The sequence below is a fragment of the Mesorhizobium sp. SEMIA396 genome (genome assembly GCF_024518615.1).
Classification (GTDB): domain Bacteria; phylum Pseudomonadota; class Alphaproteobacteria; order Rhizobiales; family Rhizobiaceae; genus Mesorhizobium.
In genome coordinates, this window is record NZ_JANIFC010000008.1 from 167,239 (window position 1) to 364,834 (window position 197,596).

Below are 197,596 nucleotides of genomic sequence, written 5' to 3' on the forward strand. Positions count from 1 at the left end.
CGCGGAACAGGTCGAGCTTGCGGTCAACGCCGACCATCTGCGCCGAAAGCGAACCCATCGTCTGCCCAGGCTGGACGGTGACGACGCGGATGTGCAGCGGCTTCAGCGCCGCCTTTTCGGCAGCACTCAGAATCCGGAACGAGCCGCTTACCGAACGGGCGATCGTGTCCAGAGACGTGCTGGCGGAAGGGGCCGCGGTCAGCAGCCGGTAGACTTGGCCGCCAGCGCGGATCACCGCTATGTCGAATTGCCAGCCTTCGGCGCCGGCATGCGCGGTCGCCGCCTCATTGCCGTTGATGGTTTCCTGCTTGACGCTGCTGTCGACGAGACCAGCCACCCAGCCGCTGCGGATATAGTCCGTCAGCGCCCGGTTCTTGTCGATAGAGACGCCATCGAAACGGATCGCTATGTCGCCGGGGCCGGTGGCCGTCACCGCTGCCGCCGAATTGTCGATGATGAAGCCGTCCGGCACCGTGAACGACACGCCAAGGCCCGGGTGCAGGAAGGTTTCGCCGCGCACATAGCCTTCCTCAGGCGTGTCGCCATAGAGCAGGCCGTCTATGCCGGCGAGGAAGGAATCGCGGTCGCGCGTGCCGACGCCCGGCGCGCCGAACTGGCGAGCATGGCGCTGCGCCAGATCGATGCGCTGCGGCGTGTTGGGGTGCGTGGCCAGGAAGTCCAGGCTGGCGTCGGTGGCGCCGCTGATCGAGCGGAAATCGGTATAGGCCGACATCGATTGAAGGAAGCGGCCTGCGGCGAAAGGATCGTAGCCGGCCTCGCCGATCGACTTGATGCCGATGGCGTCGGCTTCCAGCTCCTGGTTGCGCGAAAATTGCGCCAGCCTCAGCTTGCCGCGGATCAACGCCGCCTTGGCGGTCGGGCTGTCGCCGAGCACATCGGAAACCACCTTGGTCGCCAGGCCTTCCTCTGCCTCGAGCTGTTGGCGCTGCAGGCCGTGATTGGCAGTGACGTGGCCCATCTCATGCGCGATGACAGCGGCAAGCTCGGCCGAATCATTGGCCAGCGCCAGGAGGCCGCGGGTGATGTAGAGATAACCGCCCGGCAGCGCGAATGCGTTGACGTTGGGCGAATTTAGAATGGTGATGCGATAGGTCTGTGTCGGGTTGGCGGACACCACCGTCAAACTACCGACCACCTTGGCGACCATTCGCTCGAGCTTGGGGTCGGAATATTCACCGCCGTAAGTCGCCAGGATGCGCGGGTGCTGCGCCTTGGCCAATTCGGCGAGCTTGTTGTTGGCGCCGACATTGTCCACTGTGATCGGCTTGTCGGAAGGCTGGAAGCCGGATTCCTGAACTTCCGGCGGCGTGAACATCTGGCAGCTTGCCAACGCCACGGCAAAACCGGCCAGCGCGAGAAAACGCGCCAGCGGTTTCATTCCCAATGTGTTAGCGCCGATCGCCAGAACGGCTTCCTTTCGGGTCCCGGCGCATGACCACGAAAATCGGGGGCGATCTTCGGAACGTGTCATGCGCTATCTCAAACTGCTGCTGCATCCGTTGCCCGTCCCTTAGGGCGGGCGGCGGATACTGCAGGCAAATCACGGCCTGTGCCGGACCGGTAGGGCGACCTAGCCACACTCCCCCGGTCATGGCAAGCAAACGCCACATCGCCTGGAGCCGGTTTGACCGTAAATTATGTCCGCTTCCGGGCAACATCGCGTGATGTGGAATATCCAGCACCCGCGCCGATATAGCGCCGGAACGCCTCCGGACCAGCCCCGGTAAAGAAATCATCAGCCTTGCCGGTTGCGGCCACCAACCCATTGTCGACAAACACCATGTGCTCGCCGATGCGGCGTGCATCCTCGGGCTGGTGGGTGACAAATAGCACCGTCATGGCGCGTTCGGCATGAACGGCAGCAACCAGATTCAGCATCTCGTCGCGCAAAGCGGGTCCGAGCGAAGCGAATGGCTCGTCGAGCAGCAACACCGGTCGGTCGCGCACCAGCACGCGGGCCAGTGCGACGCGCTGGCGTTCGCCCCCGGAGAGCTCGCGCGGCAGGCGTTTCTCCTTGCCCGCGAGACCGGTGCGCGCAAGCGCCTCGGCGACCGCGGCGCGGTCCGCCTCGGTCAGTCCCAGGGAGGGCGAGCGACCGAGCCCGACATTCTGCTCGACGGAAAGATGCGCGAAGAGATTGTTCTCCTGGAACACCATCGACACCGGCCGCGCCGAGGCCGGCTCGGCGCTGACATCGGCCCCGCCGATCAGCACGCGGCCCGACTGTGGGGTCTCGAAGCCGGCGACCAGATTGAGCAGCGTCGACTTGCCCGAACCGCTCGGACCCATGATGGCGGTGATCTTCGCCGTGGCGAACTCGACGTCGAAGACAAGTGGCACCTCACCATAACTGAACGACACCTTGTCCAGCCGCACCGGCGCGCCCTTCTCGAGCCTGCTGGCCGCCCTCTCACGCATCGCGGACCTTCTCCCTTCCCAGCCAGTGCGCCGCCACGATCAACGCGAGACAGACGAGGCCGAGCAGCAGTGCCAGGCCGGCGGCATCCTCGGTGCGGTAGCTGCCCATCCGTGCCAGAAGAAGGTAGGGCAATGTCTGCACGGAATCACTGCCGAACAGGGCAATGACACCGAGATCGCCCAGCGACAGCGCCATGGCGAAAGCGAAGGCCGTGGCGAGCGGGCGCCGCAGCGACGGCCAGTCGACCAGCATCAGCCGGTTCCAGCCCGCAATGCCGAGCTGTGCGCAGAGCCGTTCGTGACGCTCGCTCGCCGCATCATAGGCGGGACGCACGGCGCGCAGGGCGAATGGCATCGCCATCACCGCGTTGACGGTGACGACCATGACCGGGGCGATGGCAAAGACATCGCCGGCATGGCGCAGCAACAGGAACCAGCCGGCGCCGACGACGATCGGCGGCACGACAAGGACAAAGCCGGCGCCTGTATCGGCAGCGTGTTCGAGCAGTGTCTTTGCGCCGGCACGGCGGTTCAGCGCCAGTGCCCGCCGCGCCATGGTCAGCGCCAGCGACAGCATCACCGAGAGCAGTGCCGACAGGAAGGCCAGCACCACGCTGGTCAGCGTTGCCTGCCGGACAGTGGCCTCACCGGCCAACCGGCCGAGATCCGCACCCAACCCGGCCATCACGGTTGCCGCCATCGGCCCAACGACGAACAGCAGCGCCAGGATGATGAGTAGCGCGTTCAACCAGGTCTCGCTCCGATGGACTGAGAGATACCGACGTTGCGCGACCGGCAAATTGGTGTCGCCGACCACATTGGCGCCCAGGCGCGTCAGGGCCAGCACAACGATAAAGGTCAGGGCAATCTGCAACAGCGTCAGTGTAACGGCCCGCGCGGGATCGAAATCAAAGCGCAGCGCCTGGTAGATGCCGACCTCCAGCGTCGTCGCGGCCGGCCCGCCGCCGAGCGTCAGCACGATCGTGAAGGATGTGATGCAGAGCATGAACACAAGCCCGGCGACGCCGGGCAATGCGGCGCGCAGCGTTGGCCATTCGATCAGCCGGAACGCCGGCCGCGCCGCCATGCCGAGTTGGCTCGCCAACCGCCATTGGTCGGCCGGTATGGTCTGCAGCGCCTCGAGGAACAGCCGCGTCGCCAGCGGCAGGTTGAAGAAGACATGGGCGACGAGGATGCCGGACAGGCCATAGATACCCGGCCAGCTTCCGCCGCCGATCAGGGCAAGCACGCCGGCGAAATAGCCGGCACGGCCATAAAGCGCCAGAATGCCGAGCGCTGCGACAATAGCCGGCAGCGCCAACGGCACGGCGAAGATCTGCAGGATGAAGGCGCGGCCGAAGAAACGTGGATGTCGCGACAGAGCCCGCGCCACGAACAGCGCCGGGATGGCCGAAAGCAGCGTCGAGAGCGCCGCTTGCCAGAGCGTGAAGCGAATGACGCGAAGCAGATAGGGATCGAAGGCTGCCCAGGCGCCCGAGAAATCGTGGGCGCCCTCGAAAAGCAGGCCGGCAAACGCGCCGCCGATCAGCAGCGCGATCGCGGCAAGCGCGACAATGCCGGCGCTGACGCGGGGATCGGCTGGATGGCGCGTACGCATCTCGCGCTATCCAACCCTGCGACGGGTATTGATCGAGGGGAATATCTGGCGAAGGCCCAGCCCACCCCCCTCTGTCCTACCGGACATCTCCCCCTCAAGGGGGGAGATTGCGCACTCAGCCGCCTTCGCTATTCTCAAGAGTGGCAGGACTAAGAGAGGCGATAAAGCTGCCGATATCCCCCCCTGAGGGGGAGATGGCCGGCAGGCCAGAGGGGGGCGGCTTGGCGCAAACATGCGACGCGGCTCGCGCCCTACTTGCTCATCACCGCAAGCCATTCATCGACCCAGGCCTTGCGATTGGCAGCGACCTCTTGCGGGCTGAACAGCAAGGTCTTGGTCGGCTTGACCAGTTTATCAAAGGCCGGATTGAGCGGCTTGTCGGTCTTGCCGGCCGGGAACATCCAGTTGGTCTCGGGAATGGCATCCTGGAATTTAGGCCCGGTCATGAAGGCCATAAACTTGGCCGCCAGCGGATTCTTGGCTCCCGTCGTGGTGATACCCGCCACCTCGATCTGCAGATACTCGCCCTCCTCGAAGGAGGCCGCCTGGTAGCGCCCGGTGTTCTCGGCGATCATGTGATAGGCCGGCGACGTCGTGTAGGACAGCACCATCGGCGCCTCGCCCTTGGTGAACAGCCCATAGGCCTCGCTCCAGCCCGGCGTCACGGTCAGCACCTTCGGCTTGAGCTTGGCCCAGGCCTCCGGCGCCTTGTCGCCATAAACCGACTTGACCCACAGAAGCAGGCCGAGGCCCGGCGTCGAGGTGCGTGGATCCTGGATGACGATCTTGTCGTCGGCACTGCCTTCGACCAGCTCTTTCAGGCTTTTCGGCGGGTTCTTCAGCTTCTCGGTGTCGTAGACGACAGCGAAATAGCCGTAGTCAAAGGGGACAAAAGTATCGTCGCTCCAGCCACCCGGCACGTTGACATCAGTTACGCCGCCATGCGGCGCGAACAAGCCTGAGGCCTTGGCATCGGCGGTGAGATTGGTGTCGAGGCCAAGCACGATATCGGCCTTGGTCGATGCGCCTTCCAATCTGACGCGGTTGAGCAACGCGACGCCGTCGGCGACCGAGACGAACTCGACATCGCAGCCGCATTCGGCCTCGAACGCCTTCTTCACCACGGGACCCGGACCCCAGTCGGCGGTAAAACTCTCATAGGTGTAGACGGTGAGCTTGTCCTTGGCCAAGGCCGGTCCGGACAAGGCCACGACCGTTGCTGAAACAAGAGCGTATAAAAGCGTGCGCATCGGCGCCTCCTTCGTTCGAATTGAAAGGAATTGAGGCGTCGGACTGTCCGAAACGTCTAATCCCTCCGCCGGTACAAACCGGATCAGGTTCAGCGGGTTGGCGAGACTGCCTCTCAGCCGGTCCGCGAAGATCGCGTCCGGCACCCCGTTAGAGCGTTTCGACACATAGGCCGGGCCGATCCGCCACGCAAGTGGGAGTTTGCCGCCTTCCGTTTCCCGTGCCGGGCTGGTAAGGGCCACACGATATGAGCACATTCACCATCCTGCTTGGCGGCGATCTCATCCGCACGCCACGGCTCGACCGTCAGGTCGAAGGCTCCCGCGTCATCGCCGCCGACGCCGGCATCGGCCATGCACGGCTGCTCGGCCTTGTCCCGGAGCTGTGGGTGGGTGATTTTGATTCCGTGCCAGCCAAGCTGCCTGACGATCTCGCTTCCGTGCCTCGCCGGACCTTCCCGGCGGAAAAGGACCAGACCGATGGCGAACTGGCCATCGCCGCCGCACTCGAGCGCGGCGCGACCCGCCTGGTGCTAGCAGGTGCTTTCGGCGGCAAGCGAGCCGACCACGCTTTCCTGCATCTGGCGCTTGCCTTGCGCCTGGCCGAAGCAGGGACCGATGTGCTCCTGACCAGCGGCGCCCAGGAAGGCATTCCCCTGCTGCGCGGAACGGCCGGCTTCGACTATGCCGATGGCACGCTGTTTTCGGTGCTCGGCTTTTCCGAGCTTGCCGGGTTGACCGTCACCGGCGCCAAATGGCCGCTGAACCACGTCAAGGTGGCCTTCGGTTCGTCGCTGACCATTTCCAACGAGATCAAGGGCCGCCTCGAAATCGCGCTCGGCCATGGCCGCGCGATGCTGCTCGCTCATCCCTATCCCTTACCTGAAAGCTGACATGGCCCCGCCTCTTCTCAACCTCGACGGGATAAAACTGACCTTCGGCGGCACGCCGCTGCTCGACGGCGCCGCCTTGACGGCTTCGGCCGGCGACAAGATCGCACTGGTCGGCCGCAACGGGTCGGGCAAGTCGACCCTGCTGAAGATCGCCGCTGGCCTGATCGAGCCGCAGGACGGCGAGGTGTTCCGCCAGCCTTCGGCAACTGTCCGCTATTTGCCGCAGATGCCCGACATGGAGGGCTTTGCCACTGTCCGCGCCTATGTCGAGGCCGGGCTTGGCCCTGCCGACGATCCCTACCGCGCCAGCTATCTGATGGAGCATCTCGGACTGTCGGGTGAGGAACGTCCGAACGATCTGTCGGGCGGCGAGGCGAGGCGTGCTGCCCTTGCCCGCGTCATGGCGCCGGAGCCAGACATCCTGCTGCTCGATGAGCCGACCAATCATCTCGACCTCTCGGTCATCGAATGGCTGGAAGAAGAACTCATCCGCACCTCCTCGGCACTGATCGTCATCTCGCACGACCGCCGCTTTCTCGAACGTGTGTCGCGCGCCACCATCTGGCTCGATCGCGGCCAGACCCGCAGGCTGGACAAGGGCTTTGGCCATTTCGAGGAATGGCGCGACCTAGTCCTGGAGGAAGAAGAGCGCGAGCAGCATAAACTCGGCCGCCAGATCGTTCGCGAAGAGCATTGGCTGCGCTACGGCGTGACGGCGCGGCGCAAGCGAAACATGCGCCGGCTCGGCGAGTTGCAGACCATGCGCCAGCGTTTTCGCGGCCATCGCGGTGCCGAAGGGTCGGCGACCATGGTGGCGAGCGACGCCGCCGAGTCCGGCAAGCTGGTGATCGAGGCGAAGAACATCGAGAAGAGCTTTGGCGATCTAACCGTGGTCAAGGGGTTTTCGACCCGCATCCAGCGCGGCGATCGCGTCGGCCTGGTCGGGCCGAACGGCGCCGGCAAGACGACGCTCTTGAAGATGCTGACCGGCGAGATGAAGCCGGACGCCGGTTCGGTGCGGCTCGGCACCAATCTGGAGATCGCCACGCTCGACCAGAAGCGCGAGGCGGTCGACCCGCAGGAGACGCTGGCGCAATATCTCACCGACGGGCGCGGCGAGAACCTCGTCATCAATGGCGAGCAGCGCCACGTCGTCTCCTACATGAAGGATTTCCTGTTCAAGCCGGAGCAGGCACGCACCCCGGTGCGCGAATTGTCCGGCGGCGAGCGGGCACGGCTCTTGCTGGCGCGCGTGCTGGCGCGGCCGGCAAACCTTCTGGTGCTCGACGAGCCGACCAACGATCTCGATATGGAGACGCTGGAACTGCTGCAGGAACTGGTCGCTGGCTTTGCCGGCACCGTCATCCTGGTCAGCCACGACCGCGATTTCCTCGACCGCACCGTGACCAGCCTGATCGCACCGGATGGTGACGGCCACTGGATCGAATATGCCGGCGGCTACTCCGACATGCTGGCGCAGCGCGGCGGCACCAGGCTGGACGACCGCAAGGCGCGCGCGAAGGCCGAAAACGGCGAAGCGCCAGTGACGGCCAAGAGTGAAGCGGCCGCGCCAAAGGGGCCAGCGAAGAAACTGTCGTTCAAGCAGAAATTCGCGCTGGAATCGCTGCCCAAGAAAATCGAGGCTGTGACGGCTTCGATCTCAAGGCTGGAGAACAACATCGCCGATCCGGCCTATTACGAGCGCGACCCGGCCTCGTTCCAAAAGACGATCGCCGCCCTCGACAAGGAGCGCGCTACGCTGGCGGCGCTCGAGGAAGAATGGCTGGAGCTGGAGATGTTGCGCGAGGAAATGGAAGGGTGAAGGATTGCGTGGGGGCTTTTATGCGCCTAGATTATGCGCATAAAAGGAGGCCATCTTTATGCTTCAATCGACGTCAAAACCTCAGCGACAATCTGTGAATACGTCCATCGACTCTCGGTTGATCAGCGATGCGAAAGCTTTGGGCATCAATATCTCACGCGCCGCCGAAGAGGGCATTGCAAAAGCAATCTCGGCAGAAAAAACGCGCCGATGGCAGGAAGAAAATAAGGAAGCCATCGACAGCTCCAATGAGTATGTCAGACGCAACGGACTGCCACTGGCCAAACACCGGCCGTTCTGATGGCGCGTTATGATTTCTATAGGAATGCCGCGGGCGGCGGTTATCTTCTCGACGTGCAATCAGACCTTCTTGAAGGACTAAGCACCAGGATCATCATTCCGCTGATGCCGCCCAAGATAGCCCCGGTTCCTGGTCGCCGATTAAACCCGACCTTCACCATAAACGGCAAAGATCATGTGATGGTCACCCAGTTTATGTCAGCCTTCTCTGCCTCGGAATTGCCGGATCCAGAGGGAAGCCTTTCCAGGCACCACGACGACATCGTCGCCGCGCTCGACATGCTGTTCCAAGGCTTCTGAACTGCTCCTTCTCAGCCAGCCGTCTTGGCCTGCCAGGCCTTGATCGCCTCGTCGAACACCTTCTCGCCGGGAATGCCCTTTTCCATGGTCAGCAGTGCCCGCCGTCCGGTCTTGTAGACGACCGGTACGTCGATCCAGTCCTGGCCGCGAAGCAGGGTCATGTTGGCGTCTTCGTCGGCCTTGGTATCGTTGAGCGCGACGAGGAAGAAGCCGTCGGCGATCTTCGCCGGAATGCCGATCAACGGGCTGCCGGCATCCTGTTCCGAACCCTTCATGGCGACGCGCAGGATGTTGTCGACACCGCCGCCCTCGAAACCGTCGGGCGTCAGGAAGATCATCTCGATGATATGGCTGGCCGGCAGTGTCTGATCGGTGTTGCGGCGGATGGTCATGCGCAACTGGATGTCCTTGCCGGGAATGGTGGCCTCGGCACGGATCGCCGGCTCCGGCGGCAGGTCGCCACCGGGCGATTCCTGCACCAGCGACCAGACGATATTGCCGGGCTCGGCGGAGCCCTGGGCGGTGCTGGTGCGCTCCTCGTAGAAGATCGCCTTCTGGCCGACAGGCAGAGCGGTTTCCGCAGGCGCAGCTGCCGGTGCGGGCGGCGTGCCGGCAGCATCGGGCGGCGCTGCCGGGGCAGCTCCGTTGGCAGGCGGCGTTGCGGGGGCGGCACCTGTAGCGGGGGGCGCTGCCGCGGCAGGTGTGCCTGCGGCCGGAGCGGAAATCGCCGGTGCGTTCGTCGCCGAGGGCGGCGTGGTCAGCGCGGCGACCGATTCGCCTTCGCCGATGCCGCTTTGGCCACCGGCCGGACCCGGGTCGACTTCACTGCCCTGCGGCGTCAGCCGCTGCGTGAATTTCGTGCTTTCGGCCTCCGTGCCGCCAGCCGCGGGCGCCGGAGGCGTTGCCGCGGCATCGGTTGCCGGCTTGGCAGGCGCTGGTTTCACCGGCTCGGTCTTGGCGACCTGATTGCCGCCAAGCCCAAGCATTTTGCCGAAGGCATCCTTGTTCAGCCAGATTCCGTAGCCGCCGCCGGCTACGACCAGAAGAGCGACGACGGCCGCGATCAGCCCACCATAGCTGCGCTTGCGCTCGGCGGGACGCAGGCGCTGGAAGGTGTCCGACACCGGCTCTTCGTCGCTGGAAAAGACATCTGCCTCGTCCTCCGCCTCGTCGGCATCCATACCTGGAAGAGGCGTGTCGGCGCGAGCCGGCTGGGAAGGCGCCGGCGTCGCCCTTTGCCAGCTCGGCTCGACCTTGGCGGCAGGTGGTGGCGCGGGCTGATAAGATTCAGGCTTTGCAGCGGGCGGTGCGGGCCAGGCCGATTCGGCCTTGGCCGGCTGCCGTGTATGGCTCGGCTGATTCTTGTTGCGATCGATCGATGAAAAGATGTGTTCCAGCTCCGCCAGCGGATCGGTCTCCGGCAGGCTCTTGGCATAGTCCCGCTCGACACTCGCGATCGCGTCTTCCAGCGAACGCATCTGCGTGGCTATGGCTTCGGCGGCCGGCGGCGGCGAATATTCCTCAAGCTTCTTCGCCAGCATGGTGCGAACGCTGGCATAGATGCGCGTACGCTTTTCCGGCGTCTCGTCGCCATGCTTGCCGAGCGCCTTTTTCAGAATAGCAACGTAATCTGCCATGCTTCAGTCGACCTGTATTTTGTTTCCGCGCCGGCCCCCGCAAATCGGCCGCGATGCCCGGAAAGGCTTCAGAAACTAGTCTTGAAACGGATCGGTCACAAGTATCGTGTCGTCGCGTTCCGGGCTGGTGGAAAGGAGTGCTACCGGGGCACCGATGAGCTCCTCGATGTAGCGGACATACTTGACGGCCTGGGCCGGCAGATCGTTCCAGCTGCGCGCGCCGGCAGTGGTGCCTTTCCAGCCCTCGAGCGTCTCGTAGACCGGTTCGACACGTGCCTGGGCGCCCTGGCTGGCCGGCAGATAATCGATCATCTCGCCGTCGAGACGATAACCCGTGCAGACCTTGATCTCGTCCAGCCCGTCAAGCACGTCGAGCTTGGTCAGCGCGATTCCCTTGATGCCGTTGACAGCGACGGCCTGGCGTACCAGCACCGCGTCGAACCAGCCGCAGCGGCGCTTGCGGCCGGTGACGACGCCGAATTCATGGCCGCGCGTGCCGAGGAATTCGCCGACCTCGTTCTTCTGCTCGGTCGGGAACGGACCCTCGCCGACGCGTGTCGTATAGGCTTTGGTGATGCCGAGCACATAGCCGATGGCGCCTGGGCCGACGCCGGAGCCGGCGGCAGCCTGTCCGGCAACCGTGTTCGACGAGGTTACGAACGGATAGGTGCCGTGGTCTATGTCAAGCAGCGTGCCCTGCGCGCCCTCGAACAGGATACGCTCGCCAGCCCGGCGCTTGTCGTCGAGGATCTTCCAGACCCGGTCCATATAGGGCAGGATGTCGTCGGCGACCGAGGTCAATTCCTGCATGATCGCGTCATGCGTGACTTCCGCATGGCCAAGCCCCCTACGCAGCGCATTGTGGTGCGTCAGCAGCCTGTCAACCTTCACGGGCAGTGTTTCCAAATCCGCCAAGTCCATCACCCTGACCGCGCGCCGGCCCACCTTGTCCTCGTAGGCGGGGCCGATGCCACGACGGGTCGTGCCAATCTTCGTCCCGGAATTGGATGCGGCGTCCTCACGGAATCCGTCCAGCTCCCGATGCAGGGACAGGATAAGCGCTGTGTTTTCGGCTATTTTCAGGCGATCCGGTGCGACTTCGACACCTTGCGCCTTGAGCTTGGCCACCTCGGCGACGAAAGCATGCGGGTCGAACACGACGCCATTGCCGATGATGGACAGCTTGCCCTGGCGCACGACGCCCGACGGAAGCAACGACAGCTTGTAAACCTTGCCGTCGACGACCAGCGTATGGCCGGCATTGTGGCCGCCCTGGAAACGCACCACGACATCGGCCCGCTCCGACAGCCAGTCGACGATCTTGCCCTTGCCTTCGTCACCCCACTGCGAGCCGACGACCACCACATTGGCCATGTTTCTTTTCCCTTGAGACGCCGCCAAGCGGCTTGAATATGGTTCGAAACGACAGGCCTCTATAACGTCAAGACCTCGCGAGCGCGACCTTTCTTTGCCGTCGAAAATGCCCTGAGGCACAACAATTTTCGGCTTTGACATCATTTACTTGGGCGAGTGACCGCAATAGGCCGGCAAACACCGCAGCTCCGGCGACTGGAATCCCGCGATGCATCGAAGCGCCTACATATTCCTGCTGCTCACCACCTTGCTCTGGGGCGGAAATTCGGTGGCCGGCAAGCTGGCGGTCGATCACGTCTCGCCGATGACGCTGGTCTTTCTGCGCTGGGTGCTGGCCGTGGCGATCATGCTGCCCATCGGCTGGAAGACCATCCAGAAGGACTGGCCGGTCGTCCGCAAGCACTGGTTCGTGCTGGTCGCCCTCGGCGCCAGCGGCTTCACCCTGTTCAACACCATCTTCTACACGGCGCTCAACTACACGACAGCGATCAATGTCTCGATCGAACAGGCGGCGATGCCGATCCTGATCATGACTGCCAATTTCGTCTTCTTCCGCCTGCGCGTGAACTGGGCGCAGATTGTCGGCGTCGTGCTGACCATCGCCGGCGTGATCCTCACCGCCTGCCATGGCGACCCGCGCCGGTTGTTGACGCTGGAACTCAATTTCGGCGACGCCATCATGCTGGTCGCCGTGTTTCTCTACAGCGGCTATTCGGTCGGACTGCGGTTGAAACCGGTGATGCATTGGCAGAGCCTGATGCTGGCCCTGTCGGTTGCGGCACTCGTCACTTCGCTGCCGTTCTTCCTGTGGGAGGTCGTCGCCGGCAAGGTCATCATGCCCGATGCGCGCGGCTGGACCGTCATCGTCTATACGGCGATCGGCGCCTCCGTCGTTTCGCAGATCTTCTACATCAGAGGCAACGAACTGATCGGCGCCAACCGCGCCGGCCTGTTCATCAATCTGGTGCCGATCTTCGGCACGCTGCTGTCGGTGCTGATCGTCGGCGAGACGTTCCACCTCTATCAGGCACTGGCTTTGGTGCTCGTGCTGGGCGGCATCGGGCTTGCCGAATACAGCGGGCGCAAGATGGCGGTGGCGGACCACCGCAGATGACATGTGGCGGCTGACGCTCTCCCCGTTGCAGCGATTCACGCGAACAGCATGGATCTAGCCAATGGCCCGGAAACAGCGGCATAAACCCTGCCGCGTCCTCACTTGGAACATTTCACCTCCAGCGGAGTTTGAACGGCAGGGAGGCGACATGATGAGCCCGAACCCTCGCAGCACGGCAAGCATTGCCGGTCACCCTATCCATCCCATGCTGATTCCGTTTCCGATTGCCTTTTTTGTCGGCGCCTTCGTTTGCGATCTTATCTTCTGGCGAACAGCCGATCCCGGATGGGTCACCGGGTCGCTTTGGCTTCTCGGCGCAGGCCTGATCGATCATGGCAGCCCTGGCTGCGCTTGCCGGCCTGACGGATGTTCTCGGCGATGTTCAGATCCGCAATCTCACGACGGCATGGCTCCATGCCGGCGGCAATGTACTCGTCGTGTTGATCGAGCTTTACAACTGGTACTCGCGGTATGCCGGCGGAGCGGCGGCCGTGATGCCAACCGGCTTCGTCCTATCGCTGATCGTGGTTCTCATCCTGCTGTTTACGGGCTGGAAGGGTTGGGAACTGGTCTACCGACATCGCGTGGCTGTCTCCGATGGATCCGACGAGTTGACCTGAACCGGCCGCCGCGGCGGCCGGCCTCAACGAGGGGGTCGGCGACCGCCTGTCCTCGATCACATCGCGTTGATGTCGAACTGCAGCCGCTTGGCCGAGTCGATCGACTTATGCGCCTTGACCTTTTCCAGCACGGCTTCCGGGAACGGCGCGTCGAGATAGAGCAGCGCTATGGCATCGCCGCCCGGCCGGTTGCGGCCGAGCTGGAAGTTGGCGATGTTGACGCCGTTCTCGCCGCAGACGGTGCCGAGCAGGCCGATGATGCCCGGCGCGTCGGCATTGGTGGTGTAGAGCATGTGCTGGCCGACCTCGGCATCGAGGTTGATGCCCTTGATCTGGATGAAGCGTGGCTTGCCATCCGAGAAGCATGTGCCGGCGATCGAGCGCGTCATGTGCTCGGTCTTCACCGTAAGCTTGATGTAGCCGTCGAACACGCCCGATTTGTCGCGCTTGACCTCGGCGACGATGATGCCGCGCTCCTTCACCATGATCGGCGCCGACACCATGTTGACGTCGGAGACCTGAGGCCGGATCAGCCCGGCGAGTGCGGCGCTGATCAGCGCGCGCGTATTCATCGTCGCGGTGGAGCCGTCGAACAGGATCTCGACCTCCTTGATCGGATCCTCGGTGACCTGGCCGACGAAGGCGCCGAGCACTTCGGCAAGCTTGACGAAAGGCTTCAGCCGCGGCGCCTCCTCGGCGGTGATCGACGGCATGTTGATGGCGTTGGAGACGGCGCCCTTGATCAGATAGTCGGCCATCTGCTCGGCAACCTGGAGCGCGACATTCTCCTGGGCCTCCGTCGTCGAGGCGCCGAGATGCGGCGTCGCCACCACATTCTCCATGCCGAACAGTTCGTTGTTCTCGGCCGGTTCGACCTCGAAGACGTCGACGCCGGCGCCGGCCACCTTGCCGCTCTTCAGCGCCGCGATCAGGTCGGCCTCGACGACCAGCCCGCCACGAGCGCAGTTAATGATGCGCACGCCCTTCTTCATCTTGGCGATCGCCGCGGCATCGATGATGTTGCGCGTCTTGTCGGTCAGCGGCGTGTGCAGGGTGATGAAATCGGCGCGGGCGAACAGTTCGTCGAGCTCGACCTTGTCGACGCCAAGCTCCTCGGCACGGCTGTCCGACAGGAACGGGTCGAACGCGATGACGTGCATCTTGAGGCCAACGCCGCGCGTCGCGACGATCGAACCGATGTTGCCGCAGCCGATGACGCCCAGCGTCTTGCCAGTGATCTCGACGCCCATGAATCGGTTCTTTTCCCATTTGCCGGCATGGGTCGAAGCGTTGGCTTCCGGTATCTGGCGGGCAAGCGCGAAGATCATTGCCACCGCATGTTCGGCTGTCGTGATCGAATTGCCGAACGGCGTGTTCATCACGATGATGCCCTTGCGGCTTGCCGCCGGGATATCGACATTGTCGACGCCGATGCCGGCACGGCCGATGACTTTGAGATTGGTAGCGGCGTTGATCAGTTTTTCGGTGACCTTGGTCGCCGAGCGGATGGCGAGGCCATCATACTGGCCGATCACTTCGGCGAGCTTTTCCTTGTCCTTGCCGAGATCGGGCAGATAGTCGACCTCGACGCCACGATCCTTGAATATCTGCACGGCGGTGGGGGAGAGTTTGTCTGAGACGAGAACGCGGGGCGCCATGGCGGCCTCCTTGAAATGGATTTGATCCTGATGGGAATGGGCGACCCGAAGGCCGCCGCGAATGATCTCAGGCCGCCGCTTTGAGCGACGCCTTCTGCGCGGCGAAGGCCCAGTCGAGCCAGGGCAGCAGCGCCTCGAGATCCGACGTCTCGACCGTCGCGCCGCACCAGATGCGCAGGCCGGGCGGTGCGTCGCGATAGGCACCGATATCGTAGGCGACGCCTTCCTTGTCGAGCACCGACACCAGCCCCTTGGCGAAAGCCGCCTGCCCCTCGGCGTCGAGCGCGGACACGTCCGGGTCGGTGAAGGACAGGCAGACGGACGTGTTCGACCGTGTCGCCGGCTGGACGGCGAGATGACCGAGCCAGGAGGATTTGCCGACAAAGCGATCGAGGACGGCCGTATTGGCATCCGCCCTGGCGATCAGCGCGTCGAGACCGCCGGTCGACTTCGCCCAGTTGAGCGCATCGAGGTAATCCTCGACGCACAGCATCGAGGGGGTGTTGATGGTCTCGCCCTTGAAGATGCCTTCGATCAGCTTGCCGCCCGAGGTCAGGCGGAAGATTTTCGGCAGCGGCCATGAAGGCTTGTAGGTCTCCAGCCGCTCGACGGCGCGAGGCGACAGGATCAGCATGCCGTGAGCGCCCTCGCCGCCCAGCACCTTCTGCCAGGAGAAGGTGACGACATCGAGCTTTTCGAAGTCGAGCCTCTGCGCGAATGCGGCGGAAGTCGCATCGCAGACGGTCAGGCCCTTGCGGTCCGCGGGAATGAAATCGCCGTTCGGCACGCGCACGCCCGACGTGGTGCCGTTCCAGGTGAAGACCACATCGCGGTCGAAATCGATCTTGGTGAGATCAGGCAGTTCGCCGTAGCCGGCTTCGATCTTGCGCACGTCGGCGAGCTTCAACTGCTTGACCACGTCGGTGACCCAGCCGGAGCCAAAGCTCTCCCAGGCGACCATGTCGACGCCGCGCTCGCCAAGCAGCGACCACAGCGCCATCTCGACCGCGCCGGTGTCCGACGCCGGCACGATGCCGATGCGGTAACCCGCCGGGACCTGGAGAATTTCCCGCGTCAGCTCGATCGCCTGTTCGAGCTTGGTCTTGCCGATCTTGGCGCGGTGGGAACGGCCGAGCGCGGCATTGTTCAGCGCCTCGACCGACCAGCCGGGACGTTTTGCACAGGGACCTGAGGAAAAATTGGGGTTTGCCGGACGGAGTCCGGGCTTCGTATGCGTCGTCATCGTGGTCTATCCTTCCAGATAGTGGCCCCTCGTTGGGGAGGGGTGGCCCACGGACGGCGATATGCGTTCAGACTTCGGGCGTCAAGAGGAAAGTTTTTGTCGCTGCCGGGATACCGGCGATCCCTGATCAGGATGTCGTGACTTCAGACGCAAACGGCGGACCCCGAAAGATCCGCCGTCTGCGTTTTCGTGCATGCCGTACCTACTACCAAAGATCGTAGCGCAGCCCAAGCTTGACCTGATGATTGCTGATCCCCTTGCGGATCGGATAGGAATCTAGGCTCTCGGCGGCTACATATTCGGCGTCCGGGGCGGAGAAATACTGATAGCCCAGGTCGACGGAAACGTTCTTCGATACCTGATAGGCGAGGCCCGCATTCAGCGTGTAGGCCAGCGAGTACTGGGTCTTGCTGTCACTTACAGCAAAATCGTCCGTGTCGTCGCCATTGTCGGTGAAATAGCTTGCCGACAGGGTGCGCTTGCTGCGGACGATGCCGATACCGGCGCCGAGATAGGGTGTGATGCCGACATAGGTGCCAAGATCGACATAGCCGTTGAGTATGCCCGACAAGGCGTAGTTCTTAAGGGATGCCGACGCCACGGTCGGCTCTGCGGCAGTCGCTGAATCGTCATAGCCGACGCCGATCTCGTTGCCGGGCAGATAGCCGAGATTGAGGTCGGCGCGCAGATAGTCGTTGAAATGGTAGCCGAAGCCGATGCTGGCAAAGATCGGATCTTCCTTGTCGCTGAAGGCTGCGGTTTCGGTGGCGAAATCATGATTGTCGAAGCTCTTCTGCGCCAGATAGGAGACGTCGCCGCGCAGATACCAGCCGGAACCGACCTCGACCGGGACGTAGTCGGGCGCCTGGTCGACATAGATCGGCGGATCGTAGTCGGCCGCGTGCACCGGCGTCAGCGGCAGGAAGGCCAGTGCACCGAGCGCCAGCGCCATACGCGATGTAAGTTTCATGGTCCCCGACTCCCGAATTTGGCGCAGCCCGCAATCGCAGCGGCAGCCATCGTTTCAAGGAGCATTGTTAACCATAGTGGTTAAGTGCCGGTTAAGGCTAACAGAGCGTTAGCGAATTCATTTCCCCTGTCGATTCCAGGCGGCCCAACGAAAAACCGCCCGGCTGAGGCCGGGCGGTTTGTGAAGAATGCAAGTAATGTAGATGCTGTTACTTGGTGTAGATCGGCTCGGGTTCGGGCTGGTAGGCCACGACCGGCGCGGCGCAACCGTTGCTGCCACCGAACTGGTAGCGCAGGCCACCGCGCACTTCGTGCGTGTTGATGCCACGATCGAAGCCGGGACCGGAGCTGGTGATGTTCCAGTCGAACATGCGGCCGCCCTGAATATGGGAGAAGCGGTAGCCGGCATCGAGAATGATCTTGTCGGTCAGGCAGTACGAAGCGCCGGCCATCAGACCGTAGGCGAAACGCCAGCTTGATCTGCCGGGATTGAACTCGGTGGTGTTCGGGTCATAGACATCATCCCACTTGACGCGGGCGCCGCCGATGCCGGCGCCAACGTAAGGCGTGATGCCATGGTAGGTGCCGAGATCGACATAGGCGTTGGCAAGCAGCAGCAGGGCGCTCATCTTCGATACTTCGGTCGAAGTACCGTTGATGTCCGAGGTGCCGCCGTTGAAGTTCGACTTGAACCAATAGTCGGCCGTCAGGTCGGTCCGGAAGTGGTCGTTGATCTTGTAACCAACGCCGGCACCGAGCGAGAAACCGCCCTTGAGCTTGCCGAAATCGAAACTTCTGGTGCCGGGCGTGACCGTACAGTTACAGGGATCGACGGTGTAGGTCATATAGTCGATGCCGCGCACGGTCGACTTGTGATAATCGATATCGCCGCGGATATACCAGCCGCCGACCTCGACCGGCTGCTCGTAGATGGCCTGAGGCGGAGCCTCTTCAACCATCGGCTCCGGCAGATCGGCCGCGAACAACGGCCCTGCCAACCCTGCGAACAGGAAGGCGAGCAGGGCCTTTCTTGCTGTCTTGAACATGCTTGTCACCCCTGAGAAGCTCGGAACGGCGAACCCGCCCGAAATGCGATTGGCTTTCAGTCGTGGATAATGAATTGCAAAGGTTAAAAGGCGTTTAACCCTGTTGCTTAACCACGAATCTCGAAACTTCTAGGGATAGGCGCGAGATTTACGGACACCGAACAAAGTGGCGGCTGACAAGAAAAAGCCCGCCGAGGGGCGGGCCTTGGACCGGTTAAGGGAGCGCGGCGCGCCTGGTTGTCAGATCCACGTCCTGCTGGACGCGCTGGGATCAAGCGGCGCTGCGCGTTTCCGAGATGATGTCCACTATGCCATTGACCACGGACTCGACCAGTTGCGGGTCGTCGCCTTCGGCCATCACGCGGATCAGCGGCTCTGTCCCTGATGGCCGGATAACCAGCCGTCCGGTCTTGCCGAGGCGGTTGCGGGCGTCTTCGATGGCGGCCTTGACCGGCGCCTCCTCAAGCGGCTTGCCGCCGGAAATGTGGACGTTCTTCAGGAGTTGCGGCACGGGTTCGAATTTCTTCGACAGTTCGCTGACCGGCCGCCCCTGCCGCTTGATGCAGGCGAGCACCTGCAGCGCCGAGACCAGGCCGTCGCCGGTCGTCGAAAAGTCGGACAGCACGATATGACCCGACTGTTCGCCGCCGACATTCAAGCCATGCGCACGCATATGCTCGACGACATAACGGTCGCCGACCTTGGTGCGGTGCAATTGCAGCTTCATGTCGCCGAGGAAGCGTTCGAGGCCCAGATTGGACATCACGGTTGAGACGACACCACCGCCGGCAAGCCGCCCGCTCTGGTGCCAGGATTCGGCGATCAGCGCCATGATCTGGTCACCATCGACGATCGCGCCGTTTTCATCGACGATGACGACACGATCGGCGTCGCCGTCGAGCGCGATGCCGATGTCGGCGCGCACTTCGTGCACCTTCTTTTGCAGGCCGGCCGGATGGGTCGAGCCGCATTCCTTGTTGATGTTGAAGCCGTTGGGCTCGACATTGATGGCGACGACTTCGGCGCCCAGTTCCCACAGCGCCTCGGGCGCCACCTTGTAGGCCGCGCCATTGGCGCAATCGACAACGATCCTCAAGCCGGCGAGCGACATCGAGCGCGGCAAGGTGCGCTTGGCGAATTCGATGTAGCGGTCATGCACGCCGTCGACGCGCTTGGCGCGGCCAAGCCCGTCGGAATCGGCGAGCGCCAGTTCGATATCCTTGTCGAGCATGCTCTCGATGCGCTCCTCGATTTCGTCGGAGAGCTTGTAGCCGTCGGGTCCGAACAGCTTGATGCCGTTGTCGTAATAGGGGTTGTGCGAGGCCGAGATCATGACGCCGATATCGGCGCGCAGCGAACGCACCAGCATGGCGACAGCCGGCGTCGGGATCGGGCCGAGCAGGAACACGTCCATGCCGGCGGCACAAAGACCGGCGACCATGGCATTCTCGATCATATAGCCGGAAAGCCTGGTGTCCTTGCCGAGCACGACACGATGTCGATGGCTGCCGCGCTGGAAGGAAAGGCCGGCGGCCATGCCGACCCGCATAGCGATTTCAGCCGTCATCGGAAACTTGTTGGCGCGTCCGCGAATGCCGTCCGTGCCGAAATAATTCCCTGCCATGCTAGTCAGCTTCCTCGACGTTTCTTCCCCGGCACGTCATGCCACAATTGGCCAGGGCGCTATGATCACATTGTGTGATTATACGTTACCAATCCTTAGAAAACCATTGTTGTGCACTGCACACACGTGGCCGCAACCTGACATGCCCAGACTGCCATGTTGCAATATACAAGTCATGCGAGCCTTTCAGCGCGGATGCACCAGGAAAATCTTGCTCTGAACCAGACAACGGACAACGATTTCATCACCTTATCGGGAGAAACCGGTTTTCGGCGATATATACGCCACTTAGCATCTGGCGCAACCGCCCGTTGAGCGATATTGATCTGCAGGGACGTATCATGGGCTGCTGCAACGGAGAAACGCTATGCTCATCCACCGACTTGCCACTTTGACCGGCCTCGCCGTCGCGACCTTGTTCCTGGCCGCGCCAGCCAACGCACTGACGATGGCCGAGTGCAGCACGAAATACAACGCCGCCAAGGATGCGGGGACACTCGCCGGCGCGACCTGGAACCAGTTCCGCAAGGCTCAGTGCGGCACCGACGCCGCCGCGACGACCGACGCCAAGCCGGCCGATACCACGAAGGCTGCCGAGACGAAGCCGGCCAAGGCAGCCAAGGCTGCCGCCGCTGCGGACGACAGCACGGCCAAGGGCCTGACGGCGAAGGAATGCAGCACCAAATACCAGGCGGCGAAGGCTGCCGGCACGCTGAACGGCATGAAGTGGAACGACTTCCGCAAGTCCGAATGCGCCGCCGGTGCATCCGCCGCTGCCGCCGCCAAGCCGGCAACCACCAAGGCTGCCGCGGCCCCCGCCGACGGCAAGGGTCTGAGCATGGCCGAATGCAGCACCAAGTATCAGGCCGCCAAGACGGCCAGCACGCTGAAGGGCATGAAGTGGAACGACTTCCGCAAGACCGAATGCGGCGCCGGCGCATCGGATGACGACACGGTGCCGGCCGCCGACGAGGCCAGCTACACCACGGAGCCGGCGAAGCCGACGACGGCTGCGCCCAAGGGCGTCAAGTTCCCGTCCGCGATCTCGGCGAAATATGCCAGCGAGACCCCCGGAAAGGGCCGCATGCACACCTGCCTCGACCAGTATTATGTCCTCAAGGACGCCAACGCGCTCGGCGGCCTGAAGTGGATCCAGAAGGGCGGCGGCTTCTACAGCCTGTGCAATGCCAAGCTGAAGGGCTGATCGCTTAGCCATAGTCTCCAAACAAAGGCCCGCGCATCGCAAGATGCGCGGGCCTTTTTTGTTGCGCGAAGACGCACGCTGCCTTGCTCGCATCTGCATGTCGCCGGGCTGCTGGCATCATCAATTCGCCTACACTGCCCACCGCCAAGCTCATCGGTAGTCCGTAAAGATTCTGGTTGAACATATAGAGAACAAACCATATACAAAAAGACGCCAAACTTATTATCAACCAGGAGGGTCTTATGCACGGTTTGAAATTGGCGGTATTGGCTGCGACCGCATTTGTCGCTTGGAGCGTCGCCCCCGCAAGCGCACTGACGATGAAGGAATGCGGCGAGACCTATCGAACAGCCAAGGAAGGCGGCACTCTGAACGGCATGGACTGGACGGCTTTTCGCAAGGAGAAGTGCGCGACATCAGCAGCGGACAGTGTCAGCGAGGATACGGTCAAAACCGAGCCGCAGACGAAAAAGGAAACCAGCGCGGCGGTCGCCCCCACTGTAGCGCCCGCGGGCGTGACATTCCCGACCACGCTGGCCGGCGAGTTCAAGACCGAAAAGCCCGCGAAGGCGCGCATGAAGACCTGTCTGCAGGGCTACCATGGCAACAAGGACGCGGGCACGTTGAACGGCCTTCGCTGGATCCAGAAGGGCGGCGGTTATTACAGCCTGTGCAATGCCAAGCTGAAGAGCTGAGCGACAAGGCATCTGAAGAAGAGAAGGCCTGCGAACCGCAGGGTTCGCGGGCCTTTTTGTTGCCTTCGAGGGCACGCCAGCGGCGACGTTGCCAATCTCCCCCCTTGCGGGGGGAGATTGGCTATCACCTAGGCTTTCGCCAATCGTCACCGTCGCAGATGCGAGGTCGCGGACAACTCCTCCTCAACGCCAAAAACAAAAAACGCCGCGGAGTAAGCCGCGGCGTTCGATGAAATCAGTGGTCAAGCTCAACTCGACGGCTGCGGTTCCATACCGCCTTCGGGCTCAGGACCCTTCTTTCGCCGGCCGCCGGACTTCGGCACGGCCGAGCCACGGCTCGGCGGCGTATCGTCGCCGAGGTCGCGCGCGGGCTTGTGGCCGGCGATCAACTGCTTGATCTCCTCGCCGGACAGCGTCTCGTATTCCAGCAGGCCCTGCGCCAGCGCGATCCATTCCTTCTTCTTCTTGGTCAGGATGGACTTCGCCGACGAATAGGCCTCGTCGATCAGGCGGCGCACTTCGGCATCGATGATCTGCGCCGTTTCTTCCGAGACGTTCTGCGTGCGGGCCACGGAATGCCCAAGGAACACTTCTTCCTGGTTGTCGCCATAGGCGACATGGCCGAGCTTGTCGGAAAAGCCCCAGCGCGTGACCATGGCGCGGGCCAGCTTGGTCGCCTGCTCGATATCCGAAGAGGCTCCGGAGGTGATGTTCTCCTTGCCGAACTTGAACTCCTCGGCGACGCGGCCGCCCATCATGATGGCGAGACGCGAGATCATGTATTTGTAGCTCATCGAATAGCGGTCGCCTTCGGGCAACTGCATGACCATGCCGAGCGCGCGACCGCGTGGAATGATCGTGGCCTTGTGCAGCGGATCGGCCGATGGCACGTTGAGCGCGAGAATGGCGTGGCCGGCCTCATGGTAGGCGGTCAGCTCCTTCTCGGCCTGGGTCATGGCCGACGAGCGGCGCTCGGCGCCCATCATGATTTTGTCCTTGGCGTCCTCGAATTCGGCCATGGTGACGAGGCGCTTGTTGCGCCGTGCCGCCATCAGCGCGGATTCGTTGACGAGGTTCATCAGATCGGCGCCGGAAAAGCCCGGCGTACCGCGCGCGATCACCTTGAGGTCGACATTGGGCGCCAGCGGCACGTTGCGCACATGCACCTTGAGGATCTTCTCGCGGCCGACGATGTCAGGGTTCGGCACCACGACCTGGCGGTCGAAGCGGCCTGGCCTGAGCAGGGCGGGGTCAAGCACGTCGGGCCGGTTGGTGGCGGCGATCAGGATGATGCTTTCGTTGGATTCGAAGCCGTCCATCTCGACCAGCAGCTGGTTCAGCGTCTGCTCGCGTTCGTCGTTGCCACCGCCGAGGCCGGCGCCGCGATGACGGCCGACAGCGTCGATTTCGTCGATGAAGATGATGCAGGGTGCGTTCTTCTTGGCCTGGTCGAACATATCGCGGACGCGGCTTGCACCAACGCCTACGAACATCTCGACGAAGTCAGAACCGGAAATGGTGAAGAACGGCACATTGGCTTCGCCGGCAACCGAGCGGGCGAGCAGCGTCTTGCCGGTTCCCGGAGGGCCGACGAGCAGCACGCCGCGCGGAATCTTGCCGCCGAGCCGCTGGAATTTCTGCGGATCGCGCAGGAACTCGACGATCTCTTCCAGATCTTCCTTGGCTTCGTCGACGCCGGCAACATCCTGGAAGGTGACGCGGCCATGCGCTTCGGTGAGCAGCTTGGCCTTCGACTTGCCAAAGCCCATCGCGCGGCCGGAGCCGGACTGCATCTGGCGCATGAAGAATATCCAGACGCCGAGGATGAGGATCATCGGCAGCCAAGAGATCAAATAGCCGAACAGCGAATTGGAACCGTCTGTTTCAGGCCGCGCATTGATGGTGACGTTCTTGTCCTGCAGCCGCGAGACCAGCGAAGGATCGCCGGGCGAATAGGTCTGGAAGCCGCTGGCATTGTCGGTGTAGGTGCCGCTGATGCGGGCGCCCGCGATGGTCACCGTCTTGACCCGGCCCGCCGCGACATCCTGCAGGAACTGCGAATAAGGCACATCGCTGGAAGCCCCTCGCGTCTGCGGCGTCTGGAACAGATTGAACAGGGCTATGAGCAGGACCGCTATGATCGCCCAGAGCGCGAGGTTGCGATAGTTCGGATTCATCAATTGTCCCGTTGGCGTCCGCGGGGCGGACACGCGTCATGAGAGGAAACTTGCGCCTAACATAGGGAGAGCACCTCCCCTTGCCAAGCATAACAGCACGTCTGGGTTAAGCTTTCGCGCAACCATCAGCCGGCACTATGGCCGCTGAAAGGCAAGGGCGGGACCGGGGCCGCGCCAATCAGCCCGGCGACGGCCTGCGCCGGCGCCAGGTCGAAGGACGGCAGGAAGCGGGCAAAGGGACTAACGACCGGCCGCACTTCCACCATCGCCGACTTCAGTTCATATCCAGGCAAACCAAGGCATTCCCCGGCGTGCCACAACGCCGGTTCGGCCGCGAGCGCGGCGCGCATCAGGCTCGGCGGGGCTTTTCCTTGGCCCGTCGCCAGCCGCTTCGCCGCTGCCGTGCCTAGCGGGGCAATCAACAATGCGCTGCTGCTGTCGTTCAATGTGATGCGCCGGCGGCCATCCCACAGGGTGCTGCCAGTAAGGGTTGCGGCGGCGGGCAGGCCGCGCGCCTCGCGGCGCAGGAAGATGCCGGAGCGCCGGGAATCGACAACCGTCCGCGACAATGTGGCGCAAAGAAATCCAGCCCTCAGCCGACCGAACAGAGCCTCGCTGCGGGCCTGATCCGGCAGGAAGGCAATTCCGCCGGTCATGGCCAGCAGGATACGCAACGCATAGACGGCCGCTCGCTCGTCGCCTGTGTTCAGCAAGAGCGGATCAAGACGAATGAGCCCGCAGGACAGCCGGGTCGCGAAATCGCCGATCAAACTTGCGGCGGCGAGGCCGAGTTGACTGCGCGCGCGGCCCTCATGCGCGGCCAGCGCCAGTGCATCGTCGATGCGCTGCGCACCGTTGCTGTCGGCAAGGGCTGCCCGCACACGCGGCCGCTCGAAGGCCGCGTCGATATTGGTGGGGTCGTCGGCCCAGCCGACATTCTCACGCCGCAGGACGTCGCGCAGCGCCTCGCGCCGCAACCCGAGAAGCGGCCGAACGATCCACTCGCGCCAGTCATACAAGGTGGCCGGCGCCATGCCGGCAAGTCCCCGGCCTGCCATTTCGGCATGGCCTTGGCCCCCGTCCCGCGCCAATCCTTCCTCGCGCGCTTGCCGCATCAGCACCGTCTCTGCCTGGTCATCGGCGGTATGGCCGGTGAGGATCAGGCCGATGCCTTCGGCTTGTGCCGCCTCGGCCAGCAGCCGGTAGCGCGCCTCGCGAGCGGCGGCGGGCAGGCCGGTCGATGGCTTGGGGCCCGACCATGTCAGGATGCGGTGTGAAATTCCGAGTCTGGCGCACAGCTTCGCCACTGTTTGCGCTTCCGCAGCCGAACCGGACCGCAAACCGTGGTCGATCGTTACCGCCAGCAGCCTGGTTGCCGGCGCCTTACGGTCGAGATGGTGTCTGAGAAGAAGGAGCAGGGCGGTCGAGTCGCTGCCGCCGGACACGGCCGCAACAGCGCCGCTGGTAAAATCGATATGCGAAAAAGGGTTAGTCGAAAGGTCCGGCTCGGTGTCGAGCATAATGCATGTCGCCCAAAAGTGATCCCGGTTTCAGGACAACGACATGTAGGACAAGGATCAGCAGGCAGCCAGAGCCTTCTCCTGCTTGACGCGTTCCTTGAGCGCACTGGAAATATCAGGGTAGCGCTTGCCGACCTCGCTGAAGGTGGCACAGGCAACATCATGCTGCTTGAGGCCGACCAGCGACACGCCGAGCTTCAGCAACATGTCGGGAGCTTTCTTGGCCTTGGGGTAGTCCTTGCTGGCGGCAAGGAACGTCTCGGCCGCGTCGCGGTATTTCTGCTGGCCGAGCAATGACTCGCCCAGCCAGTAATGCGCGTCCGCCGCCTTCGCATCCTTGGGGAAGCGGGCGATGTGATCGCGAAAACCCTGCTCGGCGGTGCCGTAGTCGCCCGAGAGGATGAACTGGTAGGAGTTGCGGTAAAGCTCTTCCGGGTTGTTGGTGGCGGGCAACGCCGCGACCACCGTATCGGATTTTCCGGCCTTGGGCGCCGCCCCGGCGACTGGCGCGGTGTCCTGCGCCGGCGCGGTCGATTGCGTGTTGCCGCCGGCATCGATGACATTGCCGTTCTTGTCGACGGTGATGGTGCCGAAATTCTTTTCCGGCGCTCCCGTACCGGGAATAACCTTTCCGGGGTCGCCGTCGGGAGATTCGACGATGACATCCTCGACCGTCTTGCCGCCTGCCGATTGATCGTTGGCGGGCGCGGCGCCGGCATCGGCCGGCGCCCGTATTGCCGGGGCCGCCGCCACATCGTTGTCGGTGCCGGTGGTGGCGTCCGATTTCTTCTGCGCCGGCGGCTGCCCGCCTTGCGTGCCGCCGCCTTCCAGCTGCTGGAAGCGGAATTCATTGTCTTCCTGCTGCTTGCGGATCTGCTCCTGCATCTGCAGGACCTGGAAATTGAGTTCCTCGATCTTGCCGTTCATCTGCCGCAGCTGCTCTTCCAGGCTGGTGACAGCGGCAGGATCGGATTGCACCAGCTGAACCTGGTCCGGTTTCTTCTTTTGACCGAAAAGGTTGGGCAATTCGATACTGGGAAGATGGAAGGTAAAGCCGCTGTCGGTTGATTGCCCCGTGCCGCTCGCCCCGGTGCCGCTGGCCAGGGCGGTGACGCCTGATAGGAGCAGCAGCGCAAGCGTGCCGCTCAGAACCGATCTCAAATGCATGTGCCTCTCGCAGTGATTTCGTTAGCTTGTTCGCGCCTTCCAATCAGCATGGGACCAGCCAAGCGCCCTCGGCTCATAGCAGGAGCCGAGACTTCGGCCAAATTTTGTTTCGGGCATCCGGATGTGAAAAAGGCGGCCCCCAAGGCCGCCTTTCGCACAGGTATGTTGCATTTTTACCGCTAGACGGCCGCCGTTCTTGACGCGCCGGTCGGCTGCGTGATGCTTCAGGAGCCAGCGCCGCTAAGCGTGGTGACCGCGCGGCGGTTCTGCGACCAGCAGGAGATGTCGTCGCAAACCGCGACCGGACGTTCCTTGCCGTAGGAAATGGTCTTGAGACGGCTGGCCGAGACGCCCTTGGCGACAAGGAAGTCACGGGTGGCGGCGGCGCGGCGGGCGCCGAGCGCCAGATTGTATTCACGTGTGCCGCGTTCGTCGGCATGACCTTCGACGACGATGGCATACTGCTTGTACTGGTTCAGCCACTGCGCCTGGCGCGAGAGCGTCGTCTGCGCGTCGGCACGGATCGAGGTCGAGTCCGTATCGAAGAAGATGCGGTCGCCAATGTTGACGGTGAAGTCCTGCGCCGATCCGGGTGTTGCGGCGCCGGCGCCGTTAAGGCCAAGATCGGCCGCGTTGTTCGGCGTCTTCTTCGAGGCGCAACCTGCGATGGCGAGCATCGCCACCAGCGCGATCATGACCGGGTTTCTGGTAAGTGCTGCAATACGGCCCATGCCGCCTCTCCTTCGTATTTCGAGTGATCTAATTTGAGTGATTTCGTTGATCACCCAGTAACCACGTTTGGGTTAACCGGCATTCAAGAAACACGGTTAAATTTTGGTTTAAGCTGCCCGTCCGCAGCCGTTTTGGCCTGAAGCCACATTTCACGCGGACCCTAGGCGTAAATACGGCCAAAACGCGACAAAGAGATGGAAATGAGGAATTGAAGAGTTGGGGAATTGAGGAACTGAAGAGAGAATTCACTTCAGCTTTTCTCTCAGATTGATCAGCATGCCGTAGATATGGGCATAGGATCGCAGCCAATCGTCGTGTTGTGTCTGGCTGATGTATCCAAGGTCGAACGCATAGGAAATCCACGTCTCCACCTCGCTGCATGACCCCATTGCCATCGAAATGAACCGCGCGAATTCGGGTTTGGAGTGAGTCTGCTTGGCAAATCCTTCAGCCAAATTGGCGCAGATTCCTTTGCTGGAGCGACGCAACTGATCAGCCAGTGCGTATTGCTCCATTTTCGGGAAAGCGAGCTTTATGGACGTCAAGAGAAACCACATAAGCGCGCTTATATACCTCTAGATCCTTCGCGCGATTAATGTAGCCGCCCGCCTTCTCCATTCTTCAGTTCTTCAGTTCCCCAGTTCCTCTATTCAAGCAGCGGCGACCAGGCCGGGTCGGAAGCGAAGTTCGCCGTCGGGATCGATTGTTCGTTGCGTCCGGTCAGATCGACCGAAACCAGTTTGGGCCCGCCGGCGGAATCGCGGAAGAACATCAGCACGCGGCCGTTCGGTGCCCAGGTCGGTCCCTCCTGCTGGAAGCCGGAGGACAGGATGCGCTCGCCCGATCCATCGGTCTTCATGACGCCGATCTGGAATTCGCCGCCGGTCTGCTTGGTGAAAGCGATGAGGTCGCCGCGCGGCGACCATACCGGCGTCGAATAGACGCCGTCGCCAAAGGAAATGCGGGTCTGGCCCGAGCCGTCGGCTCCCATCACGTAGATCTGCGCGCGGCCGCCACGGTCGGAGGTGAACACCACCTTGCTGCCGTCGGGCGAATAGGACGGCGAGGTGTCGATGGCGGTCGAGTTGGTCAGCCTCGTCGTCGAGCGGCTGCGCAGGTCCATGGCGAAGATGTTGGAATTGCCGTCGTCGCGCAGCAGGCTCATGATCACCTTCTGGCCGTCGGGCGAAAAGCGCGGCGCAAAGGTCATGCCCGGAAAGTTGCCGACCAGTTCGCGCTGCCCCGTTTCGATCTGCAGCAGGTAGACCCGCGGCTGGCCGCTTTCATAGGACATGTAGGTGATTTCCTGCCGGTTCGGCGAGAAACGCGGCGTCAGCACGATCGACCTGCCGTCCGAGAGATAGCGAACGTTGGCGCCGTCCTGGTCCATGATCGCGAGGCGCTTCTTGCGCGCATTCTTGGCGCCGGATTCGTCGATGAAGACGACGCGGGTGTCGAAATAGCCTTTTTCGCCGGTCAGCCGCTCATAGATGGCGTCGGCGATGATGTGGGCGACACGCCGCTGATTGGCGTCGTTGGCGAAGAACTGCTCGCCGGCCATCTGCTGGCCGGCAAAGGTATCCCACAACCGGTACTGGGCGCGGATGCGGCCGTCGGCTTCCTTGCTGACGCTGCCGGTGACCAGCGCCTGCGCGTTGATCACCTTCCAGTCGTCGAAGCGCGGTGCTGCATCGGGGTTGGTGATCTTCTCGATAAAGGCGCTTTTGTCGATCGGAGCGAACAGACCCGAACGCTTCAAATCGGCGGTGACGATTTGCGAAATCTGCGCCCCAAGCGCGTCGCCGCCCTGGAAATCCGTGATGGCGATCGGCAGCGGCTCGACGTTGCCCTTGTTGACGTTGAGTTCGACCAGCGCCAGCGCCGGCAACGTGCTGGCCGCGGTCATGCCCATCGCCATTGCTGCGACCATCAGGAGCGGCTTGAGGATTGATTTCATGTCTTCTCGCTTCTCGTACTGATTTCCGGATACCCGGGCCTTAGAGGCCCAGCATCTCCCTTGGATCGAAGGTGACGCGGACGTCGGCCCAGATGTCCTGCTTGCCGGCGGGAACTTGCAGGCCAGTGACATCGCATTTTTGCACCGCACGAACGGCACTTTCGTCGAACTGGCGGTTTCCGCTCGACGTTTCGACCGCCGGGCGTCCGTCCAGCTTGCCGGAGGCATCCAGGTTGAACCGCACCACGACGACGAAGTTCTCGGAACCTTCAAGGCCCGCGGGAAGGGTCCAGCAGCCGCCAAGCTGGCTTTCCAGAGCACCCATTTCGGACCTGGAAAGCTTCTGGCCCTGATCCTTGTCGCCGCCGAGCGACGCCTGCTGGGTCGAGCGCTTGGCGCCACCGCCGGATGGTTTCTGCTTGTCGAGGAGCGCGGAGATCTCGTCGGCGTTGAATTGCTTGTCGTCGGACTTCGGCTTCGACGACGCTTCCTTGACCGGCTTGTCGGCGTTCTTGCGTTCCGGCGCCTTGGCGCTTTCGGCCTGCGCCGGCTGCGGCTTCGGCCGCGCTTCCGGCGCGGGAGCGGAATCCGGCAGCTGCGTCGCCTCGGCGGGCGGCTCCTGCGCTATGGCTTCAGCGACGGCGTCAGGCTTGACCTCGGGCGTCGGATCGATGGCAGCGGTCTTGTCCTGCGGTGGCGGGGTTGGCGCCGGCTTGGCCGGTGTCGGCTTGGGGTCGGCCTGCTTGACCGGCTCGGGCTTGACCTCTTCCTTGGGCGTGGGCGCCGGCGCCACTTCCGTTGCCGGGGTGGGCTTGGGCTTCTCCTGCGGCTTCGGCACGTCCTCGGGCTTCGGCTTTTCGATCGGGGTCGGCGCGGGCGGCGGAGCCGAGGTCGTGTCGACGGGCTTCGGCTTGGCTTCCGGCGTTATCGGCTTGTCGGTGTCGACGCTGTTCTCACCGACCTTCTGCGCGTCCGGAACGATGTCCGGGCGCTGCGTCGGCACAGGTGCCGGCTTTTCATGCATCACGGCCTTCTTGTCGCCCTGCAACGTCTGCGCAATGGCTTCCATCGGCACGATATCGACCGCGACCGACTCGACGTCGGACGACGGAAGTGCCGCCGGCGCCGTCAGCGTGAACAGGCCGAAGGTCAGCGCCGCCGTATGCAAGATCACCGATGTGGTGAGGCCGGTCTTCATCGCGCGTCTATTGGTCCTGTTCCTGCAGTGAAACCAAGCCGATGTTCTTGTAGCCAGCGGCCGAAATGCGGGCCATCACCTTCATCGCCGTGCCATAGTCGGTGGACTTGTCGCCGCGGATGAAGATGCGCTCCTCATAGCCGGTCTTCGAGATCGCCTGCAGCTTGGCCACCAGCTCCTCGATCGGGATCTCGGTTTCCTGCAGATAGATCTGGCCGGCGGCGTTGATCGAGACGGTGATCGGCTGCGTGTCGGCATTCATCGCCTTGGCCTGCGTATCCGGCAGGTCGATCGGCACGCCGACCGTCAGCATCGGTGCGGCGACCATGAAGATGATCAGCAGCACCAGCATCACGTCGACCATCGGCGTGACGTTGATCTCGGACATCAGTGCATGGTGACGGCCGCGCCGCCTGTGGCCGCGCCCGCCGCGCCCTCCCATGCCCATGGACATACCCATCTGCTACTCCTCAGGCCTTGGGGGCCACTTTTTCATCGATTTGGCGCGAGAGTATGGCGGAGAACTCGTCGGAGAACCCTTCCATGCGCACGGCTATCTTGCTCGCATCGGACGACAGCTTGTTGTAGGCGATGACGGCCGGAATGGCGGCGAGCAGGCCGATGGCCGTCGCCAGCAACGCTTCGGCGATGCCCGGCGCAACCACTGCGAGACTGGTGTTCTTGGAGCCGGCGATCGCCTGAAACGACGTCATGATGCCGATGACGGTGCCGAACAGGCCGATGAAAGGTGCCGCCGAGCCGGTGGTGGCGAGGAAACCTAGGCGGCCTTCCAGCTTTTCCATCTCGCGGGTCAGCGCCAGGTCCATCGCCTTGTCGATGCGGGTCTGCAGGCCGAGCGGCGACTTGGCGCCCTTCTCGAAACTCTTCTTCCACTCGCGCATGGCGGCGACGAAAATGGCGCCCATGCCGGTGGTCTTGCGGTCGGCGAGCGTGCGGTAGAGCTCCTCCAGCGACTGCCCCGACCAGAACACCTGTTCGAACCGGTTGAGCGCCAGCCGCATGCGGGCATAGGAAACCAGCTTGTCGACGATGATCGCCCAGGTCCAGACCGAGGCGCAGAGCAGGCCGATCATGACCAGCTTGACAACCCAGCTGGCCGAAACGAACAGCGACCAAACCGACAATTGCGCGCCCGGGTCGGCGAGTGCGATATTTTCCATCGTTACGTCCTTAAGATTTTCCGGGCGAAGCTGGCGGCTGGCCCCTGGCATCCCTTGTGGTCGGTTCGCACGAAGCTACCGGAACAACCCCAAACTGTGCCGTTATCGGCCTTTTCGGGGCAAATATTGGTGAAAGGAAGGCGTTCGATAACGCCAATCTTCACCAATCTCTTCATGAACCGTTATGGTTAAGGATGGGTTAGTATATAAGGCGCGGCGCATTGCCACGCCCAATGGCAAGGCCATCAATTCAATGGCTGCGCTAGGGTGTGCTGAGATTCAGGTCAGGCCGAGCCGAAAGCGGTAGATTCCGAGAACCGGAGCGGAGCGTACTTTCGTACGTGAGCACAGTTCTACCGCGATGCGGTAGAACGGGGAAGCGCAGGAAGCTGCTGTTTGCAGGCCGGCATCACCTGAATATCAGCGCACCCTCGGCATGAATGCCGCCACCCATTCCCTGGGAAAACGCCTTGGGCGGCCATTCTCACCGATGATCGCCGCCTCGACCTTGGCCTCGACCAGCAGTTCGTCGCCACGCTTGAGCTGCTGCGCCATGAAGATGCGCGCGCCGGAAATCTCCTCGGTGCGGGTGTCGACCGTCAGGATGTCGTCGATGCGGGCGGGGCCGCGAAAGTCGATCTCCATGCGGCGCACCACCCAGACTATTCTTTCGCCATGCTTGCCATCGGCAAGCTCTGTGTGGTGCACGCCGGTCAGCCGGAGATAGTCGGAGCGACCGCGTTCGAAGAATTCGAGATAGCGCGCATGGTAGACGACGCCGGAGAAATCGGTGTCGGCATAATAGACCCGCGCCATCAGCCGATGGCCGAACGTGGTCAGCGCGCCGGAAAGCCCGGCCAGCAGCGTCGCCGATTCACCATGATCGCCCATTGCGCTTCCTTTTTCAGCCCCGACCAGGCACCGGTTTCCCGCGGAACATAACATCGGATGGCACTGTTGACGGCGATGATCAAGAGTTTGACGGCGGCGCTGTTCGTGCTCGTGGCTTTGGCGCTGCCTGGCCAGGCCGCGACATTCTCGATGAAGCGCGGCCTCAACCTCGACCAATGGGTCACATGGCCCGGCGAAGACCAGTGGGGCGACGCCGAAGCCATCCTGCCCTATCCGGAATGGCGCAAATTCCTTGGGGAGAACGACCTCAAGGCGCTGAAGGATGCCGGCCTCGATTTCCTGCGCATGCCGGTCGACCCTTCGCCTTTCCTGTCCGACCAGACCGTGGCCTTGCGTGACGACCTCTATGCCAGCGTGCTGGACTCCGTGCGCATGATCAACCGCGCCGGCCTGAAGGTTATCGTCGACATGCACCTGATCCCGGCCGGCGGCAGCCGCAAGATCGGCATGGCTGAAGTGATGGACGACCCGCGGACCTTCGACGCCTATGTCGAGATGGTCCGCAAGATGGCCCGCACGCTGGCCGGCGAAGATCCCACCCAGGTTGCCTTCGAGCCGATGAACGAACCGATCGTCGACTGCGACAGCGATGGCACCAGCCTGTGGCCGGACCGCCAGCGCAAACTGTTCGCCGCGGCGCGATCCTCGGCGACGAAACTGACCCTCGTGCTGACCGGCGCCTGCTATTCCGCGGCGAGCTCGCTGGAGAAGATCGACCCGAAGGCGATCCCTGACGACAACGTCATCTGGACCTTCCATTCCTACGATCCGTTCCTGCTCACCCATCAGGGAGCGACCTGGGCCGGCGACTTCATCCCCTATGTGACTGGCCTGCCCTATCCGTTGACCGCGGTGCCCAAGGCACAGCTCGACGTGACGCTCGACACCATCCGCGCCAGGATCAAGGCCGAGGCCCCGTGGACACGGCAGAGCGGCCTGCTTGCCTATCTCGACGAACAGGTCGCCAGCATGGACAGTCCCGACAAGTTGCTGGGCCTCATGGATGCGCCGTTCAAAAAGGTCGAGGCATGGGCGAAGGCCAACGGCGTCAAGCCGGAAAACATCTCGCTGGGCGAGTTCGGCATGATCCGCCAGGAATATGGCAACGCCTATGTGATGCCCGCCGAGTACCGGGCCGCCTATGTCAGGGACATGATCGGGCGCGCCGAAGCGCACGGCTTCTCATGGGCGGTGTGGAGCTATGGCGGCGCCTTCGGCATCGTCGACGCCTTCAACGGCGACAAGGCCGAACCGGATGTAATGGACGTGATCCGCGGGCTGCATTGATCGCTCAGCCAAGATCGGTCGAGAAGATTCCGGGCGCATTCAAAAAACGTACCGACGCAATGCTGAGCCAATGCCCGAGACGACGGGGCGGCGCACTGGAAAATTACTCTTCCTGGAACAGGTTGATCTGCTGCTGCGCCAGATCCTTCGGCGCGTCGAGGCCGAGATGGCGCCAGGCATTGGCCGTCAGCATGCGGCCGCGCGGTGTGCGCTGGATGAAGCCCTGCTGGATCAGATAGGGCTCGATGATGTCCTCGATGGCATCGCGCGGCTCTGACAGGCCGGCGGCGATCGTCTCGATGCCGACCGGCCCGCCGCCGAAATTGCGCGCGATCATGCTGAGATACCGCCGGTCGAGCGCGTCGAGGCCGAGCGCATCGACCTCCAGCCGGGTGAGCGCCTCGTCGGCGATCTTGCGGTCGACATGGCCGTCGCCGGCCACCGAGGCGAAATCGCGCACACGGCGTAAGAGCCGGCCGGCGATGCGTGGCGTGCCGCGCGCACGCCGCGCGATCTCCAGCGCACCGTCGTCGCCAAGCGGCATTTGCAGGATGCGGGCGCCGCGCCGCACGATCTGCTCCAGCTCTTGGACCGTGTAGAAATTGAGCCGTACCGGAATGCCGAAACGGTCGCGCAGCGGATTGGTGAGCAGGCCGAGCCGCGTGGTGGCGGCGACGAGCGTGAAGCGGGCAAGGTCGATCTTGACCGAACGCGCCGCCGGTCCTTCGCCGATGATCAGGTCGAGCTGGAAATCCTCCATCGCCGGATAAAGGATCTCCTCCACCGCCGGGCTCAGCCGATGGATCTCGTCGATGAACAGCACGTCGCCTTCCTCGAGATTGGTCAGCAGCGCGGCAAGATCACCGGCCTTGGCGATGACGGGACCCGAGGTCGAGCGGAAATTGACGCCGAGTTCGCGCGCCATGATCTGCGCCAGCGTCGTCTTGCCGAGACCGGGCGGCCCGACGAACAGCACATGATCGAGTGCCTCGTTGCGGCCCTTGGCGGCCTCGATGAACACTTTGAGATTGGCCCGCACCGCCGCCTGGCCGACGAAATCGTCGAGCGTCTGCGGCCGCAAGGTCTGCTCGGCATCCTCGCCGCGTTTTTCCGGCGCAATCAGGCGGGGCGACAGGCTCATGACGCCTTCCTTGCACACGGCAAGGAACTGAACAAGCGACGGTTCACCGCGCCAGTTCCTTCAGCCCGAAGCGGATCAGCTTCGGCGCATCGGCATCCTCGCCCGCCGTCTTCAGCGCCGCCGCCACAGCATTGGCGGCGGTGTCGCGCGAATAGCCGAGATTGACCAGCGCCGAGACCGCGTCGGTGATGGGCGCGGATGCCACGCCGTCACCGAGTTCCTGTTTCAGGCCGATGGTGCCCGAGGCGGTTCCGGCGTAGGCCGGCGCCTTGTTCTTCAACTCGGTGACGATGCGCTCGGCCACTTTCTTGCCGACGCCGGGCGCGCGCGAAACCATGGCGATATCGCGCAGCGCAATGGCGTTGGCGAGATCCGCCGGCGCCAGCGTCGACAGGATGGCCAGCGCCACCTTGGCGCCGACGCCCGGAACATTGTTCATCAGCAGCCGGAACCACTCGCGTTCCAGCACCGACTGGAAGCCGTAGAGGCGCAGCATGTCCTCGCGCACATAGGTCTCGATGAACAGCACCACCGCTTCGCCGGGCGAAGGCAGCGCCGCCAGCGTGCGCGCCGAGCAATAGGCGACGTAGCCGACGCCATGGATGTCCACGAGGCAATGGTCCTCGTCGACCTCGTCCAGCGTGCCCTTGAGCTTGCCGATCATGCCAGACCTTTCATGGAAGATGGGCTCTCATGGGTGCGTCTCAGGAGAGATGATGTCGAGGTCGGGAAAATAGCTGCGGTAGCGAGCAGCGTCGCGGGTCAAAAGACGATGTCCAGCGACGGTCGCGTGAGCGCCGATAAAGAAATCGGGCAAGGTTCTTTCCCTGACGCCACCGGCCCGGCGATAGCGGGAATGCGTAACGCCGGCAAGGAACGCCGCGTCCCAAGATACAAGTTCGCGATCCATCCCAAGCATGTCGACTGCTTTTCGAAGCGCCGTTTCCGTCGCAATCAGCGGCGCCAACTCGGACCAGACGATCGTGTTGACCACCAACGCGCCGTCGCGGCGGCAGGAGGCGATTGCCGATGCCGACCATCCTTTCATCGGTCCGGCTGGACCCCAAACATCGATCAGGACATTTGTGTCAATCAACGTCGAGATCTTCACGCGGCCCCCTCAACCACTCCATGTACTGATCGGTGGTCATGCCTCCCAGATCCAACGTCCCCTCCATCTGGTCGAGGACATCGCTGAACCTGCGCAATTTCTCTTCCTGGGAGAGGTTCTCGTTGACGGCAACCAGCCGAACACCCTCGTCGGTGGCCACGAACTCCACCTCGGAGCCCGGGGCGATGCCCAGACGGTCCCTTATCGGCTTGGGGATTGTGACTTGCCCCTTGGTGGTCACGCGCATGGTAATACCTCTGCGGTATTACTTATCCCTGCAGCGTGAACAAGTCAAGAACATAGCTAGCCGGCCAGCGCCATCCTGTAGGCCACGCTCTGCCGGTGATGCGCGTGGCAGATGGCGATGGCGAGCGCATCAGCGGCATGTTCGGTATCGAAGACGGCTTTCGGCAACAGCACCTTCACCATCATGTGGATCTGCTTCTTGTCGCCATGGCCGACGCCGATCACCGCCTTCTTCACCGCGTTGGGCGCATATTCTGCAACGACAAGCCCCGCACGCGCCGGCACCAGCATGGCGATGCCACGCGCCTGGCCGAGCTTCAGCGTTGCCACCGCGTCCTTGTTGACGAAGGTCTGTTCGACCGCCGCCTCGTGCGGCATCGCGCTGTGCAGGATTTCGGCGAGCCCGTCATGCAGCTGGCACAGCCGCGTTGCCAGCGCCGCCTTGTCGTCGGACTTCACAGTGCCGGAAGCAATGAAGCGCAGCGAATTGCCGAGGCTTTCGACGATGCCCCAGCCGGTGCGCCGAAGCCCAGGATCGATACCGATGATGCGAATCGCTTCCGCCATTTGCCGAGTTTACCTCCGGCCCACAGCGATGCCAGCGAAATGTGAACAAACCGGAAACAGAAGACGGACCGAGGTCTAACCCCGAGCGAAAGCCGTGTTGAGCAGGCTGATCTGGTCGGAAACCGGATTGAGGCGGCGAGCCATCGGTTGCATGTCGACCAAGGCGCTCGAGCCATAGATCTCCTCGTCCATGCGGCGCACCAGTGCTTGCAGGCGCAGCGAGCGGGTGACGAGATCGAGGAAATCCTCGGGCAACTCGGCCCAGCCGGCGGCTTCGTCATGGGCGGAAGCGGTGTCGAGACGCACCTTGGACTTTTCCGACGCGACCTGGTCGCGGGTCATCTCGCCGGAATTGGCGGCGCGCTGCAAAAGCAGCCAGGACGCAACCTGCATCAGCCTGGTGGTCAGCCGCATCGATTCGGCCGCATAGAGCGTGGCGCCCAGCCGCGACAGTTTCTTTGCCTCGGCCCGGCCCTTGCCGTCGAGATATTCGGCGGCCTGTTCGACCAGGCCCATGCCTTCCTGGTAAAGCGGCTTGAAGGATTGCGAGAAAACCCGGCGCTCCGCCAGCTTGACGGTTTTCGCACTGCCCTTCGAAGGCTCGTTCATTGATACGCCCCTGCACTTGCAACCGGCCGATTCGGCTCCCTGCCGATACACCCGGAACCCTATCTGACTGAAGCTTGAAAATGCGCTTCGTCACCGGCGAAGGCAAGCACATGTTTAACAGAAGGTTAACGGCGAGCCGCCATTGGGCGGCCCCGCTGAGACGCGGACAAAAAGGGAAATGAAGACAAAAAAAGAGCCGCGGATAAGGCGGCTCTCAGGAGTTTAACAGGGAGGCGTCAAACAAAGTGGCTCCAACCACTCGGTAAGAATCCAGATCACTGGATGAACATAGTAAACACCTGTAAAGCTTAATGAAGCCTTAACGGCGCGGATGTTTTTTGACCGAACGCCGCCATACTGTGCCGTAACAGGACAGCATCTCCTGCGTTAGGCTAGCTCAGGCTGTCCTCCAGATCGCCGGCACAGCCTCACCTTACCCCAGGTCCAGCTCAGGCCGTCTTCCAGATCGCCGGCAAGGCGATGAAGGCGAACAGCAGCATGGCTGCGTAGAAGCCCATCGAGGAGGCCGCCACCAGCGGTTCGATCGCGGCATTGCCGGCAAGCAGGAAGTAGAGGCCGATCAGCAGGCCGATGCCGCTGATTGCGGTCAGCCAGAAATGAACGGTGGCGAGTGTCTTTTGCCCGATGGCAGGGAACAAATGGTAGAAGAAGGCGAAGACCGCCGACATCAGCCATCCAGCCACCATTGTGTGGGCGTGAGTCGGCATCTGACCGTGATCCTGGCTGATCGACATGTGCAGGCCGAGCGCCATGCCGCACAGCGAATAGATGACGGCCAGTGTGAAGAAATTCCGTGCTACCCCTTGCATGTCTGTCCCCCGAATTGCCTTTTCCCGTTGTGGGAATGGGTTGATCGTCAGGCGATTGTTGTCGCCACCGGGCTCCCGGCGTTAAGCGCGTTAGCATCGGCGATGTTTCCGGACGATGTCGCGCCAACCCCCTCCCGACGATTCGTACATTAGCAGGAAATCAGATAGCGCGTTCACTATCTCAGCCGCTTCTTCATTGCCTGAAACAGATCCGGGTTTTTCGCGACATCGTTCCGAAACAGGCGCCACGCTAAACGCCCGCTCCTCTGACGGCCGGCGCAAATCAGCGCCGCCGCAACCTGACCGGAACACTGCAGGAGCAACCCATGGACTGGTACTCGATCGTCAAATTCCTCCACGTCACTACCGCCATTCTGTGGGTCGGAGGCGGCTTCGTGCTGTTCCTGCTGGGCATGCTTGCCGAGCGGGCGGGCAACATAGAGGAAAAACTGCAGGCAATGCGCGCCAGCGGTCAGCTGGGCGGCAGGTTCTTCGCGCCGATGTCGATGCTGACGCTGATTTTCGGCCTCATCATGTGCTGGTTCTGGGTCGGCTTCTCCGACCTGTGGATCCTCATCGGCCTGGCCGGCTACGCCACGACCTTTTCGATCGGCATGTTCATCTTCAAACCGACCGGCGAGCGCATGGGCGCAATGATCGCCAAAGAGGGCGTCACACCAGAGGTTCTTGCCATCGGCCAGCGTATGATGAGCGCGGCGCGCTTCGACTATGCGGTGATGGTGGTCATCATTGCCGACATGGTGCTCAAGCCGACCGTGCATGACATCGGTATCCTCGCCGGCATGGTGCTGGCCGTCTTGATCGGCGCCACACTGGCCTTTGGCGGCAACCGCCGTCTCGTGCCGAGCGCTGCCTGACCCTGATGACGGGCGGCGGCGCAGCCGCCTTTCTACATCGGACCTGCGATGCCATCCCACAGCAGCTTCAGTGCAACGACCGCGACGGTTGCATAGGTGAAGGGATAGAAGGTTTCCGGCCGCATCCGCCGCACCAGCCAGGCCCCGGCAATGGTCGACAGCGGCGCCAGCGGCATCAGCACCGCCGATGCCGTCAGATTGGCGGTGTCGAACTGGCCGAGCGCGAAATAGGGCACCAGCTTCAGCGCATTGGTGGCGGCAAAGAAGATCGCGGCGGTGCCCGATAGAACCTTCGGATCGAGCCGGATCGGCAAGGCATAGACCTGGAAGGGCGGGCCGCCGACATGGGCTACGAAGCTGGTGAACCCGGCGACCGTGCCCCAGACCGCGGCGGCGACGCGGTTGGGCGCGGCAGCGTGATCGGCGCCATGGCGGAACTGCAGATAGAGCCAGCGCAGGACGAAGATGATGGCGACGGCGCCGACGATCAGCCGCACCGCCTCTTCGGTGACCAGTGCCGCCGTCAGCCAGCCAAGGCCGATGCCGATGACGGCGCCCGGCATCATGTCGACCAGCATCTTTCTGTTATAAACGCCCCACCATGTCCATACCGAGACGATGTCCATCAGGCACAGGATCGGCAGCAGGATGGCCGCCGCCTGCACCGGCGGCATGGTCAGCGCCATCAGCGGCACGCCGACGAAACCGACGGCGCCGCCAAAGCCCCCCTTGGACAGGCCGACCAGAAAGACCGCCGGAATGGCAGCCGCATAGAACCACGGATCGAGAAGCAGGCCTGACATGGGAGGGGGGACTGGTCCGGAGGGAAAGCGGGTCGACGCTTGAATAGCCCAGAATGCCCGGCGGAGCGACAGCAAATATGAGCGTGGCGGCGGCACACTCGGCCGACGCCGGCCAGTGCCTAGCGCCGAGCCGAGACCAGCAGGAACATCGGCCGCTCGAGCTCTTCCGCCAGTTCCGGCTTGGCTGCGATTTGCGCATCGGTCGGCCGGAATTCCTCGACATGGCCGATGGTGAAGCCGGACCGGATCAGTGCGTTGAGGGTGGTGCCGATCGTGCGGTGATGTTTCACCACGCCCTTGGCCAGCCAGTCGGTGCTGCGCGGTCCTGCCACCAGATATTGGTCGACAGGCCACGTCTTGCGGCCTTCGCTATCGATCACCCAGCCGGGTTTGGTCGGCGCCATGAAGATCGGATGTTCCGTCGAAAAGACGAAACGCCCGCCAGGCGCCAGGGCCCGATGCACGGTCCCGAACAGACGCGACACATCCTCGACATAGTGCAAGGCGAGCGAGCTGTAGACGAGATCGAAGCTGGCTTCCGGCAGGCTGAGCCGATCGAGATCGGCCGTCTCATAGCTTATGCCAGCATCGGGGCCGGCGGCCCTTGCCCGGGCAAGCATCTTCTCCGACAGATCCAGGCCAAGCACCTGCGCCGCCCCATGCTCGCGGGCCCAGCGGCAGAACCAGCCGAAGCCGCAGCCGAGATCGACGACCCTCAAGCCGCCGACATCGGGCAGCATGGCGCGCAGTGCCGGCCACTCGGCGGCACCCTCCAGCCCTTCGACCGAACGGCCGAGCTGGCTGTAGCCTGCGAAGAAATCCTCACGGTCGTATATATTCTGCGCCATGGTTCCGGCCTCGTTTGGGCCGGCACACTAACCAACCGGCCGCCGGCTTTCCACCCAACTCGATCAGGAGGCCTGCAAGACCTTTGCCCTATCCCGAGAGGCGGTTGCGTCAAGCGGCGGCGGCCGCCGCCGGATCGGCTGCGCCTTGATAATGGCGGTGCTTGTCTCCGCCTTGTCGGCGATGCGATCGAGAATCCCGTCGAGATCGCCGATCGAGCGCACGAACAGCCGGGCGACGAAACAGTCATCGCCCGTCACCTTGTCGCATTCGCCGAATTCGGGAATTTCCTCGATCAGCTTCTGGACGATGTGCAGCTTGCCCGGCAAAGGCCGGATGCGCACGATCGCCTGCAGGGTATAACCGAGCGCCAGCGGATCGATCTCGACAGTGAACGCTCGGATGACGCCGCGCTCCTCGAGCCGTCGCAGCCGCTCCGAAACGCTTGGCGACGACAGCCCGACCTGGGCGGCCAGTTCCTTCAGCGAGGTCCGTGCATCCTTGACCAGGATTTCAAGGAGATTTCGGTCGAGATCGTCCAGCATCTTTTTCTTTCCCCGATAGTTTGGAGTTTTCTCCTAATATAATTAGGCCAACCGGCCATACGCCCTTTCCAATCAGATGGAAAGCTTCGCGGCAGCATGAGATTATGGCGGCTCAACCGATATGGAGGTTTGTTGTGAACGAAACGGTGCGCGGCACGGTCGAAATGTCAGCCGCAATGGCCATCCTGGGAACGATCGGATGGTTCGTCGTCCTGTCCGGCCAGCCGATCATGGATGTGGTGTTCTGGCGTTGCGCTTTCGGTGCGCTGACGCTGCTCATCATCTGCGCCGGGCTGGGATTGCTGCGCAACAGGCTGTCGCTGCGCATCATCGGCATCGCCGCGCTCGGCGGCGTCGCCATCGTCGTCAACTGGCTGCTGCTGTTCAGCGCATTCTCGCGCGCGTCGATCTCGATCGCCACCGCTGTCTACAACACGCAGCCTTTCATGCTGGTCGGCTTCGGTGCGCTTTTCTTCGCCGAGCGGCTGACCCTGACCAAGCTGACCTGGCTGGCCATCGCCTTCGCCGGCATGGTTCTGATCGTGCAGTCGGCTCCCGATGCCGGCGATATCGGCACGGATTATTTCACCGGCATCGTCATGGCGTTGGGCGCGGCTTTCTTCTGGGCCGTCGCCGCCATCGTCACCAAGAAGCTCAAGGGCACGCCGCCGCACCTCATCGCGCTGATCCAGGTCTGCGTCGGCGTCGTCATGCTGGCGCCTTTCGCCAATCTTGCAGAGCTTCCGGCCGATGCCTGGAGCTGGACCATGCTGGCGACGCTCGGCATCGTCCATACCGGCCTGATGTACATACTGATGTACGGCGCCATCCAGAAGCTGCCGACGCATCTGCAGGGATCGCTGTCCTTCATCTATCCGGTCGTCGCCATCCTGGTCGATGTCGTCGCCTTCGGCCATCGGCTGCATCTGAGTCAGGTCGTCGGCGCCACCGCCATCCTGATCGCCGCCGCCGGCATGAATCTCGGCTGGACGCTGTGGAAGGGCAAACCGCCCGTGGCGAGCCCGCACCCGATCAAATGAAGCGCCCCGCCGGATGCCCGGCGGGTCAAACATCGCGATCCCGGCTGCCCGCCTGTTCAAAGCGGGCACTTTGCTCTATGCCGCAATCCAACCATCTTCGCCCGGCATAGGCGAAACGCGGGACCCGAAGAACCATGAATGAAGCAACGCCCCCCAATCGCTGTCGCATCGTGCTGATCGCGCCGTCCGGCGTGCCGGCGGCCCGTATTGTCGCGGCATTCGATGGCGGCGATGTCGCTTCGCTGATCCTGCCCGAGAACGGCATGGATGAAGCCTCCTTTCAGGCTTTCGCCGAACAGATCGTGCCGGCAGCGCAAGCCGCCGGCGTTGCTGTCATCATCGCCGGCGACACCCGCATAGCCGGCCGCGTCCAGGCCGACGGCATCCATGTCGAGGTCTCCAAGGCCGAACTTGCCGAGACGATCGAGCATTTCCAGGCAAAGATGATGGTCGGCACCGGCGGCGCCAAGACACGTGACGACGCGCTCGAGCTTGGCGAGACGCGGCCAGACTACATCTTCTTCGGCCGCTTCGGTTACGACAACAAGCCCGAACCGCACCCGCGCAACCTGTCGCTCGGCGCATGGTGGGCGGACATGATCCAGATCCCTTGCATCGTCATGGCCGGATCCGACATCGCCTCGGTCGAAGCGGTGGGCGCCACCGGCGCTGAATTCGTGGCGCTGTCGAGCGCCGTGTTTGCCGACGGCACCGATCCCAGGACAGCGGTCGCCACCGCCAACGCGCTGCTCGACGAGACCGCGCCGCGCTTCGAGGACTGAAATGTCCTCGGCGACGCTTCCCCTCCAGGCTCTGCTTGCGGTGCTGATGGTCCAGGCTGCCGCCGCGGAGACCATCCCCCTGCCGCAGCCCAAGCCGGAAATCGGCGTCCACACCGACAAGCCGATCGACAAGCCGTTGCCGCAGCCCGCTACCACGGCCGAGCCCGCGCCGCTGCCGTCGGCCGACACGGTCAATCCCGACCGCTTCGGCGCAAAACCCGCCGACGCGGCCTATGGCGCCTTCCAGCGCGGTCTCTACAAGACAGCTTACAATCTGGCATTGGTCCGGGCGCAAAACGGCGATCCGGCGGCGCAGACCTTGGTGGCCGAGATCCTGTCGCGGGGGCTCGGTGTGCCGGTCAATTCGGCGCAAGCGGCGAAATGGTACGCGCTGGCCGCCGAACAGGGTGTGCCGGAATCGCAGTTCCAGTATGCGCTGATGCTGCTCGACGGCCGCTACGTCAAAAAGGATGGAAAAGAGGCCTACGCCTTGATGCAGGCCGCCGCCGAAGCCGGCAACCGGCTGGCGCAATTCAATTTCGCGCAGATGCTGGTCCAGCAGGACCCCGGCGACGCCGGCATGGCCAAGGCGGTTTCCTACTATGAGCGCGCCGCCGCGACCGGCCTCGCGGACGCGCAATATGCAATGTCGCAGATCTACGCCAACGGTGTCGGTGGCAAGCCACGTGACGACGCCCAGGCAAGGCGCCTGCTGGCGCAGGCCGCAAGGCAGAACTACGACACCGCGCAGATCGATCTCGCCGCCTGGATGATCGAAGGCCGCGGCGGTGCGCGCGACCTGAAATCCGCCTTCGGCTGGATGAAGCAGGCGGCGGAGGGCGGCAATGTCGCCGCCCAGAACCGCCTGGCCAAGCTCTATATGCAAGGCATCGGCACTGATCCGGACCTTGTGCTTGCCGGCGCCTGGTACGTCGTCGCCCGCCGTGCCGGCCTCATCGACCCACAGATGGACGACTTCCTGCAGGGGCTGGACGACGACCAGACCAAGCAGGCGCTGCAGAAGGCCAACCGGCTGCCTTGACGGCGGTTCTCGCGGTCATCGCAAGTGTAACCTCGGCTCCCCTCGCCTGGCACCGACCTGCCCGCTCCCTTGCCTCTTCTGGCGATTTGTGGTCTTGGGAGCCCGAAATCGCTTTCCCAGCGAACATCCATACCGACGGCGTGGCCGTTGGCATCATTCCGGATCATCTCATCATGGCCAAGATCAATGGCAACGAAATCCGTCCCGGCTATGTCATCGAGCATGATGGCGGGCTTTGGGTGGCGGTCAGGACCAACACCGTCAAGCCCGGCAAGGGCGGCGCCTACAATCAGGTCGAACTGAAGAACCTCATCAACGGCACCAAGCTCAACGAGCGCTTCCGCTCGGCCGAGACCGTCGAACAGATCCGGCTCGACCTGAAGGATTTTTCCTTCCTTTACGCGCAGGAAGACGCACTGGTGTTCATGGACACCCAGAGCTACGAGCAGCTCGAATTGAACAAGGACTTCGTCGGCGATCGCGCCGCCTTCCTGCAGGACGGCATGATGGTGACGGTCCAGCTCTACGAAGAGCGGCCGATCGGCATTTCGCTGCCCGACTATGTGACGCTGACCATCACCGAGGCCGACCCGGTGGTGAAGGGTCAGACGGCGGCATCGTCCTACAAGCCGGCGATCCTGGAGAACGGCATCCGCGTCCTGGTGCCGCCCTTCATCGGCGCCGGCGAGCGCATCATCGTCGACACCAACGAAATCACTTACGTGCGCCGCGCCGACTGACGCATGTCGCCCAGAAGTGGCCGGGTTCCGGGTCACCGACATGCATCGAGGCAGAATTTAAAGCGCAGCACCGGGAAAAAGCACTATGGCACGCTCAGCCCTTCTCAACGTCATGGTCCAGGCCGCAATGAAGGCCGGCCGCTCGCTGTCGCGCGACTTCGGCGAGGTGCAGAACCTGCAGGTCTCGATGAAGGGCCCCGGCGATTATGTCAGCCAGGCCGACCGCAAGGCAGAGGACATCGTCTTTGCCGAATTGTCCAAGGCTCGGCCCGGCTATTCCTTCCTGATGGAAGAGCGCGGCGTGGTTGAAGGCGACGACGGCCAGCATCGCTGGATCGTCGACCCGCTCGACGGCACCACCAATTTCCTGCACGGCATTCCGCTCTTTGCCGTTTCGATCGCGCTGGAGCGCCAGGGCCAGATCGTCGCCGGCGTCATCTACAATCCGGCGATGGACGAACTCTACACCTGCGAACGCGGGGGCGGCGCCTTCATGAACGACCGCCGCTTGCGCGTCGCCGGCCGCATCAAGCTGGTCGACACCGTGATCGGCTGCGGCATGCCGCATCTCGGCCGCGGCCACCACGGCAATTTCCTGGTCGAACTGCGCAATGTCATGGCCGAGGTTTCCGGCGTCCGCCGCCTCGGCTCCGCATCGCTCGATCTCGCCTATGTCGCCGCCGGCCGCATGGATGGCTTCTGGGAAACCGGCCTGTCGGCCTGGGACATCGCCGCCGGGCTGCTTTTGATCCGCGAGGCGGGCGGCTTCGTCTCCGACATGGATGGCGGCCAGGACATGCTCGACAACGGCTCGGTCGTCGCCGGCAACGAGATCATCCAGCGCGCTTTGCTGAAGGTCGTGAAGAAGCCGCTCTCCTCCCGCTGACAGCCACGCCGCGCTGATGCGCCGCAGTCGCAAAACCGCAATGGAAGCTTGAAATACTGCCCGGCATGCGCCCAAATTGAAGGGCGCGGTGCAGGAACCCGGCTTAGTGAGAGACAACCAACCCTACCCCGATATCCCGTTCATCGGACGCTGGCACTATTCGCGTGCCGAGATGATCGCAGACGGTATCGTCCACGCGGTCGGCATCGTGCTGGCGATCGCGGCAGGGTCGGCACTGCTGGCGCTGGCGGCGTTTCGTGTCGGACCTGGCGAATACATCGCCGCCGCCTTCTACGTGGTTTCGCTGCTCACCGTGCTCTCGGTGTCGATGACCTACAATCTGTGGCCGGTGTCGTCGCCGGCAAAATGGGTGTTGCGGCGTTTCGACCACGCCGCGATCTATCTGCTGATCGCCGCGACCTATACGCCTTTCCTGGCGCAGCTCGAAGGCTCGCCGCTGGCGCGCTGGATGATCGTGCTGGTCTGGGCCGCGGCAGTGCTGGGTATTGCCATCAAGGTGTTCTTTCCCGGCCGTTTCGACCGGCTGGCGATCGGTTTCTATCTCGCCATCGGCTGGAGCGGCATCATCCTGGTCAAGCCACTTGTCCAGACGCTGCCGACGACATCGATAGCGCTGATCGTCGCAGGCGGCATCGTCTACTCCTGCGGCGTCATCTTCTTCGCCTGGAAGGGGCTGCGCTTCCACAACGCGCTGTGGCACGGTTTCGTCGTCACCGGCGCCGGCCTGCATCTGGCCGCCATGGTCGACTGTCTGGTCATCAATCGCCTCTGACATTCTCGACGCGGCAATATTGCCAAGCGCCATTCAATTTGGTCACAATTCCGTTTAGAGTCGCGGTTTACGTGATCGGCGGCGGCATCGGAAACGGGGCACGGATGGCTTTTCTCAGATCCTTCGGCATGGGCAGACGTTCTGATGTCCTGATCTACGACCCGCATAAATTATCGAGCCCGCAGGTCTTTCTGCTGACCATGGTGATCTTCCTGGTCATCGTCGCCTTCATCGCCGCCATCCTCACCCGACAGATCTCAACCGCTTTTGGCAGCAATCCCGGCCTCAATGGCCTGATCGTCGGCGTGCTGGTGGTCGGCATCCTTTTGGCCTTCGCCCAGGTCGGGCGACTGTTTCGCGAAGTGCGCTGGGTCAACTCCTTCCGTGCCGGCTCGGAAACGACAGAACCAGTGCTTCTGGCGCCGATGAAGGCGATGATCGGCCGCTCCTCGGCGACGGCCTTCTCGACCAGTTCGATGCGCACCATGCTCGATTCCATCGCCACCCGCCTCGACGAAAGCCGCGACACCTCGCGCTATCTCGTCGGCCTGCTGGTGTTCCTCGGCCTGCTCGGCACTTTCTGGGGACTGTTGAACACCATCGGTTCGATCCGCGAGACCATCGAATCGCTCGATCCCGGCACCGGTGACGCCGCCGCGGTGCTCGATTCCCTGAAGCAGGGGCTTTCGGCGCCGCTGGCCGGCATGGGCACCGCCTTCTCGTCCTCGCTGTTCGGCCTCTCCGGCTCGCTGGTGCTCGGCTTCCTCGACCTGCAGGCCGGTCGCGCCCAGACACGCTTCTACACCGAACTGGAAAACTGGCTGTCCTCGGTGACCGACCTGTCGTCGGACATCGTCGTCGCCGACCCAGCCAAGACCGAATCCTCCGACGAGATCCGGGTGCTGTCGGAAAGGCTGCGCTCGATGCAGGAGAATGGCGGCGGCTCCAACCCGCGCGTCGCCACCGCCATGGCCAATCTCGCCGACGGCATTTCCGGCCTGGTCAAGAACATGCGCTCGGAACAGCAGATCATGCGCGACTGGGTCGAAGCCCAGTCCGACGAGCAGAAGGCGATGCGCAACACGCTGGAAAAGATCGCCGATGCCCTGAAGAAGCCCGGAGTGCACTGAAGTGGCACTCGCCAGGGGCCGGCGCACCGATCGCCGCATCGACTACTGGCCGGGCTTTGTCGACGCGCTGTCGACGCTGCTTTTGGCCATCATGTTCCTGCTCACGGTCTTCGTGCTGGCGCAGTTCCTGCTGGGACGCGAAATCTCCGGCAAGGATACGGCACTCTCGCGCCTCAACTCGCAAATCAACGAGCTGACCCAGTTGCTGGCGCTGGAGCGCTCGACGGCGCAGGACAAGGATGATTCACTGGCCAATCTGCAGGCGTCGCTGTCAGCCGCGCAAGCGGAAAGGAGCCGGCTCCAACAGTTGCTGGCGCAAGGCGCCGGTGCCGGCGACGCCGCCAACCAGCGCGCCGCGGCGCTGGGCGGCGAACTCGACAACCAACGCCAGATCAGCCAGCAGGCGCTGAGCCAGGTCGAGATCCTCAACCAGCAGATCGCGGCACTGCGCAAGCAGATCGGCGCGCTCGAGGATGCGCTCAACGTCTCCGAAATCCGCGACCGCGATTCCAACACCAAGATCGCCGACCTCGGCCGACGCCTCAACGTCGCTCTGGCACAGCGCGTGCAGGAGTTGAACCGCTACCGCTCCGACTTCTTCGGCCGCTTGCGCGAAATCCTCGCCGACCGAGAGAACATCCGTATCGTCGGCGACCGCTTCGTCTTCCAGTCGGAAGTGCTGTTCCCGACCGGCTCCGAGGTGATCAACGATGCCGGCAAGGTCGAGATGAAGAAGCTCGCCGACGCCATCATCGAGTTGCAGAAGGAAATCCCGCCCGAGATCAACTGGGTGCTGCGCGTCGACGGCCACACTGACAATAAGCCGCTCTCCGGCGCCGGCCGCTACCGCGACAATTGGGAGCTGTCGACGGCGCGTTCGACATCGGTGGTGAAATTCCTGATCGAAAACGGCGTGCCTGCCAACCGGCTCGTAGCCGCCGGTTTCGGTGAGTTCCAGCCGCTCGACCCCGCCGACACCGAAGAGGCGCGCAATAAGAACCGCCGTATTGAACTGAAGCTCACCGAACGTTGATCCAAAATCACGCGAACTTGTTCGTCGGCTCAACTCTAGAGCGCAGATAGAGGCCGACAAGGCCTGAAAAGATTATCTTTTTTTAATTACACATTGTCGCAGGGCGATCCTAACTTGCCGCCCGGGCCGAGAACCGCCGGCGATGAACCCCCTCATCGCGACGCGACGGAACCGGACGGCCCAAGGCCGGAAGGCAGGCGGACAACCGCCGCCTTCCTCTACAAGAGGAGACGCGTGATGCGCTCTTTCAAGACCTCGCTTAGAACTGCTACACTCACGGCGCTCCTCATCGCCGTTCCGCTTGCCGGCGCCTATGCCGCGGGCCATCACAAGGGCGCTCTCGACGCGGCCGATCCGACCGACATGACTGGCCCGCGTGTCGAGGCGCTTATCGCACAGGTGCAGGGCGTCCGGCAGGGCATCGTGGACGCAAGACAGGCCAACAACATCACCCCGGCCGTGGCGGAACGCCTGGAAATGCGCACGGCCCACATCGGTCAGGCGGCAGAGAAAGTCGCCGCGTCCGATCACGGCAGGATACCGGCCGCGCAATATCATGACCTGCTGCGCCGGCTCGACAATGTCGACCAGCGCCTGAGGGTCGATACCGGCAGCGGTTTCCTGATGGGCGACGGCGACGACGGCGGCAACTACCCGAACGGCTGAGGCCATAGCGCCCGAAACGGTCCAAGAGGAAGGGATCACCTGACGCTTTCGGGAGCCATCCCGCGGGCGTCCTTTTTACCAGCCCAGCCAGACCGCGATCAGCGCGGCAATCGCCGGCGCGGTCTGGATAAACAGGATTTTGCGGCCAACCGTTGCCGCGCCATAGAGGCCGGCAACAGCCACGCACAGCAGGAAAAACACCTTGACCTGGAAACCGGCCGCCCCGAGGTAAAGCCCCCAGATGAAGCCGGCGGCGAGGAAACCGTTGTAGAGCCCCTGATTGGCGGCGAGCACCTTGGAGGCGCTGGCGAATTCCGGGGTCAGGTTGAAAGCCTTGTGTCCGCGCGGCGTGTCCCACAGCACCATCTCCAGATAGACGATGTAGGCATGGATCAAGGCCACCAGCCCAACCAGGATGTTGCCGATCATTTCGTCCCCCTTGCGTTGTCGCCGGCAGCATTCCATGCGCGGCATCGCCTGCGCAAGGTGCATTTGCCCGACGGCATCCGAGGGTTGCCAACGCATTTGTGTTGGTGTCTTTTCGCGCCGTCCCCAATCACGGAAGCCGCCATGTCCTTTCAGAAACTCGATGACCTCTGCCACAAGCTCGAAGCGCTCGAGCATGCACTGGCCATTCTCGGCGCCGATGAGGCCACCCACATGGCCGTCGGCGGTGGCGAGAAGCGTGCCGAGGCGATGTCGGCACTGGCCGGCATGTATCACACCAGGGCAACGGCGCCGGAGATAGCCGACTGGATCGCTGCGGCCGAACAGGAAGCATTGGGTGAAGAGCAGCGCACTGCGGTCTCGGAACTGCGGCGCCAATACGCCAACCTGACCTGCCTGCCGGTCGAATTCGTCGAACGCCAGACGACCGCGCGCATGCGTTGCGAGCAGCTGTGGCGCGGCCTGCGCGCCAAGAACGACTGGGCGGGCTTCCAGCCGGCGCTGGAGGGCGTCGTGGCGCTGGTGCGCGAGGAAGCGGCGCTGCGTGCCGATGTGCTCGGCCTCGCCCCCTATGACGCGCTGATGGAGCAGTACGACCCCGGCAACCGCACCGCCGACATCACGCCAGTGTTCGCCGACCTGAAGGCTTTCCTGAAAGGTTTTGTGCCGGAGGCGCTGGCTATCCAGGACGCACGGCTGCGCAAGCGCCCGCTGAAGCCGCTCTCAGGCACCTATGCGATCGACCGGCAGCGCGAGCTCGGCCTTGCCATGATGGCGGCGGTCGGCTTCGACCTGACACACGGGTCGCTGTCGGTGTCGCACCACCCTTTCTGCGGCGGCGTGCCGAGCGACGTGCGCATCACCACCCGCTACAAGACTACAGACTTCCTGTCGGCGCTGATGGGCGTACTGCACGAGACCGGCCATGCGCTCTACGAGCAGAACCTGCCGAAGGCATGGTCGCACTGGCCGCTCGGCAAGGCGCGCGGCATGGCCGTGCATGAAAGCCAGAGCCTGTTCGTCGAGAAGCAGCTCGGCCGCAACCCGGCCTTCTGGCGCTGGGCGCTGCCGGTGGTCGAAAAGCATCTCGGCGAAGCCTGGTCGCTCGACGACATCCTGCCGCATGTGCATCGCGTCGAGCGCGGCCTGATCCGTGTCGATGCCGACGAGGTGACCTATCCCCTGCATGTCATCCTGCGCTACGAACTGGAGCAGGAACTCGTCGCGGGTCGGCTGGAGGTGGCTGATCTGCCCGAAGCCTGGGACGCCAAGATGCGTGACTATCTCGGCCTCTCCACCATCGACAACCCCGCCGACGGACCGATGCAGGACGTGCACTGGCCGGGTGCGGCCTTTGGCTATTTCCCATCCTACACGCTGGGCGCGATGATGGCGGCGCAGCAATGGGCGGCGCTGACGCGGGATCATCCTGCCGCCGACGAGGATCTCGCCAAAGGCAATTTCGAGGCGATCAACGACTGGCGCCGCGAAAAAATCTGGTCGCAGGGATCACGCTGGTCGACGCCGGACCTGCTCGAACGCGCCACCGGCGAAAAGCTCAACGCCACTTATTTCGTGAACCATCTGAAGCAGCGATACGGAGCCGTATAGCGGCTGCCGGCACAGCGGCAGATGTTTCTGCCTACTCAGCCGCGCCCCTGAAAGCACTGGCTCCGGTTTCGAACTGCAGCTTGGCCAGCCGCGCATAGATGCCGCCCTTGGCGACAAGGCTTTGATGCGTGCCTTCCTCGACGATCGAGCCGCCATCCATGACCAGGATCCTGTCGGCCTTCAGCACCGTTGCCAGGCGGTGGGCGATGACGATCGTGGTGCGGCCCTGCATCAGCCGTTCCAGCGCCGTCTGCACCAGCGTCTCGCTTTCGGCGTCGAGGGCGGAGGTGGCCTCGTCGAGCAGCAGGATCGGGGCGTCGCGCAGGATGGCGCGGGCGATCGCAACCCGCTGGCGCTGGCCGCCTGACAGCGTCACGCCGCGCTCACCGACCTGGCTGTCATACCCGTTCTCGAGCTTGAGGATGAATTCATCGGCAAGTGCATCCTTCGCCGCCGTCTCGATTTCGGCCTTGCTGGCTCCCGGCCGGCCGAACCCAATATTGTCACGCGCGCTTGCCGCGAAAATGGTGACGTCCTGCGGCACGATCGCGATGCGCTGGCGGATCGAAACGGGATCGGCCTCGCGCACATCGACGCCATCGATCAGGATCTTGCCTGTTTCGGGATCGTAGAAGCGTAGGATCAGCGAAAACACCGTGCTCTTGCCGGCCCCTGACGGCCCGACGATCGCCACCGTCTCGCCCGGCATGACCTGAAAGCTCAAGCCATGCACGGCGGCACGGTCCGGCCTTGCCGGGTAGGAGAAGGAGACATTGTCGAAGGCGATCGCGCCCTTGGCGACGGCCGGCAGCGGCTTCGGATCGGCGGGAGCCTGGATCGCCGGCTTCTCGGCCAGGATTTCGGTCAGCCGTTCGGCGGCGCCCGCCGCCTGCGCAAGCTCGCCCCAGACTTCCGACAACGCGCCCAGCGCGCCGGCGGCGAACACCGAATAGAGCAGGAATTGGCCGAGCGTACCGGGCGATATCGAGCCTTCGAGCACGTCGCGCGAGCCGAACCACAGCACCGCCACGACGGACGAGAAGATGGTGAAAATGGCGAAGAAGGTAAGGAAGGAGCGCGCGAAGATCGAGGAGCGTGCCGCCTCGAAAGCAGCTTCCACCGCGGCCGAGAAATGCCCGGTGACCAGCTTCTCATTGGTAAAGGCCTGCAGCGTGCGCACCGCGCCTATCTGCTCGCTGGCATAGGCGGTGGCATCGGCCAGCGTATCCTGCGCCTGGCGTGATTTGCGCCGCACCGAACGGCCGAAAGCGACCAGCGGCAGCACAATGACAGGAATAGCGGCAATGACCAACCCGGACAGTTTCGGGCTGGTGATGACCATCATCCCCACCGCGCCAAGGCCGAGGATGACGTTGCGCAGCGCCACCGAAGCCGTCGCGCCGACCGCCGACTTGACCTGCGTCGTGTCGGCGGCAAGCCGCGACACGATCTCGCCCGACTGGGCGGTGTCGAAGAAGGCAGGCGACAGCGTCGTCACATGGGCGAAGACATCGCGCCGGATATCGGCGACGACGCGCTCGCCCAGCGTGATGACGAAATAGTAGCGGCCGGCCGATGCCGCCGCCAGCACGGCGGCCATCGCCACCAGGGCGGCGAAATATTCGGCAATGAAGGTGGTGCTGGACGACGAGAAACCATAATCGATCATGCGTCGCACCGCCAGCGGCAGCGCCAGCGTGGTTGCCGCCGCGATGACCAGCGAGATGATGGCGCCGACGACCAGTGTGCGATAGTGCGTGATGTAGGGGAACAGGCGCCGGAGCGGCTTGAGCGAACGCCGGCGCTCGTCTGCGCTGGTGATTTGCGCCATCCCGATGTTTCCTCCAGCCGCCCTTGGGGTCTGCGCCTCAATATGCGCTTGCCGCGGCCTTGTGATTCAATTCCGGCTGATGTATAGGCTCGCCGACCGTTTTAGAAGCCGTGGCTCCTCAATAGCTGCGGCTTCGAGTTTTAAAAAGAGGCGCATCGACGCAGGCTTATGCCCGTCAGCCGCGCCGGCAAGCCAGGAACCGAGCCATGAAGAGCGCTATTCATCCCGATTACCACACCATCAAGGTCGTCATGACCGACGGCACCGAATACACGACCCGTTCGACCTGGGGCAAGGAAGGCGATACGATGAACCTCGATATCGACCCGACCACCCATCCGGCCTGGACCGGCGGCCAGCAGACCCTGCTCGACCGCGGCGGCCGCCTGTCGAAGTTCAAGAAGCGTTTCGAAGGTTTCGGCATCTAAGTGCATGTCGCCCAAAAGTGCGAAGCGGTTTTGGGATAATGACTTGCACCAAGTAAGATCTTAAACCAAACGAGCTTTTTACAGATCAAAAACCCGCCTTCGTGGCGGGTTTTTTGTTGCGGCGCGTTGCTACTCGGCCAGCAATTCCCTCAGCGCCATGCGCTTGTAGGCCGCGACCAGCCTGTCGCCCTCTTGGCGCTCAACCGAGATCGCCAGCCGCATGGCGGCTTCGCCCATCTGCCAGATGAGGAACGCCGTCGTTTCCAACGCCACCGGATCGGCTGCCGGCCGCAGCCGTTTCAGCACCGCGGTTAGAAACTCGGCATTGGCCCGGCTGTCGGCGAGTTCGAGCTGGCGCAGCGCCTTGTCGGCTTGCGTGCCCGACCAGATGTCGCGCATCACCGGTTCGGCCAGGAACAGCCGGTAATAGATGTCGACCAACTCTGAAAACGCGGACTGCAGGCCTTCGGCGTCCCTGACACCAGCCAGTGCTGCCGAAATGCAGGACTGGCTTTCGGCGGTGTAGCGCTCGGCCAGCGCCCAGATGATCGCCCGCTTGTCCGGAAAGAACTGGTAGAGCGACCCGATCGACACCCCGGCCCGTTCCGCCACCTCTCCCATGCGCATGGCGTCGCTGCCTTGCTCGGCGATCAGCGCTGAGGCGGCAGTCAGCATGCGCTCGACCCGCTCGCGGCTGCGCTGCTGGCTGGGCGCCCGGCGCGGCGAAGCAATCTGCTCCCGCGGGGAAACCGGCGCGGCCGTGTCTTCCATGACTGACTCCAATGCCAGCAAAATCGCTTGACTCGCAAAATACGAGGGTTTATCACATTTTGCAAACGTGAGTATTATTCATATTTTAAACAGAGGAAACGGTTATGACTGACCCGACAACCAAACCAATTCTGATCCTCGGCGGCACCGGCAAGACCGGCCGCCGTCTCGCCGAGCGGCTGACGGCGCACGACCTGCCGGTGCGGATCGGCTCGCGCTCCGGTACACCGCGCTTCGACTGGGAAGTCCCAGCGACCTGGGGACCGGCAATGCAAGGCGTCAGCGCCCTCTACATCAGCTACTATCCCGACATCGCCGTGCCGGGCGCCGCTGAAACCGTCGACGCCTTCGCCAGGCTCGCGGTGCAAAACGGTGTCACCCGACTGGTGCTGCTGTCGGGGCGCGGCGAAACGGAAGCCCAGCGCGCCGAAGAGATGCTGAAGGCCTCGGGCGCCGACTGGACCATCCTGCGCTGCGCTTGGTTCTCGCAGAACTTCAGCGAAGGCTTCTTCACCGGGTCCCTGGCTGAAGGCGAAGTGGCGTTGCCGATCGGCAATGTCGGCGAGCCCTTTGTCGATGCCGACGACATCGCCGACGCCGCCTTTGCCGTGCTGACGGAGCCAGGCCATGTCGGCCAGCTCTATGAGTTGACCGGGCCGCGGCTGCTGAGCTTCGCAGACGCGGTCGCCGAGATTGCCAAGGCGGCCGGACGCGACATCCGCTTTGTCAGGATCTCGCATGACGAATTCACTGCCGCAGTGGCCGCGCATGAGCTGCCGCCCGAATTCGGCTGGCTGCTCAATGAGCTGTTCACCCAGGTGCTCGACGGCCGCAACGAGTCGCTCACCGACGGCGTCCAGCGCGTGCTTGGTCGCCAGCCAAGAGACTTCTCCGCCTACGCAACGCAAACCGCCGCAACCGGCATCTGGAGCAACTGACATGATCGCGAAGCTTCTCCCCACCCTCATCTTCATCGCCGCAATCGGCTCAGGCGTCGTCGGTGGCGTCTTCTTTGCTTTCTCCAGCTTCGTCATGCCGGGTCTCGCCCGCATGCCCGCTGCCGGCGGTATCGCCGCGATGAATTCGATCAATGTCACCGCGGTGACGCCGCTGTTCATGACCGCCCTGTTCGGCACGGCGCTTGTCTGCGTCCTTGTCGCCATCGGCGCGGTGATGGGCTGGAGCCAGTCGGGTTCGCTCTGGCTGCTTGCCGGCAGCCTGCTGTATCTCATCGGCATCGTGGTGGTGACGATGATCTTCAACGTCCCGCTGAACGATGCGCTCGCCGCCGTCGATCCGGCCAGCAGCAATGGCGCAAGCCTGTGGTCGCGCTACCTCAATGAATGGGTGATGTGGAACCATGTCCGCACCATCAGCGGCATAGCCGCGCTGGCATCCTTCTGGTTCGCCACGCGTTGACGACGATGGATGGAGCGACCGATGAAGGATCAATACGCAAATATGGCCTTCGGCATGGCCATCGGAGTTGGTGTCGGTGCCGCGATCGGCACCGCTCTGGATGATCTGCCGATGGGCGTTGCCGTGGGTATTGCGATTGGCGCCGCCGTCGGTGCGTGGCGACGCAAGTGACGGCAGCGCTCGCGACCCCTATGCCTTTGTCTTCCGATCGGAATGGCCGAGGTCGCGGTCCGGATCAATGACATCGCGGACCAGTTGCTTCAGTTTGGCCGCGTCCGGAAAGCCGCCGTCGCGCTTGCGATCCCAGACAAGCACGTCATTGCAGGAAATGGTGAAGATGCCGCCGGTGCCGGGCACCAGCGTCACTTCGCCAAGGTCCGTGCCGAAGGTCGACAGCAGCTCCTGCGCCATCCAGCCGGCGCGCAGCAGCCACTGACACTGCGTGCAATAGGTGATGCGGATGACCGGCAACGGCTTTTCGCTCGTGGCGGGTATAGCTCCGCTCATTTCGGACTGAGCTTCGCTCATGCCGCGCTGAGCTTGGCCATGGTCTCGTCGTCGACTTCGAAGTTGGCGTAGACGCTCTGCACGTCGTCGTCATCCTCGAGCGTGGCGACCAGCTTCATCAGCGACTGTGCCCGCTCCTCATCGACCGGAACGTTGTTTTGCGGCCGCCAGATCGGCTTGACCGATTCAGCCTCGCCGAGCGCGCCTTCCAGCGCCTTCGACACTTCGCCCATGTTCTCAAAGCCGCAATAGATGGTGTGGCCTTCCTCGTCGGACTCGACATCATCGGCGCCGGCTTCGATCGCCGCATCCATGATCTTGTCGGCGCTGCCGGCCGATGCCGGATAGTAGATCTCGCCGGCACGGTCCCACATGAACGACACCGAGCCGGTTTCGCCCATCGCGCCGCCGGCCTTGGTGAAGGCAGCACGCACATTGGATGCCGAACGGTTGCGGTTGTCGGTCAGCGCCTCGACAATGACGGCGACGCCGCCCGGGCCATAGCCCTCATAGCGCACGGCTTCGTAGTTCTCGGCATCGCCCATCGAGGCCTTGTTGACGGCGCGCTGGATGTTGTCCTTCGGCATCGACACCGCCTTGGCGTTCTGAATCGCCAGCCGCAAGCGAGGGTTCATCGATGGATCGGGCGTCCCGCTTTTGGCGGCGACGGTGATTTCGCGCGCCAGCTTGGAAAACATTTTCGACCGCACCGCATCCTGGCGGCCCTTGCGGTGCATGATGTTCTTGAACTGTGAATGGCCAGCCATGGCACCCCTGTCGTCTTCTCGGCTAGAGCATCCCGAAGCGAAGTGATCTGACCTCGTCTTCCGCAATGCCCGAATTCAAAATTTCAGAGCGTCCCAGGTGCAACTCGTGGAAGCACGGCGTTCTCTGTCGGAATGGCCGGCTTATAGATAAATCGGCTCAATTCGTCCAGCCGCACCACGCACGGGACGCGCGACATGGGCTGCTGCAAGCGTTCACGCCTCGAGGTCCGACTTCAGCCGGTCGATGATGCTGAGGGCATGCCCGGCATACTGGCTGATCCACCGGTCGTGGATCTGCTTGATCGGCAGCGCGTTGAGATGGTTCCAGCGCTCGCGGCCGTCGCGCCGCGCAACGATCAGGTCGGCCTCCTCCAATACCTTGAGATGCAGCATCACGGTGCAGCGATCGATGTCGGGAAAGGCCTCGCACAGCATGCCGGTCGTCTTCGGCGCGTCCTTCAGCTGATCCAGCATTTCACGCCGGCGCGGATGCGCCAGCGCCTTGAAAACATTGTCGTCTTGCGATTGGGTTGACATGTTATGTTTTTATAACATATTGTCGGGCCGATCAAGGGAAGGAGTTGTGGATATGTCACTTGGATTCAGTGTTTCCGGACGCATCGGCAAGCCGGTCGCCGACGTCTTCGACGCGGTCGTCAATCCGAAGAAACTGAGCGGCTATTTCACCACGATCGGCGGCGCCAGCGCCCCGCTGGAAGCTGGCGCCGGCGTCGTCTGGTGGGGCAAGGTGCCGGTCGAGGTCGACGAAGTGGTCAAGGACAGCCGCATCGTGCTGCGCTGGGATGCCACCGACGCCGACGGCAAACCCGCCTACAAGACCCGCATCGAGATGAATTTCGAGCCGCTCGACGATGGCGGCACCTTCGTCACCATCGCCGAGAGCGGTTGGCAGGAAGGCGCGGTCGGCCTGAAGAAGTCCTACCTCAATTGCGAGGGCTGGTCGCAGATGCTGGCCTGCATGAAGGCCTATGTCGAATACGGCATCAATTTGCGCGACGGCTACTATCGCAGCGAGATGAGGGGCGAACCCGCCAACGAGACCAATATCTGAGCGACTATGGGGAGGATGGAGATCCGCAATGAAGAAAGTAACGCCATTCCTGATGTTCGAGGGCAAGGCCGAAGAGGCAATGACCCTCTATTGCGAGACCATTCCCGGCAGCAGCGTGCTTGACGTCACGAATTACGGCCCCGGCGAAGACGGCCCGCAAGGAACGGTCAAGCTGGCGCGGGTGTCGATCGCTGGGCTGGAAGTCATGGTCTTCAACAGCCCCGTGCACCACGCCTTCACGTTCACGCCATCGGTCTCGCTCTATGTGGACTGTTCCTCAGAAGAAGAGCTGAACCGGATTGTCGAGACACTGGGCGAGGACGGCGCGTTCCTGATGCCACCGGACAATTACGGCTTCAGCCGCCGTTTCGCATGGCTCAACGACAGGTTCGGGGTCTCCTGGCAGATAAATCTCGCATGACCAGCCTGAGCAAAGGCGACAACAGCCGAACACGACAACGGAGCCAGCTATGACCACGAAAATCACCGGCGGCATCAACATCGCCATGAAGGTACCGCCGCACCAATATGAGGCGACGATCGCCTTCTACCGCGACGTCGTCGGCCTGAAGCCGTTCACAGACAAAGCACCGGCCATCGGCTTCGAGCTTGGCCCCAACCGCCTGTGGATCGATGAGGCGCCGATGATGAGCCAGGCCGAGGTGTGGCTGGAGCTGTTCACCAAGGATTTCCCCATGGCTGCGGATCATTTCGCCAAGGCCGGTGTTGTGCGTTGCGACGCCATTGAGCCCTTGGGCGAGGGCTTCCGCGGCGGCTGGATCACCAACCCTGCCAACATTATTCACATGCTGCGCGAACCGGACGCCTGGTGAGCGCCGAATCCCGAAAGGAGCATCCGATGGACATCCGCGAAAAACCATTCGCCGAAGCCGGCATGCTGATCCGGCGGCCTGTCGCCGATGTATTCGAGGCCATCGTCGATCCGGCCATAACCACGAAATTCTGGTTCACCCATGGCAGCGGCCGGCTGGACAGCGGCAAGCAGGTCCTCTGGGAGTGGCGCATGTACGGCGTCTCGACGACGGTCGACGTCAGCGAGATCGTCGCGAATGAAAAGATCGTCATGCAATGGAGCGATCCGCCAACCACCGTGGTCTGGACATTCACCGAAATGCCTGGCGAGACGACCTTTCTCGAGGTTCGCAATTTTGGCTTCGCCGGGGATGGCGACGAGCAGGTGAAAGAGGCCGTCGGCTCAACCGGCGGCTTCACGCTGGTGCTGGCCGGCGCCAAGGCGTGGCTGGAACAGGGCCTGACGCTCGGCCTGATCGGCGACCGTCACCCGAAGGGCGTGCCAGGACATTAGGTATTCTGGGTCTGCCTCAATGCCCGCCGCCCGACTTCTTACGTCGCCGCGCCAGCATGTTGAGCCCCTCGACCAATGCCGAAAAGCCCATCGCCGCATAGATGTAGCCCTTGGGCACATGGTAGCCCATGCCGTCTGCGATCAGCGTCATGCCGATCATCAGAAGGAAGCCCAGCGCCAGCATGACGATGCTCGGGTTCTTGGCGATGAAGTTGGCCAGCGGCCCGGCCGCCAGCATCATCACGGTGACCGCGACGATCACGGCGATGTACATGATGGCGATCTCGTCGGTCATGCCGACGGCGGTGATGATCGAATCGATCGAGAAGACCAGGTCGAGCAGCAGGATCTGGAAGATCGCGCCGGCAAGGCTGATCTGCAGCGTCTCGCCCATCATCGTATCCTTGTGGTCGTCGGGATCGACGGTGTGATGGATCTCCTTGGTCGCCTTCCAGACCAGGAACAGGCCGCCGGCGATCAGGATCAGGTCGCGCCAGGAAAAACCGTGACCGAAGGCCGTGAACACCGGCGTGGTAAGCTGGACGATGATCGAAATGGTGGCCAGCAGCACCAGCCGCATGATCAGGGCCGCCGAGATGCCGAGCCGGCGGGCACGGGCCCGTTGTGCTTCCGGCAGCTTGTTGGTCAGGATCGAGATGAAGATCAGATTGTCGATGCCGAGCACGACCTCGAGCACAATCAGCGTCAGCAGCGCGACCCAAGCCGTCGGGTCGGAAACAAATTGAAAATGCGGCGCCAGGAATTCGATGAGCTGCATGGAGGTCGTCCCCTCTTTCAACGATCTAGAGCAGTGTCGCCGGCAGTTAGGTATTAAGCGTGCCTATATCAATGTCACGACCAGAAGGACGGTGCGGTTTCCTCCAGCCGTGGCCCGCGACGAAACGGCGCAATCCGCTCGGTCAGCCCTGTGCGGTCTGAAATATCGACGCCGACGCCGCACAAAGTCGCCGGTCCGGTCGCCGCCTCGAAGCGGCCTTTCGGCACCTTCGACAGGAACCGGTTGAGCGGCTCCTCCTTGTCCATGCCGAGCGAGGAATCATAGTCGCCGCACATGCCGGCGTCGGACATATAGCCGGTACCGCCGTTGAGGATCTGGTGATCGCCCGTCGGCTGGTGGGTGTGGGTGCCGATGACGAGGCTGGCGCGGCCGTCGACGAAATGCGCGAAGCACATCTTTTCCGAGGTCGCCTCGGCGTGGAAGTCGATAATCACGGCATCCGCCTGCTCGCCGAGCGGACAGGCGGCAAGCTCGCGTTCGCCGGCCTGGAACGGATCGTCGAGCTCGGGATGCATGAACACCCGGCCCATGATGTTGGCGACCAGCACGCGCGCGCCGCTCCTGGCGATATAGACACCGGAGCCGCGCCCGGGCGTGCCCTTGGGAAAGTTGGAGGGACGCAGGAAGCGCTCTTCGCGCGGCGCGAAGGCCAGCGCATCACGCTGGTCCCAGACATGGTTGCCGGTGGTGACGACATCGGCACCGGCCGCGATCGTCTCGCGAAAGATGTCTTCGGTGATGCCGAAGCCGCCGGCGGCGTTCTCGCCGTTGACGATGACGAAATCGAGTTTGAAGTCGGAGATCAGTCCGGGCAGCTGTTCCCACACCGCCGTGCGTCCTGTCTTTCCAACCATGTCACCGAGGAAGAGAAGTCTCATATGATCCCGCACCGAAGGTCAGCGAAAGCTGCATGACGCCAGTGAAGATCATGCGTCCCTTGTACTTATCTACAATTTTGGCGCGAAGCGGCGCAACCCGCTCTCGGTGAGTATTTCCGCAATGACGACGTCATGTTCCTCATCCGGCACCATTGCCACCTCCTGGCAGTCGAAGGCGATGCCGACCAGCCGCGGCGGCTCTCCCTTGTCGATCAGCTTGGCGATGGCGCGGTCGTAATAGCCGGCACCATAGCCGATGCGATGGCCGCGTGCATCGAAAGCGGCAAGCGGCACCAGCATCACAGAGGGGTCGAGCACCTCGGCTTCCTCGTGAGGGCCGACCGTGCCGAAACCCATCTCGACCATCGGCGCGCCGCGCACCAGTTCGCGAAAGACAATGGTGGTCTTGTCGAGAATGGCCGGCAGGCAAAGCCGCGCGCCCTTTTCGCGCAAGGCAAACATCAGCGGCCTGACGTCGACTTCCGAACGCATCGGCCAGAAGCCGGAAACGATCTGGCCCGGCTCGACATGGAGGTGATCGCGCGCCGTCTCCGCCATTTCAAGCGCGACCTCCACTCGCCAGAATTCATCGAGCGCATCGCGGCGTCCGAGGGCCTCACGGCGAAGCTGCTTTTTCAGGTCTTTGAGAGAGGTCATTCAGCCAGGGTAGAAAAGGTCAGATCTGGATGGAGTTTTGGGAGCGACGTTTTCCACCGCAATCATCCACCGAAATGCGGACGCGTGGCAATAAGTGACGATCCACACAACCGGTGGAGAGAGCGATCCCGGGAACCTACAAAGTAGGTGGGCGCCGTATGAGAAAACCCACGGGTCTTCCCAGGGACAGCTCCCTAAGGATCGTTAAGGCCCCGGGGAAAATGTTCTCCTGCCGGGAAGCACAGACCGTCCCGCCCAATATAGGCTGCCGGCCGGCTAAACGCCAGTGAGACGGGCATATGTTTCCATCAGGTTCAAGCCCATTCGTCGCGGCCGGCGCACCCTTGCACAGGGTGAGCCGCGTCCTTACGGTTGCCATGACCAACCGAGGAGCAAGAATGCGTTTCGAAGGCACGGCGGCCTATGTCGCCGACAAGGATCTGATGGTGGCCGTCAACGCGGCGATCGCGCTGGAGCGGCCCTTGCTGGTCAAGGGCGAGCCAGGCACCGGCAAGACGGAGCTGGCCCGCCAGGTGGCGTCAGCACTTGGCCTCGACCTCATCGAATGGCACGTCAAGTCGACGACGCGGGCGCAGCAGGGCCTGTACGAATATGACGCCGTCTCGCGGCTGCGCGACAGCCAGCTTGGCGACGAGCGCTTCAACGACATCAGGAACTACATCAAGCGCGGCAAACTCTGGGAGGCGTTCGCCGCCGGCAGGAAGGTCGTGCTTTTGATCGACGAGATCGACAAGGCCGACATCGAATTCCCCAACGACCTCCTGCAGGAACTCGATCGGATGGAGTTCTTCGTCTACGAGACCGGCGAAACCATCCGCGCCGCCGTCAGGCCGATCGTCATCATCACCTCCAACAACGAGAAGGAGTTGCCGGACGCGTTCCTGCGCCGCTGCTTCTTCCACTACATCCGCTTTCCCGACGTCGATACGCTGCACAGAATCGTCGATGTCCACTATCCCGGCATCAAGCAGAACCTGGTGCGAGCGGCGCTGACCCAGTTCTACGAAATCCGCGACGTGCCCGGCTTGAAGAAGAAGCCGTCGACCTCCGAGGCGCTCGACTGGATAAGGCTGCTGGTCGCCGACGATATCGCGCCGGAAGATCTGCGCGCCGATCCGAAGAACGCCCTGCCCAAGCTGCATGGCGCATTGCTGAAGAACGAGCAGGACGTGCATTTGTTCGAGCGGCTGGCGTTCATGGCACGAAGGCAGCAATAGGTCAGCAGCAGCGCTTTCCCTTCTGTGGACCGTTGCCCGCAGCCGAACAGGCAGGCAGCCTCGGCCAAACCTTCAGAGGAGATGACATGTCTGAGATTATCGTCCGCCCGCTCGCGCAGTCCGACCACGCCGATTGGCGGCGGCTGTGGACCGACTACCTCACCTTCTATGAGACGAAGCTGCCGGAAGAGGTCTATGCCGTCACCTGGAAGCGGCTTTTCACCGAAGGTGAGTTCGAGCCGAAAGGCTTCATCGCCACGCTGGACGGCAAGGCGGTTGGGCTCACCCACTATCTCTACCACCGCTCAGGCTGGTCGGAAAAAAACAACTGCTATCTGCAGGACCTGTTCGCCGACCCTGACGTGCGCGGCAAGGGCATCGGCGCTGCGCTGATCGAGGCGGTGAGACAGGAAGCCGAAAAAGTCGGCGTCAAGAACGTCTACTGGATGACGCACGAGACCAACACCACCGCGCGCAAACTCTACGACCACGTTGCGCGCCGCACCGGCTTCATCGAGTATGATTTGCTGTAGATAGACAATGTTCATCCCCTTTTTCCTCGAACTGAAGGCCGCGCGTGTTCCCGTTTCGCTCAGGGAATATCTGTCGCTGCTGGAGGGGCTGGAAGCCGGGCTGGTCGACTACGACGTCGAAGGCTTTTATTACCTCGCCCGTGCGGCGCTGGTGAAGGACGAGCGCCACATCGACCGCTTCGACCAGGTGTTTGCCCATGTCTTCAAGGGCATCGAAGCACTGGGCGGGCCGGATGCCGTCGATGTCGCCAATATCCCTGAGGAATGGTTGCGCCGCCTCACCGAAAAGCACCTGAGCGATGAAGAGAAAAAACTGGTCGAGGCGCTGGGCGGTTTCGAGAAACTGATGGAAACCTTGAAGCAGCGGCTGCAGGAGCAAAAAGGCCGCCACCAGGGCGGCTCGAAATGGATCGGCACCGGCGGCACCTCGCCTTTCGGCGCCTATGGCTACAATCCCGAAGGTGTGCGTATCGGCCAGCATGAAAGCCGCAACCGCCACGCGGTGAAGGTGTGGGACAGACGTGAGTTCAGGAATTTCGACGATGCCGTCGAACTCGGCACCCGCAACATCAAGATCGCGCTGAAGCGCTTGCGTCGCTGGGTGCGCGAAGGCGCCGAGGAGGAATTCGACCTGCCCGGCACCATCCACGCCACCGCCGAACATGGCTATCTCGACGTGCAGACGCGGCCCGAACGGCGCAACGCGGTGAAGCTTTTGATGTTCTTCGATGTCGGCGGCTCGATGGACGACCACATCAAGAGCGTCGAGGAGCTGTTCTCGGCTGCCCGCGCCGAATTCCGCCAGCTCGAATATTTTTATTTCCACAACTGCCTCTATGAGGGCGTGTGGAAGGACAATCGCCGCAGGCATGCCGAGGTGATTCCGACCTTCGACCTCATCCATAAATACGGTCCGGACTACAAGGTGATCGTCGTCGGCGACGCCTCGATGAGCCCTTACGAGATCGCTCACCCCGGCGGTTCGGTCGAGCACTGGAATCCGGAGGCAGGCAGCGTCTGGCTCGGCCGCCTGCTGCAGCAATGGCCGAACGCGGTATGGCTGAACCCCGAAGACCCCAAGAACTGGGGCTACACCCATTCGATTGCGATGATCCGCGACATCTTCGGCGGCCGCATGTTCCCGCTGACGCTGGCCGGGCTCGAAGGCGCGACCAAGCAGCTTTCAAGGAAGCATTAGTTGTCAGAGGTGCGGAACCATCACCTCAGAGACCATCAATCGTGAAAGTTGGCGCCGCCCCTCACTGTCCTGCCGGACATCTCTCCCCGTAAACGGGGCGAGAGGGCCTGGCCGCAACGCCGGCGCCTTTCTTGCAACGCTGACAATTGGCGAAATCGCGGACGACAGGGCCCCTCGCCCCGTTTACGGGGAGAGGATGCCGGCAGGCAGGTGAGGGGCGGCGCAGACGCCTGAAGAAGGGGGAATTCAACCTTGGAACGTCAGACACTGGGCAGTCGTGTAACAAATGCCTATCTTGACGCGAATATCCGGTTGCAATCAACAACGAGCCGGCAAGGCTGAGGAGATCACATGGACACCCATACCTACCCTGTAACTCGCACCGACGCCGAATGGCGCGCCCGGCTGACGCCGGAGCAGTATGCCGTCATGCGCGGTCACGGCACCGAACGGCCGGGAAGCTGCGCCTTGCTCTACGAGAAGCGCGCCGGCACCTTTTCCTGCGCCGGCTGCGACCAGCCCTTGTTCGAATCCAAGCTGAAGTTCGAGAGCGGCACCGGCTGGCCGAGCTTCAACGACCCGGTGCCGGGCTCGGTCGAAAACACCGTCGACCGCAGCTACGGCATGGTTCGCACCGAATGTCATTGCGCCCGCTGCGGCAGCCATCTCGGCCATGTCTTCGAGGACGGCCCGCCGCCGACCGGCCTGCGCTATTGCATCAACGGGGTGGCGCTGAAATTCGAGCCTTCGGCCTGAGCCATCCGGGTTCGACACTATTATGAAAGGGCGGCATCTGTCGCCCTTTTCGTTTAAGTATCCGTTGCCCCCCTCTGGGCAGACGATCAGACCACGATCATCGCCACCAGCCACAGCGTAGCGCCCAGCGTCATCATCCAGGCCTTGGCACCGGGTATCTTTTCGGTGGTCCGCCACACCGCCAAGGTTAGGAACAGGCTGTAGGGCACCGACGCGAAATGCACTGCCAGCACAAGCCCGAGCGGCAACTTCAATCCGAGCAGAACGAGCGCCAGCACCGATGCGGCGATGCTGACCGCGGTGCCGACGAGGACAAGGTCGCGCCAGAACAGCCGGTCGAGCGGCACCTGGCCTTGCCAGCGTGAGCGGAAAAAGGAGCCGATACCTTCTGGCAACACCGGATGTCTATCCCTGCCCCAGGACTTCGGTTACCGCGCGCTCGATACGCGAGCATTCGGTCACCAGCCAGTCGGCCATGGCTGGCCAGTTGTCCTCGGCATAGCAGTTCACCCGCCACATCGAATTGATGCCAAGACCCTCGCAACTCTGTTCCGGCCTGAGCTTCAGCCTGGCCTCGATATCGGGCTGGAATGGCTTCAACCGCGACCACGCCTGCGTGGCGCCGAACTTCTCGTTGCGACCGAAGAAGACGCCGACCTGGCTCTGCGCCGGCGCGACATACATGGAAAGAACCAAGGCGAAGTCGGGCAGCCCGCGCTGCCAGAACCAGGGTCCGCGCCTCGCCATCAGAGCCCTTTCTTCGGGATGCCGCTCGGCGAACAGCGTCCAGAAGCCGCGCTGGCGGAATTCAGAGGCGCGGCGGGCGCCGAAGTCGAATTCGCTCATGGCTCGATGCTCGCTTCGGCATCATGCTCGGCCCGAGACTGTTTCGAAATTCGCTCTGGCGAGTCATATGGTGGTGGTTTCGAGAACCGGAGCGGAGCGTACTTAAAGTACGCGAGCACCGGAAGCGCAGAAAACGCCAACAGATGGCCGCCAGAGTAGAATTTCCAGACAGTCTCTACACCATACCGAGTGCGGCCTTGTACAGATCGAGGATGGTTTCCTCTTCCTGACGCTCGGCCTGGTCCTTCTTGCGCAGCCGGATGATCGTGCGCATCGCCTTGGTGTCGAAGCCGGTGCCCTTGGCCTCGGCGAACACTTCCTTGATGTCGTCGGAAATCGTCTTCTTCTCTTCCTCGAGCCGCTCTATGCGCTCGATGAAGGCACGCAGCTGGCCGGCGGCAACAGTCTGGCTGGTATCGGTGATATCGTCGGCCATATTTTTCTCCAAAAGCATCGGCTCCGCGACTCGCGGACGACTGCGGCAAAATTTGAGCCGGTTCGATGCCCGACCGGCGGCGGCGGGTCAAGCCGTTATCGACCAAGCCACAAGGGGCTGCCGCCAGAAGCCGACAGCCAGTCCGTTTTGCGAACTCTAATTGAAAGCGATCAGCAGATCCTTGGCATCGATCTGGTCGCCTGCCTTGACCAGCACCTCGGCGACCGTGCCGTCGCGCTCGGCATGCAGCGCCGTCTCCATCTTCATCGCTTCGATGGAAAGCAGCACGTCACCGGCCTTCACAGCCTGGCCGGCAGCCACCGAAAGCGCCGAGACGACGCCCGGCATCGGTGCGCCGACATGCGCCTCGTTGCCGGGTTCGGCCTTGCGGCGGGCCTTGGCGGCGGACGCGCCATGCGCCCGGTCGGGCACCTTGACACGACGCGGCTGGCCGTTGAGCTCGAAGAACACGGTGACCATGCCCTTCTCGTCGACATCGCCGATGGCCAGGCAGCGCACCACCAGCGTCTTGCCCTTCTCGATGTCGACGAAGATCTCGTCTTCCGGCTTCATGCCGTAGAAATAGGTCGGCGTCGGCAGGACGCTGACCGGCCCATAGGTTTCCTGCGCGCCGGCGAAATCCGTGAACACCTTCGGATACATCAGCCACGAGGCGAATTCGAACTCCGACAGCTTGCGCTCGAGCTTCTCCTCGATTTCCTTGCGGTTGGCCTTGAGGTCGGCTGGCTTGAGCAGTGAGCCGGGCCGCACCGTGATCGGCTTGTCGCCCTTCAGCGCCTTCCTCTGCAGCGCCGTCGGCCACCCGCCTGGCGACTGGCCAAGATCGCCGCGCAGCATCGAGACGACCGAGTCCGGAAAGGCGATATCCTTGTCCGGGTTTTCGACATCGGCAACGGTCAGGTCCTGGCTGACCATCATCAATGCCATGTCGCCGACGACCTTGGAGGACGGCGTCACCTTGACGATGTCGCCGAACATCAGATTGACGTCGTGATAGGTCTGCGCCACCTCGTGCCAGCGCGTCTCCAGTCCGAGCGAGCGCGCCTGTTCCTTCAGATTGGTGAACTGCCCGCCCGGCATCTCGTGCAGATAGACTTCCGAGGCCGGCCCCTTGAGGTCGCTTTCAAAGGCGGCGTACTGGTTGCGCACCGCTTCCCAGTAGAACGAGATTTTCCTGATCCATTGCGGGTCGAGACCGGGGTCGCGTTCGGTGCCCTTCAGCGCCTCGACGAGCGAGCCAAGGCATGGCTGCGAGGTGTTGCCGGAGAAAGCATCCATCGCCGCGTCTATGGCGTCGACGCCGCTTTCCACCGCCGCCAGCACCGTCGCCGCCGACAGGCCCGACGTGTCGTGGGTGTGGAAATGGATCGGCAGGTCGGTCGCCTCGCGCAGCTCCTTGAACAGCACGCGTGCCGCCGCCGGCTTCAACAGTCCGGCCATGTCCTTGACGGCAATGATGTGGGCGCCGGCCGCCTGCAATTCCCTGGCCAGGCCGACATAGTATTTGAGGTCGTATTTCGCCCGCGCCGGATCGAGGATGTCGCCGGTATAGCAGATCGCCGCTTCGATCAGCTTGCCCTCGGCGCCGACCGCATCCATGGCGACGCGCATGTTGTCGACCCAGTTCAGGCAATCGAAGACCCGGAACAGGTCGATGCCACCGCTTGCTGCCTGCTTGACGAAATGCTGCACGACATTGTCGGGATAGTTGGTGTAGCCGACGCCATTGGCGCCGCGCAGCAGCATCTGCAACAGCAGATTGGGCGCCGCCTCGCGCACCAGCGACAGCCGCTCCCACGGATCCTCGGTGAGGAACCGCATGGCGACGTCGAAGGTGGCGCCGCCCCAGCATTCCAGCGATAGAAGCTGCGGCAAGGCACGCGCATAGGTACCGGCGATGCCGGCAATGTCATGCGTGCGCATGCGGGTGGCGAGCAACGACTGATGGCCATCGCGCATCGTCGTGTCGGTGACCAGCACCTCTTTCTGGTCGCGCATCCAGGCGGCGAACTTCTCCGGCCCGAGCACATCCAGCTTCTGCTTGCTGCCGCCGGGCACATTGCCGTTGAGGTAAGGCACCACGGGTGCGGCCGCATCGGCCTTCGGCTGCGGCCGGCCGCGCGTCTCGGGATGGCCGTTGACGCTGACGTCGGCGAGATAGTTGATGAGCTTGGTGGCGCGGTCCTGGCGCTTGACCTGCTGGAACAGTTCCGGCGTCGTGTCGATGAACTTGGTCGTGTAGGAATTGTCGGCGAAGCTCGGGTGGTTGATAATCGCTTCGAGGAAGGTCAGGTTGGTGGCGACGCCGCGGATGCGGAACTCGCGCAGCGCCCGGTTCATGCGGGCGATGGTCTCGGCCGGCGTCGGCGCCCACGCCGTCACCTTCTCCAGCAGCGGATCGTAGAAGCGGGTGATGACAGCGCCCGAATAGGCGGTGCCGCCATCGAGGCGGATGCCGAAGCCTGTTGCGCCGCGATAGGCGGTGATGCGGCCGTAGTCGGGGATGAAATTGTGTTCGGGATCTTCCGTGGTGATGCGGCACTGCAGCGCGTGGCCGTTCAGCCTTATGTCCTTCTGCGCCGGCACGCCTGATTCCGGTGTGCCGATGGCAAAGCCGTCGAGGATGTGGATCTGCGCCTTGACGATATCGATGCCGGTCACCTGCTCGGTGACGGTGTGCTCGACCTGGATGCGCGGATTGACCTCGATGAAATAGAATTTGCCGGTGTCGGCATCCTGCAGGAACTCGACCGTGCCGGCGCCGATATAACTGGTCTCGCGGGCGATCTTCAGCGCATGGCCGCAAAGCTCCTCGCGCTGCGACATTTCGAGATAGGGCGCCGGCGCCCGCTCGACGACCTTCTGGTTGCGGCGCTGGATCGAACAGTCGCGCTCGAACAGGTGCACCGCATTGCCACGGGTGTCGCCCAGCACCTGCACCTCGACATGGCGGGCGCGTTCGATCAGCTTTTCAAGATAGACCTCGTCCTTGCCGAAGGCGGCTTTCGCCTCGCGCTTGCCCTCGGTGACTTCACGGGCAAGGTCGGCTTCGGCGCGGATGGCGCGCATGCCGCGGCCGCCGCCGCCCCATGACGCCTTCAGCATCACCGGATAGCCGATTCCCTTGGCCAGTTTCTTGACCGCCTCCATGTCATCCGGCAACGGATCGGTGGCGGGGATCACCGGCACCCCGACCTCGATGGCGAGATTGCGCGCCGCGACCTTGTTGCCGAGCCGCCGCATTGTGTCCGGCTTCGGCCCGATGAAGGTAATGCCGGCTTCGGCACAGGCGTCGGCGAATTCGGGACTTTCCGACAACAATCCGTAGCCGGGATGAATAGCATCGGCACCCGACAGCCTGGCGACGCGGATCACCTCCTCGATCGACAGATAGCTTTCGATCGGCCCCATGTCCCGGGTCAGATGCGGCCCGCGTCCGACCTGGTAGCTCTCGTCGGCCTTGAAGCGATGCAGGGAGTATTTGTCTTCCTCGGCCCAGATCGCCACGGTTTTGAGGCCGAGTTCGTTGGCCGCGCGAAAAACGCGAATGGCGATTTCGGACCGGTTGGCGACGAGGATCTTCGTGATGGCCAAGGACTGGGCTCCAGCAACGGAAGGAAGAGAAATCGGCGCAATGATTAGCGTGAAAATGCTGCAGTGCAAACAAAATTGACGTGCGTTTAAACCGATTGAAATGGAATCATTGCGCCAGAAGCCCTTCGCATTCATCCGAACAGCAAGAAAAGCGCCGGCTTTGCAGTTAGCGCACGATCATTCACCGGCTAAGAACCCGGCTCTATCGGCCGCCCCCCGTGATGGCAAAAGAAAATGCCCGGCGCGAGCGCCGGGCATCGTAGATGGTCTGGAGACTGACGAGCTTACATCTTCTGGATGTAGGTGTACTTGCCGTCGTCGCCCTTCTTCCATTCGTACATGACGTAGCCGGGCAGCGTCGGGTCGCCCTTGGCGTCATAGGACAGGTCGCCGAGCACGGTCTTGAACGGGCCGTTTTCATGCAGCGCCTTGGCAACTGCCTGCGGATCGTTCGACTTGGCAGCGGTGGCTGCCGCGGCGATCGCCTGCATGGCTGCGTAGGAGTAGAGCGTGTAGGCTTCCGGTTCGAAACCCTGCGCGCGGAACTTCTCGACGAGTTCCTTGTTGGCGGGGATCAGGCGCGGATCCGGACCGAACGTGTTGAGCGTGCCCGCAACCGCGTCGCCCGCGATCGAAGCCAACTCGTTCGACACGATGCCGTCGCCGGAGACCAGCGTCGCCTTGAGGCCCTGGTCGGCGGCCTGGCGGATGATCAGGCCGGCTTCGGTGTGCAGGCCGCCCCAATAGATGATGGAAACGCCGGCTTCCTTCATCTTGGCGATCAGCGCCGAGAAGTCCTTGTCGCCGACATTGATGCCTTCGTACATGACTTCCGTCAGGCCCTTGGCATTCATCGCCTTCTTGGTTTCGTCGGCAAGGCCCTGACCGTAGGTGGTCTTGTCGTGCACGACGGCGATCTTGGCATCCTTGAAGTTGGCGGCCAGATAAGCGCCGGCAATGCTGCCCTGCTGGTCATCGCGTCCGCAGGTGCGGAACACGTTCCACAGGCCGCGTTCGGTGAACTGCGGGTTGGTTGCGGCCGGCGTCACTTCGACGATGCCGTTCTCGGCATAGACTTCCGAGGCCGGGATCGAGACGCCGGAGTTGAAGTGACCGACCACGAACTTGACGCCGTCGCCGACGAACTTGTTGGCGACCGAGATGCCCTGCTTCGGATCGGAAACGTCGTCGCCGACTTCGAGCTTGATCTGCTCGCCATTGATGCCGCCAGCCGCATTGATGTCGGCGACAGCAGCTTCGGCACCCTTCTGCAACTGCGCGCCGAAGGCGGCATTCGGACCGGTGATCGGGCCAGCGACGCCGACCATTACGTCAGCCCACGCGGCACCGCCGAACGCGACGAGCGCGGTCAGGGCGACGGCGGACAAAAGTGACTTTTTCATTTAAACGCTCCCATTAACGGAGTGGGCGTGGATGAAGCTTTCATGCGATGCCCACCCTTATCGCAGAAAGCATAGTTTGCCGATTTTCAGGCACTTGTCACGCCGATTCAATTTCGAGACGGCGTTAATGATGAACGTCAACCTTTCGGTTTCCAGCTCAAGAGTGAAGCTCTTTCGTAGAGCCAATTATACTGTGTCACCATCTGGTTGGTGCGCGTGTATTGGTAGCCGACGAAGCCGAGGATCATCAGCACGATGGTGTCGACGACATAATAGTGCAGCGAGAACATGGTGCCGCCGAACAGCGCGTGATGGATGAAGCGGATCGCGATGCCGAGGCCCAGCATATAGGCGAACAGCTGGATGAAGCTGCGCCACGTCTGAGCACTGGCCTTGCCCGTCATCCACGCCGCCCAGCCGCCGAGCAGACAGGTGACGAAGAAGAACTGCCAGATCGAGGGTTCCTCGTAAAGAATGCCCTGCATGGTGAAGTCTCCTTAGCATGACCCCGAAAAGTTGCGGACTTTCCGGACTAAGATCATGCGACAAACAAACAATCTGGAGCGGAATGGCGGATGCACGCATTCCGCTCCGAACTCAGTGGTGTCCGCCTTCGAGATAGGCGGCGCGCACTTCCGGATTGGCGAGCAGTTCCTTGCCGGTGCCGCTCATCGTCACATTGCCATTGACCATGACGTAGCCGCGCGTGGCGAGCTTGAGCGCGCCGAAGGCGTTCTGCTCGACCAGGAACACGGTCAGCCCTTGGGTGCGGTTCAGTTCGCGGATGGCGTCGAATATCTGCTTGACGATCAGCGGCGCGAGACCCAGCGACGGCTCGTCGAGCAAAAGCAGCTTCGGCCGTGCCATCAGCGCGCGTCCGATCGACAGCATCTGCTGCTCACCGCCCGACAGCGTGCCGCCGCGCTGGGTGATGCGCTCTTTCAAACGCGGGAACAGCGTGAACACCTTCTCGACGTCCTCGTCATAGTGCTTGAGGTTGTCGAGGCTGGCGCCCATCTGCAGGTTTTCCATCACCGTCATGCGCGGAAATATCCGCCGGCCCTCGGGCGACTGGGCAATGCGCATGCGCGCGATCTCGTGCGTCGGCATCTGGGTGATGTCGGTGCCGGCAAAGGTGATGGTGCCGGCGCGAGCCCGCGGCGCGCCGAAAATAGTCATCATCAGCGTCGACTTGCCGGCGCCGTTGGCACCGATCAGCGCCACGATCTCACCTTGGTTGACGGTGACATCGACGCCGTTCAGCGCCCGGATGTTGCCGTAATAGGTCTGCACGCCCTTGATATCGAGCAGTGTTGTCGCGGCCATCACTTGCCCCCTCCGCGCTTGCCCGCCACGGGCTTGGCAGCGGTCTTGCTCCCGGTCTTTCCGGTGGCTGCCTTTGCAGTCTTTGCGGAAGCATGGCTTGTCGCCACCTTGCCCGCATCGACGCGGCGCGAGAATTCCGTGTCCTTGCCCTGGCCGAGCAGCCTGGCCTGTTTGACCCATTCCTCGCGCGCGATACGTCCGTCAAAGGCGAGATAGGCTTCGGCGGCCTCGACGTCGGCCTTTTTCCAGGCGCCGATCTGGTCGAAATGGAAGATGCCGTGATCGTTGAGCTTCTTCTCGTTGACCGTGCCGATGCCCTTGATGCGGGTCAAATTATCGGCCTTGCCGCCGCGAGGTGCCGCCAGCCGGTTGGAGATCTCTCCAGCCTTTGCCGGGGCCTTGGCTGCCGGCTTGGCCGACGCGGTCGACGTCGCCGCCGCGCCGGTTGCCGCCTTTGAAGCCGCTTTCGGAGCAGGCTTTGCCTTCGCTGCCGGCACGGCTGCCAGCGAGGCTGCCTTGTTTGCCGCGGCGAGCGACCTGGCGTCAACCTGACCGGCCTTTGACGCTCCCTTGGCCACCGTAACCCGCTCGCCCGAACTATGGCCGACCGTGTCGGTCACCGGCCCGGCGAGATAGGACGACGATGTTCCCGGACCATGCGCGGCATCCGGCCCTGTATCGAGCTGTTCGATGACATCTTCGTCGCCGACTTCGGTAAGGACCGCTTCGACTTCCTCGTCGTCGACGCCGAGATAGGCGGCGATGACGCGCGGGTCGGTGCGCACCGACTGCGGACTGCCGTCGGAGATCTTCCGGCCGTACTCCAGCACCACGACATGGTCGGAGATCTGCATGACCACCGACATGTCGTGCTCGATCAACAGGATCGAGGTACCGGATGTGTTCTTGATGTCGATCAGCAGCTCGTTCAGCGCCGCCGATTCCTTCGGATTGAGGCCGGCCGCCGGCTCGTCGAGGCACAGAAGCTCGGGTCCCGTGCACATGGCGCGAGCGATCTCGAGGCGGCGCTGCGCGCCATAGGGCAGGTCGCCGGCCGGGTCGTCGGCACGGTCGACAAGATCGGCCTTTTCCAGCCAATGCTTGGCGAGTTCCACCGATTCGGCCGAGGCCTTGCGATAGCCGCTGAAGCCGAAAAGGCCGAGGACCGTGTAGCCCGATGCCTTCATCAGTTTGTTGTGCTGGGCGACCAGCAGGTTCTCCAGCAGGGTCATGCCGGAGAACAGCCGAATGTTCTGGAAGGTGCGCGCCACCTTGGCGCGCGCCGGGATTTCATGGTTGGGCAGCCGCTCGAGCAGGAAGGTCGAACCATCGTTCCGGTTGAGCGTGATCATGCCTTCCGACGGCTTGTAAAAGCCGGTGATGCAGTTGAACACCGTGGTCTTGCCGGCGCCGTTGGGGCCGATCAGCGCGGTGATCTCGCCGCGCTTGGCGGCGAAAGACAGATCGCCGATGGCCACCAGGCCACCGAACTTCATCGACAGATGATCGACCTGCAGGATAGCGTCGTTCGCGCCTGAATTGGCCTTCTGAACAGGGTTCGCATTCATCAGCCGTGTCCTTCCTTGGTGAAGGAGCTTGAGACAGCCTTTCGCTCCTTCAGGAAGGCGGTTGGTTCACGACTGCCGACGAAGCCGCGCGGCTTCCACAGCATGACGATGACCATGGCCATGCCGAACAGAAGCATGCGGTAGAGTTCCGGTGTGAAGTCGGGCCCGAAGACCTGCTTGAGGAAGTCGAGTTCGCGCAATGCCTCGGTGCCGCCGATCATCACCATTGCGGCGACCGCGATGCCGACCAGCGAACCCATGCCGCCGAGAACGACGATGGCCAGGATGATGGCCGATTCCAGGAAGACGAAGGATTCCGGGCTGACGAAGCCCTGCCGTGCGGCGAAGAACGCGCCGGCGAAGCCGCCGAACATCGCACCCGTGGCGAAGGCTGTGAGCTTCGTGGTGGTGGTGTTGATACCGAGCGAGCGGCAGGCGATCTCGTCCTCCCGCAACGCTTCCCAGGCACGGCCGACCGGCATGCGCCGCAGCCGGATGGTGACGAAGGCTGTCAGCAGCGCCAGCGCCAGGATCAGGTAATAGAGGAAGATCTTGTAGTAGGCGCTCGAGGTCGCGAGATTCAGCACCTTGGCGATGTAATTGGGGTCCGACACGTTGAAGGTCATCAGGCCGAAGAAGGTGACCTTCGGGATGCCGGAAATACCGGCCGAACCGTTGGTGACCTCGCGCCAGTTGATCAGCACCAGGCGGATGATCTCACCGAAAGCCAAGGTGACGATCGCCAGATAGTCGCCGCGCAGGCGCAGCACCGGGAAGCCGAGCAGCACGCCCCAGAAGGCGGCCATGGCGCCGGCGGCCGGCAAAAGGATCCAGAACGACAGGCCGTACTGCGTGCCGAGCAGCGCATAGGCATAGGCGCCGACCGCGTAGAAGGCGACATAACCGAGGTCGAGCAGGCCGGCGAGGCCGACGACGATGTTCAGGCCCCAGGCCAGCATCACATAGATCAGGATCTGGATGCCGAAATTGTCGACCCATTTCAGCGAGCCTTGCAGCCCGCCGACGAACGACCAGGACATCAGCGACAGGATCGCCACCACCAGGATCGGATAGAGGATCAGCGCGGCAATGCCGAGTTTGGTGAAGTTGGCGTGAATGAAACCGCGGAAGTAATAGATCACGCAGGCCAGCACGTAGATGATTGCCAGGGCGCGCAGGAACTGCAGATAGCCGGCCGGCACGGCTCCCACCCATCCGACGAGAGAGCTGTTGACCGCAAACAACACCACCGCCGCGACCAAGGCCACGATGAAGGCCGGCAACTGGAAGAAACGCGACGCCACGCTGGCCGGCAGCAGACCGGTGGCGATGTCGGTGATCTTCTGGTTGGCGAGGAAGGGCTGGCCATAAGCGACATAGAGGAAGCGCCCGATGGCCGTGGCGATCACCACGGCGGCAAGCAGGCCCCAGCGCGTCGTCAGGACCAGTTCGTTAGAAATGTTCTGGCCGGTCTTCAGGCCGATGAACAGCACGAACAGGCCAAACGATATGGCAGCGGCATAAAGTGACTCGCGCAACGCGCGCTGCATAGGCGTGGCGACGGTGTCGCGCTCCGGAGATACGGTGACGGCCATGGTCTCAGACCTTTTCGACTTCTGGCCGGCCCAATATGCCGGAAGGCAGGAAGATCAGCACGATGGCCAGGATCGAGAACGCCGCGACGTCCTTGTAGTCGATCGAGAAATATGCCGACCACATGCTCTCGATGAAGCCGATCATCAGCCCGCCGAGCACAGCACCCGGCAACGAACCAATGCCGCCCAGCACCGCCGCCGTGAAGGCCTTCACGCCCGGCGTGAAGCCATCCGAGAAGGCAATGACGCCGTAATACATCAGGAACAAAGTGCCGGCGACCGCGGCAAGGGCCGCACCCATGATGAAGGTGATCGAGATCGTGCGGTCGACATCGATGCCGAGCAGCGCCGCCATCTTGCGGTCCTGCTCACAGGCCCGTTGCGCTCGCCCGAGCGAGGTCTTGTTGACCAGATACCAGAACAGCGCCAGCAGCAGCGCCGTGACGACGACGATGATGATCTGCTTCAGCGACACGCTGATGCCGTTGATGTTGTAAACCTGGCTGACCATCGGCGGGATCGGCTTGTTGCGGGGACCCTGCGTCACCTGGACGAAGTTCGACAGCGCGATCGACATGCCGATGGCGGTGATCAGCGGGGCCAGTCGGAACGAACCGCGCAGCGGCCGGTACGCGACTTTTTCAATCGTCCAGTTGTAGAGGCTGGTGAGCAGCATCGCCACGATCATCATGACCAGCAGCGCCAGCACAACCGGCACTGAATAGAACAGCGCGCCAAGGGCGAGGAAGACGATCAGTGCTGTGAAGGCACCCACCATGAAGATGTCGCCATGGGCGAAATTGATCATGCCGATGATGCCGTAGACCATCGTGTAGCCGATCGCGATCAGCCCATAGATCGATCCCAGCGTCAGCCCGTTGATAAGCTGCTGGACAAAGTACTGCATGTGTACATGGCTCCCCTGGAATGTCGCCCATGCAGACGCATTCCTTTTCGTATTTCCCCTAGTCGTAAAGTTTCGAGCCCGGATTGCAACGTCATTTTTCAATCGTCATGCGTGTTTTCGAAGCACGCTGTCCGATTGCCCGTTTTCCATCATCCGGCCCCTGGACTATCGCGGACCCTACCATTGGCATAACGCAATGTCTTTGACGATTCGACTGCATCATGCGCTCCGTTTCGAAGAAATCGCCGTCAAAATTAGGTGATGAAAGGAATCCTTGCGTTTTTGGCACGATCCGTTTTTCAAGCCCTCGCTTTCCGCAAGGTCAGGATTCCCATCACTTGACAACAAATCCATGCGCGAACGGGTCGCGGTCGTCGATGAAGATGGTGTTCAGTCCGGTCATCCGCGCCCAGCCGCCGATAGAGGGAATGATGGCCGGTTTGCCGGCCACGGTGACATCTTTTTCGACCTTGCCCTTGAACAGCGAACCGATGATCGATTCATGGACGAAGCTGTCGCCGGCCTTGAGTTTGCCCTTGGCATGAAGCTGCGCCATGCGCGCCGAGGTGCCGGTGCCGCAGGGCGAGCGGTCGATCGCCTTGTCGCCGTAGAACACGGCATTGCGGGCATCCGCCCCATCCACCGTCGGAGCACCGGTCCACAGCATGTGCGACAGCCGGTTGATGCCCGGGTTCTCAGGATGGACGAAGGAATATTTCTCGTTGAGCCGCTGGCGCACCACCGGGCTCCAGGCGATGAAGTCGCCCGCCGAATAATCGGCCATGTCGCGATAGTTCTTCTGCGGTTCGACGATGGCGTAGAAGTTGCCGCCATAGGCGACGTCGACGGTGATTTCGCCGAGCCAAGGGCATTCAATTGTCAGCCCCTCGGCATGGAGGAAGGACGGCACATTGGTGATGCGCACCTCCTCGACATAGTCGCCGACCTGTTTGTATTCAGCGATGACAAGTCCGGCCGGCGTGTCGAGCCGAAGCACGCCCGGCGTCTTCGGCTTGATCAGACCGTGCTCGATCGCCATCGTCACCGTGCCGATGGTGCCATGGCCGCACATCGGCAGGCAGCCGGAGGTTTCGATGAACAGGATGGCGATGTCGCAATCCTCGCGCGTCGGCGGATAGAGGATCGAACCGGACATCACGTCGTGGCCGCGCGGCTCGAACATCAGGCCGGTGCGGATCCAGTCATACTCGGCCAGAAAATGCGCACGCCGCTCCATCATCGTCGCGCCCTGCAGCAGCGGGCCGCCCCCAGCGACCAGCCGCACCGGATTGCCGCAGGTGTGGCCGTCTATGCAGAAGAAGGATTTCTTGGCCATGACGCTCCTCGAAAATCAAAACCCGAAAATATCAAAATCGTTGCGGACTGAAGGGGGCCAGTTCGATCGGTGGAGTCTGCCCCAGGACAAGATCCCTGATCAACCGTCCGGTGGCCGCCGCCTGGGTCAGGCCGAGATGGCCATGGCCGAAGGCATAGACCACCGACCGCCTTCCCGGCGCGCCGCCGATGACGGGCACTGAATCCGGCAGCGAGGGGCGGAACCCCATCCATTCGCGCCCACCCGAGGGATCGAGCCCCGGCAGGAATTTCTGCGCCTTCTGCAGCAGCGCCTTAGACCTGGCATAATTGGGCCGCCGCTCGATGCCGCCGAGTTCGACGGCGCCACCGACACGCAGGCCCGTTGCGAGCGGCGTGACGACGAAGCCATGGCCGGAGAAGATCAGCATCCGCTTCACGTCGAAGGCACTCGTCGGCAACGTAGTGTTATAGCCGCGCTCGGTCTCCAGCGGAATGCGATCGCCGAGTTGCTTCGCCAGCAGATGCGACCATGCGCCTGCTGCGACGACGAGGTGTCGCGCCTGTCTGGTCGTGCCGTCTGCCAATGTCAGCGTCGCACCATCCTGATCCGCCGCGACTTGGCCGATCCGGGCCATCTCAAAGCGGGCACCCTTGCTTTGTGCGTAGGCCCACACCGCCTTGCCCAGCAGTTTCGGGTCGGCGACCGTCTTCCATCCCGGCACGAACGTGCCTTTGATGAAGCGCGGCGACAGCCCCGGCTGCAAGGCGGCCAGCTCCTCGCCCTCGACATGGCGGAAACCGATGCCGAAACGCTCACGCGCCGCCCAGCCGGGCAGCCCGGCCTGGAACTCGGCTTCGCTTTCATAGAGCTCGAGCGAGCCATCCTCGCGCAGCATCGACCGCGTGCCGGAGCGATCGAGCAGGCCCATCCACTCCGCCTCGGCGAGCTTCATCATGCCCGCCTGAGCAGCAAGGCTCACCTCGTATTTTCCCAGCGCACCGGCGCGCCAGAAGCGGACCAGCCAGGGCAGAAGCTTCGGCAGATAGGCGGGCGGAATGCTGAGCGGGCCAAGCGGATCGGCCAGCCATTTCGGCAGCTGCCGGATCATGCCCTTGTGGGCCAGCGGCAGCACATCGGAAAAGGCAAAGGCGGCGGCGTTGCCGGAGCTCGTCTCCTCGCAAATGCCTGTGCGGTCGAAGACGGTGACCCGGCGTCCGGCCTCGGCGAGAGACGCAGCGGCACAGATGCCGATGATGCCGCCACCGATGATGGCGATGTCGATTGGAACATCGCTATTCATCGTTGTACGTCACCCCCTGCATGCATGTCCCAGTCTCCGCCCCGCTCGCTTCATACCAGCTCAGAACTGCGGCAGCTTCGGCCGCACGGCGAGCGCATCCTTGACGATCTTCTCGACAGCCTTGCGGCGCTCGCCAGACAGCGGCTGCCGCGGCATGCGAACGCGGTCATTTGTGTTGATCGCGAACACTTCGGCAAGCTTGATGTTTTGGACCAGGTAAGTCGAGACATCGAGATCGAGCAGCGGCCGGAACCAGCGGTAGATGGCGAGCGCCTCCTCGCGGCGGCCCTGCTTCATCAGCTGGAAGATGGCGACGGTCTCGCGCGGGAAGGCTGTGACCAGTCCCGCCACCCAGCCGATGGCGCCGACCGAGAGCGCCTCGAAGGCCAGATTGTCGACGCCGGTGAACAGGTCGTAGCGAGTGCCCAGGCGATTGATGATCTCGGTCGAACGACGGATGTCGTCGGAGGATTCCTTGATCGCGACAAAGCGCTTGTCCGACGCTAGCTCCTCCATCTGGTCGACGGTGACGTCGACGCGGTAGGCAAGCCGGTTGGAGTAGATCATGACCGGCAGGTCGCCCGCCTGCGCGACCGCGCGCAGCGCCGCGACCGTCTCTTCCGCATTGGTGTGGTAGATCGGGCTCGGCACGACCATGAGGCCATTGGCGCCTTCTTTGGCGGCGCGCTTGGCGATGCTGGCCGCCTCGCGTGTGCCGGCCTCGTTGACGGTCAGCAGCACCGGCTTCTTGCCGGCGACCTTCTGTGCGGTCTTCAGCACCTCGATCTTCTCGTCGGGCGACAGCATCGGCCCCTCGCCGAGCGATCCGCAGACGATGATGCCGTCGCAGCCGGCCTCCATCTGCAGGCTGAAGCAGCGCTCCATCTCGGCATGATCGAGACGATCATCCGCGGTGAATTTGGTCGTGACGGCAGGGAAAACTCCGGTCCACATGATCATCTCTCCATCTGATATATCAGCGGTATATCTATTAACAAACCCGCTGTCAATGCGGATTCCGTTATGATATATTCAAGATATATCAGGAGAGCGCATTTGATATCCATGGCAGCAAGCCTCCCGGCAGAGCCGGCCGCGACCAGGGCCTACCATGTGCTCGAGCACATGATCGTCACGCTCGAACTGGCCCCGGCAAGCTTCGTCACCGAGGGCGCTCTGATCGACAGGCTCGGGCTTGGCAGGACACCGGTGCGCGAAGCGATCCAGCGGCTGGCATGGGAAGGGCTGCTCGACGTCAGGCCGCGCGCCGGCATCGCCATCGCCCCGCTCCATCCCGGCGACTGGTTGCGCGTCCTCGATGCGCGTCGCGGCGTCGAGGTGGTGCTCGCCCGCTCGGCCGCCCGCTTCGTCACCCGCGAAGCCGCCGACCTGTTTCACGAAGCAGCGCTTGCCATGCAGAAGGCGGTGATCTCGGGTAATGTGCTTGCCTTCATCCAGGCCGACAAGGCACTCGACGAAGCGCTGGCGCTGGCTGCCGACAATCCCTTCGCCGCCCGTCTGGCCGCCCCCTTGCAGACCCATAGCCGCCGCTTCTGGTTCCGCTACAAGGCCGAGACCGGCCTTGCCGAATCCGCCGAGCACCATGTCGCGCTGATCCGCTCGATCCTTGCCGGCGACGAGGAGGCCGCGGCCAAGGATGCCAAACGCCTGATGGCGCTACTGCGCGGCCACGCGGAGACGGCCGCCACGCGCTGAACGTCCTTTTATATCCGGTGCGCTTTCGTCGCCGGCGCTTCCTCGAAGCTCGGGTCAAGTCCCGGGCAAGGCAGCCGCCGCCATCAACGGACCGTCTCAGCCTTCGCCTGCCGTGATGACGCAGCTCTGACCATGCGTGTCGGTGGCAAGAATTGTCCAGGTGCCCTGGTCGGAGACGAATATCTCAAGAATCAGGCTCGGGTTGACCAGGCCGCGCGCCGCCTCGCTTTCGTGGAATTTTTCGCCGAGCGCTTTGATCATATCCGCACGGGCCGCGCATTGCGCCGCCAGCGCCGGGACGGCGGGAAACGCAGAAATTGCCACGAAAAATAGCGTTGCCACAAGACGGGTCATCTGACACCTCCTTGCGCCAGACGATGTCCCCGAAGCTGTCGCCAGCGCCGTTGCTTGATCTGCCGTACCTCCTTGCGGCAGGACTGCAGACCAAGACGGCAGAGGCCTACTTGGTTCCATCACATTAGCGTTCAAGCGGATAGGGTCGCGGCCGGATTGCAAAAAAACGCCCGGGCGCGAGCGCCCGGGCCTTAATCCAAATCAATTTGTTGTCCGGTCAATTCATCGTCGGGATGACGAATTCGGCACCATCCTTGATGCCGGACGGCCAGCGCGAGGTCACCGTCTTGGTCTTGGTGTAGAAGCGGAACGCGTCCGGGCCGTGCTGGTTGAGATCGCCGAACGAAGATGCCTTCCAGCCGCCGAACGTGTAATAGGCGATCGGCACCGGGATCGGCACGTTGACGCCCACCATGCCGACCTGGACACGGCTTGCAAAGTCGCGCGCGGCATCGCCGTCACGGGTGAAGATGGCGACGCCATTGCCCATCTCGTGATCGTTGGCGAGCTTGATCGCGCTCTCATAGGTCGGGGCGCGCACAACAGAGAGCACCGGCCCAAAGATCTCTTCCTTGTAGATACGCATGTCCGCGGTCACGTTGTCGAACAGGCAGCCACCCATATAGTAGCCGTCTTCATAGCCCTGCATGGAGAAGCCGCGGCCGTCGACGACCAGCTTGGCGCCTTCCTTGACGCCGGTATCCACGTAGCCCTTGACCCGTTCCAATGCCTGCGCCGTCACCAGCGGGCCGAAATCGGCGGAAGAGTCCGTCGAAGGACCGACCTTCAGGCTCTCGACGCGCGGGATCAGCTTTTCCATCAGCCGGTTGGCGGTATCGTTGCCGACCGGGACGGCGACCGAGATCGCCATGCAGCGCTCGCCGGCCGAGCCGTAGCCGGCACCGATCAGCGCATCGACGGTCTGGTCCATGTCGGCATCGGGCATGATGATCATGTGGTTCTTGGCACCGCCGAAGCACTGCACGCGTTTGCCGGCGGCCGTGCCGCGCGAATAGATGTAATGGGCGATCGGCGTCGAGCCGACAAAGCCGATGGCCTTGATATCGGGATCGTCGAGGATGGCGTCGACCACGTCCTTGTCGCCATTGACGACGTTGAGGATGCCTGCCGGCAGGCCGGCTTCGAGGAACAGTTCGGCGATACGCATCGGCACGCCGGGATCGCGTTCCGACGGTTTCAGGATGAAGGCGTTGCCGCAGGCGATGGCCGGCGCGATCTTCCACAGCGGGATCATCGCCGGGAAGTTGAACGGCGTGATGCCGGCGACGACGCCGAGCGGCTGGCGCATCGAATAGACGTCGATGCCGGGGCCGGCGCCGTCGGTGAATTCGCCCTTCATCATGTGCGGTGCGCCGATGCAGACCTCGACCACTTCGAGGCCGCGCTGGATGTCGCCCTTGGCGTCGGCGATCGTCTTGCCGTGCTCGCGCGCCAGGATGTCGGCCAGTTCGTCATAGTCGCGCGCGACCAGTTCGAGAAACTTCATCAGCACGCGTACGCGGCGCTGCGGGTTGGTCGCGGCCCATTTCGGCTGCGCTGCCTTGGCATTCTCGACCGCCGCGCGCAGTTCCGCCTGCGAGGCCAACGCCACCGTGCCGCGCACGGAGCCGTCCATCGGCTGCATGACATCCTGCTTGCGGCCGCTGGTCCCGGCGACATGCTTGCCGCCAATGAAATGACCATAGTCAATCATGATTTCTCTCCCTGTTTGTGATGCTGCATTGTCCGCCTTTGGCCGGCGGATGGCAACGCGAGTGAGAACGCAACCGTTGTGCGGAGAATAGATAACGATTGACGAGCGAGCATCAATTCCCGCAAATGGTGGGATGCAATTGCTGCCGTGCGGATTGAGAGATTGAGTTCCACCACAGAACGCAGCGTCGATAATTGTCATCTGGACCCTCCCCATGAACTGGGATGACGTCCGCATCTTCCTCGCCGTGGCGCGCGCAGGCCAGATCCTTGGCGCCGCCAAACGGCTGGAGCTCAACCACGCCACCGTCTCACGCCGCATCGCCGCACTCGAGGAAGCGCTGCGGACAAAGCTGTTTCGCCGCTTGACCACCGGCAGCGAGCTGACGCCCGCCGGCGAGCGTTTTCTCGACATTGCCGAGCGCATGGAGGGCGACATGATCGCCGCGCGCTCGACCATTTCAGGCGAAGGCGACGACGTTTCCGGCACGGTGCGCATCGGCGCGCCTGATGGTTTTGGTGTCGCCTTCCTGGCCAAGCGCCTCGGCGAACTGACCGCCCTGCACCGCGAGCTGACGATCCAGCTTGTGCCGGTGCCGCGCTCCTTTTCCTTGTCGCGCCGCGAGGCGGACATCGCCATCACCGTCGAGCGGCCGACAGAAGGCCGGCTGGTGGCGGGAAAGCTGGTCGACTACTCGCTCGGCCTGTTTGCCTCGTGCGCTTATGCTGAAGCGCATGGCTTGCCCAAAACCGCCGCCGAGCTCGGCCAGCACACGCTGATCGGCTACGTACCCGACCTCATCGTCAGTCCCTCGCTCGACTATGCGGGCGAATTCAGCGCCGACTGGCGCACCAGTTTCGCCATCTCCTCCGCACTCGGCCAGGCCGAGGCGGTGCGCTCGGGCGCCGGCATCGGCATCCTGCACACCTTCGTCGCCCGCTCGATGCCGGAATTGGTATCCGTCGATGTGGTCGCGCCGATCCGCCGTGCCTACTGGCTGGTCTATCACGAATCGGTCAGGCCGCTGCGCCGCGTCCAGATCGTCGCCAGCTTCATCACCAAGATGGTGGAGCGGGAGCGGAGCCTATTTGTTTAGCCGTGCCGCCTTTTCCTTGCCACAAAACCGGCCAGAATGGCATCAGGCGTGCAGCCGCCGCGTAGAGACGATCCCTTAGAAAGCTGGCGCGGATAGACATGCGAGCCGTTCTTGCCATCCTGCCGCTGCTTTTCGTTTCCGCTTGCGCCAACCCGTGGACGAAGGTCCCGGAGGCCGAGCTGCCCAAGCCGATCCGCTACGCCATGGCGCGGCCTTCGCCTTTCGTCCTGGGCAATTATTGCGGCCCTGGCACCCGCACCGGCGATCTATCGGCCCGGCCGGCCGACCGCCTCGACGCGGTCTGCCAGACGCATGATGCCTGCTATATCGCCCGCCACAACCATTGCGACTGCGACGGCACCCTGGTCGCCTCGGCGAAAGCGATCCGCGACGACAAGACAACGCCACGCAAAATGCGCGGCGAGGCCGAACTGTTGATCGCCACCTTCGCCATTCCCGTCTGCAAGGTCTTCCCGCAGGGCTTCATGCCGCCGCGCGATCCCGCGCAATTGAGCGCCCTGAAGGCCGGAGCGCCCGGGTGAAGGGTCGCGCATCCATCGCCATCGTTCTGTTCGGGCTGGCTGTCATTGCCGGCTGTGCCGGCGCTGGCCGCAATGCCTGCGATCTCCTGCAAGGCCAGAGCGCTTGCGCGCGACCCGCGCTCTCCGCCGAGACAGCTGGGCCGCGGATCGCCACCGCGCAGTTTTTCGGTGACGCCGGTACGAACGACTACGAAAAACGGTTCCTGGCGCTGCTCGCCCATCACCAGCTCGGCGCCATGGACCGCGCCAACGGCACCGGCCCTTTCGGTCACGACCGCCATGAGATCCGCAACAGCGATTTCCAGGCGACCTACCGGACACTGCAGCAACTGGCCGGGCCGGTTGCCGAAACGCATCTGCCGCCGGCCGGCGCCAACAGCGGCGAGGCTCATTTCGACGGACGCTGGCGGGTGTCGCGGCAGACACTCTACATCGATGCGGCTGCGCGGCCCTCGGCGCCCAGGATCTTCGATTTCTCCGGCCTGCAGGCGCGCAGCGTCGAGGTCGTGCTGCGCCAGGCCGGCAAGCAACCGGCCGACATCGAGGGCATCTGCGACGGCACGCTGGCGATCCGTGCCGGCGGCGGTTCACGCACCATCGCCATGGGCACGGCATTCCGTTTTCGCCTGTCCGGCGAGGACGACACGGTCAGCCTGTTTCCGAGTGACGGCCTGAACCGCTGCACCGCAAGGATCCGCTCCAGCCTTGCCCCGGCCGGCGCGCCGCTCACCATTCGGCGCGAAGAGGCCGCCGATCCGGCTCTCGCCGCCTTCGACAGTCGCTACGAGCGTTGCACGACGCCTAACCCCACCGGCCTCGATGCGCTCAGCCGCGCCTTCTATGCCAGCCGCTGGCTGTCGCAGACCTGCGCCTTGCCGATCGGAAAGCCGCGCCTGCTGCGCAAATCGCGCGATGGCTTCAACGCCAAGGTCGAGGCGCTGATAGGGGCGCCGCTGTCCGACAGCGCCATCGACAAGGGCGACCCGGAGCTGCCGCTCGACTTCTCCAGGGCGCCAAGGCTGAAGCTGATCTACCTGTCGTCGCTGGAGTTCAAGGCCGACTTCTCCGGCCGCATCATCGAACGGCTGATCCGCCACCATGCAGCCCTCGGCACCAAGGTGCGCATCCTGGTCACCGACGTGCTGGAGCGCGACAAGGACGACGCCCTGCTGCATCGGCTGGCGGCCGAATTCCCCAATGTCCAATTGCAGGAATATCGCTGGCGGGCGGACCATGGTGCGCCGATCGACGAGCAGATTTCACAACTGCACAAGGTCCATCACGTCAAGATGCTGGCGACGCTTGCCGACGATCCACGGCGGTCGCGCGCCATCATCGGCGGCCGCAACATCCATGACGGCTTCCTGTTCCACCAGCCGATCGATCTGTCGCGCTATCCAGACCTTGAGCAATACGGCAAGACCGACGGGCTCTCGCTGAACTACTATTCGAACTGGAGCGACTTCGACATCGAGTTCGCCGATCCGGCCACGGTCGAAATGCTGGCTGCGCATCTTTCGACAGTGTGGCTGCGCGACGCCGACACCAATCTGGCGCGCCCCTTCTCCATTCCGGTCCGGTCCGACGGCGCCCGCCCGTCAGGCACGGCACGACACTTCATTTCGGTGCCCTACGAGGACGGCCATGCGCTGGAGGACTATTTCGTCGAACTGGTCGACGCTGCCCAGCACCATATCCAGATCGTCAATCCCTACCTCAACCTGACGCCCAAGCTTGCCCAGGCTGTTGACCGGGCGCTCGCCCGCGGCGTCAGGATCGACATTGTCGGCCGCATCGATCTCAAGGGCGATATCGGCGGCAAGTTTCTCACCGCGCTCAACAAGCTGTTCGTCGAGAAATATGGCGACCGCATCAACATCCGCGAATTCAAGGCGCCTGACGTGGTGCTGCATTCCAAGATCATGATGATCGACGAAAGGTTGGTCGCCATCTCGTCGGTCAATCTCAACAACCGCAGCTTCTTCCACGACAGTGAGAACGGCATGATGGTGCTCGATCCGGCCTTCTACACCAGGATGAAGCCGATCTATGACGACTATGTCGCCCACTCCAATCCGGTCGCCACCAATGTGACGATCCCATGGGCCTATCGGCTGCTGTTCGACGAGGACTGGGTCCGGCAGGCATTCTGACCCTCTACCGTAGATAGCGCTCCTGCGCGAGGTCGCGAACGTCGATGTCAGGCACCCGGCTGGAGATGATGTCGGCCAGAACCTTGCCCGAGCCACAAGCCATGGTCCAGCCGAGCGTGCCGTGGCCGGTGTTGAGATAGAGATTGGAAAGCTCGGTGCGGCCGATCAGCGGCGGACCATCCGGCGTCATCGGCCGCAGCCCGCACCAGAACGTCGCGTCCCGCATGGCGCCGGCGCCCGGAAAGAGATCGCCAACCGAGTGTTCCAGCGTGCGCCGCCGCGATTCGTGCAGCCTGAGGTCGAAGCCGGAAATCTCGGCCGTACCACCAACCCGGATGCGGTCGCCGAGCCGGGTGATCGCCACCTTGTAGGTCTCGTCCATCACCGTCGACACCGGTGCCGCGGCGGCGTCCTTGATCGGCACGGTGATCGAATAGCCCTTGACCGGATAGACCGGGATCGGCCGCTTCACCCGGCGCATGAAACCTGCCGAATAACTGCCCAGCGCCATCACATAGGCGTCGGCGGTTTTCCAGCCCTTGCTGGTGCTGAGATTGGCGATGCGGTTGCGGCTGCGGATGACGCGCCAGATCGTCACGTCGTACTCGAACTTGACGCCACGGGCCACACAGAGTTCGGCCAGCCTGTCGGTGAACATCTTGCAGTCGCCGGTCTCGTCGTGCGGCAGCCTGAGGCCGCCGACGAACTTTTCGCGCACCCCGGCAAGGCCAGGCTCAGCCGCGATGCAGCCGTCCTGGTCGAGGGTCTCGTAAGGCACGCCATACTTCTTCAGCACCTCGACATCTCCGCCGGTGCCGTCAAGCTGCTTTTGCGTCCGGAACAGCTGCAGCGTGCCCTGGGTGCGCTCGTCATAGGCGATGCCGGTCGCTTCGCGTAGCGCCTTCAGCGTGTCGCGGCTGTATTCGGCGAGCGGCACCATGCGCGCCTTGTTGATCGCATAGCGCTCGGCGGTGCAGTTGCGCAGCATCTTGATCAGCCATGTCCACATATGCGGGTCGAAGGCCGGCCGCACCACCAGCGGGCCATGCTTCATCAGCAGCCATTTGATCGCCTTCAGCGGAATGCCGGGTCCGGCCCAGGGCGAGGCGTAGCCGGGCGAAATCTCGCCGGCATTGGCGAAGCTGGTTTCCAGCGCCGGGCCTTTCTGGCGATCGAGAACCGTCACCTCGTGGCCGGCCTCGGCAAGAAAGTACGCCGTGGTCACTCCGATGACGCCGCCGCCCAGCACCATGATCTTCATCGTTCACTCCTTGCCGCGCCGCACGCCCTTGAGGACGCCTGGACGCGGCCGTATTTCCGATTTGCGCACGATCCCCAGCGAAAATCGATGCCGACTTTCGGGATCATGCAGTGTTGCCTGTTCACGCCGCCGTGGGACCGGGGTCGTCATCCCCTGTCTGCCGCATTCCGGCCCTTTCGCCAAGGGGCCGCCAATCGGCTGCGGCGCTGTAGACGAGGGTGAGCCCATGCGGCCGTCGCGCCTCGTCTCGGGATTTCTCCCTGACGGCACGCCGCGCGGCCTCCGGCTGGTAGAGCACGGTCGCGATCAGGACCGACTCCCGCCTGCCGTCGGCCTGTTCGATCCATGCAGTCTGACCCTCGGCCATGCCGAGCATGCAAAGCCCCCGCCTTGTCATGATCGACAGGCTGGAGCCGACCGGACCGTGCACCTCATTCTGCACCAGAGTTCGGGTCTCGGCAGGGCCGGCATCGACACGAAACACCAGCCTGCTGTTCAGCGTCACGATATCGGATCCGACCGAATCGATCGCGACGACCTCGGCTTTGGAAAGCTTCTCTTCAAGCATTGGAACAATCGGATCCGCGAAAGCCCGCCAACGCTCCAACATGATCTCGAGGACGGCGAAGTCCTTCGTCGTCAGCCGGAAATTCGCGCCTGTCATCGCCGTCTCCATGCTCAGGACCCTTCCCGCCCGCAGGCCGGCGCATCGACCGCTTCGATGGTCGCCGACAGTTCCCGGCCGCCACGGCTGCTCCAGCACACTGTCTGCCCGATCGACGCGCCGATAAGCGCCGTCCCCATCGGCGTCAGCACCGAGATCCTGTTTTCACTGATGTCTGCTTCGCCGGGATAGACCAGCGTGATGCGCTGGGTGTGGCCGCCATCGTTGCGGATTGTCACCGTCGAACCCATCCGCACCACGTTGGCCGGCATGGAAGCCGCTGCCGTCACGAAGGCACGGTCCATCTCCGAAAGCAGTTCTTCGGCCGTCTCGGGCACGCGGTCGAGCGACGCCCGCGCCAGGCCCGTCAGCCGGTGGTGGTCGGCATCGCTGACCAGAAGCCGGCTCGGTGGACGCAATCCTGTTGCATGTTGCATGGCAAACCTCATGACTTGGCGCATCCAACAGACGCGCGCCTGCCGCCGCACAAACGGTGGCTTGATGAAAGCCGGCAGCCGCGAAGCTGTCTGGCTCGGGAATGATGATGTCAGGTAGAAATGCCCCGGTTCGGACGGACGCCAAAAGGCGGCCGCGCCGGGGCTACGATCCCGCGATCGGGCAGACCCGGAACAAGGTTCTGATATAAGCGAGGTTGCTCATGCCCGGAGCCTTGCCGACAGGCGTCCGCTTGTCAAGCGCGGCCAAACCGCTCAACCGCCGACATAGCGCCGATGGAAGCGCGGGCCGAGGCTGGTCAGGATCTCGTAGCCGATGGTGCCGGCATGGCCGGCGGCGTCATCGACGCTTTGCGAGGGACCGAGCAGTTCGACGAGATCACCCTCGCGCAGCCTGCCGACCGGCAGGGCGGAAATGTCGAGAATGATCGAATCCATCGACACCCGCCCGAGGAAAGGCAGCCGCACGCCCTCGAACCAGGCGGCGGACGCGGCGCGGCGTTGCCAGCCATCCGCGTAGCCGAACGAAATCGTCGCCAGCCTGAGCGGGCCTTGCGCATGATAGGTGTGGCCATAGCCGACGCCGGCGCCTTTTTCGACGCTGCGCGTCTGTGCCACCTTTGCCTGCAGCCGCACCACCGGCAGCATCGGATTGGACTTTGCCGGCGTCGGATTGATGCCGTAGAGCGCGGCACCGGGGCGGGCGAGATCGTAGTGAAAGCGCTCCCCAAGAAAGATGCCGGAGGAATTGGTCAGCGATGCCGGCGCCTCCGGCAGCATCTTGCGCAGCCGCTCGAACGCCAGCCGCTGCTTCTCATTGGCCGGATGCTCCGGCTCGTCGGCGCAGGCCAGATGGCTCATCACGTAACGGATGTCGATGCCGTCGAAGGCCTGCGGGTCGGCGGCGATGCGATCCACATCCCGAGGCGCCATGCCGAGCCGCGACATGCCGCTGTCGACCTGGATCGCGGCCTGCAGTTTTCGGCCGGCGCGGCGAGCCGTCACACGCCAAGCCGCCAGTTGCTCGGGGCTGTTGATAACAGCGCAAAGGTTTGCTGCCACGGCGTCCGGCTCGGCACCGGGCGGAATGCCGTTCAACACGAAAATGGCAGGGCCCGGCCCAAGCGAGTGGCGCAGGGCGACGCCTTCGCCCAGAAGCGCAACGAAGAAGATATCGCAGCCGTCGCGCAGCAGCGCCGCCGCGACCTGGCCGGCGCCCACGCCGTAGCCGTCCGCCTTGAGCACCCCAGCGCAGGCAACATCGCCCAACCGCGCCTTCAGCCGCCGGTAGTTTTCACGGATTGCACCGAGATCGATGGTGAGGATGGCCCCAGCCGCCACTTCGCTTGTGGCGGTGACCTCTTCTGGGGGCGACTTTTGGGGGGCGTCGTTCATGGCGACCCTTCGCGTGCTAGTGGATACATCAATAGGACCGCCGGGCCGGCGCGGCAACCGCGGTTGTTGTATAGCGGCTATTGCACCAGATGCCGGAATGCCGTCACCACATCCTCATAGACATGGCGCTTGAACGGCACGATCAGGTCGGGAAGGTCCTGCATAGGCCGCCATGCCCATTTGTCGAACTCTGCGGTGTGGCCACCCGGCGGCGGGTTGATCTGGATCTCGCTGACATCGCCGTGGAAGCGAAAGGCGAACCATTTCTGCGTCTGGCCGCGATACCGGCCCTTGAAGGCGATGCCGACGAGATGGTCCGGCAAATCATAGTTGATCCAGTCCGGCGCCTCGGCCAGCAGCGAGACGCCTCGCATGCCGGTCTCCTCATAGAGCTCGCGCTCGGCCGCCTGCAATGGCTCCTCGCCCTCGTCGATGCCGCCCTGCGGCATCTGCCAGAGCTGCGTCGTGCCGGCAAATTCGCTGTCCGGTTCGGCAATCCGGTGCCCGACCCAGACAAGGCCCTCGGCATTGAGGATCATCAGCCCGACACATGGACGGTAAGGCAGCGTTTCGCGGTCGATCTTGTTCGTCTTTGGCATCAGTCAGTCTTTCCAGCCGTCTTACGATGGCTAGCCTTTTTGCGGATCTATAGCCACCGCTGAAATCGGCACGATCTCTATGCCGCGCTTCTTGGCCTCGACCACCCAGGACGACACGGTATCGACCGTCAAGTCGAAGGCCGAACCGATGCCGACGGCAGTGCCTTTGGCCCGCGCGGTCGCCTCCAGGCTGTCTAGCTTCTTCAGGATTTCGCCGCGATCCTGCACGGCATCGATCGCCATGTCGCCGGCGACGAAGGGCACGCCATCCTTCAGCGCCAGGTCCGGCGCCAGGCTGCGCGCCGACGAGCCGTCATCGATATAGGCGAGGCCGCGTTTGCCGAGCTCGGCGATGAACGGCTCCATCGCCGCGGCATCGGCGGAAAAGCGGGCGCCCATATAGTTCATGACGCCGGTATAATTGGTCGTCCGCGACAGCGCCCAGTGCAGGCTCTTCAGGTTCTCATCCGCGCTCGCCGCCACCGTCAGCGTGTTGCGGCCCGGATTTACCTTCGGATAATCGAACGGTTCGAGCGGCACCTGCATGACGATCTCGTGGCCGCTCTGCCTGGCTGCCTGCATCCACCGGCCGATGCTGTTGCCTTGCGGCGCGAAAGCCAGCGTCACTTCCGCCGGCAGCTTGGCGATGGCCGCCTGGGTGCCGGTCTGCGAAACCGAAAGCCCGCCGATGACGATCGCCACCCGTGCGCCGCGCCCGCCCGACCAGGGCCGCGCATAGACGTCGAACGGCCGCCTGCCATCCGTGGCGCGCACCGGCAACGGTCCGGTCTCGCTGGTCTCGATCAGCGCCTTGTCGGGAATATGCGCGATCTTCAGGTTCTGACCGATGGTCGACGGATCGCGAATGACGATCGCTGCCTTGGGCGGCCCATCGCCCTCCTCCGTCTGCACATGGATAATCTGCGGCCCGCCTGATTTGACCGGCGCCTCCGGCTTCGGTGCCGCCGGGGCCAATGCAGGCGGCGCGGCGGCAGGCTCGGCCGCCGCGGTCACTTTCGGCGTTGAAACGGCAACCTCTTGCGGCTTTCTAAACGGTTTTTCCCTGAGCGCGATCGCGCCGGAGACGCCGGCCACCGCCAGCACGGCCACTGTCGCCATGATCGCACCGCCGCTGATCTTGCCGGCGGCGCGCGGCGACCGGACTGCCTGTCCGAGCGGGCGTTCGATGTCCTTGCCGATATCAGCCAAGCCTAATCCCCGGGCACATGGCTCCGAAGACGAAGCCGCTTCGAAAAGACATGCGCGAATTCATCAATTCCGGCGCACCCCGCGCCATGTCTTGGGAGCTTTGCCTCGCTCCCCGAATCAAACTGCCGGAACCTTTCGGTCCCGGCAGCATCGCATTGCTTCCATCTGGCTCAAACAGAAAGATGGGGCGGCGCGTGCGCCGCTCCAGATCCTTACTGGTTGAGAACCGCCTTTTGCGGATTGGGCGGGAAGGACGGATCGGTCTTCTGGCCACGCAGCAGCTGCTCGGCATAGATGAGCTGCAGATCGTCTTTCGGATCCGGCGGCACATAGGCCGCCGAGCCCGAACCCGTCGTGCTCTCGTCGGCGCCCTTGATATGGCCCTTGAGATCGGATTCGCCACGTGTCAGATCCCTGCCCTGCAGTTCCGGCGGCAGTGGCTGTTCGACCTTGATGTCCGGCGTGATGCCCTTGCCCTGGATCGACTTGCCGGACGGCGTGTAATAGAGCGCCGTCGTCAGCCGCAGCGCACCATTCTCGCCGAGCGGAATGATGGTCTGCACCGAACCCTTGCCGAAGGACTGCGTGCCGACCACCGTGACACGGCGCAGGTCCTGCAGCGCGCCGGCGACGATTTCCGACGCACTGGCCGAACCGCCATTGACCAGGACGATCATCGGCTTGCCGTTGATGTCGTCGACCTGCTTGGGCTTGGCGTCGAAGCGGGTGACGTCCTTGGGGTCGCGGCCGCGCGTCGAGACGATCTCGCCGCGGTTGAGGAAGGCATCGGACACGCTCACCGCCTGGTCGAGCAGGCCACCTGGATTGAGGCGGAGATCCAGAACGTAGCCCTTCAGCTTGTCGTCGGGAATCTGCTTCTTGATGGTGTCGATGGCGTTCTCGAGGTCGTCATAGGTCTTTTCGGTGAAGGAGGTGATCTTCATGTAGCCGATGTCGTTCTCCACCCGGAACTTGACCGCCTTGACCTTGATGATGTCGCGCACGACCGTCAGTTCGATCGGCTTGTCGGCGCCCTGGCGCAGGATGGTCAGCTTGATCGGCGTGTTGACCAGGCCGCGCATCTTGTCGACCGCATCGTTGAGGGTCAGGCCGCGAACCTCTTCGCCGTCGATCTTGGCGATGTAGTCGCCGGCCAGCACGCCTGCCTTGGCGGCCGGCGTGTCGTCGATCGGCGTGATCACCTTGACCAGATCGTTCTCCATGGTGACCTCGATGCCGAGGCCGCCGAACTCGCCCTTGGTCTGGACGCGCATATCCTGCGCCTGCTCGGCATTCATGTAGGAGGAGTGCGGGTCAAGCGAGGCCAGCATGCCGTTGATGGCATTCTCGACCAGCGACTTGTCGTCGGGCGGTGTCACATACTGTGCCCGCACCCGCTCGAAGATATCGCCGAAGATCGCCAGTTGCTTGTAGGTCTCCGACCCTGCAGCGTTCGCCGCCGAGCCGGGCGCGCCATAGACCAGGCTCATGGCGGACGCGCCCATCAGCGCACCGGCAAACAGAAGCGACAGTTTCCGCATTATTCACGTCCTTCCAGAAAAACGGTCCGCCCACCATGGGGCCGGATCGACGGGTTTTCCATCCTTGCGGAACTCGACATAGAGTTCCGGCGTGGCATTTCCATTCTTCGAAACCGAGGTGCTCGCCACCCGGGCCTCTCCCATCGCACCGATCGGCTCTCCTGCAAGCACTGATTGACCGGTCGCGACGCTGATTCTGCTCATCCCCGCCAAAACGACATGATAGCCGTCGCCTGCGTTCAGGATCAAGAGTTGACCATAAGAGCGAAACGGCCCCGCATAAAGCACATTTCCATCCGCCGGCGCGGTAACGATGGCTCCCGATTGTGTCGCAACCATGTCGCCAAGCATCACCGCGCCGTTACCGTCATCGGCGCCGAATCGCCGCTTGATACGGCCGGTCACCGGCAGCGCGATCTGTCCCTGAAGGGCCGAAAAGGGCACCGCGGCGGCAAGTTGGTTGCTTTCCGGAACGGGCAGCGACGCCAGTTCCGCCGGCGCCGATGTGTTGTCGCCGCTTGCCGTCTTCTGCTCGGCGGCCTTGGCAGCATCGGCAGCCTTGCGGCTCTTGTCGGCCTGCGCTTCGAGCGACGCGATCAACTCCTTCAGGCTGCCGGCCTTGGCCGCCAGCGCTTCGGATCGCTGCTTTTCGGCGGCCATTTGCGTCTGCGTGTCGGCTTCGAGCTTCTGCTTGGCCTCCAGCAGCATGCCGAGCCGCTTCTTTTCCGCCGTCTGGTCGCCGACCGCCGCCGTCAGCCGCGCCCGTTCGGCCTCGATCGACGCCGTGATCCTGGTCTGTTCCTTGAGATCGGCAAGCAGGCTATCGGTCTGCTGGCGCAGTTCCGGCACCACCGCGCCGAGCAGGATGGCGCTGCGCACCGACGACAGCGCGTCCTCGGGCTTGACCAGGATCGCCGGCGGCGGGTTGAGGCCCATGCGCTGCAGCGCGCCCAGCACTTCGGCCAGAACGTCGCGCCGCGCCATCAGCGAGGCGCGGATCTTCTGTTCCTGGCCCTTCAGTCCTTCCAGCCGGGCGCCGATGTCCTCGATGTCCTGGCCGAGCTTCTGCTCGGTCATCGCCGACTGGATCAATGCGGCGGTGATCGAGGCGTGATCCTTCTTGATCGTCGCGATATCGGCGGAGAGTTTGGCCAATCGTTCCGACGACAGCGTGATCTCCTTCGAGACCCGTTCATATTCGGCCCGGCTCTGATCCGGATCGGGAGCCATGTCGAGCGTGTTTTCCGCCCGCCCCGCATGCAGCGACAGCACAAGCACCGCCACCGCGATGCCGCAGCGCGCGCGCCAGGAGCCCGTTCTTGATTTTCTGTCTTCAGACATTGAAGCCCGACTCTATGCGTGGCTTCGTTAACGAACAATCAACCATGTTCGAAACCGCCCACTCGATGCAATCTTGCCTCGGCATTGGGGCGGAAATCCGGGTGTACTGCACCAATTCACCGGTTTACGAGCGATGATAAGGATGTCCCGAAAGGATGGTGGCCGCCCGATAAAGCTGCTCTCCCAGCATCACGCGCACCAGCTGATGCGGCCATGTCAACAATCCGAACGACATCACCAGTTCGGCCTGGTCGCGCAGCGACTGGTCGTGACCGTCGGCGCCGCCGATGGCGATGACCAGCGCCTTGCGGCCACCGTCACGCAACAGGCCGAGGCGCCCGGCGAAATCTTCCGAGGAAAAGCTTTTGCCGCGTTCGTCCAGCAGGATCAAAGCGGTGCCGGGCTGCAACTGCGTCTGCAGTTTCTGGCCTTCCTCACGCCGGCGCTCGTTGGCGGTCTGGCTGCGCCCCTCGGCAATCTCGGCAATGCCGCCAAATTCAAGCCCCACGGCCGGGCCGCTCTTGGCGAAGCGCTCGAAATAGCGGTCGGCAAGCAGCTTTTCGGGGCCGGCTTTCATCCGGCCCACGGCATGAACTGATATCTTCATCCTCGCCTTGTAAGCCGCGCGAACGACTTAGTGGAGCGTTTCTTCCTCGAGGTCCGGCGCCTGCCACATCTTTTCGAGATTGTAGAATTCGCGGACTTCGGGGCGGAAGACATGGACGATGATGTCGCCAGAATCGATCAGGACCCAGTCGGCGCCGGACAGCCCCTCAACGCGCGCGGTGCCGAGACCGGCATCCTTGATCGCTTTGAGAAGATGATCGGCGACAGCCGCGACATGACGGTGCGATCGGCCCGAAGCGACGACCATGTAGTCGCCGAGGCTCGATTTCCCCTGGATGTCGATGGAGACAATGTTTTCGGCCTTGGAGTCTTCCAGACTGGCAAGGACTGTCTTGATGGCGCGGGACACGGCGTCGTCTACGCTGATCCTGGCCGGCGAAGGCATGATATCGGCCTTCTTCCGCAGTGCTGTTCTCAGTGTATTTCCTTTCGCAGCAAGAACAACCAAATCACCCCTTGAAGCAGGTGACACCACTTAGATAGGCAGAGTTCCCTGACAGTTTCAAGACGGGACCCTGCCTCGCACGAACGTATTGTCGCTCTTGTGGTTCCGCTGCACGCCGGAAAAGATCGGAACCCTCACCGCCCGCATGGGTTATCGGCTCACCGACCAACCGGATTCCCCCCATGCCGATCGACCCGCAAAACGCCTTTCTCAGCGTCCAGGCTGGCCTCGCCCAACTGAGCACGCTGATTGTTTCGTACTCCTTCTCGGCCATCGGTGCCGTCATCCTCTTGATTGTCGGCTACATCGTCGCCGGTCTTGCCGAACGTTCGATCTTCGCCGGTCTCGGCCATATCCATGGTTTCGATGCGACGTTGCGGCATTTCTTCTCCAAGATCGTCCGCTACGCCATCCTGATCCTCGTCACCATCATGGTGCTCGGCCAGTTCGGCGTGCAGACGGCCTCGATCATTGCCGCGATCGGTGCCATTGGCCTCGCCATCGGTCTGGCGTTGCAGGGCACGCTGCAGAACATCGCCGCCGGCATCATGCTTCTGGCGCTGCGGCCGTTCCGCATCGGCGAATCCGTCGAGGTTGGTTCGATCGCCGGCACGATCGAGGAAATCGGTCTGTTCGCGACCAAGCTCAGGACCGCCGACGGCGTCTACATCCTGGCGCCCAACTCGACGTTGTGGAACCAGCCGGTGCGCAACTTCTCGCGCAACGGCGTACGCCGCAGCGACATCACACTCTCCATCGGCTCCTGGAACGACATCGACAGGGCGCAGAAAACCTTGCTTGCCACTGCCGCGGCCGAACGGCGAGTGAAACGTGAGCCGGCGCCGATCGCTTTCGTCTCGACATTGGGTGACAGCACTGTTTCGATTGCCTTGCGCTATTGGACATCGTCGGCGGACTTCTTCGCCACCCAGACTGATCTCACCAAGCGCGCCAAACAGGAATTCGATAGCGAAGGCATATCGATCCCGCTGCCGCCGCCGGAAGCGCCCCAACCCGAAGCCCGCCGGCAATAGTCGGTTGGCTCAGTGCCGGCCCTCATCGTCCGGTGCGAAGGCAAGTTCGACCGGCAAAGGCGCCTGCGCCGTCATCGGTGCGAAACTGCCGGTTTCACCGACCGGGACCGCACGCGTCGTGAACACACGCAAAAGCACGAACAGGCAGAAGGCAGCGGCGATGAGAACAGCCACATAGATGAAAGCCTGCGTTCCGAAGACGGCCGACAGCGCCGTCACGATGCCGGGCACGACGAAACCCGACAGCGACCAGGCAAACAAAAGCGAACTGGACAGCGCCACCATGTCGTCCTTGCCGGCGCGGTCGGCGGCATGTGCGCTGGCCAGCGAATAGATCGATTCCGAGGCGCCGTCCCACACGATATAGATCACAACCAACGCGGCCAACGCGCCGCCATCGTACCCGAGCGCAAATACGCCGGCGACCATGGCGAGCGCGGATGCGGCGATCAGCACATAGCGGCGGTCGGTTCGATCAGAAATCCAGCCAAGCGGGATCTGCAGGATCAGCGTGCCGAGAGGCATCGCCGAAAGCAGCAGCGCCACATCGGCCTGGCTGTAGCCCTTGGCCGTGGCGTGGATCGGCGCGAAGCCCGCAATCGACATTGACAGGCCGCCGACCGCAAGCATGCCGGCGACGCCGACCGGTGAAACCCGCCAGGCGCGGCGCAGCGCCACCGAGGCCGCCTGCGGTGCCGGCGGCTGGGCAAGTCGGGTCATCCCGACGGGAAGGATCGATAGCGCCGTGAAGGCGATGCCGATCAGCGGCGCATCCGCTGTCCTGATATCCACCAGCGCCAGCGTCGCGTAGCCGACGCCAAGCCCGGCGACATAGGCAACGTAGAAGAAAGCCATGACCCGGCCACGGATGGCGTTGGCAACGGCGTCGTTCAGCCAGCTCTGCGCGACGATGAACAGGCCGCAGATGGCAAAGCCGTAGAGCGCGCGGGCGGCTATCCACAGCAGCGGATGGACCCCGGCGCCGACGGCGGCGTTGGCGAGTGCGATCAGCGCCGACAACACCATGAAGGCACGGGCATGGCCGACCCTTCGCACCAGCGGTCCGGTCAGGATGCAGCCCGCCAGCCCACCGGCCGAAAGTCCGGTGATGATAAGTCCGGCCCAGGTCGGATCGAAACCCTCGGCGCCGAGCCGAACCGGGATATAGGCAAACATCAGCCCGTTGCCGACGGCTATCAGTGCCATCGACACGATGACGCTGGCAATCGCGATCAGCGGTGTGGGCTCGGCGCCCTGCTCGGCTTCGCTGCGGGTTTTCCTGGGAATCGACATGCCTGCTCAGGATTGCCCATGAAACGGGCAAAGGGAGCGATAAAAGCGACATGGGCGGGCGGTCGGGCTCACCCCTTCGCCAGCTTGCGGATCGCACTTGATGACAGCGACGAGCGCGGGCCGTGGATAAAGGTCCAGGCCGGCGCTTTCATGCGGGCAAGCCGCGGCGCATCGCCCTCGTCGATGCGGGCATAGTCGAAGGTCTTGGCGACGACGGAGGACAGGAACGACAGCGTCGCGCCCGGGCGGTCGATGACGGCGATCGGGAAGGTCATGACGATCTCGCGCCAGCGCTGCCAGCGGTGGAAATCGCGCAAACTATCCGCACCCATGATCCAGACGAAGTCGACCCCGGGATTGCGCGCCTTGACCAGCGCCAGCGTGTCGGCGGTGTAGCGGACGTGATGGGCGGCTTCGAAAGCGGTGACCTTGATCTTCGGGTTCTTGGCGATCTGCTCCGACAGCTGCAGCCGTTCGCCGAGCGGCGCCAGTTCCCTGGTGTTCTTCAGCGGATTGCCCGGCGTGACCATCCACCACAATTGGTCGAGCGCCAGGCGCCTGAGCGCGATCTCGGCGACCAGCGCATGGCCGGCATGCGGCGGATTGAACGAGCCGCCGAACAGGCCGACGGCGAGGCCTTTCTCGGCATGCGGCATCTTCAGGTAACGGGAGGGTACCGCCGGTTCGGAAGATGCCAGCATTGCCTCAGGCTCTGACAACGAAAAGATTCAAGGCCTCACCTGTCCCGACCCGCGCACGCGGTATTTGAACGAGGTCAGCTGCTCGACGCCGACCGGTCCGCGCGCATGCATCTTGCCGGTGGCTATGCCGATCTCGGCGCCCATGCCGAACTCACCGCCATCGGCGAACTGCGTCGATGCGTTGTGCAGCAGGATCGCCGAATCGATCTCGTTGAAGAATCTTTCGACGGCTTGCGCGTCCTCGGCGACGATCGCCTCGGTGTGATGCGAGGAAAACGTCTCGATATGCTCGATGGCACCGGCAACGCCGTCGACCAGCTTCACCGCGATGATGGCGTCGAGATATTCAGTCACCCAGTCGGCATCGATCGCCGGCTTGGCATCGAAAAACACTTTCAGCACGTCGGCATCGGCATGGATTTCGCAACCCGCCGCGCGCAGTGCGTCGAGGATCGGCACCAGATGGGTGGAGGCGACCGCCTGGTCGACCAGCAGCGTCTCGGCGGCACCGCAGACGCCGGTGCGCCGCATCTTGGCGTTGACGGCTATCCGCACCGCCATGTCGAGATCGGCCGAGCGGTCGATGTAGAGATGGCAGATGCCTTCGAGATGCGCGAAAACCGGCACCCGTGCCTCAGCCTGCACGCGCCCGACGAGGCTTTTGCCGCCGCGCGGGATGATGACATCCAGCGTGCCGCCGAGGCCCTTCAGCATCTCGCCAACGGCGGCGCGATCGGTGGTCGGCACCAGCTGGATGGCGTCTTCCGGCAGGCCGGCTTGCTTCAGCCCTTCGACCAGGCAGGCATGGATGGCGGCTGATGAATTGAGCGAATCCGAGCCGCCACGCAGGATCACCGGATTGCCTGCCTTGAGGCACAGCGCGCCGGCATCGGCGGTGACGTTCGGGCGGCTCTCATAGATGACGCCGACGACGCCGAGCGGTGTGCGCACACGCTCGATATGCAGGTCGTTCGGCCTGTCCCATTGCGCCATCACATCGCCGACCGGATCGCGCAGCGCGGCGATTTCCCTGATGCCGTCGGCCATGGCGCGAATGCGCGCCGGATCGAGCTTCAGCCGATCCATGAAGGAGGCGGAAAGCCCGGATTCCTGGCCGTTCGAGACATCGATGGCGTTGGCGTCGAGAATGTCCTGCTCACGAGCGACGATCGCCTCTGCCATGGCGAGGAGTGCGGCGTTCTTGGCGGCGGTCGTGGCAATGGCCAGCGGTCGGGCGGCAGCGCGGGCACAACGGCCGATATCGGCCATCGTTGCTACGGTGTCATCCCCGGATTTTTCATGCAGTTTCAGCATGGCTCATCCTCCGCTTACATCGCCACCGACCGTGACTTGGTCACCGGCCCCTGTTTGGTCGCCGGCCCGTACTTGGTCACCCGAATGGCTCACCACAAGGTCGTCGCGGTGGATCATCGCCGAACGCGCCTCGTAGCCGAGCACGGTTTCGATCTCGGTCGTCTTCAGGCCCGCGATCCTTACGGCATCGGCCGCATCGTAGGCAACCAGCCCGCGCGCGATCTCGCGGCCCTCGGGCGACAGGATCGCCACCGTGTCGCCGCGCGAGAAATTGCCGCTGACCAGCTTGACGCCGGCCGGCAGCAACGACTTGCCCGACAGCAGCGCACCGATGGCGCCGGCATCGACCGTAAGCCGGCCGGCCGGTTCGAGCTGGCCGGCGATCCAGGTCTTGTAGCCCTTGACCGGGTTGCTGCTCGGCCGAAAGAAAGTAGCGCGCTCGCCGCGTTCGATCGCCATCAGCGGCGACAACCGCGTGCCCGACGTGATGATCATCGCGGTGCCGGCGGCGGTGGCGATCTTGCCGGCATCGAGCTTCGTGCGCATGCCGCCGCGCGACAGCTCGGAAGCGGCCGCACCCGCCATCGCCTCGATATCGGGCGTGATGCGGTCGACCACTGGAATGAATTTGGCCTGGGGGTCACGCGCCGGCGGCGCCGTATAGAGGCCATCGATGTCGGAGAGCAGTACCAGGAGGTCGGCGCCCATCATGGTGGCGACGCGAGCCGCCAGCCGGTCATTGTCGCCATAGCGGATTTCGGACGTCGCCACCGTGTCGTTTTCGTTGATGACCGGCACCGCCTTCATCTTGAGCAGCGTCGAGATCGTTGCCCGCGCATTGAGATAGCGGCGGCGCTCCTCGGTGTCGCCGAGCGTCAGCAGGACCTGGCCCGATTTCAGGCTGCCCTTGCCGAGCGCATCCGACCACGCGCCGGCCAATGCGATCTGCCCGACGGCTGCCGCGGCCTGGCTCTCTTCGAGCTTCAAGGCGCGCTTGCCGAGACCAAGGATCGTGCGGCCAAGCGCGATGGCGCCGGACGAGACGACAAGGATTTCAGCGCCGCCCTTGGCCAGCGCCGCAATGTCGTCGGCGAGCGAGGCCAGCCAGTCGCGCTTCAGGCCTGTCGCGCGGTCGACGAGCAGCGCCGAGCCGATCTTGACGGTGATGCGCCGATATTTTCCCAGCGACTGCATCGTCCTACTTTTCCCAGCGCGTCTCGACTGGCGCAGCGATCTGCGCACGCGCCTCGGCCACCACCGACATCAGCGCCCGCAGCACCGCCTCGACACCCTCGCCGGTGACGGCCGACAACAGCATCGGCGCGCGGCCGGCGGCGCGCTTCAGCGAGGCGACTTTCTTCTTGCGCGCATCGGCGTCGAGCGTGTCGACCTGGGACAGTGCCACGATCTCGACCTTGTCGGTCAGGCCGTTGCCATAGGCCTCAAGCTCCGCGCGGACGGTCTTGTAGGCTTTGCCCGGATTTTCCTCCTGCGCCGAAACCAGATGCAACAGCACACGCGTGCGCTCGACATGGCCAAGGAAGCGGTCCCCGATGCCGACACCCTCATGCGCGCCTTCGATGAGGCCCGGAATATCGGCGATGACGAATTCGCGCGCGTCGATGCGGGCAACGCCGAGGCCGGGATGCAGCGTCGTGAACGGATAGTCGGCGATCTTCGGCTTGGCCGCGGTGACGGCGGCCAGGAATGTCGACTTGCCGGCATTCGGCAGCCCGACCAGTCCGGCATCGGCGATCAGCTTCAGCCGCAGCCAGATGTTGAGCTCCTGCCCCGGCAGGCCGGGGTTGGCGCGGCGCGGCGCCTGGTTGGTCGAGGTCTTGAAATGCTGGTTGCCGAAGCCACCATTGCCGCCCTTGGCGAGCAGAAAGCGCTGGCCGACCACGGTCAGGTCGCAGATCAGCGTCTCGTTGTCTTCTTCGAACACCTGCGTTCCCGCCGGCACTTTCAGCGTGACATCGGCGCCCTTGGCGCCGGTCATGTTGCGGCCCATGCCGTGGACGCCGGTCTTGGCCTTGAAATGCTGCTGGTAGCGGTAGTCTATCAGCGTGTTCAACCCGTCGACGGCCTCCAGCCAGACATCGCCGCCACGGCCGCCATCACCGCCGTCCGGCCCGCCGAACTCGATGAACTTTTCGCGCCGGAACGACACCGAACCAGCGCCACCGTCACCGGAGCGGATGTAGACCTTGGCTTGATCGAGAAATTTCATGGGATTGTACAGTTTCTACTAGTGGCCTTGCGGCATTGCTCTAAACCTTGGCCCTTGCTCTAAACCAAGGCGCGGCGAAGGGCGAGGCCGTTTTGTGACAATGGCCGCGCGGGATCGGCCGGAGAGATGCCGGAATGAAGCTTGTAACCTACAATATCCAGTACGGCATCGGCCTCGACGGGCAGTACGATGTCGGACGCATCGCTGATGCTGTACGCGGCGCCGATGTGATCGCTCTGCAGGAGGTGACCCGCAACAATCCCAGGAACGGCGGCCGCGACATGGTCGCCGAGATCGGCGAGGCGCTGCCCGACTACTTCGCCGTCTATGGCAGCAATTTCGAGGCCAATATCGGTTCGCACATCGACAATGGCCGCGCCATCACGAAAACCTTCCAGCTCGGCAACATGGTGCTGTCGAAAACGCCTATTCATCTGTCGCGCAACCTGCTTTTGCCGCGCAGCCGCAGCTTTGAGATGATGAACTTCCAGCGTGGCGCGCTGGAAGCGCTGATCGAGACGCCGCTTGGTTTCATCCGCTTCTATTCCATCCATCTCGATCACCGCAGCCCCGTCGAACGCGCCAGCCAGATCCAGTTCCTGCGCCAACGCATGCTGAACTACGCGCTCGAAGGCGGCGCGCTGTCCGGCGTCGCCGAGATCGGCCTGCCGGAATTGCCGCATCCCGAAGCCTTTGTCGGTATGGGCGATTTCAACATGTTGGCCGGCTCACCCGAATATATCGAACTCGCCGGCCGGCCGGATCATGAATTCGGCATGCCGCTGACCGCCGACTTCGCCGTTGATGCCGCCTTGCGCCTGAACGCCACCGGCGACGATCTCATCAGCTGGGTCGATCCCAGGCAACCCACCGATCCCAGCCGCCACAAGCGCATCGACTACATCTTCACCAGCGCGTCGCTCGCCAGGTCCCTGCAGCGCCTGTGGGTCGACCGAAAGGCCGTCGGCTCGGACCACCTGCCGGTCTGGGTCGAACTGGGCTGATCCAAGTTTGCCTCCCATTGGTTTCGCGCCGTACCCGATGTGTGTCGAGATTCAGGTCAGGCCGAGCCGAGAATAGTGGCTTCCGAGAACCGGAGCGGAGTGTACTTTTCGTACGCGAGCACCGGAAGCGCAGGAAACCGCCATTCGCAGGCCGGCCTCACCTGAATATCGGCACACATCAAAAGTGGACCCAGTTCCGCAAGCTCGTCCAGGTCTTGCGATCGAGCCGGTAGCGCTCGACGGGAACCTGGCCGGCGACAATCGAGTTCAGCATGCCCTGGCCGGCATATTGGAACCCGCATTTGTGGATGACGCGGCGCGAGGCCGGATTGATGACCCGTGTCGAGGCATGCAGAACCTGGATCGACGTCCTCTGGAAGGCGAGGTCGACCAGCGCGTGCGCCGCCTCGGTCGCATAGCCCTTCTTCCAGTGCGGCTCGCCGATCCAGTAACCGAGCTCCAGCCCGCGATCGGTGGTGTTGAGACCGGCGCAGCCGACGAAAGTGTCGGTGCCGGCCAGCGTCAGGGCATAAGCGATACCGGCCCGGCGCGACTTGGTCATGGCCAGGAAAGAGCGCGCCTCGGCCTCGCCATAGGGGTGCGGCATGCGGGCCAGCATTTCGGCGACATGGCGGTTGTCGGCAAGTTCGACCAGTTGCGCGATATCGCCTTCGTGAGGCGCCCGCATCACCAGTCGCTCGGTGACCAGCACCGGACAATCTATCGCGTAACTTTCGTCTTCTGAGTCTTCCGCTTCGGCAACCATTTGAAAGTCCTCCAGGCACAAGAAAAAGGGGAGATGGAAACCCATCTCCCCTGATCCTTTTCCTGGCTTTGCCAGACACCGGTCCCGAGATGGGCGCCGGTGTTCTAGTGCGGAACCGGCTACTCCGCGGCTTTGGCAATCGGGTTGACCGATACGTAGGTTCGGCCGTTGGCTTTTTTGTTGAACGTCACGGCGCCGGTCTCGAGCGCAAAAAGCGTATGGTCCGTGCCCATGCCGACATTGACGCCGGGATGCCACGTGGTGCCGCGTTGACGAATGATGATGTTGCCCGGGATGACGGCTTCGCCGCCGAACTTCTTCACGCCCAGACGCTTGGAATGCGAGTCGCGACCGTTGCGCGACGAGCCGCCAGCTTTCTTGTGTGCCATCTAACTAACTCCGTTGCGCCGCAAGGCGCCTAAAAGGCCTTATGAACGCGTTCGCGTTCCGTTTCAAGTCCGATCCGGCGACCAGGTCGCCAGAAAATTACTTCGCAGCCAATTCCTTGGCCTGCTCGCGCCAGTCCTTGATCTGGTCGGCGCTGAAGGACATGTGCTCGTCGATCTTGGCGACATCCTTGTCGGTCAGCTTGGCGAGCTGCGCGAAGGTGATGATGCCCTGCTCGTTGAGATCCTTGGCTGCGACCGGGCCGATGCCCTTGATCACGGTCAGATCGTCCGGCTCACCCTTCGGCGCCTTGAACAGCGGCACTGCCGCGGTCTCGGCTGCCTTGGCCTTGGGCTCCTTCTTCGGCGCGGCTTCCGCCTGCACCTCGGTGGCGGCCTCGGCCTTCACCTTCTTCGGCGCCTTGACCGATGCCGTCTTCGTCGGCTTGGCGCCACCCAGCAGGATCTCGGAGATCCGCACGGTGGTCAAAAGCTGACGATGGCCGATCTTGCGGCGCGAATTCTGCCGGCGGCGCTTCTTGAAGGCGATGACGGTGCGGTTCTTGCCCTGCTCGACGACTTCGGCGGTGACCACCGCGCCATCGACGAACGGCGCGCCGAACGTGACATTCTCGCCTTCGCCATGTGCAAGGACGTGGCCGATCTCGACCATATCGCCGACATTGGCTTCGACTTTTTCGATCTTCAGGAGATCGTTGGCGGCAACGCGATACTGCTTGCCACCCGTTTTAATGACTGCGAACATTTTTTGCCTTTCGCTGTTCGGTCGGCCTTGATGAACCGCCTGAGGCAGTTCAGCCGTCTTTTTGTCAGTCTGCGGGTTCAAAAAACAAGCGGCGCGGAAGAACCCTCCACGCCGATTGCGCGCTGTCCCTAACCGAAGGTTGGGGGCGAGTCAAGGCAAACCAGCCGCGCCGTTTCGAGACCGTCATTGGCGGGCACGGACCGGCTGTGCCGACATGCCCACGGCGTTGCCCCCGCCTGGGCTGAGGATGGGTGACTGGTCGGCAATCTGCCTCGGGCCTCGCTGTACCCACCAGCCCGTGAATCCGCCGCTTGCCAAGCAAGCCAAATAACTGACGGATTGGCCTTGTAACCTGCCCGTTCAGCCGTTATCTAGTGCGCCGCGCCGGCAACGGCCGACCATGACCGCGGAGAGGTGGCAGAGTGGTCGAATGCACCGCACTCGAAATGCGGCATGGGTGCAAGCCCATCGGGGGTTCGAATCCCTCCCTCTCCGCCATATAGCTTCCATAAAAATCCTTTCCTTTCAAAAGCTTCCTTGTTGCACTTGACCAGCACGAAGCGAAACATATCTTAGACTGTGTAACAAACTGTGTAACATTAGAGAAAGATAATGCGACGTTCCGCAGCGCCAAAGCCGCATAAACGTGAAGGCATCTGGTATCTCGTCCGCAGGGTGCCGAAGGAATTCGCGGCGTTTGATCGCCGCTGCCTAGTACGCATTTCCACGGGCGTCGCCGTGGCTGACGATCCCCGCGGTGTACGGGCGCGAGATGCAGTGCAAAGCCTCGGCGCGGGGCTGGAGGCGTATTGGCGTAGACTGCGGGAAGGCCAATCCGCCGAGGCGGGGCTGCGTTTCGAAGCCGCGAGGAAGCGCGCGCGGTCATTTGGATTGGCCTATCGCACTAACGAGGAACTAGCAGCGGGGCCGCTCGACGAACTCATGGCCCGTATCAAGCTGCTCCTCGACAAAAAATCGATCGAGGACGCGCAGGACGTCTCGGCCGTCATGGGTGGGGAGAAGCGGCCAGCGGTCCGCCTGAGCGGTCTTATCAAGGAATTCGAGACGATCGAGCAACAGAACTTGCTGGCCATGTCGCCCAACCAAATCAAGAAATGGCGTAACCCCAAAAAGCGCGCAGTTGCCAATCTGGTTGGAGTCATTGGCGACAAGGAGATCGCAAGCCTCACTCGGGACGACGCAATCGCGTTCCGCGAGTGGTGGCAAAAGCGGATCGTTGAGGATGGACTTGATATCGGTACGGCCAACAAGGACATCGGCCATGTTTCGAAAATGCTGCGCGTCGTCGATCTGACTCACCAGCTCAAGCTGGAGCCGGTTTTTCGAAACCTGCGTCTTTCCGGCGCCGTCCCCGGGCAACGCGCTGCGTTCACAGCGGAGTTCATTCAGGAGAAGATACTCGCTGAAGGCGCGCTCGACGGACTCAATGACGAAGCCCGCCATCTAATCTATGTGATTGCCGATACCGGACTCAGGCTTTCTGAAGCGGCAAACCTCACCACCGAAACAATCCACCTCGATCGAGAAATCCCGCATGTGCGGGTGCGCCCCAATGGCCGTCGCTTGAAGACCGGTCATTCAGCCCGTGACATTCCCTTGGTTGGCGGCGCACTTGCAGCCATCAAGCTCCATCCGGACGGCTTTCCTCGTTATCGCGACAAGGCCGCGTCACTTTCAGCGCTCGTCAACAAGGTGCTCGCCAGCAAGGAACTTCTGCCGACTTCCGAGCATAGTCTTTATAGCCTGCGACACACTTTCGAGGACCGGCTGACGGCAGTTGAGGCGCCGGAGAAGGTAATTGCTTCTCTGATGGGCCACAAATGGATCCGGCCCAAATACGGCGCGGGACCTTCGTTAGCGCAAAAGCGCGAGTGGCTCCAAAAAATCGCTTTTACCCCGCCCGGGCGAATGTGATTGCGGCGCCATCCAGGCCTTGAGAACCAACCTCACGGCTCCAGCTGTCCGAGCCATTTAGGTTGAGCGTGGCCAGCACGCGCTGCGCTCGCTCGCGATTTCCGAGCTTCCGCCGCATTTGTTCGACCTCGTATTCCAGCCTTTCGAAGGTCGGTATATAGGCATCTCCATGCCGGATGACCAAGTAGGCGGCAACAGCTAGACACCATTCTAGCTCCGTGGCCGATGGATCGGAAAAAGGGGCGACGCCATACCAAGACGAGCAACGCCTCTCGAGGGCTTCCGAACTAGGCAAACGGCCAGCATGTGGCATGGGAAAGAAACCTATGCCTGATCGACGAACCTAAAGTGCTCACGAAGCTTGACCGGTACGCGGGCCATCGGAGGGTTCTGCCTAAAACCGCCAAAAATTTTGAAACACCCATTCATCCGGCTCGAATTCAAAGGGATCGGCGATTTTTGGGTTATGGCTTGCAAGCATAGTTCAGCCCAGACAAGAACGCCTGATATCTTGTCGTGCACTGTCACCCTGCCAAATATGGTGCCGGCGACAACGGCAGTTTGGCGAGCAGAAGAATTCCCGAGACTGAGACGTTCTACGGCTTGGCCCATGTTCGCGCTCCTCCTCGATTGGAGACAGGATGGGCCATATGGAAGCGAATAAAAGGAGGTTGGTGACGAGTCTCGGTAGTGGAGTAGAAACGGGTGGAAAAGCTTGCGCTATTCGCCATCGGCGCCGCTAAACGCATTTGAGAGAAGGGGCAGCGATCGCCAAGAGATGACGTCCGATCGCAAGCCGGCTAGAAATGCGACAGTGACGCGCCTTTTTTGGCACGACCTTAGCACCCGATCGGGCCTCAGCTGGTCGTCGTTGCGCAGCCGATCGGGTGCGATTTTTATAAAGCTCTCTTGGCTTTAGCTTTGAGAGCCCGTCATCGAGACAAATGCAAGGGAACGGTCCGCCCCCTGGGGACATTCGACATGCCGTGGCAGCTTCCTATGGTGAGCCAGCGCATTCCGATACACGTTTTCCGCGCTCTACCGTTGCTCCAGCACCTGTGCTGAGGCTGAGCGCTTGATCAGGACCCGACCGCTGCTGTTGCGGGATGGTGACTGGGTTGAGGTCGCGAAGACCTTGACCGCGGGTACGTTGTTCATCCCGATGAGCGCTGAGCCGAGAAGCAGCCAAGAACGCTTCCCGTAATCGAATCCTACGGGAACCGCGAAACCAGCGTCCAAAGGACGCAATTCTCCGACGTCGTTCACTCAAGCTCATCTCGCAACTTGAACGCTTGTATGAAGCCGCTGCATGTGCGCCGGTGGACCGGATTGCTGCTATCCAAACCACGTGCTCAGTTTCGCCCCGTAATAACTCTACCGTCCGAAACGGCTTTCGCGCGTCAGGTCCACCCCACATGAAAGTTCCGCGAGCAGCACGGACGGAGAGGCCGGTCACAACTCCTTCGCGTGCTCTTTTACTACCGAATCAAGTGCCAAATGGAGAGGCACTGCCTTAGAGAACAGGAAGCCCTGCGCGGTTCTGCAGCCAAGCTGGTACAGAGTTTGCCGATCTGCCTCTGTTTCAACGCCCTCGGCCATGACCTCGATCCCGAGCGTCCTACCAAGATCAATCACCGCTTTGACAAGCAGCCGATTCTCCCGGGACTTGGCTAAGCCGCGAACGAAGCCCTGATCTATTTTCACCTTCCTGATCCGACTGTCCTTGAGCGATGCCAACGTCGAAAAACCGGTGCCGAAGTCATCGAGCGCGATAGAAATGCCAGCATGTGAAAGCCGGGCGAGCTTTTCATCCACTCTGTCCGGATCCACTGGGGCTTCTTCGGTAATCTCGATGTCGAACATCGTTGCAGGGAGGTCTTTTGCCGCCAGACCATTAAGAATCATCTCGTCAATATCGCCAGCTTCCAACTCGCACGGTGAAACATTCATCGCCACACGAACATCACGACGGTCAGCTTTGACCAAGCCCTCGATAAGAGCGCAACAGTCGGCGAATACCGTTTGAGTTAGCAGCTGAAGCATTCCAGTTTCGCGTGCCGCTGTCATGATCTCGGGCGGAGAAATGGGACCGTGAAGCGGGTGAGACCATCTTAGCAAGGCTTCAAAACTGACGACGGCTTCAGTTTCGAGTCTTACGATTGGCTGAAACCAAGCGACCAAGCTTCTCATCGTTATCGCCGAATGAAGATCGCGTTCGATTGACTGGCGGCGTTGCAACTCCCGGGCTAGCTCGGCATCGAACAGACAAAATTCATTCCTGCCGCGGCGCTTAGCTGTGTAAAGGGCGATGTCGGCCCGCAACAACATTTCCGTTAGTCCGGGGTTTTCAGCCAAGTAGATTCCTATAGACGCTCCAATGCGGACTGATGCGATCCCAGGATAGGGGCGAGCAAGCTTGGCTATGAGATTGGACGCGAGATTGGTGGGAGAAGGAGAATTCTTTCGCGAAGAAAAAACCAGCACGAATTCATCCCCACCGATGCGGGCGAGCGTTGAGCCCTCCGGTGCTTCTTCCTCTATTCGGCGGGCGATCCTGGCAAGCAGCTCGTCACCCGTTCTGTGACCGTAGGTATCGTTGACAGATTTGAACCCGTCCAGATCAATCAGCATGGCCACAAAGGGTCCATCGGTGTTCTCAAACTGATCGATTGCATGTTCGAGGCCCCGCCTGTTGAGGAGCGCGGTAAGATGGTCCTCCCTGGAATTGCGCTCCATTTCCGCGGCAAGCCGCTCGGCTTGATGTCTCAGGCGGCTCGCGTCACGGAAGCGCGCTTGTCCAACGAACGAGGATCGAACCAGGCCGCCCTCGAAAAGCAGGACGGCAAAAGCCAGAATGTAGTTTTCCGGGGCTCCCTTCGTCAGCAAACATGCGGCGGCAATGAGGAGTGGCGGTGTGATGAAGCATATCGCTGCCGCAGCATATGAGCTGCCGTACGTGACCGCGCCAGCTGAAATGCCCGCCAGAATTATTAGATGCAGCGATGCTTGAGACGTCGTGTATCCAGCCGTTAGGACGGCAAGGAATGACCAGGTGAATCCCGCCAGAAGAGCAAGCCTGCCAAACCAGCGAAGCCGCAGCCAAACCCGTGTCAGATCATCCTGGACTCCGGGTTCCTTCAGCTGATGACGGGCGAGTGCAAGGCGGGCGGCATTTATCGCATTAACGACCGAAAACCAGGCCGCGCCAGCAAGACCGTTCCCGGAAAGGGCCTGCACGGTCAAAATCAGCCCGGACAGCACAATGCTTATCGGCATTGAGACGAAAAGGCCTGCCCTCAGATCAGCGAGCTGGTCCTGAAGGATTCTCGCCTCCAGCGGATCTTCTTTTTCCAAGGCTGGACGGGTCAGCTTGCTTACTCCTGCTTGTCCGCAGCCTATGCAGCCCCCCTGAAGGACGGGTTAATTCTTCAATCGGAGATCAGCGTCGGGGAGCAGGATTACTCCGGTGCATCATGCACTCTCTCCCATCGCTCGCCCAGCACGCGCAAAAATGCGACTGCTGGTGCAGTATCACCGCTGGAGCTCCGCCGAAATCCCATGCCGGACAAGGGGAACATGTTGGGCAAAGCGAAGCCCCAGATGCCTTGCAAGCCGTGCCGCCAGGTGGTCTCTGGAGTAGAGTCCAACCAATATGTTCGTTGCATGGTAGAGCGGCGCCGCCGACAGGCGCAGCCGCCTTTCGTATATATGCAGCATGTCGGGGTCGCCAACATTGCGGCCGTCGCGGCACGCAGTCATGATTCCACGGGCGAGTTGCTTCTGGCTGCTGAGACCGATGTTGAACCCGTGAGCGGTCACCGGGTGCATGCCGATGGCAGCGTCGCCGATGAGTGCGGCGCTCGGCGCCCGGAATTTGTGCGCCCAGGTCGTGACCAGCGGATAGGTGTGGCGCTTGCTTGCCAAGGTCATTTTTCCAAGGCGCCCTCGACACCGTTTCGTCAACTCCGACAGGAACAAATCATCATCGAAGGCAAGCAGTCTATAGGCCTCGTTTGAGCGCAATGTGAGCAGCAGCGACGACATGCCCTCCGCTAGGGGCAATATCGCTATCGTCTGATGGTGATCGAACCATTCGATGGCGATCTGGTGGTGGGCGCGCTCGTGCCTCACTCGGCAAATCAGCATCGAGTGGCCAAGCCGGTTGATATCGGCGCCGATGCCTAGCAGATCACGCGTGGCGGACAAACGCGAATCCGCGGCAACAACCAGCCGAGCAGTTAAACGCGCGCCATTAGAGAGCGTTACGACTGCTCCTTCTTGGCTGTTTGTTGCATCGACGACCGAGTGGCCGCACAACAGCCGGGCGCGATCCTGCAAGCGGACGATTTTGAACAGCGCCTCGCGGATCCGGCAATTTGGAACCAAAACCCCCAGCGGTTCTCCAGAGTTGCTGGGAGGATCGAAACGAAGAGCGAATGCGCTCGAGCCGTTGAGCACGCGCGCGCCTTGAAGTGCTGATTTGTCCGAAGCCGGAATGACATCCCAGGCGCCGAGCTCGCGAAGGGTTCTGATCGAAGCGTTGGTCAGCGCGATTTCGCGACCATCGAAAGCCGGATTCGCCAGACTATCGAATGTGTTCTGTTCAACAACTGCCACCTTGAGTTCGCTTTGGGCAAGCGACGCAGCGAACGAAAGGCCGACCGGGCCGGCTCCAACGACAACGATGTCAAAATTATCGTCAGAGCCCATCAGCGTGCCGCCATCCGGTCGCCTATCCTCGTGTAACGGTGAAACTGAGCCGAGTGACATGAGCTCCGTGCCCGCCGCATTGCCTAAAGGCGCTGGGCCGGGAGATTCGCATCGATCGGCAACGAAGCACTCAAAGCGCTCAGAGGTGGATGCGGCTAACCGATCCCGCCCTTTCGCCGCGCAGCCGCGCAGATCGCCGCCAGCAAGCGAGACACTCGCGACGCTGGTCAGCGACGGCCGCGCCGCATCGATCGCCACATTCCACCTGGAACCCTTGCGCATACTACTCACGCTCCACGACGTCGAAGCGGGCTCTCTTGCGAGGGTGAGGGTATCGAACGTAGCGCTCTCTCTCGTCATCCCAGCCAAGGTAGCGGAAACTTTTATCCACGACCGCGCATATCTCATCAAGAACCTGCTGCATGGCTTCGATGTCGATGTCCTTGCAATTCAGTCGCCGATAGAGCAAAGCCCACGCGGCGACATAGTCGTCGAAATAGCGCGCGTCACTCGAACCAATGATCAACTTCGGACGGTTGATCGATCTCGAAAACGCACGTCCCAACCCCGATGATGCTCCGCAGCACGTTGACATCACGAGGATCTTCGGCGCTGGATGCGAGCCCTGGAACATTTTTACGAAGTCAGCCCAAAGAAGGCCACTTCGCCCACTGGACGAAGCGATCCCGTCACCATTGCCGTGCCCGGCGATGTGAAGCACGTCGCACTCCGCCTCCATCGCTCGTACTACAGCCTCACCAAATTTCGTTCGGTTCAACGCCATGTGGAGCTCCGCGCGGATGTTGACAGCCTTTAACAAGTGCTGCACGATCGGTCCCTCTTGCCTGTCGGCGAAGTAGTCATTTGCATTGTGGCAGTCGATGATGTGTACGGTGTTCATGGTACTCCAGCCGCTTGTTCGTTCATCGTCGTGACGAGCGGACACCACGCGCGCGGAACCGCGTGACGTGCGCTGGGTTCCGGTACCGTCGCATAGCCTCAAGGCGCGGGCCGGGAATCGGGATGGATCGGCAACGACGCACACAACCCATCAAAGGCGAAAGCTGTTGATCGGCCCCCCTGTCCGCGCAGCCACGCGGATGGTCAGCCAGCAAGCGAGATACACACGACGCCGGTCAGCTAATGGCTGCGCCGTAAGCACAAGGCATGGCCGACCACACGACAGAAAACCCAGAACCGTGAAGGTGCTGATAATGACGACCAATCTTTCCGTAAGTCATGCATTTCTCCGTCGAAGACTGGTCAATAGACCACACCGATGAGTATGACCCTGATCTGGATCAGCCAGACATGACCAATCGGCACTGGCGGTTCACGGTCAGGTGATCGACCGTGACGTTCCACTTTGGAACCCGTGCGCACATTGCCAAGCTCTCGTCCGGCCACGCGAGGTACTCTCGTGGCATCAGCCGCCTCATACTGGGTGCAATGGTAGGCAGTCCTTCGCACGACAGAGGCTTTTCACAAATGTAGTGTGCAGCTTAGGTCAAGATGGTCATGGAGCATGGAGCATGGAGCATGGACAGCTTGTTCCCGACCGAGCCGGCTCGACTGACGAGCGCGATCCGCGCATCTTATGCACAGCGGATTGAAATCAGCGTTCCGGTTTGTCGTCCCGATCAATTAGTATCCGCTCGGCGGCTCCGTCGAGATCTTCGTATTGACCGCTTCGCAATGCCCAGACGAAGCCGGACACACCCAGTGCACCCAGAAAAAGGGCCACTGGTATGAGATAGAGCAACGTCGTCACGAGGATTATGCCGAATAGCTGACTGCGGAGCGTCCGACTTTTTGAATAACTTGCAGCGTCGCATTCGCCCCGAAGCCGTGCAAGCGCAATGCGTTTCCAATAACAAGCACCGATGAGGCAGACATGGCAATCGCCGCTAACAAAGGCGTGGCGTGGCCCAGGATGGCGATCGGCACGGCGACGGCATTGTAGACGATCGCAATCGCGATGTTCTGGCGGATCAGGTGTCCCGCCTTGCGCGAGACGTCCAGCGCGAGAGGCACTGCCAGAAGGCTTTCGCGCAGGAATACGAAGTCGGCGGCATTGCGGCCAATGTCGGCGGCGGTGGCCGGAGCGATCGAGACATGCGCCGCGCTCAGCGCCGGCGTGTCGTTGAGGCCGTCGCCAACCATCAGAACCTTGTGTCCGTCTTTCGCCAGGGTCTCGATGCGCTCGACCTTGCCCGACGGCAGCAGGCACGGAACGAAGTCGTCGACACCCAGCATTCTTGCAACTTCGCCGCAGGCACCTGCGGTATCGCCCGACAGCATTTGCATCGACACCCCAGTATCGTTCAATCGCTTGATCGCCGCCGCCGCGTCGGCGCGCAGCGCATCCTCGAAATCGAAGGTCGCGACAATGAACCCGTCTTTTGTCAGCACCGTTCCGCCATAGCCATGGTTGCCTTCACCACCGGTCCGGGCCTTCCATCCAGCCCATCCGCGTCGACCCAGCCGCCAGATGCTTCCGGCGACAGTGGCTTCGATCCCGAACCCCGGATGCTCTGTGACGGCATCGAATTTGTGTTGCCCGCCAGGAGCGGCAAAGCCGGTTATGGCCTTTGAAAACGGGTGACGCGAGTGCGCGGCCATGTCTGCCGCGATTGCCAGCATGGCCGGATCGATCGACGATGCATTGAGGAGCCGGGGTTGTCCGAGCGTGAGCGTTCCGGTCTTGTCGAACACTGCGTTATCAATCGTCGCCAGGCGCTCCATGGCCGAACCGTCCTTGACCATGATGCCGTTCTCGAACAGACGCCGCGCGGCGACCACCTGAACGATCGGTACGGCGAGGCCGAGCGCGCACGGGCAGGTGATGATCAGAACGGCAATGGCGATGGTTATCGCCCTATGCCAGTCGCCGGTCACCGCCATCCAGCCAAGGAACGTCGCGAAGGCTGTGAGATGAACCACCGGGGCATAGAGCGCTGAAACGCGATCGGCGATCCGGCGATAATGCGCGCGGCCGCCCTCTGCGGCTTCCATGAGCCGAACCATTTCCGCCAGAAACGAATCTTTCGCGGCGGCTGTCGCCTCAATCGTCAGCGGGCCGGTTAGGTTGAGGACACCAGCCTGCACGGCTTCGCCTGCTGCAACGCTTCGAGGCGTGCTCTCGCCCGAGACAAGCGAACAGTCCAGATCCGATGCCCCTTGAATGATTTTGCCGTCGACGGGTATCCTTTCGCCGGCAGCAATCAGCAGCTGCATCCCTGGTTCGATCTCGCCAACCGGCAGATAGTCGCGTGCGCCGTCGCCGCGCAGCACCATGGCGCCACGTGCGGCCAACTGGGACAGGCCTTTCACGGCGATCCGGGCACGTTCGCGCATCACGTGATCCAACGTGCGGCCGATCAACAGGAAGAACAGCAGCGACACCGATGCATCGAAATAAGCATGGTCGCCATGGTTGATCGTCTCATAGAGGCTCATGGCGTAGGCAAGCGACACCCCGACCGCGATCGGCACGTCCATGTTCATGCGGCCGTGGCGCAACGCATTCCAGGCCGAGCGGAAGAAGATGCCGCCGGCGAAGGCGAGTGCAGGGATGGCGATAAGCGCAGAGACCCAGTGGAACAGGTCGCGGGTAGCGCCTTCGGCACCGGACCAGACAGAGACCGAAAGCAGCATGATATTGCCCGCCGCGAACCCGGCAACCGCGACGGCGCGGATCAACTCCGAAAGCGTCCTGTCCTTTTCATCAATCTCGGGGGCGAAGAGATGCGCCTGGTAGCCGAGCCGTCCAAGCGCGGCGACGAACGGTGGAACCTCGTCGCCACGCCAGCGGACCGAGACCCGTTTCGTCGACAGGTTGACGCGGGCGCTCTCGACGCGATCGAGCGTTCCCAACGCCGTCTCGATCGTCTGGATACAAGCTGCGCAATGAACGCTCGGCACCGAAAGATCGGTTTGGCGGAGATCATCGCCAAGCGATCGGCTCGCCAGCCTGATCTCCTGACTAGACGGCAGGACCGACGTGGTGCTGCCCAGATCAAGCGCCATTTCGGCGCCCGGTGCACAACAACTCATTGCAGCGCTCCATGGGAAATCATGATCCTGCGGACGTCGCGATACGGTTTATCCAGACCGGCGTCGGCGTCGACTTCGACAATCCAGACGCCGTCCTTCGGCATGTGCTGGGCTGCGAATTCCTGGCCCGAGGCGGGTGCGAGGGTGACCGACTTGTCCTCCTTCTCGTACGCGGGATGGCGAAACAGCACCTTGACGCCGTGCAGGGGAACCGGCTTGCCAGCGGCATCGGTGAGGCTGTAGCGGACTTCACCCCATGCGATGGTCAGCTTGCCGGTCCAGCCAAGGGCTGCCTGTGCCCGTCCTTCCGTGGCCTTCTTGTTGAATTGCTGGCTCGCCACATAGGTGTTTTCGACGACGAGGCCAGTCCAGCTTGTGCTGGCGAGCGTCGCCATGGTCAAATTGACCGCGATGATCACGCCGAAAAAGGCGAGGATGATGGCCAGCATGTGCCTGCCGGTAAATTCACGAGGCTTTTGTACATTGGCAGTCATCTGGGGGCCTCCGGCGCGTTGAAGGTGGCGGTGTACTCGTTCGATTCGAAGCTGGCTCTGTCCTCGACGCGGAACTTGAAAGTCTGCGCCGGCGCGCGGATCTGGCCCGCGGGCTGGCGCACGAAGACTTTCAGCATTTTCAGGCGGTCGGGTTCGACCGGAATGGCGAATGAGCGGCCTGCCGGGATATCTTCGCCGACCACGCTCATGTCAGCTCCATCCAGGCCTTGGATCGTGACGACGAGCGTCCGCGGCTCCGGGATCATGTTGAGCAGCTTGACGGTATAGCCATTGCGGATGGAGCCGTCGGACAGCGTGACGAACTGAGGATTGCGATCATGCAACACGTTTAGTTCGAGCCGGTCGCGCGTCAGCAGGGAATAGAGCAGGCCGAGGCCGATCAGCGACCACAAGCCCATGTAGACGTAGGTGCGCGGCCGAAAGATCTTGCGGATGTGGAAATGCGCTACCTTGTCGGAGAACAGGCCATCAGCGGTCCTGACCAGCGACGGGTTGACTGAACTGGAGCCGCCCGCGGTTGCCAGCATCATATTGGTGTTGTAGTCGGAGAGCGTCGCGTAGGAGATCAGCCCGCGCTCCTTGCCGAGCTTGTCCATGACGCCGTCACAGGCGTCGATGCAGAGCGCGCAGGTGATGCATTCGAGCTGCTGGCCATCGCGAATGTCGATCCCCATCGGGCAGACCGCGACGCAGGCATTGCAGTCGACGCAGTCGCCGACGGACTGCCCTGCAGCTTGCACCTTCTTCGCATGGCGAGAACGCGGTTCGCCGCGCCAGTCATTGTAGGTGACGGTGAGCGAACTTTCGTCGAGCATGGCCGCCTGGATGCGCGGCCATGGGCACATATAGGTGCAGACCTGTTCTCGCATCAGCCCGCCGAACGTGTAGGTGGTCGCCGTCAGGACGGCGACGGTGATGTAGGCGACGGGCGCCGCGGTGCCGGTGAAGAGTTCGCCGACCAGCGTCGGCGCATCGGCAAAATAGAAGATCCAGGCGCCGCCAGTCGCCGCGCCTATGACGAGCCAGATGGTGTGCTTGAACACGCGCAGCATGAGCTTGCGCGCGGTCCAGGGACCTGCATCGAGCTTCATGCGGGCGTTACGGTCCCCCTCGATCGCACGTTCGACGACGAGGAACAGATCGACCCACACCGTCTGAGGGCATGCATAGCCGCACCAGGCACGGCCGACAGTCGAGGTGATCAGGAAAAGACCGACGCCCGCCATGACCAGGAGGCCGGCCACATAGAAGAATTCCTGGGGCCATATCTCGATGAAGAAGAAGTAGAAGCGCCGGTTCGCGAGATCGAGCAGGACTGCCTGGTCCGGGGCAAATGGACCGCGAGCCCAAGGCAGCCACGCAGCCAGGTAATAGATGCCAAGTGTGATCGTCATCACCAGCCATTTGAAGCGACGAAAGTTGCCCGAGGCGCGCTTCGGAAAGATCTTTTGACGCGCGGCATAAAGCGGCTTGCGGGTTTTGGCGGAATTGACAGTTTCTGTTTCGAGCCCTGTCAACTGCGTCTTGTCACGCATGTGCAACTCCACTTTCCCAGCCGATGTCAGGGGCACCTGTCGTAAAGCCTCGCCGTAGGATAGCCTTGCCGGGTTGTGCAGATCGCATTAGGGATGGTGTCGAGGCCCGGCTCACGCCAGGCCTCGTCCGCTTGGCAGGGGGGACCGAAGAATAGGGCTTCCATTCCTATTCTCCGCCGCCAAGCGAATGGACATAAACTGCAAGTTCCTTGACCTTGATCTCGCCGAGACGGCCAACCCAGGCCGGCATGACGCCCTGTTTTGGCGCACGGACCTGTGCGGCGATGGCTGTCTCACCGGATCCATAGAGCCAGATCGCATCGGTCAGGTCGGGGGCGCCGAATTCCCTGTTGCCTTTTGCATTGTCGCCGTGACAGGCCACGCAATTCTCGGCAAAGACCTTGGCGCCGGGTTGGATCAGACTTGCATCGCGGACCTTGCCGGAAAGGCTGGCCACGTAGGCGCTGACTTGTGCGATCTGGTCGGCGGTAATGATGTCGCCGAAGGCCGGCATTTCCGACAGCCGCGTTTCCGCATCAGTCGCAAAGCGGATGCCGTGCGTAATCGTCTGCTGGATCTGCTCGGCCTTGCCGCCCCATAGCCAGTCGTCGTCGTTGAGATTGGGAAAGCCCTTGGAACCCTGGGCGCCGGAGCCGTGACATTGTACGCAATTGACCTTGAAAGCGGCGCCACCGGCGGCGATTGCGAATTCGCGCAGGCCGTCGTCCGCGGCGATTTCCGAGACGCTCTTGGACTCCACCGCCGAGATATATTTGCCCTTGGCGGCCTCAGCCGCGGTCAGCTCGTTCCTGACCTCGTTGCGGCTGGAATAGCCGAGCACACCCGTTGTCGCCGAGTGCAACAGAGGCCATGCTGGATAGGCAATGGTGTAGCCTATCGCCCAGACAATGGTGACGTAAAAAGTGATGACCCACCATCTGGGAAGCGGGTTGTTCAGCTCCCGGATACCATCCCATTCGTGGCCGGTGGTCGAGACGCCAGAGATTTCATCGATATGCTCGTCGCTCATGATCACTCGTCCTCGAGCGGAATGCGGGCCGCTTCGTCGGCCAGCCTTCGGCTGCCGGGGCGTAGGGCAAAGGCGATGCACCCCACGAAGAACAGCGCCATCGCAACCAGGCCCCAGCTGTCGGCAAACGCCCGCATCAAATTGTAGGTCATCAGCGTTCTCCTCAGCGGTAGCCGGCGGCTTCGTCGTAATTTTTGAAGTCGACCAGTGTGCCAAGCATCTGCAGGTAGGCGAGCAGGGCATCCATTTCGGTGACCTGTTGCGGGTTGCCGTCGAAGTCGCCGATCTTGGCTTTTGGGTAACGCGCCTCAAGGCCTGATGTGTCGGCATTGGGATCGGCCTGCGCCCCCAGATCCGCATTGGCGTGGGCGATCATGTCATCCGTGTAAGGGACGGCTACAAGCCTGTTGGCGACCAGATGCGTCGAGAAATCCTTCACGTCGATCGGCGTGTCTTTCAGGAACCCATAGCTCGGCATGATCGATTCCGGCACCACCGAGCGCGGGTCGGTAAGATGCGCGACATGCCATGCATTCGAGTAGCGGTCGCCAACTCTGGCGAGATCCGGCCCGGTACGCTTCGATCCCCACTGGAAGGGGTGATCGTACATGGACTCGGCAGCCAGGCTGTAGTGGCCATAGCGCTCAACTTCGTCGCGGAACGGCCTGATCATCTGGCTATGACAGAGGTAGCAGCCCTCGCGCATATAGATGTTGCGCCCGACAAGTTCGAGCGGCGAATAGGGGCGCATGCCTTCCACCTTCTCGATCGTATTGTCGAGATAGAAGAGAGGCGCGATCTCGACGATGCCGCCGACCGTCACCACGAGCAGCGAGCCAACGAGAAGAAGCGTGGCGTTCTTCTCGATGATTGCGTGTTTGTCCATCAAGCCCATTACCTGGCTCCTGATCGCGCAGGTCGGATGGCGACGGGGCTCGGCATCGGCTCCTCCTCGCGCTGGTGGCCGAGGATGGTCCTGGTGATGTTCCAGGCCATGATCAGGGCGCCGGAGAGGTACATGGCGCCGCCGATGGCGCGCATGACATAGTAGGGGTGCATGGCGGCGACGGTTTCGGCGAAGGAGTAGACGAGGAAGCCCTGCTCGCCATATTCGCGCCACATCAGGCCCTGCATGATGCCGGACACCCACATCACCGCGGCGTAGACGACGATCCCGAGTGTCGCCAGCCAGAAGTGCCAGGTGACGAGCCTCAGCGAGTAGAGCCGTTGACGGTTCCAGAGCTTCGGGACCATGTAGTAGATCGCGCCGAACGAGATCATGCCGACCCAGCCGAGCGCACCCGAATGGACGTGCCCGATGGTCCAGTCGGTATAATGCGACAGCGAATTGACCGCCCGGATCGCCATGATGGGGCCTTCGAAGGTCGACATGCCATAGAAGGCGACGGCCATCACCATCATGCGTATGATCGGATCGGTGCGCAGCTTGTCCCAGGCGCCGGACAGCGTCATCAGGCCGTTGATCATGCCGCCCCAGGACGGCATCCACAGCATGATCGAGAACACCATGCCGAGCGTCTGCGCCCAATCGGGCAAGGCGGTGTAGTGCAGGTGATGCGGCCCGGCCCAGATGTAGAGAAAGATGATAGCCCAGAAATGGACGATCGACAGCCGGTACGAATAGACTGGCCGGTTCGCCTGCTTGGGCACGAAATAATACATCATGCCGAGGAAGCCGGCGGTGAGAAAGAAGCCGACCGCGTTGTGGCCGTACCACCATTGCGTCAAGGCGTCCTGGACCCCTGAAAAGGCGGAGTAGCTCTTGGAGCCCAGGAACGAGACTGGTATGGACAGGTTGTTGACCACATGCAGCATCGCGATGGTCACGATGAACGACAGGTAGAACCAGTTGGCCACGTAGATATGCGGTTCCTTGCGCTTCAGGATCGTGCCAAGGAACAGAATGAGGTAGGCGACCCAGACGATGGTCAGCCAGACATCCACATACCATTCGGGTTCGGCGTACTCGCGGCCCTCGGTGATGCCGAGCAGATAACCGGTCGCGGCCATGACGATGAAAAGCTGGTAGCCCCAGAAGACGAACCAGGCGAGATCACGGCCGAAGAGGCGCGCGCGGCAGGTGCGCTGCACGACATACAGAGACGTGCAAAGCAGCGCGTTGCCGCCGAAGGCGAAAACGACACCGGATGTGTGCAACGGCCGCAAACGACCGAAATTGAACCAGGGCTGGATGTTGAGATCGGGGTAGGCGAGCTGCAGCGCGATCACCACGCCGACCAGCATGCCGACGACACCCCAGAACACGGTGGCGATCGCGCCGTAGCGGATCGGACCATCCATGTAAGCGGATGGGTCAATCGGAGCTGCTGGCCTGAACTCCGTGTTGCGCAACAGGATCGCAGTGAAACCAGCCACTGCGAAGAACAACACCCACATGTGTCGGCGGAAAGGTTCATCCACGCCGAAGCCGGCGGCCACCAGGGCCGCAAAAGCGAACACGCTTAGAAGGACGATCTCTGTGCCGAATTTCATTGCAGATCCCGATCTCGAATCTGGTGGATGCCAAATCCGCAGCGCACTAATCGCGCAGCCGCCGCCCCCTCGCCCTGATCTATGTCAGGCCGCACGATTTTGTGCGGCGCAATCAGCAGGTGGCGAATGAACGAGGAACGCAGCGCGGGCTCACCCCCTCATGGAAGGCGTTCCCTGGGTTGGGCGGGCGCAGACGCGATCGCTGAGGCGAAAGCTGAGGCTCTGCGCGCGTTGGATGCTATTGCCGATGCCCTGCCAAACGTTGTTCGGATCCCATTGGAAACGAACGCGATCGTTCCGCCGAGCCGTGGCAGATTAAGGACCATGCTTCGCCGGTATGTGCCGAAACACACCTGGCGATTGGTCACGTTCCTATCAAAGGCCGAAAGCTGTTTGTCTCGACCGTGACGCCGCTTCGTCGAAGGCGCGGCGACATCGCATTAAAAGGCAAACACGGCCCGCCCCGGAGTCATGCGACATGGCCTCGCCGCTTAGGGCCGCTCGCGTCCGCCGCCACAGCGCTTCTCCAGACGGCTTATGCTGTCCACCGTCACATGGCGTGCGTTCTCAATCCGAATCACCCCGTCAGCCCGCAATCGCGTCAGTTGGCGGCTCACGGTCTCGCTGGTGATTCCAAGGAAATCAGACATTTCGGCACGCGTCAGCGGCAGATCGAAGGAGGCCGACCCGGAAGCCGCATCGAGACTGGAATCGATATTCCGGGCCATCATGAGGAGAAAAGTCGCCACCTTTTCCGGAGCTGTCTTGCGCCCCAGCGTCACCATCCACTCGCGCGCCTCATCGAGTTCATTCAGCGTCTGTTTGAGCAGGCGATGCTCGAATTCCCGTGACGCCTTCATCATCCGTTCGACGGCCGCTCGCGGAAACGAACACAGCGTGACTGCTGTTGCCGCTTCCGCATTGATCGAGCTTTCCTCCTTGAAAGGACGTCCCAGAAAATCCGGTGCAAACTGGAGACCGACGATCTGCTGGCGCCCATCCGACAGGCTCTTTGATAGCTTTACCACGCCTGAAAGCACGTTGGAGTAGCTGTCGACGTTCTGTGCCTCGCCGGTCAACTCCATTCCTGACTCGATCCGGCGACGCGAGCAAGTCTTGGCGAGCCCAACCAAATTGTCTGGATCGAGCGCACCGCAGACACCGCGACGCCGTGCCTCGCAAGGGAAGCAAAGAACAGGAATGCCGGAACTATGAATGTCTTGCCGAAAGGTCATGCGTTCGCCTTACCCGATCCTAACTGCCGGCAGGATACCCATCCAGGGTAGAGAAATCCTGCGGCGGTTTGTCCATGAGCGCGGCTGATCGAGATCAGGGTCTGCTTCAGCGATGCGTGCAGTGTTCCGGCGGGCAACACGGTGAACGCGAGATGCAATCGGAAATAGCTGTCAAACTCAGCGAGAACGTCCCACGCTACACCAGCTATCCGACGGCGCCGCATTTCCATTCGGGGATCGATGCTGCCATTTACCGTGGCTGGTTGGAGACGCTGGAAAGCGGCGACGAAATCTCGCTGTACCTGCACATTCCTTACTGCGACAAGCTCTGCTGGTTCTGCGCCTGCCACACCAAGCAGACGCACCAATATGAGCCGGTGGCCGCTTATCTGCGCTCGCTGAATGCCGAAATCGTCACGATTGCCGGTCTGGTGAGCGGCAAGGCACATGTCCGTGCAATCCACTTCGGTGGCGGTTCGCCAACTATTCTGAGGCCCGATGATATGGTTGCTCTTGGAGCGGCCTTGCGGGACAGCTTCGACCTTCTCCCGGATGCTACGGTCAGCATCGAAATCGAAACCAACGACATGGACAAGGCGCGCCTTGATGCACTTGCTCAAATCGGCGTAACGCGGGCGAGCCTCGGCGTGCAGGATTTCGATCCGCAAGTGCAAAAAGCAATTAATCGTGAGCAGAGTTTTTTGCAGACCAAGGCAGTCGTCGACGGGGTTCGTTCGCGGGGCGTCGAATCGGTCAATCTGGACCTGCTCTACGGGCTCCCGAATCAGACACGCGAGACGATCTGTTCCACGGTGGCGCAGGCACTGACCTTGGAGCCAGACCGGATGGCCCTGTTCGGCTACGCACATGTGCCCTGGTTCAAGAAGCATCAGACGATGATCGACGAGGCATGGCTGCCGAGTCCCACTGAGCGTTTCGCCCAATCTCAACTCGCGGCGCGGGCAATTGTCGCCAAGGGATATGAGGCAATAGGACTCGATCATTTCGCGAAGCCCGACGATGCGCTGGCCATAGCGGCCCGCGCAGGGGTTTTGCATCGCAATTTTCAGGGCTACACTGAGGATCGCTGCCCGACACTCATCGGACTTGGCCCTTCGTCCATCGGTCGTTTTCGCCAAGGCTACGTGCAGAACATGGCTTCGACTTCCGGGTACGGGCGCATGGTTGCGGATGGCGGGTTGGCTGCCGTGCGCGGCGTTGCCCTTTCCGACGACGATCGCGTCCGTGGCTGGATCATCGAGCGGCTGATGTGTGATTTTGCCTTCTCGGCAGTCGACCTGGTGGAGCGGTTCGGCAAAGCCGGCGAGCAGCTCCTTCATCGCTCGAGGTCCATCGCACTCCACGATCCTGCCCGAGCGCTTGAATTCGATGGTGACAGTTTCCTCGTACGGACTGAAAGTCGCCCCTTCATTCGAACCATCGCGGCCAAGTTCGATACATATTTCAAAGGGGGAACGGCGAGGCACTCGGTGGCGGTCTGAGCAAAGCACAGTGCGCTCGCCGTTTGGTCGATCGGCGAACCAGCTGCGTTCGTTTTGACCGCTCATAGCCGACTACCGCATCAAAATCGAAAATGCAAACTTAGGCTGTTGCGCGGTATCTCCTTCCACATCCACTCTTGCGCATACCTGCATTTCAAGGTGTTTGATCCTATGCTTCGCAGGTAGGTCGCGACAGCTAGGCAATGTTCCAGCTGCCCTAGCGGAGGAGTCACGATTTTCCGGCAAGCTCCGTCGGCAGACGTTCTTTTCTGGCCTTGGCAAAGGCTCGGTCGCCTTCCAGAAACGCCGCCAGCATGAAAGGGATGAGTTCTGCCACGGTTTCAGACTGACCATAGGTCTGACGGTAAAGTGCAGCATACTCCTTGAGTGTTTGGCTCAGCTCCGCGCTGACGGTAATGGTGATCTTCGAAGCTGTTCGGTCCGGAAGTTTTCCAAGTTTCAGGTCAGCCATGATAACTCCTGCTCAACTGGCGTATGGCCGCAGCACGATGTCCTTGTGCACGATGACGCGCAGTGGCCAACCTGGGCGGACGACGATGGTGGGCTGGATATTGAGGTTTTTTTCGGTGATGCGCTGGCCGGCTCGACTGGCGTTCTGCTGGGCTGATTCCCGGATCGCCTTGACCAGATCGCTCTCGTTTTCGCCGAGGCTGAATTCTGTGCCGACACCGAGCAATGTGGCAAGCGCCACTCCCTTGATCATCTGCCAAGTGTGGAAATCGACTTTGTCTTCCAGCCCTGCGTAGCCGGCGGTGTCGCTCGCGGGCAGATTGTCGATTTCGGCCGACGAGCCGTCGGGCAGCAGAATGCGCTGCCAGACCAGCAGCGCTCGCTTTTGCCCGAACGCGACGACGCTGTCGTAGACGCCGATAAGACGTGAGCCCTGCGGAATCAGCAATATGTTGCCCGTGACCGTGTCGTGCACATTTTCGGTGACTTGCGCGACCACAAGGCCCGGCAAATCGGAATTGATGCCGGTGATCAGGCTGGCGGCAATCACGCTGCCAGCCATCAGTTGATATGGCGAGATCGGCGTCTGAAGCGCATGCGGATTGTAGATCCCGCCAGTGCTCCGCTGGCTGAGAAAATCAAGCTTTCGCTGCTGATTGTTCTGGTCGCCTTCCGCCGCCGCCACCGAGGCTGACGCGCGTCCTGCTTCGGATTGGGGAAGCGCCTCAAATGGATGCTGAGCAGTTTGCACGCTCTCTCCGACATCTGTCTGTTGAGCTCGATTTTCGACGCGGAAAAGCACCCGCGATTCACGCGCTTCGATCGCCTGCTGCGCTAGACGCTGCTCCTCGGCCGAGATGTCTTGGCCCGGCACGATGCCGAGCTGGCGCTGCCGCTCGAGGATGGGGCGGCCGAGGTCGCCCGGCAAAGGTAGCCCAAGGACGGGAGGCTTCGGCTTCATGCCGGAATAGTCATGGGGAAGCGTATCGAGTCCCTCGGCGGTTGGTTTGCGCTGAGTGTTGTAGAGATCTTCCGCCTGATCCCTGATGCGAAGGGCCGGCCCCTGGAGGGCGATCATGGTAACGCCGAAGACAGCGCCGGATCCGAGCGCTGCGATCGCGATGATCACACCGCGCCTGAACCGCACCACGCGGCGGGGAGAGGCCCGAAGCTGCAGTTCCTCGGGATCCAGTTTCGGCGGGATGCCAGAGCGGGAATTTTCGATCATGAGCCCTCACCTCGCCGGCTGCCGCGAAAGAGCGAGATCCGCCGTTGCGGTTGCCTGCCGTCAATCCTGCTGATGCGGATCACCTGCTGCCGCTTGGTGCCGAGGCGAAGTTCGGCCGCGGCGAAGAGCCGATCGACGATGTAATAGTTGCCGCGCACGCGATAGTTGACGAGCTCGCTGCTCCCATCTGCGCCGACGATGAAGAGTGGTGGCGCCTCGCCCTGATCTATGCGACGAGGGAACTCAATATAGACCTTGCTGCCGTCGTCGAAGGCTCGCGTCGGTCTCCAGGGCGGTGTGTCGCCACTGATTGAGTAGCGAAAGCGAAGGTTTTCGAGCGCGATATTCGACGCGACCGGTGTAACTGCCTCGGCTTGAGCATTGCGCTGGCGAAGCGCGATGATCTGGTCTTGGCTGTAGGTCCAGGAGATTGCCGCCATTGCGGTCTTCTCGGTGCTTTGAAGCTGCAAATGATAGGTCCGCCGGTCCGTCGTAATGACGACATTGGTGGCAAGACCCGGCGCGAAGGGTTTTACCAGAACATGGGTGCGCTGATTGTCACCGGTGCCGCTTGCGGTATCGCCAATGACCCAGCGCACGGTGTCGCCAGCCGACACGGCGGTTAGTTTCTCGCCCGGCTGCAGAGCGATGTCGGTCACGCGCTCCGGCGCGGCATAGAGTTGATAAAGCGCGCCATCGGTGAAGGGGTAGACTTGCACTGCATTAACATACCCGTACTTGGTGGGTTGCTGGGTCGCGGCTTTGTTGGCATCAGCGACGCGTTCTTCAGGAGGGCGCTTGTCCTCGGCCTTGCCGGGCTCGGGCTGCATTTGGCCAGGCAGCGGCAGTGGTTTTGGCACCTCGACAATTCTAATCGGCCTCTCCGGCGCTTTTTCGATCGCGGCCGGTTTGAAGTCGGCAGCGTCATAGGAAATCTCAGGCGGCGGCACCTTCTTCGATGCACAAGCGGAAACGACCGCTGCCGACACCGATAGGATCAGCACGGCACGAATCGGTGACATTTTACCTTTCATTGGTGGACTCCGTCGGAGAAAGGGGGGCTGGGACGGCGCTGTCGAGCTCGCGTGACCAGTCAATGGCATTGATGAAGACGCCGAGCGGATTCTTGCGCAGCTGATCCGTATTGCTTGGCGAGCGGATCACGATCGTGAGGATCGCAGTCCAGCGCATCGTGCTGGCAAGGCTTCCGCGCTCAAACACCTGCTCGGTCCATTTGACCTGGAATGAACTTTCGGAGGCTCTGACCACGCTGGTGACCTGTACCGAAACACTGCGCGTTCCGATCTGACCGAAGGGGTCGTTCGCCTTGGCGTATTCGTTGAGGAAGAGCGCTGCGCGATCGCTAGCAAAGTCGTACGCTGCCAACCAGTTCTGCCGTACCAAAACCGGATCGGTGGAAACGGAACGGACATTCTGGATGAAGCGGCCGAGATGCCAGGCGATCTGAGCATCCGAGGGCTCATAATTCCGGATCGCCGGCGCGACGGCGTGCGTCTCGCCGAAGCCATCGACCTCGACGACATAAGGCACGACACGGCTTTGCATCGACTGCCATACGAGTCCGCCGGAAAGCCCGGTCGCCAAGGCCAGGCAGCCAAGGGCCATGATCCGCCAGTTCCTGGCCTGCAGTCGAGATGAGCCGATGCGCTCGTCCCACAGCTGGGCGGCTTTTTGATACGGCGTGACCGGTTCGGGTGTTTTGCCGTAACGGTGCACGGGTCGCTTGAAGAGCATCTAGTCATCCTTGTCGTTGAGAGAGGGGTTGGCGCTGCCTCCCGGCCGGTCTCCGTCTCGGACAGCTTGCACGGCAGCGTGGCGATTTGCCCGGGCGGTCTGTTCAGAACGTAGGCGCCTTGCCCACGTCGGCGCCGAAACAGTGGCCGAACCGGCAGAGCGTTCGGTCATTGACGCTGTCGGCGCGCCGCCGGTCGCGGTCCACGCGGCATCGCGCCCGGCATCGGCGTTGCGCCCAACACTTGCAGTGGCGGATCGCGCTATGCGTATAGCGGCGCCGCCAGCTGCACTGGTTACACCATGCATTCCAGCAGCCACACCGGAGAGGCCAGCGTCGGGCGAGGTTGCGCGCCCGATCTGCCATGACGTGGAAGCAGCCGATCCCATTGTTGTGCCGGCTCGGATGGCGGCGAGACCGCCGCTGGTTGCCATACGCGCGCCAGCAAATGCTGTGCCTCCAGCAACGAGTGATACACCCGCTGCCGCCGCGGTCGTGCCGAGGGCGGCGCCCGCCCCAAGCTGCGGTGCGCCTGAGACAAGACCCGACGCGATCCCCGGCCCAAAAATGCCAAGGCCAAGCAGTGCCAGTGCGCCCAGTACCTGGGACATGGCACCGGCAAGATCCGGCTCCTTGCCTTGCAATGCGGAAGCGAACTCCCCGAAGAGCGTGGAGCCGATACCGACAATGACGGCGAGCACCATCACCTTGATGCCTGACGAGATAACATGGCCGAGCACGCGTTCGGCCAGGAACGCTGAACGGTTCCAAAGTGCGAATGGAACCAAAACAAAACCTGCCAGCGTGGTGAGCTTGAACTCTAGGATGGTGATGAAAAGCTGGATGGAAAGGATGAAGAAGGCGATGATGACCAGGAACCAGGCCATCAGCAGCACGAAGATGGTCAGTGCGTTGCCGAAGATTTCCGGGAAGCCCAGGAGCTGACTGGCTTGGTCAAGCATTGGCCAAGCACCTTCGAAACCGGTCGCGGCAATGCGGCCCGGGCGCAAGAGATTGTCTGCCGACAGATTGCCGGCCGACGCCTTAATCCCGAGACCGGCAAAAGAACGATAAACGATATCGGCGAGGTTCTTGAAATTGTTCAGAATGAAGGCGAAGACGCCAACATAGAGCACCTTGCGGACAAGCCGGCCGAGAACGCTGGTTTCGTCGCCGAGCGCCCACGCCAGGCCGGCAAGTGTGATGTCAATGCCGATCAGAATGGTAGTGAGGAAGGCGAGGTCGCCCGATAGCAGACCGAACCCGCTGTCGATGTAGCGGATGAAGGTCTCCATGAAGCGATCGATGACGCCAAGGTCGTTCATGCCGCTGCCTTTCTCGTCGTGATGAACTCGTGATTAATTGCCGGGATAAGCCGAGCCGGTACCCAAGAATCGCTTCGTCATCTCGCGGGCGGCTTCGTCTGACTGGGCCTTGCGGGCGGCATCCTCGGCCTCAGCTCGAAACTGCGTTGCGAGCAGCGTCTGGATCTGCATCTGCTGTTTTGTCGAAAGCGCCATCAGCTGGTTGGTGGCCTGGCTTGCCTGAAGCGCACCGGCCGCCCCTTGGCTGCGGTTGACGAGATCGGCGAGCAGATCGCCGTCGGCGCGGACGTTCTCGACGATTTGCGACTGGACACCCATGGTCTGGCGGAACGCCTGCATGGCGGTTTGCCAACGCTCCCGCGCAGCACTCGCCACATCGCTGACTTTGATCGTGGCGTCGTAGCTTTCCGGATATTGGCTGCGCCACTGGTCTTGAAGCTTGCCCAGATCAAAGCTGAGGCCACTCGCCTGGTCCATCAAGCCGTCGATGCGATGGAGCGAACCGGTGAGTTGGCCAACGGAAGAGAAATCCAGACGCTGAAGATTGCGCGCCATGTTCTGCAGCATGGTCGCCTGATTCTGCAGCGACTGGATCTGGTTGTTGATCTGCTCCAATGCGCGCGCGGCCGTCAGCACGTTCTGCGCATAATTGGACGGATCGAACACGATAAGGGCGTAGGCGGGCTGCACATAGTCGGCCATAGGCTTGGCGATCAGGGAAACGGTGATCAGGCCGGAGAGAAGGCGTCGCCGCATCATGAGAATTGCTCCTTGTCTGGTTGAGGGAATTGCTTGAGAAGTTCGCCGGCCCAATCGAGGCCGCGCGCGATCAGGAACTGCGAGGCAAAGCTGCCTTGCCCGTCTTCGGACATGATCCTGTCGATCAGAGTCTGCGTGGCCGGATCGGAAGCACCGCAAAGCGCAAGAGCGATGGGGCCAAGCTCGAGCTCGAACAGACGGTTGCCGCGGCGCGATTGCAGATAATACTGACGCTTCGGCGTGGCGCGGGCGATCAATTCGATCTGCCGCTCGCTTAAACCGAAGCGCTCGTAGGCTGTGCGCGCCTGGGGTTCCACGGCACGATCATTGGGAAGGAAAATGCGCTGCGGGCAGCTTTCGATGATTGCCGGCGCTATGCCAGAGCCCGCGATATCAGCCAGCGACTGCGTAGCGAAGACAACCGACACGTTCTTCTTTCGCAGCACCTTCAGCCATTCGCGGATGCGGGCGGCGAACAGCGGATTGTCGAGATAGACCCACGCCTCGTCGAGCATGATCAGCGTGGGCCGTCCGTCGAACCGTTCCTCAAGTCGCTGGAACAGATAGGTAAGCACTGGCAGCAAAGCGCCTTGGCTGTGCATTAACTCCTCGGTCTCGAAACACTGCACATCCGACAAGGCCAGCCCATCATGATCGGCATCGAGCAGGCGGCCGAAGGGACCATCGAGCGTGTAGGGCATCAATGCGGTCTTCAGCGCATTGGATTGAAGCAGGACCGAAAGACCGGTCAGTGTGCGTTCCTGCGCCGGCGCGGTGGCAAGGCTGGCCAGCGCTGACCAAATAGCCTCCTTCACCTCCGGCGTGACGGTGACGTTCTCGTGGGCAACAAGGCTGGCGATCCATTCGGCCGCCCAGCTTCGGCTAGCCTGGTCGTTGATGCTGCGCAGTGGCTGAAAGGCAAGGGAACCGTCCGCTCCTAGCGCGTGGTGTTCTCCACCCATGGCAAGTGTTGCAGCACGGGCCGAATTGCCTTTGTCGAAGACATAAACCTGGGCGCCGGCGTAGCGCCTGAACTGCAGAGCAATCAGAGCAAGCAGAACCGACTTGCCGGCGCCGGTCGGACCAACAACCAGCATGTGGCCGACATCTTCGACGTGGGTGGAAAGCCGAAACGGTGTCGACCCACTGGTCTCGGCAACGAAAAGCGGTGGCGCTTCGGTTTGGGTGACTTTCGCGAGATGCTCGTTTGTCGCAGGACCGGCCCAAACCGACGACAGCGGCATGAGATGGGCAAGATTCAATGTATGAACGAGCGGTTGGCGAACGTTAGCGTAGACATGGCCAGGCAATGAGCCGAGCCAAGCCTCGACCGCATTGACGCCTTCTCGGATCGTGGTGAAGCCGAGCCCATTGATGATGCGCTCGACCGCGCGAAGCTTCTCTGCAGCGGCTTGGCGATCCTCGCCCCACACCGTCACGGTGGTGGTGAGATAGCCGAAACTCACATGATCACCGCCCAATGCCTGAAGGGCTTCGTCGGCATCGAGCGCCTTGTTGTCGGCATCGCTATCGACAAGCGGGACCGGCTCGTTGGTAATGACCTCGCGTAGGATTGCCACGATCGACTTGCGCTTGGCAAACCACTGCCGGCGCAATCGCGTCAGCGTCTTCGTGGCTTCCGTTTTCTCGAGCGGAATGAAGCGCGTCATCCAGCGATAGGCGAAATCCTGATGATTGAGGGTATCGAGGATTCCGGGCCGGGTGAGGTTCGGAAAGCCGAGGATGGTCAGTGTGCGAAGATGCTGCTCACCAAGCATCGGCTCCAGGCCACCGGTAAGCGGCGCATCGACCAGGATTGCATCCAGATATATCGGCGTTTCCGGGGCCATGATAGGATGGCGACGAGGCGAAATCGTGCCGTGGAGGTAGGTCAACGTCTGAGCATCATCGAGGACGCGTACTTCGGACATGAAACCCGAGAAGAGATCGAGCACGCGGTTGGTCTCGTCACGGAACCTCGCCAGATCCTGGCGCCAGTCTCTTTCTCCTCGGGAATAATGAGAGTCGACGAGCGTGCTTTCTGCGCGCGCCTGGGCGTCCGGCGGTGGCATAAACACCAAGGTCAGATGATAGCGGCTCTCGTAGTGCGCTACCTTCCCCTCGAAAGCAGCGCGGCGTTCTTCGTCGACCAGCCACGACGCGGCGTCAGGAAAATGCGAGTTCGGATAGCCCAGCGCTTCTGTGCGCTCGGCCTCAAAGAACAATGCCCAGCCAGAGCCAAGGCGTCTGAGAGCATTGTTCGCCCGGGCGCAAATGCCGACGAGTTCAGCCTCCGTCGCACTTTCGAGATCCGGGCCGCGGAACCGCAACGTCCGCTGAAAGCTGCCGTCCTTGTTGAGCACGATGCCGGACGCAACCAAGGCAGCCCAGGGTAGATGGTCGGCAAGCCGGTCGGCTTTGCTTCGATATTCCGAAAGGTTCAGCATGCAAGCCACCCCTTCAGACGTAGGTGGCGCACAAGCACGCTGGCGAAGTCCGGATCGCGTCTTGCGGCAAACACCGCTAACGAGTGGCCTGCGATCCAAAGCACCAGACCAGCAATCCATTGCTGCAAGCCGAAGCCAATGGCCGCGGCCACTGTACCGTTGAGGATCGCCACCGCGCGCGGAGCCCCGCCGAGCAGGATCGGCTCGGTCAGCGCCCGGTGGACCGGTACTGCGAAGCCCTCGATATGCTGCTCCCCGGCGGCCATCAGACGAGCGCCCCACCACCGAAGGAGAAGAAGGAGAGGAAGAAGCTCGATGCCGCGAAGGCGATCGACAGACCGAAGACGATCTGAATCAGGCGCCGAAAACCACCGGCGGTGTCGCCGAAGGCAAGCGTCAGGCCGGTGGTGATAATGATGATGACCGCAACGATCTTGGCGACCGGTCCCTGGACGGACTCCAGGATCTGCTGCAGCGGCTGCTCCCACGGCATGCCTGAGCCGGCGGCATAAACCGGGGCCGTGATAAGAAACGCGAGCGCTGTGGACGAAAGAAAGCGAAGCTTCTTGCGCATGAGGAAGGCCTTTCAAAGCTGCTGGAGTTGCGAAAGCGTGAGCGGGGCAACGGCGTAATCGCCGCTGCCGTCGAGACCGGTGACCTCGGCGATTGCGTCGATGTGGCGCGACGAGCCGCGTCCCGCTATGAAGACGATCAGATCTATCGCCTCAGCGATGAGCCGGCGGGGAACGGTGACCACGGCTTCCTGGGCGAGTTGCTCAATGCGATAGAGAGCCGAGCGCGCGGAATTGGCGTGTACGGTAGCGATGCCGCCTGGGTGCCCGGTGTTCCATGCCTTCAGCATGTCGAGCGCTTCCGCGCCCCTCACCTCGCCCACGATGATGCGGTCCGGCCTGAGCCTCAGCGTCGAGCGCACGAGATCGGCAAGGGTGACCGAGCCCCGCCTTGTTCTCAGGGCAACGCAGTCCCTGGCCGCGCACTGCAGTTCGCGTGTGTCCTCGATCAGGATCACCCGATCGTCGCATTCGGCGACTTCAGCCAGCAGAGCGTTGGCGAGTGTTGTCTTCCCCGAGGAAGTGCCGCCGGCGATCAGCATGTTGCGCCGCTCGCGGACGGCCTTTTTCAGCGCATCGGCCTGCAGCGGCAGCATGATGCGTTCGGCAACATAGTCGGCCAGGGTGTAGACTTTCGCGGCGGGCTTGCGGATGGCAAAACATGGCGCCAACACCACAGGTGGCAGCAGGCCTTCGAAGCGTTCGCCAGACGGCAATTCGGCACTGACGATCGGGTTGTCGGCGTGCGCCTCGGCGCGCACGTGCGAAGCAACCAGGCGGATGATACGTTCTGCCTCGGACGGGTGCATGTGAACGTCGGTATCGACCCGACCTTCGCCTAACCGGTCGAGTCGCAGCGCGCCGTCGGGATTGACCATCACCTCGATGACGGACGGATCGGCCAGGGCTTCGGTGATTGCCGGACCCATGGCGGTGCGCAGCATGACACGCCGCCGGTGGTCGGCCTCGGGATGAGAGCTCATCCTTCCCCTCCCCCACCATTGTCTTTGCTAAGCGACTTTTTGCCGGAAGCGATCTGGCGGCCGACCTTCTCAACGAATTTCTCGAAACGCTCTTGGGCAATAGCCTGCGTTGATCGATCCGGGACCGGCGTGTGGGCGTGAAGGGTGATCGAAAAGCGGATGAAGAGCGCCAGGCTCTCCAGGATCACCTCGGAATCGCGCCTGACGTGGGCAAGATCGCGGGAGAGCCGGTCAAGCCTTACGCCGTAGCGCCGATCGAACTCGCTCTCGCCACGCCGCTCGATGAACGCCTCGATCGCCTTCGCCACGATCGCTGATTTGGTCGTTGACGGATCGCGACTGAGGTTGTCCAGTTTCTCGCTGAGCTCCGGCTCAAGCAGAAACTGATGGCGAATGCGGTGCGGCTTCATGCGGCTCGTTCCGACGGCCCGGCGTTGCGCCGGCGACGGGAGAAGCATCGGCCAGACGCTCAAAATTGCTTATGGCCGTTATCTACGCTGAGGTGCGCTCTGCAACTCAGCGGACTTCAGAAGCCGGGAATGACATCGTCGCCCCTGCCCTCGTTGATACCGTAGGCGCGGGCCGCAGTGGAAATCCGATCCATGACACGCTTGTCCGCGAGCGCTTCGCTGTCATCGTCTGCGGGCTTGTACAGATCGGCCTGATCGGGCTCTTGAGAGACAACAACGTCTTCTTCGGGCAGGCTTGGATGGCGTTGCTGCTGAACGCCTCCCTCGTCTTCAACTGGCGCGTCGGCGCTTTCCTCGTCCGCAGCAAGTCGGCTATCGACGCTGCACACTTGTCCAGTCCAGCCGTCCGGGCGTGATGCAGGGCAGTCCGCATAGGGTCCGTCGTGCAGCACCGGCGCAGGCAGCACCCGATCTGTGAAATTCTGATCCTGATAATAGCGCAGCTTCTTGGCGCGGATCGGCGGCAACCCAGAAACCAGGACCAATTCGTCTGACGGCGGCAATTGCATCACCTCGCCTGGCGTCAGGAGCGGGCGCGCGGTTTCCTGGCGGCTCACCATGACATGTGAAAGCCAGGGCGCAAGCCGATGGCCCGCATAGTTGCGCATCGACCTAAGTTCGGTTGCGGTGCCGAGGGCATCCGAGATGCGCTTGGCCGTGCGTTCGTCATTGGAGGAAAAGGCAATTCGCACGTGGCAATTGTCGAGAATAGCATTGTTCTCGCCATAGGCCTTTGAAACCTGGTTCAAAGATTGTGCGATCAGATAGGAGCGAATGCCATAACCTGCCATGAAGGCGAGCGCCGTTTCGAAGAAGTCGAGGCGACCGAGCGCCGGAAACTCGTCCAGCATCATGAGCAGCTGATGCTTACGGCTCTTCTTCGGGTCCCCCTCCAGACGCTCCGTCAACCGCCTGCCGATCTGGTTCAAGATCAGTCGCACCAAAGGCTTGGTGCGCGAGATATCCGAAGGCGGCACGACCAGATAGAGCGACAGCGGTCGCTCTCCATCCACTAGGTCAGCGATGCGCCAGTCGCAGGACGAAGTGGCCGCCGCGACCGTTGGATCACGATAAAGCCCGAGAAAGGACATGGCGGTCGAGAGGACGCCTGAGCGCTCGTTTTCCGACTTGTTCAGGAGTTCGCGGGCCGCCGAGGCCACTACGGGATGGACCTGAGGGTTATGCCCCGTCCCGAGATGGTTTGTCGTCATCATCCGCCGTAGCGTTGCGGCAAACGAGCGTTGCGGGTCCGACAGGAAGGTGGCGACGCGGGCAAGCGTCTTGTCCTCTTCAGCGTAGAGCACGTGCAAAATGGCGCCAACTAGAAGTGAATGGCTGGTCTTCTCCCAGTGGTTCCGTCGCTCCAGCGCGCCCTCGGGATCGACGAGGATGTCGGCGATGTTTTGAACGTCCCGGATCTCATCTGGGCCTTTGCGCACCTCCAGCAGCGGGTTGTAGCGTGCCGATCTCGGGTCGGTCGGATTGAACAGAAGGCAGTACGAGAATTTCGACCGCCAGCCGGAGGTCAACTGCCAATTTTCGCCTTTTATATCATGAATGATGGCAGACCCGGTCCAGGAAAGTAGCGTTGGAACAACCAGCCCCACGCCCTTGCCCGAACGCGTCGGCGCAAATGCCATGACGTGCTCCGGGCCGTCATGGCGCAGATAGCGATCGTTCAGCCTACCGAGGAAAACGCCCGCCGGCCGTAACAACCCTGCCGTCTCGACCTCATGAGTCGTGGCCCACCGTGAAGACCCATAGGTCGTAACCGACCCGCGCTGTCGCGCGCGCAAAAGCGAGCCTGCGATTGCGGCGGCACAGCCCAGGAATCCGCTGGCGCCTGCAAGCGTACCGGCTTTGTCGAAGACCTCCGGCGCATAAGCATCGAAGTGGAACCACCATTCAAACAGCTTCCACGGCTTGTAGATTGGCCAGCCGGCGAAGAGAAACCATGGTGCGCCGAGAGGCGTCTGGTAGGTCAGCATTTGAGCGCACCATTGGGTTGCCGTCCATACGCCGATAATGACAATTGCGCACACAACGGCGATCTGCCCGATCAGTAGCTTCGTAGGTGTCATCGGCTTGACCCGCTGAACAACGCGACCTAGCATCGCGCGGCGCAGCCGGGACAGGAATGTTCCTCACATACGATTTGGGAGCAATGAACGACTTCCTACGTATGCAGGTCGGTCAGCACGCGTGTTGCGCCTTCACGCGACACCATCCTCTCCATTCACCCTGAGGCCCGGCGCCGACGACAGTTGCGTGATCGCTCCTCCGCAAAGTTATCTTCTGCGTTCAGGGAGCCAGGGGCGCCTGGGCTGGCTGATGAACACCGTCCGCTCGCGCATGTGGGGTCGAATTGATTTGTGCCCAAGTGGAGGCAGGCTCATTTAACAGTTGCCGCAGTTCCCCTGGCTCGAACGCCATCATCGGTGGGGAAGCGGGTTCATCCTCCAACAGTTGCCGCAGTTCCTCTGGCTCGAACGCCATCATCGATGGGGAAGCGGGTTCATCCTCCAACAGCTGCCGCAGTTCCCCTGGCTCGAACGCCATCATCGATGGGGAAGCGGGTTCATCCTCCAACAGCTGCCGCAGTTCCCCTGGCTCGAACGCCATCATCGTTGGGGAAGCGGGTTCATCCTCCAACAGCTGCCGCAGTTCCCCTGGCTCGAACGCCATCATTGGTGGGGAGGCAGGCTCGTCCTCCAACAGTTGCCGCAGTTCCCCTGGCTCGAACGCCATCATTGGTGGGGAGGCAGGCTCGTCTTCCAACAGTTGCCGCAGTTCCCCTGGCTCGAATGCCATCATCGGTGGGGAGGCGGGTTCATCCTCCAGCAGCTGCCGCGGCTCTTCCTCGTGCGGCAAGCGCCTCCTTAGCCGGTCTTGCAGCGCCTGCCGATCGGCAACGAGGTTGTCGAGGGGCAGCGGCTCGTGGTCTGGCCGCTGCCCTTTCACCAATCGTTCAACCAGCGCCCACGTGCCCTCCAGGACAAATACGCCGCAATCATAATGGTTCGTCTGTCTGGCCATGGGGGCTGGCGCCAAGGTGGCATTCAGCAGTCCTGCGAGCTGTTTTGCAGGCACGTCGTTATATCCCTCTCGCTGGAGGGAGTCGTAGTGATAGGCGAACCGCCTTTCCGGGTCGCGGCGATCAACGAGCAGCAGCGACCAATGGGTGCCGGGGCTAGTAGCCGTGCCATTATTCACTGGCAAGAACAGGAAGTCGGCTGTGGCGTTGTTTTGATTATAGATGGACTGCAATATGCCTCGAGCGTCTTGCGGCGACGTGTGTCGCAGTAGATGGGATACGGAAGGATCCACCAGCCGAGTCCGGGCAGCGAGCGCCGGATTGATCCCCTGCAGTTGCCCCTCCAGCAAATTGTAATCTCTCTGGATATGGGCGTCGCTCAGCCATTCGGCGGCGCCGAGCACCCGCCCCGTTGCAACGTTGGACGGGGCTGTCGGATCGAGCGCCCCGATCTGAGCCCCAGAGGAACTGGTAGTCAGTGTGGTCACATCAACCAGTGGAAGGCCGCGGTAGGTGCCTGGCAGCCTAGCGGTTGCTGGCGAGGCGGGTTGGGGAGCTCTTGCCGGTGCCGCTGGCCCAGCTTCAGCAGCGGCCCCAACGCGCCTGGTGACTGCGTCTGCCGGATGAGCAGAAAGGACAGTTTCGCGCCCGAGCACAATGCGCGGCAGGATATCCCGGAGGTGAGCCAATGCAGAACTGATACTTAGCCTATTACCATAGGAGACAGCCTTGAAGCTCTCAACATCTTTATCCAGCGATTTGTCGTGAATCCGAGCCGCAATCCCAAGCTTGTTATTTTGACGCAGGTACTGACTAAAATGTCTAAGAAAATTTGTATAGCCGCCCACGGTATCTGGATTCCGTCCGGTCGCAGGCGCTGCCAGGTACTCCTTGGTCGAAGCGGCTCTGTAATTTCTAATGAGCTCGGCATCGTCAGGATAGGGGATCACGACAGGGCGAGCCATAATCGGGGCTCCGCCTGTCGACTTCTTGAGGTAACGCAGTGCGCCAGCCACGGTGGAGGAACCACCCGTACTCTCGTACTCCTTGAGATCCTGATCCAGCGACGAATGGTAAAGCCGAGCAGCAAACCCTGGCTTGTTGTTTTGAAGGAGCCACCGACTAAAGCCGAAAAGAGAATTTACATTGTAAGTGACCGTGTTCGCTTTGGCCTTACCCGCGTGGAATGCTGCCCTCAGCCCTTCGATAGCGGTCGCATCGTTGGAATAGACAGGACGCTTGTCGGCACCGTCGGGGACTACAATTGGACGATCCGGCTGCACTGTCGAGGGCATCGACCCACCACCTCCGGGATGCGGTGCTGGGGTGGATTCGTGCTCATCCCTCTGCCTGACGAGCTGCGCCTCACATTCCGGTGTAGCCACCTCATGAGGATCCTGCATCGGTTCGATCCCCTCCATCTCCTGCTGCAACCAAGCCAAAGCTTGGCGAGCGGCCTGCGCGGCTTCATCAACCGCGGAGGATGTCTCCACACCTCTGGCGGACGCCGGCAGAGCCTGCTCCGCCCGCCGTCGAAAGAGCTCTGGCGAGGCGGATTTCTCCGCCCACAATCTGGGCTGCGTAGCGAGTCCCCGTCCAGATTTATGTGGCACCGCCTCGCTTGGCAGCGGGCTGCTCCTGTCCCGTGCAGCTACCAGCTCCTCCGGGGCGCCCTGGTCGCCGTGGCGCCAGTTCAAGTGAGGGACGGCCTCTCCAAAGTCGGGCGCTTGGTGTTGGTGCGCGGTTGGGGCGAGAGACAATGGTAGATCGGTGCCCTCCTTATAACCTACCGGCAGGAGCTCCTCTGGCCAATCGAATCCCTGCTGTGGTGCGGTATGCTGAGCAGCGTCGCCACGGGGACGAGCCTCCATGCTGACCGCGTTTTCCAGATGATTCCCGAGTATAACGCGCGGCGGGTTCTTGCGGAGATAAACCAGCGCAGATTCGATCGGAGCTCCACCATTAGAGGAGGCGGCCTTGTAGCTCTCAACATCTTTATCCAGCGATTTATCGTAAATGCGACCCGCAATTCCGAGCTTGTCATTTTGACGTAGGTAATGACTGAAATGGTTAAGAGCAGTTGCGTAGCCGCTCGCGGATCTGAAATGTCTGGTGAGCGCGGCGTCGTCAGGATGGGGGTTCAGGACAGCGCGACCCACAATCGGGCCGGCTCCGCCCATCGACTTCATCAATTGACGCAGTGCGCCAGCCACGGTGGAGGAACCACCCCTACTCTCGTACTCCTCGAGATCCTGGCTCAGCGACGGATGGTAAAGCCGAGCAGCAAGCCCTGGCTTGTTGTTTTGAAAGAGCCAACGACTAAAGCCGAAAAGAGAATTTGTGCTGCGAGTGACCGTGTCCGGCCTGGCTTTACCCGCAAGGAGTGCTGACTTCAGCCCTTCGATGGCGGTGGCATCGTTGGAATAAACAGGACGCTTGTCGGCACCGTCGGGGACCACAATTGGACGATCCGGCTGCACTGTCGAGGGCATCGACCCGTCGAGATGCGGTGCTGGGGTGTATTCGTGCTCGTCCCCCTGCATCACAAGTTGCGCCTCCCGTTCCGATGTACCCACCTGATCGGTGGGGAGTTGCATCATCACGCGAGCGCCTGAGTTGCCAACCTCACCTGGTTGCCGCTCAGTGACAGCATGCTGCAGATTGCTTTGGATCCTCTGCCTCTTCGTTGGTCTCAACTCACCTTTACCATGCGAGCCATTGACGAGGACCTCCTCGCCTAGCGCACCCATCAACTCGTCCGCCGCCTGCAGTTCGCCCAAGTGCTGCTCAAAACCGGCTTGGCCGGCCTGTCCGCTTGCTCGTGCGGTACGGCGTGCTGCACCTGCAGCCAAGCTGCCACGATGAATGTCTAGTTTGTACGGGTGCACGCTATCCTCACTTCCACAGATCACATGAGCAACCTACTCAGGCAAGCTTTCGAGAGGCTGACGAGGTCCGCCGCCGCGGAAGGCGAAGGCTGGTTTTCTGCTCAGCGGTTGACGGCCTCGCGTGTTGCGGCCGCGCCGGGTATCACGCCAATCAATCTGAATAGTCGATGCGTCAAACGAACCAGGATGGGATTTTCGTAGCGGGGCTGCTCTACTCACTCTTGTCCTGAGGGCAGAATTCAACCATATCGCCGAGCAACTGGATGCCGATTGGATACCCGATCCGGAAAGCTTCAGCTCATATGTGACGCGAGGATGAGAATCGTGGCAGCTCCAGACCGACGGGCTGCCACCCACAGCGGCGATGACCGACGAGGGTCTTCTATTGCCAAGGCAATCGTCCGTTCGGGGACCTATGTGTTCCAATGCTCGTCGAGCGGATCGGTGGGCCGCACCGCCGTAGCGTTACGGCGAGCGGAAGCGGCGTTGGGTGCGGCTTTTCCCCTGAACGCTTCACACCAGGCTGATAGGGGATCTTGCAATCGCACACACGCGGTCTGCAGGCGTGCCTATCAAGCAGTTTGCTCAGACCAACGCCGCGGCGAGCCGATCCTCAATACGCAGCGCAAGTCCTAGACTCCACGATCGTCCTTCGGTGCAGATTTGCTCGCGCCTCGCCCTGATTACAGCTGATAAGGCGAGCTAACAATTGCAAGAGCCACAAGCTATTCCAGCTCGATCGGTTTGGTGTTCCAGTCGGGCGGGGTCTGACCGAGAATGTTGCGAACGAAGAAGTCTAGGAGTTTGCGCTCGGTGTAGGTGCCTAGAGTATGGTGATTGGCACCAGGAACGTAGACCATGTCAAAATCTTTTCCTGCCTTGATGAGTCGATCGGCAAGCTGGAACGAGCAAAACGGATCGACATTATCATCCATTTCGCCGACCGCGATCATCAGCTTGCCCTGCAGCCTGTGAGCATTGTCAACGGCGGAGGATTGCGAATATTCAATGCCGACCGGCCACCCCATCCAAAGTTCGTTCCACCAGGTCTTGTCTATCCTGTTGTCGAAGCAGCCGTTTTTGGCGACGGCGACCTTGTAGAAATCGGGGTGAAAGAGCAGCGCGCTGACTGCACTCTGGCCGCCGGCGGATGCGCCAAAAATGCCGACGTTGGATATGTCGTACCATGGATATTGCGCGGCCGCCGCCTTGTGCCACAGAATGCGATCGGGAAATCCTGCGTCCTTCAGATTCTTCCAAGCAACATCATGGAAGGCGCGGGAGCGGTTGTTGGTGCCCATGCCGTCGATCTGAGCAACGACGAAGCCCAGCTGCGTGAGCGGCTCTGTCCACCGCGAGAAGGATTTTGGGACGAAGGAGCCGTGGGGTCCAGCATAGATATTCTCCACAACCGGGTATTTCTTCGTCGGGTCGAAGTTGGCTGGCAGGTGGAGCACGCCCCAGATGTCAGTTTTGCCGTCGCGCCCCTTGGAATGGAAACTGAGCGGCGGCTGCCAGCCTGCGGCGACGAGCTCAGAAATGTCGGCCGTCTCGATCTGCTGGAGCTTGGCATTGTCGCTGGCGCGGTAGAGTGCCATGCGCGGGGGCAGATCGATGCGTGACCAGAGATCGACATAATAGCGCCTGTCAGGCGAGAACTCGATATGGTGGTTGGCCGGTTCGGGCGTCAGTGCAGTCAGTCCCTTGCCGTCAAAGCCGATGCGGTAAGCATGGACCCAATAGGGGTCCTCCTGCGAGTTCATCCCGCTCGCCTCGAACCAGATCTGACGCTTGACCGGATCGACATGGTTGACCCTCCGGACGACCCACTCACCTCGCGTGATCTGGTTTTCGAGCGCGCCTGTCCGGCCGTTGAAAAGATACAAATGCTCATACCCGTCGCGCTCTGATGCCCAGATGATCTCCTTCCCGTCATCGACATCGTAACGGAAGATTTTTCCGGCATCCTCCTGGCCATGCCCCAGCGGCAAATAATCAACGAATGTCTCGCTGGTCTCATCGATCAGGGAGCGCCCGCGGCCCGAGGCGGCGTCTACCTCGACCAGGCGATAAAGCTGATGCCCGCGCTGGTTATATTCGAAAGTGAAGCCGCGGCTGTCCGCCCACCACCGGAGAGGGGAAAGTTCGAAGACGTTCGAGAAGAGGGCACCGTCAATCACGATCTGGCGCCGGCCGGCAATGTCGAACAGGACTGGCTGGGGCAGCGGAAGGACATCGCCCGGCCTGGGATAGAATTTTGTTGAATATTCCCGCTCCAACTGGTCCGTCGAAGAATTGAGGTAGCGGACCTCTCGCCTATAGCCGGGGCGAACAAGGTAAGCGGCGAGGTGGCGCGAGTCCGGCGACCAGCTCAGCGTCGAAAAGACGTAGCAATTGCCTTCGGCTCCGTCCCGGCTCAGAGGAACATCCTGCAATCCGTCCTCGCTGCGCAGGAAAACGTTGCAGTTCTTGATATAGGCGATCCATTTGCCGTCGGGCGACGCGTTGCTCTTGTCGGGGTTGTTCTCCGCTGGCGGCGTGTAGCGGTGGCTGAGCTCCCTACGGTCCCCTTTCCTTGCATCGAATGTGGTGCTGGTACAGTCATAGCTTGCAAGGTCGCAGCTCCACCGGGTGTCTTCAATCTGGAAGTCGAGCCTGCGACCATCCTCACTCAGTTCGAAACGGTCGAACGGAAGATTGCCGGCTTGATAGCTCTCATGGCTCACCTTGTTTAGCGCTGCCGCCAGACGCGCCTGATCGAAAGCGGGCCGCTTGAAACCCGTGGCAGCATCGACCTGCATGAACTGCTGCTCGCCGTGGCTAGTCCGGCGGTAGACGAAGGCTTCACCCCCGGTCAGCCAGAAAGGCATTTTGGGGACATTGACAGTGAGCCCGCCATATCGTTCGTTGATCGTAAGTGCGCGCTTGAAATCGGCCGGCGCTAGCGTCGGGTGTAAACTTTTCGAACCCTTGGCCAGCGTCTGAGTTGCCGATCGCCATGCGGCGCGCGTCAAAGCGCCGATCCTGGACATACCTGTTCACTTCTTTCGGTTTTCGGAATGCTAATTTTGAAGTTGGGTTCTCGTCGCCGGTCTGCAGCAGCGCCGAAGCGTCGCCTTGGAGGAGAGCCAGCACGCGGGTGCAGCCAGGCACGCGCAACAGGGGCGCTCCTTGGACATCCAGGCACTGGTTCGGGTGCCGATTGAAGAGTTGGCGTCCGCCGCCGAAACAACCAGGAAAGAGCGTCCATGCAGCCCTGACGCGACTATTTCCCCGCGAGTATGGCCGCTTGCTTTTCTGCATCATCTGAAAGGTCCTGCTCTAGTCGGGCCGGATGTCACCCCGGCAGAAATCATTGTGCTATTTCGACAATCTCCGAGCGATTGCCGCCGGCCCATGACGAGGTTTACCGATAGGGCGCAATATGCGTGCCAAAGGAAAAGCGGTTTAAATACACGGCAATCCGCCTATGTCGCATCCCCAACATCGTCGCACACCGGACAATGCCGGACGAAATTGTCCCGGGGCGTCAAATTGGTTTGATGGTGACCCAAGGAGTTCTGGCTTTATCTGAGGCGTTCGGCCTTTTTCGAAAGCCGGACTCTTCGCGCGTTTCCGACGGCCCGAAGCGCCTGATCAAAGCTGACGGCATTCCCGGGTCTTGGCCTTGCCACAGCAGCACCTGCTGCATCAATTCCGACGGACGCTGTAGAACACCTGCAACACACGGCCCGCAGCAATTTCTCCGGCGCAACGCTGGGGCGACCGCCTTTGGCACTGCAGGCGTACATGCCGGAAAGGATGCCGTCTAGCCGCACCAGCGCTCCATTGATCATCAGCCGGTGCGGGCACCAGGATGACCGGCTGGAACGAAATCTTCCAACCGCTTCATCGTGAACAGCTGCTCCATGAACACATCGCTCCCGTCAATCGAGCCGTCTCGCCAGGGGGATCAATAGTCTGTCTTTGGCGTAGGTATTTCAGCAGCCTGCTGTTAGCGTGCGGACGACGCCGACATCAACCGGCGGACAAATGCGACGAGGGCAACAAGCGCGCCTGACGCAACGCCGCCAGATCAGCCGAGCCCGTGCAGAAGCAGGCGACGGCCAACTGGCGGATGACGATCTCGAAATGCGCGACAACGGCCCCGGTGGACACTGTCGCCGCGCCCAGCACGCTGGCCGCCTGCCCGGCGATGTCCGCGCCCAGGCGGATGGCCTTGGCCACGTCGACGCCATCGCGGATCCCGCCCGACGCGATCAGCTTCACCGTTGGCAGCGCCCGACGCACCGCCTGCACGCTGGTCAGGGTGGAATCCCCCAATCGGCGAATGACATCGCCACTGCACGGTCGGCGGCATTGCGGGCGCGCTCGCCCTCCACTGCGGCCCAACTGGTGCCGCCGGCGCCGGCGACATCGATTACCGCCACGCCCGCCTCGACGAGCGCACAGGCACCGAGGCGGACAGGCCCGCCCCCACTTCCTTGGCCACCATCGGCACGCCCACGATGCGCGCGGCGCCAGCGATCAGCGCCAGGACGCCGCGCCAGTTCGCGGTCGCCCTCCGGCTGTACCGCTTCCTGCAGCGGATTGAGATGGACGATGAGCCCATCGGCCTCCAGCGCGTCCACCGCGCGACGCGCCAGGTCCAGGCCGTCGGCCTCCCGCAGTTGCGCGGCGCCGATATTGGCCAGCAAGGGAATGTCTGGCGCCAGGCGGCGCAGCGCGCGCGTTAGCCCCTGGGAGTTGCGGGATTGCAGGCTCACACGCTGCGAACCGCACATGGCGATCCCCAAGGCTTGCGCTGCCTCGCTCAAATGCCGGTTGATGGCCTCGGCCCGTGGCATGCCGCCGGCCATAGAGCTGATCAGCAGCGGCGCGCGCATAGCCTTGCCCAGCAGCGAGGCGCGCAGGTCGATCTGCGTCAGGTCCAACTCGGGCAGTGCGCAGTGTTCGAAATGGATGTACTCCCAGCCAGCGGCCACCGTGGCCGGCGCCGTTCGCCGATCCAGCACGATGTCCAGATGTTCGTCCTTCCCCGGCTCAGGGCGGTGTCGCTCATGCTCGCTCCATCCGTAGCAGCGGGCGACGGCGTTGCGTCGGATCGAACCGACGGCAGCGCGCCCAAGCCGCCGCCTCCGGCGCGTCCAGGCCGACGCACGCTGGCCTCCCCCTGCAGCGTCGCTGCGATAGCGGCTGGTCGAAGTCTGGTAGTACTGCGCGCGGATCGCCGCCATCGCCTCGATCAACGGTCCCCACGGCGCGGGAAAGCATTCTTCCGCCATCACCCGGTGCAGCATGCGCGTATGGCCGGCCAACTCGTCGTTGAGGAACTCAACCACAGGCATAGCCGGATAGCGCTGCAGAAGCAGGATCGCCGCGTTATCGCCGGCCGACCTGTCCTTGTCGCGTCCATGCAGATCGTTCTGCAGGCGCCCTATCACTGAGATGAGCCGCAGGACCTGGCGAAACGCTGGACGCGCGCGCAAGGTCGCCATGTCCAGCCCCCACAGCAGCGACAGGCAACAGAACACGGTCCCGTAAGCGATCGAATCGATGCCGTTGTGCAGGTACTCGGCGTAAGACCAGCGTCGCGCCCCTGCCGCCTGCGCGTGTCCGGCGCGCAGCGCCGCGCAGTAGCACCGGGTATAGTCGAGAAGCCGAGCATAGTCGTGACGATCGTAAGCGAGCGCAGCCAGCGAAGCGCGCAGCTGAGCGCAGCCCTCGAATCCGGAGAGCACGCACGGTACGCCGTGCCCCAGCGCCTGCTCCAGGGCGGCGAGCTGCTCCGGCGCGATCAGGCCAACGTCGTTGCAATCGTCTAGCCAGAACAGCAGCGCCAGTTCGCGATAGAACGCCACGATCAGCGTTTCGTCCTGCGGATCGCGGCCGGTGCGGGCGCTGGTGTCGCGCAGGCTCGGGTGAATGCGTTGCAGGATATACTGGCCGCCCCTTACCGCTTCCTCAGCATGCTCATCCGCGAAACCGGTCAGGGCACGCCCCCACTCAAGCACCTGCTGCAGCGCGCGTTCGGTCTGGATCATGGCGCCGCCCCTGCTCCCTCGGCTACGACGCGCCGCCCACAACGAAGCGCCAGCCACAACCCGGCGAGACCGCATCTCCGCGCCATAACGGCGATCGCGAAGTTATCGATCCGATTGCCAGTTGCTGATGCAAGCTCTTGTGAACGGCCGTTAGGACCGGCCCGCAGCCTCGCCGGCAGTATCGAGCAATCCGCTTGCGCCGGCTCGCCATAGCAGGCGAGGACGGCAAGGTCGCCGGCGGCAAACGCACGCGAGCACATTGCAAGCGACATCCGCGAACGCGGCGCCGACTGGTCAGCCTCCGCCTCGGTGCCCGCATATGTCCGCGAGTCGAGCAGCGCCTTCGCCACGAAATGAGCAGAACGCCTTACGAGCATCGACCGCCGGCTGCTGCGCATGGGCGATGATGAGGCATGGTCTCGCAGCGGACCCGTTCCGACAGATGCTGCACCAGGGACGAGGCGACCTTATCCAACAAGGCACCACTTGCGCTGTTTGTGGAGACGAGCGTCGGCTGCATCCATGCGGCTGCTTGAGTGGTGAAGACTCTGAACGACGGTTCCTACGGCGCTGCCGGCGCAATCGGCTGCTTGGGGGACGCGTGACGCAGTCAAAGCTCCCCTTGCCAAGCACGGAGCAGGCGAGTGAGAGAGCAGATGAATAGGCGTGTCGCCAATATTTTTGCATTGCTCTAATCGATTATAGTTGTGAGGAGCAATTTGAGACCATTTACTTGCGGCTCAAGTCACCCATAAAAGAAAGCAAGCACCGATTCGGTAGCTTATCCCCTGTCTTTCGCGTACTCGCGGCCGTGGCGCCGGGTGAACGATTGAAGACCGCCGGTCTCACTCGCAGGTGGGCGCCAGGGCGTGGGGCGGTTGGCAAGCCACAGGAGTAGGACAATGTCGAAGGATTCGGGTAAGGGCGATAATCACGGCGGCGGACCGGGCAAGATCGAGATCACGGTGGTGGTGAACGGCCAGCCCACGCAGGTCGAAGCCAATCCCAACCAGCCGCTTCACGTCATTCGTACCAAAGCCCTTGAGAACACGCAGAATGTCGCCCAACCAGCCGAGAATTGGGAATTCAAGGATGAGGCCGGCAACTTGCTCGATGTCGACAAGAAGCTTGGCGACTTCGGTTTCCCGAATACTGTGACCCTGTTCCTCAGCCTGAAGGCGGGCGTCGCAGGTGCCTAAACACCAAAGTGTGGATCCGGAGGTCTCCCGAGCGAAGTTTGATCGGGAGATCGGCCGGTTCCGGCCATATGCTGATGTCTATCGGGCTCAGGGCTGCTTCTTGATCGAGGCGACCTTTCCGCGCGCTTTCTTCATTTTCGCCAGCCCCAAGTTAAAGCCACGGGTGGTCAGCGCAGCGAGCGAGGTCGACTTCACCGACTACGACTTAAGACCACCGTCCGTGGTCTTCGTCGATCCGTTTACGCGTCATCCGATTGCCCGGAAAGATCTATACCTGAAAATGCTTAGACGTCCGCCGCTGCCCGGAACGCCGCCGGAGATGATAGGAGCTCTCATCCAGCAGAACGCCGTGCCGCTGACGGACTTCATCCAGGCCAACAGTCCCGAGGACGAACCATTCCTGTGCATGGCGGGCGTCCGGGAATACCACGACAATCCAGCCCATTCAGGTGATCCATGGCTGCTTCATCGGGGTTCTGGCGAAGGCTGTTTGGCCTTCATCCTGGACAAGATCATCAAGTACGGAATCGTTCCTATAGAGCAGTTGCAGATTCAACTCCAACCGACAATCGTAGGAATGGTGGTATCCCCTCAGGCGATACAAGAATGACTGGTTTGAGAGATGTAACGATCGTGACTCTCCCGCGCGGCTGCATCTCGACCACGCATGGGCATCTGCGCTCAGTTGGTCGCGAGGGCAATGAGGGGATGGCGCTCTGGGTCGGCGTTCAGCAAGAGCGGCACTTTGCCGTAACAGAGACGGTTATCCCGGCGCAGCGTCACATTCGGACAAACGATGGCGTTTGCGTGATCGTTGCGGCCGAAGAACTGCACCGGCTCAATGTCTGGCTCTACAAAAGCGGCCTGAAACTCTTGGCCCAGATTCACAGCCATCCGGGCCGCGCCTACCATTCGACGACGGACGACGCTTATGCGGTTGCTACCACGGTTGGGTGTCTGTCGCTGGTCGTGCCGAATTTCGCCCGCGAGCCTTTCGATTTTGCTCGGGTCGCCGCCTATCGGCTTGACGAAAAGGCCAAATGGAATGCGCTCCCTCCCGCGGCACTGTCGCGAATGATCATGATATCGAGTTGAACAATGGCATTCGCTAACTTCATCGATCGCGCCGCCACGGCGGCATCTCAGGTCCTGGCCGATTTTCATCTGGGAGACTTCAAAGCAGCTCTTGAAAAGCAGGTCGTGGCAGTCGCCTTCGACCATCAGGCCGCTTCCTGCGCCGAAGGCCAGGCGACACTAGATCTTGCGGTGAGATTGCTCGCTAGGCTCTACCCGGTTCTGGCGATACTCCCGCTGGACAGCGCGGCGAGCTCTCAAGCCCAAGCGCTGGAGCGCTTGGCAAAGTCGATCAATCCAAAAGTCGGCATCCGGCGTTCCGGCAAGTCTGCCACCGTCTGCGTCGTTGCAGGGGTAACGCGCCCATCACTCCGGTGCCCGATCTTTTTCGTGGGATCGGACGGTTGGGCGGCAAAGCTGTCGCGTACGGACCCGGTGGGCTCTGGCCCAAGTCTGCTGCCTTATGGAGCTGGCGCCGCCAGTTGCTTCGGCGCCGCCAACGTCTTTCGAACTATCTTCGCTGCCCAGTTGACCGGCGCCGAGTTGGACGAAACCATCGACCTCTCGCTATGCAGCTACGACAAGACCAAAGCCGGAGAGCCTGGCCCGATCGACTTCCCAGTCGACCTTGGCGAAACCCACCTCGTTGGGCTCGGTGCGATAGGCCATGGCTCGCTTTGGGCGCTAGCGAGACAACCCGATCTCAAAGGTCGTCTGCATGTAATCGATCACGAAGCGATCGAACTCTCAAACCTGCAGCGCTACGCATTGGCTGGCCAGGCGGAGATTGGTATGTCCAAAGCGGTTCTTGCAGCCACCGCCCTTAGATCGACTGCCCTTGAGGTCGAGGCGCACCCTCTGACGTGGGCAGAATATGTTGCGCGCCGGGGCAATTGGGTCTTCGACCAAGTGGGTGTGGCGCTTGACACCGCCGCCGACCGTCTGGCTGTCCAAGGTGCACTGCCGCGATGGATCGCAAACGCTTGGACGCAGGAGCACGATCTCGGTATCTCCCGGCATGGTTTCGATGACGGCCAGGCTTGCCTTTGTTGCATGTACCTGCCATCCGGAAAATCCAAGGACGAGCACCAGCTGATTGCCGAGGAACTCGGAATACCGGAAGCACACGAGCAGGTGAAAACGCTCCTGCAGACCAATGCCGGAGTTCCCAACGACTTTGTAGTTCGCGTGGCTACAGCGATGGCTGTGCCGTTTGAACCGCTAGCCCCGTTTGTTGGCCAGCCCCTGCGCTCCTTTTATCAGCAGGCTATCTGCGGCGGTCTGGTGTTCCAGCTTAGCGAAGGAAGTCGCCGCGTTCGAACTGTGGTTCCGATGGCCTTTCAGTCGGTGCTTGCCGGGATTATGCTTGCCGCGGATTTGGTCAAACATAGTGCGGGGTTTCCCATGAGCCCGACGACGAGCACTCGGGTGAATCTTCTGCGCCCCCTTGGCTCTCACTTGCACGATCCGAAGGCCAAGGACTCCAGCGGCCGCTGCATCTGTAGCGACGACGATTTCATTGCCGCTTACAGGCGCAAATACGGCGAGCGCGTTGATCAGGTAAGCGATGTCTCGGCCGCCTAAGCAGACGCGCACCTCTCTGTAGACGCAGGGGGCGCGGCTTGTGGGCGTGACCATGGGCGCCATTATGACACGCTTGGCCCGCTCCTTTGGCGGCCTATCGTCCTCCGCGCATGATCCCTGTTGCCGACGTGATGATCCAGCACCAGCCGCCATGGCACCAGAGGCTGGTCAAACCTCCGTTGTTGGCCGGTTTGGACAGTGCTGCATCAGGTCTCGACCGACGTCTCGACAGTCAGGGCTGCTTCGACGGGTGTGAAGATGTCAACATCGACCCCAGGCGCCCGAATCGTCACAATCAGGGCGTACCGAGCCAGAGCGTCGACGCGTTCCAGGTAAGGCTTCTCCTTCCACCAGCCCCCGACCGGGAACACGCCGATCGCGTCACGCTCGGCGAGATCGGCGGCGCTGCCCGACCAGAAATCGGCGTGCAACGAGCCGCGATCGCGGAAGGTGCCGAGCAGCCACTCTTCTCCGCCTCCAGCAGGCGCCCCTTCCTCCTCGTCCCGAGCGGCCTGATTGATGCGGGCTCGGAATTCGTCGACTGTCTCGGTCGCTGACTTTACTCTGAACCGAAGACCATGGGACGCGTAACGATGCCGGCGGGTCCATCCGCGTTCACCGGGGTTGGGTTCGATGAAATAGGACAGCGTGACGCGGAGCTCGACCTGGGCAGCGCCGAGCGCCGCGAGCTGCTCCTTCGGCCAAGGCAGGCGATGCAGCTTCATGTCACGCGTTTTGGCAGCCGCGCCGCCCTCGCGCTGGAAAGGCTGAAGCTCATCTTCAACGATAAGCGTGAGGTCGTTCACCGTTGACAGAAGCGCGCGCCCAAGATCTGGCACGCCGTAACCATAGCGCCGCACGAGCGCCTGGATCTCGCCCTTCGCTCCGTTGCACGCATCGATGCGTGCGCGCATCGCCGGAGTCCATTCGGCCGAGTGGACGATCAGGGCGCGAACCGTTTCAGGCCACAGCTCGGGGCGCGCTGATAGAATCAGTCCCGCCATCCGTGCGGCATGGGCCGTTGCCGCGCTCGTATCTCCGAGGGTGGTGAAGTGGCGCAGTTCGGGTCGATAGAAAGTGGTCAATATCTGCAGATCGTCGATCGGCTCGCCAGGCAACACACCGTCATGGGCGAGATTGCCGCCTTCGAAGACGACCTCGGGCTTCACCGGCCACTGCCTGTCCCAAACGACCGAAGTGCGACTGCGCGGCGAGAGCTCGCCGACCGGCGCGATCGGAGCGTAGCCCGCAAAGTCGGTGTCAATGATATCGACCTTTTCTGTGAAAGCGCCGACCGTCAGCGCATTCCAGGCCTGAGAAGGATCATCGACTGCTTCCAGATCGTTGCGCGTCAAATGCTCGGCCGGCATGAGGTCATCGCCGATGTTGCCGGCAGAGAGAACGATCAAGCGTCGCTGCTCCTCTTCGAAACAGAGTTGGTCGATAGCGGCAGACCACGATGTGGGCCTTCCACGCGCCGGACTGGCGCTTGTCACAGCCATTGCGATCGCGCGGCGGCGCTCCGGCGCCTGCACCTCGGCGCGGGCGATCGCTTCCGCGGTGATCGCGCCATAGAGTTCTGGATCGTTTGCCTCGTCTTCTGGCGGAAGGATACGGACACTCTCCAGCCGAAAGGGCAATGGAACTGGATCGCCTCCGACCAGGAGCGGGACCAGATCACCGTACAGGCCGACACCTGCCATTCGCGTCCCGTGGCCGCTCCACGCAGGTGTGTCGTCGCTGCCCCATGCCGGTTTGACGGTGTGCCAGTCTTCAACGGCAAGTGCGGGTTCGATCAACGGGTGGGTGCGACGTACGCCGCTGTCGAGAATGCAGACCGCAATATCGGATTGAGGCGGTCTGACGCGCCCGAGAAGCTCGTCGCTCCAGTCCCTTTGCTCCGCGCCACCAAGGCCCATGAAGAAGGACGGCGTATCCTTCGCGCGCCGCAGCTCGGCGACGACATCGCTGTGCGCAATCATGCGGTCGAGCATTGCCGTGCTGGCGAGTGCCAGCATGACCACCCGCTCCGGAAACCTGACCGCATGCGTGCGCAAAGTGATGTTCAGGGCTTCGGCAATGTGCTCGAAGTTCTCGCGGCGACCGTCGCGCAGCCAGACTTCCCACCACACCTGCTCGTCAGCGGCCTGGGGGAAGAGGTCGTCGTGGTCGGTAAACAACGATCGTGCAGTCGCCAGCCTGACTGTCTCCATGCGGGAGACGAGCGGCTCGTTGCGCGGTCTGCCGCGGTCAGTGTCAACGTCTCGATACGCCTCGACTTTCCGCAAATAATAGGCTTGCGCGCTTTGCGGCAGGAACACCGACGCTGTGATGGGAGCACCGGGTTGAGTTGGCTCATGGACGGCGACCAGCTCCATGTGCCGGCGACGATCGGCCAACTGGTCGAGGGCCGCCCGTCCGGACATGGGCAGATCGATCTCGAGGTAAAAGCCAGGCGTGCCGACCGACAGCTGGGGGTCACGCGCCGCAATCTGCTGGCGTGCACTTTCGACCGCTTGTTCGATGGATTGCGTCAAGGCCGCAGCATGCGACGCCCGATCACGCGCCGGCAGCGGCGGTGCATGTATAAGTTGGTTGGGCCGCCGATAGGCTTCCCGAATGCCGTTGTTGCGAAGGTGGATATGGGCGCGGTCGCGCGGAAAATCGTCTGCCATTATGATCTGTGCTGTCGCTACTCAGACAGCGAAGCCTGCCGGCGTTCCTTCAGAGCGTCGATGAGCGCTTCCGAGGTGATCCGCTTCCCCCCCCGCAATATGATGGTTTTTGCAGCGTCGTCGGCCGCGCGGGTGATCTCGGCCTGCGACAGTCTCTCTGCCTGAGAGATCGCCTCGTTCCAGGCAAGCCCTCTGGTGTCGAAGCGGTCGAGTCGAGCCCGAAGCAGCGCCTCGATAATCGGCCGATCGGGCACGGCGTATTCGATGACATCGTCGAAACGGCGGAACAAAGCTCTGTCGAGCAGCTCGGGATGATTTGTTGCCGCAATAATCAGGCTGTGGCTGTCGTCTTGCTCGAGAAACTGCAGAAACGAATTCAGCACGCGCCGAATCTCGCCAACATCCTGGCGTTCGCCTCGACGCGCGCCGATGGCATCGAATTCGTCAAAGAAGTAGACGCCCCGCGTCGCCTGCATTGCATCAAAAACAAGCCGCAGCTTTCCGGCAGTCTCTCCCATGAACTTGGTGATCAAACCATCGAGGACGATCATGAAAAGGGGCAGATGAAGCTCCCCGGCCAATGCCGATGCGGTCATCGTCTTGCCTGATCCTGGCGGGCCGACCAGAAGCAGTTTGCGACGGGGAACAAGCCCGTGCTCGCGCAAGCTTGCTTGTTGGCGCTGCTCTCCCAGCACGCGGTGCAGGCGCGAGCGCAGACTGTCCGGCAAAATCATGTCCGTCAGTCGCAGGTCCGGATAGCGCACATGCAGGAGGCCTGCGAGTTCGCCCTTTGGCTGAAAAAGGGGAACCGGCCGACTGCTCTTGGCAATCCGGGCGTCCCTGCTCTTGGCTGCGTCGACCAGATCCTTGAGCTCCTGAGCAAGCTTGCCATGGCCTTGACGTGCCTCATGCGCAGCAAGCTGCATCGCGATAGAGAGGAAACGATCCTCGTCGCCGGCAATGTGGCTTTTAAGCAGCGTCACGATATGGCGGGCCGTGGTCATGGCTCTCTTCTGGGGTATCCGTTTACTTGGCGAAGCGCATGCAACCTAAACGCTTTCAACGGCGATTTGTAACGCGCAATGGTGTTTTTTCTCTTGTCGATGTTCGCCCGTGGCAACTTCAGCGGTGAACTGTTGCGCCGCGGTCATAGGCCAGCCGGAATAACGCCGGCCAGCAGACAACAGTCCGCATCTTCGAGCGCTCGAAGTCTGGCCACTCACGCAGCGTGTCGGGTCCGAACGCTCCAAAGCCGCCCCGCCTGGCAGGTCCATGCGACCGATTGCGGGCGTGCGGCCATAAGGTCTACGCGGGCTCGCATGGCTGCCCGCGCCGCTGGCTAAAAAGCTGTACACCATCTCACGAAACACCAGGTCCGCTCCTTTGCCGGCCGACGGTCCATGAAATCCCCTCCCCACTCACGACACCGGAGACCTCCTTGCCCACATGGCGCTCAAGCACCGGCCGCCATGGCACCAGCGTGAACTCGCGCGACTTTTCAACGACGGCATATTTTCCGCTGGCAAGCTCGACGGAGCGGCGGAGCGTACCCTCTACTCGTCCTCCGGATCGCGCTTCGGCATAGGGCAGGCCAAGTTCCTCCGACAGTTGGCCAGCAACACGGTTCAGTTCTCGCTGGCGCAGGATCGAAAGCATGTTGGCTCGATAGACGATCCCATCCTGTTCTTTATGCGCGAGGCCTTGCGCGATCAGCCACTGCCGCCGGCGAGCTTGCGCCTCTCTCACGTCGCGGCCGAAGCCGGATCCGTGCAAAGGCTCGGGTCTATCGGCAACCAGCTCCCGGTCGAGCCAGGTGGCGCCGTTGAAGCTGACCTGTCGCTCCAGCGCCATTGAGGAGAGCTTGTCGGCAACGACAGGCTCGGCCCTGGCCCGCTGGCCCTCATAATTCGCGACGCGATCGAGATGGTCCGGCGCGATGAGCCAGGTGCCGTTCGGCTCTCGCTCGACGCCGCCGGTCGCGCGGCGGATCGCCTCCAGCCGCCGCACATGCGTTCGCGCAAAGCTCTCGGTGGCGGATGGGTCATGCTTCAGGTGCATATCGACGTCGTAACGGCCGCCATGCGCGGCGGCGATTTCGGCGATGGTACGATCGACCTGCCTCGGCTCGGTGTTCCTTGGCGCGACACGCACGATGCAGCCATTAGGCATCGTTTCCATCGCCTCGCCTCTACCGATGTTGATCCAATGGCTCTTACCGTCGACGGCGTCGACGATCATGTAATGGCGGTCATTGATCTCGTCGGCCAGTCCACGCGCGACAACGCGACCGACGAGAGACTGGACGGGCTCGCCGGATCGATCGTGGATCACCCAGTCGGCGGCCCTGCGGGCAAGCCCCTTGCCGGTCAGTTCGCGGTGCATGGTCTTGATGATGTCGCCGCGTTCGCCGGTGCGGCGCAGCGTGGCTTCGAGCTCATCGTCGAGGCGCCAGGAGCCAGCGCCGACCTCCGCGGCCAGACCCATCCGCTCGAGCTTGCGCAGCCGTCCCTGGTGCAGCGTCTGGCGAATGGCGTCGGGACCGCCCGGCGAGACCAGGCCGTCATCATCACGCATGCTGAGCAGCCGACGGTCGATGCTGGTGAAGCGTTCCTGCTCCATTTCCCGGCGCAGGCGAAGCTCAATCTCGCGGTCGGTTCGCGGACCGAGATCGAGGCTGACCAGCTCGGCCGCCCGCTCGCGGATGCCAGATGAGATATATTCGCGCGCGATGACCAGGTTCTCGCCACGGTCGTCCCTGCCACGGACGATGATGTGGCTGTGCGGGTGGCCGGTGTTGAAATGATCGACCGCGACCCAGTCGAGCTTCGTGCCGAGGTCTTCCTGCATCTGCGCCATGAGCCGCCGCGTCAGCGCCTTGAGGTCGTCGTACTCGATGCCGTCTTCGGCAGCGACGATGAAGCGGAACTGATGGCGGTCGCCGTCCGCGCGATCGATGAACGCCTTGCCGTCGACGCGGCCGCTGTCGGCGCCGTAGAGCTCGCCAGGTTCACCTTCGCGGGTGACCCCGTCGCGCTGAAGATAGCGTAGATGGGCACGCGCCCCGTCCGCGCCCTTGCCGGCGAGCTTGACGACCCGCGCCTTGACGATCACCCGGCGCTGGCGGAAGGCGGCATACCGGTCGCGCGATTTCAGCAGTGCGGCGGCCGCCCCGCCGCGCCCTGTCCGGCTTCCTGTGAAGCGACCACCGCGTTGCGGCCGGCCGCCAGCCCGGTTGATCGCCGCACGAACCTGGCCGGCATAGCGTTTGCCGGCCTTCGAGCCGCGCGACCCGATTTTGCCGAGCTTCGGCCTGAACTCGTCATCCTTAATGCGAGCCTCCCAGACATATCAAGCAAAATCAGACACTTACACGTCCAACCCTCTTGGCACCGGCGGCAGCCTCCCGGAAAAACGATGTGCAGACAAAGATTTAACCGCCTCCTGGAGGCGGTACCTTTATCTTGCCGTACGCGCCCAGCCCCGCCAGACGCGCCCCCGTCCGCCATGGCTAACGCACCGGCTCCTTCGGCTGCGCGCCGTCCTTGCCGAGCGGCACGAAGAGATCGCCGTTTCGCACGCCTGAGTGAACACCGTCATGAATGAAGAACAGCGACCGTCCGAGAGGAGCGATTTGCGCCTTTGGAGCGACAGATTGGCTTTCGAACGCCTCGATGTCGGCCGCCGAAACTCCGGCCGCCTTGAGTTGGTCGAGGTACTCGACGGTCTCTTCTGGCAGCGGTTTGCCACGCTTCAAATGCTCGTCGTAGCGCTCGGGACCGGCATTGTAGGCGCCAAACAGGCCAGGAAATCCGAAGCGGTCATACATGGCACTGAGATAGGCCGTGCCGGCCAGGATATTGTCGCGCGGATCGTGGGGGTTAGGCCCAAGGCCGTGTTCGACCCGCATCTCTTCATAGGTGCCGGGCATCACCTGCATGAGGCCCATGGCGCCAGCGGGGGAGGTGATGGGGCGGCCGCCGCGCATTGTCTTGCCGCCGCTTTCGGCAGCCATGACGGCATAGATCCAGGCTTGGGGAATATGGAAGCGCCGGCTTGCTTCCGATACCAACGTCTGCCACTTTCGCAGCTGCGGACTTTGGGAGATGGCGACCGGCTCAGCGCCGGTCGAGGCGGAACAGGCGCATGGCGCAATGGCGATCATGCCCAACAAGAGGAGGGTCACTCGGTCCATAGTGGTACGAGCCTCCCGATGACATTTTGAGTGGGAACAGGCCCGAAATAGCGGCTGTCGAAGGAGCGGTTTTTGTCGCTGCCGAGCAGGAAAACCTCGTTATCCCCGAGCGCTCGGCAGCCGTTCCACCATGGCAAAGGTCGGCCTTCGGCGTCGATTTTGAGCCGGCGCGCGACGATGTCGCCGCCGATGATGATGGCGTCATTGAAGGCGCAGACATTATCGTCCGGCAGCGCTGCAAGACGTTTTGCCAGCGGCACATTGCGAGGCAGATAGCTGCGCTCGGCGGCGAGATACGCCGCGTATTCAGGCGGGCGCACGAGCACGAGATCGCCACGCGCCAGCGCTCCCGCAGCGATGCGGTAAAGGCCGATCGGCGCGCTGGCCGAGGCGTTCCAGACCAGCCAAGGGGCGGGCTTTCCCAGCGCCGTGAAGCCCAAAAGACCGAGACCGGCCGCGGCCAAGGCGACCGTCTTACGGGCTCGAACACGCCTCAGGCGGCTGCCGATCAGATGGATGGAAGGGCGCCGCCTCATGAACGGCCTCCCGTGCCGCCCTGGCCGGAACCGGCCTTGCCATCGCCGGCGATGGAGTGCTGCGGGTGTCCTTTCGACCAATGGTCGAGTTCGTCGATGTGATAGCGGACATAGCGGCCGTGCTTGCGGAATTTCGGGCCGCCGCCCTTGAGCCGCATCTTTTCGAGCGTGCGCTGGGAGAGCCCGATATAGAAGGCGGCTTGGGCTGTACTGAGAAACGGGCTGCCCTTTTTCGCGCGGGCCGCGCGTTCGTTTTCGTCGTCCATGATGATCCTCGTTTCGCTTCGGACAAGCGAGGGCGACGATGGGCGAGGGAGATCGTCTCGGGGACGGGCGAAGAGTCGGGGGAGAGTTTTCGCCGCCCTTTAGGGCGGACGGGGTTTGGGTGGAACTCCTGGGAATGAGCCCCGCGCCGGGGCTGCGGCGCGAGGCTCTTATCTCGGCCGGTCAGTCGGCCGGGTTCCAGATGATGGCGTAGGTGTCGTGATCGTCCTGGCCGGCGGCGCGGCCGAGATTGGCGTAGAGCTTGCGCGGTCCGAACTCCGGCGCTGCAATCGACAGGCTCACATAATCCTTGCCGGAAGTCTCGCCGGTGCGGATCCAGCCAGCGCCGACTTCGACCCCTTGCGTAAGCACCCGGAAGTCGGGATGGTTATCGGCGCTCTTGGCCTGGTTGGGGACGATATCGATGTCGGCGCGGACGCTGAGCGTCTTGAACTGGCCCTTGTAGGCGCCGTTTTCCTGCTTGTTGACGTAACCGATCGCGGTCATTTCGAAGTCTCCTTTTGTGGTTTCGCCGGGGACCATCCCCTGCGATGGCGCACCGTAATGGGCGCGTCAGGACCGCCTGAATCCGACAGGGCCGCAGCGACAGTGAAGGACCCGAGCGGGCAGCTTTTTTGTGAGCGAAGCGGCGCGAGGAAGCCGCCGCAGGCGGCGGGGAAAAAAGCTGATGGCGCGAGGGTTTCGGGCGGCCGGACCCGCCCATAGGTCGACAAGCCAGCCGCAGGGATGGTCCTTGGAGAGAGCATGGAGACCGCTCGCCAAGTGCGGTCTGTCAGCCAAGCAGGACGCCGGGATGAAACGGCCTGCAAAGATGCTGCGCCCTTATGCCGGATCGAGATCGTGCCAGCGGGTCGGGCGCCAGAGCAGACATCCGGCATGGTGCGATCTATGAAAGCAGGGCTCGCCAGCGGGAATTTGATACGCGAGGGGGCCAAAGTAAGGCTGGATGAGAAGCCGGTGCTACCTGCAGGTCCAGTGTCATGTGGCGGCGCTCGGGAAACCGCTACGCAATGTAACGCGCTCTTATGAGGCGAACAGACCGGCCCCAAAACCGATCGACCGGTGGTCGGCGCGAAACGCGTCATGCCTGTCCGAAAGCTGACAGTGGCAGAAGACGCATGTCGGGTTCCGCACAATTGACCATGCTGGATTTGTGAGGTTTTCAGGGAGAGCCATGCGTTCACTTCCCAGTGAGCTTTGGCACGGCATTTGCTCTTGATGTGGCAACACGGATCGAAGGTTGACTGCATGCACAAGCGCGAGATGAGCAATGCTCTCCTTTCCTGGAGGCTTGGCAGCAGATTCGATTTGACGTTGCGAGGAGCTTCAGCCGCTCGCGGCGGAAGTGATCTCAAATCTGAAGGCACCGTTGGGGCCGCAGCCATCAAACACATCTTTCTCTTTTTCGCAGCTCGTCTTCAACGCGATGCGGACTTCTTCGCGTCGACGGCGGCCGAAGGTGGAGAAGGGGCTCGACTTGCAAAAAGGAGTTGTCAATGACGTCTTACGTTCGCACCAACAGCCCGGCGCAGGTGCGCTCACTGTCCACCTTTGGCAAGCATCTGCAAAGGAGCGTGCTGACGGCGACGCTGCTTGCCGCGGCTTCGACGGGAAGTGAAGCGCAGCCCTATGTTCGTGCTGACGGCAGCACGATTGACGACTTGGAAGCGGCGCGCGCAAGTTGGCGTCATGACGCCGAATTCAATGGAAATGTGGGGCTCGCAGCCATCAACACGGATGCCGCGTATGCGTTGGGTTCCACGGGGAGGGGGCCAGAGCTCCTCGCCTGCCCTCGTCCGTCTTGACGAGTGCCCGATTACAGCCTACCTCACTATCGCGTTAGCACTCGTCCATCGCGAGTGCTAACAAAAACCCCTCAACATCCGCACCAGGGAAAAATCCGAAAATGGCAAAGTCGAAGTTCCGCCCGCTGCATGACCGCGTGGTCGTTCGCCGGGTCGAATCCGAATCCAAGACCGCTGGCGGGATCATCATCCCCGACACGGCAAAGGAAAAGCCGCAGGAAGGCGAGATCATCGCCGTCGGCTCCGGCGCTCGTGACGAAGCTGGCAAGCTGGTCCCGCTGGACGTCAAGGCCGGCGACCGCATCCTGTTCGGCAAGTGGTCGGGCACCGAAGTCAAGCTCAATGGCGAAGACCTTCTGATCATGAAGGAATCCGACATCATGGGCATCATCGGCTCATATCAGGCCCTTTCGTCAACTGAATTCCCGGGCTCGATTGAAGCCCCTGCCAGGAGCTAAAAATGGCTGCCAAAGACGTAAAATTCTCCCGCGATGCCCGCGAGCGCATGCTGCGCGGCGTCAACATCCTCGCTGACGCGGTGAAGGTCACGCTCGGCCCCAAGGGCCGCAACGTGGTCATCGACAAGTCGTTCGGCGCCCCGCGCATCACCAAGGACGGCGTCACCGTCGCCAAGGAAATCGAGCTTGAAGACAAGTTCGAGAACATGGGCGCACAGATGGTCCGCGAAGTTGCTTCGAAGACCAACGACATCGCCGGCGACGGCACCACGACCGCGACCGTTCTGGCGCAGTCGATCGTCCAGGAAGGCCACAAGGCGGTTGCCGCCGGCATGAACCCGATGGACCTGAAGCGCGGCATCGACCTCGCGGTAACCGACGTCGTTGCGACGCTGATCAAGAACGCCAAGAAGATCAAGACCTCGGAAGAGGTTGCCCAGGTCGGCACCATCGCCGGCAACGGCGATGCTTCGGTCGGCTCGATGATCGCCGAAGCGATGCAGAAGGTCGGCAATGAGGGCGTCATCACGGTCGAGGAAGCCAAGACTGCTGAGACCGAACTCGAAGTCGTCGAAGGCATGCAGTTCGACCGCGGCTATCTCTCGCCCTACTTCGTCACCAACGCCGACAAGATGGTTGCGGATCTGGAAGACGCTTACATCCTTCTCCACGAGAAGAAGCTCTCCAACCTGCAGGCCATGCTGCCGATCCTCGAGGCTGTCGTGCAGACCTCGAAGCCGCTGGTCATCATCTCGGAAGACGTCGAAGGCGAGGCTCTGGCCACGCTAGTCGTCAACAAGCTACGTGGCGGCCTGAAGATCGCCGCCGTCAAGGCGCCGGGCTTCGGTGATCGCCGCAAGGCCATGCTGGAAGACATCGCCATCCTCACCGGTGGCCAGGTCATTTCCGAAGACCTCGGCATCAAGCTCGAGAATGTTGGCCTCAACATGCTCGGCCGCGCTAAGAAGGTGTCGATCTCCAAGGAGAACACCACCATCGTCGACGGTGCCGGCAAGAAGGCCGAGATCCAGGGCCGCGTCGCCCAGATCAAGCAGCAGATCGAGGAGACCACCTCGGACTACGACAAGGAGAAGCTGCAGGAACGTCTCGCCAAGCTCGCCGGCGGCGTTGCCGTCATCCGCGTCGGCGGTGCGACCGAGATCGAAGTCAAGGAAAAGAAGGACCGCGTCGATGACGCCCTCAACGCGACCCGCGCGGCCGTCGAAGAAGGCATCGTTGCTGGTGGTGGCGTTGCGCTGCTGCGCGCTTCGGCCAACATCAAGGCCACCGGCGTCAATGCCGACCAGGCCGCCGGCATCAACATCGTGCGTCGTGCGCTGCAGGCTCCGGCCCGCCAGATCGCGGCCAACGCCGGTGCGGAAGCATCGATCGTTGCCGGCAAGATCCTTGAGAACAAGGGCGCGACCTTCGGCTACAACGCCCAGACCGGCGAATATGGCGACATGATCGCCATGGGTATCGTCGATCCGGTCAAGGTTGTCCGTACGGCTCTCCAGGACGCGGCCTCGGTCGCCGGCCTGCTGGTCACCACTGAAGCCATGATCGCGGAGGCTCCGAAGAAGGAGTCGGCTGGCGGCGGCGGCATGCCTGGCGGCATGGGTGGCGGCGGCATGGGCGGCATGGGCGGTATGGATTTCTAATCCAGCTCTGGCAGCTTTCGCAACGAGAGGGCGGCATCAATGCCGCCCTCTTTTTTTGCGAACCTCGGTCCGATGAACGATCGACGCCAACGCCGGCCATCGGCGTTAGGGCAACCTCAAAAGAACTGTCGAGTTGGTTGCGCGCGGCTTTGCGTCATCAGAGGCGCAAGGCGGTCGCGTGTGAGGATTGCGCGGTCCCATAGGCGGTTTCGGCATGTGCCTCACCTTCGACATCGACATTGCGGCCAAGCAGGAAATCGGCGGCTTTCGAGGCATGGCTTGCGGCGCGGAAGATGGCGCGGTTGTCCTCGCGCAAAACCGTCAGCCATGAGCCGATGTAGTCCGCATGGCGCACGGTCGGCTCGATGCCGAGACTGCTGCAGATGAAGGCTGATGCGATTTCGGCGACGAGTTCCTCGCGCGCATAGGTGTTGGACCCGAAGGAGCCGGATAGGTCGCGCGCGAGTCGCCTCGGGTGGCCGGTCCAGTGGCCAAGCTCGTGAAAGCAGGTCCGGTAATAGTCGATCTGGTGGAAGAAAGCCCGCTGCGGCGGCACCTGTATGGTGTCGCTGCCGGGCATGTAGAAGGCGCGCTCGCCGCCGATGCGAAAATCAGCGCCGGTTGCATGAATGAGCGCCTCGGCGTGCGGGACCATCTCGCGCTCAGGCAGAGGCTCGCCGGCGTCGTAAAGATGTTCGGGCAGATTATCGCACTGCGCGACATTGAAGACGGTGAAGCGCTTCAGGAAGGGCACCGCCTGCGGTTCGTCGCCATCGGTGTCGGCGCGTTGCTTTTCGTTCTTGGGAACAAAGCGGTCAGCGTGAACGATGGTGGTGCCGTGCTCGCCCTTTCTGACATTGCCGCCAAGCGAAAGCGCCTGCCGGAAGGTGAGCCAGTTCTGGCTGGGGAAACCGCGCTCGATGACCGCGCCCCACAGGATCAGGATATTGATGCCGGAATATCGGCGCTGGGTGGCCGCATTCCGCGGCAGGCCGAGGCCTGTCCTTGCCCTGCCCCACGGCTTGACCCATGGCACGGTGCCGCGCTCCAGTTCGGCAATGATGCGGTCGGTGATTTCCTGATAAAGGCTGGCGCCGGTGCGCCCGCCACTGTCTGCGCCAGCCTGTCGGCTGCCGCAACGTTTGTTGTTTGCACGCATCGTGATGTCCTCCGCTCTACAATCGCGCGCCCTCCCCGGAAGCGGGGTGGGCGGCAAAAGCGACCGGAAAGGCCCGCCGTCGGAGGCGGACTGCATCAGCAGGACCGGAACGGAGTGGAGGACCCGAAAGCGACAAGCGAAGGGTTGCGGGACGCCGCGGCGGGCCTAGAAGGGAGTGCTGCCCACCCTGCGCCAGGGGGAAGGCCACAATAGAAAGACGCCGGCCGACAGGCCGGCGACCGTCAGCAGCCGAAGGCTGCCCCGCGCCAGGGGGCGATGCCGCAGGGCCAAGACCGCCTGAGCTTGCCGAAGAAAAGCGGGCTCGGTTCACGAGCACCCGGCCAGCGACTTCAGGCGCGGGCGCTCAGGATTGTTGTTGGCGCCCACGGCAGCTGGATGACCGCAACAAGATTACGAGGAGCGACAGCAAAGCCAGCTGCCACAAACGGCACGCTCCGGCAACAACAGCGTGGCCGGTCTACAGATGCTGCCCCGCACGAGAGCCAGCACGCTTTGAGCGCGCATCGGCGATGCAAGCGTTGCAAGCTGGCCATGTCCACAAGGTCGGCGACCACTATATCGCCGACCACCAACGCGGGCGTACCGTCTAAGTGCAGACCTTTCGCGAGTGCGCGGACGCGCGCATTTCATCTGCGATGGCCGGATCTTGCATTCCCGCTTGAGCTGCTCAACGTCAAGGCCTACACGCGCTGCGATCTTGAGAGTGACCCTTCAACTGGGGGAAATCATAAGGGCGCGGTGGAATTCGTCGAACTTTCCCTGTTTTCTCGAGGCGAGTGCGGCAAAGGCTGGGAATTGGGAATCCGGTCCCAGGACCGGGAACTGTTTGATCACAAGCTTCAGATTGGGTTCATGCTTGAGGCTTTTTGGTAGTTGATATCAGCCAGTCTGCAATGCGGACAGTTGTGGTAGTCATTGAATATGACCAGAACGGCATCGCCTTGCGGGTTGCCGGCGATTGGCGAAGAAGATCGTTGTCGAATGCGCCGCTCCACTTTTGCCTGCGGTCGACCACGCCTGCCGGTGCAGGTTCGCGCTATATTGGCTCGCCAGCAAGGCGAGGAGTAAAAGAAGAGCTGCGACAGTGATGGCAGTCGGCTTAGACATGAGTCTCCAATCCATGGACGGCGTGGCAGCAACGGCCCGCCTTTTTGGTGTAAAATGGGTCGGTTTTGATCGTGCCCCGCAGTTGCTACAGGCGCACAGGTGCCGGTGCGATCTGGCGGTTTCTCAAATACGGCTTTGCGCCATCGGGTCCACCCCAATAGTTGAGCGTCGTTCGCACGGGGAATTGTGTTCACCACGCCGGGCGACTTGACCGTCCACCGCCAGAGCGCTGAACGGTCCGCTAGTGAGGCGCTCCCCGAATCGTCGTTTATCCCGCTCGCCCCGGACCGGGTGACAGCCAGCGTTGCCGCTACGCTGCGGAGAAAAACCGTCAGCGCGTGGCATTCGGACATAAGCTGATCAACGCCAAGAATAAGCCCCACGGAGGTGACCGGTGCGGCCGGAACAAGAAAGAGCGTTGCAGCCATTGTGACGAGGCCTGCACCGGTAATGCGGGTTGTTCCGTTCGAAGGGAACAATGCGACAAACAGCATGAGGATCCGGCAGCCGATCGGGAGATCAGTTTTCGTCGCTTGGGCGATGAAAAGGGCGGCGAGCATCATATTCGTGCCGTCCAGATTGAATGGAATGAGACCCACGACCGAATGCGTGGCGCCGGCCTTTTCCATCTTCTCCATGAGCGAGGCCAGCGCGGCCTCTGAGGAGGACATTGCGAGCAGCAGCTCGTCCTTGATGTATCGGACGAGAGAGAAGAGCGAGCGGCCGTTGTAGCGGCAGACCGCGCCGAACAGGACCGAGAGGAACAGGACCGAGAGGAACAAGACTTGCAGGATGTCGCCTTCCGCGAAGGCACTGGCAATCGTTGACGGGATGATGTTCATCAGGAAGCTGGTCACGGACTGCTCGTGAGCCGTGGCCACATAGCCCTTAACGGCTTCGACATCGAGCGAGGCCGGATCGATGTTGAGGCCGGCGCCAGGCTGAACGATATTCGTGACAATCAGCCCGACAACAAAAGCGAGCGTCGAGAAGGTGAGAAAATAGACCATCGCCTTGGCGGCAACTCGGCCGACCTTCTGCAGATCGCTCATGCCGGCAATGCCGGTCGCTATTGTCAGGAAGATGACAGGTACGGTGATTATCTTGACGACCTCGACGAAGGCATCGCCGAGCGGCTTCAGGCTGTGGCCGGTCTCCAAATGGAAATAGCCGATTGCGGCACCCAGGATTATGGCGGCAAGTACCTGCACGTAGGTCCGGGCAAAATGGCGCTTGCGGGGCGCTGCGATCGCGCGGGGAACTCTTGGAACCAACACCGTCTCTCTCCTTGACCGGATCGGGGTGGGGCTCCTCCCTCTCCCATGCAGTGCTCCGGTCGAACGCTGCGCCCACTTCGGCGCAAACGATGTGCCAAATAGCAAAGAGGGGAAAACGCGCAGGACCTCACGCAATGCTTGCGATTCGCTCTCCCACACTCGTGCAGTGGTTGCCTGTCGCAACTATGGAAGGCTAAATTCTTGGGAATTCCAAAGGTCGCTCTTTGCGTCGGCGCAGCTTGGCTGCCTGGAAGGTTCCCTCTTTGCCTTGCGGTCTGCGAGCAGGGTCCAGATGGTCATCATTTGGCTGCGCGCCGCACGGGGCTCGAAAGATTCAATCGAGGACGGGTCCTCTTGGAAAACGGGGGCAGCGTTGGTCAAGCCCTTCCACCCTGCTGTCCCAATGGTGTTCAGAAGCTCAGTTCACGATCAAGCGATGGATCAGCGTCATCTGGCGTTTGCGCCATCGCGGCGGCGTTGCAACGGGTCTGCCAAAGATGAGAAGGCCGCGAGGCAGGGTCCGAGACCTAGACTCCAACCTCATAGCGCGCTCGGCTCGCGTTCGGAAGGTTCGAACCGCAGCACGATCAGGTGGCGACACCGTTGGTCGGAACCGGAACCCGACGAATGATCGTTCGTGACCGACATCTGTGAACAAGCAGTATGTGTCATTGCAATCACCACCCGTTGCGCGGAAATGCCCATATGGCCGTGAATGAACTGGATTTGGTGATTTTCCAGATGGCGGTGGAAAGCGTCCGCTTGCTCTCTTCAAGCTTTGATGAGAAGGCGGCTGAGATAGCCACGAGGAGCCGTGGTAGCCTTCTTTTTGACGTGCGGGTGGACGGTGACCTGGAGGTCCAGCGAGTCGCAGCCATTGGATATCCAGGCGACAAGATCGGTGTGGTGGCATTGGACCGAGAGGGCCTTGTTAGCTGTTGTTGCCTTGTCAATGGCACCTTCTCACCTTTCATTGCACCGTTGGAGAACTGGACCAGCATGCCCCTTTCGATGCAGGCCCAGATCGATGTCACAGGCTATGCGAGGCTCCTTCTGGCCGCCTTGCGAAATGCTGGACATATGCTGGACAGGTAGCATCGCGATGATGTCTGTGATGAGATGGTGCAAACGGCTGGATGAGGCGATCGCTTGCTGGCAGCTTTGGCAACAAAGCGATCGGTGAGTTCGCAATGCTGGAACACGTCCTATAGACTCTGCAGTTAAGTTAGCGGACTACGATCTGACGAATGCCCTCTGACAGTCTGCATGGCGCGGCATGCCCTCTTAGGAATGCAGCCGTGGTTCTACACGATCGGCTGTTTTTGTGTCGAAGGCGACGGGCACGCCATGAACGAAGGAAGCGGCCGCCAACAGTTCCTCCAACTCGCGGTCGGTGGCCTTGCATGCCGGCATTAGTGTTCGGATGGCGCGGATCGCCTGCGCCATGGAGAGAAGCGGACCCTTCCCCTGGAAAGGACATAGGCTTCTGCGGCTTTTTCGACGGTGACAGTGTGAAACGAATTGGTCATGACGAATTCCTCCCTGAACCCTGACCAACCCGACTTATGGCACGAATTCGACCGCCTTCAAGCCTATGTCCGATTGCGGACAATCGCTGCGATTCGTTCAAAACCGCTGATGCTTTTGGGCGACCTGGTGAGGGGCAAGGAGACGTCGGCTGAACCCGTTTCAACCGACATGCTTCAGGCAGCGGCCAGGCCGAAATAACGCTGCTCCTCCTTGTCATAAGCGCCATGTGTGAGCTTTATCAATCCGGCACGGTCGATGATCGTGATCTCGCCGCGCTTGGCGTGCACCAGTCCTCGATACTCAAGCATTTGCAGGGCCGTGGTGACCCCGGGCGGTGGGCGCGAGCATGGTCGCCAGAAATTCATGCGTCGGGAGGATCTTATCTCCTTCCGCACGGTCGTGGACCATCAAGCTGCCAGCGGGCCAGCCGTTCTTCGATCTTGGAGTGGCCATTGACCAGTGCCGTCCGGCATGATTGGACGAGGAACGCGTGGGCATAATCCAGCACTGAGGTGCGAAGCGACGGGCTAATCGCAGGGCGAAGGTTTTCAACCGGCAGGCGCCAGGTAGTGCTTTCAGAATGACGGCAATTCCTTTCATCCCGTCATCGCCGACAATGCCGACTTCACCTTGCCGCCCGCCGGTCATGGTGGCGACCACCGACGCGATGCCCCTCTCGGGAAAATATACGTTCTTGATCGGCTGATGCGCGACCTCCAACTGGTCCTTGATGCCCGGTTCGACGTGATGCAGCGATGGTCGCAAAAGCGCGAAGTCCTGCGGGGTGAGGGCTTCAGCACCTGGTCGCGAAAGAGGGATCGGGCAAGGCTCTCTTCCAACGGGGCAAGAGCGCGTACGTCTTACTGTCGGCTGCACCGAAGTAAATGCCGGCCGATGCCAAAGCATAGGCCTCGAAACGCGCGATTGCAAAGCCCTGTCGGGGCAGTGCAGTCATGCTAGAAGTCGCGCCGCCTACGATAGGCAGCGGATGACATGATTCCCTTCTGCGGCGGCCACCAAGAACGGCTCGGGCACGCTTTAATCGTTCATACACAAGCTCGCAGGAATGTAAGCAGCGGAACAATCGGGTGATTCGTACCGCCCTGCCCTTTCAGAGATCAAGTCATTGGACGTCAATTCGGCTGGAACGCCTCGTCGAACGGCCCAGGAAAATGCAGCCGGATGAGCAATGGTGGTTCACCTTATGTGCGGTCCCGGATATGCGGTCCGGCGGCTCATCTCCCAATGGCTTGTCGATGGGGAAGTGGAACTCGTCATGTCGCCGCGAACCGTCACCGCGCTAGCGGGGCTCTTTTGAAGACGCCGGTGTTTTTCTTTGTGGAACTGAATCTGTGAGGTGATTGATGCATGAATCAAACATTTGCGTATTTCCGCTGCATCGGCGACGTATATTGGTCGAAAGTATCGCCCAGGCCCTCGAGACCAAGAACGGCGAGGCGGCGAGTGCGTTCTGGCGCTGTGCTGCCAAGAAAATGCTCATTCAATTGTCCGATGTAGGAATTGCGCCAGAGCTCGCTGCGCAGGAGGTTGGAAGCCTTCTTCATGCGGTCTTGGACGACATGGCCAACCGAACGGTAATGCACAAAGCATAGGCTCGGGCGCTGTTGGACCGCGGTCAGCTCGGGTCCTTATCAGGGGACTGCTCCGACTGGCCGACGGTCCGGCCAAACCGGCATACCGGCAAAGCTTTGAGGTTGCGATCGCTCACGGCGGCCGGTCCAATATTCTAAGACGACTTCAGAAGCCACGTTGGCTTCTTTGGACGAAGCCGAGGGGCGCCATTTTGGCGTGCTCACGCTGGACTGCGGGTTGCGCCTACGGAAATCCAAAGTCCGGCCGCGCGAGCCAATCGACCGGAACAGTCGAAAGCTCGTGGGGGCGGGTCCGCTCACCCTCACGGCGGCGGTGGCGGCCGTGAGCAGACTTAACTCAAGTCACGGCTGAGCATCCGCAGGCGCTATGCCGATTGGATGAGAACTGGTTGCCACAACACCGGCCCGTTGAGGCGTCCCCTCCAGCGGATGCGCAAGAGACTGGCGTAGGAAATATCGAGGAAGCCGGCGACTGCCTCGGTGTTGCCGACCTGCTTGGGCTGTCCGATACGTGACAACGGCCAGGTCGCGAGACGAAGGATCCTTTCGATGCGCGTATCTGTCACCGTTACGATCCCGGAGAGATTGTTGGCCAAGCCGAATTCGATGATCCCCGCGAAGAGCTCGTAGGTTGCTTGGGCCAGGCCGCCAGCTGCCTTCGGCGCTGTCGCAGGGAGATCGAGCGCGAAACGACTACTCTCCCAGATATCGGCACTCGCAGGGACCACCATCTCATCCAGCAGCGTCGGAAACGTATCGCGCAACATTGTCGGTCCGGTGGTCGGCAAAAGGCGGACGCAGCCGCAAGTTCGCCAATCGGACCCCTTAAGAAGCAGGTAGACGGGGTTCAGGCTGTCAAACGGGTCCGTTTCCATTTCGCCTTCGGTCTGCACTTCCCAATCGAGCCGCTTCTTGAAAACCCGATACCTAAGTCCGTGCATTTCCTTGAGTTCGCTCGCAAACTCGGCGTAGCAGTCGGGTGTTATCAGCTGCATCATTGTCGTCTCCGTGCGGGATGTGTCCACGCAATCGAAGGGCAAAGCCGTCATGAATGCAGCCTGTAGACCTTTACAGCTAGACTTGGAGAGGATCAGGATCTCGCCCGAGCAGCCATCCGCACTACGGCCTGGTTGATGGTTCGCACGCCAAGCTTCGCCTTGGCGTTTTCCTGATGGAAGGTCACGGTGCGTTTCGAGACACCGAGAATCTGGCTGATATCCCAGGCCGACTTGCCGCACGCCGCCCATTTCAGGCACTCGAACTCCCGCCGGGTGAGCGTTATGCCATCTACCACGCAATCTTCGGCGAGCCTGCGCCGGGCATGGATATGAACGTTGATCGCAACCAGTTGCATTGCTTTTTCGTAGCGCGTCAGCGACCTCAGAAATGGCGGATGCGCCTCGTTGGAGGCGAAGGTCAGTGCGGCGAACCGGCCGCGATGATCATGCATCGACATGGTCAGTCCGCCGCGAATGCCGAACTCAGCTGCTTTTTCCAGGACTTCCTGCTGAGAGGTCGGCAAATAACGGTGATCGCGGTCCACACCCCAGTCGAAGGTATCCCAGCCCCGCAGTCCCCGCAGGATCACGGGATCCACGCTGTGGTAGCGCTGTTGCAGGTAATGTGATGTCCATGATGATGGATAATTCGAGATCAATCGCGGCCTGTCGCCGGAAGCGGATGGGTAGGTGAAATAAGCGAAGAGCGGAAAGTCGAACCCGGCTGCGGCGGACGCCATTGCCTCATGGAGATCGACGGCATCGACGCTTGCAGAGAGTTGCTCGACCAAGGTTTCAAATACGCGATGCATCTGCGCTTAGCGTACCTCGCGGAGGTTGCTGGAAGCCGACGGAGACGTGGTTCTAAATGATGGCCTGTCCCTGCAGGGCATACGACGCGCCGCCGTCATCACCGCAATTGCTGTGCTGCTTCCGATTGGAGAGAGCTCCGCCCACCTGACCAACTACCGATGGGTGATATTGCGACGTTATCGATGAGCCGCGTGTCGCCAAGCCAAGCCGCAGCAAGCAAGCGTGCCGGTCGGTCAAGGCTTGCTAACGATTGCAGGTCTGTTTCTCCGCGAAGCTCCAGGTATTCGAGCTCGCGATAGCCGGCAGCCAGAATTGCTGCACGCGCTTCATCAAGCGTAGGCAGGATGGGGGAGCCGCGTGCAAGCCGCTCGGCCGTATCGAGCAGGACCGATGCTAGTTTTGGGGCAATGGCGCGTTGGGCTGGGGAGAGCCGCACGTTACGCGACGATAGCGCAAGACCATCGGCTTCGCGGACTGTCGGACAGGGCACAATAGTGATCGGAATGTCGAGATCCCGGACCAAGCGCCTGACAAGCTGAAGTTGCTGAAAATCCTTTTCGCCAAAAAAGGCGAAGTCAGCGCCGGCCTGCAGGAAGAGCTTGGCCACGACCGTCGCCACGCCATTGAAATGGCCGGGCCGGAATGCGCCGCAAAGGCATTCGCTGATGCCGGACACTGAAACGGCCGTGGCGAAGCCCACCTGGTACATTTCCTCTGTGTCCGGCACATAGAGCAGATGCGTGCCCAGCAGAGCGAGCTTGGCAGCATCGTCGCTTTCCGTCCGAGGGTAGGCAATCAGGTCGGCGGGGCTGTTGAACTGCTTGGGGTTTACGAACAGCGTCACGATCACCCGCTCGGCCCTTTCGAGCGCCTTCCGCACGAGGCTCAGATGCCCGTCGTGCAAGGCTCCCATGGTCGGCACAATACCGATCGTGGCACCCGAGCGACGCCATTGCGCAACGACGCCGCGCAGCTCGCTCACGGTTCGAGCGATCGGCACGCTCATGTGAAGTCACCGGCCTTAAAGGCGTTGACATAGAGATGTTCGACCGCCGGAAAGTGCCGGTTCCGCACATCGGTGGCGTAAGCGGCGATTGCCGCCTCAGCCTGCTCACCGAGCTCGGCATAGCGTTTGACGAACTTCGGCCGAAATGAGGTGAAGAGCCCGAGCATATCGTGGCTCACCAGAATCTGGCCGTCGCAAGCTGGCGAGGCACCGATGCCGACTGTGGGTATGTCGATATCGGCGGTTATCTGCCGTGCAAGCTGCTCCGGTATCTTTTCCAGCACCAAGGAGAAGGCGCCCGCTTCGGTTACCGCCCTGGCGTCGCGCCTGATCCGCTCTGCATCGGCTCCCCGGCCCTGCACACGATAGCCTCCAAACGTGTTTACCGCCTGCGGCGTCAGGCCCACATGGGCCATGACAGGTACGCCGCGCGCGGTAAGGAAGCGGATGGTTTCCGAGATGGTCTCGCCGCCCTCGATCTTTACCGCTGAACAACCGGTCTCACCCATCACGCGCGCAGCGTTGCCGAAAGCGTGCTCTGGGCTTTCCTCATAGGAACCGAAGGGCAGGTCGACGACCATCAGCGCGTGTTCAAGGCCGCGGCGAACGGCCTGTCCGTGCATGATCATCATGTCGAGCGTGACCCCCAGCGTCGACGACAGGCCGTGCAGCACCATGCCGACGCTGTCGCCGACAAGAACGATGTCGCAGTGGCGATCGAGCAGCCTCGCGACCGGCGTGGTGTAGGCCGTCAAGCATACAAGTGGCGTCTGGCCTTTTCGCGATCGAATATCTGGAGGAGTCATCCCTTTTATCTGACCAGCCGCGCTCAACCGAGGCCCCTTCCCTTACGTTACCAACAGCGGGTGTCGCGTTTGGCATATTTTTGTGCGACTGCGAAGAGCTAAAAACAGCGCTTGAGTACTCCGGTGTTGACGTGCTGGCTGCCAAGGTTACATTCAATCGATTAAGGCGCTCCGTTGGGCCAACCCGCTTTCGCAAACATGGATCCTCAGACAAGAAGAACCAAGAAAGGCAAAGCCGCCGTCAAAGCTGACGAAGCCAAAGTGGGCCTGACTGCCGTCGTGGTCGCCGTAAACGACAGTGAGCCCTGTGTCCTCACAGTCGGTCATGCGGACACCCTCCCTTCCGGACCTTTTGCCCTTGAGCATCGATCACTGCAGTCGGGTTTGAGGGGGTGGGTGGAGCAGCAGACCGGCCATGCACTTGGATACATCGAGCAACTCTACACCTTCGCCGATCGCGATCGCATCGGCACTGAGCGCCACCAGCGCGTCATCTCAATCAGCTATCTCGCATTGACCAGGAAGGAACAGGCAACGAACTCGGCCGCGTGCGGCTGGCAAAGTTGGTACGAATATTTTCCCTGGGAGGACCACCGCTTCGGCACGCCGCCTGTGCTGCTCGATAGATTGCGGCCCCGCCTGATTGAGTGGGCCGGCGGCGCCAGCGAGCCGACCACTCAACGCGAGCGCCGGCAGCGCGCTGCGATAGCCTTCGGCTTCGACGACCGCCATTGGAACGAGGAACTCACGCTCCAACGCTACGAGTTGCTCTATGAAGCTGCTCTGATTGAGGAGGCCGGTGGCGGCAGGGACGCGATTGCGGCCGCGGCTGGCAAACCAATGGTCGCTGACCACCGTCGTATTCTGGCAACCGGGATCGCGCGGCTGCGTTCGAAGATCAAATACCGGCCGGTCGTGTTCGAGCTTATGCGGCCTTCCTTCACGCTGCTGCAACTGCAGCGAACCGTGGAAGCTTTGGCTGGCAGGCTGATCAACAAGCCGAACTTCCGGAGATTGGTCGAGCAGCAGGAACTTGTTGAGGAGACCGGGGAGACCTCCCTCGACACGGGCGGCCGACCGGCGAAGCTTTATCGCTTCCGGCATGCCGTCCTCGACGACAGGGCTATCGCCGGGACAAAATTACCGCTGGCGCGGGCTTGACATACTTATAGTCAAGGTAGATATATTCCCTTATTGTCAAACCGAATATAATCGAGGCGCCAATGACTGGGGCGTTACCTATGGCTGCGTCCCTGTATGAGCGTGTCCGGCGGGTGATCCCACCCGTTGAATGGCCCGCGTTCGCCGGCGATATTGAAGCCATCTTAGCGCTGAAGCGTGAGCGCAATGCGGTGGTGCTGGCGCACAATTACCAGACGCCCGAAATTTTTCATTGCGTGGCAGACATCGTCGGCGACAGCCTGGCGTTGGCCCACAAGGCGGTGACGGTCGACGCCGACATCATCGTGGTTGCCGGCGTTCATTTCATGGCCGAGACGGCAAAACTGCTCAATCCGAACAAGACCGTGCTCATCCCGGATCTCCGCGCCGGCTGCTCGCTGGCCGAATCGATCACGGCAAACGACGTGCGGCTAATGCGGCTGCGGTATCCGGGGGTCCCCGTTGTTACTTACGTCAACACTTCCGCCGCCGTAAAAGCGGAGTCCGACATCTGCTGCACGTCCGGCAACGCCAAGGCGGTGGTGGAATCGCTTGGCGTGGCGCGTGTGCTGATGCTCCCGGACGAATATCTGGCGAGGAACGTGGCAGCCGATACAGACGTCGAGATCATCGCCTGGAAAGGCCATTGCGAGGTGCATGAGCGCTTCACCGCAGCAGACATCCGGGAACTGCGCGATGCCCATCCAGGCGTCATCGTGCTGGCCCATCCAGAATGCCCACCAGACGTTGTCGCGGAGGCGGAGTTCTCCGGCTCGACCGCGGCGATGTCGGATTATGTCGAGCGTGAGAAACCGACGCGTGTCGTCCTTCTGACCGAATGTTCGATGAGCGACAACGTCGCGGTCGCGCATCCCGACGTCGAGTTCGTTCGCCCATGCAATCTGTGCCCGCACATGAAACGCATCAACCTGGCCAACATTCGCGCCGCACTCGAGCAGAACCGGCATGAGGTCCGGATTGATCCCGAAATTGCCGGCCCCGCCCGCCGCGCGGTCGAGCGCATGCTTTCCCTATGAGTCTGGAGGTTCGCGACATCGCCGGGGCGCCGGTCGTCATCGGCGGCGGCATTGCCGGCCTGATGACGGCGCTTCATCTGGCGCCGGAACCGGTCGTGCTTTTGACCAACGCGCCGCTTGGAACCGGAGCCTGCAGTGAACTTGCCCAGGGCGGTCTTGCGGCAAGTCTCGGGGGCGACGACGGCCCAGATTTTCACCTTTGCGACACGATAGCTGCCGGCGACGGACTCTGCGATGAGGCCACGGTGCGGCGAGTGGTACGAGCTGCACCCGAAGCGATTAGGACGATCCAAAGGTTCGGCGTCGACTTCGACCAGCACCCTGACCGCGCGTTGCGACTTGGGCTCGAGGCGGCACACTCGCGACGGCGGATTGTGCATGCAGCCGGCGACGCCACCGGTCGCGAGTTGGTGCGCGCGCTCGTCGCCGCGGTTCGGCGTACAGCCTCGATCACCATTATCGAAAATGTGGAGGTCCGCCGGCTGGTCGTGCAGGACGGGTCGGTCATCGCCGTGGTCGCAGCAGGACGAGCCGGCGCGCTCGCTCTGCCCACGCGTCGCGCGGTGCTGGCGACCGGCGGCGTCGGCGGGCTGTTTTGCGACACGACAAACCCCGCTGGCTCATGGGGTCACGGGCTGGCGCTCGCCGCATGGGCGGGGGCGGAACTCGCCGACTTGGAATTCATACAGTTCCATCCAACTGCGCTCGACGGTCCGCGCCGGCCGATGCCGCTGGTGAGCGAAGCCGTGCGTGGCGAAGGCGCGGTGCTCATCGATGAGCGAGGAGAGCGCTTCCTCGCCGACACACCTGGCGGTGAACTTGCGCCTCGCGACGTCGTAGCGCGCGCCATTTGGCACCAGCTTGCCGTTGGACGCCGCGTATTCCTGGACGCACGGCAAAGTCTCGGCCCGAGATTTGGCAAGCGTTTTCCAGGCATCGCCGAATTGTGCCGGAGCGCAGGAATCGACCCCGCGACCGACCTGATCCCGGTGCGCCCGGCGGCACATTATCACATGGGCGGCGTCGCCGTAGACAGCGCCGGCCGCAGCTCCATCGAGGGATTGTGGGCCTGCGGTGAGGTGGCCTGTACCGGCCTGCACGGCGCCAACCGCCTGGCCAGCAACTCGCTCACCGAAGCGGCGGTCACCGCGAGCTGGGTTGCCGAAAGCGTTGCCGGCACGTCGTATACCCGGCGACCGCGCAGATGCTCCACATTCGTCCCTCCACGACCAGACGCTTCCGTGGTCCGCCCGATTGTCTCCGCCGCCCTGGGTATCATCCGCGACGGCGAGGCAATGCGCGAAGCGGTGGCGACCCTGCTGCCGATCGCAGCCAATAGTGTCGCTGCCTCTGGTCCGGCTTTGGTCTCACTGATGATCGCCGCGGCGGCCCTGAGGCGGGAAGAGAGTCGAGGCGCGCACTGTCGGTCCGATTTCCCGCTCCACGATGCCAACGTGCGCCCATCACGGCTGACACTGCACAGCGCAATGCGGGCCGCGGCCGCACTCGATTGCCGGGCTACCATACGGAGCACTTGATATGACTTCATTCTCCCCCCTCCCCGCGACCCTGATCGAACCGATTGTGCGCATTGCGCTCCTCGAAGACCTGGGCAGATCCGGCGACCTGACCACCGATGCGGTTATCCCGTATGATTGCACTGCCACGTTGGTGCTCAAAGCGAGGCAGGCGGGCGTCGTTGCCGGGCTCGATCTGGTCTCGTATGCCTTCCTTCTCGTGGAACCGGCGATCAACATCCAGATCTGGCGCCCTGATGGCAGCGAGGTTGGGGCCGGGGAAACCATTGCAAGATTGTCCGGACCCGCACGAGGCCTGCTCACGGCCGAACGCACGGCCCTCAATTTCTTATGCCGGCTGAGCGGCATTGCCACTGCCACAGCGGCCATGGTTGAGGCCGTGCGCGGTCACAAGGCGAGGATTGTATCGACGCGAAAGACGACGCCCGGGCTGCGGGCATTGGAGAAATACGCCGTGCGCGTCGGCGGCGGTGCCAATCACCGGTTCGGCCTCGATGACGGCGTGCTCATAAAGGACAACCACATCGCGATCGCCGGCGATATCCGCACAGCAATAGAGCGGGCGCGCGCCGCAGCAGGGCATATGGTGAAGGTCGAGGTCGAGGTCGACACGCTGAAGCAGCTCGATGCAGCGCTCGCGATTGGTGTTGACGCGGTGCTGCTCGACAATATGTCGGTCGAGGATCTTGCCCGCGCGGTTTCTATAGTGGATGGCCGTACGATCACCGAGGCGTCCGGTCGGGTGATGCCGAAAACGGCGGCGGCGATTGCGGCGACCGGTGTCGATCTCATCTCCATGGGTTGGCTGACGCACAGCGCCCCGATCCTCGACATCGGCCTGGACATGCCGGACCACCAGAACATCTGCAAGCACTTGAACTGAGGATTACGGCGTGAGGAGCAACATCAGCTCGGCAGGCGTAGGAGGTGCTGGAAAGACGTGCCGCAGCTCGCCTTTAGCGAGTGCGCCCCAAAGCCAAGAAGGCGTACCGGACTAGCAAACAAAGGTTTGACGATGACGATTGGAATGAACTCGGAGTTCGACGTGAACCAGACCATGCAATTGGTCGATGGAACGCCTCCGCGATGGAACCGCAAAGAGGCCGAGGCCATCTACGGCATGCCATTCAACGATCTGCTGTTCCTAGCTCAGACGATCCACCGCCAGAACTTCGATCGAAACCGAGTGCAGCTGTCGCGGCTCCTTAGCATCAAGACCGGCGGGTGCCCTGAAGATTGCGGCTATTGCAGCCAGTCTGCGCATTACGAAACCGGTGTGAAGGCGTCGAAGCTGGTGGACGTCAAGCATGTCATCGACGAAGCGGCCAAGGCGCGTGATGGCGGCGCAACGCGCTATTGCATGGGCGCGGCGTGGCGAATTCCCAAGGAGCGCGACATGGACGTTGTGGTCGCCATGATTGAGGGCGTCAAGGCCCTCGGCATGGAGACCTGCATGACGCTCGGCATGCTCGATCTTGAGCAAGCTGCTCGCCTGAAGCAGGCCGGTCTCGACTACTATAACCACAACATCGATACCTCTGAGCGCTACTATGGCGAGGTTATTTCAACCAGGACTTTTGCCGACCGGCTGGAAACGCTTGGGCACGTGCGCGCGGTTGGGATGAAAGTCTGCTGCGGCGGCATTGTCGGGATGGGAGAAGAAAAGACCGATCGCATCGACATGCTGGTCACGCTCGCGAACCTGCCCGAGCCGCCGGAAAGCGTGCCGATCAACATGCTTATTCCCATCGAAGGCACGCCGCTTGCCGCGGCCGACGCCATCGATCCGATCGATTTCGTCCGCATCGTTGCGCTCGCGCGGGTGATGATGCCGAAATCCTATGTAAGGCTGTCCGCCGGCAGGACGGCGATGAGCGACGAAACGCAGGCGCTGTGCTTCTTTGCCGGCGCCAATTCGATCTTTGTCGGCGACACGCTGCTGACGGCGGGAAATCCCGGCGAGGACAAGGATACCCTTCTGTTCCGGCGCCTCGGCATTGAGCCTATGGAACTCGCCACGCAATGAAGGAGGCAATTCTTGCCCGCTATGACGCAACCTTGCGGGGACTGGGGCGCAAGGACCGGTTACGGACGCTCGCACCGCGCGCCGGGCTCGACTTCTCGTCGAACGACTATATCGGACTTGCCGCCTCCAAAAGACTCGGCGATGCGGTTTCGACGGCGATTGCGCGGGGCACGCCAGTGGGCGCAACCGGATCGCGGCTGTTGCGCGGCAATGCACCGGAACATGAGCAACTGGAGGCGGACGCAGCGGCATTTTTCGGAGCCGAGCGTGCACTGTTCTTCGGCAGCGGCTATATCGCCAACTTCGCTCTGCTGACGGCCCTGCCGCAGAAAGGCGACCTGCTGGTCCTCGACGAGCTCGCTCATGCCAGCATGCATGAGGGTGCCCAAGCCGGGCGCGCTGAGTTCAAGCTGGCCGCGCACAACGACGTCGACGCTGTCGAGGACGCAATCACCCGCTGGCGCGCCGAAGGCGGCATGGGGCGGGTGTGGATCGCCTTCGAAAGCCTTTACAGCATGGATGGCGACCGTGCGCCGATGGAGAGCCTGGTCGCGCTGGCTGATCGGTACCAGGCATTCATCGTCGTCGATGAAGCGCATGCCACCGGCGTCTGGGGGCCGTACGGCCGGGGACTGGCCGCCGCGTATGAAGGCCGCGACAACATCGTCACGCTCCACACATGCGGCAAGGCGCTTGGCGCATCCGGCGCGCTCGTTACCGGACCGCGAACACTCTGCGACTATCTTATCAACCGGTGCCGGCCATTCATCTATGCGACCGCACCATCGCCGCTGATGGCAGTCGTGGCACGTGAGGCGCTGACTATTCTGTCTGACGAGCCTATGCGTCGTGCTCAGTTGCACGAGCGTGTCGCTTTCGCGAGCCGGCAATTGGCCGAACGCTGCGGCGTGATGCCCAGCGGCTCGCAGATCCAGCCGCTTGTGATCGGCGATAACAGCCGCACCATGGCGGTGGCGGCAGGACTGCAGGCACGCGGCTTCGACATACGCGGCATTCGCCCGCCGACAGTGCCTGAGGGTACGTCGCGCCTGCGCATTTCGCTGACTCTCAACGTCGACGAAGCCGACATTTCCGCCATGGTCGAGGCTCTCGTCGGAGTGTTGGCCACAGCATGACCAAACGCATCGTCGTCACCGGAACAGACACTGGAATTGGCAAGACAGTGTTTTCGGCCGGACTTGCCGGGCTGCTCGACGGCTTCTACTGGAAGCCGGTGCAATCGGGCCTCAACGAGGAGACCGACAGCGAGGTCGTCGCCCGGCTTTCCGGCTTGCCCGACGGACGCGTGCTGCCCGAAGTCTATCGACTGACGATGCCGCTGTCGCCGCATCGATCAGCCGAAATCGACGGCGTCGCGATCGAGGCCGACGATCTTTCATTTCCGGTCCTGCCGACACCGCTCGTCATCGAAGGCGCCGGCGGGCTGATGGTGCCGCTCAATCGACAGACAAGGTTCATTGACATATTCGAACAATGGCGGCTGCCGGTCATACTGTGCGCCCGCACCGCGCTTGGCACCATCAATCATACGCTGTTGTCGATCGAGGCCCTGAAAGCCCGCTCCATCCCGCTCATCGGCATTGCCTTCATTGGCGAAGAGGTGGCCGATACACAAAGGACAATCGTGGAATTCGGCGGCGTGCCGCAGCTGGGCAGGCTGCCGCACCTCGGTCCGCTGACGGGTGAAACGTTGAGAGATGCAATGATTTCCGGCTTCGACCTGGCCATGATTGCCGGAGGCGACTGATGGCGGAGTCTCGAGTCTGGCATCCGTTCACGCAGCACGCGCTAGAGCCCTCGGTCCCTGAAATCGTGCTGACTGAAGGCGCCTATCTCCACAAGGCCGAAGGCTTCCGCATCCTCGATGCGATTTCTTCCTGGTGGGTCGTCACCCATGGCCATCGCCACCCCCGCATCATGAAGGCCATCGAGACGACCGCTTCGAGCCTCGACCAGATCATCTTCGCGGGCTTCACCCACGAGCCGGCCGAACGGCTGGCCGAGGCGCTTGTCGGCATCGCACCCGCCGGCCTCGACCGGGTGTTCTATTCCGACAGTGGCTCGACCTCAGTCGAAGTCGCGCTGAAGATGGCGCTCGGCTATTTCCGCAACATCGGCGCGCCGCGTTCGCGCATCGCCGTCATGGAGCACAGCTATCATGGCGACACGATCGGGGCGATGAGCGTCGGCGCCCGCGGCGTCTTCAACGCCGCCTATGATCCTTTGCTGTTCGAGGTCGACGCCATCCCCTTCCCGGCCGCCGGGCGCGAGCAGGAAACGCTGGATCGGTTCGAGGCCGTTAGCCGCGACCGGCGCGCAGCCGCGCTGATCGTCGAGCCGCTGGTGCTTGGCGCCGGCGGCATGCTGATGTATCCGGCCTGGGTTCTTGCCGAATTGAAGAGGATCGCCGAAGCCTCCGGCACGCTGCTGATCGCCGATGAAGTGATGACCGGCTGGGGGCGCACCGGAACCATGTTTGCCTGCGAACAGGCGTCCGTCTCGCCGGACATCTTGTGCACGTCGAAAGGTCTGACCGGTGGTACCATCCCGCTGGCCGCCACGATCGCCACCGATGCCATCTTCCACGCTCACTTTTCGGAGGATCGCAAGAAGACGTTTTTCCATTCGAGCTCCTACACCGCCAATCCGATCGCCTGCGCGGCAGCACTTGCCAATGTCGAGATCTGGCGTGACGAGCCGGTGGCCGAGCGGATCGCGGTCTTGAGCGCGAGGCAGGCCGCCGGGCTGCAACGCTTCCGGGGCAATCCATATTTCACCGACTGCCGGACAACCGGCACCATCGCGGCACTCGACCTACGCACCGGCTCAGCCGGTTATCTGGCCGAGATCGGGCCAAAACTGCGCGCTTTTTTCCTTGAGCGCGGCCTGTTGGTGCGCCCGCTCGGCAATGTCCTCTATCTTCTGCCGCCCTATTGCATCACCAGCGACGAATTGGACGGGCTCTATGACGCGATAGAGGAGGCCGGCGAACGCTTCGGCTCGCGGCCATGAACCTATCGTCGCGCGTTCTCGGCTTCGGCCATCATGCGCCGACGCGCAAGGTCGAGAACCCGGAAATCGAAGACCGGCTCGGGCTTGAGCCCGGCTGGATCGAGCGGCGCACCGGAATTCGCTCGCGCTTCTGGGCAACAGACGAAGACACGCTGTCGGGCCTTGCCGCCTCTGCCGGCGACATGGCGCTGACCAATGCCGGTATCGACCGCGGCGACGTCGGTCTACTCTTGCTCGCCACGTCGACGCCCGATCACCTTCTGCCGCCAAGCGCGCCGCTGGTCGCACATCGGCTGGGGCTAGGCCGCGCCGGAGCGATCGACCTGACCGGCGCCTGCGCCGGCTTCATCTATGCGCTGATGTTCGCCGACGGGTTCACCCGCCTGCACGGCAAAGCGAGCCTTGTCATCGCCGCCAACATCCTCAGCCACCGCATCAATTTGGCCGAGCGCGCCAGCGCCGTGCTGTTTGCCGATGCCGCCGGCGCCATGGTGATCAGTCCTTGCGATGACCCGGATCGAGGCATTCTCGGCGCTTCGGTGGATTCCGACGGCTCGCGCTACGGGCTAATCCAGATTCCCGCCGGGGGAAGCAACACTCCGTTCCATGCCGACCTCGACCTCGCGCAGACACGGATGACGATCACTGACGGCCGTGAAGTATTCAGCAAGGCCGTGGAGATGATGACCGCCTGCTCGAGAGATGCGCTCACTGCTGCCCGACTGAGGCCGCAAGACCTCGATCGTTTCGTGCCGCATCAGGCCAATGCGCGCATTTTCGACGCGGTCGGCAGGAACCTCGGCATCGCTGATCACTCGATCGTCAAGACGATCGCCGAATATGGCAACTCTTCCGCCGCGACGATCCCGCTCTCATTGTCGCTGGCCCATCGGGCGCAGCCGTTTCGGCCTGGCGAGAAAGTCCTCTTGGCGGCAGCGGGTGCGGGTCTCAGCGGCGGCGCGCTTGTGGTGGGAATTTAGCAAAGCAATGCTTGCGCACAGGACTGCTCATGAATGAGACTATGAGAATGGCTCAATACGCAAATAGTCGCCGGCAAGCTCCATAGAGCTGGGGTCCGTGCGGTGCTCCGCGATGTCTAAGTATCGACCCGCTTGCTCAAATCGCAGCGCTCATCGAAGGCCAGCAATACCTCATGCAGAGCGAAAATCCCCAACCGCCCGTTTCAAAGACGCTCGCCCCATTTCGAAACAAGGTGTTTCGCTCAATTTGGGCGGCCACCCAGATTTCCAGCCTCGGTTGGCTAGTGCAAACGGTCGCCATCAGTTGGCTTATGGCAACGATTTCAGCGTCCGACCTCATGGTGGCACTCGTCCAGGCCGCATCCACATTGCCGGTGTTCTTCCTCTCAGTTTTCGCCGGAGCCATTGCCGACAACTTCAGCCGCCGGTGGGTGATGTTTGCGGGACACTGCCTGATAGCATCGGCGTCGACGACGCTGATGATTTCTGTGGGTCTGGGATTTGTCAGTCCTTGGCTGATTCTCGGGTTAGGTTTCCTGGCCGGCTGCGGCTTTGCCTTGAATGATCCGGCTTGGCACGCTTCGGTCGGCGATATCCTTCACAAACGCGACATTCCGGCCGCAGTGACGCTTATGTCCGTCGGATACAACATTGTGCGCAGCGTTGGTCCAGCCTTGGGGGGCGTGATCCTGGCCGTCTTTGGGCCGCTGGCCGCTTTCGCCTTGGCTGCGGTGAGTGATCTGGCGCCCATAAGCGCGATATGGCGCACCAAATGGGAGGTCCGCTCTTCGCCTCTCCCTCGTGAGAGAATGACGACGGCAATTCATGACGGAGTGCGCTTTACGGCGATGTCTTTGGAGATCAGGGCAGCGACCGCCCGAGCCGCTCTTTTCGGGTTGGCAAGCATCTCCATTCTGGCGTTGCTCCCCCTCGTCGTCCGGGATCAGTTGAAGAGTGGGCCAATTGTCTACGGTATCTTATTGGCCGGCTTCGGCATGGGTGCTTTCATCGCGGGTATGGGCAACGGCTTCTTGAGGAAGGTCACGTCTCAAAACAGGCTGGTGGCCTTCGCCTCTGTGGCTTGTGCAGTCTGTTGCCTCTCCCTTGCCCTTACATCGTCGCTTCCTGTGGCGGCCATTTCGCTGGCGCTCGGCGGAGCGGGTTGGCTTATCACCTGGACGGGCATTGACGTGTCGGTGCAGTTGGCAAGCCCAAGGTGGGTTGTAGGCCGCACGCTCTCCATTTACTACGCCTTGAGCGCAGGCGGTATGGCTGCTGGCAGCTGGATCTGGGGTTCTGTCGCGCAAAACTATTCCTTGACCTCAGCATTGGAGGGCGCCGCAGGCGCTCTGTTGCTGGTTGCAGCAGCGGGGATCGTGTTGCCGGTCCGTCCCTGGGAAGAAACCGATCAAGAAAGTTCAGTTTTTCATCCGCCGGACGTGGCTCTCGATCTGAAACCCAGAAGTGGCCCTATCGTGGCCAAGGTCGAGTATTTGATATCGGAGGAAAATATCGAGGCCTTTCTGGGCTCCATGCGCACGCGGCGACACGTCCAGAGCCGTGCCGGTGCACGAAACTGGACGCTCCAGCGAAATCTGCAAACACCGTCACTTTGGACGGAGACATTCCGCACCCCCACCTGGATGGACTTTCTCCGCCTAAATCATCGACTCACCGCAGCAGATAAGGAAGTCGCCCAGCATCTCCTGTCACTGCATGAAGGAGAGGTGCCTCCGCAGACAGTGCTTTCGATTGAACGGACGACCGAGGCAATTCGTACCCGTACCTCGACAATCTTTTCTCGTCCTCCAAGATGACGCCATCAAGCTGCTGTCCAGGGACAGGGTGGATCACCGGTGCTTTGCAGAGCACAGCCTCACACCGAGAGCAGCGTGCTCCGGGTTGTGCGCTTTCGCGCGCACCCAGGCGAGATGATGGTGAACGCGGCGTCAAGTGGAAGTCCCCTGCATACGCTTGCGGAGTCTTCTGCGAGAGCCCATGCCGACGAGCGCCAAACAAGGTCTGATGCCTTTCGGCGTCGTGGCCTCAACTCATCGATTCGCGAGAAAAGCATCGAATGCAGCAGCAACGGCGCGAACAACAAAGCGGTGCTCCGGCCGCACGCGGATGAAGCCGTTTTCGACGTCCAGGATCCCCTCCTCAGCCAGCGTCACCAAACTCTCAACTGAATCGAGAAAACGAGCTGGTTCGATTTCGTGGGCGGCACAGATGGTCGGCACGTCGGCCTCCAAATCGCACATCAGTCGCTCGATGATCGCTGCGCGCACCCGGTCATCGTCGGTCAGACGGTGACCCTTTGATGTCGCCAGACGTCCACTTGCGATGTGCCGGGCGTAAGAATCCCGTGTTACTTCGTTCTGAACATACCCCTCGCGGACTCGGCCAATAGCCGACGCGCCGAAGCCGATCACGTTTTGCAAGTATCGGCCGAGTATCCCAGCGAATTACGCCGTAGGCGCCCGGTCTTCTGGCGCTAGCGCAAGTTCGTCGTCCGGCGGAGCGAAATGATCGAGCCCGATCTCCCGGTAGCCAGCGCCAACCAGTGTCTCGGCGACAGTTGCAGCCTGTTCGGCGCGAAGATCGCCGTCCGGTAGACCTGCCTGCTCGATTAGGCGCTGATTCTTTATCACGGAAGGAATATGCGCGTATCCGAACACCGCAAGCCGGTTGGGGCGCATGGCGACCGCAGCCATCGCGGTCTGGATGCAGGACTGCACAGTCTGTTTCGGTAGACCGAAGATGAGGTCGAAGTTGATATGGCCAACGCCATGCCGGCGGAGATTTTGGACTGCAGCGGCCGTCTGCACCTTACTCTGGATCCGATTGATCGCCTTTGCACATCGGGATCAAAGCTCTGCATCCGATGCTCGCGCGGTTGACACCGTTAGCTGCCAGGGCTTCGGCCATTTCCGGTGTGAACGTTCGGGGATCGATCTCCACGGCGATCGCAGCAGTTTTGCTGAAAGCGAAGTGGCGGCGTAGAAATTCCATCAGCGCCAAGTGCTCGGCTGGCCCGATAAGGTGAGGCGTTCCGCCGCCGAAATGCACATCGCTCACCGGCAGCCCTTGCCGCACTTGCTCCGACACCAAACTGATCTCCTGACGCAGCACCGCTAAATAATTAAGGATCGGGCCGTTGCGACGGATGACCGCGGTAGGGAAGCCGCAATACCAGCACATGGATCGGCAAAACGGAATGTGGAAATAGAGCGACACCGATTCGTCGGCCGGGAGGCCCCCCAGCCATTCCTCATAATCGTCAGCACCAACTGCCGCAGAGAAGTCTGGCACAGTCGGATAGATGGTATACCAAGGCGGCCGGGGGTCCCGGTACTTTGTCAGGATTGAGGTGTGCAAGGAGCTGTCATCCCACGTCGCTCATCCATCATTCTTTCGTTGCGCGCTCGTCCTGGTCTCTGACCTAAGTCAGTGCGTCCCGCTTATGTCGCAGTCTCGTTTGGACAGGATGGGGTCAACCACGCCGGGGAGCGCGCGTGCCATGGTTGCGCCTGAGGTGATGGTGCGGTGCCGCATTCAACGTCTGAGTACGTGACGCCAGTGCAGTGTGCTTGAGGCGTCTGCGGAAGAACTTTGCAATGCGAAATTCATGTCCGACGCAACGGACCTGTCAAGCCTCGTTCAGACGCCATCCAGGTCCAGCCAGCGGCCTTCCCTGCCGGCCGAAAAACCATACCGGCTTTAGCCACCGAGACGCTCTAAAGCTGACGTCGGCTCATTTGATGAAAGGAGGACGCCGCTAGGGGGTGCACAAGGTTCCCCGGCTTGACGTCGCTTCGAGCGAAGAGCGGTGTGGCTTGTCGTCAAGCGCCGGGCAGCGTGCCCCCTACCGATATCCCGAAAAGATCGACCAAGATGGCCATGCCGACGCCACACGCGGTCTGGATGAGGCCGACCATGAAAATGCGATTGGCGCGTTCGTAGATGGGGCGCCGCAAGGAACTCATGTCGAGCAGCATGGACAGCGCTCTCATCTGCAGTGCGATGCCGAGCAGGATCGGCACTACGGCGAACAGATCGTAGAGTTGCCATGGCAAGGGGTTCGCGGCCCAATGAGTGAGGAAGCCGAGGGAAAAGGCAAGCAGGATACCCACGGCAGTGATTGTGCCGTTGCGGAAAATGGTCTCGATCGGTTCTTCCTTCGGATCGTGCTCGTCCAAGCGGCTTCCTTTCGTTGCTCTTTCCGTCGAGACTAAGTTCTCGAGAATACTGTTCATCGCCAATTACTCGAGGCGAGCCGTAGGCAGCCGTTTCAGGGTGCGCTCCCTCTCGCTTCCGGCCGCGCAATGTACCTGCACGGCGAACTTACAGCGGCGAAAAGGTGCTGCGGCCACCATGCGACGCCTCGGACGTGCACGCCCTCTGTTCCTGGCGCAGCCCTTGCGGAGCGTACGCGCAGTGATCCTTCTCGGTAGCGGATGGCGCGGCCTCCGTTGCGGTCAGACGGGAAGCCGTCGCTGTTAAACGAGACTGTCACATATCGAACATGGCGAACCGTGTCGCACATTTCTTTTCGCAGTGACCCTCAAAAAAAGTGATTCCAGCGAGACGAAGGCGCGTCGGCCCGATTTTGGTGTCGGCCGCATCTACGCTTCAGGTTGGCATGTCGCTTGCTGCTCTATTCGGAGAGCTGCAGCGGTCCGACCGGAGTGTTTCACATGTAAACGATAATGAATCTCCTAGCAGAAAACACTATTATAAGTACATGTGGCTTTTACGCTGGCTCACCTCTCGTGTCAAGCGCTTTGGCGTCCACATATTGGAGACAACACGCACAAAATTTAGAGGAAAAGCTTGCTCTTTCGCCTCTATCCTTTTTATTCCTTCATGGAGATCTAGACATGTACATCAAGAGTCCTCTTCTCGGCTTAACTGCTCTGATGACCATTTCCGTCGGTCGAGCAGCTGGCGCCGAGCGGGAACCGGCCGAGTACATCAAGATCTGCGACGTCCTCGGCTCGGGATATTCCTATATTCCCAACACCGAGACCTGCCTGCGCATCGGCGGCTATGTCCGTTACGATATCGGCCTGGGTGACGTCCGATCGTATGACAGCGCAAGAACCTCGGACGTGAGAACTGGCGAGGACCAAGGCACTTGGCGAAACAGCACACGCTTCACGTTCAAAACTTGGACCGGCCAGCAGACCGAGCTCGGCGCGTTGACGACCTATACCGAAACCCAGGTGAATTTTGGCAACAGCGCTAACTCGCATGACAGTCCTCAGAACTATGATTTCAACAGCGGCCTCGCACTGGCTTCTGCCTGGGTCGAGCTGGGAGGCCTGCGAGTTGGCAAGGAGGGGTCGGCCTTCGATACGTTTGCAAGCTACGCTGGCAACGTTCTCGATAGTATGCTCGTTCCGTCGGCCGGCTTCGACACCAACGTGGCTCAGTACCACTTCGACGCCGGCAACGGCATTTCGACTGTGATTTCGCTCGAACAAGGATCGGGCTCAGCCGGTACTATCGACAGCTATATTCCGCACGTTGTCGCCGGCTTGAAATACACGCAAGGCTGGGGCTCGATCACCGGCGTCGCGGCTTATGACAGCAATTACGAAGCTTTTGCCGGCAAGATCCGCGTCGACGTCGCTGTCACAAACCAGCTGTCGCTGTTTGGACTCTTCGGCTACGGTTCCAATGCCAGTCTCAACGAGGACTCAAACGGCGCAATTGCCAATCATGGGCGCGGCTCGTACAAAATCTGGAACGGCCAGTGGGCTTTCTGGGCGGGCGCCACCTACGAGTTTGACGAGAAAACTTCGTTCAACCTTCAGGTCTCGGGTGATCAGCTCAAGGATGCTGGTGTGGCTGCAAACGTCGCCTACATGGTCGTTCCCGGCTTCACGGTCACAGCCGAGGTCGATTACGACCACTACGGCAACTCTGGCCTCGGCCCTGCCGAGCCTACCGCCGTCAAGGGCACGAGCAAGCCGAACAGCGTCGGCGGCATTCTCCGCTTACAAGGCTCATTTTGAAATCTCTCCAGTCGCGAGCATGGCAAAGGCACTTGCCTCGACAACGCACGCATGGAGAGCTTCGTTCGCCATCTTGAAGTCTGCATCGACCGTCCACGGCCCATCGTACCAACTAGAAACTGAAAGTTATGAGCCCTGTGTACTACACCTAGCCCTTGACCTGCCCGATGAACCGGCCAGGGGCCGTCAGTTCAAATTCGGGGCCGTTTAGAGGGCAGTGTGAGGCCGTGTTAGGTAAGCGCCACTGCAATGTCGAGGCCGCGACACGCCTGTCGCTTTGGACGGCTGGAATTGCCCTTCGCGGCGCCATTCATTCTCTCAACATTTACGTGATAATGCACGCTGAGTCCGAGCCGCGTGGCAGCACCCATCCTAGGTCACTATCGGGGGGCCTTAAACCTGAACAGCTCCATCGTCGCGGCTGCTGCGGAAGCAGGAGCTATCACTGGGACCCGTACTGGTGCTTGTCAGCCGCTGAGCCGCTACTTCGTCTTAGGAAGAGCATTGTCCTTGCCAAAAGCCGGCCAGTATTTCGAGATTGCCAGTGTGGCGCCGGCTGAAGAGAAATGACCATAGTCGAAATATAAAAACTCTCCTCTATCGAAATAGGCGCAGCGTCCTGCGCTGCACAGGAATTTCAGCGGATCGATGAATGTGGCGCCTTTGGTAAATGAGCGCACACGTTCGTTGACGTCGGGGTCCATCGCGATCGGCCAGGACGTATCGTCCAGATTTTGGCGCTTGGCGAAGAACGCAATTTTCCGGACGTCAGTTGGGAACTGCGGAGACTGGCCGATGACAAACACGCGCACGCCCAGGGCACGAAGCGTAGCGATTGTTTGCTGAAGACCGTCGAAACCTCTGACCTCATAGTCACTCCATCTACCGCTGAGGATAACCGTCTTGATGTCCGCTTCCAAGATGACGTCCAAGGCCTTGCGATTGAACCGGACACAATCAAGACGATCGTACGGGTAGTAATAGAGTATCGGCGCGCAGCTGGCGTACGTATATTCAACGATGTTCGCCTGCAATCGATTTATGTTAGCACCCAAGCCGGAAACATAGTGCGCGGCGAAGGAGTCGCCCCACAAAAAAACCGTTGTTGGAAAACCGCTGGTGCGCGTGCAATCCTCCATATTCCAGCTTTCGATCCGGCTGGTGCCCTCGTTGAAACAGATGCCATTCCTCCAGTCCCCGACGGAAATGCGCCGCTGGACATAGTCCGGAAACCGTTGCGGAAAGCCGTTGCCGAGCGCCCCCGCCGCTCCGCCGGCACAAAGGACAACGATCGCGAGCGCTGAAAAGGCGAAGATAGGCCCCGGGGAGGTGAAGGCCCTCTTCTGTCGAAACGGCTGCTCTACAAACTTCCAGGAGAATGCAGCCAATGCGAGGCTTGCCACCAACATCGCACCGGTCATCAACGGATCGAGTTTTTGGAACGAAAGATAGTGCGCGAACGCATTGAGAGGCCAGTGAACAAGATACAACGAATACGAGATGAGCCCAATCCAGACCAGCGGCCTGACTTCGAGCATGCGGGTGGCGACCGTCGAGGGGGTATTTTGGCCAACATAGATCAGAAGGGCCGTTCCGATGCATGGATACAAGGCGTTGTAGCCTGGGAACGGATCACTCGCCGAAATCGCGAAGAACCCGATGGCGAGAAGGCCAAATCCGGCCACCCCCACCGACTCCATCAGGAATCGGTTGCCCAGCGGCGAGGGGCATTTGAGCATGAGCAGGGCGCCCAACATGAGTTCCCAGATTCGGGTCGGCAGCAGATAGAATCCGGCGGTGGGTGCCAGCGATGTCGCCATCACCGCCACTACGAAGCTGCAGAGAATTATCGGAAGAAGTGTCGTCAGCCAGCGCTTCCCGATGTAGCGATAGATTAGGAACATCAGGATTGGTGCGAAGATGTAGTACTGCTCCGCTACGGAAAGCGGCCAAGTGTGCAACAGTGGTAGAAGCGCGGCATCGATAGAGAAGTAACTTGACGTTTTCCAGAAGAAAACGTTCGACCAGAAGGTCGAGGTAGCTATGATGCTAAGACTGAATCCGCGCAGATCCGGTGGCAGAAGAATGAACAATGCCGCAATGCAGGTGAGAAGCATCACAAAGACGAGCGCCGGCAGAATGCGCCGGGCACGGCGCCAGTAGAAGTTGACGATGGAAAATTGGCCGCGTTCAAGGTCATCCAGGAGGCTTCCGCTGGTTAGGTAGCCGGAGATGACGAAGAAGATATCGACCCCGCTAAAGCCACCCGGGATCGCCGAAATTCCGAAATGAAAGAGTACGACCGGAAGTACAGCAACGGCCCTAAGGCCCTCGATATAGCGCCTATATTGCATCCAGCGGTTCCTTTTATTTTAGATCAGGACGCGATTGGAAGCTTTCAATCTCCGGTAGGAGTGCTGCCGAGATAAGGGCGGTATCAGCCACCTTTATCCGTCCCGAATGTTCTGTAAGTTGCAACTGGTACAGAAGCACGATCGCCATCGCCGGCCTTGACGGCCTGATTGTCGAGCAGATCGCGCGGATCGTTGACCATCACGGCCAGGTTATGTCCTGTCGAACAACCAAGCGGCTGTTTGAAGGATTCTTCATTGGGTAAGGCACCATATGAGGGACAGACCGGCGGACGGGCGTGATAGACAATCGCCTCAATTCGCACTGAGCCGGCGTCGTGTTGATCGCGCAATTGAATGTTGTCTTCTTCGATTGCCAACTGCCTGGCCTGATGGGCTACCCCTGCGCTGAGCTGGGGCGAACCGCTGATGAGGAGGTGGATGGCATCGAACCGGCCGCGACTGGCCTTGTCTAGGAAAACACGCAAACGCTGCCGTTCGGAAGCGCGCAGGCTTTGCAACGTCAGGACGGTGGTCTCCTCTCGGACAAGCATTGGTGCCGATGGTTCGACATCAACTGGCGTAGTGCTTGTGCAGCCACTTACGCTTGGTGCCAGAGCGACAAAGAGGATTATAAAACGCAACATCTTTGGATGACACTATTCGATGATGAAGCCGAGACCGCCCTGGGCGCTTGGCGCGCCCGCACGGATAGCAGCGCGGTCTCGCGGGGGACTTGTCACGGAATTCGTCGGAGCGCCCCCTCCGTTCAAAGCCGGTGCCGCCCGCTCGGTCGGTGCGCTCATCTGGTTTGGGTTGGAGCCTGGTCTTACAATGTAAGGCGTAACTAGAATGACCAGTTCTGACTCCTCTTTTTGAAACGAGGTCGAGCGAAAAAGCGGTCCCAGGATCGCCAGTTCTCCGAGCCAGGGAAAGGCCCTGACATCATTGTTGACGTTCCGCCTGATTAGACCGCCGATTGCGAAGCTCTGGCCGCTGGCGAGTTCGACGACCGTATCGGCTCGGCGCGTGGAAACTGCCGGCACGGAAATTCCGTTGATTTGCACGGCACCTTGCGTCGACAGTTCACTGACTTCGGGCGTTACGTGAATGTTGATTTGATTGTTGCTGAGAACTGTCGGCACAAATTCCAGACTGACGCCGAAGTGACGGAATTCAACCGATACCTGCCTGTTTTCCTGCAGGACAGGAATGGGAAATTCGCCGCCCGCGAGAAAGCTGGCCTTTTCACCCGACATAGCGGTGAGGTTCGGCTCAGCCAGGACGGAAGCTATATGCTCCTTGGCGAGCGCGTCGAGAACCGCGCTGACGTTGACGGCACCGTTGTCGAATCCGATTTCTGCTGTACCGCCACCCTGGGTTGAACCAGACCCAGCGCTTGCAGCGCTTCCGCTTAGAACGCCCACTTTGAAATTGCCGATTTGACCGAAGGCGGACAAGTTGACGCCGAGTGACTTCATGGCGCTGCGTGAGACTTCGGCTACGCGCACGCTGAGGTTAACTTGCAGGGATCCAGCGACCTTGATGTTGTTGACGACTTGCGCTCCGTCGCCCAGATATTGCTCAGTGACTCTTTTTGCGGTGTCGGCGACCTCTGCGTCGGGCGCCGTCCCGCTAAGGATTGCGCCGCGCGGCGTATAGTTGACGCGGATGGGATAGTCGCCGACCTGCTCCCGCAACATGGCGCGTAAATCCCCGATCGGTTGCGTGACAACGATACGCAATTCGGCGAGAGGCTCGCCATTGCCATCCAAGGCGAATAGGCTGGTCCGCCCCGATTTCTTGCCAAAGACGAAGATTGTTTTGCTCGATGGCGCCTGAAAATCCGCGATCGTGGGGTCAGCAACAAAGATGGTCGTGGCTGGCCCGGGCAGATGAACGGTCTCCCCGAGCGAAGAGGAAAGGGTCAGCGTGGCGTTGATGCTATTCGAAGCCGCATGCGGCGGGCCTTTGTCCTGCTTGTTTTGCGCCGCGACACCAAGTGGGAAAGTCACAATAAGCGCGCAGAGGAGATGGCCCAGGTAACGGGGCACTGCAGGTCTTGTAACCTTGTTGGCGATCGCCCGCCAATTGAGCGCAGCGCAAGGATGTTGAAGGATCAGCAAAATAGATCTTCTTTCGATTCGACAAACTATGCGGACGAGGCGTCAGTCAATTCTAGGATGTAACCAATGCCTCGGATGGTCTTGATCCGTGGCGTTGCACCTGATCTGGTCAGATGTCCCCGTAAACGATAAATTCCGACTTCAAGCGCGTTGGCAGACACGTCGTCGTTGAATGAATAGAGGTGATCTTCCAATTGCGCACGGGGCACGATGCGGCCTGCCCGGTTAAGCAGGTGCTCTAGAACACAGAGTTCGCGACGTGCGATCATCATTGGGTGCCCATCAACGAAAACCTGGCGGGCGACCGGATCAAAGTCGAGATTGCCAAATACGAGCCTCAGGTCGGTCATCTGTGTCGCCCGGCGCAGAATGGCTCTCATTCTGGCAATAAGCTCATCGGTAGAGATGGGTTTGAGCAGAAAGTCGTCCGCACCACCGTTGAAGATCGCAATTCGCTTATCGAGATCGTTAAGGCTGCTCATAATGACGGCAGGAACTGAATGCCCGTGGGTCCTCAACTGCCTCAGCCAACCCAAGCCATCGCCATCTGGCAGAGCCAATTCCAGCAGGAGAATTTCATAGCTGGCGCAAGAAAATGCACTCGAAGCCAGTTCCAGAGTACCAACGACATCAACGACGAAGCCGCCATCCCCGAGCGCAAGTCGCATGGCGCGCGCAAGATCCGCATGATGATCCACGAGCAGCGTTCGCATTTCATCTCCTCTCGAAGAGGGACGGCCCATCGAACGCGTCACCGGCGGCCATCTGATCGGAGCACACGGCGCGCAACTCGTCGCAGCTCTCGGAACTGGTCCGAGTCGGAGGGACATGCAAGTCGCTCGGTGGCAATAGGCGCGGGTGAGGACCAACTGACGGGCTCAAATACGCCGGTCGGCGAACCCACGAGGCCAGCAACCCGCGTGCGATTTCTCGTTGCATCATCTCTCCTACGTGCAGCCCCTGCGCTCGCAAGGCAGCGTCGCGGCTCAGAGCCCGATTCCCACAGAGGGTAGGGTTAGCTTTCGAGAAACTGATTGAACAAATCGATTATTTGGATCGAATGCATCCACGGTATGGATGCAGCGCACCATCTTCAACGACTGCGGCGTCCTGATGCACTGTTGTGTCTGTCGTGCTCTGCTTTTTTCGCTGTCCTTCAAGGCTGGCGAGCCTGGTGGAACCTGCGCGTCATTGGCTTGGTAGCTTGAATGCTCAACAACGGAGCGCCCTGCGCAAAGCCGCTCTCATTTCCAAAAAGCCTTGCAATCTGGTTGGAGCACTTCGCGCTCGACACCAAAATAGGCGAGGAAAACTGACGTCTGACAGGGATGTACATGCAACAGCCGATTTGCGGCACCAGCAAACGACCGCGTTCAGGCTGAAGATCGACGACCAACGGCTCCTCGATTTCCGCACCGACCGCTTTTACAAGCTCTTCCTGTGCGGGCGGATGCCGGCAAACAGCAGCACAGGGTCAGCGAAACCGGGAGCGGGCCTGCTTGATCGCCATGATCACATTGCCGCTGTCGCGCGTGCGGAGCGGAATGCAATCGGTCCAGCCGGCGGCAATCCGGTCAGCACTATCGTCTGCACGAAGCTCCCTGACGAAGACGTGCCCGAATGCGCTCAACAAAGCCGGGCGGCGGATCTTTCCAATCGCCGAAGGTGCGGGCTGGCACCGAGCGGCGAACTGCGAACTCATTCCTGCCCGGCGGCGCTGGCCGCCGCGAGCGTCGATGCGGACCCAGCCGCTCCGAATCCTCCCACAACACGATGAGCGCGTCGCGGACATCGCTGCCGTAACAGCGGCTGCGGCTCTTGCCCGCAGACGGCCTCTGCTCACGACGGTTCATAAGACGGATCGCGCGCTTGCGAATAATAGCCGGTTACCGCCTCGAACTCATCCAGAATGCGCCGCTTGTCAACGCCGCAATAAAGCTCCACGATCGCCGCTTCACCGTGTCGCCATGCTGAGCCGCGCCATCCTTCCCCCGAACCGGAATGGCACGACCTGTCCATCCCCTTTGGAACAGGACACTATTGGTAACATTTTGCTTGAGGCAATGCGGCTCGTTGCCTTCCTTTTCGCTGACCGGAAGGGTACCGGAAGTCGTCTATCGCATCTTACCCGCTGAAAGCGGCAACACCTCGACCTCAATCGCAGATCATAGGAAATAGACGATCGCGTCGGGGCCTCAGCATCGGTTCACCGGGTTTCCGTCATCGACTGAAGCGAATTGCCCCATCGACCGTCACCGGGTGGGCCGCGATACGTCGCCGTATATGATTAGCGAGCGCACGTAGCGGAGCCATAGCTCTCCACCCAGCCATGTTCCCCTAGTTGGAAAATGTCCGGCGGACCAGAGGTGCTGTCGTCAGCTTTTCCTGAATAGCGGCCAAGGCAATCCCTACCAGTCCATCACCACCTTGCCGGAACTGCCGCTCTTCATCGCATCGAAACCGATCTGAAAATCGTCGATGCCGATGCGGTGGGTGATCAGGCCGGAGACATCCAGCGGGCCCTGCACCAGCGCGATCATCTTGTACCAGGTCTCGAACATCTCGCGGCCATAGATGCCCTTGAGATGCAGCATCTTGAAAATGACCTTGTTCCAGTCGATCTCGAAGCCGGTCGGCGCGATGCCTAAAATGGCGATCTTGCCGCCATTGTTCATGGCATCGATCATGTCGCGGAAAGCGGGGGCGGCGCCTGACATTTCGAGCCCGACGTCGAACCCCTCGGTCATGCCGAGCACCGGCATGACGTCGCGCAGCTTCTCCTTCGAGGCGTCGACGACATGCTGGACGCCGAGTTTCTTGGCTAGCGCCAGCCGCACCGGGTTGATGTCAGTGATGACCACTTTGCGCGCGCCGACGCATTGGGCGACGAGCGCGCCCATGATGCCGATCGGCCCGGCGCCAGTCACCAGCACGTCCTCGCCGACCAGATCGAAGGACAATGCGGTGTGGACGGCATTGCCCAAGGGATCGAAGATCGCGGCAATCTCATCGGGCACATCGTCGGGGATCGGCACAACATTGTGCTGCGGGATCGCCAGATACTCGCCGAAGGCGCCTGGACGGTTGACGCCGACGCCGAGTGTGTTGCGGCACAGATGCCCTCGCCCGGCGCGACAGTTGCGGCAATGGCCGCAGACGATGTGGCCTTCGCCCGATACACGCTGGCCGACCTTGTATTCGGTGACCGCTGCGCCGAAATCGGCAACGGTGCCGACGAATTCATGGCCCGTCACCATCGGCACCGGCACCGTCTTCTGCGCCCACTGGTCCCAATTGTAGATGTGCACGTCGGTGCCGCAGATCGCCGTCTTCTTGATCTTGATCAGCACGTCGTTGGGGCCGATTTCCGGCACCGGCACCTCTTCCATCCAGATGCCCGGTTCGGCCTTGGCCTTCACAAGCGCCTTCATCATGTTCGACATCAGGATTTCCCTATTCCGTGATTGCGCTTCTGGCGAGATAGCCTGCACAACGGGAAGGTAGGCCACTAACTCGTTTGAACGTCCGGAATGGTCAGCCCCGCCTGCTCGGCCTCGCGGCGCAAATTCTGACGGGGCCTGGGGCCGATCTGCTGGATCACCAATCCGGCTGCCAGTGAGCCAAGGTCGCCGCAAGTCTGCAGGTCGCGGCCTTGCGTGTAGCCATGCAGGAAGCCGGCGGCATAGAGATCGCCGGCGCCCGTCGTGTCGACCAGTTCCTTGATGGCGGTCGCCTTGA

180 protein-coding genes, 1 tRNA gene, 1 other RNA gene, 7 pseudogenes and 1 riboswitch (1 of these 190 cut by a window edge) are annotated in these 197,596 nt (G+C 62.0%); of the genes and pseudogenes, 61 read left to right on the forward strand and 128 right to left on the reverse strand.

The window, feature by feature from the left end; genetic code table 11:
* From NP503_RS20165 to thiB, 4 genes are all read right to left on the reverse strand, one after another.
* A protein-coding gene (locus NP503_RS20165) for a M48 family metalloprotease (RefSeq protein ID WP_127267258.1) crosses the window boundary here: on the reverse strand, positions 1-1,399 show its 5' portion. Its footprint begins 71 nt before the window's first position; 1,399 of the gene's 1,470 nt are visible here — the first part of the coding sequence; it begins with the start codon at positions 1,397-1,399; its stop codon lies off the left edge, out of view.
* Positions 1,400-1,656: 257 nt separating this feature from the next.
* Positions 1,657-2,439: a thiamine ABC transporter ATP-binding protein gene (thiQ, locus tag NP503_RS20170; RefSeq protein WP_127267250.1), complete on the reverse strand. Its 783-nt coding sequence runs from the start codon at positions 2,437-2,439 to the stop codon at positions 1,657-1,659.
* Complete coding sequence (gene thiP / locus NP503_RS20175; protein ID WP_127270156.1) at positions 2,432-4,057, reverse strand: thiamine/thiamine pyrophosphate ABC transporter permease; 1,626 nt, start codon at positions 4,055-4,057, stop codon at positions 2,432-2,434. The genes thiQ and thiP overlap by 8 nt, the downstream gene beginning before the upstream one ends.
* Positions 4,058-4,308: 251 nt before the next feature.
* The gene (gene thiB / locus NP503_RS20180; RefSeq protein ID WP_127270154.1) at positions 4,309-5,307 is read right to left on the reverse strand and encodes a thiamine ABC transporter substrate binding subunit; all 999 of its coding nucleotides are present in this window, start codon (positions 5,305-5,307) and stop codon (positions 4,309-4,311) included.
* A 43-nt stretch (positions 5,308-5,350) separates the two neighbouring features.
* Positions 5,351-5,465, reverse strand: a riboswitch (TPP riboswitch).
* An 87-nt stretch (positions 5,466-5,552) separates the two neighbouring features.
* On the opposite strand from thiB, the gene NP503_RS20185 reads away from it, so the two are divergent.
* The 4 genes from NP503_RS20185 to NP503_RS20200 are packed head-to-tail and all read left to right on the forward strand — an operon-like array spanning position 5,553 to position 8,619.
* Positions 5,553-6,197: a thiamine diphosphokinase gene (locus tag NP503_RS20185; RefSeq protein WP_127270152.1), complete on the forward strand. Its 645-nt coding sequence runs from the start codon at positions 5,553-5,555 to the stop codon at positions 6,195-6,197.
* A gap of 1 nt (position 6,198) precedes the next feature.
* Positions 6,199-8,019 (forward strand): ABC-F family ATP-binding cassette domain-containing protein, encoded by a 1,821-nt coding sequence (locus NP503_RS20190; RefSeq protein ID WP_127270150.1) that lies wholly within the window; start codon positions 6,199-6,201, stop codon positions 8,017-8,019.
* A gap of 58 nt (positions 8,020-8,077) precedes the next feature.
* Positions 8,078-8,320 (forward strand): type II toxin-antitoxin system CcdA family antitoxin, encoded by a 243-nt coding sequence (locus NP503_RS20195; RefSeq protein ID WP_127270148.1) that lies wholly within the window; start codon positions 8,078-8,080, stop codon positions 8,318-8,320.
* Positions 8,320-8,619 (forward strand): CcdB family protein, encoded by a 300-nt coding sequence (locus tag NP503_RS20200; RefSeq protein ID WP_127270146.1) that lies wholly within the window; start codon positions 8,320-8,322, stop codon positions 8,617-8,619. The genes NP503_RS20195 and NP503_RS20200 overlap by 1 nt, the downstream gene beginning before the upstream one ends.
* Before the next feature lie 11 nt (positions 8,620-8,630).
* Here NP503_RS20200 and NP503_RS20205 read toward each other — a convergent pair whose 3' ends face one another.
* Together NP503_RS20205 and NP503_RS20210 are read right to left on the reverse strand one after the other, a co-directional pair.
* Positions 8,631-10,256, reverse strand: coding sequence for a hypothetical protein (locus tag NP503_RS20205; RefSeq protein WP_127270144.1), 1,626 nt, complete (start codon positions 10,254-10,256; stop codon positions 8,631-8,633).
* 75 nt (positions 10,257-10,331) lie between these two features.
* Entirely contained in the window at positions 10,332-11,630 is a 1,299-nt protein-coding gene (locus NP503_RS20210; protein WP_127267133.1) for an adenylosuccinate synthase, read from the reverse strand.
* Between the two features lie 208 nt (positions 11,631-11,838).
* Here NP503_RS20210 and NP503_RS20215 point away from each other — a divergent pair, with 208 nt between their 5' ends.
* Together NP503_RS20215 and NP503_RS20220 are read left to right on the forward strand one after the other, a co-directional pair.
* The gene (locus NP503_RS20215) at positions 11,839-12,744 is read left to right on the forward strand and encodes a DMT family transporter (protein WP_127267134.1); all 906 of its coding nucleotides are present in this window, start codon (positions 11,839-11,841) and stop codon (positions 12,742-12,744) included.
* A gap of 151 nt (positions 12,745-12,895) precedes the next feature.
* Positions 12,896-13,364, forward strand: a pseudogene (locus NP503_RS20220) (DUF2231 domain-containing protein).
* Positions 13,365-13,420: 56 nt separating this feature from the next.
* Here the strand turns inward: NP503_RS20220 and serA are convergent.
* The 5 genes from serA to glmM form a co-directional block, all read right to left on the reverse strand.
* Positions 13,421-15,022, reverse strand: coding sequence for a phosphoglycerate dehydrogenase (gene serA, locus NP503_RS20225; RefSeq protein ID WP_127267135.1), 1,602 nt, complete (start codon positions 15,020-15,022; stop codon positions 13,421-13,423).
* Between the two features lie 67 nt (positions 15,023-15,089).
* Positions 15,090-16,265, reverse strand: a complete 1,176-nt coding sequence (locus NP503_RS20230) for a phosphoserine transaminase (RefSeq protein ID WP_127267136.1) — start codon at positions 16,263-16,265, stop codon at positions 15,090-15,092.
* 205 nt (positions 16,266-16,470) lie between these two features.
* Positions 16,471-17,235 carry an outer membrane protein gene (locus tag NP503_RS20235; protein ID WP_127267137.1) on the reverse strand — a complete coding sequence of 255 codons (765 nt, stop codon included), beginning with the start codon at positions 17,233-17,235 and terminating at the stop codon, positions 16,471-16,473.
* A gap of 208 nt (positions 17,236-17,443) precedes the next feature.
* Positions 17,444-18,280 (reverse strand): outer membrane protein, encoded by an 837-nt coding sequence (locus tag NP503_RS20240; protein WP_127267138.1) that lies wholly within the window; start codon positions 18,278-18,280, stop codon positions 17,444-17,446.
* 271 nt (positions 18,281-18,551) lie between these two features.
* A complete protein-coding gene (gene glmM / locus NP503_RS20245) occupies positions 18,552-19,904 on the reverse strand; it encodes a phosphoglucosamine mutase (RefSeq protein WP_127267139.1) in 1,353 nt (450 codons plus the stop codon).
* A gap of 367 nt (positions 19,905-20,271) precedes the next feature.
* On the opposite strand from glmM, the gene NP503_RS20250 reads away from it, so the two are divergent.
* The gene (locus NP503_RS20250; protein ID WP_127267140.1) at positions 20,272-21,108 is read left to right on the forward strand and encodes a hypothetical protein; all 837 of its coding nucleotides are present in this window, start codon (positions 20,272-20,274) and stop codon (positions 21,106-21,108) included.
* Between the two features lie 242 nt (positions 21,109-21,350).
* Positions 21,351-21,803, forward strand: a complete 453-nt coding sequence (locus tag NP503_RS20255; RefSeq protein ID WP_127267141.1) for a hypothetical protein — start codon at positions 21,351-21,353, stop codon at positions 21,801-21,803.
* A gap of 248 nt (positions 21,804-22,051) precedes the next feature.
* Here the strand turns inward: NP503_RS20255 and ftsH are convergent, their stop codons facing one another.
* The 10 genes from ftsH to ybgC all read right to left on the reverse strand — a co-directional run bounded on the left by ftsH (position 22,052) and on the right by ybgC (position 32,626).
* Positions 22,052-23,980 (reverse strand): ATP-dependent zinc metalloprotease FtsH, encoded by a 1,929-nt coding sequence (gene ftsH, locus NP503_RS20260; protein ID WP_023811859.1) that lies wholly within the window; start codon positions 23,978-23,980, stop codon positions 22,052-22,054.
* Positions 23,981-24,105: 125 nt separating this feature from the next.
* On the reverse strand, positions 24,106-25,500 hold the full coding sequence (tilS, locus tag NP503_RS20265; RefSeq protein ID WP_127270142.1) for a tRNA lysidine(34) synthetase TilS: 1,395 nt from the start codon (positions 25,498-25,500) through the stop codon (positions 24,106-24,108).
* Positions 25,501-25,557: 57 nt separating this feature from the next.
* On the reverse strand, positions 25,558-26,667 hold the full coding sequence (ybgF, locus tag NP503_RS20270) for a tol-pal system protein YbgF (protein WP_127270140.1): 1,110 nt from the start codon (positions 26,665-26,667) through the stop codon (positions 25,558-25,560).
* Positions 26,668-26,891: 224 nt separating this feature from the next.
* Positions 26,892-27,398 carry a peptidoglycan-associated lipoprotein Pal gene (gene pal / locus NP503_RS20275; protein ID WP_013529149.1) on the reverse strand — a complete coding sequence of 169 codons (507 nt, stop codon included), beginning with the start codon at positions 27,396-27,398 and terminating at the stop codon, positions 26,892-26,894.
* 246 nt (positions 27,399-27,644) lie between these two features.
* Complete coding sequence (locus NP503_RS20280; protein WP_236383235.1) at positions 27,645-27,944, reverse strand: four helix bundle protein; 300 nt, start codon at positions 27,942-27,944, stop codon at positions 27,645-27,647.
* 101 nt (positions 27,945-28,045) lie between these two features.
* Positions 28,046-29,356 carry a Tol-Pal system beta propeller repeat protein TolB gene (gene tolB / locus NP503_RS20285; protein ID WP_127270138.1) on the reverse strand — a complete coding sequence of 437 codons (1,311 nt, stop codon included), beginning with the start codon at positions 29,354-29,356 and terminating at the stop codon, positions 28,046-28,048.
* A 40-nt stretch (positions 29,357-29,396) separates the two neighbouring features.
* Positions 29,397-30,554, reverse strand: a complete 1,158-nt coding sequence (locus tag NP503_RS20290; RefSeq protein ID WP_127327924.1) for a TonB family protein — start codon at positions 30,552-30,554, stop codon at positions 29,397-29,399.
* Positions 30,555-30,561: 7 nt separating this feature from the next.
* A complete protein-coding gene (gene tolR / locus NP503_RS20295) occupies positions 30,562-31,014 on the reverse strand; it encodes a protein TolR (RefSeq protein WP_023811855.1) in 453 nt (150 codons plus the stop codon).
* Between the two features lie 10 nt (positions 31,015-31,024).
* The gene (gene tolQ, locus NP503_RS20300) at positions 31,025-31,735 is read right to left on the reverse strand and encodes a protein TolQ (RefSeq protein WP_013529145.1); all 711 of its coding nucleotides are present in this window, start codon (positions 31,733-31,735) and stop codon (positions 31,025-31,027) included.
* A gap of 420 nt (positions 31,736-32,155) precedes the next feature.
* Positions 32,156-32,626, reverse strand: coding sequence for a tol-pal system-associated acyl-CoA thioesterase (ybgC, locus tag NP503_RS20305; RefSeq protein WP_127269539.1), 471 nt, complete (start codon positions 32,624-32,626; stop codon positions 32,156-32,158).
* A gap of 57 nt (positions 32,627-32,683) precedes the next feature.
* On the opposite strand from ybgC, the gene NP503_RS20310 reads away from it, so the two are divergent.
* Complete coding sequence (locus tag NP503_RS20310) at positions 32,684-33,934, forward strand: glycoside hydrolase family 5 protein (protein ID WP_127269538.1); 1,251 nt, start codon at positions 32,684-32,686, stop codon at positions 33,932-33,934.
* A gap of 103 nt (positions 33,935-34,037) precedes the next feature.
* Here NP503_RS20310 and ruvB read toward each other — a convergent pair whose 3' ends face one another.
* From ruvB to NP503_RS20345, 7 genes are all read right to left on the reverse strand, one after another.
* The gene (gene ruvB, locus NP503_RS20315; RefSeq protein ID WP_127272275.1) at positions 34,038-35,075 is read right to left on the reverse strand and encodes a Holliday junction branch migration DNA helicase RuvB; all 1,038 of its coding nucleotides are present in this window, start codon (positions 35,073-35,075) and stop codon (positions 34,038-34,040) included.
* 43 nt (positions 35,076-35,118) lie between these two features.
* A complete protein-coding gene (ruvA, locus tag NP503_RS20320; protein ID WP_013529140.1) occupies positions 35,119-35,739 on the reverse strand; it encodes a Holliday junction branch migration protein RuvA in 621 nt (206 codons plus the stop codon).
* 27 nt (positions 35,740-35,766) lie between these two features.
* Positions 35,767-36,186 carry a type II toxin-antitoxin system VapC family toxin gene (locus NP503_RS20325; protein ID WP_127268491.1) on the reverse strand — a complete coding sequence of 140 codons (420 nt, stop codon included), beginning with the start codon at positions 36,184-36,186 and terminating at the stop codon, positions 35,767-35,769.
* Positions 36,164-36,433 (reverse strand): AbrB/MazE/SpoVT family DNA-binding domain-containing protein, encoded by a 270-nt coding sequence (locus tag NP503_RS20330; protein WP_127268490.1) that lies wholly within the window; start codon positions 36,431-36,433, stop codon positions 36,164-36,166. The genes NP503_RS20325 and NP503_RS20330 overlap by 23 nt, the downstream gene beginning before the upstream one ends.
* A gap of 56 nt (positions 36,434-36,489) precedes the next feature.
* A complete protein-coding gene (ruvC, locus tag NP503_RS20335; protein WP_127268489.1) occupies positions 36,490-36,999 on the reverse strand; it encodes a crossover junction endodeoxyribonuclease RuvC in 510 nt (169 codons plus the stop codon).
* 75 nt (positions 37,000-37,074) lie between these two features.
* Entirely contained in the window at positions 37,075-37,608 is a 534-nt protein-coding gene (locus tag NP503_RS20340; RefSeq protein ID WP_127268488.1) for a DUF1465 family protein, read from the reverse strand.
* A 449-nt stretch (positions 37,609-38,057) separates the two neighbouring features.
* Positions 38,058-38,438 carry a hypothetical protein gene (locus tag NP503_RS20345; protein ID WP_127268487.1) on the reverse strand — a complete coding sequence of 127 codons (381 nt, stop codon included), beginning with the start codon at positions 38,436-38,438 and terminating at the stop codon, positions 38,058-38,060.
* Positions 38,439-38,764: 326 nt separating this feature from the next.
* Here NP503_RS20345 and NP503_RS20350 point away from each other — a divergent pair, with 326 nt between their 5' ends.
* Positions 38,765-39,316 carry a DUF2269 family protein gene (locus tag NP503_RS20350; RefSeq protein ID WP_127268486.1) on the forward strand — a complete coding sequence of 184 codons (552 nt, stop codon included), beginning with the start codon at positions 38,765-38,767 and terminating at the stop codon, positions 39,314-39,316.
* A 32-nt stretch (positions 39,317-39,348) separates the two neighbouring features.
* On the opposite strand, the gene NP503_RS20355 is transcribed toward NP503_RS20350, so the two are convergent.
* The 3 genes from NP503_RS20355 to NP503_RS20365 form a co-directional block, all read right to left on the reverse strand.
* Positions 39,349-40,119 carry a sulfite exporter TauE/SafE family protein gene (locus tag NP503_RS20355; protein WP_127268485.1) on the reverse strand — a complete coding sequence of 257 codons (771 nt, stop codon included), beginning with the start codon at positions 40,117-40,119 and terminating at the stop codon, positions 39,349-39,351.
* Positions 40,120-40,238: 119 nt separating this feature from the next.
* Positions 40,239-40,967: a bifunctional 2-polyprenyl-6-hydroxyphenol methylase/3-demethylubiquinol 3-O-methyltransferase UbiG gene (locus NP503_RS20360; RefSeq protein WP_127268484.1), complete on the reverse strand. Its 729-nt coding sequence runs from the start codon at positions 40,965-40,967 to the stop codon at positions 40,239-40,241.
* A gap of 63 nt (positions 40,968-41,030) precedes the next feature.
* Entirely contained in the window at positions 41,031-41,510 is a 480-nt protein-coding gene (locus NP503_RS20365) for an Lrp/AsnC family transcriptional regulator (protein WP_127268483.1), read from the reverse strand.
* Positions 41,511-41,644: 134 nt separating this feature from the next.
* Here NP503_RS20365 and NP503_RS20370 point away from each other — a divergent pair, with 134 nt between their 5' ends.
* From NP503_RS20370 to NP503_RS20410, 9 genes are all read left to right on the forward strand, one after another.
* Positions 41,645-42,550: a DMT family transporter gene (locus tag NP503_RS20370; RefSeq protein ID WP_127268482.1), complete on the forward strand. Its 906-nt coding sequence runs from the start codon at positions 41,645-41,647 to the stop codon at positions 42,548-42,550.
* Between the two features lie 134 nt (positions 42,551-42,684).
* Entirely contained in the window at positions 42,685-43,332 is a 648-nt protein-coding gene (locus tag NP503_RS20375) for a thiamine phosphate synthase (protein ID WP_127272276.1), read from the forward strand.
* 1 nt (position 43,333) lies between these two features.
* Positions 43,334-44,374 (forward strand): tetratricopeptide repeat protein, encoded by a 1,041-nt coding sequence (locus NP503_RS20380; RefSeq protein WP_127270840.1) that lies wholly within the window; start codon positions 43,334-43,336, stop codon positions 44,372-44,374.
* 173 nt (positions 44,375-44,547) lie between these two features.
* The gene (gene efp, locus NP503_RS20385) at positions 44,548-45,114 is read left to right on the forward strand and encodes an elongation factor P (protein WP_013529127.1); all 567 of its coding nucleotides are present in this window, start codon (positions 44,548-44,550) and stop codon (positions 45,112-45,114) included.
* 85 nt (positions 45,115-45,199) lie between these two features.
* Positions 45,200-46,000, forward strand: a complete 801-nt coding sequence (locus tag NP503_RS20390; protein WP_013529126.1) for an inositol monophosphatase family protein — start codon at positions 45,200-45,202, stop codon at positions 45,998-46,000.
* Between the two features lie 106 nt (positions 46,001-46,106).
* On the forward strand, positions 46,107-46,793 hold the full coding sequence (locus NP503_RS20395) for a hemolysin III family protein (RefSeq protein WP_164748660.1): 687 nt from the start codon (positions 46,107-46,109) through the stop codon (positions 46,791-46,793).
* Positions 46,794-46,897: 104 nt separating this feature from the next.
* Entirely contained in the window at positions 46,898-47,923 is a 1,026-nt protein-coding gene (locus NP503_RS20400; protein ID WP_027037204.1) for a MotA/TolQ/ExbB proton channel family protein, read from the forward strand.
* A gap of 1 nt (position 47,924) precedes the next feature.
* The gene (locus NP503_RS20405) at positions 47,925-48,956 is read left to right on the forward strand and encodes a peptidoglycan -binding protein (RefSeq protein WP_127272583.1); all 1,032 of its coding nucleotides are present in this window, start codon (positions 47,925-47,927) and stop codon (positions 48,954-48,956) included.
* A 237-nt stretch (positions 48,957-49,193) separates the two neighbouring features.
* Positions 49,194-49,622, forward strand: a complete 429-nt coding sequence (locus NP503_RS20410; RefSeq protein WP_127269091.1) for a hypothetical protein — start codon at positions 49,194-49,196, stop codon at positions 49,620-49,622.
* A 75-nt stretch (positions 49,623-49,697) separates the two neighbouring features.
* Here NP503_RS20410 and NP503_RS20415 read toward each other — a convergent pair whose 3' ends face one another.
* Complete coding sequence (locus NP503_RS20415; RefSeq protein WP_127269092.1) at positions 49,698-50,051, reverse strand: DUF1304 domain-containing protein; 354 nt, start codon at positions 50,049-50,051, stop codon at positions 49,698-49,700.
* Positions 50,052-50,192: 141 nt separating this feature from the next.
* Here NP503_RS20415 and NP503_RS20420 point away from each other — a divergent pair, with 141 nt between their 5' ends.
* On the forward strand, positions 50,193-51,680 hold the full coding sequence (locus NP503_RS20420) for a carboxypeptidase M32 (RefSeq protein ID WP_127269093.1): 1,488 nt from the start codon (positions 50,193-50,195) through the stop codon (positions 51,678-51,680).
* Positions 51,681-51,711: 31 nt separating this feature from the next.
* Here the strand turns inward: NP503_RS20420 and NP503_RS20425 are convergent, their stop codons facing one another.
* Positions 51,712-53,511, reverse strand: coding sequence for an ABC transporter transmembrane domain-containing protein (locus NP503_RS20425; RefSeq protein WP_127272584.1), 1,800 nt, complete (start codon positions 53,509-53,511; stop codon positions 51,712-51,714).
* 206 nt (positions 53,512-53,717) lie between these two features.
* Between NP503_RS20425 and rpmE the strand changes: the two genes are divergently transcribed.
* A complete protein-coding gene (rpmE, locus tag NP503_RS20430; RefSeq protein ID WP_023811830.1) occupies positions 53,718-53,939 on the forward strand; it encodes a 50S ribosomal protein L31 in 222 nt (73 codons plus the stop codon).
* Between the two features lie 129 nt (positions 53,940-54,068).
* On the opposite strand, the gene NP503_RS20435 is transcribed toward rpmE, so the two are convergent.
* On the reverse strand, positions 54,069-54,710 hold the full coding sequence (locus NP503_RS20435) for a TetR/AcrR family transcriptional regulator (protein ID WP_127270924.1): 642 nt from the start codon (positions 54,708-54,710) through the stop codon (positions 54,069-54,071).
* Between the two features lie 104 nt (positions 54,711-54,814).
* On the opposite strand from NP503_RS20435, the gene NP503_RS20440 reads away from it, so the two are divergent.
* From NP503_RS20440 to NP503_RS20450, 3 genes are read left to right on the forward strand one after another with little or no spacing between them, the layout of a single operon-like run.
* On the forward strand, positions 54,815-55,648 hold the full coding sequence (locus NP503_RS20440; RefSeq protein WP_127273225.1) for an NAD(P)H-binding protein: 834 nt from the start codon (positions 54,815-54,817) through the stop codon (positions 55,646-55,648).
* Between the two features lies 1 nt (position 55,649).
* Positions 55,650-56,129: a DUF1772 domain-containing protein gene (locus NP503_RS20445; RefSeq protein WP_127269208.1), complete on the forward strand. Its 480-nt coding sequence runs from the start codon at positions 55,650-55,652 to the stop codon at positions 56,127-56,129.
* A 21-nt stretch (positions 56,130-56,150) separates the two neighbouring features.
* Positions 56,151-56,300, forward strand: coding sequence for a hypothetical protein (locus tag NP503_RS20450; protein WP_127269209.1), 150 nt, complete (start codon positions 56,151-56,153; stop codon positions 56,298-56,300).
* An 18-nt stretch (positions 56,301-56,318) separates the two neighbouring features.
* On the opposite strand, the gene NP503_RS20455 is transcribed toward NP503_RS20450, so the two are convergent.
* The 3 genes from NP503_RS20455 to NP503_RS20465 form a co-directional block, all read right to left on the reverse strand.
* Complete coding sequence (locus NP503_RS20455) at positions 56,319-56,636, reverse strand: SelT/SelW/SelH family protein (RefSeq protein ID WP_164748661.1); 318 nt, start codon at positions 56,634-56,636, stop codon at positions 56,319-56,321.
* 17 nt (positions 56,637-56,653) lie between these two features.
* Positions 56,654-57,403: a YebC/PmpR family DNA-binding transcriptional regulator gene (locus tag NP503_RS20460; protein WP_023811824.1), complete on the reverse strand. Its 750-nt coding sequence runs from the start codon at positions 57,401-57,403 to the stop codon at positions 56,654-56,656.
* Between the two features lie 213 nt (positions 57,404-57,616).
* A complete protein-coding gene (locus NP503_RS20465; protein WP_127269211.1) occupies positions 57,617-57,940 on the reverse strand; it encodes a helix-turn-helix transcriptional regulator in 324 nt (107 codons plus the stop codon).
* Between the two features lie 52 nt (positions 57,941-57,992).
* Between NP503_RS20465 and NP503_RS20470 the strand changes: the two genes are divergently transcribed.
* From NP503_RS20470 to NP503_RS20485, 4 genes are read left to right on the forward strand one after another with little or no spacing between them, the layout of a single operon-like run.
* Positions 57,993-58,475 carry an SRPBCC domain-containing protein gene (locus NP503_RS20470; RefSeq protein ID WP_127269212.1) on the forward strand — a complete coding sequence of 161 codons (483 nt, stop codon included), beginning with the start codon at positions 57,993-57,995 and terminating at the stop codon, positions 58,473-58,475.
* 28 nt (positions 58,476-58,503) lie between these two features.
* On the forward strand, positions 58,504-58,896 hold the full coding sequence (locus tag NP503_RS20475; protein WP_127269213.1) for a VOC family protein: 393 nt from the start codon (positions 58,504-58,506) through the stop codon (positions 58,894-58,896).
* Positions 58,897-58,945: 49 nt separating this feature from the next.
* Entirely contained in the window at positions 58,946-59,308 is a 363-nt protein-coding gene (locus NP503_RS20480) for a hypothetical protein (RefSeq protein WP_127269214.1), read from the forward strand.
* A 26-nt stretch (positions 59,309-59,334) separates the two neighbouring features.
* On the forward strand, positions 59,335-59,802 hold the full coding sequence (locus NP503_RS20485) for an SRPBCC family protein (RefSeq protein WP_127269215.1): 468 nt from the start codon (positions 59,335-59,337) through the stop codon (positions 59,800-59,802).
* Positions 59,803-59,818: 16 nt separating this feature from the next.
* On the opposite strand, the gene NP503_RS20490 is transcribed toward NP503_RS20485, so the two are convergent.
* From NP503_RS20490 to ssrS, 4 genes are all read right to left on the reverse strand, one after another.
* A complete protein-coding gene (locus NP503_RS20490) occupies positions 59,819-60,580 on the reverse strand; it encodes a TerC family protein (RefSeq protein ID WP_127269216.1) in 762 nt (253 codons plus the stop codon).
* A 74-nt stretch (positions 60,581-60,654) separates the two neighbouring features.
* Positions 60,655-61,479, reverse strand: a complete 825-nt coding sequence (locus NP503_RS20495; protein WP_127270387.1) for a YmdB family metallophosphoesterase — start codon at positions 61,477-61,479, stop codon at positions 60,655-60,657.
* Positions 61,480-61,548: 69 nt separating this feature from the next.
* Positions 61,549-62,136, reverse strand: coding sequence for a 5-formyltetrahydrofolate cyclo-ligase (locus tag NP503_RS20500; protein ID WP_127270386.1), 588 nt, complete (start codon positions 62,134-62,136; stop codon positions 61,549-61,551).
* Positions 62,137-62,231: 95 nt separating this feature from the next.
* A non-coding RNA gene (ssrS, locus tag NP503_RS20505) (6S RNA) lies at positions 62,232-62,387 on the reverse strand.
* 147 nt (positions 62,388-62,534) lie between these two features.
* Between ssrS and NP503_RS20510 the strand changes: the two genes are divergently transcribed.
* From NP503_RS20510 to msrB, 4 genes are all read left to right on the forward strand, one after another.
* Entirely contained in the window at positions 62,535-63,374 is an 840-nt protein-coding gene (locus NP503_RS20510) for a MoxR family ATPase (protein ID WP_023811813.1), read from the forward strand.
* A gap of 86 nt (positions 63,375-63,460) precedes the next feature.
* Entirely contained in the window at positions 63,461-63,907 is a 447-nt protein-coding gene (locus tag NP503_RS20515; protein ID WP_127270385.1) for a GNAT family N-acetyltransferase, read from the forward strand.
* Positions 63,908-63,914: 7 nt separating this feature from the next.
* A complete protein-coding gene (locus tag NP503_RS20520; RefSeq protein ID WP_127270384.1) occupies positions 63,915-65,105 on the forward strand; it encodes a VWA domain-containing protein in 1,191 nt (396 codons plus the stop codon).
* 351 nt (positions 65,106-65,456) lie between these two features.
* Positions 65,457-65,861 (forward strand): peptide-methionine (R)-S-oxide reductase MsrB, encoded by a 405-nt coding sequence (gene msrB / locus NP503_RS20525; RefSeq protein ID WP_127270383.1) that lies wholly within the window; start codon positions 65,457-65,459, stop codon positions 65,859-65,861.
* A gap of 86 nt (positions 65,862-65,947) precedes the next feature.
* Here the strand turns inward: msrB and NP503_RS20530 are convergent, their stop codons facing one another.
* From NP503_RS20530 to NP503_RS20590, 13 genes are all read right to left on the reverse strand, one after another.
* Entirely contained in the window at positions 65,948-66,259 is a 312-nt protein-coding gene (locus NP503_RS20530) for a hypothetical protein (protein ID WP_127270382.1), read from the reverse strand.
* A 7-nt stretch (positions 66,260-66,266) separates the two neighbouring features.
* Positions 66,267-66,707, reverse strand: a complete 441-nt coding sequence (locus tag NP503_RS20535; RefSeq protein WP_127270381.1) for a hypothetical protein — start codon at positions 66,705-66,707, stop codon at positions 66,267-66,269.
* Positions 66,708-66,882: 175 nt separating this feature from the next.
* The gene (locus NP503_RS20540; RefSeq protein WP_013529099.1) at positions 66,883-67,143 is read right to left on the reverse strand and encodes a DUF2312 domain-containing protein; all 261 of its coding nucleotides are present in this window, start codon (positions 67,141-67,143) and stop codon (positions 66,883-66,885) included.
* A gap of 156 nt (positions 67,144-67,299) precedes the next feature.
* Positions 67,300-70,758, reverse strand: a complete 3,459-nt coding sequence (gene pyc, locus NP503_RS20545; protein WP_127270380.1) for a pyruvate carboxylase — start codon at positions 70,756-70,758, stop codon at positions 67,300-67,302.
* 284 nt (positions 70,759-71,042) lie between these two features.
* Positions 71,043-72,161, reverse strand: a complete 1,119-nt coding sequence (locus NP503_RS20550) for a branched-chain amino acid ABC transporter substrate-binding protein (protein WP_027037229.1) — start codon at positions 72,159-72,161, stop codon at positions 71,043-71,045.
* Positions 72,162-72,298: 137 nt separating this feature from the next.
* Positions 72,299-72,646 (reverse strand): DUF6867 family protein, encoded by a 348-nt coding sequence (locus NP503_RS20555; RefSeq protein WP_023811804.1) that lies wholly within the window; start codon positions 72,644-72,646, stop codon positions 72,299-72,301.
* A 112-nt stretch (positions 72,647-72,758) separates the two neighbouring features.
* Positions 72,759-73,487 (reverse strand): ABC transporter ATP-binding protein, encoded by a 729-nt coding sequence (locus NP503_RS20560; protein ID WP_027037230.1) that lies wholly within the window; start codon positions 73,485-73,487, stop codon positions 72,759-72,761.
* Complete coding sequence (locus NP503_RS20565) at positions 73,487-75,055, reverse strand: ATP-binding cassette domain-containing protein (RefSeq protein WP_127267455.1); 1,569 nt, start codon at positions 75,053-75,055, stop codon at positions 73,487-73,489. Before NP503_RS20565 ends, NP503_RS20560 begins: the two co-directional genes overlap by 1 nt.
* A complete protein-coding gene (gene livM, locus NP503_RS20570; RefSeq protein ID WP_127267456.1) occupies positions 75,055-76,650 on the reverse strand; it encodes a high-affinity branched-chain amino acid ABC transporter permease LivM in 1,596 nt (531 codons plus the stop codon). Before livM ends, NP503_RS20565 begins: the two co-directional genes overlap by 1 nt.
* 4 nt (positions 76,651-76,654) lie before the next feature.
* On the reverse strand, positions 76,655-77,557 hold the full coding sequence (locus NP503_RS20575) for a branched-chain amino acid ABC transporter permease (RefSeq protein ID WP_127267457.1): 903 nt from the start codon (positions 77,555-77,557) through the stop codon (positions 76,655-76,657).
* 334 nt (positions 77,558-77,891) lie between these two features.
* Positions 77,892-78,893, reverse strand: a complete 1,002-nt coding sequence (locus NP503_RS20580; protein ID WP_127267458.1) for a 4-hydroxyproline epimerase — start codon at positions 78,891-78,893, stop codon at positions 77,892-77,894.
* Between the two features lie 31 nt (positions 78,894-78,924).
* Positions 78,925-80,175 carry an FAD-binding oxidoreductase gene (locus NP503_RS20585; RefSeq protein WP_164748659.1) on the reverse strand — a complete coding sequence of 417 codons (1,251 nt, stop codon included), beginning with the start codon at positions 80,173-80,175 and terminating at the stop codon, positions 78,925-78,927.
* Positions 80,176-80,235: 60 nt separating this feature from the next.
* On the reverse strand, positions 80,236-81,129 hold the full coding sequence (locus tag NP503_RS20590; protein ID WP_127268694.1) for a dihydrodipicolinate synthase family protein: 894 nt from the start codon (positions 81,127-81,129) through the stop codon (positions 80,236-80,238).
* A gap of 111 nt (positions 81,130-81,240) precedes the next feature.
* Here NP503_RS20590 and NP503_RS20595 point away from each other — a divergent pair, with 111 nt between their 5' ends.
* On the forward strand, positions 81,241-81,891 hold the full coding sequence (locus NP503_RS20595; RefSeq protein WP_236383238.1) for a GntR family transcriptional regulator: 651 nt from the start codon (positions 81,241-81,243) through the stop codon (positions 81,889-81,891).
* A 96-nt stretch (positions 81,892-81,987) separates the two neighbouring features.
* Here the strand turns inward: NP503_RS20595 and NP503_RS20600 are convergent, their stop codons facing one another.
* Both NP503_RS20600 and NP503_RS20605 read right to left on the reverse strand, forming a co-directional pair.
* The gene (locus NP503_RS20600) at positions 81,988-82,245 is read right to left on the reverse strand and encodes a hypothetical protein (RefSeq protein WP_127268692.1); all 258 of its coding nucleotides are present in this window, start codon (positions 82,243-82,245) and stop codon (positions 81,988-81,990) included.
* A gap of 217 nt (positions 82,246-82,462) precedes the next feature.
* Positions 82,463-83,959: a CoA-acylating methylmalonate-semialdehyde dehydrogenase gene (locus NP503_RS20605; RefSeq protein WP_127268691.1), complete on the reverse strand. Its 1,497-nt coding sequence runs from the start codon at positions 83,957-83,959 to the stop codon at positions 82,463-82,465.
* 214 nt (positions 83,960-84,173) lie between these two features.
* Here NP503_RS20605 and NP503_RS20610 point away from each other — a divergent pair, with 214 nt between their 5' ends.
* The 3 genes from NP503_RS20610 to NP503_RS20620 all read left to right on the forward strand — a co-directional run bounded on the left by NP503_RS20610 (position 84,174) and on the right by NP503_RS20620 (position 87,750).
* Positions 84,174-85,055: a LysR family transcriptional regulator gene (locus NP503_RS20610; RefSeq protein WP_127268690.1), complete on the forward strand. Its 882-nt coding sequence runs from the start codon at positions 84,174-84,176 to the stop codon at positions 85,053-85,055.
* A 98-nt stretch (positions 85,056-85,153) separates the two neighbouring features.
* On the forward strand, positions 85,154-85,597 hold the full coding sequence (locus NP503_RS20615; RefSeq protein ID WP_127268689.1) for a hypothetical protein: 444 nt from the start codon (positions 85,154-85,156) through the stop codon (positions 85,595-85,597).
* The gene (locus NP503_RS20620; protein ID WP_127270379.1) at positions 85,594-87,750 is read left to right on the forward strand and encodes a phosphatidylserine/phosphatidylglycerophosphate/cardiolipin synthase family protein; all 2,157 of its coding nucleotides are present in this window, start codon (positions 85,594-85,596) and stop codon (positions 87,748-87,750) included. Before NP503_RS20615 ends, NP503_RS20620 begins: the two co-directional genes overlap by 4 nt.
* 4 nt (positions 87,751-87,754) lie before the next feature.
* Here the strand turns inward: NP503_RS20620 and NP503_RS20625 are convergent, their stop codons facing one another.
* The 10 genes from NP503_RS20625 to rsfS all read right to left on the reverse strand — a co-directional run bounded on the left by NP503_RS20625 (position 87,755) and on the right by rsfS (position 97,227).
* Positions 87,755-89,011, reverse strand: coding sequence for a D-amino acid dehydrogenase (locus NP503_RS20625; protein ID WP_127267087.1), 1,257 nt, complete (start codon positions 89,009-89,011; stop codon positions 87,755-87,757).
* 121 nt (positions 89,012-89,132) lie between these two features.
* A complete protein-coding gene (locus NP503_RS20630; protein ID WP_236383239.1) occupies positions 89,133-89,675 on the reverse strand; it encodes a nucleoside-diphosphate kinase in 543 nt (180 codons plus the stop codon).
* Positions 89,676-89,689: 14 nt separating this feature from the next.
* Positions 89,690-90,112, reverse strand: a complete 423-nt coding sequence (gene rnk / locus NP503_RS20635) for a nucleoside diphosphate kinase regulator (protein ID WP_127267089.1) — start codon at positions 90,110-90,112, stop codon at positions 89,690-89,692.
* 273 nt (positions 90,113-90,385) lie between these two features.
* Positions 90,386-91,525: an alanine racemase gene (alr, locus tag NP503_RS20640; RefSeq protein ID WP_127267090.1), complete on the reverse strand. Its 1,140-nt coding sequence runs from the start codon at positions 91,523-91,525 to the stop codon at positions 90,386-90,388.
* Between the two features lie 77 nt (positions 91,526-91,602).
* Positions 91,603-92,124, reverse strand: a complete 522-nt coding sequence (locus NP503_RS20645; RefSeq protein ID WP_127267091.1) for an RNA pyrophosphohydrolase — start codon at positions 92,122-92,124, stop codon at positions 91,603-91,605.
* 30 nt (positions 92,125-92,154) lie between these two features.
* Positions 92,155-93,333, reverse strand: coding sequence for a divergent polysaccharide deacetylase family protein (locus NP503_RS20650; RefSeq protein ID WP_127267092.1), 1,179 nt, complete (start codon positions 93,331-93,333; stop codon positions 92,155-92,157).
* A gap of 212 nt (positions 93,334-93,545) precedes the next feature.
* Complete coding sequence (locus NP503_RS20655) at positions 93,546-94,877, reverse strand: S41 family peptidase (protein WP_024502881.1); 1,332 nt, start codon at positions 94,875-94,877, stop codon at positions 93,546-93,548.
* A complete protein-coding gene (locus NP503_RS20660) occupies positions 94,878-96,215 on the reverse strand; it encodes a murein hydrolase activator EnvC (protein ID WP_127267093.1) in 1,338 nt (445 codons plus the stop codon).
* A 124-nt stretch (positions 96,216-96,339) separates the two neighbouring features.
* Positions 96,340-96,822 (reverse strand): 23S rRNA (pseudouridine(1915)-N(3))-methyltransferase RlmH, encoded by a 483-nt coding sequence (gene rlmH / locus NP503_RS20665; protein WP_127267094.1) that lies wholly within the window; start codon positions 96,820-96,822, stop codon positions 96,340-96,342.
* Between the two features lie 27 nt (positions 96,823-96,849).
* Positions 96,850-97,227, reverse strand: coding sequence for a ribosome silencing factor (gene rsfS / locus NP503_RS20670; protein ID WP_013529073.1), 378 nt, complete (start codon positions 97,225-97,227; stop codon positions 96,850-96,852).
* Positions 97,228-97,469: 242 nt separating this feature from the next.
* Between rsfS and NP503_RS20675 the strand changes: the two genes are divergently transcribed.
* A complete protein-coding gene (locus NP503_RS20675) occupies positions 97,470-98,321 on the forward strand; it encodes a mechanosensitive ion channel family protein (RefSeq protein ID WP_127267095.1) in 852 nt (283 codons plus the stop codon).
* A 9-nt stretch (positions 98,322-98,330) separates the two neighbouring features.
* Here NP503_RS20675 and NP503_RS20680 read toward each other — a convergent pair whose 3' ends face one another.
* The 5 genes from NP503_RS20680 to obgE form a co-directional block, all read right to left on the reverse strand.
* Positions 98,331-99,614 (reverse strand): MFS transporter, encoded by a 1,284-nt coding sequence (locus tag NP503_RS20680; protein WP_127267096.1) that lies wholly within the window; start codon positions 99,612-99,614, stop codon positions 98,331-98,333.
* A gap of 68 nt (positions 99,615-99,682) precedes the next feature.
* A complete protein-coding gene (locus NP503_RS20685) occupies positions 99,683-100,270 on the reverse strand; it encodes a nicotinate-nucleotide adenylyltransferase (protein ID WP_013529070.1) in 588 nt (195 codons plus the stop codon).
* A gap of 72 nt (positions 100,271-100,342) precedes the next feature.
* The gene (locus NP503_RS20690) at positions 100,343-101,629 is read right to left on the reverse strand and encodes a glutamate-5-semialdehyde dehydrogenase (RefSeq protein WP_127266816.1); all 1,287 of its coding nucleotides are present in this window, start codon (positions 101,627-101,629) and stop codon (positions 100,343-100,345) included.
* A gap of 3 nt (positions 101,630-101,632) precedes the next feature.
* Positions 101,633-102,823 carry a glutamate 5-kinase gene (gene proB / locus NP503_RS20695; protein WP_127266817.1) on the reverse strand — a complete coding sequence of 397 codons (1,191 nt, stop codon included), beginning with the start codon at positions 102,821-102,823 and terminating at the stop codon, positions 101,633-101,635.
* A 4-nt stretch (positions 102,824-102,827) separates the two neighbouring features.
* On the reverse strand, positions 102,828-103,859 hold the full coding sequence (gene obgE, locus NP503_RS20700) for a GTPase ObgE (RefSeq protein ID WP_127266818.1): 1,032 nt from the start codon (positions 103,857-103,859) through the stop codon (positions 102,828-102,830).
* 134 nt (positions 103,860-103,993) lie between these two features.
* Between obgE and NP503_RS20705 the strand changes: the two genes are divergently transcribed.
* Complete coding sequence (locus NP503_RS20705) at positions 103,994-104,863, forward strand: endonuclease/exonuclease/phosphatase family protein (RefSeq protein WP_127266819.1); 870 nt, start codon at positions 103,994-103,996, stop codon at positions 104,861-104,863.
* A gap of 178 nt (positions 104,864-105,041) precedes the next feature.
* On the opposite strand, the gene NP503_RS20710 is transcribed toward NP503_RS20705, so the two are convergent.
* The 3 genes from NP503_RS20710 to NP503_RS20720 form a co-directional block, all read right to left on the reverse strand.
* Positions 105,042-105,629 carry a GNAT family N-acetyltransferase gene (locus NP503_RS20710; protein WP_063173273.1) on the reverse strand — a complete coding sequence of 196 codons (588 nt, stop codon included), beginning with the start codon at positions 105,627-105,629 and terminating at the stop codon, positions 105,042-105,044.
* Between the two features lie 119 nt (positions 105,630-105,748).
* Positions 105,749-106,018: a 50S ribosomal protein L27 gene (gene rpmA, locus NP503_RS20715; protein ID WP_013529063.1), complete on the reverse strand. Its 270-nt coding sequence runs from the start codon at positions 106,016-106,018 to the stop codon at positions 105,749-105,751.
* Between the two features lie 97 nt (positions 106,019-106,115).
* Positions 106,116-106,781 carry a 50S ribosomal protein L21 gene (locus tag NP503_RS20720; RefSeq protein WP_127266820.1) on the reverse strand — a complete coding sequence of 222 codons (666 nt, stop codon included), beginning with the start codon at positions 106,779-106,781 and terminating at the stop codon, positions 106,116-106,118.
* Between the two features lie 408 nt (positions 106,782-107,189).
* Here NP503_RS20720 and NP503_RS20725 point away from each other — a divergent pair.
* Positions 107,190-107,279, forward strand: a tRNA-Ser gene (locus NP503_RS20725).
* 114 nt (positions 107,280-107,393) lie between these two features.
* Positions 107,394-108,716, forward strand: coding sequence for a tyrosine-type recombinase/integrase (locus NP503_RS20730; protein WP_024502873.1), 1,323 nt, complete (start codon positions 107,394-107,396; stop codon positions 108,714-108,716).
* 1,452 nt (positions 108,717-110,168) lie between these two features.
* On the opposite strand, the gene NP503_RS20735 is transcribed toward NP503_RS20730, so the two are convergent.
* The 12 genes from NP503_RS20735 to NP503_RS20790 form a co-directional block, all read right to left on the reverse strand.
* Positions 110,169-112,070: a bifunctional diguanylate cyclase/phosphodiesterase gene (locus NP503_RS20735; protein ID WP_024502871.1), complete on the reverse strand. Its 1,902-nt coding sequence runs from the start codon at positions 112,068-112,070 to the stop codon at positions 110,169-110,171.
* A gap of 177 nt (positions 112,071-112,247) precedes the next feature.
* Positions 112,248-113,426 carry a 5-demethoxyubiquinol-8 5-hydroxylase UbiM gene (gene ubiM / locus NP503_RS20740; protein WP_032899078.1) on the reverse strand — a complete coding sequence of 393 codons (1,179 nt, stop codon included), beginning with the start codon at positions 113,424-113,426 and terminating at the stop codon, positions 112,248-112,250.
* A gap of 283 nt (positions 113,427-113,709) precedes the next feature.
* Positions 113,710-114,327: a hypothetical protein gene (locus NP503_RS20745; protein WP_024502869.1), complete on the reverse strand. Its 618-nt coding sequence runs from the start codon at positions 114,325-114,327 to the stop codon at positions 113,710-113,712.
* Positions 114,328-115,041: 714 nt separating this feature from the next.
* Positions 115,042-115,197 (reverse strand): cbb3-type cytochrome oxidase assembly protein CcoS, encoded by a 156-nt coding sequence (ccoS, locus tag NP503_RS20750; protein WP_081714250.1) that lies wholly within the window; start codon positions 115,195-115,197, stop codon positions 115,042-115,044.
* 5 nt (positions 115,198-115,202) lie between these two features.
* On the reverse strand, positions 115,203-117,482 hold the full coding sequence (locus NP503_RS20755; RefSeq protein ID WP_024502868.1) for a cation-translocating P-type ATPase: 2,280 nt from the start codon (positions 117,480-117,482) through the stop codon (positions 115,203-115,205).
* The gene (locus NP503_RS20760; RefSeq protein WP_024502867.1) at positions 117,479-117,976 is read right to left on the reverse strand and encodes a FixH family protein; all 498 of its coding nucleotides are present in this window, start codon (positions 117,974-117,976) and stop codon (positions 117,479-117,481) included. The genes NP503_RS20755 and NP503_RS20760 overlap by 4 nt, the downstream gene beginning before the upstream one ends.
* Complete coding sequence (ccoG, locus tag NP503_RS20765; protein ID WP_024502866.1) at positions 117,973-119,532, reverse strand: cytochrome c oxidase accessory protein CcoG; 1,560 nt, start codon at positions 119,530-119,532, stop codon at positions 117,973-117,975. Before ccoG ends, NP503_RS20760 begins: the two co-directional genes overlap by 4 nt.
* Before the next feature lie 166 nt (positions 119,533-119,698).
* The gene (ccoP, locus tag NP503_RS20770; RefSeq protein ID WP_024502865.1) at positions 119,699-120,562 is read right to left on the reverse strand and encodes a cytochrome-c oxidase, cbb3-type subunit III; all 864 of its coding nucleotides are present in this window, start codon (positions 120,560-120,562) and stop codon (positions 119,699-119,701) included.
* A gap of 2 nt (positions 120,563-120,564) precedes the next feature.
* Complete coding sequence (locus NP503_RS20775; protein ID WP_024502864.1) at positions 120,565-120,714, reverse strand: cbb3-type cytochrome c oxidase subunit 3; 150 nt, start codon at positions 120,712-120,714, stop codon at positions 120,565-120,567.
* A gap of 11 nt (positions 120,715-120,725) precedes the next feature.
* On the reverse strand, positions 120,726-121,457 hold the full coding sequence (gene ccoO, locus NP503_RS20780; protein ID WP_024502863.1) for a cytochrome-c oxidase, cbb3-type subunit II: 732 nt from the start codon (positions 121,455-121,457) through the stop codon (positions 120,726-120,728).
* Positions 121,457-123,076 (reverse strand): cytochrome-c oxidase, cbb3-type subunit I, encoded by a 1,620-nt coding sequence (gene ccoN / locus NP503_RS20785; protein ID WP_024502862.1) that lies wholly within the window; start codon positions 123,074-123,076, stop codon positions 121,457-121,459. The genes ccoO and ccoN overlap by 1 nt, the downstream gene beginning before the upstream one ends.
* A gap of 491 nt (positions 123,077-123,567) precedes the next feature.
* Positions 123,568-124,311, reverse strand: coding sequence for a Crp/Fnr family transcriptional regulator (locus NP503_RS20790; RefSeq protein WP_024502861.1), 744 nt, complete (start codon positions 124,309-124,311; stop codon positions 123,568-123,570).
* Between the two features lie 152 nt (positions 124,312-124,463).
* Here NP503_RS20790 and hemN (NP503_RS20795) point away from each other — a divergent pair, with 152 nt between their 5' ends.
* Entirely contained in the window at positions 124,464-125,813 is a 1,350-nt protein-coding gene (gene hemN, locus NP503_RS20795; RefSeq protein ID WP_024502860.1) for an oxygen-independent coproporphyrinogen III oxidase, read from the forward strand.
* A 229-nt stretch (positions 125,814-126,042) separates the two neighbouring features.
* Here the strand turns inward: hemN (NP503_RS20795) and NP503_RS20800 are convergent, their stop codons facing one another.
* From NP503_RS20800 to NP503_RS20880, 17 genes and pseudogenes are all read right to left on the reverse strand, one after another.
* Positions 126,043-126,285: a DUF2274 domain-containing protein gene (locus NP503_RS20800; protein WP_024502859.1), complete on the reverse strand. Its 243-nt coding sequence runs from the start codon at positions 126,283-126,285 to the stop codon at positions 126,043-126,045.
* A 12-nt stretch (positions 126,286-126,297) separates the two neighbouring features.
* Positions 126,298-127,512: a TrbI/VirB10 family protein gene (locus tag NP503_RS20805; protein WP_024502858.1), complete on the reverse strand. Its 1,215-nt coding sequence runs from the start codon at positions 127,510-127,512 to the stop codon at positions 126,298-126,300.
* Complete coding sequence (trbG, locus tag NP503_RS20810; RefSeq protein WP_024502857.1) at positions 127,509-128,546, reverse strand: P-type conjugative transfer protein TrbG; 1,038 nt, start codon at positions 128,544-128,546, stop codon at positions 127,509-127,511. Before trbG ends, NP503_RS20805 begins: the two co-directional genes overlap by 4 nt.
* Positions 128,536-129,267, reverse strand: coding sequence for a conjugal transfer protein TrbF (gene trbF / locus NP503_RS20815; RefSeq protein WP_024502856.1), 732 nt, complete (start codon positions 129,265-129,267; stop codon positions 128,536-128,538). Before trbF ends, trbG begins: the two co-directional genes overlap by 11 nt.
* Positions 129,268-130,590, reverse strand: coding sequence for a P-type conjugative transfer protein TrbL (gene trbL, locus NP503_RS20820; RefSeq protein ID WP_024502855.1), 1,323 nt, complete (start codon positions 130,588-130,590; stop codon positions 129,268-129,270).
* Positions 130,591-130,623: 33 nt separating this feature from the next.
* Positions 130,624-131,349 (reverse strand): P-type conjugative transfer protein TrbJ, encoded by a 726-nt coding sequence (trbJ, locus tag NP503_RS20825; RefSeq protein ID WP_024502854.1) that lies wholly within the window; start codon positions 131,347-131,349, stop codon positions 130,624-130,626.
* Positions 131,346-133,796 (reverse strand): conjugal transfer protein TrbE, encoded by a 2,451-nt coding sequence (gene trbE, locus NP503_RS20830; RefSeq protein ID WP_024502853.1) that lies wholly within the window; start codon positions 133,794-133,796, stop codon positions 131,346-131,348. The genes trbJ and trbE overlap by 4 nt, the downstream gene beginning before the upstream one ends.
* Positions 133,790-134,062: a VirB3 family type IV secretion system protein gene (locus NP503_RS20835; RefSeq protein ID WP_024502852.1), complete on the reverse strand. Its 273-nt coding sequence runs from the start codon at positions 134,060-134,062 to the stop codon at positions 133,790-133,792. The genes trbE and NP503_RS20835 overlap by 7 nt, the downstream gene beginning before the upstream one ends.
* The gene (locus tag NP503_RS20840) at positions 134,062-134,370 is read right to left on the reverse strand and encodes a TrbC/VirB2 family protein (protein WP_024502851.1); all 309 of its coding nucleotides are present in this window, start codon (positions 134,368-134,370) and stop codon (positions 134,062-134,064) included. The genes NP503_RS20835 and NP503_RS20840 overlap by 1 nt, the downstream gene beginning before the upstream one ends.
* Before the next feature lie 12 nt (positions 134,371-134,382).
* On the reverse strand, positions 134,383-135,351 hold the full coding sequence (trbB, locus tag NP503_RS20845) for a P-type conjugative transfer ATPase TrbB (protein ID WP_024502850.1): 969 nt from the start codon (positions 135,349-135,351) through the stop codon (positions 134,383-134,385).
* Entirely contained in the window at positions 135,348-135,761 is a 414-nt protein-coding gene (locus tag NP503_RS20850) for a CopG family transcriptional regulator (RefSeq protein WP_024502849.1), read from the reverse strand. Before NP503_RS20850 ends, trbB begins: the two co-directional genes overlap by 4 nt.
* Before the next feature lie 116 nt (positions 135,762-135,877).
* The gene (locus tag NP503_RS20855) at positions 135,878-137,902 is read right to left on the reverse strand and encodes a conjugal transfer protein TraG (RefSeq protein ID WP_024502848.1); all 2,025 of its coding nucleotides are present in this window, start codon (positions 137,900-137,902) and stop codon (positions 135,878-135,880) included.
* Positions 137,903-138,122: 220 nt separating this feature from the next.
* A complete protein-coding gene (locus NP503_RS20860; RefSeq protein WP_236383242.1) occupies positions 138,123-141,635 on the reverse strand; it encodes a Ulp1 family isopeptidase in 3,513 nt (1,170 codons plus the stop codon).
* 833 nt (positions 141,636-142,468) lie between these two features.
* Entirely contained in the window at positions 142,469-144,775 is a 2,307-nt protein-coding gene (locus NP503_RS20865; protein ID WP_024505658.1) for a S9 family peptidase, read from the reverse strand.
* A 667-nt stretch (positions 144,776-145,442) separates the two neighbouring features.
* Positions 145,443-145,674, reverse strand: a pseudogene (locus tag NP503_RS20870) (IS5/IS1182 family transposase); the annotation flags it as partial.
* A gap of 86 nt (positions 145,675-145,760) precedes the next feature.
* Positions 145,761-146,805, reverse strand: a pseudogene (gene fni / locus NP503_RS20875) (type 2 isopentenyl-diphosphate Delta-isomerase).
* 88 nt (positions 146,806-146,893) lie between these two features.
* Positions 146,894-147,787 (reverse strand): annotated as a pseudogene (locus NP503_RS20880) (hypothetical protein); the annotation flags it as partial.
* Between the two features lie 902 nt (positions 147,788-148,689).
* On the opposite strand from NP503_RS20880, the gene NP503_RS20885 reads away from it, so the two are divergent.
* The 4 genes from NP503_RS20885 to NP503_RS20900 all read left to right on the forward strand — a co-directional run bounded on the left by NP503_RS20885 (position 148,690) and on the right by NP503_RS20900 (position 151,644).
* Positions 148,690-148,986, forward strand: a complete 297-nt coding sequence (locus NP503_RS20885) for a DUF2604 domain-containing protein (protein ID WP_024505654.1) — start codon at positions 148,690-148,692, stop codon at positions 148,984-148,986.
* 10 nt (positions 148,987-148,996) lie between these two features.
* Entirely contained in the window at positions 148,997-149,596 is a 600-nt protein-coding gene (locus NP503_RS20890) for a putative metal-binding protein (RefSeq protein WP_372958890.1), read from the forward strand.
* 98 nt (positions 149,597-149,694) lie between these two features.
* Positions 149,695-150,081, forward strand: coding sequence for a Mov34/MPN/PAD-1 family protein (locus tag NP503_RS20895; RefSeq protein ID WP_236383243.1), 387 nt, complete (start codon positions 149,695-149,697; stop codon positions 150,079-150,081).
* Between the two features lie 3 nt (positions 150,082-150,084).
* Positions 150,085-151,644 (forward strand): E2 ligase fold family C protein, encoded by a 1,560-nt coding sequence (locus tag NP503_RS20900; RefSeq protein WP_024505651.1) that lies wholly within the window; start codon positions 150,085-150,087, stop codon positions 151,642-151,644.
* Positions 151,645-151,850: 206 nt separating this feature from the next.
* Here the strand turns inward: NP503_RS20900 and NP503_RS20905 are convergent, their stop codons facing one another.
* The 7 genes from NP503_RS20905 to NP503_RS20935 form a co-directional block, all read right to left on the reverse strand.
* A complete protein-coding gene (locus NP503_RS20905) occupies positions 151,851-154,319 on the reverse strand; it encodes a S8 family peptidase (RefSeq protein WP_024505650.1) in 2,469 nt (822 codons plus the stop codon).
* Positions 154,320-154,336: 17 nt separating this feature from the next.
* Positions 154,337-155,323, reverse strand: coding sequence for an AAA family ATPase (locus NP503_RS20910; protein WP_024505649.1), 987 nt, complete (start codon positions 155,321-155,323; stop codon positions 154,337-154,339).
* A gap of 355 nt (positions 155,324-155,678) precedes the next feature.
* Positions 155,679-157,649, reverse strand: coding sequence for a relaxase/mobilization nuclease RlxS (gene rlxS / locus NP503_RS20915; protein ID WP_024505648.1), 1,971 nt, complete (start codon positions 157,647-157,649; stop codon positions 155,679-155,681).
* 178 nt (positions 157,650-157,827) lie between these two features.
* On the reverse strand, positions 157,828-158,511 hold the full coding sequence (locus tag NP503_RS20920; protein WP_024505647.1) for a lytic transglycosylase domain-containing protein: 684 nt from the start codon (positions 158,509-158,511) through the stop codon (positions 157,828-157,830).
* Positions 158,499-159,047, reverse strand: a complete 549-nt coding sequence (locus tag NP503_RS20925; protein WP_024505646.1) for a S26 family signal peptidase — start codon at positions 159,045-159,047, stop codon at positions 158,499-158,501. The genes NP503_RS20920 and NP503_RS20925 overlap by 13 nt, the downstream gene beginning before the upstream one ends.
* Positions 159,044-159,313 (reverse strand): AlpA family transcriptional regulator, encoded by a 270-nt coding sequence (locus NP503_RS20930; protein ID WP_024505645.1) that lies wholly within the window; start codon positions 159,311-159,313, stop codon positions 159,044-159,046. Before NP503_RS20930 ends, NP503_RS20925 begins: the two co-directional genes overlap by 4 nt.
* Before the next feature lie 181 nt (positions 159,314-159,494).
* Positions 159,495-159,818, reverse strand: coding sequence for a DUF736 domain-containing protein (locus NP503_RS20935; RefSeq protein ID WP_024505644.1), 324 nt, complete (start codon positions 159,816-159,818; stop codon positions 159,495-159,497).
* A 1,010-nt stretch (positions 159,819-160,828) separates the two neighbouring features.
* Here NP503_RS20935 and NP503_RS20940 point away from each other — a divergent pair.
* The 3 genes and pseudogenes from NP503_RS20940 (at position 160,829) to groL (ending at position 163,256) form a co-directional block, all read left to right on the forward strand.
* The gene (locus NP503_RS20940; RefSeq protein ID WP_024505643.1) at positions 160,829-161,137 is read left to right on the forward strand and encodes a hypothetical protein; all 309 of its coding nucleotides are present in this window, start codon (positions 160,829-160,831) and stop codon (positions 161,135-161,137) included.
* Between the two features lie 101 nt (positions 161,138-161,238).
* Positions 161,239-161,532, forward strand: a pseudogene (gene groES, locus NP503_RS20945) (co-chaperone GroES); the annotation flags it as partial.
* Positions 161,533-161,597: 65 nt separating this feature from the next.
* Complete coding sequence (groL, locus tag NP503_RS20950) at positions 161,598-163,256, forward strand: chaperonin GroEL (RefSeq protein WP_127267034.1); 1,659 nt, start codon at positions 161,598-161,600, stop codon at positions 163,254-163,256.
* A gap of 157 nt (positions 163,257-163,413) precedes the next feature.
* Here groL and NP503_RS20955 read toward each other — a convergent pair whose 3' ends face one another.
* Positions 163,414-164,415 (reverse strand): ArdC family protein, encoded by a 1,002-nt coding sequence (locus NP503_RS20955; RefSeq protein ID WP_024505900.1) that lies wholly within the window; start codon positions 164,413-164,415, stop codon positions 163,414-163,416.
* Between the two features lie 1,251 nt (positions 164,416-165,666).
* Positions 165,667-166,820 (reverse strand): annotated as a pseudogene (locus NP503_RS20960) (cation:dicarboxylate symporter family transporter).
* A 705-nt stretch (positions 166,821-167,525) separates the two neighbouring features.
* Between NP503_RS20960 and NP503_RS20965 the strand changes: the two are divergent.
* Positions 167,526-167,915: a hypothetical protein gene (locus tag NP503_RS20965; RefSeq protein WP_024505560.1), complete on the forward strand. Its 390-nt coding sequence runs from the start codon at positions 167,526-167,528 to the stop codon at positions 167,913-167,915.
* A 189-nt stretch (positions 167,916-168,104) separates the two neighbouring features.
* Here the strand turns inward: NP503_RS20965 and NP503_RS20970 are convergent, their stop codons facing one another.
* The 3 genes from NP503_RS20970 to NP503_RS20980 form a co-directional block, all read right to left on the reverse strand.
* Positions 168,105-168,266: a hypothetical protein gene (locus NP503_RS20970; protein ID WP_245456760.1), complete on the reverse strand. Its 162-nt coding sequence runs from the start codon at positions 168,264-168,266 to the stop codon at positions 168,105-168,107.
* Between the two features lie 257 nt (positions 168,267-168,523).
* Positions 168,524-168,658: a hypothetical protein gene (locus tag NP503_RS20975; RefSeq protein WP_256754986.1), complete on the reverse strand. Its 135-nt coding sequence runs from the start codon at positions 168,656-168,658 to the stop codon at positions 168,524-168,526.
* Positions 168,651-169,115 (reverse strand): hypothetical protein, encoded by a 465-nt coding sequence (locus tag NP503_RS20980; protein ID WP_236383474.1) that lies wholly within the window; start codon positions 169,113-169,115, stop codon positions 168,651-168,653. The genes NP503_RS20975 and NP503_RS20980 overlap by 8 nt, the downstream gene beginning before the upstream one ends.
* A 599-nt stretch (positions 169,116-169,714) precedes the next feature.
* Between NP503_RS20980 and NP503_RS20985 the strand changes: the two genes are divergently transcribed.
* Entirely contained in the window at positions 169,715-169,963 is a 249-nt protein-coding gene (locus tag NP503_RS20985; RefSeq protein ID WP_063169245.1) for a DUF6074 family protein, read from the forward strand.
* Positions 169,964-170,328: 365 nt separating this feature from the next.
* On the opposite strand, the gene NP503_RS20990 is transcribed toward NP503_RS20985, so the two are convergent.
* From NP503_RS20990 to panB, 4 genes are all read right to left on the reverse strand, one after another.
* The gene (locus NP503_RS20990; protein ID WP_126057769.1) at positions 170,329-170,961 is read right to left on the reverse strand and encodes an acyl-homoserine-lactone synthase; all 633 of its coding nucleotides are present in this window, start codon (positions 170,959-170,961) and stop codon (positions 170,329-170,331) included.
* Positions 170,962-171,053: 92 nt separating this feature from the next.
* A complete protein-coding gene (locus NP503_RS20995) occupies positions 171,054-171,773 on the reverse strand; it encodes a LuxR family transcriptional regulator (RefSeq protein ID WP_126057768.1) in 720 nt (239 codons plus the stop codon).
* 98 nt (positions 171,774-171,871) lie between these two features.
* Positions 171,872-172,780, reverse strand: a complete 909-nt coding sequence (panC, locus tag NP503_RS21000) for a pantoate--beta-alanine ligase (protein ID WP_024505565.1) — start codon at positions 172,778-172,780, stop codon at positions 171,872-171,874.
* The gene (panB, locus tag NP503_RS21005) at positions 172,777-173,613 is read right to left on the reverse strand and encodes a 3-methyl-2-oxobutanoate hydroxymethyltransferase (protein WP_127267032.1); all 837 of its coding nucleotides are present in this window, start codon (positions 173,611-173,613) and stop codon (positions 172,777-172,779) included. Before panB ends, panC begins: the two co-directional genes overlap by 4 nt.
* Positions 173,614-173,784: 171 nt before the next feature.
* On the opposite strand from panB, the gene NP503_RS21010 reads away from it, so the two are divergent.
* The 10 genes from NP503_RS21010 (at position 173,785) to NP503_RS21055 (ending at position 185,178) form a co-directional block, all read left to right on the forward strand.
* The gene (locus NP503_RS21010) at positions 173,785-174,747 is read left to right on the forward strand and encodes a hypothetical protein (protein WP_256754988.1); all 963 of its coding nucleotides are present in this window, start codon (positions 173,785-173,787) and stop codon (positions 174,745-174,747) included.
* 62 nt (positions 174,748-174,809) lie between these two features.
* Complete coding sequence (gene nadA, locus NP503_RS21015; protein ID WP_095486074.1) at positions 174,810-175,784, forward strand: quinolinate synthase NadA; 975 nt, start codon at positions 174,810-174,812, stop codon at positions 175,782-175,784.
* The gene (locus NP503_RS21020) at positions 175,781-177,322 is read left to right on the forward strand and encodes an L-aspartate oxidase (RefSeq protein WP_024505569.1); all 1,542 of its coding nucleotides are present in this window, start codon (positions 175,781-175,783) and stop codon (positions 177,320-177,322) included. Before nadA ends, NP503_RS21020 begins: the two co-directional genes overlap by 4 nt.
* 1 nt (position 177,323) lies before the next feature.
* Positions 177,324-178,205 carry a carboxylating nicotinate-nucleotide diphosphorylase gene (nadC, locus tag NP503_RS21025; protein ID WP_127269492.1) on the forward strand — a complete coding sequence of 294 codons (882 nt, stop codon included), beginning with the start codon at positions 177,324-177,326 and terminating at the stop codon, positions 178,203-178,205.
* A gap of 174 nt (positions 178,206-178,379) precedes the next feature.
* Complete coding sequence (gene bioB, locus NP503_RS21030) at positions 178,380-179,348, forward strand: biotin synthase BioB (RefSeq protein ID WP_236383478.1); 969 nt, start codon at positions 178,380-178,382, stop codon at positions 179,346-179,348.
* Positions 179,345-180,484 (forward strand): 8-amino-7-oxononanoate synthase, encoded by a 1,140-nt coding sequence (locus NP503_RS21035; protein ID WP_127269494.1) that lies wholly within the window; start codon positions 179,345-179,347, stop codon positions 180,482-180,484. Before bioB ends, NP503_RS21035 begins: the two co-directional genes overlap by 4 nt.
* Positions 180,481-181,116, forward strand: coding sequence for a dethiobiotin synthase (gene bioD / locus NP503_RS21040; protein WP_127269495.1), 636 nt, complete (start codon positions 180,481-180,483; stop codon positions 181,114-181,116). Before NP503_RS21035 ends, bioD begins: the two co-directional genes overlap by 4 nt.
* Positions 181,116-182,381: an adenosylmethionine--8-amino-7-oxononanoate transaminase gene (locus NP503_RS21045; RefSeq protein WP_127270883.1), complete on the forward strand. Its 1,266-nt coding sequence runs from the start codon at positions 181,116-181,118 to the stop codon at positions 182,379-182,381. Before bioD ends, NP503_RS21045 begins: the two co-directional genes overlap by 1 nt.
* A complete protein-coding gene (locus NP503_RS21050; RefSeq protein WP_063169256.1) occupies positions 182,378-183,361 on the forward strand; it encodes a beta-ketoacyl-ACP synthase III in 984 nt (327 codons plus the stop codon). Before NP503_RS21045 ends, NP503_RS21050 begins: the two co-directional genes overlap by 4 nt.
* A gap of 173 nt (positions 183,362-183,534) precedes the next feature.
* A complete protein-coding gene (locus NP503_RS21055) occupies positions 183,535-185,178 on the forward strand; it encodes an MFS transporter (RefSeq protein WP_063169257.1) in 1,644 nt (547 codons plus the stop codon).
* A gap of 234 nt (positions 185,179-185,412) precedes the next feature.
* On the opposite strand, the pseudogene hemN (NP503_RS21060) reads toward NP503_RS21055, so the two are convergent.
* Both hemN (NP503_RS21060) and NP503_RS21065 read right to left on the reverse strand, forming a co-directional pair.
* Positions 185,413-186,739: pseudogene (gene hemN / locus NP503_RS21060) on the reverse strand (oxygen-independent coproporphyrinogen III oxidase).
* Between the two features lie 464 nt (positions 186,740-187,203).
* Positions 187,204-187,560: a hypothetical protein gene (locus NP503_RS21065; RefSeq protein WP_024505577.1), complete on the reverse strand. Its 357-nt coding sequence runs from the start codon at positions 187,558-187,560 to the stop codon at positions 187,204-187,206.
* 681 nt (positions 187,561-188,241) lie between these two features.
* On the opposite strand from NP503_RS21065, the gene NP503_RS21070 reads away from it, so the two are divergent.
* The gene (locus NP503_RS21070) at positions 188,242-189,381 is read left to right on the forward strand and encodes a porin (protein WP_127213822.1); all 1,140 of its coding nucleotides are present in this window, start codon (positions 188,242-188,244) and stop codon (positions 189,379-189,381) included.
* 482 nt (positions 189,382-189,863) lie between these two features.
* On the opposite strand, the gene NP503_RS21075 is transcribed toward NP503_RS21070, so the two are convergent.
* From NP503_RS21075 to NP503_RS21105, 7 genes are all read right to left on the reverse strand, one after another.
* Complete coding sequence (locus NP503_RS21075; RefSeq protein ID WP_127213821.1) at positions 189,864-191,735, reverse strand: acyltransferase family protein; 1,872 nt, start codon at positions 191,733-191,735, stop codon at positions 189,864-189,866.
* Positions 191,736-191,818: 83 nt separating this feature from the next.
* Complete coding sequence (locus NP503_RS21080) at positions 191,819-192,379, reverse strand: CpaD family pilus assembly lipoprotein (protein WP_063169261.1); 561 nt, start codon at positions 192,377-192,379, stop codon at positions 191,819-191,821.
* Positions 192,380-192,391: 12 nt separating this feature from the next.
* Positions 192,392-193,858: a type II and III secretion system protein family protein gene (locus NP503_RS21085; RefSeq protein WP_082826566.1), complete on the reverse strand. Its 1,467-nt coding sequence runs from the start codon at positions 193,856-193,858 to the stop codon at positions 192,392-192,394.
* Between the two features lie 26 nt (positions 193,859-193,884).
* The gene (locus NP503_RS21090) at positions 193,885-194,571 is read right to left on the reverse strand and encodes a response regulator transcription factor (protein WP_063169262.1); all 687 of its coding nucleotides are present in this window, start codon (positions 194,569-194,571) and stop codon (positions 193,885-193,887) included.
* A gap of 761 nt (positions 194,572-195,332) precedes the next feature.
* The gene (locus NP503_RS21095; RefSeq protein ID WP_372958889.1) at positions 195,333-195,560 is read right to left on the reverse strand and encodes a hypothetical protein; all 228 of its coding nucleotides are present in this window, start codon (positions 195,558-195,560) and stop codon (positions 195,333-195,335) included.
* Between the two features lie 706 nt (positions 195,561-196,266).
* On the reverse strand, positions 196,267-197,301 hold the full coding sequence (gene tdh / locus NP503_RS21100) for an L-threonine 3-dehydrogenase (protein ID WP_127268537.1): 1,035 nt from the start codon (positions 197,299-197,301) through the stop codon (positions 196,267-196,269).
* A 65-nt stretch (positions 197,302-197,366) separates the two neighbouring features.
* Positions 197,367-197,596: PfkB family carbohydrate kinase (locus NP503_RS21105; protein WP_245465948.1), on the reverse strand; the 230-nt coding region annotated here is incomplete at its 5' end.

Excerpts from the sequence above, each read along its gene's own strand:
- NP503_RS20840 (WP_024502851.1), bottom strand. The coding sequence starts at position 134,370 with ATGCGCAAGAAGCTTCGCTTTCTTTCGTCCACAGCGCTCGCGTTTCTT.
- NP503_RS20390 (WP_013529126.1), top strand. The coding sequence starts at position 45,200 with ATGGCACGCTCAGCCCTTCTCAACGTCATGGTCCAGGCCGCAATGAAG.
- NP503_RS20235 (WP_127267137.1), bottom strand. The coding sequence starts at position 17,235 with ATGAAACTTACATCGCGTATGGCGCTGGCGCTCGGTGCACTGGCCTTC.
- NP503_RS20595 (WP_236383238.1), top strand. The coding sequence starts at position 81,241 with ATGGCAGCAAGCCTCCCGGCAGAGCCGGCCGCGACCAGGGCCTACCAT.
- NP503_RS20940 (WP_024505643.1), top strand. The coding sequence starts at position 160,829 with ATGACGTCTTACGTTCGCACCAACAGCCCGGCGCAGGTGCGCTCACTG.
- NP503_RS21035 (WP_127269494.1), top strand. The coding sequence starts at position 179,345 with ATGAAGGAGGCAATTCTTGCCCGCTATGACGCAACCTTGCGGGGACTG.
- NP503_RS20575 (WP_127267457.1), bottom strand. The coding sequence starts at position 77,557 with ATGCAGTACTTTGTCCAGCAGCTTATCAACGGGCTGACGCTGGGATCG.
- NP503_RS20800 (WP_024502859.1), bottom strand. The coding sequence starts at position 126,285 with ATGGCTGACCTGAAACTTGGAAAACTTCCGGACCGAACAGCTTCGAAG.
- NP503_RS20590 (WP_127268694.1), bottom strand. The coding sequence starts at position 81,129 with ATGTGGACCGGAGTTTTCCCTGCCGTCACGACCAAATTCACCGCGGAT.
- tilS (WP_127270142.1), bottom strand. The coding sequence starts at position 25,500 with ATGCTCGACACCGAGCCGGACCTTTCGACTAACCCTTTTTCGCATATC.
- NP503_RS20970 (WP_245456760.1), bottom strand. The coding sequence starts at position 168,266 with ATGGCGCAGGCGATCCGCGCCATCCGAACACTAATGCCGGCATGCAAG.
- rpmE (WP_023811830.1), top strand. The coding sequence starts at position 53,718 with ATGAAGAGCGCTATTCATCCCGATTACCACACCATCAAGGTCGTCATG.
- tdh (WP_127268537.1), bottom strand. The coding sequence starts at position 197,301 with ATGTCGAACATGATGAAGGCGCTTGTGAAGGCCAAGGCCGAACCGGGC.
- bioD (WP_127269495.1), top strand. The coding sequence starts at position 180,481 with ATGACCAAACGCATCGTCGTCACCGGAACAGACACTGGAATTGGCAAG.
- NP503_RS20450 (WP_127269209.1), top strand. The coding sequence starts at position 56,151 with ATGAAGGATCAATACGCAAATATGGCCTTCGGCATGGCCATCGGAGTT.
- panC (WP_024505565.1), bottom strand. The coding sequence starts at position 172,780 with ATGAGCGTGCCGATCGCTCGAACCGTGAGCGAGCTGCGCGGCGTCGTT.
- NP503_RS20555 (WP_023811804.1), bottom strand. The coding sequence starts at position 72,646 with ATGCAGGGCATTCTTTACGAGGAACCCTCGATCTGGCAGTTCTTCTTC.
- NP503_RS20985 (WP_063169245.1), top strand. The coding sequence starts at position 169,715 with ATGCATGAATCAAACATTTGCGTATTTCCGCTGCATCGGCGACGTATA.
- ruvA (WP_013529140.1), bottom strand. The coding sequence starts at position 35,739 with ATGATCGGCAAGCTCAAGGGCACGCTGGACGAGGTCGACGAGGACCAT.
- NP503_RS20340 (WP_127268488.1), bottom strand. The coding sequence starts at position 37,608 with ATGAACGAGCCTTCGAAGGGCAGTGCGAAAACCGTCAAGCTGGCGGAG.
- NP503_RS21055 (WP_063169257.1), top strand. The coding sequence starts at position 183,535 with ATGCAGAGCGAAAATCCCCAACCGCCCGTTTCAAAGACGCTCGCCCCA.
- NP503_RS20440 (WP_127273225.1), top strand. The coding sequence starts at position 54,815 with ATGACTGACCCGACAACCAAACCAATTCTGATCCTCGGCGGCACCGGC.
- NP503_RS20580 (WP_127267458.1), bottom strand. The coding sequence starts at position 78,893 with ATGGCCAAGAAATCCTTCTTCTGCATAGACGGCCACACCTGCGGCAAT.
- NP503_RS20885 (WP_024505654.1), top strand. The coding sequence starts at position 148,690 with ATGTCGAAGGATTCGGGTAAGGGCGATAATCACGGCGGCGGACCGGGC.
- NP503_RS20775 (WP_024502864.1), bottom strand. The coding sequence starts at position 120,714 with ATGACCTACAATTTGATGCGGGCGTTTGCCGACAGCTGGGGCCTGGTT.
- NP503_RS20760 (WP_024502867.1), bottom strand. The coding sequence starts at position 117,976 with ATGACTGCCAATGTACAAAAGCCTCGTGAATTTACCGGCAGGCACATG.
- NP503_RS20495 (WP_127270387.1), bottom strand. The coding sequence starts at position 61,479 with ATGAGACTTCTCTTCCTCGGTGACATGGTTGGAAAGACAGGACGCACG.
- ftsH (WP_023811859.1), bottom strand. The coding sequence starts at position 23,980 with ATGAATCCGAACTATCGCAACCTCGCGCTCTGGGCGATCATAGCGGTC.
- tolQ (WP_013529145.1), bottom strand. The coding sequence starts at position 31,735 with ATGGAAAATATCGCACTCGCCGACCCGGGCGCGCAATTGTCGGTTTGG.
- NP503_RS20360 (WP_127268484.1), bottom strand. The coding sequence starts at position 40,967 with ATGGCGCAGAATATATACGACCGTGAGGATTTCTTCGCAGGCTACAGC.
- trbB (WP_024502850.1), bottom strand. The coding sequence starts at position 135,351 with ATGAGCTCTCATCCCGAGGCCGACCACCGGCGGCGTGTCATGCTGCGC.
- NP503_RS21090 (WP_063169262.1), bottom strand. The coding sequence starts at position 194,571 with ATGCGAACGCTGCTCGTGGATCATCATGCGGATCTTGCGCGCGCCATG.
- NP503_RS20290 (WP_127327924.1), bottom strand. The coding sequence starts at position 30,554 with ATGAAGACCGGCCTCACCACATCGGTGATCTTGCATACGGCGGCGCTG.
- NP503_RS20675 (WP_127267095.1), top strand. The coding sequence starts at position 97,470 with ATGCCGATCGACCCGCAAAACGCCTTTCTCAGCGTCCAGGCTGGCCTC.
- NP503_RS20990 (WP_126057769.1), bottom strand. The coding sequence starts at position 170,961 with ATGATGCAGCTGATAACACCCGACTGCTACGCCGAGTTTGCGAGCGAA.
- NP503_RS20540 (WP_013529099.1), bottom strand. The coding sequence starts at position 67,143 with ATGGCCGACGATATCACCGATACCAGCCAGACTGTTGCCGCCGGCCAG.
- NP503_RS20565 (WP_127267455.1), bottom strand. The coding sequence starts at position 75,055 with ATGAATGCGAACCCTGTTCAGAAGGCCAATTCAGGCGCGAACGACGCT.
- NP503_RS20600 (WP_127268692.1), bottom strand. The coding sequence starts at position 82,245 with ATGACCCGTCTTGTGGCAACGCTATTTTTCGTGGCAATTTCTGCGTTT.
- NP503_RS20355 (WP_127268485.1), bottom strand. The coding sequence starts at position 40,119 with ATGTCAGGCCTGCTTCTCGATCCGTGGTTCTATGCGGCTGCCATTCCG.
- NP503_RS20470 (WP_127269212.1), top strand. The coding sequence starts at position 57,993 with ATGTCACTTGGATTCAGTGTTTCCGGACGCATCGGCAAGCCGGTCGCC.
- NP503_RS20520 (WP_127270384.1), top strand. The coding sequence starts at position 63,915 with ATGTTCATCCCCTTTTTCCTCGAACTGAAGGCCGCGCGTGTTCCCGTT.
- NP503_RS20790 (WP_024502861.1), bottom strand. The coding sequence starts at position 124,311 with ATGACCTTTCGGCAAGACATTCATAGTTCCGGCATTCCTGTTCTTTGC.
- NP503_RS20755 (WP_024502868.1), bottom strand. The coding sequence starts at position 117,482 with ATGAGTTGTTGTGCACCGGGCGCCGAAATGGCGCTTGATCTGGGCAGC.
- NP503_RS20510 (WP_023811813.1), top strand. The coding sequence starts at position 62,535 with ATGCGTTTCGAAGGCACGGCGGCCTATGTCGCCGACAAGGATCTGATG.
- thiB (WP_127270154.1), bottom strand. The coding sequence starts at position 5,307 with ATGCGCACGCTTTTATACGCTCTTGTTTCAGCAACGGTCGTGGCCTTG.
- ruvC (WP_127268489.1), bottom strand. The coding sequence starts at position 36,999 with ATGGCGGAAGCGATTCGCATCATCGGTATCGATCCTGGGCTTCGGCGC.
- NP503_RS20465 (WP_127269211.1), bottom strand. The coding sequence starts at position 57,940 with ATGTCAACCCAATCGCAAGACGACAATGTTTTCAAGGCGCTGGCGCAT.
- NP503_RS20710 (WP_063173273.1), bottom strand. The coding sequence starts at position 105,629 with ATGGTTGCCGAAGCGGAAGACTCAGAAGACGAAAGTTACGCGATAGAT.
- NP503_RS20550 (WP_027037229.1), bottom strand. The coding sequence starts at position 72,161 with ATGAAAAAGTCACTTTTGTCCGCCGTCGCCCTGACCGCGCTCGTCGCG.
- obgE (WP_127266818.1), bottom strand. The coding sequence starts at position 103,859 with ATGAAATTTCTCGATCAAGCCAAGGTCTACATCCGCTCCGGTGACGGT.
- NP503_RS20205 (WP_127270144.1), bottom strand. The coding sequence starts at position 10,256 with ATGGCAGATTACGTTGCTATTCTGAAAAAGGCGCTCGGCAAGCATGGC.
- NP503_RS20400 (WP_027037204.1), top strand. The coding sequence starts at position 46,898 with ATGGCTTTTCTCAGATCCTTCGGCATGGGCAGACGTTCTGATGTCCTG.
- NP503_RS20375 (WP_127272276.1), top strand. The coding sequence starts at position 42,685 with ATGAATGAAGCAACGCCCCCCAATCGCTGTCGCATCGTGCTGATCGCG.
- NP503_RS20425 (WP_127272584.1), bottom strand. The coding sequence starts at position 53,511 with ATGGCGCAAATCACCAGCGCAGACGAGCGCCGGCGTTCGCTCAAGCCG.
- NP503_RS20720 (WP_127266820.1), bottom strand. The coding sequence starts at position 106,781 with ATGTTCGCAGTCATTAAAACGGGTGGCAAGCAGTATCGCGTTGCCGCC.
- NP503_RS20515 (WP_127270385.1), top strand. The coding sequence starts at position 63,461 with ATGTCTGAGATTATCGTCCGCCCGCTCGCGCAGTCCGACCACGCCGAT.
- bioB (WP_236383478.1), top strand. The coding sequence starts at position 178,380 with ATGCAATTGGTCGATGGAACGCCTCCGCGATGGAACCGCAAAGAGGCC.
- NP503_RS20690 (WP_127266816.1), bottom strand. The coding sequence starts at position 101,629 with ATGCTGAAACTGCATGAAAAATCCGGGGATGACACCGTAGCAACGATG.
- trbJ (WP_024502854.1), bottom strand. The coding sequence starts at position 131,349 with ATGATGCGGCGACGCCTTCTCTCCGGCCTGATCACCGTTTCCCTGATC.
- rnk (WP_127267089.1), bottom strand. The coding sequence starts at position 90,112 with ATGCAACATGCAACAGGATTGCGTCCACCGAGCCGGCTTCTGGTCAGC.
- NP503_RS20645 (WP_127267091.1), bottom strand. The coding sequence starts at position 92,124 with ATGCCAAAGACGAACAAGATCGACCGCGAAACGCTGCCTTACCGTCCA.
- NP503_RS20680 (WP_127267096.1), bottom strand. The coding sequence starts at position 99,614 with ATGTCGATTCCCAGGAAAACCCGCAGCGAAGCCGAGCAGGGCGCCGAG.
- NP503_RS20185 (WP_127270152.1), top strand. The coding sequence starts at position 5,553 with ATGAGCACATTCACCATCCTGCTTGGCGGCGATCTCATCCGCACGCCA.
- trbF (WP_024502856.1), bottom strand. The coding sequence starts at position 129,267 with ATGCTCTTCAAGCGACCCGTGCACCGTTACGGCAAAACACCCGAACCG.
- NP503_RS20855 (WP_024502848.1), bottom strand. The coding sequence starts at position 137,902 with ATGACACCTACGAAGCTACTGATCGGGCAGATCGCCGTTGTGTGCGCA.
- thiP (WP_127270156.1), bottom strand. The coding sequence starts at position 4,057 with ATGCGTACGCGCCATCCAGCCGATCCCCGCGTCAGCGCCGGCATTGTC.
- NP503_RS20415 (WP_127269092.1), bottom strand. The coding sequence starts at position 50,051 with ATGATCGGCAACATCCTGGTTGGGCTGGTGGCCTTGATCCATGCCTAC.
- NP503_RS20240 (WP_127267138.1), bottom strand. The coding sequence starts at position 18,280 with ATGTTCAAGACAGCAAGAAAGGCCCTGCTCGCCTTCCTGTTCGCAGGG.
- NP503_RS20995 (WP_126057768.1), bottom strand. The coding sequence starts at position 171,773 with ATGCATCGCGTATTTGAAACCTTGGTCGAGCAACTCTCTGCAAGCGTC.
- rlmH (WP_127267094.1), bottom strand. The coding sequence starts at position 96,822 with ATGAAGATATCAGTTCATGCCGTGGGCCGGATGAAAGCCGGCCCCGAA.
- NP503_RS20480 (WP_127269214.1), top strand. The coding sequence starts at position 58,946 with ATGACCACGAAAATCACCGGCGGCATCAACATCGCCATGAAGGTACCG.
- NP503_RS20965 (WP_024505560.1), top strand. The coding sequence starts at position 167,526 with ATGGCCGTGAATGAACTGGATTTGGTGATTTTCCAGATGGCGGTGGAA.
- NP503_RS20255 (WP_127267141.1), top strand. The coding sequence starts at position 21,351 with ATGCACGGTTTGAAATTGGCGGTATTGGCTGCGACCGCATTTGTCGCT.
- NP503_RS20330 (WP_127268490.1), bottom strand. The coding sequence starts at position 36,433 with ATGCGCGTGACCACCAAGGGGCAAGTCACAATCCCCAAGCCGATAAGG.
- NP503_RS20475 (WP_127269213.1), top strand. The coding sequence starts at position 58,504 with ATGAAGAAAGTAACGCCATTCCTGATGTTCGAGGGCAAGGCCGAAGAG.
- nadA (WP_095486074.1), top strand. The coding sequence starts at position 174,810 with ATGACTGGGGCGTTACCTATGGCTGCGTCCCTGTATGAGCGTGTCCGG.
- NP503_RS20630 (WP_236383239.1), bottom strand. The coding sequence starts at position 89,675 with ATGACAGGCGCGAATTTCCGGCTGACGACGAAGGACTTCGCCGTCCTC.
- trbE (WP_024502853.1), bottom strand. The coding sequence starts at position 133,796 with ATGCTGAACCTTTCGGAATATCGAAGCAAAGCCGACCGGCTTGCCGAC.
- NP503_RS20200 (WP_127270146.1), top strand. The coding sequence starts at position 8,320 with ATGGCGCGTTATGATTTCTATAGGAATGCCGCGGGCGGCGGTTATCTT.
- msrB (WP_127270383.1), top strand. The coding sequence starts at position 65,457 with ATGGACACCCATACCTACCCTGTAACTCGCACCGACGCCGAATGGCGC.
- NP503_RS20420 (WP_127269093.1), top strand. The coding sequence starts at position 50,193 with ATGTCCTTTCAGAAACTCGATGACCTCTGCCACAAGCTCGAAGCGCTC.
- ccoP (WP_024502865.1), bottom strand. The coding sequence starts at position 120,562 with ATGAGCGACGAGCATATCGATGAAATCTCTGGCGTCTCGACCACCGGC.
- NP503_RS20455 (WP_164748661.1), bottom strand. The coding sequence starts at position 56,636 with ATGAGCGGAGCTATACCCGCCACGAGCGAAAAGCCGTTGCCGGTCATC.
- NP503_RS21095 (WP_372958889.1), bottom strand. The coding sequence starts at position 195,560 with ATGAGTTCGCAGTTCGCCGCTCGGTGCCAGCCCGCACCTTCGGCGATT.
- NP503_RS20610 (WP_127268690.1), top strand. The coding sequence starts at position 84,174 with ATGAACTGGGATGACGTCCGCATCTTCCTCGCCGTGGCGCGCGCAGGC.
- NP503_RS20195 (WP_127270148.1), top strand. The coding sequence starts at position 8,078 with ATGCTTCAATCGACGTCAAAACCTCAGCGACAATCTGTGAATACGTCC.
- serA (WP_127267135.1), bottom strand. The coding sequence starts at position 15,022 with ATGGCGCCCCGCGTTCTCGTCTCAGACAAACTCTCCCCCACCGCCGTG.
- NP503_RS20605 (WP_127268691.1), bottom strand. The coding sequence starts at position 83,959 with ATGATTGACTATGGTCATTTCATTGGCGGCAAGCATGTCGCCGGGACC.
- ybgC (WP_127269539.1), bottom strand. The coding sequence starts at position 32,626 with ATGGGCGATCATGGTGAATCGGCGACGCTGCTGGCCGGGCTTTCCGGC.
- alr (WP_127267090.1), bottom strand. The coding sequence starts at position 91,525 with ATGAACGACGCCCCCCAAAAGTCGCCCCCAGAAGAGGTCACCGCCACA.
- proB (WP_127266817.1), bottom strand. The coding sequence starts at position 102,823 with ATGCAGTCGCTGGGAAAATATCGGCGCATCACCGTCAAGATCGGCTCG.
- NP503_RS20230 (WP_127267136.1), bottom strand. The coding sequence starts at position 16,265 with ATGACGACGCATACGAAGCCCGGACTCCGTCCGGCAAACCCCAATTTT.
- NP503_RS20250 (WP_127267140.1), top strand. The coding sequence starts at position 20,272 with ATGCTCATCCACCGACTTGCCACTTTGACCGGCCTCGCCGTCGCGACC.
- hemN (WP_024502860.1), top strand. The coding sequence starts at position 124,464 with ATGCAATCGGAAATAGCTGTCAAACTCAGCGAGAACGTCCCACGCTAC.
- nadC (WP_127269492.1), top strand. The coding sequence starts at position 177,324 with ATGACTTCATTCTCCCCCCTCCCCGCGACCCTGATCGAACCGATTGTG.
- NP503_RS21050 (WP_063169256.1), top strand. The coding sequence starts at position 182,378 with ATGAACCTATCGTCGCGCGTTCTCGGCTTCGGCCATCATGCGCCGACG.
- tolB (WP_127270138.1), bottom strand. The coding sequence starts at position 29,356 with ATGAAATCAATCCTCAAGCCGCTCCTGATGGTCGCAGCAATGGCGATG.
- NP503_RS20615 (WP_127268689.1), top strand. The coding sequence starts at position 85,154 with ATGCGAGCCGTTCTTGCCATCCTGCCGCTGCTTTTCGTTTCCGCTTGC.
- NP503_RS20445 (WP_127269208.1), top strand. The coding sequence starts at position 55,650 with ATGATCGCGAAGCTTCTCCCCACCCTCATCTTCATCGCCGCAATCGGC.
- NP503_RS20955 (WP_024505900.1), bottom strand. The coding sequence starts at position 164,415 with ATGCGTGCAAACAACAAACGTTGCGGCAGCCGACAGGCTGGCGCAGAC.
- NP503_RS20460 (WP_023811824.1), bottom strand. The coding sequence starts at position 57,403 with ATGGCTGGCCATTCACAGTTCAAGAACATCATGCACCGCAAGGGCCGC.
- NP503_RS20910 (WP_024505649.1), bottom strand. The coding sequence starts at position 155,323 with ATGACCACGGCCCGCCATATCGTGACGCTGCTTAAAAGCCACATTGCC.
- NP503_RS20625 (WP_127267087.1), bottom strand. The coding sequence starts at position 89,011 with ATGAAGATCATGGTGCTGGGCGGCGGCGTCATCGGAGTGACCACGGCG.
- pal (WP_013529149.1), bottom strand. The coding sequence starts at position 27,398 with ATGGGCCGTATTGCAGCACTTACCAGAAACCCGGTCATGATCGCGCTG.
- NP503_RS20930 (WP_024505645.1), bottom strand. The coding sequence starts at position 159,313 with ATGGACGACGAAAACGAACGCGCGGCCCGCGCGAAAAAGGGCAGCCCG.
- NP503_RS20905 (WP_024505650.1), bottom strand. The coding sequence starts at position 154,319 with ATGGCAGACGATTTTCCGCGCGACCGCGCCCATATCCACCTTCGCAAC.
- NP503_RS20485 (WP_127269215.1), top strand. The coding sequence starts at position 59,335 with ATGGACATCCGCGAAAAACCATTCGCCGAAGCCGGCATGCTGATCCGG.
- glmM (WP_127267139.1), bottom strand. The coding sequence starts at position 19,904 with ATGGCAGGGAATTATTTCGGCACGGACGGCATTCGCGGACGCGCCAAC.
- rsfS (WP_013529073.1), bottom strand. The coding sequence starts at position 97,227 with ATGCCTTCGCCGGCCAGGATCAGCGTAGACGACGCCGTGTCCCGCGCC.
- NP503_RS20935 (WP_024505644.1), bottom strand. The coding sequence starts at position 159,818 with ATGACCGCGATCGGTTACGTCAACAAGCAGGAAAACGGCGCCTACAAG.
- tolR (WP_023811855.1), bottom strand. The coding sequence starts at position 31,014 with ATGGGTATGTCCATGGGCATGGGAGGGCGCGGCGGGCGCGGCCACAGG.
- NP503_RS20350 (WP_127268486.1), top strand. The coding sequence starts at position 38,765 with ATGGACTGGTACTCGATCGTCAAATTCCTCCACGTCACTACCGCCATT.
- NP503_RS20835 (WP_024502852.1), bottom strand. The coding sequence starts at position 134,062 with ATGGCCGCCGGGGAGCAGCATATCGAGGGCTTCGCAGTACCGGTCCAC.
- ubiM (WP_032899078.1), bottom strand. The coding sequence starts at position 113,426 with ATGGGCTCTGACGATAATTTTGACATCGTTGTCGTTGGAGCCGGCCCG.
- NP503_RS21075 (WP_127213821.1), bottom strand. The coding sequence starts at position 191,735 with ATGCAATATAGGCGCTATATCGAGGGCCTTAGGGCCGTTGCTGTACTT.
- NP503_RS20730 (WP_024502873.1), top strand. The coding sequence starts at position 107,394 with ATGCGACGTTCCGCAGCGCCAAAGCCGCATAAACGTGAAGGCATCTGG.
- NP503_RS20210 (WP_127267133.1), bottom strand. The coding sequence starts at position 11,630 with ATGGCCAATGTGGTGGTCGTCGGCTCGCAGTGGGGTGACGAAGGCAAG.
- ybgF (WP_127270140.1), bottom strand. The coding sequence starts at position 26,667 with ATGCATTTGAGATCGGTTCTGAGCGGCACGCTTGCGCTGCTGCTCCTA.
- NP503_RS20660 (WP_127267093.1), bottom strand. The coding sequence starts at position 96,215 with ATGTCTGAAGACAGAAAATCAAGAACGGGCTCCTGGCGCGCGCGCTGC.
- NP503_RS20345 (WP_127268487.1), bottom strand. The coding sequence starts at position 38,438 with ATGCAAGGGGTAGCACGGAATTTCTTCACACTGGCCGTCATCTATTCG.
- NP503_RS20500 (WP_127270386.1), bottom strand. The coding sequence starts at position 62,136 with ATGACCTCTCTCAAAGACCTGAAAAAGCAGCTTCGCCGTGAGGCCCTC.
- ccoN (WP_024502862.1), bottom strand. The coding sequence starts at position 123,076 with ATGAAATTCGGCACAGAGATCGTCCTTCTAAGCGTGTTCGCTTTTGCG.
- livM (WP_127267456.1), bottom strand. The coding sequence starts at position 76,650 with ATGGCCGTCACCGTATCTCCGGAGCGCGACACCGTCGCCACGCCTATG.
- NP503_RS20850 (WP_024502849.1), bottom strand. The coding sequence starts at position 135,761 with ATGAAGCCGCACCGCATTCGCCATCAGTTTCTGCTTGAGCCGGAGCTC.
- NP503_RS20410 (WP_127269091.1), top strand. The coding sequence starts at position 49,194 with ATGCGCTCTTTCAAGACCTCGCTTAGAACTGCTACACTCACGGCGCTC.
- NP503_RS21045 (WP_127270883.1), top strand. The coding sequence starts at position 181,116 with ATGGCGGAGTCTCGAGTCTGGCATCCGTTCACGCAGCACGCGCTAGAG.
- NP503_RS20705 (WP_127266819.1), top strand. The coding sequence starts at position 103,994 with ATGAAGCTTGTAACCTACAATATCCAGTACGGCATCGGCCTCGACGGG.
- NP503_RS20900 (WP_024505651.1), top strand. The coding sequence starts at position 150,085 with ATGGCATTCGCTAACTTCATCGATCGCGCCGCCACGGCGGCATCTCAG.
- NP503_RS20215 (WP_127267134.1), top strand. The coding sequence starts at position 11,839 with ATGCATCGAAGCGCCTACATATTCCTGCTGCTCACCACCTTGCTCTGG.
- rpmA (WP_013529063.1), bottom strand. The coding sequence starts at position 106,018 with ATGGCACACAAGAAAGCTGGCGGCTCGTCGCGCAACGGTCGCGACTCG.
- ruvB (WP_127272275.1), bottom strand. The coding sequence starts at position 35,075 with ATGAGCCTGTCGCCCCGCCTGATTGCGCCGGAAAAACGCGGCGAGGAT.
- NP503_RS20805 (WP_024502858.1), bottom strand. The coding sequence starts at position 127,512 with ATGATCGAAAATTCCCGCTCTGGCATCCCGCCGAAACTGGATCCCGAG.
- efp (WP_013529127.1), top strand. The coding sequence starts at position 44,548 with ATGGCCAAGATCAATGGCAACGAAATCCGTCCCGGCTATGTCATCGAG.
- NP503_RS21070 (WP_127213822.1), top strand. The coding sequence starts at position 188,242 with ATGTACATCAAGAGTCCTCTTCTCGGCTTAACTGCTCTGATGACCATT.
- NP503_RS20745 (WP_024502869.1), bottom strand. The coding sequence starts at position 114,327 with ATGAACACCGTACACATCATCGACTGCCACAATGCAAATGACTACTTC.
- NP503_RS20920 (WP_024505647.1), bottom strand. The coding sequence starts at position 158,511 with ATGGACCGAGTGACCCTCCTCTTGTTGGGCATGATCGCCATTGCGCCA.
- NP503_RS20560 (WP_027037230.1), bottom strand. The coding sequence starts at position 73,487 with ATGGCCGCGACAACACTGCTCGATATCAAGGGCGTGCAGACCTATTAC.
- NP503_RS20310 (WP_127269538.1), top strand. The coding sequence starts at position 32,684 with ATGGCACTGTTGACGGCGATGATCAAGAGTTTGACGGCGGCGCTGTTC.
- NP503_RS21080 (WP_063169261.1), bottom strand. The coding sequence starts at position 192,379 with ATGTTGCGTTTTATAATCCTCTTTGTCGCTCTGGCACCAAGCGTAAGT.
- NP503_RS20365 (WP_127268483.1), bottom strand. The coding sequence starts at position 41,510 with ATGCTGGACGATCTCGACCGAAATCTCCTTGAAATCCTGGTCAAGGAT.
- thiQ (WP_127267250.1), bottom strand. The coding sequence starts at position 2,439 with ATGCGTGAGAGGGCGGCCAGCAGGCTCGAGAAGGGCGCGCCGGTGCGG.
- NP503_RS20865 (WP_024505658.1), bottom strand. The coding sequence starts at position 144,775 with ATGTCCAGGATCGGCGCTTTGACGCGCGCCGCATGGCGATCGGCAACT.
- NP503_RS21010 (WP_256754988.1), top strand. The coding sequence starts at position 173,785 with ATGGATCCTCAGACAAGAAGAACCAAGAAAGGCAAAGCCGCCGTCAAA.
- NP503_RS21020 (WP_024505569.1), top strand. The coding sequence starts at position 175,781 with ATGAGTCTGGAGGTTCGCGACATCGCCGGGGCGCCGGTCGTCATCGGC.
- NP503_RS20925 (WP_024505646.1), bottom strand. The coding sequence starts at position 159,047 with ATGAGGCGGCGCCCTTCCATCCATCTGATCGGCAGCCGCCTGAGGCGT.
- NP503_RS20190 (WP_127270150.1), top strand. The coding sequence starts at position 6,199 with ATGGCCCCGCCTCTTCTCAACCTCGACGGGATAAAACTGACCTTCGGC.
- NP503_RS20535 (WP_127270381.1), bottom strand. The coding sequence starts at position 66,707 with ATGAGCGAATTCGACTTCGGCGCCCGCCGCGCCTCTGAATTCCGCCAG.
- NP503_RS20435 (WP_127270924.1), bottom strand. The coding sequence starts at position 54,710 with ATGGAAGACACGGCCGCGCCGGTTTCCCCGCGGGAGCAGATTGCTTCG.
- NP503_RS20585 (WP_164748659.1), bottom strand. The coding sequence starts at position 80,175 with ATGAATAGCGATGTTCCAATCGACATCGCCATCATCGGTGGCGGCATC.
- NP503_RS20490 (WP_127269216.1), bottom strand. The coding sequence starts at position 60,580 with ATGCAGCTCATCGAATTCCTGGCGCCGCATTTTCAATTTGTTTCCGAC.
- groL (WP_127267034.1), top strand. The coding sequence starts at position 161,598 with ATGGCTGCCAAAGACGTAAAATTCTCCCGCGATGCCCGCGAGCGCATG.
- NP503_RS20975 (WP_256754986.1), bottom strand. The coding sequence starts at position 168,658 with ATGCTTGAGTATCGAGGACTGGTGCACGCCAAGCGCGGCGAGATCACG.
- NP503_RS20895 (WP_236383243.1), top strand. The coding sequence starts at position 149,695 with ATGGCGCTCTGGGTCGGCGTTCAGCAAGAGCGGCACTTTGCCGTAACA.
- trbG (WP_024502857.1), bottom strand. The coding sequence starts at position 128,546 with ATGAAAGGTAAAATGTCACCGATTCGTGCCGTGCTGATCCTATCGGTG.
- ccoG (WP_024502866.1), bottom strand. The coding sequence starts at position 119,532 with ATGCGTGACAAGACGCAGTTGACAGGGCTCGAAACAGAAACTGTCAAT.
- NP503_RS20685 (WP_013529070.1), bottom strand. The coding sequence starts at position 100,270 with ATGCCGCATGCCGAGAAAGGCCTCGCCGTCGGCCTGTTCGGCGGCTCG.
- trbL (WP_024502855.1), bottom strand. The coding sequence starts at position 130,590 with ATGAACGACCTTGGCGTCATCGATCGCTTCATGGAGACCTTCATCCGC.
- NP503_RS20380 (WP_127270840.1), top strand. The coding sequence starts at position 43,334 with ATGTCCTCGGCGACGCTTCCCCTCCAGGCTCTGCTTGCGGTGCTGATG.
- ccoO (WP_024502863.1), bottom strand. The coding sequence starts at position 121,457 with ATGGGCTTGATGGACAAACACGCAATCATCGAGAAGAACGCCACGCTT.